At 41.6% G+C, this 166,913-nt stretch carries 148 protein-coding genes, 1 tRNA gene and 5 pseudogenes (1 of these 154 cut by a window edge); 51 read left to right on the top strand and 103 right to left on the bottom strand.

Going from position 1 to position 166,913, the window contains the following annotated elements; translation table 11 throughout:
* Positions 1–513: 513 nt before the first annotated feature.
* Together OHT75_RS14270 and OHT75_RS14265 are read right to left on the bottom strand one after the other, a co-directional pair.
* Entirely contained in the window at positions 514–1,575 is a 1,062-nt protein-coding gene (locus OHT75_RS14270; protein ID WP_264727727.1) for a CobW family GTP-binding protein, read from the bottom strand.
* A complete protein-coding gene (locus OHT75_RS14265; RefSeq protein WP_264727725.1) occupies positions 1,575–2,858 on the bottom strand; it encodes a DEAD/DEAH box helicase in 1,284 nt (427 codons plus the stop codon). The genes OHT75_RS14270 and OHT75_RS14265 overlap by 1 nt, the downstream gene beginning before the upstream one ends.
* A gap of 214 nt (positions 2,859–3,072) precedes the next feature.
* Here OHT75_RS14265 and OHT75_RS14260 point away from each other — a divergent pair, with 214 nt between their 5' ends.
* The gene (locus OHT75_RS14260; protein ID WP_264727723.1) at positions 3,073–3,696 is read left to right on the top strand and encodes a peptidylprolyl isomerase; all 624 of its coding nucleotides are present in this window, start codon (positions 3,073–3,075) and stop codon (positions 3,694–3,696) included.
* A 186-nt stretch (positions 3,697–3,882) separates the two neighbouring features.
* Here the strand turns inward: OHT75_RS14260 and OHT75_RS14255 are convergent, their stop codons facing one another.
* A complete protein-coding gene (locus tag OHT75_RS14255; RefSeq protein ID WP_264727721.1) occupies positions 3,883–4,365 on the bottom strand; it encodes a hypothetical protein in 483 nt (160 codons plus the stop codon).
* Positions 4,366–4,760: 395 nt separating this feature from the next.
* Between OHT75_RS14255 and OHT75_RS14250 the strand changes: the two genes are divergently transcribed.
* The 7 genes from OHT75_RS14250 (at position 4,761) to OHT75_RS14220 (ending at position 11,692) form a co-directional block, all read left to right on the top strand.
* A complete protein-coding gene (locus OHT75_RS14250) occupies positions 4,761–6,032 on the top strand; it encodes an efflux RND transporter periplasmic adaptor subunit (RefSeq protein WP_264727719.1) in 1,272 nt (423 codons plus the stop codon).
* Positions 6,025–6,732: an ABC transporter ATP-binding protein gene (locus OHT75_RS14245; RefSeq protein ID WP_264727718.1), complete on the top strand. Its 708-nt coding sequence runs from the start codon at positions 6,025–6,027 to the stop codon at positions 6,730–6,732. Before OHT75_RS14250 ends, OHT75_RS14245 begins: the two co-directional genes overlap by 8 nt.
* A complete protein-coding gene (locus OHT75_RS14240) occupies positions 6,722–9,097 on the top strand; it encodes an FtsX-like permease family protein (RefSeq protein WP_264727716.1) in 2,376 nt (791 codons plus the stop codon). The genes OHT75_RS14245 and OHT75_RS14240 overlap by 11 nt, the downstream gene beginning before the upstream one ends.
* Positions 9,098–9,215: 118 nt before the next feature.
* Positions 9,216–9,401: a peptidylprolyl isomerase gene (locus OHT75_RS14235; protein ID WP_264727715.1), complete on the top strand. Its 186-nt coding sequence runs from the start codon at positions 9,216–9,218 to the stop codon at positions 9,399–9,401.
* Positions 9,402–9,442: 41 nt separating this feature from the next.
* On the top strand, positions 9,443–9,727 hold the full coding sequence (locus OHT75_RS14230; protein WP_264727713.1) for a peptidylprolyl isomerase: 285 nt from the start codon (positions 9,443–9,445) through the stop codon (positions 9,725–9,727).
* 226 nt (positions 9,728–9,953) lie between these two features.
* On the top strand, positions 9,954–11,102 hold the full coding sequence (gene yiaY / locus OHT75_RS14225; protein WP_264727711.1) for an L-threonine dehydrogenase: 1,149 nt from the start codon (positions 9,954–9,956) through the stop codon (positions 11,100–11,102).
* Between the two features lie 224 nt (positions 11,103–11,326).
* The gene (locus tag OHT75_RS14220; RefSeq protein WP_264727710.1) at positions 11,327–11,692 is read left to right on the top strand and encodes a cytoplasmic protein; all 366 of its coding nucleotides are present in this window, start codon (positions 11,327–11,329) and stop codon (positions 11,690–11,692) included.
* Between the two features lie 121 nt (positions 11,693–11,813).
* Here the strand turns inward: OHT75_RS14220 and OHT75_RS14215 are convergent, their stop codons facing one another.
* Both OHT75_RS14215 and OHT75_RS14210 read right to left on the bottom strand, forming a co-directional pair.
* Complete coding sequence (locus tag OHT75_RS14215) at positions 11,814–12,947, bottom strand: response regulator (protein WP_264727708.1); 1,134 nt, start codon at positions 12,945–12,947, stop codon at positions 11,814–11,816.
* A gap of 45 nt (positions 12,948–12,992) precedes the next feature.
* Positions 12,993–13,781, bottom strand: a complete 789-nt coding sequence (locus OHT75_RS14210; RefSeq protein ID WP_264727706.1) for an MlaA family lipoprotein — start codon at positions 13,779–13,781, stop codon at positions 12,993–12,995.
* A 277-nt stretch (positions 13,782–14,058) separates the two neighbouring features.
* Here OHT75_RS14210 and OHT75_RS14205 point away from each other — a divergent pair, with 277 nt between their 5' ends.
* Positions 14,059–16,197 carry a hypothetical protein gene (locus OHT75_RS14205; protein ID WP_264727704.1) on the top strand — a complete coding sequence of 713 codons (2,139 nt, stop codon included), beginning with the start codon at positions 14,059–14,061 and terminating at the stop codon, positions 16,195–16,197.
* Between the two features lie 18 nt (positions 16,198–16,215).
* The gene (locus OHT75_RS14200) at positions 16,216–16,533 is read left to right on the top strand and encodes an EscU/YscU/HrcU family type III secretion system export apparatus switch protein (RefSeq protein ID WP_264727702.1); all 318 of its coding nucleotides are present in this window, start codon (positions 16,216–16,218) and stop codon (positions 16,531–16,533) included.
* A 113-nt stretch (positions 16,534–16,646) separates the two neighbouring features.
* On the opposite strand, the gene OHT75_RS14195 is transcribed toward OHT75_RS14200, so the two are convergent.
* Complete coding sequence (locus tag OHT75_RS14195; protein WP_264727700.1) at positions 16,647–16,805, bottom strand: hypothetical protein; 159 nt, start codon at positions 16,803–16,805, stop codon at positions 16,647–16,649.
* Here OHT75_RS14195 and OHT75_RS14190 point away from each other — a divergent pair.
* On the top strand, positions 16,804–18,141 hold the full coding sequence (locus tag OHT75_RS14190; protein ID WP_264727698.1) for an RsmB/NOP family class I SAM-dependent RNA methyltransferase: 1,338 nt from the start codon (positions 16,804–16,806) through the stop codon (positions 18,139–18,141). The two genes, OHT75_RS14195 and OHT75_RS14190, sit on opposite strands and share 2 nt — an antisense overlap.
* A 192-nt stretch (positions 18,142–18,333) precedes the next feature.
* Here the strand turns inward: OHT75_RS14190 and OHT75_RS14185 are convergent, their stop codons facing one another.
* From OHT75_RS14185 to OHT75_RS13940, 50 genes are all read right to left on the bottom strand, one after another.
* Positions 18,334–18,732, bottom strand: a complete 399-nt coding sequence (locus OHT75_RS14185) for a DUF2802 domain-containing protein (RefSeq protein ID WP_264727696.1) — start codon at positions 18,730–18,732, stop codon at positions 18,334–18,336.
* Positions 18,733–18,809: 77 nt separating this feature from the next.
* Positions 18,810–19,304: a chemotaxis protein CheW gene (locus tag OHT75_RS14180; RefSeq protein WP_264727694.1), complete on the bottom strand. Its 495-nt coding sequence runs from the start codon at positions 19,302–19,304 to the stop codon at positions 18,810–18,812.
* A gap of 2 nt (positions 19,305–19,306) precedes the next feature.
* Positions 19,307–20,521, bottom strand: a complete 1,215-nt coding sequence (locus tag OHT75_RS14175; protein ID WP_264727692.1) for a chemotaxis protein CheW — start codon at positions 20,519–20,521, stop codon at positions 19,307–19,309.
* Entirely contained in the window at positions 20,505–21,299 is a 795-nt protein-coding gene (locus tag OHT75_RS14170; RefSeq protein WP_264727690.1) for a ParA family protein, read from the bottom strand. The genes OHT75_RS14175 and OHT75_RS14170 overlap by 17 nt, the downstream gene beginning before the upstream one ends.
* Before the next feature lie 48 nt (positions 21,300–21,347).
* On the bottom strand, positions 21,348–21,803 hold the full coding sequence (locus tag OHT75_RS14165; protein WP_406682030.1) for a membrane anchored protein in chemotaxis locus: 456 nt from the start codon (positions 21,801–21,803) through the stop codon (positions 21,348–21,350).
* A gap of 46 nt (positions 21,804–21,849) precedes the next feature.
* On the bottom strand, positions 21,850–23,046 hold the full coding sequence (locus tag OHT75_RS14160; RefSeq protein ID WP_264727686.1) for a protein-glutamate methylesterase/protein-glutamine glutaminase: 1,197 nt from the start codon (positions 23,044–23,046) through the stop codon (positions 21,850–21,852).
* A gap of 24 nt (positions 23,047–23,070) precedes the next feature.
* Positions 23,071–25,251: a chemotaxis protein CheA gene (locus tag OHT75_RS14155; protein WP_264727684.1), complete on the bottom strand. Its 2,181-nt coding sequence runs from the start codon at positions 25,249–25,251 to the stop codon at positions 23,071–23,073.
* Positions 25,252–25,266: 15 nt separating this feature from the next.
* The gene (locus tag OHT75_RS14150) at positions 25,267–26,004 is read right to left on the bottom strand and encodes a protein phosphatase CheZ (RefSeq protein WP_264727682.1); all 738 of its coding nucleotides are present in this window, start codon (positions 26,002–26,004) and stop codon (positions 25,267–25,269) included.
* Between the two features lie 14 nt (positions 26,005–26,018).
* Positions 26,019–26,402 carry a chemotaxis response regulator CheY gene (gene cheY, locus OHT75_RS14145; protein ID WP_007649667.1) on the bottom strand — a complete coding sequence of 128 codons (384 nt, stop codon included), beginning with the start codon at positions 26,400–26,402 and terminating at the stop codon, positions 26,019–26,021.
* A 43-nt stretch (positions 26,403–26,445) separates the two neighbouring features.
* Positions 26,446–27,168: an RNA polymerase sigma factor FliA gene (locus OHT75_RS14140; protein ID WP_261298007.1), complete on the bottom strand. Its 723-nt coding sequence runs from the start codon at positions 27,166–27,168 to the stop codon at positions 26,446–26,448.
* Complete coding sequence (locus OHT75_RS14135; protein WP_264727791.1) at positions 27,161–28,042, bottom strand: MinD/ParA family protein; 882 nt, start codon at positions 28,040–28,042, stop codon at positions 27,161–27,163. The genes OHT75_RS14140 and OHT75_RS14135 overlap by 8 nt, the downstream gene beginning before the upstream one ends.
* Before the next feature lie 4 nt (positions 28,043–28,046).
* Positions 28,047–29,438 (bottom strand): flagellar biosynthesis protein FlhF, encoded by a 1,392-nt coding sequence (gene flhF, locus OHT75_RS14130; RefSeq protein ID WP_264727660.1) that lies wholly within the window; start codon positions 29,436–29,438, stop codon positions 28,047–28,049.
* 28 nt (positions 29,439–29,466) lie between these two features.
* Positions 29,467–31,566 (bottom strand): flagellar biosynthesis protein FlhA, encoded by a 2,100-nt coding sequence (gene flhA / locus OHT75_RS14125; RefSeq protein WP_264727657.1) that lies wholly within the window; start codon positions 31,564–31,566, stop codon positions 29,467–29,469.
* 86 nt (positions 31,567–31,652) lie between these two features.
* A complete protein-coding gene (gene flhB, locus OHT75_RS14120; RefSeq protein ID WP_264727655.1) occupies positions 31,653–32,786 on the bottom strand; it encodes a flagellar biosynthesis protein FlhB in 1,134 nt (377 codons plus the stop codon).
* A gap of 11 nt (positions 32,787–32,797) precedes the next feature.
* Positions 32,798–33,601 (bottom strand): flagellar biosynthetic protein FliR, encoded by an 804-nt coding sequence (gene fliR / locus OHT75_RS14115; RefSeq protein ID WP_264727653.1) that lies wholly within the window; start codon positions 33,599–33,601, stop codon positions 32,798–32,800.
* A 4-nt stretch (positions 33,602–33,605) separates the two neighbouring features.
* Positions 33,606–33,875: a flagellar biosynthesis protein FliQ gene (fliQ, locus tag OHT75_RS14110; RefSeq protein WP_264727650.1), complete on the bottom strand. Its 270-nt coding sequence runs from the start codon at positions 33,873–33,875 to the stop codon at positions 33,606–33,608.
* Between the two features lie 8 nt (positions 33,876–33,883).
* Positions 33,884–34,642, bottom strand: coding sequence for a flagellar type III secretion system pore protein FliP (fliP, locus tag OHT75_RS14105; protein ID WP_264727648.1), 759 nt, complete (start codon positions 34,640–34,642; stop codon positions 33,884–33,886).
* Entirely contained in the window at positions 34,635–35,036 is a 402-nt protein-coding gene (gene fliO / locus OHT75_RS14100) for a flagellar biosynthetic protein FliO (RefSeq protein WP_264727646.1), read from the bottom strand. The genes fliP and fliO overlap by 8 nt, the downstream gene beginning before the upstream one ends.
* 107 nt (positions 35,037–35,143) lie before the next feature.
* Entirely contained in the window at positions 35,144–35,527 is a 384-nt protein-coding gene (gene fliN, locus OHT75_RS14095; protein ID WP_264727645.1) for a flagellar motor switch protein FliN, read from the bottom strand.
* A 9-nt stretch (positions 35,528–35,536) separates the two neighbouring features.
* On the bottom strand, positions 35,537–36,565 hold the full coding sequence (fliM, locus tag OHT75_RS14090) for a flagellar motor switch protein FliM (RefSeq protein WP_264727643.1): 1,029 nt from the start codon (positions 36,563–36,565) through the stop codon (positions 35,537–35,539).
* 27 nt (positions 36,566–36,592) lie between these two features.
* On the bottom strand, positions 36,593–37,123 hold the full coding sequence (gene fliL, locus OHT75_RS14085) for a flagellar basal body-associated protein FliL (protein ID WP_264727641.1): 531 nt from the start codon (positions 37,121–37,123) through the stop codon (positions 36,593–36,595).
* A gap of 91 nt (positions 37,124–37,214) precedes the next feature.
* A complete protein-coding gene (locus OHT75_RS14080) occupies positions 37,215–38,762 on the bottom strand; it encodes a flagellar hook-length control protein FliK (protein WP_264727639.1) in 1,548 nt (515 codons plus the stop codon).
* Positions 38,763–38,937: 175 nt separating this feature from the next.
* Positions 38,938–39,384 carry a flagellar export protein FliJ gene (gene fliJ, locus OHT75_RS14075; RefSeq protein WP_264727637.1) on the bottom strand — a complete coding sequence of 149 codons (447 nt, stop codon included), beginning with the start codon at positions 39,382–39,384 and terminating at the stop codon, positions 38,938–38,940.
* 34 nt (positions 39,385–39,418) lie between these two features.
* The gene (gene fliI, locus OHT75_RS14070; protein WP_264727636.1) at positions 39,419–40,759 is read right to left on the bottom strand and encodes a flagellar protein export ATPase FliI; all 1,341 of its coding nucleotides are present in this window, start codon (positions 40,757–40,759) and stop codon (positions 39,419–39,421) included.
* Positions 40,728–41,825, bottom strand: a complete 1,098-nt coding sequence (gene fliH / locus OHT75_RS14065) for a flagellar assembly protein FliH (RefSeq protein ID WP_264727634.1) — start codon at positions 41,823–41,825, stop codon at positions 40,728–40,730. The genes fliI and fliH overlap by 32 nt, the downstream gene beginning before the upstream one ends.
* A gap of 46 nt (positions 41,826–41,871) precedes the next feature.
* Positions 41,872–42,933, bottom strand: coding sequence for a flagellar motor switch protein FliG (fliG, locus tag OHT75_RS14060; protein WP_264727632.1), 1,062 nt, complete (start codon positions 42,931–42,933; stop codon positions 41,872–41,874).
* Positions 42,926–44,605 (bottom strand): flagellar basal-body MS-ring/collar protein FliF, encoded by a 1,680-nt coding sequence (gene fliF / locus OHT75_RS14055; RefSeq protein ID WP_264727789.1) that lies wholly within the window; start codon positions 44,603–44,605, stop codon positions 42,926–42,928. Before fliF ends, fliG begins: the two co-directional genes overlap by 8 nt.
* Positions 44,606–44,670: 65 nt before the next feature.
* Complete coding sequence (fliE, locus tag OHT75_RS14050; RefSeq protein WP_264727630.1) at positions 44,671–45,024, bottom strand: flagellar hook-basal body complex protein FliE; 354 nt, start codon at positions 45,022–45,024, stop codon at positions 44,671–44,673.
* A gap of 162 nt (positions 45,025–45,186) precedes the next feature.
* Positions 45,187–46,533, bottom strand: coding sequence for a sigma-54-dependent transcriptional regulator (locus tag OHT75_RS14045; protein ID WP_264727628.1), 1,347 nt, complete (start codon positions 46,531–46,533; stop codon positions 45,187–45,189).
* On the bottom strand, positions 46,526–47,617 hold the full coding sequence (locus OHT75_RS14040; RefSeq protein WP_264727787.1) for a sensor histidine kinase: 1,092 nt from the start codon (positions 47,615–47,617) through the stop codon (positions 46,526–46,528). The genes OHT75_RS14045 and OHT75_RS14040 overlap by 8 nt, the downstream gene beginning before the upstream one ends.
* 214 nt (positions 47,618–47,831) lie before the next feature.
* Positions 47,832–49,262, bottom strand: a complete 1,431-nt coding sequence (locus OHT75_RS14035) for a sigma-54 dependent transcriptional regulator (protein WP_264727626.1) — start codon at positions 49,260–49,262, stop codon at positions 47,832–47,834.
* Positions 49,263–49,625: 363 nt separating this feature from the next.
* Positions 49,626–50,030, bottom strand: coding sequence for a flagellar export chaperone FliS (gene fliS, locus OHT75_RS14030; protein ID WP_264727624.1), 405 nt, complete (start codon positions 50,028–50,030; stop codon positions 49,626–49,628).
* 7 nt (positions 50,031–50,037) lie between these two features.
* The gene (locus OHT75_RS14025; RefSeq protein WP_264727623.1) at positions 50,038–50,370 is read right to left on the bottom strand and encodes a flagella biosynthesis chaperone for FliD, FliT; all 333 of its coding nucleotides are present in this window, start codon (positions 50,368–50,370) and stop codon (positions 50,038–50,040) included.
* A gap of 57 nt (positions 50,371–50,427) precedes the next feature.
* Positions 50,428–51,795, bottom strand: coding sequence for a flagellar filament capping protein FliD (gene fliD, locus OHT75_RS14020; RefSeq protein ID WP_264727620.1), 1,368 nt, complete (start codon positions 51,793–51,795; stop codon positions 50,428–50,430).
* 75 nt (positions 51,796–51,870) lie between these two features.
* On the bottom strand, positions 51,871–52,266 hold the full coding sequence (locus tag OHT75_RS14015) for a flagellar protein FlaG (RefSeq protein WP_264727618.1): 396 nt from the start codon (positions 52,264–52,266) through the stop codon (positions 51,871–51,873).
* Positions 52,267–52,402: 136 nt separating this feature from the next.
* A complete protein-coding gene (locus OHT75_RS14010; protein ID WP_264727616.1) occupies positions 52,403–53,803 on the bottom strand; it encodes a flagellin in 1,401 nt (466 codons plus the stop codon).
* Between the two features lie 237 nt (positions 53,804–54,040).
* A complete protein-coding gene (locus tag OHT75_RS14005) occupies positions 54,041–55,450 on the bottom strand; it encodes a flagellin (RefSeq protein ID WP_264727614.1) in 1,410 nt (469 codons plus the stop codon).
* A gap of 190 nt (positions 55,451–55,640) precedes the next feature.
* Entirely contained in the window at positions 55,641–56,852 is a 1,212-nt protein-coding gene (flgL, locus tag OHT75_RS14000; RefSeq protein WP_264727612.1) for a flagellar hook-associated protein FlgL, read from the bottom strand.
* A 12-nt stretch (positions 56,853–56,864) separates the two neighbouring features.
* A complete protein-coding gene (gene flgK / locus OHT75_RS13995; RefSeq protein WP_264727610.1) occupies positions 56,865–58,790 on the bottom strand; it encodes a flagellar hook-associated protein FlgK in 1,926 nt (641 codons plus the stop codon).
* Complete coding sequence (flgJ, locus tag OHT75_RS13990; RefSeq protein WP_264727608.1) at positions 58,790–59,917, bottom strand: flagellar assembly peptidoglycan hydrolase FlgJ; 1,128 nt, start codon at positions 59,915–59,917, stop codon at positions 58,790–58,792. Before flgJ ends, flgK begins: the two co-directional genes overlap by 1 nt.
* 60 nt (positions 59,918–59,977) lie before the next feature.
* On the bottom strand, positions 59,978–61,054 hold the full coding sequence (locus OHT75_RS13985) for a flagellar basal body P-ring protein FlgI (RefSeq protein WP_406682029.1): 1,077 nt from the start codon (positions 61,052–61,054) through the stop codon (positions 59,978–59,980).
* Positions 61,055–61,088: 34 nt separating this feature from the next.
* Positions 61,089–61,763, bottom strand: coding sequence for a flagellar basal body L-ring protein FlgH (flgH, locus tag OHT75_RS13980; RefSeq protein WP_264727603.1), 675 nt, complete (start codon positions 61,761–61,763; stop codon positions 61,089–61,091).
* Between the two features lie 10 nt (positions 61,764–61,773).
* Positions 61,774–62,562 carry a flagellar basal-body rod protein FlgG gene (gene flgG / locus OHT75_RS13975; RefSeq protein WP_261298035.1) on the bottom strand — a complete coding sequence of 263 codons (789 nt, stop codon included), beginning with the start codon at positions 62,560–62,562 and terminating at the stop codon, positions 61,774–61,776.
* Between the two features lie 11 nt (positions 62,563–62,573).
* Positions 62,574–63,317 carry a flagellar basal-body rod protein FlgF gene (flgF, locus tag OHT75_RS13970; protein ID WP_264727601.1) on the bottom strand — a complete coding sequence of 248 codons (744 nt, stop codon included), beginning with the start codon at positions 63,315–63,317 and terminating at the stop codon, positions 62,574–62,576.
* A gap of 262 nt (positions 63,318–63,579) precedes the next feature.
* On the bottom strand, positions 63,580–64,941 hold the full coding sequence (gene flgE / locus OHT75_RS13965; protein ID WP_264727600.1) for a flagellar hook protein FlgE: 1,362 nt from the start codon (positions 64,939–64,941) through the stop codon (positions 63,580–63,582).
* A gap of 58 nt (positions 64,942–64,999) precedes the next feature.
* A complete protein-coding gene (gene flgD, locus OHT75_RS13960) occupies positions 65,000–65,788 on the bottom strand; it encodes a flagellar hook assembly protein FlgD (RefSeq protein WP_264727598.1) in 789 nt (262 codons plus the stop codon).
* Between the two features lie 24 nt (positions 65,789–65,812).
* Positions 65,813–66,229 carry a flagellar basal body rod protein FlgC gene (gene flgC, locus OHT75_RS13955; RefSeq protein WP_261298038.1) on the bottom strand — a complete coding sequence of 139 codons (417 nt, stop codon included), beginning with the start codon at positions 66,227–66,229 and terminating at the stop codon, positions 65,813–65,815.
* Positions 66,230–66,231: 2 nt separating this feature from the next.
* Positions 66,232–66,630, bottom strand: a complete 399-nt coding sequence (flgB, locus tag OHT75_RS13950; protein ID WP_264727592.1) for a flagellar basal body rod protein FlgB — start codon at positions 66,628–66,630, stop codon at positions 66,232–66,234.
* Between the two features lie 125 nt (positions 66,631–66,755).
* Complete coding sequence (locus tag OHT75_RS13945) at positions 66,756–67,595, bottom strand: CheR family methyltransferase (protein WP_264727590.1); 840 nt, start codon at positions 67,593–67,595, stop codon at positions 66,756–66,758.
* Positions 67,596–67,699: 104 nt separating this feature from the next.
* Positions 67,700–68,620 (bottom strand): chemotaxis protein CheV, encoded by a 921-nt coding sequence (locus OHT75_RS13940; protein WP_264727588.1) that lies wholly within the window; start codon positions 68,618–68,620, stop codon positions 67,700–67,702.
* A 323-nt stretch (positions 68,621–68,943) separates the two neighbouring features.
* Here OHT75_RS13940 and flgA point away from each other — a divergent pair, with 323 nt between their 5' ends.
* The 3 genes from flgA (at position 68,944) to OHT75_RS13925 (ending at position 70,613) form a co-directional block, all read left to right on the top strand.
* Positions 68,944–69,651, top strand: coding sequence for a flagellar basal body P-ring formation chaperone FlgA (gene flgA, locus OHT75_RS13935; RefSeq protein ID WP_264727586.1), 708 nt, complete (start codon positions 68,944–68,946; stop codon positions 69,649–69,651).
* Between the two features lie 71 nt (positions 69,652–69,722).
* Entirely contained in the window at positions 69,723–70,052 is a 330-nt protein-coding gene (gene flgM, locus OHT75_RS13930) for a flagellar biosynthesis anti-sigma factor FlgM (RefSeq protein ID WP_264727584.1), read from the top strand.
* Between the two features lie 135 nt (positions 70,053–70,187).
* Positions 70,188–70,613, top strand: coding sequence for a flagella synthesis protein FlgN (locus tag OHT75_RS13925; protein WP_264727582.1), 426 nt, complete (start codon positions 70,188–70,190; stop codon positions 70,611–70,613).
* Positions 70,614–70,832: 219 nt separating this feature from the next.
* Here OHT75_RS13925 and OHT75_RS13920 read toward each other — a convergent pair whose 3' ends face one another.
* The 4 genes from OHT75_RS13920 to OHT75_RS13905 all read right to left on the bottom strand — a co-directional run bounded on the left by OHT75_RS13920 (position 70,833) and on the right by OHT75_RS13905 (position 73,461).
* Positions 70,833–71,393 carry a chalcone isomerase family protein gene (locus tag OHT75_RS13920; protein WP_264727580.1) on the bottom strand — a complete coding sequence of 187 codons (561 nt, stop codon included), beginning with the start codon at positions 71,391–71,393 and terminating at the stop codon, positions 70,833–70,835.
* 52 nt (positions 71,394–71,445) lie between these two features.
* The gene (locus OHT75_RS13915) at positions 71,446–71,925 is read right to left on the bottom strand and encodes a DUF2947 domain-containing protein (RefSeq protein ID WP_264727578.1); all 480 of its coding nucleotides are present in this window, start codon (positions 71,923–71,925) and stop codon (positions 71,446–71,448) included.
* A gap of 99 nt (positions 71,926–72,024) precedes the next feature.
* Positions 72,025–72,100, bottom strand: a tRNA-Arg gene (locus OHT75_RS13910).
* A gap of 158 nt (positions 72,101–72,258) precedes the next feature.
* Positions 72,259–73,461: a flagellar assembly protein FlgT gene (locus tag OHT75_RS13905; RefSeq protein ID WP_406682025.1), complete on the bottom strand. Its 1,203-nt coding sequence runs from the start codon at positions 73,459–73,461 to the stop codon at positions 72,259–72,261.
* Positions 73,462–73,714: 253 nt separating this feature from the next.
* On the opposite strand from OHT75_RS13905, the gene OHT75_RS13900 reads away from it, so the two are divergent.
* Together OHT75_RS13900 and OHT75_RS13895 are read left to right on the top strand one after the other, a co-directional pair.
* On the top strand, positions 73,715–74,425 hold the full coding sequence (locus tag OHT75_RS13900; RefSeq protein ID WP_264727576.1) for a FlgO family outer membrane protein: 711 nt from the start codon (positions 73,715–73,717) through the stop codon (positions 74,423–74,425).
* A complete protein-coding gene (locus tag OHT75_RS13895; RefSeq protein ID WP_264727574.1) occupies positions 74,422–74,874 on the top strand; it encodes an LPP20 family lipoprotein in 453 nt (150 codons plus the stop codon). Before OHT75_RS13900 ends, OHT75_RS13895 begins: the two co-directional genes overlap by 4 nt.
* Positions 74,875–74,965: 91 nt before the next feature.
* On the opposite strand, the gene OHT75_RS13890 is transcribed toward OHT75_RS13895, so the two are convergent.
* Together OHT75_RS13890 and OHT75_RS13885 are read right to left on the bottom strand one after the other, a co-directional pair.
* Positions 74,966–75,892 (bottom strand): DUF6268 family outer membrane beta-barrel protein, encoded by a 927-nt coding sequence (locus tag OHT75_RS13890; RefSeq protein ID WP_264727572.1) that lies wholly within the window; start codon positions 75,890–75,892, stop codon positions 74,966–74,968.
* A 129-nt stretch (positions 75,893–76,021) separates the two neighbouring features.
* Positions 76,022–76,660: a TetR/AcrR family transcriptional regulator gene (locus tag OHT75_RS13885; RefSeq protein WP_264727570.1), complete on the bottom strand. Its 639-nt coding sequence runs from the start codon at positions 76,658–76,660 to the stop codon at positions 76,022–76,024.
* A gap of 200 nt (positions 76,661–76,860) precedes the next feature.
* Between OHT75_RS13885 and OHT75_RS13880 the strand changes: the two genes are divergently transcribed.
* From OHT75_RS13880 to OHT75_RS13870, 3 genes are all read left to right on the top strand, one after another.
* On the top strand, positions 76,861–77,991 hold the full coding sequence (locus OHT75_RS13880) for an efflux RND transporter periplasmic adaptor subunit (protein ID WP_264727568.1): 1,131 nt from the start codon (positions 76,861–76,863) through the stop codon (positions 77,989–77,991).
* The gene (locus OHT75_RS13875; protein ID WP_264727566.1) at positions 77,988–81,059 is read left to right on the top strand and encodes an efflux RND transporter permease subunit; all 3,072 of its coding nucleotides are present in this window, start codon (positions 77,988–77,990) and stop codon (positions 81,057–81,059) included. The genes OHT75_RS13880 and OHT75_RS13875 overlap by 4 nt, the downstream gene beginning before the upstream one ends.
* A 383-nt stretch (positions 81,060–81,442) precedes the next feature.
* Positions 81,443–83,449 (top strand): methyl-accepting chemotaxis protein, encoded by a 2,007-nt coding sequence (locus OHT75_RS13870; RefSeq protein ID WP_264727564.1) that lies wholly within the window; start codon positions 81,443–81,445, stop codon positions 83,447–83,449.
* 421 nt (positions 83,450–83,870) lie between these two features.
* Here the strand turns inward: OHT75_RS13870 and cydX are convergent, their stop codons facing one another.
* From cydX to purL, 4 genes are all read right to left on the bottom strand, one after another.
* Entirely contained in the window at positions 83,871–83,987 is a 117-nt protein-coding gene (gene cydX, locus OHT75_RS13865; protein WP_188841058.1) for a cytochrome bd-I oxidase subunit CydX, read from the bottom strand.
* 15 nt (positions 83,988–84,002) lie between these two features.
* Positions 84,003–85,142 (bottom strand): cytochrome d ubiquinol oxidase subunit II, encoded by a 1,140-nt coding sequence (gene cydB, locus OHT75_RS13860; protein ID WP_264727561.1) that lies wholly within the window; start codon positions 85,140–85,142, stop codon positions 84,003–84,005.
* Between the two features lie 15 nt (positions 85,143–85,157).
* Entirely contained in the window at positions 85,158–86,714 is a 1,557-nt protein-coding gene (locus tag OHT75_RS13855; RefSeq protein ID WP_264727559.1) for a cytochrome ubiquinol oxidase subunit I, read from the bottom strand.
* A 1,181-nt stretch (positions 86,715–87,895) separates the two neighbouring features.
* The gene (gene purL, locus OHT75_RS13850; protein WP_264727557.1) at positions 87,896–91,777 is read right to left on the bottom strand and encodes a phosphoribosylformylglycinamidine synthase; all 3,882 of its coding nucleotides are present in this window, start codon (positions 91,775–91,777) and stop codon (positions 87,896–87,898) included.
* A gap of 427 nt (positions 91,778–92,204) precedes the next feature.
* Between purL and mltF the strand changes: the two genes are divergently transcribed.
* Positions 92,205–93,650, top strand: a complete 1,446-nt coding sequence (mltF, locus tag OHT75_RS13845; RefSeq protein ID WP_264727554.1) for a membrane-bound lytic murein transglycosylase MltF — start codon at positions 92,205–92,207, stop codon at positions 93,648–93,650.
* A gap of 210 nt (positions 93,651–93,860) precedes the next feature.
* Here the strand turns inward: mltF and tadA are convergent, their stop codons facing one another.
* From tadA to guaB, 3 genes are all read right to left on the bottom strand, one after another.
* Positions 93,861–94,406, bottom strand: a complete 546-nt coding sequence (gene tadA, locus OHT75_RS13840; RefSeq protein WP_264727552.1) for a tRNA adenosine(34) deaminase TadA — start codon at positions 94,404–94,406, stop codon at positions 93,861–93,863.
* 99 nt (positions 94,407–94,505) lie between these two features.
* A complete protein-coding gene (guaA, locus tag OHT75_RS13835) occupies positions 94,506–96,083 on the bottom strand; it encodes a glutamine-hydrolyzing GMP synthase (RefSeq protein WP_264727551.1) in 1,578 nt (525 codons plus the stop codon).
* 97 nt (positions 96,084–96,180) lie between these two features.
* Complete coding sequence (gene guaB, locus OHT75_RS13830; RefSeq protein ID WP_264727549.1) at positions 96,181–97,653, bottom strand: IMP dehydrogenase; 1,473 nt, start codon at positions 97,651–97,653, stop codon at positions 96,181–96,183.
* A 119-nt stretch (positions 97,654–97,772) separates the two neighbouring features.
* On the opposite strand from guaB, the gene xseA reads away from it, so the two are divergent.
* Complete coding sequence (xseA, locus tag OHT75_RS13825) at positions 97,773–99,098, top strand: exodeoxyribonuclease VII large subunit (RefSeq protein ID WP_264727547.1); 1,326 nt, start codon at positions 97,773–97,775, stop codon at positions 99,096–99,098.
* Positions 99,099–99,188: 90 nt separating this feature from the next.
* A complete protein-coding gene (locus tag OHT75_RS13820; protein ID WP_264727545.1) occupies positions 99,189–99,416 on the top strand; it encodes a hypothetical protein in 228 nt (75 codons plus the stop codon).
* 116 nt (positions 99,417–99,532) lie between these two features.
* Here OHT75_RS13820 and OHT75_RS13815 read toward each other — a convergent pair whose 3' ends face one another.
* Together OHT75_RS13815 and OHT75_RS13810 are read right to left on the bottom strand one after the other, a co-directional pair.
* On the bottom strand, positions 99,533–100,192 hold the full coding sequence (locus OHT75_RS13815; protein WP_264727544.1) for an OmpA family protein: 660 nt from the start codon (positions 100,190–100,192) through the stop codon (positions 99,533–99,535).
* A 122-nt stretch (positions 100,193–100,314) separates the two neighbouring features.
* Positions 100,315–101,229, bottom strand: coding sequence for a choice-of-anchor H family protein (locus OHT75_RS13810; RefSeq protein ID WP_264727542.1), 915 nt, complete (start codon positions 101,227–101,229; stop codon positions 100,315–100,317).
* A 245-nt stretch (positions 101,230–101,474) separates the two neighbouring features.
* Here OHT75_RS13810 and OHT75_RS13805 point away from each other — a divergent pair, with 245 nt between their 5' ends.
* The 4 genes from OHT75_RS13805 (at position 101,475) to OHT75_RS13790 (ending at position 105,450) form a co-directional block, all read left to right on the top strand.
* Positions 101,475–101,831: a PepSY domain-containing protein gene (locus OHT75_RS13805; protein ID WP_264727540.1), complete on the top strand. Its 357-nt coding sequence runs from the start codon at positions 101,475–101,477 to the stop codon at positions 101,829–101,831.
* Positions 101,832–101,833: 2 nt separating this feature from the next.
* Complete coding sequence (locus tag OHT75_RS13800; RefSeq protein ID WP_264727538.1) at positions 101,834–102,517, top strand: response regulator transcription factor; 684 nt, start codon at positions 101,834–101,836, stop codon at positions 102,515–102,517.
* Positions 102,517–103,860 (top strand): ATP-binding protein, encoded by a 1,344-nt coding sequence (locus tag OHT75_RS13795; RefSeq protein ID WP_264727536.1) that lies wholly within the window; start codon positions 102,517–102,519, stop codon positions 103,858–103,860. Before OHT75_RS13800 ends, OHT75_RS13795 begins: the two co-directional genes overlap by 1 nt.
* Positions 103,861–103,935: 75 nt before the next feature.
* Positions 103,936–105,450 carry a DUF3300 domain-containing protein gene (locus tag OHT75_RS13790; protein WP_264727534.1) on the top strand — a complete coding sequence of 505 codons (1,515 nt, stop codon included), beginning with the start codon at positions 103,936–103,938 and terminating at the stop codon, positions 105,448–105,450.
* A 66-nt stretch (positions 105,451–105,516) separates the two neighbouring features.
* Here the strand turns inward: OHT75_RS13790 and OHT75_RS13785 are convergent, their stop codons facing one another.
* From OHT75_RS13785 to OHT75_RS13770, 4 genes are all read right to left on the bottom strand, one after another.
* On the bottom strand, positions 105,517–106,062 hold the full coding sequence (locus tag OHT75_RS13785) for a YaeQ family protein (protein WP_264727532.1): 546 nt from the start codon (positions 106,060–106,062) through the stop codon (positions 105,517–105,519).
* 71 nt (positions 106,063–106,133) lie between these two features.
* The gene (locus tag OHT75_RS13780) at positions 106,134–107,045 is read right to left on the bottom strand and encodes a precorrin-2 dehydrogenase/sirohydrochlorin ferrochelatase family protein (protein WP_264727530.1); all 912 of its coding nucleotides are present in this window, start codon (positions 107,043–107,045) and stop codon (positions 106,134–106,136) included.
* Positions 107,046–107,405: a rhodanese-like domain-containing protein gene (locus OHT75_RS13775; protein ID WP_264727528.1), complete on the bottom strand. Its 360-nt coding sequence runs from the start codon at positions 107,403–107,405 to the stop codon at positions 107,046–107,048.
* A gap of 52 nt (positions 107,406–107,457) precedes the next feature.
* The gene (locus tag OHT75_RS13770; protein WP_264727526.1) at positions 107,458–107,775 is read right to left on the bottom strand and encodes a putative signal transducing protein; all 318 of its coding nucleotides are present in this window, start codon (positions 107,773–107,775) and stop codon (positions 107,458–107,460) included.
* 291 nt (positions 107,776–108,066) lie between these two features.
* Here OHT75_RS13770 and OHT75_RS13765 point away from each other — a divergent pair, with 291 nt between their 5' ends.
* Positions 108,067–108,522 carry a hypothetical protein gene (locus OHT75_RS13765; protein ID WP_264727524.1) on the top strand — a complete coding sequence of 152 codons (456 nt, stop codon included), beginning with the start codon at positions 108,067–108,069 and terminating at the stop codon, positions 108,520–108,522.
* 329 nt (positions 108,523–108,851) lie between these two features.
* On the opposite strand, the gene secF is transcribed toward OHT75_RS13765, so the two are convergent.
* The 6 genes from secF to OHT75_RS13735 all read right to left on the bottom strand — a co-directional run bounded on the left by secF (position 108,852) and on the right by OHT75_RS13735 (position 114,722).
* On the bottom strand, positions 108,852–109,799 hold the full coding sequence (gene secF / locus OHT75_RS13760) for a protein translocase subunit SecF (protein WP_264727522.1): 948 nt from the start codon (positions 109,797–109,799) through the stop codon (positions 108,852–108,854).
* Positions 109,800–109,813: 14 nt separating this feature from the next.
* Positions 109,814–111,664, bottom strand: a complete 1,851-nt coding sequence (secD, locus tag OHT75_RS13755) for a protein translocase subunit SecD (RefSeq protein ID WP_264727520.1) — start codon at positions 111,662–111,664, stop codon at positions 109,814–109,816.
* 17 nt (positions 111,665–111,681) lie between these two features.
* On the bottom strand, positions 111,682–112,014 hold the full coding sequence (gene yajC, locus OHT75_RS13750) for a preprotein translocase subunit YajC (RefSeq protein ID WP_188841037.1): 333 nt from the start codon (positions 112,012–112,014) through the stop codon (positions 111,682–111,684).
* A 61-nt stretch (positions 112,015–112,075) separates the two neighbouring features.
* Positions 112,076–113,209 (bottom strand): tRNA guanosine(34) transglycosylase Tgt, encoded by a 1,134-nt coding sequence (gene tgt / locus OHT75_RS13745; RefSeq protein ID WP_264727517.1) that lies wholly within the window; start codon positions 113,207–113,209, stop codon positions 112,076–112,078.
* 156 nt (positions 113,210–113,365) lie between these two features.
* A complete protein-coding gene (queA, locus tag OHT75_RS13740) occupies positions 113,366–114,418 on the bottom strand; it encodes a tRNA preQ1(34) S-adenosylmethionine ribosyltransferase-isomerase QueA (protein ID WP_264727516.1) in 1,053 nt (350 codons plus the stop codon).
* Between the two features lie 73 nt (positions 114,419–114,491).
* Positions 114,492–114,722, bottom strand: coding sequence for a hypothetical protein (locus OHT75_RS13735; RefSeq protein ID WP_264727514.1), 231 nt, complete (start codon positions 114,720–114,722; stop codon positions 114,492–114,494).
* A gap of 204 nt (positions 114,723–114,926) precedes the next feature.
* On the opposite strand from OHT75_RS13735, the gene OHT75_RS13730 reads away from it, so the two are divergent.
* From OHT75_RS13730 to OHT75_RS13720, 3 genes are all read left to right on the top strand, one after another.
* A complete protein-coding gene (locus OHT75_RS13730) occupies positions 114,927–115,529 on the top strand; it encodes an acyl carrier protein phosphodiesterase (protein ID WP_264727512.1) in 603 nt (200 codons plus the stop codon).
* A 25-nt stretch (positions 115,530–115,554) separates the two neighbouring features.
* Positions 115,555–116,097 (top strand): protein disulfide oxidoreductase, encoded by a 543-nt coding sequence (locus tag OHT75_RS13725; protein ID WP_264727510.1) that lies wholly within the window; start codon positions 115,555–115,557, stop codon positions 116,095–116,097.
* A 68-nt stretch (positions 116,098–116,165) separates the two neighbouring features.
* Positions 116,166–116,819 carry a pseudouridine synthase gene (locus OHT75_RS13720; RefSeq protein ID WP_264727508.1) on the top strand — a complete coding sequence of 218 codons (654 nt, stop codon included), beginning with the start codon at positions 116,166–116,168 and terminating at the stop codon, positions 116,817–116,819.
* A 141-nt stretch (positions 116,820–116,960) separates the two neighbouring features.
* Here OHT75_RS13720 and sstT read toward each other — a convergent pair whose 3' ends face one another.
* The 7 genes from sstT to OHT75_RS13685 all read right to left on the bottom strand — a co-directional run bounded on the left by sstT (position 116,961) and on the right by OHT75_RS13685 (position 125,141).
* Entirely contained in the window at positions 116,961–118,187 is a 1,227-nt protein-coding gene (gene sstT / locus OHT75_RS13715; RefSeq protein WP_264727506.1) for a serine/threonine transporter SstT, read from the bottom strand.
* 344 nt (positions 118,188–118,531) lie between these two features.
* Positions 118,532–119,431 carry a chemotaxis protein gene (locus OHT75_RS13710; protein WP_264727504.1) on the bottom strand — a complete coding sequence of 300 codons (900 nt, stop codon included), beginning with the start codon at positions 119,429–119,431 and terminating at the stop codon, positions 118,532–118,534.
* Positions 119,432–119,533: 102 nt separating this feature from the next.
* Entirely contained in the window at positions 119,534–121,081 is a 1,548-nt protein-coding gene (locus OHT75_RS13705) for a phospholipase D family protein (protein ID WP_264727501.1), read from the bottom strand.
* A 23-nt stretch (positions 121,082–121,104) separates the two neighbouring features.
* On the bottom strand, positions 121,105–121,584 hold the full coding sequence (locus OHT75_RS13700) for a dual specificity protein phosphatase family protein (protein ID WP_264727499.1): 480 nt from the start codon (positions 121,582–121,584) through the stop codon (positions 121,105–121,107).
* A gap of 11 nt (positions 121,585–121,595) precedes the next feature.
* On the bottom strand, positions 121,596–122,870 hold the full coding sequence (locus tag OHT75_RS13695) for a DEAD/DEAH box helicase (protein ID WP_264727497.1): 1,275 nt from the start codon (positions 122,868–122,870) through the stop codon (positions 121,596–121,598).
* A gap of 154 nt (positions 122,871–123,024) precedes the next feature.
* On the bottom strand, positions 123,025–123,564 hold the full coding sequence (locus OHT75_RS13690; RefSeq protein ID WP_264727496.1) for a methylated-DNA--[protein]-cysteine S-methyltransferase: 540 nt from the start codon (positions 123,562–123,564) through the stop codon (positions 123,025–123,027).
* A 29-nt stretch (positions 123,565–123,593) separates the two neighbouring features.
* A complete protein-coding gene (locus OHT75_RS13685) occupies positions 123,594–125,141 on the bottom strand; it encodes an AlkA N-terminal domain-containing protein (protein WP_264727494.1) in 1,548 nt (515 codons plus the stop codon).
* A gap of 199 nt (positions 125,142–125,340) precedes the next feature.
* Between OHT75_RS13685 and OHT75_RS13680 the strand changes: the two genes are divergently transcribed.
* The 4 genes from OHT75_RS13680 (at position 125,341) to rfbC (ending at position 129,671) form a co-directional block, all read left to right on the top strand.
* Positions 125,341–127,170 (top strand): ABC transporter ATP-binding protein, encoded by a 1,830-nt coding sequence (locus OHT75_RS13680; protein WP_264727492.1) that lies wholly within the window; start codon positions 125,341–125,343, stop codon positions 127,168–127,170.
* Positions 127,171–127,244: 74 nt separating this feature from the next.
* A complete protein-coding gene (gene rfbA, locus OHT75_RS13675) occupies positions 127,245–128,108 on the top strand; it encodes a glucose-1-phosphate thymidylyltransferase RfbA (RefSeq protein ID WP_264727783.1) in 864 nt (287 codons plus the stop codon).
* A gap of 29 nt (positions 128,109–128,137) precedes the next feature.
* Positions 128,138–129,058 carry a dTDP-4-dehydrorhamnose reductase gene (rfbD, locus tag OHT75_RS13670; protein WP_264727490.1) on the top strand — a complete coding sequence of 307 codons (921 nt, stop codon included), beginning with the start codon at positions 128,138–128,140 and terminating at the stop codon, positions 129,056–129,058.
* 64 nt (positions 129,059–129,122) lie between these two features.
* A complete protein-coding gene (gene rfbC / locus OHT75_RS13665; protein ID WP_188841018.1) occupies positions 129,123–129,671 on the top strand; it encodes a dTDP-4-dehydrorhamnose 3,5-epimerase in 549 nt (182 codons plus the stop codon).
* Here the strand turns inward: rfbC and rfbB are convergent.
* From rfbB to OHT75_RS13645, 3 genes are all read right to left on the bottom strand, one after another.
* Positions 129,668–130,711: a dTDP-glucose 4,6-dehydratase gene (gene rfbB / locus OHT75_RS13660; RefSeq protein ID WP_264727487.1), complete on the bottom strand. Its 1,044-nt coding sequence runs from the start codon at positions 130,709–130,711 to the stop codon at positions 129,668–129,670. The genes rfbC and rfbB overlap by 4 nt on opposite strands.
* A 223-nt stretch (positions 130,712–130,934) precedes the next feature.
* Positions 130,935–132,335 carry a Fic family protein gene (locus OHT75_RS13655; protein WP_264727485.1) on the bottom strand — a complete coding sequence of 467 codons (1,401 nt, stop codon included), beginning with the start codon at positions 132,333–132,335 and terminating at the stop codon, positions 130,935–130,937.
* Positions 132,336–132,726: 391 nt separating this feature from the next.
* Positions 132,727–133,803, bottom strand: a complete 1,077-nt coding sequence (locus OHT75_RS13645) for an RNA-guided endonuclease InsQ/TnpB family protein (protein ID WP_264727483.1) — start codon at positions 133,801–133,803, stop codon at positions 132,727–132,729.
* Positions 133,804–133,825: 22 nt separating this feature from the next.
* On the opposite strand from OHT75_RS13645, the pseudogene tnpA reads away from it, so the two are divergent.
* A pseudogene (tnpA, locus tag OHT75_RS13640) lies at positions 133,826–134,242 on the top strand (IS200/IS605 family transposase).
* Between the two features lie 101 nt (positions 134,243–134,343).
* Here the strand turns inward: tnpA and OHT75_RS13635 are convergent.
* The 5 genes from OHT75_RS13635 to OHT75_RS13610 form a co-directional block, all read right to left on the bottom strand.
* A complete protein-coding gene (locus tag OHT75_RS13635; protein ID WP_264727481.1) occupies positions 134,344–134,769 on the bottom strand; it encodes a copper resistance protein NlpE in 426 nt (141 codons plus the stop codon).
* Between the two features lie 119 nt (positions 134,770–134,888).
* Positions 134,889–135,602, bottom strand: a complete 714-nt coding sequence (deoD, locus tag OHT75_RS13630; RefSeq protein ID WP_264727781.1) for a purine-nucleoside phosphorylase — start codon at positions 135,600–135,602, stop codon at positions 134,889–134,891.
* Positions 135,603–135,653: 51 nt separating this feature from the next.
* Positions 135,654–136,880 carry a NupC/NupG family nucleoside CNT transporter gene (locus OHT75_RS13625; RefSeq protein WP_264727479.1) on the bottom strand — a complete coding sequence of 409 codons (1,227 nt, stop codon included), beginning with the start codon at positions 136,878–136,880 and terminating at the stop codon, positions 135,654–135,656.
* A 720-nt stretch (positions 136,881–137,600) separates the two neighbouring features.
* Complete coding sequence (locus OHT75_RS17985) at positions 137,601–139,793, bottom strand: immunoglobulin-like domain-containing protein (RefSeq protein ID WP_319803640.1); 2,193 nt, start codon at positions 139,791–139,793, stop codon at positions 137,601–137,603.
* Between the two features lie 776 nt (positions 139,794–140,569).
* On the bottom strand, positions 140,570–148,753 hold the full coding sequence (locus OHT75_RS13610; RefSeq protein ID WP_264727477.1) for an Ig-like domain-containing protein: 8,184 nt from the start codon (positions 148,751–148,753) through the stop codon (positions 140,570–140,572).
* Between the two features lie 236 nt (positions 148,754–148,989).
* Between OHT75_RS13610 and OHT75_RS13605 the strand changes: the two are divergent.
* Positions 148,990–149,199 (top strand): annotated as a pseudogene (locus tag OHT75_RS13605) (ISAs1-like element ISSba1 family transposase); the annotation flags it as partial.
* 622 nt (positions 149,200–149,821) lie between these two features.
* Positions 149,822–150,649: a substrate-binding periplasmic protein gene (locus OHT75_RS13600; protein WP_264727475.1), complete on the top strand. Its 828-nt coding sequence runs from the start codon at positions 149,822–149,824 to the stop codon at positions 150,647–150,649.
* Between the two features lie 224 nt (positions 150,650–150,873).
* On the opposite strand, the pseudogene OHT75_RS13595 reads toward OHT75_RS13600, so the two are convergent.
* The 5 genes and pseudogenes from OHT75_RS13595 to OHT75_RS13575 all read right to left on the bottom strand — a co-directional run.
* A pseudogene (locus tag OHT75_RS13595) lies at positions 150,874–151,069 on the bottom strand (transposase); the annotation flags it as partial.
* Between the two features lie 241 nt (positions 151,070–151,310).
* The gene (locus OHT75_RS13590; RefSeq protein WP_264727473.1) at positions 151,311–151,490 is read right to left on the bottom strand and encodes a hypothetical protein; all 180 of its coding nucleotides are present in this window, start codon (positions 151,488–151,490) and stop codon (positions 151,311–151,313) included.
* 22 nt (positions 151,491–151,512) lie between these two features.
* Positions 151,513–151,707, bottom strand: a pseudogene (locus OHT75_RS13585) (IS66 family transposase); the annotation flags it as partial.
* Between the two features lie 60 nt (positions 151,708–151,767).
* Entirely contained in the window at positions 151,768–152,136 is a 369-nt protein-coding gene (locus tag OHT75_RS13580; RefSeq protein WP_264727471.1) for a helix-turn-helix domain-containing protein, read from the bottom strand.
* 11 nt (positions 152,137–152,147) lie between these two features.
* On the bottom strand, positions 152,148–152,447 hold the full coding sequence (locus OHT75_RS13575) for a type II toxin-antitoxin system HigB family toxin (protein WP_264727469.1): 300 nt from the start codon (positions 152,445–152,447) through the stop codon (positions 152,148–152,150).
* A 297-nt stretch (positions 152,448–152,744) separates the two neighbouring features.
* On the opposite strand from OHT75_RS13575, the gene OHT75_RS13570 reads away from it, so the two are divergent.
* From OHT75_RS13570 to OHT75_RS13550, 5 genes are all read left to right on the top strand, one after another.
* A complete protein-coding gene (locus OHT75_RS13570) occupies positions 152,745–153,134 on the top strand; it encodes an MbcA/ParS/Xre antitoxin family protein (RefSeq protein ID WP_264727468.1) in 390 nt (129 codons plus the stop codon).
* Positions 153,118–153,810 carry an RES family NAD+ phosphorylase gene (locus OHT75_RS13565; RefSeq protein ID WP_264727466.1) on the top strand — a complete coding sequence of 231 codons (693 nt, stop codon included), beginning with the start codon at positions 153,118–153,120 and terminating at the stop codon, positions 153,808–153,810. Before OHT75_RS13570 ends, OHT75_RS13565 begins: the two co-directional genes overlap by 17 nt.
* Before the next feature lie 135 nt (positions 153,811–153,945).
* Positions 153,946–155,295 (top strand): type II toxin-antitoxin system HipA family toxin, encoded by a 1,350-nt coding sequence (locus OHT75_RS13560; RefSeq protein ID WP_264727464.1) that lies wholly within the window; start codon positions 153,946–153,948, stop codon positions 155,293–155,295.
* A complete protein-coding gene (locus tag OHT75_RS13555) occupies positions 155,292–155,660 on the top strand; it encodes a helix-turn-helix domain-containing protein (protein WP_264727462.1) in 369 nt (122 codons plus the stop codon). The genes OHT75_RS13560 and OHT75_RS13555 overlap by 4 nt, the downstream gene beginning before the upstream one ends.
* Positions 155,661–155,690: 30 nt before the next feature.
* On the top strand, positions 155,691–156,164 hold the full coding sequence (locus tag OHT75_RS13550) for a hypothetical protein (RefSeq protein WP_264727460.1): 474 nt from the start codon (positions 155,691–155,693) through the stop codon (positions 156,162–156,164).
* 173 nt (positions 156,165–156,337) lie between these two features.
* Here OHT75_RS13550 and OHT75_RS13545 read toward each other — a convergent pair whose 3' ends face one another.
* Positions 156,338–156,484: a hypothetical protein gene (locus tag OHT75_RS13545; RefSeq protein WP_264727458.1), complete on the bottom strand. Its 147-nt coding sequence runs from the start codon at positions 156,482–156,484 to the stop codon at positions 156,338–156,340.
* A gap of 438 nt (positions 156,485–156,922) precedes the next feature.
* Here OHT75_RS13545 and OHT75_RS13540 point away from each other — a divergent pair, with 438 nt between their 5' ends.
* The 9 genes from OHT75_RS13540 to OHT75_RS13500 all read left to right on the top strand — a co-directional run bounded on the left by OHT75_RS13540 (position 156,923) and on the right by OHT75_RS13500 (position 166,443).
* The gene (locus OHT75_RS13540; RefSeq protein WP_264727455.1) at positions 156,923–158,521 is read left to right on the top strand and encodes a site-specific integrase; all 1,599 of its coding nucleotides are present in this window, start codon (positions 156,923–156,925) and stop codon (positions 158,519–158,521) included.
* The gene (locus tag OHT75_RS13535; protein ID WP_264727454.1) at positions 158,514–161,411 is read left to right on the top strand and encodes a site-specific integrase; all 2,898 of its coding nucleotides are present in this window, start codon (positions 158,514–158,516) and stop codon (positions 161,409–161,411) included. Before OHT75_RS13540 ends, OHT75_RS13535 begins: the two co-directional genes overlap by 8 nt.
* 6 nt (positions 161,412–161,417) lie before the next feature.
* A complete protein-coding gene (locus tag OHT75_RS13530; protein ID WP_264727452.1) occupies positions 161,418–162,665 on the top strand; it encodes a hypothetical protein in 1,248 nt (415 codons plus the stop codon).
* Between the two features lie 438 nt (positions 162,666–163,103).
* Positions 163,104–164,270: a site-specific integrase gene (locus OHT75_RS13525; protein WP_264727450.1), complete on the top strand. Its 1,167-nt coding sequence runs from the start codon at positions 163,104–163,106 to the stop codon at positions 164,268–164,270.
* Positions 164,271–164,732: 462 nt separating this feature from the next.
* Positions 164,733–165,263: a type IV toxin-antitoxin system AbiEi family antitoxin gene (abiEi, locus tag OHT75_RS13520; protein WP_264727447.1), complete on the top strand. Its 531-nt coding sequence runs from the start codon at positions 164,733–164,735 to the stop codon at positions 165,261–165,263.
* A complete protein-coding gene (locus OHT75_RS13515) occupies positions 165,260–165,424 on the top strand; it encodes a hypothetical protein (RefSeq protein WP_264727445.1) in 165 nt (54 codons plus the stop codon). Before abiEi ends, OHT75_RS13515 begins: the two co-directional genes overlap by 4 nt.
* A gap of 54 nt (positions 165,425–165,478) precedes the next feature.
* On the top strand, positions 165,479–165,880 hold the full coding sequence (locus OHT75_RS13510; RefSeq protein WP_264727443.1) for a HipA N-terminal domain-containing protein: 402 nt from the start codon (positions 165,479–165,481) through the stop codon (positions 165,878–165,880).
* A 34-nt stretch (positions 165,881–165,914) separates the two neighbouring features.
* Positions 165,915–166,169, top strand: a complete 255-nt coding sequence (locus OHT75_RS13505; RefSeq protein ID WP_406682024.1) for a type II toxin-antitoxin system Phd/YefM family antitoxin — start codon at positions 165,915–165,917, stop codon at positions 166,167–166,169.
* Entirely contained in the window at positions 166,156–166,443 is a 288-nt protein-coding gene (locus tag OHT75_RS13500; RefSeq protein WP_264727441.1) for a type II toxin-antitoxin system RelE family toxin, read from the top strand. The genes OHT75_RS13505 and OHT75_RS13500 overlap by 14 nt, the downstream gene beginning before the upstream one ends.
* A gap of 236 nt (positions 166,444–166,679) precedes the next feature.
* On the opposite strand, the pseudogene glmM reads toward OHT75_RS13500, so the two are convergent.
* A pseudogene (gene glmM, locus OHT75_RS13495) lies at positions 166,680–166,913 on the bottom strand (phosphoglucosamine mutase) (its annotated part continues 126 nt past the right edge of the window); the annotation flags it as partial.

Genomic DNA, 166,913 nt, shown 5'->3' with positions numbered 1-166,913 from the left:
GAATTGTCTGATTTACTGCCGTGGAATGTTGATCTAGGTAAAGCAGAATAAGCTTCACCGGTTAATTGACCGCTTACGTTAAAAAGCCAGTTCGGCATCCATGCCTCTCGCTCAGAAACGTTACACGCAATGAAACTTCGCCTTGTTTTGGATACTCGCTGGCTCATCTGCACCCTTGATTATTGCTTCTTCGATTTGACCATATTTGTAACCAATAGAAAAAACATCAAAATTCAATTTAATTAAATTCTAAGTATCTCTTTAGCTGTTAATTTGGGGTTCAAATAAAGCCAAATCGAAGAGATAAATTTCCCGGTGTAGATACGGCTGAGGGTATCGAAAACAGGACGTTTTCGTTAAGCGGCCATGGATGGTGTACAGCGTCCCGAAGCAGTATCTGCAAAGGGATTATCAGATATTCATCAAAAGCGTTAAGGGGTTTTGCTGTATCAGGCGATAATTGCAGAAGCCCACCAAAAACAAGGTTTAACGCTGGATTTAACCCAATTGAAATTATGCGACTAAACAACCTAACAATTGCGTTTGCAATTGCTGTGCATCTAACTGGGTTGAACTGATAATTTCAACTCGAGAGTCCATGGTTTCATCTAATTCCGCTAAGGTTAATTGGCCATCAACCATGTTGACTGCCAATATACCATCAGCGGTTATCATCACCGCTTTAACCCTCAATACCCAGGGCTTTTTAAAAGATTCAAACCAGCTCATCAGTTTTTCAAACTCAAAGCAGTAGCCCACTCCCGTTAGCCAGCCCACACTGTAAAAATCATCGCCTTGATTGGTTTTACAGTGTATTTCGTTAGCGGTTAGCGGTTTAGTTGAAGATTTATCTTCCGCCTCCCACATAGCGGATTTAGCACTTAATAAGCTTGGTTTCGGTAAAGTAGATTTATTGGCTAATTGCACATCAGCATTGATGCGCATTTTTTGCGGCTTATCGAGTTGTTCAAGCAGTGAATGAATTAAGCCTTGCGAGCTAAAATGCGCTCTGGCCTCAACAATCACAGGGCTAAGTTTAAGTTGTTGTAAAAAATCTTCTAGTGCTTGCTGGTCTTTAGTTTCATACAACTCACTTTTATTAGCAATAATCACATCAGCAATGCATAGCTGCTCAATAAAAATGGGATGTTGATTATAACGTGGATCGGCCACTTTTCGCGCGTCAACTAAACAAAGCGTCGCTTTTAAATCAATAACCTGTTGATAGTTTGAAGCCTTAAGCACCTTGATAATTTGTTGAGGATGACCAATACCCGTCGGTTCGATTAATATTCTATCTGGCTTTGCACGTTGAATAATCTGGTTTATGGCCACTTGGGTTGGCACACCCGCCGCGCAGCACAAACAGCCGCCAGCTACCTCTTTAATAAACACATCATTGTGACTGGTTTTATTGATTAAACTGGCATCTACGCCGATTTCACCAAATTCATTCACTAATACAGCCCAGGTTTCATCATTGGGCTTATTTGCAAGTAACTGCTTAATTAAGCTGGTTTTACCGACGCCTAAAAATCCAGTAATAACATTGGTTTTAATGGGTTTAGTGATCATTATTTTTTAGCTTTGCTGTACTTACCTTGACGAGTCGGTTTTGATTTATCTGCCGACTTATACTTTGCCCCCGAACGGCTAAACTTTTTAACCGCTTTGTTGGCTTTATTGTCAGCGCCAACATCACGATATCGAGCCGGTAACGGTGCCCCCTCTTCATAACCTTTTACCGTTTGCAGTGTGAGTGACTGGTTAATTACAGCCTCAATTGCCTCAAGAAAGCCTTTCTCTTGTGGGCTCACCAGTGAAATAGCTTCACCTGATAATCCAGCTCGACCGGTGCGGCCAATACGATGCACATAATCTTCTGGCTCTTCTGGGAGTTCAAAGTTAATCACTCGAGGCAGTGCCTGAATATCTAAGCCCCTTGCGGCTAAGTCGGTCGCCACTAATACCCTGAGCTGACCGGCTTTAAATTCTTCTAACGCTTTATTACGTGCACCTTGTGACTTATCGCCGTGAAACACGGCACTTTTAATGCCATCTAGGGCTAGCTCACGCTGCAGATGATCCGCCGTTTCTTTACGACTGGTAAACACCATGACCTGCTGCCAATTATGCTTACCGATTAGCTCAGATAACAACTCCGCTTTGCGGCGTTGATCTACTTGGTAAGCCATTTGCGATACCGTGACTGCGGTCGTTGCCATTGCGACATTGACGTATTCAGGCTCTATTAACATCTTGTCAGCTAACAGTTTAATCTCGTCTGAAAACGTTGCTGAAAACATCATAGTTTGATGGTGACGACTAATTAAACGCTTCACTTTTTCGATGTCTTTAACAAAGCCAAGATCAAGCATGCGGTCTGCTTCATCGATAACCAAATGTTTTACCGTATCCAGCTGCAAATCATGTTGGCCGACCAAATCGAACAATCTGCCTGGTGTTGCCACTAAAATATTCACGCCCTGGGTAATTGCGGCAAGTTGTGGGCGAATACTCGCTCCGCCATATACTGCAGCACTTTTTAGCGGTAAATGTTGGCAATATTGCACAATATTTTGTTCAATTTGAATCGCAAGCTCGCGAGTCGGCGTCATGATCAGCACAGTTAAGGCCGGATTGGCTAGCTGATGTTCATCCACATTCGAAAGCATTTCGATTAATGGCAATGCAAAAGCGGCTGTTTTACCTGTGCCAGTCTCGGCATTAGCCAATACATCTTTACCTGCTTGGATCAGTGGGATCACGGCCGTCTGAACTGGCGTGGGGGTCACATAGCCAATCTCAGCAAGTGCTTGTTGAATTTCCGGCTTTAATCCTAGCGATAAAAATGACATAACAGACTCTACACATTAAAAAGAATTAGCAATCGCGTATTGTATACCGAATTAACCAGAAACTCAGAAAAATCAACTTCAAATGCGTTAAAAAGCAACAGACATTCTGACGGGGCAAAGTAACAGTTTGTATCTGTTAAGTGTTTTTTGTTGAATCTATATGCCAAAACAGCAAATATACGCGCAAACTTATAACAATTTCATAAAGGAATGTATGAAACACTATTTAATTGCCGCTGCTGTTGTCGGTTTAACCGCTTGCGGTGGCTCTGACTCATCGCCCGAAACACCTATAACACCTCCCGCACCTGCACCTGAGTTAACGGTGAGTATTTGTTATGTCGTAGATACCACTATGGGTGAGTTTACCTTAGGTATTGATAACACCAATATGCCCATTACAGCTGCGAACTTTAGCCGATATGTGGATGATAAATTCTATGATGGCACCCTATTCCACCGTATTGCGAATAACTTTGTTAATCAGGGTGGCGGTTTTACTTCAGGGCTAAATGCCAAGACAACCTTTGATCCCATTAAAAATGAGTCAAGCGTAGGCCTTAAAAATGATCGCGGCACTATCGCGATGGCGCGCACCCAAATATCAGATTCTGCAACCAGCCAGTTCTTTATTAATATCCATGATAACGACAATTTAAACTACCCAAGCCAAGGTGGCTATGCGGTATTTGGTAAAGTGGTTGAGGGCATGGAAGTTATCGACATTATGAATGCCGTCAATACCACTACAGTGCAAAAAAATGGCATCAATTTCACCAACGTTCCCGTTGAGGAAATTGTCATTAACAGTATCACAGAGGCTAACTGCCCAGATTAATCGCCTGCATTAATTGCTTCTTGCAATTGTTGTGTATAAAAGGTTCGCTTATTGCGAAGATCTAGGACGCTTATCAATAGCTATTTTTTGAGCTTTATAGGTTAAGGTAAATCTATATTAAAGTGTGAGTAAAAGTGCAGCCGAGTCATCAGCCATTCGATTACTCTCTACTGCACTGTGGGGATTTTAATAGGTCGTATAAGTACGTGAGTTACTCTGTAAACTGAGTATAGATCTTAATATTTTGTCTTTTTCTATTAAGTTAGATTCCATCGCTTTAAATTTCTCAAGCATAGTTTCAGGTAAATTATCGTAATAGATCACATAGTCTCTATCAAACTTTATTGCAGGCACAGCTTGAGACAGTTTGGCGTTGGTTGTATTAAATTGAGCGCTATCTTTAACCCAATTGGTGATCGCTTCCTTCCAGAGTTCTTGTGAGTCCAGTGTACCGAGATAAGCTCTCGCTTTATCTTGGCTTAGAAATTGTTGCGTTTTAACACTATAAACATAAATAGCCGGAAAAGATGGTTTTGTCTGAGTGGAGGTTGTTTTATAAAAGCTGTTTTTTCCACTTTGACCCAATGGCTGTAATGATGTGTCGCTAGCATTAACATTAGCCAAACAGAGCGCAGCCAAAGCGGCCGAAATAAGCAGTTTTTTATTCATACATTAAATCCATTTATGAAAGAGCACACTAAAAGTGTGTGCTCAAATTGTCACTTAACCCTATTGTTCTTCACATGACAACACGTCATCTGAACTAGAGCAGCAGATTGTACCTCCACCACCGCCACTGCCAATGTCCTCACAGTGCGCATAAGCTCCAGCAGAAGTTACTAACATGGCTGATACAAAAAATGAAAAATAAATTTTTTAACATTTGCAAATCTTTTTTAGTTAAATAATTCGTTTTATTTAGGCAGTACATCCTTATCTGCGATAATAGAATTAACAAGCTTAATAATTTAAGTCAATAAAAAGCCAAAAAAACAAAAACATAGTGATTTCCCAACTCACATTCGCTATCTTTGTGTTATGAGACAGTAAATGGAATTTGCAGAATGTTTGACATCCCTAAGGATATGACTCAGTCAAAAAAGTTAAAAATACTACCGTTTTTATTGGTGGCTATTGTTTTATTCATCGTCATTTTTGCCGCTTTTACACCTCAAGCATTTTCTGTGTCCACATCTAAGTCCGAACATTTATTTTCCAAAGTTGAGTATTCCTCGATGACGGTAATGGTATCGGGTTATGGCAAATTAGTTCCTCAAGTACAGCGAGGTGTTAATGCCATAAGCAGTGGCCACATAGTGGAAGTTGTGCTCAAGCCTGGCAATATTGTTAATAAGGGGGATGTAATTTTAAGGTTGAACAACCCTAAACTATTACGCGCGATGGAAACCAGTGAGCTTGAGCTGCTTGAAGAGAAATCACACTTACAGCAAGTGATGGCTGAATCTCGCCAAATTCTGGAAGACCAATTGGGGGCAATTCGATTAGCTAAAGTTCGCTTAGCTTTGTCTAAGGCGGAGTTGACTGCCAATGAAACACTCAAAGAGAGTCATGTTATCTCTGCGTTAGATCTGCATAAAGCCAAAGTTGAGTGGGAAAAAGAAGATGCTATTTTACAAATGGAAACAAGTCGCTACAACACTCTGCAACAGACTAGGCAATCTATCAATCAATCGGCGTTATATCGCTTAGAGAAAGCTCAAAAACAATATGAGATGTTCGCATTAGAAGTAAAGCAGTTATCCATAACTGCAAGCATGGATGGCATGTTAACTGAGCTCGCTGATGATCTTGAAATTGGTCGTCATTTAGATGAAGGACAGGTTGTAGGAATGATTGCTGATTTATCAAGCTATTATGCAAGGATAAGTATTACTGCGAATGATGCTGAATTTGTTAGCCCTAAGTTAGCAGCGAAAGTGTCCATTAAAGGAATTGACATGCCGGGCTTTGTCTCACGTGTTGAGCCTTCAGTTACCAATGGTAGTGTAGAAATAGACATTAGTTTTACTGGGGATTTACCGACATCTGTGCGCCCTAATATTGATGTTAATGCTGCAATAGAAGTGGCCGAACATAAAAATACTTTAATTGCAGACCGCCCTGTAGGTGTCATTAGAGGGCATAGAGAATACTCAATGTTTATTCTGAATGAAAAGCTTGAGTTGTTCGCGAAAAGGCAAGTTTTAGTGGGTGATATTTATGGGGATAAAGCGCAATTGATATCAGGCATTGCACAAGGGGAGCAGCTTCTATTGCAAGTTCCTACTCACCTCGCTAACAAAGAACAATTTACTATAGGCGACCTTTATGACTGATGCTGTTATACAACTCAATAATCTGAATAAATCGTTTAACCATAGTTCTGGTAGCAACCACGTTTTGAAGGATATAAATCTCAAAGTTAATAGTGGGGAGATGGTGGCAATAGTCGGTCAATCAGGTAGTGGTAAGTCAACCTTGCTATCCATCCTTGGCCTGTTAGAACTTGCTGATAAAGGGAGTTATGAGCTGTGTAATCAAAATACACGTGAGCTATCAGAATTTCAGCTTAGTCAGCTACGGAACCAACATATCGGCTGGGTGTTTCAGAATTTCAATTTGATCGCAGATATGACGGTAGTTGAAAATCTCACTGCACCATTGCGGTTTAACAAGAAGGTAAAACCCTCTGAATATAGTCAGTTAATCCATGATGTTTTAAGCAAAGTTGACTTAACCGATAAAAAAGATTTTTTCCCCGATGAACTCTCAGGTGGCCAGCAGCAAAGGGTTGCAATCGCACGGGCATTAATTTGTAAGCCAGATATTTTGCTGTGTGATGAGCCTACAGGTAACTTAGATTCCGAAAATTCACAAAAGATAATGGACTTGTTATGTGAGCTCAACAAGGAGGGGCGAACTGTGTTAATCATTACTCATGATGAACGTGTCGCGCTATGTTGCCAGAGAGCATACAAGATGTCCGACGGCATCCTTTGTGCTGTGCATAATCAGGAATTTAAACGTGTTGTTTGATGTTTTGTATGGTTGGCGTAAGTGGCGCGGCCAACGTGGCATGTGGCTTGTTTTGATTGTAAGTCTTTGCTTATTTTGCACTTTAATTGGCTTTTCATCAAATTTAATCTGGATGCTTAGCAGTGACAGACCACAATGGGTTCTGCAAAAAGATCCGCTGATTACTATTGTTAATCAAGATCATAATGGAAATGTGCAGCCGATTTCTGTTTATGATATCGAGATATTACAAGGTTTACCTGCAATAAAAAATGTTGCTAGCATCAGTATTCAAAGCGCTGCTGTGACAGTAGGGTTAAAGGATATATCCGGTTTAAATATTGGATTTTATTCTAGAAGTTTGATTGAGCTTTTAGCAATACCTAAACCTTTTACTCAGAAAATCTGGGAAGAAAAGCAAGTTGTTCTATCGTCTCGCTTTTACAATCAATACAAAACATCAAAAGGGATTGATGATCTCACTCTCTATTATAAAGGCGAGCGGCTTCCCATTGCGGGGGTTGCTTTGCCATCAATGGCAAAGTTTGGTGACAGGGATATCGATATATGGGTGCCTGATAGTTACCTGCTTCAGGATGTCCCGACAATGTTTGCCGAAAACCCTGAGTTGTATGTCAAAACAAAAGGGAGTCATTACGGTTTTGCGCAACTAAGCAGGGCTCACTCAGCAGAGCAATTGCAAGAACCATATCGCTTATTAAGAGCGCAAACCCCAAGGCCACAGGGTGGATTTGTTGATAGCCATTTTAACCCTTTAATTATTGATGGCATTGAGATTAAGCCTAATGAGCGGCTGCTTATTCAAAAGCAATCTTGGGTATTACTCGTCTTATTGCTCTGTTTTGGTTTTATAATCTGCAGCGGTATAGTTTCAGCTTACATGCAACAAAGTATCGTTAGACGTGCTGAAATCCAGTTGAAAGTTGCCTTAGGTGGTGAACGAAGGGATATTTTTTTACACTTGGTTCGGGAAAACTTGCTAACACTTGCTGTGCTGGCGCTTGTGAGTCCAGTGCTCAGTATCATCTTCACGGATTATGTTGCCAATATTCCCCTTTATAAAATCTATTTTGATGGCGGGTTATCCTTTAATATCTGGCTCTGGGTTGTGGCAGTGTTTGTATCTGCATGTATATTTTTACTGTGCGCTCAAATGCCAATGATTGATGCCATGTCTTCGCATTTCTCTCGTGGAAGGCAGGGGCAAATGGAAAAAAAGCAGGTTTTAATGAGCCGGTTTATTTTACTTATTCAGCTGACTGTTATTATCTCAGTGATTATTTTAAGCCTAGTTCTGTCATTTACCGAATGGAAAAAATACCAAAAAATTAATATTTCTCAATCTGTCTACAGTTTTAAACCTGTGGTCAAAGACCAATTATCTATGTCTTTATCGGCCAAGCAGTTTAATGGTGATTGGCAGGTATTGGGTAGTGAAGTTGCACTGTCTTCAACTATGTTTACTGATTTAGGCTCTCAAAGATTGAGTTACCAAGTTATCGGCCAGTCTACTTTGGCAAAACCTATTAATAGTCTCTATGTATCTTCCAACTTTTTTGATCTGCTCGGGATTAATTCAATTTTGCTATCAACACTCACTACAAACAGCTTAGTGATTAATCAAACTATGGCATATCAATTAGCAGAGGAATTAGGCTTAGCAGACTATAGGTCTGTTAAAGGCATAGATATAGAAGTTTCTGGTTTTTATTATACCAAACAGTTTAAGGTTGCCGGAATAATTGAAGACCAGCTCCATTTTGGAATAAATCAATCTCCAAAACCTGTGCTTTATTTGCATTTAAGCGAGCAAAACCCATTATATGCCCACCGAATAGCACCAGTTGTTTATACTAAGCATGCTAACCATCAACTATTCCACTCTCATTTAAATGATTGGGCTGATTTACAATCATCGGCATTAAGCTACCAAGATTCAGGCAGTTTAGCGCAACAGATAGTAAGCACAGATCCAGCTGGGCGTTTGTTGTTTATTACTTCTAGTGCTATGGCATTGATGATTTTTTTATTAGTTATTTTTACATTGTACTACCGCTTTCAGTTCACAGTAAAAGTGCAGCAGGTCAAATGGGCTATTTTACTTGCAGTCGGTGCTCAGAAAATTAGTTTGATCATGCAGATGATTAAACTAAACCTTATTTTAACTGGGCTGGCGTCAACTTTTTCTATATGCCTTCTATTGACATTAGATAGTCAGAGTTTGAGGCTGCTTGGAGTCTCGCTTGTACAGCCATTATTAATGTGTACCAGTATAATAATTTGCATGCTAATTGTAGTTTCAATTACGTTTTTAGCTTCAAGGAAAACCCTAAAGAATAGCATTAGCGATCTACTGCGCATTTAGCTGAGTCGCCAGCATATGATCTTGGCTTAGTAGCTCTCTGGCATCAACCTCGCACGGATGTGGGAAACAAAAACATAGCCAGCCATTTTTAATATTACCTTCCGCACCTGAGTTAACGGTGAGTATTTGTTATGTCGTAGATACCACTATGGGGGAGTTTACCTTAGGTATTGATAACACCCATATGCCGATTACTTCGGCAAATTTTAGTCGATATGTGGATGCTAAATTCTATGATGGCACCCTATTCCACCGTATTGCGAATAACTTTGTTAATCAGGGTGGCGGTTTTACTTCGGGCTAAATGCTAAGACAACCTTTGATCCTATCAAAAATGAGTCAAGCGTGGGTCTTAAAAATGATCGCGGTACTATCGCGATGGCGCGTATGCAAATATCAGATTCAGCAACCAGTCAGTTCTTTATTAATATCCATGATAACGACAATTTAAATTACCCAAACCAAGATGGCTATGCGGTATTTGGTAAAGTGGTTGAGGGCATGGAAGTTGTCGACATTATGAATGCCGTCAATACCACTACAGTGCAAAAAAATGGCATCAATTTCACCAACGTTCCCGTTGAGGAAATTGTCATTAACAGTATTACAGAGGCTAACTGCCCAGATTAATCGCCTGCATTAATTGCTTCTTGCTATTGTTGTGTATAAAAGGTTCCCCTCTATCTTTTGTACACAACAACTCGTGCTATCTCATTTTTTACAAAACTTTCGATTCCGTAACAAAACTACTCCTTATTAAGTATGAGCCGCGCTATTCTTTGATATTGCTCACAAATGCAGACCGATGACATTGGTATGTTAACTACAGAGAAAATAATCCATAGAGGTAACAACCATGGCGACAAAATTTTTTATTCCTAGCGTTAATATCTTAGGCCAAAACAGCGTCGAGGAAGCCGTTAAAGACATTAAAGGCTTTGGGTTTAAACATGCGCTTATCGTCACAGACAAACCTTTAGTCAAAATGGGGTTAGTGGCTAAAGTTGCTGATAAGCTGCAGACAGAAAATATCCTAGTGTCTATTTTTGATGGTGTTCAACCCAATCCTACCACGGGAAATGTTGAAGCAGGTTTAGCCCTATTGAATAGCAATAAATGCGATTTCATTGTTTCATTAGGTGGTGGCTCGCCACATGATTGTGCTAAAGGTATAGCATTAGTGGCGACAAACGGAGGCAAAATCAAAGACTATGAAGGTGTCGATGTTTCAACAAAGCCGCAGTTACCTTTAGTCGCCATCAATACCACTGCGGGCACCGCCAGTGAAATGACGCGTTTTTGTATCATCACAGATGAAGCCCGCCACATTAAAATGGCCATTGTGGATAAGAACACCACACCTATTTTATCTGTTAATGACCCTGAACTAATGCTTGATAAGCCGGCATCACTCACCGCAGCGACGGGTATGGATGCTTTGACTCACGCTGTTGAGGCTTATGTGTCAATTGCTGCCAATCCAATCACCGATGCGTGCGCCATTAAAGCAATTGAACTGATCAAAGCTAATTTGGTGAATGCGGTTAAAGATGGTCAAAACATTAATGCTCGTGAACAAATGGCCTATGCACAGTTTTTAGCTGGCATGGCATTTAATAATGCCAGTTTAGGTTATGTGCATGCGATGGCTCACCAACTTGGTGGTTTCTACGACTTACCACATGGAGTGTGTAATGCGATTTTACTGCCGCACGTGCAAAACTATAATGCCCAGATTGTTCCTCAACGTTTAGCCGATGTCGCTAAAGCAATGGGCGAGAATACCAATGGGTTATCAGCAGAGTTAGCTGCCAAACTTGCTATTGAAGCAATTAAGAATTTATCTGAATCTGTAGATATTCCTGCAACACTGACAGAATTGGGAGTAAAAGCTGAAGATATTCCAACTCTTGCACAGAATGCGCTAAAAGATGCGTGTGGCTTTACTAATCCACAGCAAGCAAGCTTTGATGAAATTTGCCAAATTTACCAAGCTGCATTATAACGTTTTACGAAGATTCATGATTAATAACAGATATAAACCTGTTGAGTGATAACAATAAAGCTCGCGTTGTCGCGGGCTTTATATTAATTAAAATTTGTTTACCAACAATTGGTTAGTCGATACATTAGTAAAAGCGAACCTACCTCTCAGTTCTGATAATATCGATTGACCCCCTAGGAATTTAAGGTCTATGATGAATCAACTAATAAAAAAAAGGACTCACCATGACAGCGATTACTCATGTTCACAATTACACCGTTCGTTGCCCTCACTATCAAGAAAATGACAAACAAGCTAGCTGGCAAAATCACATCGAAGTTAACCATTCTTGCGAAATCGCCTTAGACAGAATTACCAAATGGCATAACAATGCTGGTAGCAAACTATTTGAAATCGACGGCATGACTATTCGTAAAGCCGATAAAGAAGAAGCTTATTTTGCTATGCGAAGCAGCCGTTTAAAAAATGATGGTCACGGCTTAGTGACATTTAAGGTCTACTTAGATAATTGTTGTCAAGATGCGTCAGTGAACGACATCATGACCCACCTTATCAAAGATTATCAACAACGCTGCGAAAAAATTAGTTAACCTCAACTCAGGTTAAGCGATGAGCTCAATAAACTGAATTCAACAGATTTAGCTAATTTGTAGCAAACACAAAAAAGGCTTAGCAAATGCTAAGCCTTTTGATTTAACCTTTGGGAACACACTAACCACAATCAAGCTGCATAAAACCACCCGCATGGGTGTTCTCATCAAAAATTAACCCTTTAAAATGATTTTTAAGCAACTGTTGTTGATGTTCTTTATGGTGAGTCCCAATACAAAGATGCTCCCCGGCGGCAAGTTGTCGTTTCTGTACACTAGGCTTAGTCCACAATACCGAGCCGATGGGTTGACAATCTGGTAATGCTAAAGGTAATAACCCTGTAGCATTTCGTAAATAACATCTTAATCCTGTTCCAGCTCGGGCAATGGTTGCCTCGTAATGAGATAAATCAACACTGATATAAATCATATCGGTAATGATGTGCAGCCCCGATCTCACCATTCGCTCGTTCAAATAGTTCAACATCTCTGTGGGGCAAATAAGTGCATTACTTGACCCACTACGGAAATTTTTTAGCTTCTGATTGATAAAACTACTCAGTAACACACAACCAAACGCTGCACTATTATCCTCAGGCTGAAAATGCGCCATATACATAATAAGATGTTTCTCTCCCACCATAGTGGAATCAATAAAATAAGCACTGACGTCACTATTTTTGAATAAACTATAATCAATCGATGCATGAGGATATTGAATATGGGATGAAGGAAAAAGTTGTTGTTGAACATTTTTAGCTGCATGAGCACTTTGTTCTAACATTAACAGATTGTCGTTTAACTCTTGATAGGATAATTCTGCCAACTGACGCTCGAATACATCCGTTGGATCATAAGCCGCTTTTGCTGAATGCTGTGCAGATTGGCTTAACGCTTGCTCAATTGCAGCCTCAATAATAAATAAATCAGCTACAGGCTTTACAAGATAATCGCATGCACCAATACGCAGTGCCTCAACCACATCAGACATAACATCGTTGCCAGAAATAACAATCGCAGGCACATTTGCATTAATCGACATCATTTGCCGTAACATGGGTAAACCACCCAATTTAGGCATATTTAGATCGGCTATGACAATATCAAATTTAAGCTCACTGAAAAAATCTAAGCCTTGCCTGCCATTACTAGCATGTTTAACGACAGCACCTTTACTGTGTAAAAAGACTGTCAGTAATTGGCTGAAAATGGGGTCATCTTCAACAAATAAAACCGATATATCTGTTAGCGCCATACTACAACTCCACAGATGAAAACCTGCCAGAGTTTCAGTCTCTGGCTATTCTAGCTCATCCATATACTCATCTAAAAGCTCATCATCTTGTTGATTTTGAGGCACATTACCATCATAAACTTTATAATCCATGTGCTGAAGAAAAGCTTCTTTTACAAAGGTATACGGGTCAAGCGCATTATCTAATAATCTTTCCTGATCGATGGCTGCAGCGCGGGTTTGTAGCCCTTTTAAGCCCCACTTCAGTGCTGATTGCCAAAAAGTAAACTCAGACAAAGGAAAGTATAGACTATCAACCCAATCTGACGCGAGTTCTCGCGTCACATAAGGCCCTAAAAAGGGTGCCATAAAATATGGACCATTGGGTACACCGTAGTAACCGAGGACTTCATTGAAGTCATCATCTTTACGTGGCATGCCCATCATGTCTGCGACATCAATTATGCCTAAAAGTCCGATGGTACTGTTGATCGTAAATCGTCCACCGGCATTAGCAGACCAACCCCACTTGCCTTGTAGGGCATTATTGACCATCGAATTAGGCTCTTCAAAATTACGGACAAAATTATCAAGCCCAGTTTTCACTGGTCGGGGAATATAATCATTGTAGCCATGTGCCACAGGTCTGAATAAATACTTATCAAAATACAGATAGTTTAAATCCCACATTGCGCGGTTAAACCCTTCAAAAGGATCGCGCGGATCATTATAGGTAACCGTCACTAAAGGGGTCACGTCATCTGTTTGCTGTGGCTTACTATCAGGCTCATTTGCGGCTGCTAAACTTGAATTAAGCAACAACAAAGGAAGCAACATCCTTTTATACTTCGTCATAACACTCTCTTAAAAAGACAACGGCTAAAGCGAATAAACAAACTGCTATTTTTGTCATTTTTATTAAAGCAATGATTGTTCAAGTCGATAAATATTGAGATAGTGGATCTCGATGTTGATTCTTGGCGACCCATTGGTCAATACTGACTATTAACTCTAAATAGTTCTCAAGCCGCTAAGGATACTGCAGCCTTGATAAATCGCAAAATCAAAATTGTAATAATAGGTTAATTCTCACCTTATTATTTTACAAATAAGGAACATTAAAGGCCATCACATGCAGGCGCCAAACGTTACATTGCACTCATCCCCAGCAAGCCAAGACGCTGGCAATCAAGAACTCACTAACAAGATTACGGGTTCAGCCAATCAAATCCAAAATTTATCGTCCAGTAAGCCAGTTTTTGAAAACATGAAGTCTGTTGCCAATTCAAATAACGTCAATGGTTCTACGGCGTCACCTTCTTCAGCAAAGTCGCCCGATATTGAAAAGTCTTCAGCGGCCACAAAACCCGTTGTTACCCAATCACCTACAACGGTAACAACCGCTAGCGATAAATCATTAATCGCGACAAATAATCTACAACCCGTGCAGCTAATAACGCCCCAAGCCGGAACAACGCCATCACAAACTATCAATGTCACTATCGCCAATCAGCAGTTTCAGCTTAACTTGACCGCCGAATTACAAAAATTATTGCAAACAACAAATAAAATAATGATTACTGCGGATGCGATAAAAGCAATCAGTTTACAAAAGTTATCTTTAGCAGCAGACCTGCCAACCTCACTGCCAACTGTTTCACCCACCAAACCAATATTAGAACAAAACCAACTAATACAAAGCCAATTAGTATTGCTGGCTCAAGCCATTCAGATCAAGTTACCTGCGTCACTCATGGCACTTGCTACTCAAAATGGGGTTTCCACCTCTCAATTATCACAACTTGCCTCTCGTCCGCAGGGTTATCCGCTTCCGAATGCCATTATTAATCAGCAACTGTTGACGTTTGTTGATGGGCCGACAATCAAACTGGACAATGTGAGCTTAACTAAAGGACAATATTTAGCCAATATTATTAAGGTAGATCAGCGCCTAGTATTAACATTAACCCCTGTTCAAGCTGAAGTTAAAGTTAATTTAACCCCTTCCACAATAATGGCTGATGCGCTTGCTAATGTTAAACAAGAATCAATTGTGATAAGTAAACCGGAACCCGCTCAGATACTCAATTTGTTGTTTAAAAAACTTGAAGCATCATTGATAGCCACTGACTCGCCCGCGACTAAAAAAGCGCAAAACCTCACAACATCCGCAGACAACCAGCAAAAGCAAGCGGCAATGGTGAATACGGATATCAAATCAAGTTCTGGCTCAAATACCATTTCTAAACAAACACTTGATACGTCAGTCGCTCAAAAAATGGCCCAAGAATTAGCAGGGTCTCTCAAAGGTTCAGTCTTGACAACTGATGCAGTTAAAAATCTCACTAAAGGTGTAGATAATATTTCTACGGGTGCAGTAGCTGAAAACCCAAAGTTATCAGCGGCAAATACGCATAAAGAGGCCTTAGCCCCAGTCGAGGTGCTACAAAAAGCCTTATCAAAAGCAGGGGCGATGCCACTGATGATCCAAAAAAATGTTCAACAGCCTCAAAATTTGGCCTTAGAACTGCTTAAATTGCTACCACAACTGGCCCCTCAACCTTTGACAACCCTCACAGAGCCAATGCATTTATTAGGTGAATTGCAAAGTATTACGAGTTTAAACCTTGCTCAAAGTCATACTGCATCGCAAGCACAACTTTTTTCTGGCGGAGCCATTACGATTTTATTTCAATTAATGTTAGGGGTAAAAGCTCAGGGTTCTGGCAAACAAATCAGCGATAAACTGCAAAACCACTTACAGCTGCTGCAGCGCTTGACAGGTAAGCATACTAGCGGAATAGGTAGCCTACTTGGGTTGTTAGAAAAGGCTGGCACGCTCGACAGCATGAGTCAATTAGCTAGCAGTTTTCAATTATATCAACAAGCCAGCGGTGGTAATGAACAAGCATTAAATTGGTACTTCGCCCTGCCCTATTCCCTTAATCAAAGGAATGAGCAATTTGAAGGGCATTTTCAAAAAGAAGATAGCGATGGTGATGACAAGCAATCGAACTGGCGTTTACAGCTAAAATTTAACTTATCTGAAGGTGCGATATTGATTCAGGCACATAAAAAAGATCAAATACTGGATCTTAAGTTTAAAGGCAATAACCAGTATATATTAGATAAAATAAGCCGTTTTAATTCAGAGTTATCACAAAAATTAACCCAAATCGGATTTACACCAGGTGAGTTCACAACTCAAATCGCCAGTATTCCCGCAACCTTATTACCCGGTGACCACTTTTTAGTAAAAACACGAGCATAATTGACCTGAGAAATAAATATGCAAGACAATGATCCCAAGACAAAAATAAAACAGGCAGTGGCACTGAGTTTTGATGGTAAAAATGCCCCCAAGGTTACCGCATCAGGTAAAGATCTGCTTGCTGAAGAAATTATTTCTCTCGCCAAAGATGCTGGCGTGCATATTCATCAAGACCCACATTTAGCTGAATTTCTGCAGTTGCTGGAAGTGGGTGAAGAGGTGCCCAAAGAACTGTATTTGTTAATTGCTGAATTGATAGCGTTTGTTTACATGCTCGAAGGTAAGTTCCCTGAGCAATGGAATAACTTACATCAGCGCATTTTAACTGAAGTGTAAATCTCAAGCAAAAACCTCTTTTCAAGGCGTGTTGAACTTGCAAGGTTATTTGTACTGCAAGGTTCGGTTAACACATTTTACGCTTGGTTGAATTCATTTTCTGCTGAGTTAACTTAGTGCAAATCCACAGCCCCAATTAACAGATTTGTATCCCGCACTACATTCAACACGCAAAGTTCTCCAGCGCCTAGTAGTGCCAACATAGTCAAATTGATGCCCAGCATGATAAACTGTCCACTAAAATCATCCCAAGTAATGACATCAATTTTCATGAATGACTCTCAATTACCTATCAGCAAAGTCGCCAGTACGGGCACCGAAAAACGTGCCATTAGTTATGCCAGCACGATTTTCAATCTATTTGACAGTGTTCTTACCACTAAACAACCCGCTGATCGTGTTATCGCCAACTACTTTAGGGAACATAAAAAGCACGGTTCTAAAGATCGCCGTGTGATCCGTGAGAGTTTATTTGGTTTATTCCGTTGGTGGGGCTGGATACAGCAACTTGGCAGCCATAAACAGGAAGACATATTTTTCAGTATGCTAGCCAGTTCCGCGCAGCTGGAAAACCATCCATGGGTTGATATTCGGGACGCTTGGCTTGCGTTTAGCCAGCAAAGCGATGTACTCCCCACCCTGCCTACACCATTATCAGAAAGTGTTATCGATAAGCTAGCCACTTTTCAGCAATTTTCAAAAATTCCTACGGCAACCATTGAGCAACTTCTACCTGATTGGTTTTGGCAACATTGTGTTATTGAATCAGACATCGAAAAGCAGTTATTAGTACAGGCAATGAGTACACGCCCGCCAATTTGGGCCAGAGCACAGCAAGCTTCAAGAAAGGCCGTGTTGCAAAAATTATCACAGGATAACATTGAGGCATGTGGGTCTGAGTTCTTCGATGACACGATTAATCTGGGCCATAACAGTATCAACCTCAATCAAGTGGCGGCTTATACTGAGGGATATTTAGAAATACAAGATCTGGCTTCGCAGGTTATTGGACAAATATGTGCCCCGCAAGCAAACAGTCAATGGTGGGATGCATGTTCTGGTGCCGGTGGTAAGAGCCTTCAATTATTATCATTAATGCAGCAGACGGGGATTAAAGGAAATATTATCGCATCTGATATTCGTACTCATGCACTGAATGAATTATTAAAACGCGCCAAACGAGCGCATTTTAAACGCATCAGTATTGCAGCTTGGAAATCAGAGTTACTGCCAGTAACGGCAAATGCCTTTGAGGGTGTTTTGGTAGATGCACCTTGTAGTTGTAATGGCACTTGGAGAAGAAATCCTGATATGCGCTGGATTGATGATGTCAGTGCGATAGAAGAAAAACCTGAACTACAATTAGATATTTTACAACGTAGTGCTGCGGCGGTAAAAGTGGGCGGGGAATTAGTCTACGCCACTTGCTCATTAAGCGAAATTGAAAATCAATCTGTTGTAAACGCTTTTTTGAAAAACAATGCACACTTCGAGCTTGAACACCTTACTCATCCTTTTACGCGAGAATCAACGACTATGCTTACCGTATGGCCTCAACAAGCAAATACTGATGGCATGTTCGTGGTCAAAATGCGTCGTCAGCGTTAATTTCAATCAGATTAAAAGACGTTAAAAGGGCTCTCAATCGTCAATAAAAATAAGTGCTATCGTGTTTTAACAATGACCTCTAACAATTGATACTTAACGATAGTTTAAGGGATAATTTTCAAGGCCAGAATCAAACTGTCTATATAAAAATGCCATTACAGTTGTAATGGCATTTTTGTTGAGTGGAGATGGTTACTTCTTATGTAAACATAATAACAGCTCAACCTCAGCTTTAGGTAATTCACATTCGCGCATTAGCTCTTCAATATCAGCCCCTAAAGCAATCATTTTCACGGCTCTAGAATACAATTTAGCTTGTGGATCTTGCTGACTTGTTTCTTCAATTAATTCAGATTGGGCATGAAGCTTCTTTTCAATTTCAAGCAGCTTTCGGCCCATTCCTATGGTACCGCTACGGAGTTCATTGAGTTCTCTTTTCACAGCCTCTCTTTGGCGGTCGCTCTCCTTAACAAGCAGAGTCAACGCTTCTACTCTACTTTTCAATTTACTTGATTTCATTTGTAAGTAGAACATTAATCCAACACTTACAATAACATACGCTAAGGCTGCAATTAAATATTCATTACCCATATTTCATTCTCAAAAAAGCCAATAACAAAAAAGCCAGCAAACTGAATGAGCTGGCGCTTTGTCACTGAAAAATGTAGTTAAATATCGCTTAATTCAGCCCATTCGTCATCGGATAATAACTTATCAAGATCTACCAAGATCAATAATTCATTATCACGATTACTCACTCCTTGAATAAATTTGGCACTTTCTTCGGTACCGACATTTGGGGCATTATCAATTTCAGAGCAACGTAAATAAACCACTTCCGCCACACTATCAACTAAAATACCAATCACTTGCTTTTCCGCTTCGATAATAACAATACGCGTTGAATCATCAACATCAGCAGACTGAAGTCCAAATCGTGAACGGGTATCAATAACGGTAACCACATTTCCACGAAGATTAATAATCCCTAATACATAATTCGGCGCACCTGGCACAGGGGCTATTTCGGTGTAACGCAACACTTCTTGAACTTGCATCACATTAATACCATAGGTTTCATTATCTAATTTAAATGTAACCCACTGTAATACTGCATCGTCTGAACCTGCAGCAACAGCTGCTACATTTCTAGAATCACTCATAGTTAACCTCGGTCAATCGAATCCTGACAACCTAAACCTGCATCAAGCATGTCAATTAGTGCTTGAACATGCAATATGCCACACATTTGTTGTTTTACTACTCCAGCAAGCCAAGGACGCTTGCCGGGTTTTTCACGCCAATTGACGTGTGATTTATCAATTTTTACAGCATTGACTAATGATTCACAAGCCAGCCCCCAACGGCTGTCTTCCAACATCACAAGATATTGATAATCTATAGACTCTGCCAGCTGTGATGAATACTTTTCTGGCATAACCCATGCACAGGTATCCACAACGTTAATTTTTTCTTCTCTGTGAGGCTGAACCCCCAAAAACCATTTTGGTCGCCCAATTAAATGATTTATGCGTTCAACCTTCACAATGCCACCTAAACTTACCAATGGTACTGCGAGTGTGAGTCCTGCAACTTTGAAGAACAATACTTGAAACTCGTCATCAAGAACCTGTTGAAGATCTTCCGTAATACTTGGCGGTGTTGCCCCCAACTGAGGTTGAGCAACATTATCACCTTGTTGCTCACAATTAATAATAGCCTTATTTATCGGGCTTGGGGTTGTTTCTGTTAACTTTATATCGACTAACGGTTTGATTTCTTTATCTGCAATGGCTGTTTTTTGCGTTAAAGCTGAAGCAACAGATGTTTTATTAACCCGAGTATCGCTTGCTAGCCCTAAAGCTTGCCTGACTTTGTCTGCACTGGCTTTAATCTCAGCCACCGTCATAGTAGGTTTAGAAGCCGTATCGGTTGCCGTTTGATTTTCAGTTTTTGACACCGCAGAAAGCAGTTTTTCTAACGCTTTTTTATCTATATTTTCAACAGGATCGGCAAAATTTCGCTCAAGTAAGACCTTTTGTGCGGGTTGAGACAAACGGCTTGGTATCGATTTAGCTGGATTGCCAACTGGCGGTATATTTTTATCCTCAAAAAAATGTTCATTTATTTCGCTGCTTTCAGAAGATATTGACTTAATGGCATCATCAATCGCTTTCGATGGTTCAGGTTTAGTATTGAAAGGGATTTCTTGAGAAGATTTTTTTGTCACTAATGGTGCCAAGGCATCCGATTTAGGTGCCACGGCGTCTTGCGTCTTATTAGATTGCGCAATCGCAGATTTCTCAGCAGCGCCTTCACCGGGCTCTTTGAGAAGCAAAGCAAAATAATCAAAAACAGTTTCATCAACCGATTTTGACATGTGCGAACTCCTGCTTTTCAAGATAATCTAATAACAAACCGTAGGCTTTGACACCACGACTAGATGGCGAATAATGGGAAGCTGGTAAGTGAGCTAAACTGGCATCTCTGAATTTTGTATCTACTGGAATCACATTGTCAGGCCATAAATTCTTATTATATTTCTCTTGCATATAAGCTAACGCGATTGGAGAGGCTTTGGTTCGTTTATCATACATAGTCGGGACTACACTGTAACTGTAACGTGTTTTTTTTGACCGCCCCATCAACTCCATTGTCTTTATCATCCTATCTAGCCCTTTAATCGCTAGAAATTCAGTCTGAACAGGAATAATAATATGCTGACTAGCCGCTAATGCATTTACCATTAATACCCCTAGCACCGGTGGGCAATCGATAATTGCCACATCGTAACAATCTTCTAATAATGCTAATAAGTTGCGTAATACTAAACCCATACCTTCTTGATGACCAAGTGCGCGATCTAGCGTTGCTAAAGCCATTGTTGCAGGAATAAGATCAAGCCCCTCTATTTGAGTAGGCAAAATATATTGCTTAATAAATGCTTGGGTTAATGATTTGTGGTTCACAAACACATCGTAAAGCGAACCTGGCACTTCTTCTGAATCAATGCCTAAATAATAGCCCAGAGAGGCATGCGGATCAGTATCTATCATCAAAACACGCTGACCACGCTTAACAAACGCTCCGGCCAAACTTGCTACCGTTGTGGTTTTACCCACACCACCTTTTTGATTTGCTACAGTCCAAACTTTCAAATATCCATCCCTCGGCCAGCAATGATAAGAGTCATATTAAGTATATTTTTATTGCGACTCATTTTTCTGAGGTAGTTCTCGTGTCGTCACCCTAATGCCGCCATGGGGTAAACGAATAACTTTTACACCCGCTTCATTTTCAGACACTAGCACATCTTCAGATAATTTTTCAGGCGCAATTGCAGTGCCTTGTATGTTTTTTTCAGCTATATCATCCAGTTGTGGTTGTGGGCTAAGCAAAACACTTTTAGGGGGTTCATCAATGTCAACTTTATTATCGACACTGTGCGCATCAAGCCCTGCAAACTCAATAATGGTTTGAGTTTGCTCCGGATGCTGAGTTAGCCAGTTAGCAATATCAGCAGCCTGCTCATCTGGGACCATTAATAGCACTTGTGATGCTTCTAATCTTTTAATGTCTGCCTTTAATAAATCATTCTTTTTTAACACATCCAGATATAAACTAGACAATACAACAACAGCTAATAACAATAAAAACAGCATCAAGTTTATACCGACACTGCCTTTATTCAATTTAACACTAACGGAGCTAGCCACGGGCGGTTTCTTTTAATATAGCCTCTGCCATATTGTCTAAGCTAATGGAATGGCTGGATATTCCTGCAGCAGCCACAGCTTGAGGCATGCCATAAACAACACAACTGGCTTCGTCCTGAGCCCAGATATTAGCTCCGGCAGTTTTGAGCATTCTAGCCCCCTCCCGGCCATCTGCGCCCATGCCGGTCAATACCACAGCTAAAATATCACCACCATAGGCTTTAGATGCTGAAGCAAAAGTGATATCAACACTTGGCTTGTAGTTCATATCACTATTTCCAGCCATCACTTTAAGACGACCTGTCATCCCCGATTTTTCAACGAGCATTTGCATTCCACCGGGAGCCAAATATGCACATCCGGGCTTTAACACATCGCCGTTAACCGCCTCTTTGACACTAATTTTACACAAGCTATCTAAGCGAGCAGCAAAAGCCGGCGTAAATGCCGCAGGCATATGCTGGATGAGCAAAATGGGATGAGGGTAATTATCAGGAAACTGTGTTAATACTTTTTGTAATGCGACAGGACCACCAGTAGATGTTCCAATCAGTAATAGCTTATAAGACTTGCCGCTGGCGCGGCTAGGTGCTGACGATTGTTGAACGACAACATTGGCCGATGCTGATACTTGTCTGTCCGAAGTTTCGCTCACACTTGTTTTTGACGTCAAAGGTCGCGTGAAGCTTGATGGCTGAGTTTGAGAACGTAAACTTGACGCCGCCACTGAAGGTGTTCTAGCCGTTGCAGTCGGCGTACTTGAAGTCATTCTGGTGATAGGCCGATAAACTCTTCTACGTCCTAACGCCTTAATACGTTGTTGTAATAAACTGATCGCTTCATCTTTGTTGGTCGCAATATCTTCAAATCGTTTGGGTAAAAAATCTAAAGCTCCCGCTTCAAGGGCGTCTAATGTAGATTTAGCCCCATCATGGGTTAATGATGAAAACATCAAAATAGGGATAGGATTGCTTGCCATAATCGCACGCACAGCACTAATCCCATCCATTACAGGCATTTCAATATCCATTGTAATGACTTGCGGGTTTAATGTTGCGGCCATTTTGACAGCTTCTTCGCCATTGACTGCAACCCCAACCACTTCGAGTTCAGGATCTTGATTAACAATTTCACTGACTCGACGTCGAAAGAAGCTTGAATCGTCAACAACTAATACTTTTATAGCCATTTCATTCCTTAAATAATGGAACTTTTATTTCTTATTTTTGGCGTAATGTTTTAATAAACCAGGTACATCGAGGATCAGTGCAATACCACCATCAGAAGTAATGGTGGCACCCGCCATACCAGGCGTTCCTTGAAGCATGCTTCCTAGAGGCTTAATCACCACCTCTTCTTGTCCGATTAACGCATCAACCACAAACCCTATTTGAGTTGTGCCTAACTGCACGATAACGACATGCCCATGCTTTTTATCACCATGTTTAAACTTGGTTTTATTACGGTGTAACCAATGCTCTAAATAAAATAATGGCACCGCTTTATTACGGACAATCACAGTTAATTGTCCATCGACAATATTTGTTTTGGTTAAATCAAGATGGAAAATCTCATTCACACTAGAAAGAGGTAAGGCAAACACTTGTTTAGACACATCCACCATCAATGTGGGCATGATCGCTAATGTCAGCGGCACTTTAATCTCTAAAACCGTGCCTTTCCCCTTCATTGAATCTATGTGAACAGAACCGTTTAATTGGGTAATACGGGTTTTCACCACGTCCATTCCCACACCACGCCCTGAAATATCAGAGATCTCCACTTTCGTTGAAAACCCAGGAGCAAAAATCAGGTTGTATGCTTCTGTATCTGTCATTCTCGCGGCAGCATCTTCGTCAAGCACACCACGGGATATCGCAATTTCTTTCAACTTTTGCGGATCCATACCGGCACCATCATCCTCAATTTTAAGCAGGATATGATCACCTTCTTGGCTAGCCGAAAGTGTGATGGTTCCCGTTCGGGATTTACCATTTGCTTCTCGAGTGATTGGCATTTCGATACCATGATCAACCGAGTTACGCACTAAATGGACTAATGGATCGGCGAGTGCCTCAACTAAGTTCTTATCAAGATCGGTTTCTTCACCAATCATGATTAAATCAATTTCTTTATTTAATGTGCGAGCTAAATCACGAACAACCCGAGGGAAACGGCCAAAGACTTTCTTAATAGGCTGCATACGGGTTTTCATCACAGCACCTTGCAGGTCCGCCGTGACTAAATCTAAGTTTGCCAGTGCTTTAGACATTTCCTCATCTTCTCGGGTAATACCAAGACTGACTAGGCGGTTTCGCACTAATACTAACTCACCCACCATATTCATGATTTGGTCAAGTCGGGCAGTATCTACGCGAACCGTGGTCTCTCCTTGAGGAACTGAAGATGCCGCTTTTGCTGCCGTTTTATCTTTGGCAATGACCTCTGCAGGTTTAACTACAGGGGCAGGAGCAGACACTTTGGCTTGCGCAGGTGTTGCAGGTTTAACGGTTGCAACTGGAGGAGTAACGGCCTCTACAGATTTAGTCGGCGCAGCTCCCTTGCCATGTAACTCATCAAGTAGTTTTTCAAATTCATCATCTGTAATGTCGTCTGAATCAACTAATTGAGCTGGGGAATCAACAATTGCTGCTGGAGCCGGTTTAACCGCTGCGGCTTCACCTTTAAATTTACCTGAGCCATGAAGTTCATCTAGCAAAGCTTCAAACTCATCATCGGATATTTCATCGGCCCCCACATCTGTGGGTTCAGATTTTATTGGCGCAGGATTGGGTTTTGATGAAGTCTGAGTGGTTGGACTTTTACCTTGGCCATGAAGTGCATCTAATAGGGCTTCAAATTCTGATTCGTCAATTTCATCGATACTGCTATCGCTGACAACATCTTCAATGTACTCAACTTGATGAATGACTTCTTCGACAACATCTTCAATGATTTCTTCAACGAGCTCTTCAGCACCACCATTGAGCTCTGAGGGCAAGGGCGCGCCAGAGCTTAATAACTTTAATTTATCAAGCAATGCAGGCTCTACAGGGTCTTGTTTTTCACCTTGCTGTGTTTGCGCAAACATGGTGTTAATCGCATCAACGGCTTGTAAAATGATATCCATCAACTCAGAATTAACACTACGCTTGCCCGTTCGGAGCAAATCGAAAGTATTTTCAGCTTCATGACAGACATCTACCATTGGCGTTAAACTTAAAAAGCCTGCTCCACCTTTTACCGTGTGGAATCCTCGGAAAATTGCGTTTAACAAATCACTGTCGTCAGGATTATTTTCAAGTGCAACCAACTGCTCTTGTAGAAGCTCTAAAATCTCGCCTGCTTCTATTAAAAAGTCCTGGAGTATCTCTTCATCAACATCAAATGACATTCAATTGACTCCTAATTAGAAACCCAGACTTGATAGCAAATCATCAACTTCATCTTGACCTGCTACCACGTCATCACGCAACTCGGCGTGCATAATTGGGCCCTCTGCCTCTATTTTATTATCTTTTTCAACAGGTTCCGACTGAGGTTTGTAATCACCAAATACAGTTAACATTGAGACAAGATTATTTTCAACTTCACGAACTAAGTCGATGACTCGACGGATCATTTGTCCAGTTAAATCTTGGAAATCTTGTGCCATCAATATTTCATTCAGTAATTGCCGCAAACGGTTTGAATCATGTTCACTGTGTAACATAAATTGTTGTACATCATGACAGAGGGTTTTGAAATCAACCAATTCGATGTCACGACGCATCAATTTATCCCACATGGGAGTAACAGACTGTATGTTGCTAATTATTGTATCGGCCAAAGGTAGACATTCTTCAACTGCATCCATGGTTTTATTTGCAGCTTGTTCTGTCATATCAATAACGTAGTTTAATCGCTCTTTCGCATCTGGAATTTCGGTGTTGGCTAATTCCGATAAACGATTATCTAATTGGAAGTCTTGAAGAGCATTATGAAGTTGTCGGGTTAACTTACCCACTTCTTCAAATAATTCACGCTGTAATGGTGTAGCTAGCTCTCTAACAACTTCATCAGCTTGGTCTTGCTCCCCCGCTTTAAGCAGTTCAACAAGTTGCTGTGCCTGTTCGAGAGTAATTAATCCCGATATTGTTGGCTGCATAACTTATCCTTTGCTTAAGCGAGACGTTCGAAGATTTTGTCTAACTTCTCTTTAAGAGTCGCTGCCGTAAATGGTTTTACCACATAACCATTCACACCAGCTTGAGCGGCAGCAATAATCTGCTCACGTTTCGCTTCTGCTGTTACCATTAATACAGGTAAATGTTTTAGCGAGTCGTCAGCACGGATTGCTTTAAGCAAGTCAATCCCTTGCATACCAGGCATGTTCCAGTCTGTTACGACGAAATCAAAATCGCCTTTTTGTAACATAGGTAGGGCTGTTGAGCCGTCATCTGCTTCTTGGGTATTATTGAACCCCAAGTCTCGCAACAAGTTCTTGATGATACGTCTCATTGTTGAAAAATCGTCAACAATGAGAATCTTCATATTCTTGTCCAAGGTTTCCTCCGGTGAGCTGATACTCTAGTGCTCAAATTAATAATTATTGTTGTTGTGTCCAATGCTTGAGCTTGCCTTTTAATCTAAGCATAGCCTGACTTAGTATCTGGCTTACCCTAGATTCGCTTACTTCAAGAATTGCACCAATTTCTTTTAAGTTTAACGCTTCGTCATAATATAACGACAGTACTAATGCATCTCTTTCTGGTAAGGTTTTAATTGCTTCCACCAGTGCTGACTTAAATTGCGTTTCAGCTAATGCGTCAAAATTTTCATCTGGTGTTTCATCTTCTGTAACAAGCACATCTTGTGAAACACCCAAATCTTCTATGCCTATGATTTTCCCAACAGAAACATCGTTTAAAATATGATGGTACTCATTGAGCGACATATCAAGTTTTTCTGCAATTTCTGTGTCACGAGCATCACGCCCCAGTGATTGTTCTAACTCATCAATCACTTGAGCTACACGGCGATTATTTCGATGAACAGAACGAGGAACCCAGTCCCCACGGCGAATTTCATCGATCATGGCACCGCGAATTCTGATCCCAGCAAAGGTTTCAAACTTCGCCCCTTTACTACCATCAAATTTTGATGATGCTTCAAGTAAGCCAATCATACCAGACTGTAACAAGTCATCTAACTGAACAGAAGCAGGTAATCTTGCCAACATGTGATGTGCAATTCTTTTTACCAGCGGAGCATACTGTTCAACAACGGATGTTTTATTATCGAACTGAGTATACGCAGCGGCTTTATTCACTCACTCTATCCTCTTGTTTTTCTTTACGCTGAACTAAACGTTCAACAAAAAACTCTAAATGACCACCGGGTTGCTGTGGTACTGGCCAGCTCATAATTTTGTTGGCTAAACCCTGGTATGCTATGGCTGCTGGTGACTTAGGATAAGCCTCAACAACCAATTTTTGTTTACGGACAGACTTACGAAGATTCTCATCAAATGGCACTGTGGCAACAAGCTCTAGGGCAACATCTAAAAATCTGTCTGTCACTTTACTGAGTTTAGCAAACAATTCCATTCCTTCTCGTAAACTGCGCACCATATTGGCCACAATTTTAAAATGGAATACGCCGTGTTCACGACTTAATATTTTTATCAGCGCATAAGCATCGGTAATTGACGTTGGTTCATCACACACCACGATCAATACGTCCTGAGATGCTCTAGAAAAACTCAGTACCATATCAGAAATGCCCGCTGCAGTATCGACAATTAAAATATCGAATTGCGTGCGCATCTCACTGAATGCGCGAATTAATCCGGCATGCTGTGCTTGAGTTAACTCTACCATTGCTTGAGTGCCTGATGTTGCTGGCACAATACCGATCCCTTTAGGACCTCTTACAATAATATCGTCTAATTCGGCATCACCCGACAAAACATGCGATAGGTTTTTCTCAGCACGAATGCCAAGCATCACATCGACGTTAGCCAAACCAAGATCCGCATCGAGCACTAAAACACGCTTCCCTTTTTCAGCTAAGGCGACGGCAGTGTTAATAGACACACTGGTTTTTCCCACCCCACCTTTACCACCGGATACGGCAATTACTTTAACTTTTTCGTTATTGGGTTGATTCATCATACGTAAACCACTTGCTTGATCACGGGTCATATTCTTACTCGAATGCATAAGCCATTTCATTAGACCATGCGGTTGTGTCTTGAGACGTTTGTTGTTCGGTTTCGTTCAGTGCGGCTAACGCTTGCTTAGCCAATGCTAAGGTATCTGCTACTTTCATGTCCTCTGGAACACGTTGGCCATCAGTCACATAGCTCAATGGTAACTCATTTTGGATAAGAACGCTCAATGCACCTGCAATTGATACCGATTCATCCAATTTAGTTAATATCGCACCGGCTAAAGGTATGCGTTTAAAGTGATTAACCGCATCTTGTAACACTCTACGCTGTCCTGTGGCTGACATCACCAAATAACTGCGAATTGGGATCCTACTGTTTGCCGTCAAATTATCAAGTTGTTGATAAAGACGCATGTCACGTTGCCCCATACCTGCGGTATCTATCAATACCAACTTACGATTTCTAAATTGATATAAAATTTGTTCAAGTTCAGCAAGATCATGTGCTTGCTTTACTGGACATCCCATTATTTTGCCATAAGTTGCTAATTGCTCATAGGCTCCAATACGATAATGGTCAGTTGTAATCAATGCAACTTGATCTGCACCATGGTGCGCAGCAAAACGGGCTGCAATTTTAGCTAATGATGTTGTTTTACCAACACCCGTAGGTCCAACAAAAGCAACAACGCCACCACGTTTGACAATATCATCACCTTGATTATCTAATAAATTAGCTAAACTTTGCGGTAATGATCTCACTAACTCAGCAGGATTATAGTGCTGACTGAGTGATGAAAGTCTTGCCGCCACGGGTGGCGAAAATTCAGCAGCAAGTAATTTACTTTCAAGCATAGCACCGACAGGATCTTTACGCTTTTTTTGATCACTCATTAATGAAGATACTTGATGAGTCAGCAAGTTACGTAATGAAGCCATTTCTTCACGAAGCGCATCAACCTCCGCTGAATTCACTTTATTATTTTTAACTGGCTTATCAAGTTGAGCTTGCTGGTATTGAGGCTTAGAAGGCTTTGATGCGGCCGTTGCGCCCTGTAACTGACGTGCCCATTCTGGTAATTCGGGGTCAATCTGTTGCGAAGGCGCTTGTTGGTTCAAACGACTTTGCTGCTTTTCTAATAACGCTTGTAAAGAATCTGCCACTGGAGGAGGACTGATTTTAGTTTGTGCTTTTATTGCAGGCTTGGTTGCCAGAGACACTTTGTCTTCACTTAAATCCATATAACCAGATGATGGCGCTTTCATGGCAACATTCGCTTTAGGTTCATCGTAATCAACGGCAGCAACAATCTCAATTCCGCCAGCTACTTTTTTATTAGACATAATAACAGCGTCAGAGCCAAGGGTTTCTTTCACTTGCGCTAATGCTGCACGCATATCTTTGGCAAAAAATCGTTTAATTTTCACTACGCACCTCTTTTATCTGACGTTATCACTATTGGCCGACGGCTGAAACAATGCGTATCTGCTTCTCATCTGGGATTTCTTGGTATGAAATCACCCTTAAATTTGGAATAGTGTATTTAACAAATCTTGACAGGGTTGAACGTAGCATACCTGATGTCAATAAAATGGCTGGTTGCCCCACCATTTCTTGCTTCTGTGAAGCATCTAATAATGACTGCTGCATACGTTCTGCTAGGCCTGGTTCAATATTTGGACCGTCACCGCCTGTCGCCTGCATAGACTTATGCAACATCTGTTCCAACTCTGGTGCCAAAGTAATGACTGGAATTTCTAATTCTGGGCCTGATATTTCTTGCACTATCATACGTTTTAACGCGATACGCACAGCAGCAGTAAGAACCTCGGTATCATTGCTCTTTGTGCCGTATTCTAATAATGTTTGCACAATGGTGCGTAAATCCCGTACCGACACCCCTTCATTCAATAGATTTTGCATTACCTTGACCACATTACCTAGCGACATAATATCAGGAATAAAGCCGTCGACTAGTTTAGGGGATTGTTTGGCTAACATATCCATTAATTGCTGAACTTCTTCATATCCTAATAGCTTGGCAGCATTGTTACTCAAAAGCTGACTGATATGTGTTGCGACCACGGTTGCGGTATCTACCACGGTATAACCTAGCGTTTGTGCATGTTCGCGCTGCTCTGGAGCAATCCAAACCGCTTCTAAGCCAAATGCGGGATCCGTGGTTTCAATGCCGTCTAATTTTCCGTAAACCTGTCCGGGATTAATGGCAAGTTCGCAGTCGTGTCTCACTTCGGCTTCGCCGACCACAACCCCCATTAACTGAATACGATATGAATTAGGTGAAAGGTCGAGATTGTCACGAATGTGTACAGCAGGCACTAAAAAACCCAGTTCTTGTGATAATTTTTTACGTACCCCTTTAATTCGGCTTAATAATTCTCCACCCTGGCCTTTATCAACTAAGGGGATCAGTCTATATCCAACCTCTAAGCCGATAGTATCAACATGACGAACATCATCCCAACTCAGTTCTTTAGGTTCTTTATCTTTAACATCAACCGGACCTTTCTTGACTAACTCTAATGCCTGAGCTTTTTTATCTTTTATACGTTTGTGAACAAAATAGGCTGCACCAGCGGTAATTGCAGCAAAACTTAAAAAAGCAACATGGGGCATACCAGGAACAATCCCCATCACAAATAACAAACCTGCTGCAATAGATAATGACTTTGGATTGTCAAACATTTGGCTCATCATCATCTGGCCCATATCACCAGATTCATTTTGACGCGTGACCATTAAGGCTGCGGCAATTGACAGTAATAGACCTGGTATTTGCGCCACCAGACCATCACCTATGGTCAATAAGGTATAAATTTCAACCGCACTTGAAAAATCAAGCCCATGTTGAACCATACCAATCATAAATCCGCCTAGTATGTTGATAACTAAGATCATAATACCTGCGATTGCATCACCTTTTACGAATTTTGACGCACCGTCCATCGCACCGTAGAAGTCAGCTTCACGTGTCACTTCTTCGCGGCGAATTCTCGCTTGCTCTTGATTTAAAATGCCAGCATTCAAATCGGCATCAATCGCCATTTGCTTACCTGGCATTGCATCTAACGTGAAACGCGCACTGACTTCAGAAATACGCCCTGCACCTTTAGTCACTACGGCAAAGTTAATAATAATTAGAATTAAAAACACAACTAAACCAACAGCATAGTTGCCACCAATTACCACTGAACCAAATGCCTCAATCACTTTACCGGCAGCGTCTGCGCCATTATGGCCTTCAAGTAATACAACCCGGGTTGAGGCAACGTTCAACGCTAACCTTAATAAGGTAGCAACCAGTAACACGGTGGGAAATGCAGCAAAATCGAGTGGTCTATCGGTATAAATCGCCACTAAAAGCACCACTAGCGCAAGTGCAATATTGAATGAAAACAGAATATCTAATAAAAATGGAGGGATAGGTAGAACGACCATACCCAGTGCGGCCAGCACTAGTATCGGCGTACCTATGCCTTTAAAAGTGGATAGTCTAATTTGTTTGAATTGCCCTAAAGCTGCTTTTGCATCCATTAACGAAGGCCTTTTACCGATGAGTTTTTGACACGTTCAAACAGTAAAAGCAAGAACTAAGCCAATCCGCAACATATCGGCAAGGATCAGTATTTTAAATCATCTGGGATCGGTTGTTTTAGCGGCACTGGCGTTGGGCGACGCCCTTTGCCTTTTTGATATTGTTTTAATTGGAATACATAAGCTAACACTTGCGCCACGGCAGTAAATAAGCCCTCAGGCACTTGTTGATCGACTTTAGTTGTGTGATATATCGCTCGCGCTAATGGCGGAGCTGAAACAATGGCAACATTATGTTCACGGGCGATTTCACGAATTTTAAACGCAACATCATCAACACCTTTAGCAATTAAAAATGGCGCTGATGAACGGCTAACATCGTATTTAACTGCTACGGCATAATGTTCAGGGTTTACCACAATCACATCGGCATTCGGGACTTCGGCCATCATACGTCTTTGTGCAATTTCACGCTGCATTTGCCTTACGCGCCCTTTAATTTCAGGCTGACCTTCTGAATCTTTATATTCATCTTTAATTTCTTGCTTGGTCATTTTAAGTTGTTTGTTATGATTCCAAATTTGGAAAGGCACATCAATCACAACAATTAATAGCATTGAAGAGCACAGTAAGATAAACATCCAGACTAGCAAGTCTAATGCATGGTAAACATTCCCCGGAAGATGATCGCTGGAAAGGGTTAAGATATCGTAAAAATAGATATCTAGTAGTAAATAAGCTGCCAATGCGACAACAGAGAATTTGGCAATACCTTTAGTTAATTCGACTAAAGCTTGGGTTCCAAACATACGTTTAAAACCACTCATCGGGTTCATTTTACTACCTTTAGGCATAAAAGCTTTGACTGAAAATGACATCCCACCTAGAACAATATTCCCTAAAAATGACACAAAAGCTAACAGGAGAATAAAGCTTAACAATGGCCACCCAAGCTCATTACCGACAACGCCCCATACGCGAAACATGGAGTTAGTATCGAATATTTGATCCCGCTCCATAGTAAAAATTTGTTTCATGACCGTATATAAACTGCTGGCGATAGCTGGCCCTGTCATAGCAAAGCCCACTGAAGCCGCCAACAAAACTGCAGCGGTTCCTAACTCTTTAGAGCGAGCAACCTGGCCTTTTTCACGCGCCTGTTCAAGGCGCTTACTAGTGGGTTCCTCTGTGCGTTCTTGACCGCTATCAGCCTCTGACATTTACAGCATCCTCAAAAAGTCACATTGCCATCAATTTGACATTGCAATTGTAAAATATCACACATCAACAACTGTGCAGCCAGCCAGACTTCATCAAAGTGAGCCATGATCGGACCTAATGTTAACCAAAGAATTAACAAGCCGCTGACCATAGTTACCGGAAAACCAATTGAGAAAATATTTAATTGGGGAGAGGCTCGCGTCATCACGCCAAATGATAAGTTAATCAATAATAAAGCAACAATGGCGGAAATAGACATGGTGAGCGCAGCGCCAAACATATAACCACCCCATTCGGCCAAACTTCTATAAGTGGATATATTAATCCCCTGATTTGACACTGGAATAGTCTCAAAACTGGCAACGACCATACGAAACATTAATAAATGACCATCTACCGCTAAAAAAATCAATGTCGCCAATAATAAGAATGTATTACTGACTACGGGTGTTTGTTCACCCGAACCAGGATCGACCATAGAGGCAAAACCCAAGCTGGTTTGCATACCAATAACTTGACCTGTTAATACAAAGGTTTGCATCATCATCAGACTCACAAACCCCATTGCAGTGCCAATTAAAATTTGTTGCAAGGTAATAAACACTGAACTAAGGGCAAACAACTCAACATTTTCAACGGGAGGAAGCACGGGCACAATAGCAAAAGTAAACGCCACTGAAAGCATTAACCTTACACGGGCAGGAGTGGTATTGGCACCAAACACTGTCATGGTCATTAACATGGCAGAAATACGAAAAAGCGGCCAAAGGTACATGGCGATTGTTTGACTGATTTCATCAAACAAAATGTCCATCAGATTACCCTATCACAACAGGAATTAAATTTACCATTTCGATAAAAAAATCAACCATAGTTTGTACTAACCAATGTCCTAAAAACATTAGCGCAAACAAGGTGACTAACAGTCGAGGTAAAAAACTTAAGGTCTGCTCGTTAATTGATGTTGCGGCTTGGAACACGGCAACCACCAGACCAATTGCTAAGCCGGGTAAAATGATAGCTGACACTATCAATACAATAATCGACAGGGCTTCACGAAAAATATCAATTAAGGATTCAGGAGACATATTTTCTCCTATATCCCAAAGCTGTTGGCTAAGGTTCCCATGACTAAACTCCAGCCATCAACCAATACAAACAGCATTATCTTAAAGGGTAATGACACAATCATTGGAGATAACATCATCATCCCCATTGCCATCAAAATACTCGCCACCACTAAATCTAATACCAAAAATGGCACGAATAACATAAAGCCTATTTGAAATGCGGTTTTTAACTCACTGGTAATGAACGCGGGAATAATGACGCTCATTGGCGCTTCTTCAGGAGATTTAATGTCTTTATAACCCGATATTTCAATGAAGGTTTTTAAATCCGTGGTCCTAACCTGAGATAACATAAACGCTTTTATCGGCTCTTTACCGACATCATAGGCTTGATTTAACGTCATCGACTCGTTCATGTAAGGTTCAACCGCTTCAGCATAAATTTTATCGAACACCGGCGCCATAATAAAAAAAGTCATGAACATACTTATGCCAATCAATACCTGATTGGATGGTGTTTGTTGTAACCCCAATGCCTGACGAAGAATAGACAACACTACAATGATACGGGTAAAAGACGTCAGCATAATAACCATTGCAGGAATAAAGCTCATCGCTGTCATTAACAGCAAAATTTGCATTGTCACTGAGTATTCGGTCGCCCCATCTGCACCTGTTGTGACCGTTAACGCGGGTAAAATCCCATCTTGAGCAACCGCGCTAGCAGACCAAATAGAGGCCGTGGCAATACAAACCCAAAATAGCACTAACAACCCTTTACTCATGATGACTTTCCTTAGCTTGTTGTAAATTTTTTGCAAATGAGTGGTTTGACGCTTCAATCGGTTGAGTTAATTTATCGAGGAGGTTTATTTGATGTGGCGTCACGCCTAAGAGGTATTGTTGTTGATTAATTTCAATGACCATCAGCTTTTCTTTTTGTCCAACTTGCGTCATTGCAATCGTTTTGATTAGTGCATTTTGACTCGGAACAAGATTAAGTCTTTTCACAATATAGGCAAGTAAAAAGATTAACGCGATAACGACGATTAATCCACCTAACATGTTCGCTAGGGTAGAGACATAACTTGTATTATTGCTAGACGAGACAATTTGTGAAGTTGTTGTATCTTCAATCGCTACAGCTGCATTAGATAAAAGCACAGTAAGATATGACACAATGAATCCTTGGATCAGACACCACTAAAATGTTTCAGCAACAAGATTAATCCAAAACACTAAAGTGGTGGTCATTACATAGAGATCAATAAAGTAATAAACTGATCTTATTTGAGTTTTTTAATCCGCTCTGTTTGACTAATGACATCAGTGAGTCGAATACCAAACTTATCATTGACCACAACCACTTCACCATGGGCAATCAAGGTGCCATTGACCATGACATCTAGCGGTTCACCTGCGACGCGGTCTAATTCGACTACTGAACCTTGGTTTAGTTGTAACAAGTTACGAATACTGATAAAACTCCGCCCGACTTCCATTGAAATAGTCACAGGAATATCAAGAATAGAATCTAGTTTTGCCGCATCTTCTTTCGAAAGAGGCTTGGAATCATCAACTAACTCATCAAGTTCAACTTGCTGAGCCTCTTCAATCGCTTGCTCAGCCATGGCAGCAGCCCAATCATCACCAGTATCTTCAGTACTCATCACTTCACCTTATAAATCTGAAATATCACGCGATTTACCTTTGCGTGTTACCAATTGTAATTCTGACTTAACCGTTTCTGGTCGTGGAATTTTTTCACTAATTTTTAATGCCAAATTATCGCGTGATTTACCTAACTTACAACGGTATGTAGGTAGATCTTCAATGCGCATCATAATGTATTCAGGTAATTCAATGGGAATAATATCACCCGCTTTAAAATCCATCACATCGCGAAGTTTTAATTCATGTTCAATAATATTTGCATCAAAGCCCACTTGCACATCCATGATTTCATCGCGTAAAGCCTGAGACCAGCGCATATCGGTATCTTGTTTATCGCTTTGTACCCCTGCATCCAGTAGCTCACGGATAGGTTCAATCATGGAATACGGCAAGGTAATATGGAAATCACCACCGCCGCCATCAACCTCAATATGGAAAGAGTTAATCACCACTACTTCCGTAGGGCTGACAATGTTAGCCATCGCGGGATTCACTTCAGAGTCTAAATATTCAAACTCAACATCCATCACTGGAGCCCAAGCATCTTTATAATCTTCAAATATAATTTTTAACAGTAACTGAACAATTCGGCGTTCTGTTGGAGTAAATTCTCGGCCTTCAATTTTGGCATGAAAACGACCATCTCCGCCGAAAAAGTTGTCCACTAAAATAAACACCAAACGCGCTTCCATGGTGATTAACGCCGTACCTTTTAATGGACTAAAACGCACCATATTTAAACTAGTAGGCACAAACAGAGTGTGGACATACTCGCCAAACTTCAGCATTTGTACGCCATTAATTGACACTTCAGCTGCGCGGCGCATCATATTAAACATGCTGATCCGCAAATGACGCGCAAACCGTTCATTGACAATTTCCAGCGTTGGCATGCGGCCACGAACAATTCGGTCTTGAGATGAAAAGTCATACGACCTTGCATCATCACCACCGATATCTACGTCATCTTCATCAACATCATCAACTCCATGAAGAAGCGCATCAATTTCGTCTTGGCTTAATAAATCACTCACATCATCACCTTAACTATCCTGTCAGGATTACTGCATTACAAAACCGGTAAATAATACTTTCTCAACTACAGTTTTACCGGTTATGGATTGCAATGTATTTTGCACGCTTAACAGTGCTAATTGACGCATTTCGTCTTTACCGGCTTGCGTACTCAATTTCTGAACATCAGCACCACTAAAGGTGGTTAATAAAGCATCTTCAATTAATGGGATGTGTTTTTTTACTGTCGTTTCATCATCCGTTCCACGGACCATTAACTGGACTTTAATTTCAACTAAACGTGCTCGGTCAACCCCAGGTAAATTGAACAAAAATGGTCTTGGCATGCCGACATAATTAGCTTCAAGTCCAGCAGACTTTGACGCCATTTGCTCAGTGGAACCCGCTGCAGACTCACTGGGCTCAGCTGCAACAGATTGCTCGTCAGAACCCAGAAAAAACCATGCTCCGACACCAATAAGGATTGCGACAACAATGCCAATACCACCAAAAAGGATTAGTTTATTACCCTTTTTAGGTTCGGTATTTGTTTCATTAAGTTCTAATTCTTCAGCCATTACACTTCCTAACACGTTTAAGCGATATACCAGAGGTTAATTATATTGAGTATTAACACAATACATAACAATATCTCTATAGGTTACCGACTTAAGCGTAATAATCTATACCTGATTGCAAACTCTCTGAATCATTTTGAAACATTGAATGCTCTAATGCTGAATTTTCATCCAAATCATGCTGTTGACTTGTGCCTTGCGATGATTCTTGCGATTGACCATCTCGACCGCCACCACCTTGAGACACCTGACTATCAGCAAGCTGTAATCCCTCTTGAGCCAACATTTCCCTTAAACGCGGAATAGCTTGCTCAATTAAATCTCTGGTTTGAGTTTGGGCAACATGGAATTGCACTTGTGTTTGATCACCATGAACCTGAATTTTGACCATTAAATGGCCAAGTTCAGGTGGATCTAAACGTATCTCAGCCTGCTGAATACCATTGCTTACCATGGTAATTAGTTGCTGTTTCATGACGGGAGAAAAACGCTGGATCATCTCCTGCATTTGCACTTGTGACTCGCCATGCTGTTTTAATGCTAGTTGAAATTGAGGGACATCACTTTTATGAATGGGAGTAAAACTACTTTGATTTTGCAAAGCCTTAGTATCAACACTTTCTTCTACTGTAGAAAGTCCATCAAAGTTTAAGGTTTTATCAAGCGTTTCTGTAGTAACGCCCGCTGCAGCAACATTAGGTTTAATCAGCTCAACCGAAAGCTGAGTTTTATTAGTAGCATCTACTTTAGGTGTGATACCTGTGCTCGGTGAATCAGTCGCTGTACCTAAAATATTTACTTTATCGCCAGTTGAAGATGCTGCAATCGATGATTGATTTTGTTTTCCAAACAAATCAGCGGCCAACTTGTCTGCAGCAATCACTTTATTGACATCTTTTTCCGAACTCAAGCCCGATGTAACTTGAGTGACTTGAGCAACTTGTATCGCTTTATCAGCATCAACCCAATCCACCTCTACTGAATCAACAATGGATTTATCAATCACTGGAGATTGTAAGTTAAAGTCATCGACTATTTTAGCTAAATCATCATATGATAACGAAACCAGCTCCGCTTCAGTTAGCGAGGAAAACGTCATAAGCTGTTCCAGTTGGGATGTTGGTAAAGAAGCTATATAAGAAGAGTTCAACTCTTCCGCTAAAGGGGGCTGAATCGTTGTAATAGATAACTCATCAACTATCGTTTCTATGTCTGATGTCGCCGCTAAATCTTGTGGTTCTAAGGCAAAAGCGGCATCGGATATTGGCAACAATGCTGAGTCTAAGGCCACTTCATCTGGCATCATCTCTACATTCGATGCTATTTCGTCATGCGGCAAGATTTTTCCGTCAGCTTTTACTTTGTCAAATGACAACGCCATATCTAGCTGTGCGAATACAAGGGCTACATCGCCTTCATCTAAAGGTTCAGACAAGTCGAGCTCTGCATTTATTATGTCTGAGTGTTCTGAGGACTTTTTAGTGTCTGCAATATCGGCATTTTGAAATGATGATGTCTGACGAGCTTGATTAAAGACAGAAAGGAATGACTGATTATCAGATACTTGCATGGTATCTTTTACTTGCGAGGACTTATTTGTATTGTTACCCGCTAAAAGAATATTGCTCATCTGTTGCATGCTATATGCTCCGCAAACTCAACCTAAAAAATAAATTAATCGTCGTTTCGTATAAAATTTTTAGTTAAAAAAACACCGTAAAATAAAATGAGAAACGTCACTTCACTGACGATTAACTGTAATATAGGTAGTATTAAGCAAAATAGATGCCAATTACATATTGAGGATTAAGGCGTTATTTGTCACGGCGTTGGCGAATGTATTGTTGCATTGCAAATTCATCTGCCATTTTTTGTTCACGTCTAGATTCAGCAATTTGGGCTTTTTGGGCTTTTTGGGCGAGTAACATCTCGATGGCTTTACGTTTTTGCTGTTTTTCCAGCCAATGTGTTTGGCGGTAACCCACTTGTTGTTCAGCATCTTTAACGGCTGCGACTTGCTGAATAATGGCGTTATCAACTTGCTTAATAAATTGATGGAATTGATGATATTGATTAGCGCTTAAGCTTTGACCTTGCTGGCCCTTCATTTGTTTCATGTAGTCAAGGCGGTAATTATTTAACGCATCTAATTGACCTTGTCTTTTTTGTTTTTCAAATTGAGCCGATTTAAGCTGCATTGCAGCTTGCTCTTCTGCTTCAGTCGCTAATTTAAGCACAGTGTTTAATGGATCGCTTGCCATGCTCTTTCCCTAATACCATTGAACAATGAAAAGATTAATTCTGACATTGGCCAGCTATTTGGCTCATCATAAGGGCACTATTTTCAAAGTTAATGGCTTCTTTAAAACCTTGACGTAAAAACGCATTCATTGCGGGTTGCAATCTAATGGCATTATCAATTCGAGGGTCACTGCCTTGTGAATAAGCCCCAATGGAAATCAGGTCACGATTTTGTTGATATAAAGAATACATTTGTTTTACACGGCGCATCGCTTCTAAATGTTCAGCGCTAATCACCATCGGCGCGACACGACTAATGGATTGTTCAATATCGATAGCGGGATAATGGCCTGAGTCAGCCAAACGGCGAGATAACACGATATGACCGTCTAAAATTGCGCGCGATGCGTCTGCAATGGGATCTTGTTGATCATCACCTTCAGTTAACACCGTGTAAAATGCGGTAATTGAACCTTGTCCAGGTCCCCCATTACCTGCACGTTCTACTAATCTAGGCAATTTAGCAAATACCGAAGGCGGATAGCCTTTGGTTGCAGGCGGCTCACCAATAGCTAAGGCAACTTCACGCTGCGCTTGGGCATAACGGGTTAAGCTATCCATCAATAGCAGTACGTTGTAGCCTAAGTCGCGAAAATATTCTGCTATTCTAGTCGAGGTTTCACATGCCCTAAGACGCATGAGTGGAGAGGTATCTGCAGGAGCCGCCACAACAACGGAACGCGCACGCCCCTCATCGCCTAAAATTTCTTCAATAAACTCTTTGACTTCGCGGCCACGCTCGCCCACTAGACCAACAACAATCACATCGGCATTCGACCCGCGAGTCATCATGCCTAACAGCACACTTTTACCCACGCCAGAACCGGCAAATAACCCCATACGCTGACCTTTGCCCACGGTTAACATAGCATTAATCGTGCGAACGCCAACATCTAAAGGTTCGGTTATCGCGCGGCGAGAAAGTGGGTTGATATAAGGCGGATGGCGAGAGGCTTGCTCATTGGTTGTTAACGGTCCAAGTCCATCTAAGGGTTGACCACTGCCATCGAGCACGCGGCCTAATAGGCTTAACCCAACACTTAAACCAGATTGCTCACCTAAAGGCTGTACACGTGCACCTGGTAATACCCCACGCAGTTCTTCGACTGGCATTAAATAGAGTAATTTATCATCAAAACCTACGACTTCAGCAATCAATTCACCGACCATGGTTTCTATCGAACACAAACTCCCCACAGGCGCTCTGCATCCGGTTGCTTCTAGTGTTAAGCCAACAACACGCACTAACTGACCACTGGCAATGGGTCTCAGTGGCACAACACTTTGATGATGAACTTTGAGTTTATTCAGTAATTGATGTTGACGGTTTATCATCGACCTCACCTTGCTCATCTGCATCCGCGGCGTTATCGCTATTGAGCATGCCACTCTCATCTGAGGCGCAATTAAGTTGCTCGCCCTTCGCTTGGTGTGGCGCTGTCTCAGAATGCCTAACTGACGTGTCATTTAGGTCGTGAGCTATGCCGGCGTCTTCTGCCTGCTTCACTTCACTAGCTTGCTCATCTTGATTGTCGTTTTTGGTGAATGCAGTGGCTAAATCATCCACTGCCGTTGAGCGGTAAACACTATCATCCTGTTTAGCAAGGTTGACTTGGTGACTAAGTTGCAAAGACTGTGCGTCCAAATGAGTAAAAATCTGTTCAATGCGCTGTGCTAAGGTTAAATTAACCGTGGAACGCAAACTTTCAATAAACACATCACCTTGAGATAAGCTAGGATCGCTTTCTAACACCCAATCATTTTGAGTTAATTGAGCTTGGCCGTATAGGGTTGTCACTAAATTGACATCTTCAGGGTGCAATCTTACTTTTACACGTTGATCTTTTATGGGTAACGCATCAACACCTTGACGAATTGTCGCAGCAATATGTTCTGGGTGCATTTTTAATTCTTGCTGCACAACGGCTTTAGCAAGTGACAGTGTCATTGCCAGTAATTCGGCTTCCACCTCGGCATCTAATACTGCTAAAGGCTGTTCAAATTGGTTTATTAACTGCGTAAATTGAGCGATTAATTGCTCAGCCTTCAATGTACCGGCTTCATGACCTTGCATTTCGCCCTGAGCAAATCCCTCTTCATGCCCTTGGGCTAAACCTTCCAACCGGCCTTGCTCTAATCCTTGTTGAAAACCATCTTGCTTACCTTGTTCAAAACCTTCTCGCTCAGCATCAGCTCTGATCTGTTCAATCTGGGCCATTGTGGGCATTTTGACCGCTTGTTCTACCGCAGGTGCAGATGATTGGTAGGTGCCAGCTTTTTTACCGTATAAATTTGAAGGCTTATCGGCATTATCAAGAGTCACATCCGGCAATTGCCAATGGCTGAACTCATGTTCATCCTCAGCATTTAACACTTTTTTGGATATTTTTGAGTCTGTCATAGTTCAACCAATTTAAAATGCCTATCTAATGATATTTTCACAGTGATTAAAGGAACTCTTCTCCACCACCGCCACCCAGCATGATTTCACCGCTATCAGATAATCGTCTGGCAATCGATAAAATTTCTTTTTGTGCCACTTCAACTTCACTGATACGAATAGGCCCCATTGCTTCAAGATCATCACGCAACAATTCCGCAGCACGCTTAGACATGTTGCCCAAAATTTTCTCTTTTAAGGCTTCATCAGCACCTTTAAGCGCCTTCATTAATACATCTTGCTGAACATCACGTAAAAGTGCTTGAATACCTCTGTCGTCGACATCAATAAGATTTTCAAATACAAACATCATATCCTGAATCTGCTGGGCCATTTCTTCATCAGACTCACGCATGGTTTCCATAATCTGACTTTCAACACCAGTATCAAGGTAGTTCATAATATTCGCTGCAGCTTTTAAGCCACCCATTTTGGCTGCTTGCGCACCGCCCTGACCAGCAAACTGTTTCTCCATGATGTCGTTTAACTCTTGCAATGCCGCGGGTTGAACTTCTTCAAGGTTAGCAATTCGCATCATCAAATCAAGACGGGTGTTTTCGGGGAATTGACTAAAAATTTCTGCGGCTTGATCGGGTTCCAAATAAGATAAAACAATGGTTTGGATCTGTGGATGCTCATTTTGAATAATGGTTGCCACTTGGCGTGCATCCATCCACTTTAAGGAGTCTAACCCTTTGGCACCACTGCCCATGATGATTTGTTCAATTAAATTACCTGCTTTATCTTCACCCAATGCGGCGGTTAATGCTTTACGCACAAACTCTTCACTGTTGAAGCCAATAGAGGAAAATTTTTGAATATCATCTAAAAACAGTTTATGCACCCCAATCACTTTCTCTTGACCGAAATCTTGCATGGCCGCCATAGACATACCGACTTTTTGCACTTGTTTTGGTTCAAGGTGCTTTAGAATTGACGCGGCATCAGCTTCGCTCAAACTCAGCAACAAAATAGCTGTTTTTTCGATACCCGATAAAGAATCAGGATCAAAAGCGCCTTTTTCAGCCTTGTCGACTTTCTCTACTTTCTCTTCTTTTCGATTAGCCATTGTCTTGTAACCAGTTTTTAACTACTTGAGTGGATAATTCAGGCTCATTTGCAACCAGCGCACGAATCGCCTTAATCATATCATCATCTTTATGTAAATTAGGGATAAGAATTGAACCGTCATCGGCATAACTGTATTCGGCTTCTTTACTGTTTAACATCCCTAAGGTATCTGCTGCATATTGATCTTCAATCTCTGCAAGTTCATGCCCTAAACGCACATCTTCAGGCATATTAACACCTTCAGGGTTAATAAGACGTTTAAGCATCGGACGTACAACAGTTAAAATCAGTACCAACACAACTAACGCACCTAACACCAACTTGATAGCTCGCCAAAACCAAGGCTGCTCCCACATATCTGGCTCAGGTAACTCTTCCATTAACTGATCCATAAAGGGGACAGTAACAACCTCTAGCGCATCACCACGTTGGCTGCTAAAACCAACTGCGCCTTCTAACAATCGACGAATATTGGTGAGCTCTTGTTCCGTTCGTGGTACTCGTGTAACCGCGCCGTCTTCGCCTACGGGGCCGGGTTTAAAGTCCAGCGCAACAGACACACTGACTCTGCGTACCTGACCAACCTGCTGACGCGTATGGCTAATGGTAGTGTCATGATCAAAGTTACGAGTCGCTTCTCTGTGAGTGTCAGAAGATTTGGTGGTTTCAGTCGCGCCACCGGCTTCCATCGGTATATCAGCATCCATAGGCGGCTGGTTTGTCAGAGCGCCAGGAATGCCACCAGTACTGCCACCTGAAGAGTTACTTTCGATGGTCATTTCGCTTCTTAGGGCGGGCAAATCTGGATCAAAACGCTTTGATGTCTGTTCTACGGCAGTAAAATCCATATTAACATCAACTTGCGAAGTATAATTTTCAGGCCCAAGAATTGGCATTAAAATAGAGTCAATTTTTTTACGGTATTCGGCTTCTTTTTGTTGCACAATTTCTAATTCACGACGTGCACGAGCAGAAGCGCCATCTTGACTACCCGAATTTAATAAACGTCCATTGGAGTCTGTCACTGTCACCCGAGCAGGTTCAAGTCCTTGTACTGCTGAGCCAACGATATCAACAATCGCATCAACTTCTTCTTGTCCTAAACCGCCTCTGCGAAGACTTACAACCACAGTTGCACTGGGTTTGGAGGCATTTCTGGCAAACACATTCTCTTTAGGTAGTGCCAGAATCACTTTTGCGCGACTAACACTTTTTAGCTCTTCAATGGTGCGGGCAAGATTTAATTCTTGGCTATGCTTCAAGCGAGCTTGTTCCATCCGCTGACTCACGCCAAAGCCGCTATCTTTACTTAAATAGTCATCACTTTGAGTACTGCTTTCAATGCCTGCTCTACTGAGCAATAATTTCACATCTTGATATTGATCTTCGGGTACTTTCACCACATCAACGTTGATTTGGTATTTGATTTTGTTTTTATCCAAAACGTCCAACACTTGGATCATTTCAGACGTTTCCATCTTACCCAGCGGACGATATTCAGGTTCCTGCGCCCACATCATAATAATCACGGCTAGCGCTAAACAAACCGCTAACGCCAATATCATGGTCACTTGACGCATCATATCGGCACCGCCCATGTTGCTCAGCAAGCCAGATTTATTCTCTTGCTGAATGCCGCCATTAAGTGCTGCATCTGAACCTACCATTATGTCTGTGCTCACAATATGCCCCTACTGTTATTCTTTTTCATCAGCTAGCCGGTGTTAGTGATCGGTTAAACCGGCATACTCATAATTTCTTTATAAGCTTCAACCAATTTATTCCTCACCTGTACGGTTGCCTCAAATGCCACTCCCGATTTTTCACGGGCAATAACCGTATCAGACAAGGTCACCGTTGAGTCGCCCATATCTAGGCGTGTCGCTAAATTTGATGAGGTTTGCTGCAAGCCACTAACATGCCCCACAGCTTGTGAGAGCAGCTGACCAAAATCAGCACCGCTGGTGTTATTGACTTGCTGAGTTAAATTAGGACGAATGATCGAGTCCATACTCGAACCATTAGAAGGTGTAATCGCGCCACGAAGCGACTGCATTTCTTGAAGTAATGGATTGGCGTTAATCTGCATGCTGAACTCCCATTCGTCGATTATTTGACGATAACTAGATCTCTTAATAGGGATAAAGCAAGTAGAATGCCAATATGAAAGAGAAAGCAAAAAAGCTACCTTTTACGCGTAGCTTTGTTGATAAAACAATAGAATAGCGGATTAATTGAACAACTTTAGAGGCTACGCAGGTAATTGGATCCCAGCATCTCGCATTTTAGCCATTTTATAGCGAAGCGTTCTGGCACTGATGCCGAGTTTTTCAGCGACAAGTTTCCGACTACCGTTACATTGATTAAGCGTTTCAAGAATAATCACATGCTCTTGTGCTTGTAACTCTCCGCCTAACCCTTCAGCTTCAGTTGGTTTTTCCGGATGTTGAGCATCTAAATGCATACTGACATCTGCGGAATCGATAATAATATCTTGCTCACAAATCTCCCCACCTGCATTTAAAATTAATGCACGTTGAATGACATTATCAAGCTCGCGAACATTGCCAGGCCAACGATGCGCCAGCAAACGGCGGGTTGCCACCTCACCTAAAGAAGGTACAGGTTTAATATTAAAAGCCTTAGCATGCTTAACTAATAGGTGCCTTGCCAAGGGTAAAATATCAGCGGGACGTTGGTTTAGCGCAGGCCAAGTAAGGGGGAACACATTAATACGATAATATAAATCTTCTCTAAACTCACCCGCACTGGCAATGGCTTTTAAGTCTCTGTTGGACGTGGCTAATACTCTCACATCAAGCTTGATGGTTTTGCGGCCACCTAATCGCTCCACTTCTCGCTCTTGCAGCACTCGCAGTAATTTAGCCTGCAAGCCTAATTCCATTTCTGAAATTTCATCAAGCAAAAGCGTCCCGCCCTGCGCTTGCTCAAATTTGCCTGGGCAAGCTTGATAAGCGCCGGTAAACGCGCCTTTTTCATAACCAAATAAAGTCGCCTCGAGCATGTTTTCAGGAATTGCAGCACAATTAATCGCGATAAAGGGTTCATCTTTACGGCTACTGTGCTGATGAATATACCGTGCTAGCACTTCTTTACCTGAGCCACTGGGTCCCATGATCATCACAGAAGCATCTGAAGTGGCCACTCGTTGAGCCAATGCTAATAAAGCTAAACTTTTTTCATCCGCCACAACCGGTTGATCGGTATTTTGTTTTTGTGGCAAGTATCTTGATACTTGATTTAATAATACTTCTGGTGCGAAGGGTTTTGCTAAATAATCTACGGCACCTAATTTTATCGCACTCACGGCACTGTCAATGGTTGCATAGGCCGTCATGAGCAATAACGGCAATTTCGGCTGGGCCTGTTGCAAATAATGTAATAATCCTATGCCGCCGATCCCTTCCATCTGCACATCACTAATCACCAAATCAAAATGATTCGCCTTTAAGGCCATTATCGCATCTTCTGCACTGCCAACATCCACACATTCATAATGGGCCAACTGCAAGGTATCGAGTAATGCTTCTCGTAGATCAGCATCATCTTCAACTAAAAGCAATTTTGCTTCAGACATGATTAATCTCCTGTGGGTTAACCTCTTCATCAACCGCTTTTAACATAGGAAAGCTTAACCTCACTTGGCAACCCATTTGTGGTTTACAGGATAATTGAATTTTACCACCATGATTGCGCACAACGGATTGCACAACCGCCAACCCTAAACCGGTTCCCTGCGCTTTTGTGGTAAAAAATGGCTCTAATACCTGTTGTTGGATATGCGGCTCAAGACCTTTACCATTGTCAATGACATCTAAAATGACATGTTCTTTATCTTCAAATGCACAAATTTTAATTTTTGTCGCCCCCGCTTCGAGGCTATTCATCACAAGATTATTTACCGCTGAACTCAGAGCATCACCATTTGCTAAAAGGCTGGCATCAGTTAAACACTCTTGAAATATTTCACACGATTTTCGCTGAGCAATCACTTCACAATTTGCCATTACAACATCGATGATTTGCGCAACGGCAACATTATCCGCTTTCGCGTCTTGACGCCCTTTTGCCATCAACAACATATCGTTGACTTGACGCTCAAGTTCATTAAGCCTATCAACCAGTTTAGTTTGAAAGCGCGTTTTAGAAGACTCCGCCAGTTTAGGATTACCTAAATTTGAAGCATAAAGTAACGCCGCCGATAATGGTGTACGAATTTGATGAGCTAATGTCGCCACCATTTTTCCCAATGCAGACAAACGTTGAAGATGTGATAAGTTTTTCTGTAGTAAGCGGGTTTCAGTTAAATCGGTTAACACAATTAGTTGACCCGGTTCAGGTGTTAAAGGCGAGATAGCTAACTTAACTCTACGGCCATTTTTTAATGATACTTCATGTCCATCGTCGTCTTGAGGAGAGAATGCTCGGTTTATAATTTCAAACCAGCGCAGCCCTTGTAAAGGTCGGCCAAGTAATTCTGCCGCCATTGGATTAGCTAACGTCACGACACCATCGCCATTAATAATCACCACTCCAGAAGGGAGAGCTTGAAGAATATGCGCCATTTGATTTGACATATTCGCGGCCTCTTGCACTTTGGCCAACTGACCAGAAGTCAATTTACCGTCATGTTGAAAATCAGGAGAGCTATTAACTCGCATTGAGGACACAGCAAAGGATCCCAGCGAAAACGAATTTTGCTTAAAATCTGTTTGAAACTGCTGAGTTGCGGCGTGTGCGTTTAGCATAACGACTCCGTCAAAAGAATTACATTTAACGGGTTACTGCATTAAGTGTGCCAAAAAATAAAAGCATACCGAACGGGTATGCTTTCTAAAGTATATAGTCAGTTTGAAAATAAACTGTGTGAAACGTTTATTCTTTACTCATGCCATATTTACGCATTTTTTCAACTAAGGTTGTACGGCGAATGCCCAGCATTTCAGCAGCTCTTGCCACCACATTGTCTTGCAGTTCTAAGGCTTGTCTGATCATATCAATTTCTAACTCAGCCAATAAATCTTTAAGATTTACCCCCTCAGGTGGTAGCTCAGTCGGGAAACGTGTTTCGGGAATATCAATCGGTTCATCATCATTAAAAATTGATGCCAGAGCATCTCTTTCTAATTGCTCTTCACTTATTTCGACACAATATTCAGGGACATCAATATGACGATATTTTTGCGGTAAATCATTAACGTCAACTAAGCCGCCCGGATACAAAATAGTAAGACGCTCAACTAAATTAGATAATTCACGCACATTACCCGACCACGCATGTTCTTTAAGTGATTCTATGGCACGCTGCGTGAACCTGACCTTTCCTCGACCTTCGTTAAAAACACGGCTAACTAACTCTTGCAGCAGCAATGGCACGTCATCACGTCGCTCACACAATGCTGGCATTTCGATAGGAAACACATTCAGACGATAGTACAAATCTTCACGAAACTCATTTTCAGCAATCATGGTTTCTAAATCACGGTGGGTTGCTGCAACAACACGCACATCGGTTTGAATAGTTTTACTGCCACCCACACGCTCGAAAACTCGCTCTTGCAAAACACGTAATAATTTAACTTGCATTTGCAATGGCATATCACCTATTTCGTCCAGAAATAGTGTGCCGCCTTCGGCTAATTCAAATCGACCTTTACGGGAAGATATTGCACCGGTGAAAGATCCTTTTTCGTGACCAAACAGCTCACTTTCAAGTAGTTCTGGCGGAATAGCACCACAGTTAACAGGAATAAAAGGGCCGTCACGACGCTCTGAAATATAATGAATATTACGCGCTACCACTTCCTTACCGGTTCCAGATTGCCCAAGTACCAGCACGGTGGCATCAGAACTGGCAACTTGACTAATCAAATGGCGAACATTAGCGATCCCCTGGCTGCGGCCAACCAAACTTCTAAATAACTTTGTTTGATTACCGCTAGTCGGAACTTGCTCTTTCTTGGCTTGACCAAAAACTTGGCAAAAATGCAATAGCTCAGTAAGTTGCGGATAATTGATAGGCTCTTCAATAACACCTAAAATATTAGATGTATCGACTTGAGCATTGCCTAGCAACAACAAAGGTTGCCATGGCGCGATAGTGGCGATGTTTTTAATGCTTTCGGTCGCCATACCATCAGACACAAGCACAATGGCACGGTATCTCGATTTTTCAACTAATGGTATTAAGGCGTCAACCGAAACAATGTCACATTGCTCACCTAAGAATTCAAAAATGCAGCACAGGCGTGTAACACGCTCTGAAACGGTACCGACAATTAAGATTCGTTGTTCAATTTGCATCATTTAGGGGCCAAAAGCTTGTTATAAGTATAAAGATCCACGGGTATTATTACGTGTTTAGTAAAAAAAACCAAAGGGTAAATTCGTCAAAATTTGCGATAAACGTAAAACTCACTGCCAAAGTACAAAGCTGATATAAATTTGAATCATTTTTTACATTTACAAAATTAAATATTGTATTAAGCCAGAACCAGAAGCAAGTACTTCAATAGTTAAATCAGTATCTAAATTCATATTAGTGCATAATTGTTGGCATTTCATGCAATACAAAGTGTTTCATACAAAAAACGTAAAAAGCGCTAATTGACTTTGCTCAATTAGCGCTTAAAGACTAAACAAGTAATGAAAAATAAAGAAGTAAAAAAACTAGTTTTGTTCAGAACTTAAGTGGTGTTGGTCTTGCGGAATAGCATCCCAGCCTTCTTTGATGATTTTCAAAATCCCCGTGACATCGTCAATCGCTGTGGCGTCATTATTCATATTTGCTTCTGACATGCGCACCAACATAAAATCATAAAGCTGGGTTAAATTACCGGCGACTTGCTCATTGGCTTCCATATTTAGACTGCTGTTTAAACCATTAACAATACCGATAGCTTTACCAATAAAGATTCCACGCATCTCAATATTGCCTTGCTCAATTGCCAGTTTAGCTTGCGCTAAGCGCTCTAATGCACCCGCTAGTAGCATTTGAATTATTCTATGGGGAGATGCGACAGCTAATCCACTGTCTACCGATACTTTTTTATATGATTGCAGTGAACCACGCATAATCTACCTACCTATTTGAATCAATTGATTTATAAATATTGATTTGTCGCTTATTCGAATTTTCTTTTTGCAATAATGCTTGCCTTTGTTGCATCACTTTGTTGCTTTGTTTAATCAGTGTTTGCGTTAAATCAAACTGTTTTTCAAGAAAATCTCGATCGGAATATTGCTCATCAGCCAACAAGGCTTGCAATAAACTTTGACGCATTTCAATATTCAAATGCAATTCAGATACCAACTTTTCAACAGCGTTGTCTTCAGGCGATATATCTTGCATATTTTTAAGCAAAAATAGTAACTTACTATTTACAGCTTCGATTTTAGCAATCTGATGTTCCAATGATTGATCCAACTATTTGATATTGACAGTAATTTGACGCACACAAAATAAGCTACTTTAGTTATTTTTACGTACTACGCCAGGAAGTGAATCTAAACGTGATTGCAACATACTAGATTGTGAGTTTAAATTAGCCACCACCAAGTCCATGGCATTAAATTGTTTATAAAGTCGATCACTGTATGCTGACATTCTACGGCTTAACTGCTCACGACTATCTGCAATTCGCGTTAACTGCTCATCCAAGGTGTTATCACGACCATCTAATATGCCACCAGATTGCACATAATTGTCAACGAGCTTATCCATCTTAAAAGCTAACCCTGTTTCTTCGGTAGAAAACAGCTCTGCAATATTACCTTTATCTTTATTCAATGCTTCAGTGAGTATCGAATCATCAACTTCCAATAAGCCTTCTCTAGTTGTCTTTATACCAATACTAGCTAAAGTTGCACTACCGTCTGAAGTGGTATATTCAGATGAAATCATAGTCCGTAGCTGACTTTGTATACTTCGAGGAAGAGCATCCCCCTGAAGTATGCCAGCTTTTTTAGTCTCAGGATCATAGCCACTTAGGTCTTTAATCGTTGTCATAAGTGTATTGTATGACTCAACAAAACCAGTAATCGCAGTTTTTGACTTTTCAGTGTTTTTACTTACGGTTATAGAAGTAGACTTATTAACATCAGCTGCAGTTAAGGATAATGAAACGCCTGTAATCGCTTCATTAATGGTATTAGACTGAGAAATAACTTTCACACCATCGATAAATACTTCAGCATTCTTTGCTGGAGTCAATTCAGTCATAGAAAAAGTATCAGACAAGCCCGTCCCAGGACCAGTATCGGCAGCGGTTACGGTAATTAAATTATCTTCACCTGTTTTCTTCGAACCTAATACTAACTGAGGTCCAAGTTCACCATTAATAATGGTTGCTGTTACATCATTGTTGTCTTCAGCATCATTAATTTTTGCCATAATATCAGTTAAAGAGTCAGTATCTGATACCGAAATATTGAAACTATCACCCGATCCAACGCCAATAGTTAAACTACCAGCGCCAATTGGTGTGGTTTTATCCGCCACCACTGTTGAACCGACTTTCTGACTCTGTGCCAATTGCTGAACTTTGACTTCATACTTGCCAGCAACGGCATTTTTATCGACTGTCGCACTGAAAAAATCTTTCGATGATAAAGTCACCTTTTGGCTAGAAAATGTTTCAGGTTTACTTAAAAGTTCTAATTTATCTTGAAACTCAGACATCGCACTTTTCAGCGAGCCAATTCCTGATATTTGGGCGTTAATTTTACCTTCATTAACATCAAACTTGGCAATTTTACCAGCACTTTCAGCTTGCACTAAAGCGGTGACAATGCCGCCAATGTCCATACCTGAACCGATACCGACCGATGTTAAGCCCATAACAACCTCTGCTCTTTGTTTAATTACTATTTTATCTTAGACGATCAAGCGCACTAAGATGTGGAAATACTGATATTATACTTCTGTTTTCATCAGTAAACCTGCGACTTCATTCAATTTTTTCGCAATATCCAATGCTTCTTCATTGGGTATTTGTCTGATTAAATCGCCAGTTTGAATATCTATCACTTTTACCACTTGCATACCTGACTCTTCGTCTACATTAAATGCCAAACCTTTTTGCATAACATTCATGCTTTTAGCAATATCATTTACTGCTTGCTGCAAATTTTCTGCATCTGCCTTAGATGTTTGATTAACCTTCTGAACTGTGCGAGATTGATCTCCCGCAGTTTGGATACCATTATCAGGCAGTGCTTGTTCTGCAACATTGGCTTTTTTATCAGCTAAATGCGCCATACTGTCTTTTCTAGCCGATGTAATTGAAGTACTTGATAAATTAACGTCCATGATACACCTCAACGATTACCATACATAAGCAATTTTTACGCCAAAACCAGCTATAATTGCTTTGTTTTTAAACAACAAAGGGAGACTCGTCACCGAATCTCCCTATCGTTTAGCTAATTGGCTTACTCTCTCTATATTATAGAAGTGATAAAGCGGTTTGTGGTAACTGATTAGCCTGAGCCAACATAGCAGAAGATGTTTGAGAAAGAATCTGCTGCTTAGTTAACTGTGCCGTTTCTTGGGCAAAGTCAACATCTTGAATTCGACCTCGCGCATCTGCTACGTTTGATTGAATATTGCTCAAGTTATTGATAGTGAAGTTCATACGGTTTTGTACCGCACCTAAATCGGCACGTTGCGCATCAATACCGCCAATCGCTGCGTCAATTACGGCTAGCGCATCTTGCGCACCTTGAGCAGTATTAATATCGATACTGCTTACCTTATTTAAAGTTGATGCGCCGCCACCTGCCGCTAGGTTTAACACTTCATCAACCGAAGCTCCTGTTACAGTAAATTTCTCTGGCGATGATAATTTAAGTTCAGCTGTTTTACTGACAGCAGCATTGGTAGCACCAGCAACTGACGAACCTAATGTTGCCGCGCCAGCTGACGCGCCAGCAATTTCTATACCATTAACATTTTTTGCAGTGATACTAATAACACTGGTATCTTTGTCATAACTCACATCATAGCCAGCCTTACCCAAATCAGCAGCTAAAGTTTCAGCATCGCCATCATATGTCGCTAAGTCGTAGCTGTCTTTAGTTCCATCTTCAGCAACTACAGAGAGCACACCATCATCACCTGCAGCAAGACCGCTAATTGTGGTCGTCACAGAAGCTTCAGCTTTAACACCAGCGCCTGAGGCATTAATATTTTTTGCTACAGTGGCAGCACCATCAAGTGCTGTAATACCAACTGTCTTACCATTTACAGCAAAAGTCGCATCTAAAGCAGTGGTCTGAGTTAAAGCTGTTGTAGCTTCAACACCAAACTCAGAACCTGCACCAGAAACAGAATTATTACCAATTTTATTTGAAGCAATAGAGCCTAAAGATACTGAAATGGTTTCATTGGCATTTGAACCCACTTGGAATTTTTGCGTACCATAGCTACCGTCTAATAATTTTTGACCACCAAATGATGTGGTTTCAGAGATACGGGTTAACTCTGTTTGTAATGAAGAAATTTCTTTTTGCATTGCTGCGCGGTCATCAGCAGAGTTTGAACCATTAGCAGACTGCAAAGATAAATCACGCATACGTTGTAAGATGTTAGTTGACTCTTGCATTGCACCTTCTGCGGTTTGTGCAATCGAAATACCGTCGTTAGCGTTACGCATTGCAACACCAATACCATTAATCTGACTTGTTAAACGGTTAGAAATCTGTAGGCCTGCTGCGTCATCTTTCGCGCTATTGATTCGCAAACCTGAAGCTAAACGCTCCATCGATGTTTTAAGACCATTGTTGGCACCATTTAAATTGCTTTGTGCCTTCATTGAAGTGACGTTAGTATTAACTGAAATAGCCATGATGTTGCCTCTCTATCAATCTTTAAATAGTGCCTGCCAGTTATCATAACTTTGAACAACAAGGTCAGACGGAACTTATCTTCTACAATTACTGTAACGGCACAGTAAAAAATAACTTTAGAAAAAAGATTGAAAAAAAACTGAAAACAACATTATTAATTAAAAAACCTATAAAAACAGAAGATTAAAAAAAGCAGGCTAATAGCCTGCTTTTTTAATCATTGATATCGAACCCTATTAGCCCAGAAGTGACAAAGCTGTTTGGGGGATCTGATTGGCTTGAGCCAACATAGTAGATGATGTTTGCGACAAAATTTGCTTTTTAGTTAACTGCGCCGTTTCCATTGCAAAATCAACATCTTGAATACGCCCACGCGCATCTGCAACATTTGATTGAATATTAGTTAAATTACTAATAGTAAAGTTCATCCGGTTTTGAACCGCACCTAAATCTGCACGCTGAGCATCAATACCACCGATAGCAGCATCAATAACCAATAAAGCATCCTGTGCTCCCTGGGCAGAGTTAATATCGATTGAACTCACTTTATTGAGAGTAGAAGATCCACCTGTTGCTGCAATCCCACCGCCTAAAACCTCATCAGCAGACGCACCAAACACAACGATTTTCTCTGGCGATGAAAGAGTTAGTTCAGCTGTTTTACTGACATTCGCATTTGTTGCCCCTGCAACAGTTGACCCTAACTGAGCAGCACCAGCTGAGGCTCCGGTAATTTCAATACCTTGTACTTTTTTTGCCGTAATACTTATGGTACCAGTACTGTCATCTAAGCTAACATCATAACCAGCTTTACCTAAGTCAGTCGCAAGTTCTGCAGAGTCACCTTTGTAAGTTGCAAGATCATAACTATCTTTTGTACCATCTTCATTTACTAAAGATAAAACACCATCATCAGTAGGACCTAAACCACTAATGGTTGTTGTTACTGATGCTTCAGCTTTTACACCCGCACCAGATGAATTGATTTTAGTCGCTAAGGTTGCGGCACCATCCAATGCTGTAATGCCAATCGTTTTACCATTAATAGCAAATGTCGCATCTGCCGCCGTTGTCTGAGTTAAAGCCGTAGTAGCCTCAACACCATATTCGCTTCCCGCACCAGATATACCATTATTACCAATTTTATTAGCAGCAACTGACGAAAGAGATACGGAAATAGTTTCATTAGCGTTAGCACCTACCTGAAACTTTTGAGTACCGTAGCTACCATCTAATAATTTTTGATTACCAAACGATGTCGTTTCAGAAATTCGGGTTAACTCTGTTTGTAATGCTGATAATTCTTTTTGCATTGCTGCACGGTCATCATCAGAATTCGAACCGTTTGCAGATTGAAGGGATAAATCACGCATACGTTGCAAAATGTTAGTCGACTCTTGCATCGCCCCTTCTGCGGTTTGTGCAATTGAAATTCCATCATTTGCGTTACGCACTGCAACCCCAATACCGTTAATTTGGCTGGTTAAGCGGTTTGAAATTTGTAAACCTGCGGCATCATCTTTAGCACTATTAATGCGAAGACCTGATGCTAAACGTTCCATTGACGTTTTAAGTCCATTGTTTGCGTTATTTAAGTTGCTCTGTGCTTTTAACGACGTGACGTTAGTATTAACTGAAATAGCCATGTTACCTTCCTCTCTTAGTAGCATTGCCAAGACTTAGGAGCTTGGCTAAATTTGTTAATCAGGTTAGTTAATCAATTACTGCGCTTGTTGCTGCAACTATTCATGAGCATTAGGCAGATACCGCAGACTAATAACCGTTAAACAATGTTGATTTTAAAAATTTGTCACCATGCATTCAGCATAATGGCTGTTATATATAGTCAAACAAACTAACCGAACCGACTTTGCTAAACACACTGGACACCGCATTAAGGGCTAATTGTTGCTTTTCAAATTCAGTAATGGCCGCGGCATAATCTAAATCTTCTAATTTTGATAATGCCGATGTGTTTATCAATTGTTCGTCAGTGTGGTTTCCAGTATATTTTTCGAGCACCTTTAAACTATTGCCCGTTAAACTACGTTGCTGACTCATTTGATTGACACCACTGTCTAAGTTATTCAAAAGCTGTGCCAACTCTGACTGACCTGCAGGTGATTTAGCTACATCTGTTGTTTCAAATAACGTAATCGCTTTATTCAAGGTATTGAAAATACTGACTTCTTCAACTTCTTCCATGGTGAAAGTATCACCCGCTTTAGGCTCACCTTCTATTTTGACTTCTATTCCATTGAAGCTCACTGGCGCTGAAGCATCAAAAGGTGCCACTGTAGTGACAATATTTGCCGGCGAAGCACTGTCTAATACCGTTAAATTGACACCACCTGCACCATCATCAACAAAATTAAAAGTATAAACATCAGGAACATGTGGCGTCGGAGGGGTGATTTTTGCACTGGATACCACAAAATCGCCTTGTTGCGATGGCGAATAATTGACGCCGTAATCTCCCATGGCGTTTGGTGCGTTCATAAATGCTGCATCACCCGCTATATTGGTGCCAATTTGCACACCTTGGGCGATTATGCTGTTGCGAACACCGGCATCTCCGCTATAAACAATCTCGCCAGCAGCATTAAACTCAAAGGGAGGATTATTGGTTTTGTTACCAGCAAAGATATAATTTCCAGATTCATCTTTGGTATTGGCAATCGACATTAACTGTTCAAGGCTTTTGCGCATATCATCGGCAATCACTTGCCGCTCTGCTTGCGTCATACTGCCGTTCATACCCCGTAGCATTGACTCTTTCATGCTTGAGACCAATGTATCAGCCTGGCCTAGTTGACTTTCAGCTTGCTGAATATGGCTAGTTGCATAATCAATATTTTTCATAAATTGGCTAACTAGACTATTTTTTTGCTTTAAATTATCAATTGCGATCGCGCCTACGGGATCATCACCTGCGGTGTTAACTTTTTTACCTGTCATAAGTTGATCAAGTATTTTATTGGTCGCTGTTTGCTTTTGCAGAATACTGGTCGTGTTTTGATGAAACATTTGCCCGGTAGAAATACGCATAATTTAATTCTCCTATCGAACAGAACTAATTAAAGTGTCAAATAATTGTTGCGCAGTGGTCATGATCCGCGCTGATGCTTGGTAAGATTGCTGAAAACGCATTAAGTTAGCCGCTTCTTCATCAAGGTTTACACCTGATTCACTTTGCACGCGATTGTAGGCTTGCTGATAAATGGCTTCGGCGGAGTCTGCACGTACTTCAGCCGCTTTGGTTTTATTACCAATGTCTAGCTTGGTATTTTCAAATACCCCCGTTAATGTGGTTGTTCCACCATTCATTAACTTGGCATCTGCCAGCTCTGCCATGGCTACTGCGTTGGAGTTATCACCTTCAGCGAAAGATAAATCAAAGGTAAAACTATCAGTTACGCCCGCTGTCGATTTATCATCAATTTCAAAACTGAATCCAAAACCGGTATTTATTTGCGGTGGCGTAAATGCGCTTGGTCCACCAACGGATGCACCTGAGGCATCAAAAACTTCAAAGGTATTAGCGGCACTGTCAATTCTTACGGTCAGCTCACCGCCCGTTAGCGGAAATCCGGCAGCTGCACGATTGATACTGTTGACTTTGACATCCATCTCACCGGAATTAGCGGCATCGGCGGTAATCTTAGGGGACGCGGCAGCAATTCCTTTAGGATCGGTCATCACAGTGGTTAATCCTGATGCCGCACCCGAGGTTGGGCGGATTTCAAATTTATCGCCATCCGCCATCGCGCCGCTACCGATGTTAATAGTAAAGCCATCGCCGCCTACCAATTCGCCAGGTGGATTTAAAGTTAATGGGCTGATTTTTCCCGTTTGGGTATCTTTTAACTCATATGTGCCAGGCGCTGTGAATGACAATTCATATCCGCCGCCACTCAACTGACCAACATTGTCAATATTCACGCTTAACTTGGCATTGCCGGTATTGGTTGAATATTCACCGACTCGGCCTGATGACATTAATGGGTCGTTAATATCGCGAAAGATGTTTTGACCAATGTTACCGTTTAAATCAAAACCTTTAGATTGCATTTCATTAAATGCATCGGCAATGCCCAGTGCGAGTTGGCCTAGCTCTTGGCTTGCTGGCACTAAGGTATCGGAGCGAAAATCAAATAATGCCCCTAACTGACCACCTAATTTGGAAGGGTCAATAACCAATGATTGATTACCTGTCGTTGCCGTAATGCGCGGCTCATTTGGGTATGGGTCACCAGTGGTCACGCCAACTGACATCGACACTTCACCCGACACCAACATCACAGAACCACCTAACATGATGGATTTTGCCCCGGTATCTAACGGGATCACATTCACTTGTGAATATTGGCTAAGCTCTTGGATCAGCGCATCCTGTTTATCGAGTAATTGACTATCTTGGCCGCCCGTCTTCATTAGCTCTAAATTAATGTTACCCAGTTCTTTGCTAATTTCATTGATACGGGTAGTCATTGACTCAATTTGACTATTAGTCTGCTTAGTTTGATTGTCTAAATGCGACTGCATTTGGTTCATCGTTTTGGCCAATTGCTGCATTGAACTTAATGCGCCATTACGAATACCTATATCAGTAGGTAAATCTGCAATACTGTTAATATTGGCAAAAACATCATTTAAGCCTGCAGGTACCATTTTACCAATTTGAGAATACAGTTGATCTAACTCACTCATTTTTATATAGGAGGTTTCAGCCGCACTTAAACTGGTTTGTCCGATACGTAGCTCACGTGCCGCAAACTCGTTGTACACCCTCTTAACATCAGACACATAAGTGCCTGTGCCATAGAAACTATTCCCTAATCGTTGTGATTCAGTCGCAGCCTGAGTCGCCACTTGACGGTGATAACCTTGAGTATTGGCATTGGCAATATTATTACTGGTAACACCCAGCTGAGACTGAGAGGCGAGTACACCTTGGCGGGCGATGTTTAATAGATCAATGGCCATTATTTAGCCTCCAAAGGAATGACAGACTTAAGCCCTTCTGTGACTGATTGCATAACTCGAATCACCTTTTTGGCATATTGAGGGTCAGTGGCGTAACCAGCTTTTTGTAAAGCATGAATAAATTGACGTGGTTCACTGGCCACTTTGCGCGCATCCTGATAGCGATCGTTTTGTGAAATAAACGACACAAAATCGGTAAAGCTTTGCTCTAAATTTTCATACATTCTGAAATCAGCACGTTGTTGAACCGGAATACCTTTTTCAAACTCAAGCGTATTCACCGTGGTTTTGTCGCCATCCCAACGTTTATCCGCTTTAATATTGAATAAATTATTGCTCATAGTGCCGTCTTGTTTGCGGATCACTTTTTGTCCCCAACCTGTTTCTAAGGCCGATTGCGCAATTAACACCTCAGGTGTGGTCCCCAGTTGCTTTGCCGCTTTTTCTGCGTGAGGATAAAGAACTGAAATAAAATGCTGTGGGTCATTAAATTGATTCAACGGCTCTTTTTGCCTATTAACTTGTTTGGCAACCTCGTTAGAAACGGTTGCCGTCGGCAAACTGTTGCCGTTTGCCTTATCAATAGAACTTGCTGGCGACTTACCTGCTAGGATTAAATCCATCTGCTGTTTAGTCGATGCAGAGTTCACAGCAAAAGCCGCATGATCAGATACTGGGGGCGCGAGAGGATTGACATCTGAATTAGCTGCAAGTAATGCTGGCGGCACCGATGAGTCACTTTGCTGACTAACAAACATAGAGGGGTTAACCCGATTATCGGTGTTGCCCCGTAATACCGAAGCCGGCGTCATTGGACTATCATCAGGAGATAGCTGATGCACCATTAACTCCGCCAAGCCCAACATACCTTTATTGGATAAATCCATCGACATTTGCTGATCACGCATTTGCTCATAAAATGCTGTGGCATCGCTATTAAATGGGCTATCAGATTTAAAAGCTTCATTAGCATCGCGCATGCTTTTCATCAACATTTGAATGAAGATGCCTTCAAACTGCTTGGCGACTTCTTTAAGTGCGCCCTTCTCGTCTTTCTGGGCCTGAGCACGGAGTGAATCCAGTCCTCCTAGATCCAGAAAGTGCGAAGAATTTGACAGCTTTTCCATAGTAATCCCGTTACAGATGTCGGCTTATTAAATTGTCTAACGCGTAAAAAGTGACAATTTTTAGATGATGATAAGTTCACCATGCAAAGCGCCTGCCATCTTTAACGCTTCAAGTATTGCTAACACGTCAGAAGGGGCCGCGCCGACGAGATTTACCGCACGCACTAACTCATCTAGCGTGGTACCAGGATTAAACATAAACATGCGGCGATCGCTTTGTTCAACATCTATGGTGCTATTGCTGGTCACCACGGTTTGACCACCAGCTAATGCATTGGGTTGAGACACTTGTGTGGCCTCTGCGATGGTGACAGTAAGTCCACCGTGAGTCACTGCGGCAGGCAATAACTGCACGTTTTTGCCAACAACAATGGTGCCAGTACGGGAATTAACAATCACTTTGGCCGATTCATCCGCAGGTTCGACTTCAATATTTTCTAACGTCGCTAAAAATGATACGCGTTGAGAAGCATCTCTTGGCGCACTGACTTGAACTGAACTGGCATCTAAAGCTCGCGCCATACCGGGCCCAAGTAAATCATTGATGGCATCCGCGGTTCTTTTAGCGGTTGAAAAGTCAGCACGACGCAGATTAAAGGTTAAATGATCACCGCTGGCAAAAGGTGACAACACGCTTCGTTCTACAATAGCACCACTGGGTATCCGCCCTACTGTGGGGGTATTTTGAATAACTTGAGAGCCATCTAATCCTTCTGCACTAAAACCACTTACAACAAGACTGCCCTGAGCAATAGCATAAACATTGCCGTCAACCCCTTTTAAAAACGTTTGTAATAAGGTGCCACCACGTAAACTTTTTGCTTCACCAATACTCGAAACCGTGACATCAAGTGTTTGACCCGGCTTGATAAATGCTGGCATATCCGCATGAACAGCAACCACAGCCACGTTTTTGACTTTGGGTCTAACCGAATCTGGTAAATTAATCCCAAAGTTTTTTAGCATGGTTTTAAACGTTTGTTCTGTGTAGCGTGTTTTTTCACCAGTACCTGGTAAACCCACCACGATCCCATAACCCACTAATTGGTTATTACGTACACCCTGAACGTTGGCAATGTCTTTAATTCGCTGCGCATTGGCAGGTGAGGAGATAACCACACATGCTGTCAATAACATGACTAAAATAGGTTTAATGTTCATGAAATACCCCTTAGAAAGGCCACCACTCACCCATAAAGAACGAGCTTAACCAGCCCACTTTTTGAGTGTCGGCAAAAGTGCCTGTACCGCTATATTGAATTCGAGCATTCGCTACACGCGTTGATTCAATGGTGTTGTCGGGCGTAATATCTTGGCTACGTACAATACCGGTCACGCGAATAAATTCGTCGCCATTATTAATCGATATCCACTTTTCGCCGCGAATAACTAAATTGCCGTTACCTAAAACTTGCATCACGTTTGCTGAAATGCTGCCATCTAAACTGTTTGATTGATCAGCATCCGCTTCACGCTTGGTGTTCATACTATCGGAGTAACGTAAATCTAATGGCACCCCTTTAATCGTGACATTACCCCCACCTGCATAAATAGGGTCAACGCTTAAATCGCTACCTTTTTTCAATTCATTATTTGCGCTTTTTGAGGCTTGGGTAGACTCTTTAAGTACCACTGTAATGATATCGCCAACTTTATGGGCGCGAATATCCGAGTACAAACTGGATGCTTGCGAGTCCAAATAAATAGAACCAGTAGCCACTGTTTGAGTGCGTGGTTCTTCTGGATAAACCGGCGCATAAAACGGATCATCCGGGATCGGTTTCTTCTGAGTAGAACTGCAACCGACCAACAGCAGCATGGCTGCTAACGCTAGGTATTTACTCATCACCGCCCCCTTATAGGTTTTGGTTAACGTAAGACAGCATTTGATCGACCGCCGAAATCACTTTTGAGTTCATTTCATAGATCCGCTGGCTTTGAATTAAATTAACCAACTCTTCGGTCACATTGACGTTAGATGTTTCCAACGCCCCCTGACGAATAGCCCCTAAACCATCTAAGGATGCTGTCCCTTGAATAGGTGTGCCGCTGGCGCCGGTTTCGGTATATAAATTTTGACCGAGAGGGTCTAACCCAGATGGATTAATAAAATCTGTCATGGTGAGCTGACCAATGGTTTGACTGTCTGTCGCCCCTGCTAACTTGACCGAGACTTCACCTTCGGCAGATACGGTAATACTCATTGCATCTTCAGGAATAGTGATTGGAGGCTGAAGCACGTAACCTGAACCCGGCGTGACAATCTGTCCGGTATCATCAAGGCTAAATTGACCATTACGAGTATAAGCCGCCGTACCATCTGGCATTTGAACTTCAAAAAATCCAGGACCTTCAATCATTAAATCTAACGAGTTATCAGTCGTTAGCATGTTGCCCTGAGTAAACATTTTTTGGGTTGCAACCACTTTAGTACCCGCCCCTAAATTTAAGCCATTAGGTAATTTAGTATTGTCGGCACTGATCCCACCGGCCTGGTTGATAGTTTGATAAAGCAAATCTTCAAACACCGCGCGGCTTTTTTTATAGCCGATTGTACTGGCGTTGGCGACGTTATTAGAGATCACCGCAATATCGGTTTGCTGGGCGTCTAAACCCGTTTTACTAATCCACAGAGCTGGATGCATAATTAAGACTCCTAACCAATTCTTAATAACGACGAAGAAGAACGATCGGCTTCTTCCGCATTTTTCATCATTTTGACTTGCATTTCGTATTGGCGTTGAATATCGATCATCGCCACCATTTCATGCACCGGATTAACATTACTGCCCTCAATAGCACCGCTTTCTACTTGAACCATTGGGTCTTTGGGAGCAGGTAATCCTGACATTAAACGGAACAATCCATCTTCACCGCGCATCATTTGATCGTTGCCTGGATTAACAAACTTGATCCTGGCGACTTCTTCAATCACTTCAGCCGTTGCACCTTGTGGTCTAACTGAAATAATCCCTTCTGGCGAAATTTGCACTTTATCAATAGGAAGCGGTAACACAATCGGCCCAGCATCGCCCATAATGGGTGTATTGCGGCTATTGATGAGCAACCCTGTGTTATCAAATTTCAAACTGCCTGCTCGGGTATAAGCTTCTGAACCATCGGCTGCCTGAACCGCAATCCAACCATCCCCTTTTATGGCAATGTCTAAATCCCGTCCGGTGCTTTTAATTGGTCCTGACGAGAAGTTAGTGCCAGGGCTTTCAATCATCGAAAACACTCGAGTAGGTAAGCCTTCACCAAAAGCTTGCATTGCTCTTGCTTGGGTCATGTCAGACTTAAAACCATCAGTGTTGGCATTGGCTAAATTGTTGGCACGAACCGCTAAAGCATTCATGCCTTGTTTTGCGCCGCTCATTGCAACATACAAAAATTTGTCCATTTGCCACTCCGTCAATAATGCTTCAAGTAAAGAGATTAACTAGTTAATGCAAGTGGAGTGCCAATAATTTTAATTTACGTAAGGCATTGATTTTATGATAAAGGCAGGATTAATAATGCGGGAGTCTGAATATACAGTGTCAAAAAAACACCGATAACATTTATGGAGGTTAATGAGTAACTAAAATAGGCAAGGTGTTGCCGCTAATGGCAACACCTTTGATCACAGCAACTATTTGCCCTTGAGAATTAACAACCTTAAATTATCTGATCTGTAACACAGTTTGGTTTAAGGTGTTGTTCACTTCAAGCGTTCTTGAGTTGGCCTGGAAGTTACGTTGTGCTGAAATCAAATCAACTAATTCAGTGGTTAAATCAACGTTTGATTGCTCAAGCGCTGAAGAACGAATGCTACCAAAGGTACCACTATTCGCTTCACCCGCTAAAGCAGGACCTGAATCCAAACTTGCTTTCCAAGACGTATTACCCACTTGTGTTAAGCCTTGTTCATTGGCAAATCTCACTAGTGCAACTCTTGAAAGTGGCACAGTTGAACCATTGCTATAGCTTGCGGTAACAAGTCCATCGGCGCCAATTCCCACGTTAGTCAAACGCCCAACCGTGGTACCATCTTGAGTTAACTCAGTCACTTCAAATGGAGATGCATATTGAGTGGGGTTATTAAAGTTAACAGTAACCGTTTGTGTACCATCTGCGCCAGGGCCTAATACATTTGCACCTGTTACACCAAGCTCTTGGGTTTTTATCACAGCGGGATCGCTACCAGTATAAGCACCTGCATCATTAAATTTGATAACAGCACCAGTCCAACCACCAGCAGTTTGCGCTGTACGTGAACCATCAACAATACCATCGCCAGTTGTGTCAACACTATACTGCCCTGCCGCACCATCCAAATTGACAGGTTTACCATCAACAGCATAGTAGGCAACCCAGTTACTTTCTCCTGTATATGACCCATCTTCAGGTTTAATGAAGTAAGTTGTCATAATGTGTGATTCACCCAATGAATCGTAAATCGTTACTGAGGTCGAATTATTAAAGGTATCTGGGTTAGTTGGATCAAATGCCGCTGGATCTAGGGCTGACTCACCTACGTTTAGATTCATTTGCAAGCCAACTTTGCCTGACATAACAGGACTACCTGCTGTGTCAGGTATTTTAATAGGCTGAGTGGTCGTTAAACTCACTGAAGTGGAATTACCATCTTTATCTACTGGAAAACCTTGTAAAAAATTACCCGCAGAATCGACCATATAATTTGCTGAGTCGACTTTAAACGCACCTGCACGAGTAAATGACTGATCACGGGTGCCAAGCTCTGATGAGGTAACAAAAAAGCCACCGCCGCTGATCGCCATATCTAATGAGTTACTGGTAAATTGCAGGCTTCCCTGGTGAAATTGTTGCGCCACCTGAGTCGTTGTTGTACCACCACCCACAGCCGTTTTACTGTTTGAGAAGATTGAATTGGCGTAAACATCCGCAAATTCGGCGCGAGATTCTTTAAAACCAATCGTATTGACGTTAGCAATATTGTTGGCTGTGGTATTTAAATCTTTTTGAGCGGCAGCAATACCACTCAGTGCGATGTTGAAAGACATATTTCACCTCGAATAATCAGGTTTTCTTTAATGACAAAATTTTGTCACAAGTTAAATTTTAAGATTCTGATACCGCGAGTACGTCGGACAACTTAATGCCGCCAATACCCCGTAAATTCAAAATAGCCCCAGTAGCGGCGGTACCTAATGACACGCTGGTAACATGCGCATAAGTAGAAACCGGTAAATCTTGTGATTGACCATCAACTTTGCCGCTTGCTTTGATGGAGTAAGTCCCCTCAGCAACTGGCTCACCATTTTTATCTAATCCATCCCAGGCAACATCCACATTACCACCAGCACTGCCATCAATTTCATAGGTTTTAATCAACTGACCTGCGTCATCTTCTATTCGAATCGTAATCTTATCAATTGCTTCGGGTGTGCTTACCACACCTTTAATTTCAGAGCTGCCTGCACTAATTGCCCCCGTATCAGATGGGATTAAGACTTTTCGACCCACTAAACTTGAGGCTTGTAATGCTTGACTTGAACTCATTACGCTATTGAGATTCAAAATTTCTTTATTTAGATTAGCAATACCATCAACCGTAGAAAACGATGCCATTTGGGCAATCATTTGATCATTATCAACAGGCTTAAAAGGATCTTGCATAGAAAGCTGTTGACTGAGCAACGCAAAAAAGTCCTCTTGCGTCAGCATTTGATCGTTTGCTTCAGGTGTTTCTGGTTTCTCAGGTAAACGAATTCCGTCTAAGAAAGGATTACCAGTGCTTGTGGTAGTCGAATTTGACTGCACGGTATTTTTAGTTACCGTTCCAGTGTTGTTTGTTGTCGATGCCTGTTGCGGCAAGGACTGACTGCTATAAGGATTAACGAGGCTCACAACTTACCTCCAATAATAGTCATGCTACTTACCCATTCTAAGTGTTTGTTGCAACATAGATTTTGCTGCATCAGCCACTTGAACATTCATTTGATACGAACGTGATGCCGAAATCATATCAGCCATCTCTTCCATGACATTCACATTTGGCTTGTAGATAAACCCATCACCATCTGCCATAGGATGATCAGGTGCGAACTCTTTCATCAATGGCTTATCACTTTCAACAATGCCACTGACATTTACGCGGTGAGCACCGGATTGCTGATGATTAGCTTTAGCCATTTCAGCTTCAAAAACAGGATGGCGAGCTCGGTATGTTTTATCAATGCTACTTGAGACAGAGTCTGCGTTAGCAATATTACTTGCCGTGGTATTAAGTCTGACAGACTGAGCCGTCATACCTGAGCCTGCTACATCAAAAATATTAAATAAGCTCATAATTAATCACCTCGCAATGCTTTACGCATTCCTGAAAACTTACTTTCTAAAAATCCTAATGACATTTGGTATTCTAGAGAGTTTTGCATAAAGGCTGATTGTTCTTGCTGCATATCGACCGTATTACCATCACCAGTATCAGGCTGGTTTGGCACACGAAACTTGACATGCTGTTGGCTGAGCGCAGTTAAATCGAAATGTTTTTCGTTAGAAGCGCTCATCGTCAAACCTTTTTGACGAGAACTTGCTGCTTGCATCGCAGAGGCAAAATCGACATCACGCGCTTTATACCCTGGGGTATTTGCATTCGCTATGTTGCTTGATAATACTTCAGCGCGTTGCGCCCTTACACCTAAAGAGTATTGATGTACCCCAAGTGCATTATCAAAATTAATCGCCATAAAATTGCCTCCATCAGCTAACTGATAGTTACAAAGCAAAGGTTATGCCAATTATTTGTTATTAGAAGAGAAATAGTGGGAAGAAAGCATGTATCAACAATAACGCATGCTTTTCAATAGATTAATTACATTTTCTTTTGATAATAAATGCCAGGATTACAACGAACCATATCAAATTCATCCGTTAATCCAGCAATAGATTCTGACGCACCAAGGAATAAAATCCCTTTTGGATTTAATGCGGCAGCAAATTGCCGCAATATTTTCGCCTTTGCCTCAGGGGCAAAATAAATCAGCACATTACGGCAAAATATGATGTCGTACTTACCCAGAAGCGTATAACTTTCAAGTAAGTTATGGGCTCTAAAGTTAACTAAACGCTTCACATTATCTTTGATTTTCATATTGCCGTTAGGTAAAGCATCAAAAAACTGACGTTTACGTTCTTCAGATAACCCACGTGCTAACGCTAAACCATCATATTCTGCATTCTTACAACGTTCTAACATCGATGGAGACAAATCGGTTGCCTGAATAGTGATCCCTCCAGGCAAGGCACCTGGTTTTCGCTGTTGATATTCTAAAGCTGTCATCGCTAATGAGTATGGCTCTTGTCCAGAAGAGCACGCTGCAGACCAAATACGTAATGGTCGGCCTAATTTAGAGTAGTCTGGCAATAAAGTATTGTGCAATAAATCAAAAGGATAACGATCACGAAACCATAGGGTTTCATTGGTAGTCATAGCGTCAATAACCTCAGCACGCAATTGGCGTTCTGTCGGTTTCATTGAATGTTTAACCACTTCAGATAGTGAAGGTAAATTGTATTTGCCCATTAACGGCGCAAGACGGCTACGCACTAGATATTGTTTGTTTTCACCTAATACGATGCCGCTATGTTGTTCTAAAAACAACCTAAATTGATTATATTCTGCTTCTGCGAGTGATTTATCTGTCACATTCACATCCTAATATAATGAGTGATTGTAGCCCTATGTCACTATGACTTTGACGAACTACCAATACCCATGAACTTGCCATGTTATCTACTGCGAACAATAGACGATGATTATAAACTTAAATGTTTGTTAACTGCAGCGGCTAATTCATCTGGATTAAATTTTGCAATAAAATCATTCGCGCCAACTTTTTGTACCATCGCCTGATTAAACACCCCACTTAATGAAGTGTGCAGCACGACTTTAATGTTTTTCAGTTTTGGATCATCTCTAATTTCAGCAGTCAGGGTATACCCGTCCATTTCTGGCATTTCAATATCTGAAATAATCAAAGGGATCTCTAAAGAAACATCATCCATCTCTTTGGCAATACTCTTGAGTTTGTCCAATGCTTCTCGACCATCTTTTGCGGTATCTATTTGCAACTTAAGTGATTCGAGAGAGCGGATAATCTGCTTACGAGCAACCGCAGAGTCATCAATCACCATGATGTGGTAATGCTGTTCTCTATCAATGGTTAATTGATTATTGACCTCTTCACTGATTGCCGTTTTAACGGGAGATATTTCATCAAGAATTTTCTCAACATCTAAAATCTCAACCAGTTCACCTTCTATTTCCGTAACTGCAGTTAAATATGAATAACGACCCGCGCCCTGAGGCGGAGGCATAATAGCTGCCCAATTCATATTAATAATTCGCTCAACCGAGCTGACTAAGAACCCCTGCACACTGCGGTTGTATTCAGAAATAATAATGAAGCAATTTTCGGTTGATGTTAATGGTCTACCACCTGTTGCAGCACTTAAATCAATAACAGAAATAGTCGCGCCACGAATATGTGCCACGCCTTTTACAAACGGGTTCAATTTAGGCAAAGTCGTTAACGGTGGGCACTGAAGTACTTCTTTCACTTTAAAAACATTGATACCAAAACGTTGACGCCCATTAAGCTTAAATAACAGTAACTCTAATCGGTTTTGACCAACTAATTGAGTTCGTTTGTTGACGGATTCCATGATACTCGACATAACACTGCCTTTTTTTATTAAAATATCCGAATAACTAGATACTAGCTTGTTTTGCTTCAAAACATAAATTGAAACGGGATATCTTGTCGGAATATGAAAATGTTAAATTATCACCCGCAAGTAAACTGAACCAATTAATGCACTTTATTATGCGACTACTTTATGTAGGCATAAATTTTGCTTATTCTTACTTGTAAATCATATATCAAGAATAATCTACTAAAGCAGTCAATCTATTGTCACTACAGCTTAGCAACTTATTCATCATTTCTGGTAAAATTAAGTATAGGTGCAATCTAGCAAAACACGCTAGTATCTCCACTATGAAAGTATATTTTTTGTGTTTTTTCTATTTATTGTTCAATTCATTAGCAGTTTTTGCTAATGAAGAAGCTAGCGTACCTTCCTTATCGACCATTAGCCAATTGGCTGAAGAGGTCGTCAGAAAAAAAATTCAATTAGAACCCAATGCTAAGTTACTCATTACGCCACAAAATTTAGAAGGCAGACTGACTCCGCCTCGCTGTTTTACACCGATAACAGCTGAATTAGCCAGCGAGCGCGAAATTGGACGAAACAATACTGTAAAAATTGGCTGCAACAGTCCAGACTATGATTATCCTTGGCAAATTTATTTATCCGTTCGCGTCGAAGTCATGTTTCCTGTGGTAGTGAGTAATGAAATAATCTCACCTGATACCCTGCTCTCTGAATCCCAATTGCGAATCGAGTATATAGACCAGTACAGCCTTCGAGGGCAATTCTATGCCGATATTAATGACGTTTTAGGCAGTAAAACCAAACGAAGAATTAATAAGGGTACACCCATATTGAACAGCCACTTATGCTTTGTTTGTAAAGGTGACGCAGTATCAATCTACGCCAATAGTCAAAATTTACAGATAAAGACATTAGGTGAAGCAATGCGTGATGGCAATATAGGCGAGTCAATTAGAGTCAAGAATGCTAACTCAAACAGAGAATTAGAGGCCACAGTGATTGGCGTTGGCGAAGTAGAAGTTAGAATGTAAAATAAGCTAAAGTTTCTTCCCGCAGTGCCGATAGCCTGTTTGGAAAACCAAAATTAACGCTGGAGCCTACCATGGCAATTGACATTAACAAACTGAAAACAGCTACGCCTACGCCAGTTTCTGCGCGTGAAGCAAAAACCACAAATAATGCAGCTAAAGCCGCTCCACAGGCCACAACTGCAAACGTAAAAACAGATTCAGTAAGCATTACACCGCAAGCACAAGAGTTACAAAGTGCCCAGGTAAAAATGGCAAGCTTACCTGAAATAGATCAAAAGAAAGTGGCTGAAATAAAACAAGCCATCTCTGAAGGTCGCTACAAAGTTGACCCAGAAAAACTTGCTGCCAACATTGCAAACTTTGAAGCAGAACTGAGTGGACTGAAGTTCAAAGAAGAATAGCTAACTTTATTAAGGCAATGGCTTACAAAGACAGTTTTGCTTTAGTCTATTCTTCTAAACCGAGTAACATGAGAATTCGGCACCTATTGGTGTTATAGACAGGTATTTCCAAAGCAAAATAATCTGAGTATCAGTATGACAGCACTTTCAACGTTACTTTCACATCAGCACGGCATTCTTACGTCGCTGAAATCATTAATCTCTGCAGAAAAACAAGCATTACAAGATCAAGATGCCGACAAGTTATTGAAACTTGCCCAAGAGAAACAACAATGCCTCATTGCATTAAAAACAAATGATGAATCTTTGGCAAATCATCCTGAACATGCATTGCTAACAACTGAGCCTGAATTAGTTGAAAAAGTCACAGCCGCAAAAGCAATTTTAGCTGACTGCAAAAATATCAATCAGCAAAATGCCAGTTTAATTGAATTAAATCTAGCAACCTTGAATAGATTCTCACAGGCACTGCAAGCTAGCCGTAATTCATCCAGCTTAACCTATAATGACAAAGGTAAAACCTCAACGATTTCTACCCTTGGAAATGATTTTAAAGCTTAAGTTTTGATGCAAAATTAACAATGTTTGCCTTTAAAAATACCAAAGATTATCAAGGCGAATCTCAGCCCTTTGCAACTTAACATTTTGACGTATATAAGCATGGTTAAAAGTGCTAGAAAAACTTGAAAATGATTGCAGCAAAGATGTGATAAATTATTCAAGATTTAAACTGAATACAGAAATGACGCGAGCGCATCATTTCTGTTATCGAATAAGGCATTAATGCCCTAAAAGACTTTGTTTCAAACTATCCTGTGCGGGTTCATCACCTAACCAAATTTTTATCAAAGCCTGGCGAAATAACTCACCTTTCACTTCACCTTGGGGCTTGTCGTTCTTGAAACTGGTGACACCACCGTCCTTCGTTAAGACAAACGTAAATTGATCACCTTGCTTAATTTCAGCATTGAATAATCCCATAAACTGGCTGATTTCAGCTTTTAAAGTCGAAATATCAGCATTGGTTGCAGAATAAAATCCATCATTAATGGCATCAATCATTTTATCTGAGGTGATCATGCCCGACGTAATATTCAAGCGAATTACCGCAACTGATTGCTCAAGCACAGTTGCTAAACTATCCTGACTGGTTGGTAAATATAAGCTACCAACATATAAATCCATAAAAAACTTACTTCGAACACCAGCACCATTTAATACAAGATCTTGCGACTGAATCGTTATTGTCTCTTGAACATCTACACCCGAAACGATTTTTGCATGTAAAAAAGGACTGACTAACAAAGATGCGGTTAAGGTTAAAACAGATAATATTTTCATGTTAATGATTCTTTAAAAAGGGGAAAAGAAAAATCTAAAACCATCCAATAAATTAACCACGTATGCCTAATTTATACTGGCCATTTTGCTCGAACATCAAAGCTTGTTTATGATTAGGTGAAATCAATAATGGGCCATCATCAAAAAACAGAAAACACTTCCAATTACGTACAAAGACATCCCAACGGGTTTCAATCACTTGGTATTTTTCATAGCAAAAATACACTTTTGCATCATCAGGCCATTGAATATGCTCAATCACAGCTTCTGGTAACGAATTATCATTTGAGTCCCAAGCAGATTGCCAGTGCTCGGTTGCACTCCACGCATCTTGCTTAGCAGGCCAATCACCTTTCGCAAATTGCTCTGCACGACTGCTTTTGTTACTAATCCATTTATTCCACACTTCCATGGCACTTTTATCAGACAAAGGCATGATCAATGCTTTGTCCTCTTCACTCACGGGTAAATCTTTATGGTTAAAAATCCATTTACGTTTGTAGGACTCAAAAGGAATGTAGGTATGAGACAAGAAGCACTCCAGCTATAAAAACACAGAGTGAGATTATAACGTTAAAAAGAAAAGAACGGTACGTGCTGATGAATAGAAATGGGTATGAGTAGTAAAAACTGGTCTCCCCACAGGGACTCGAACCCCGATCGGCCGCTTAGGAGGCGGCTGCTCTATCCTGTTGAGCTATAGAGAGACCGTTCAATTATACTGTTTTTTGCCTTGATGAAAAGGGCTTATTGAGGTTTAAAACTGTTTAGATTTAATTGGTTAATAAACAAACGCCGCAGCATAATGACAACTGGCTTTAACCAACTAATCAACTCAACATTGAGTGATAAAGCATTAAAATGACTACAACTTAATGGCTATATCATGTACCTGGATATTATCTGCAGCATCAATATCTTCAATCATTGCAGTAGCAGTATCTTCACTCACTTGGTCGATAGTTATTTCAGCGCGATTTTTAGTCACCAATGCGCGCATGTTATTCAGGCGGTCTGGCATATTTTTTTGTAAAACTATTTGAAATTTATCGCCTAATTTAACCCCGTTTTTACGGCCTAAATTGATAATGATACGGTCACCCTGTCTTGCAATAATTTGCCCTAATAAAGGACGGCAATTCAGGGTGTTATCTAATGTCATAATACTTTGTTGCAGTTGCTGGTTAATTGCAGCGCCATAGGAGGAAGACCAAAAACGTTGACTATTAGGTACCACGGTTTCTTGACGTTCAAACTCCCACGGAGCATTGGTAGCAAAAGATTCATTCCAAACTACTTCACCACTTATTCCGTGATACAGGGTTAACTCAAAACTAAACTGCCTTAAAGGTATATCATCCACAAACCCTAGAAAACTGGTGGTGTAAGGCGCAGTAGACATGTCAATCACTTTGGTTTTTAGTATGTACTGACTATCGGTAATTTCACCTAACCAACTTGGAATACCATAACCTTTAAAGTTAACAAGTTCATTTGTGTCGTCTAAACGCTCATTCGCATGCACTCTTGCAAAACTGGTCACCGACTGACTATTTATCAACTTACCAAATTGAAAAGTTAGCGCTTGATTGAAACCAGATAGATGACCATGGTTAAGCTGGCTTCTATCGGCCACTTCGATTTGCGGCAGTAAAATAGCCGCTTTTAACGATTGGGCTTTACATTGGTCGGTTTGACTTGTGTCATCAACATAAAGTGACAACATCACTGTGAGTGTATCACCATTAACCATTTCACTTAGCAGCTCGATATTATTGGCAGCCCCCATCCGCTGCATCGAAAAGGTATCTTGCGTTAACGCCCCTTGACTAATTTGCTGCTGACTTGAAAAGTTAACCCCAGCTCGCAAACTGGCATAGTTTAGCGCTTGATTAATGGCATCTTCACGGGCTTTCTCCATATTACCATTAACGATTTTAGCTGTGCCTGTCACTTCGACTTGCTCTGCAATTCCATTAAGGCTGATAAAAACAGGTAACAGCATGAAGACTCGCGCCCAGTTAAGCCAAGTTTGTGTGCTATTTTGATTTTTAAATGCATGAAACATAATTCACCCTGCGTCAGATATCTGTCGTCTGTTTTGAAAATTCACCATTTTACGGTGATTACATCGTTATATAATCTACAATCAAGCAATAACTATGCCTAAACGCTGAGTCAAGCACGTGTGCTTTTTTACATGAATCAAGCCAAAGAATGAAAGTCGTCGCATAATCATTGTAAAGAAAATCACTGCAATGCCGATAAAAGGTTATCAATCGAATTACATTGCTTTTTGAACTAAAGCGAAGGAATAACTCATGCAGCAAAAGTTCTCTATTCTCGCGCTGATGCTAACCACAATGGGTCTTGCTGGATGCAGTAACGCAGTCAATCAAGCGCAAAACTTGAACTATGTTCAAGATGGAAAGCGCATTGGCTATCAAGACCAAAATGACATGTACCAAGAAAAACTGGTTTATGATATTCACGCTTCAGGTTTAGCCCCAAAAGGCCAAATCAATGTTTGGGCCGAAAAATTAGTTAATGAACTGGTATTGCAAAATGATGCATTAAGACCAGATCAACCCTTGCTGATAACGACGCCTGTTATGAGTGACGATTTTAATCAAACCAACGAATTAGCCTTTCAGTTGCAACAAAGCTTACAAGCGGCTTTTCATGCCCATGAATTTAACTTAGTTGATTTGAATGTGGCGAATGCGCTTCGTGCAACGGATCACGGTGAACTGATTTTAAGTCGCAATTGGGAGCTACTGCCAACAGATTTACCCGTATCACATGTGCTGGTTTCAACGCTCAGTTTGACCAATGAAGGCGTTAGTTTTAATGGCCGTGTGGTAAATGTGACTAATAATCGAGTGGTTTCTGCGGTGCAATCATTCGTTGCAGGTCAAAGCTTATCTGGTTACGTATTGCCAGCCAACAAAGTACAAACCCGTGGCGGCATTATCTACCGTACAGAAAATACACAAGAAAGTCGCTATACCGTTTTAGGAGATGAGCAATGAAAAATATAATGCAATTCATCGCATTAAGCTTATTCATAATGGGATGTTCCAGTAATGACAAATACGTGCAATGGGAAACTGAGCCTCCGAGTCATTTTCCTAAAATTACTGCCGTAGGCTATGCACCTTTAGCCACTCAACCAAGCGATATTCAATCACATAAAATGCTGATGGCGATGCAAGCCTCTAAGGTGGCGGCATATCGTGAATTAGCTGAACAGGTTTATGGACAAAAGATTGATGCGGTTAGCAATGTGAGTGAGTGGCTACTGACTAATGACAGTGTTAAGTCATCCGTCAGCGGCATTATTCGCGGTGCTAAAGTCGTTAAAACCTATCCTTCTGGCGACTTCTATGTCACTGAGCTTGAGCTAGATTTCAAACAGGTTTGGCATTTGTATGAACAGCAAAATCGTTCAAAACGGATTAAAGATGTCACTTACTTTTAGATGATGAACCTACAAAAACGCCGCGAACTATCGCGGCGTTTTTGTCTATGTGCGGAATATTATGAAACTTACCACACATTGACAATCAACATTAGAAGTTTACTTTAAACGCAAGTGCTGCTGCGGCTTGATTACTGAGATCTTCGCTAAGTTCGGGATTGCTGAGCTCGATGTCGCCACTAAAGTAATAGCCCGCATAGGCATTTAAGCTGACACTTTCGCTGATTTTCCATCCCGCGCGCAAAAAGCTTACCCACTCTTCAATCTTGATGGCTTTATCGTCATTTTCAATTAAAAAGCTCTCGGTGCGACGAGAACTACCGACACCAAAATTCCAATTTTGCGATAACTCATAAGTTAACTCTAACCCCGCAGGACCGCTAAATCCAGCTTGGAAAGGGTTAGCAAGTACCCACTTGTCAGTAATTTGCCAGCGAACCGCTAAATAAGGCACGGTGCGAACTTCAGTAATATCATTCAAATACGCGACACCGACGCCCAGCATATTACCCGATTCAAAACGGTACATCCCCGATGCAACCACGCCGTAGCTTTCTGCATTTGATGAGGAAGCCGTATTAGCATAGGCATATTGCAGTTTGGGGGCAAATAAGAAGGTCCATTGGTTGTCAGGACGGTAAATCAGCGATAAACCCGCACTGTATTGATCTATAGACGACCAAGGAACATTACTGTTTCTAAGTGGACTTTGTTGGTTAACTCGCCAACCATAATCAAGATTGTCGTAACCAATATTAGCACCAATCATCCATTGCTTATTCAAAGGCATCGCGGCAGAAAGCTTGGTAAACCAAACATCTCGTTTGAGCTCATTACCATTGTCCCCCACATCGGCGGATTGCGTTGTGGTGCGGGCAACACTCAACTCAAAAGGTGAGCGTTTACTCGCCTGTACATCCAAGCTACTAAAGCCAACCAAAGCAACAATTATTGGCACAAACTGAGCTTTAGATAGCAGATTACGTTGTTGAGGGCATGGATAAAAAGCGCTAGTCATTAATGGCGTCCTTTCAGCTTGACTGATAATGGTTACTTGTTGATTAATCAATACGTCATACTACATAAACTAGTTCATTATTATGCATTTTTATTGAAAGTGGCGTTTAATTTAACAAAATGTCACAAACTATACTTGATGTGCCCTTAAGAACATCAGGGCTGTCTCTTTCAAATAGGCCTGTCTTTTAGGCAGAATATCTGCCGTCGATAAGCCTAACTCTAAACGCATTCGCAGCTCACCAAACAACATCAAGCTCAACCTCACGGCACTGTCATGTGGATTTTCAAAATAATACTTACCGTGCTGATTAACTTTAACTAAATACTCTTTTACTAAGTTAAGAATATGTTTAGGGCCTGCATTATAAAATAATTCAGACACCTCGGGATGAGTGTCTGACTGAGCCACACAGGTCGTAAACACCCTAATCGCCTCTTCAGAAACGATCATTTCGCCAAATTGTTGCGCAAATACCGTCAGTACTAATTCTGGCTGTGTGGCATCGACTAACAAGTTTTCAGTCAGTTGATGGACCACACATTTTGATTCTATTGATGCGACAAAAAGATCGTCTTTGGAGCCGAAATGGGAATAAACCGTTTGCTTAGATACCTCAGCATGCTTGGCGACCTCATCCATACTGGTATTGGAAAAACCTTGCTGGCAAAAAAGTTCAATAGCCGCATGAAGGATCTGCACACGTTTTTGTTCACTTTTAGATAATGTCGCATCCAAATTTATGGCAAGTCCATGGTCATCTGTCATCTTTTACTCGTATTGTTTTTACTTACATTCAACATTTAATACTATTTAATCACAAAATAGACTAGACAGTCCAGTTTCACCTAATTAGACTAGACAGTCTAGTTTAACATTAACATTACATAGCCAGATAACGATTCTTTGCTATGAATGAATAAGTTGTTTGCATTACGTATAAATGACTATCCTGTTGGGGTACAAAAATGGAATATCAATCGATCGGCCAAGTGCGATTATTAATGTTAGGCTTACTCAGCCTAATGGTAGTCAGCGGTTGTGGATCAGAAGTTAAGCCGCACTCTGAATCGGTTAGCTACCAAACCGTAGCCACCGCAACGCTGATACCATCAGAATATTATCAGCACAAACAAACCTATACCGGTACTATCCGCTCAGCGAATACCACAGGTATTGGATTTGAATTAGCTGGTAAGTTAAATGGCATTCAAGTTGATAGCGGCGACAGTGTTACCTTTGGACAAACTTTAGCATCGTTAGATACCGATCTTTTACAGGCAGAAAAACAGCAGCTTGAAGCAAGTTTGCAGCAAACAAAAGCAGACTTAGATTTAGCCGAAAACACATTAAAACGCACCCTCAGCCTAAAAGATAAAAACTACGTTTCAGAGCAGCAGCTAGACGAAACGAAACAACAGGTCACAGGATTAATTGCCAATCGCCAACGGCTCAATGCCAGTTTATATGCCACAAACTTAAAGCTTGAAAAGTCAATATTAGTCGCACCTTTTAATGGCAAAATCAGTAAACGTCACCATAATTTAGGGGAAGTGATTGGCTTAGGCAGTCCGGTTTTTACCTTGATCGGTAATAATCAACAGCTTGCCTATATTGGTGTGCCTATCCAAGTTGCATCCAACTTAAAAAACAATCAACAGGTGCCGATCCGTATCGGAGATAAAATCCTAAATGGCAGAATTGCCGGGATCAGCGCCGAAGTTGATGCTATCACTCGCACAGTACAGTTAAGAATAAGCCTGCCCACTGATGCTAACGTCTTAAATGGTGAAATTGCCTACCTTGAATACCAACAAAATATTCCGGTTGCTGGATATTGGGTGCCAATTTCCGCTTTAACCGACGGCATAAGGGGATTGTGGAATGTTTACGTATTAGATAAACAAACCGATTCTCTGACTGCAAATCACTACAGTATACAACGCCGAGATGTTGAAATTATTTATACAAATCAGGATAAAGCCTACATTAAAGGGGCGTTAAGCCGTGATGACACAATTATCGTAGAGGGATTACATAAATTGGTAGTCGGGCAAGTTGTCACGCCTGCGACCACCGCGGTAGCGGGGGCGATATGATTAAAGCATTTTTAGAAAACGGCCGCCTAACCAGTTTATTTATCGCGCTGTTAATTGTCGCTGGATTTGGGGCAATTTCGAGTTTACCGCGCACGGAAGATCCTCACATTACCAATCGTTTTGCATCAGTAATTACTCATTACCCAGGCGCTTCGGCTGAAAGAGTAGAAGCACTAGTGACCGAAGTGTTAGAAACACAACTACGTCGACTAGAAGAGATAAAACTGGTTCAATCGACTTCTCGCCCGGGAATATCGGTTATTCAGCTCGAACTAAAAGACACCATCACAGAAACTGAGCCAGTTTGGTCTAGAGCACGTGATTTAGTGGCCGATGGTAAGCCTTTGCTACCCGCTCAAGCGCAAAATAGCACACTAGATGATCAAGTTGGCTATGCCAGCACAGCGATACTAGGGGTGGTATGGGCAGATGATTCGCCAGTAAGAAGTGATATTTTAAATCGTTACGCCAAGGAATTACAAAACCGGATAAGACTATTATCAGGCACGGATTTTGCCAAACTTTACGGCGCGCCAGAAGAAGAAATTCTCGTTGAGCTTGATGGCAATAAAATCAGTCAGCTGAAACTGACCCCAGGTGTCATTGCACAAATCTTAACCAACGCTGACAGTAAAATTTCTGCCGGTGAAATCAATAACCAGCAATTTCGCGCGTTAGTTGAAGTGTCTGGCGAGCTTGACTCACAAAGTCGGATTCGACGTGTGCCGTTGAAAGTAGATGAATACGGACAAATTATTCGCCTAGGAGATGTGGCCACCATCAGCCGCCAACCTAAAACACCGGCTAGCAGTATTGCACTCATTAACAGCCAACAAGGCATATTAATTGGCGCGACCATGCTAAACAGTAATCGGGTTGATATATGGCAGCATCAAATAGAACAAACGATAGCCACCTTCTCACAAAACTTGCCCGCCAACATCAAAGTGCAATGGCTATTTGATCAGCAGGGTTACACCAGTGTCCGTCTTGGGGATTTAGTCATTAACTTGCTGCAAGGCTTCGTGATTATTGTCCTTGTTTTAATGCTGACCTTAGGTCTGCGTAATGCATTAATCGTCGCGCTATCACTTCCCCTTACCGCCCTATTCACTTTAGCCTGTATGAAATACACGGGTTTACCCATTCATCAAATGTCGGTAACTGGATTAGTAGTGGCATTGGGTATTATGGTGGATAATGCCATTGTGATTGTTGACGCCATTGCCCAGCGCCGCCAACAAGGCATGGGTAAATTAGAAGCGGTATCTAAAACCTTGCACCATCTATGGCTGCCCCTTGCAGGCTCAACCATTACAACCATGTTAGCCTTTGCGCCAATTGTATTAATGCCTGGGGCTGCGGGGGAATTTGTGGGCGGCATTGCAATTTCAGTGATGTTTGCGCTATTAGGCTCTTATATTATTTCCCATACTCTTATTGCAGGGCTTGCTGGCCGCTTTAGTCGAAGTGAGCAAGCGACCGCCTGGTATCAACAAGGGATGGCTTTTCCTAAAATAGGTAAAGCCTTTAAAACCAGTTTAGCGTTTGCCCTTAAACGGCCATTATTAACGGCGATAGTTGTGGGCATTTTGCCTATGAGTGGCTTTATGGTGGCAGGTAAAATGACAGAGCAATTTTTCCCGCCATCAGACAGGGATATGTTTCAAATTGAAGTACATTTGGCCTCGCAGGTGAGCATTGAAAATACGCGCCAACAGGTTGCATTGATAGATCAAAAGCTGCAAAAGCTTGCAGAAATCAGCGAGGTCACTTGGGTTATTGGCGGAAATACGCCTTCATTTTATTACAATCTAACCCAACGTCAGCAAGGGGCAACCAACTATGCTCAGGCGATGGTGAAAGTGACTGACTTTGAAACCGCAAACAAGCTTATTCCCCAGTTACAACAATCGCTGGATATTGAATTTCCACAAGCGCAAATTCTGGTCAGAAAACTGGAACAAGGGCCTCCCTTTAATGCGCCTGTCGAATTGCTCATTTACGGAGCCAATCTAGACACATTGAAGGAAATTGGCGATCAAGTCCGCGCACTATTAATTGCCACTCCCGATGTGATCCATACCAGAGCAACGCTTTCCCCTGGGGCGCCTAAGCTATGGTTACAAGTGAATGAAGACGCCAGTCTAATGAGCGGCTTAAGCTTGACCGATATCGCTAATCAGGTACAAATGGCGACAACCGGCATTATTGGTGGCAGTATTTTAGAACAAACTGAGTCATTGCCTATTCGTGTGCGTTTAGGTGATAACACCCGCGAACAAGCCACAAGGTTAGCAGAACTTAACCTAGTGTCACCCACTGGCACTGGCATTCCGTTATCTGCATTATCGTATAATCAAGTCAGCGTCAGCCGCGGTGAGATCCCCCGTCGTAATGGTCAACGGGTGAATACTATTGAGGCGTATATCACCAGTGGCGTATTGCCATCTCAGGTGCTTAATGATGTGAAATCAAAACTCAGCAACATTGCATTACCCTCTGGATACCATATTGAAGTTGGCGGTGAAAGCGCTAAACGTAATGAGGCCGTCGGTAATCTGATGTCTAACTTAGTGGTAGTTATCACCCTATTACTGGCGACAGTGGTGTTGTCATTCAACTCATTCCGCCTTACCGGCATTATTCTATTCAGCGCTGTACAGTCTGCCGGATTGGGGTTACTAGCGGTATTCGTGTTTGGCTACCCTTTTGGTTTTACTGTGATAATTGGTTTATTAGGGTTAATGGGACTGGCCATTAATGCCGCCATTGTAATTCTGGCTGAACTTGAGGACTTGCCCGAGACAAAACAAGGCAATATGGCATTAATTGTCGATACGGTTAGCAGTTGTGGCCGCCATATTGGCTCAACCACCATCACCACAATCGGCGGCTTTTTACCCTTGATTATTGCAGGCGGAGGATTTTGGCCTCCCTTTGCAATCGCCATTGCAGGCGGCACATTATTAACGACTATGCTGTCTTTAGTTTGGGTACCTGTGATGTATCATTTAATGATGAAACCGAAAAAACAGTCGCTGCAACAAGAGATAATACCCGTTTAATTTCAAACAGCTGATTTGATAACAAGAGTGATTTGGCAACATATCACTCTTTTTTATTGCGCTAACTTCCCACGACTTCAATTCAATCTGATGGCGGGATTTTCTCCACCTTGACGATAAAAACCAAACTCTCCTATCTCAAAACCACTTCAACAGTTAACTGTATTTAATTCCACTTTCGACAAAGAAGATTTTGTCGTGTAAATCCCGCTTATTATCCGTATTCATTTCAAGTTTGTTAGTCAGCCGGACAATGTTCGCAGTTTCAATCACATTTATTCATTTTTCACCCAGTTTCGGGTTAACTAACGTGATTTGAGTCAAGGCCTTAACGTCGGGTTTGCTATAAATTAACCCTACAATAACTATCTGGAAATATTGTCATGAATTATAAAAATTGGCCGATTGCAAAACAGATCGGCTCACTTGCCTTACTGTCATCCATTGCCATTTTTGTTGCGATGTCTTTATTTTCATATCAATCGGCCTCTTACTCGTTAAATAACAAAGCGGTTCAAGCTATTGGCTCACAAATGCACAGTAATGCAGAGCTGATTGAATTGCAGTACAACAGCATGCTCACCCTCGCTAGAAGAAATGCAGATATCCTTCGGACACTCTACCCGAGCACGTTTTATTTAGGCGGCAGAAACGTAAAAGTGCTCAGTGTCAGTTCACCGTCACTCAAACATGGTAATGAGCAAATTAACGCATCTCGCAGTAAAGTCGACCGATTTTCAAAACTCACTGGTGGGGTGGCAACCATTTTTGTGCGCGATAAGGATGACTTTACCCGTATTTCAACATCATTAAAAAAAGCCGACGGTAAACGCGCAATTGGCACAAATCTGGGTACCACACACCCAGGATACACAAAAATCATCAATGGTGAAGAATACGAAGGCTATGCCAAATTATTTGGCCGTGACTATATGACCATTTATCGTCCGATCAAAGATCAAAGTGACAAAGTCATTGGTATTTTATTCGTTGGTTTTGATATCACTCAATCTGTTCAGCAAATTCAACAAACCATGAAAGAAATGACCCTAGAGGAGTCTGGCTCCTATGTCATTATTCGCAACTCAGACAAACAAATCATTGCTCACCCTAAATTATCAGCAGATGCTCCCTTTGATGCAGCCTTGCTTGATGGATTAACCATTGAACAAGCCCTAAAAGATGAGCAAAGCTGGTTTTATACCTCACTCAATAATGAAGATATGTTTTCTTATTCTGTTGCCATTAAAGGCTGGAATTGGACCTTAGTGGGATTTGTGCCGCAACAGGAATTGAATAATGAAAGCGTGACGATGTTGCAGCAAAATCTACTGATTGCGGTGATAGGTATTGTACTGATTTTCATATTGTTAAGTACGTTAATCACCCGCGCAGTTAAGCCATTACAGTTATTACAAACCAAAATAGCCAAACTCGGTGAAGGTGACTTATCACAAACATTTACGGCTTGCGATGCACACAGTGCAAATGAAGTGGATCAAATTACCATCAGTGTCACACAAATGGCCACCAACCTTGCAGGGCTGATTAAATCATTACAAGAGTCGGTATTAAGCTTAGAAAATCACGCACATTTAAGCCAACAAACGGCAACAGATAATGGTAATGAAGCTAAATCATTACTCAATCAAACAGAGCAAATCGCTACCGCAATTGAAGAAATGTCAGCTTCAATTAAAGATGTTGCCCAAAACTCTGGTCAAGGCGCAATTCAAGCTCAAGAAATTGATAAAGCCTCAAACGAGGGCCATACCCAATTGACGCAAGTGGTAAATGATCTGCAATCACTCAGCGATCAACTCACTCAAACCCAACAAAATATTGAAGGGGTAAGTGATGAAAGCCAGGCGATAAGTCAGGTCACAGAGGTAATTAATGGAATTGCCGAGCAAACTAACCTACTGGCATTAAATGCCGCCATTGAGGCTGCAAGAGCAGGAGAACAAGGAAGAGGCTTTGCCGTTGTTGCCGATGAAGTGCGATCATTAGCACAACGCACCCAGCAATCGATTAGCGAGATCAGTATTACTATCAATAAATTACAGCAACAGGTCAAATTGACTGCAGCACAAATGAACCAGTGCCAGCAATTGGGTATTAAGTCTGCTGAGCAAGGCAATGATGCCAACACTCAGCTTAGCCAAATCAACACTAATATCGCTGAAATGGCCATGTTCTCATCCAGTATTGCCAGTGCAACCAAACAGCAAACCACTGTAGCGGATGAAGTGTCGAACAGCTTACATGCGATTTCGTCTTTGGCACAATACAGCGAACAAAGGGCCATTAAAGCGGTTGACGATGCCGATGTATTGACCCAATTAGCCGGTAATATTAAACAGCAAATTGAGGTATTCAAAGTCGATTAATGTTGTTGTAAATTAATCGTCGATGTTTAAATCAGGTTTGAACAACAACTGACCATCACCATAAAAATGGCTTGAGGCATTATGCTTCAGGCCATTTTTGTTTGCATGACCCCTTTGAACTTAATGACTAAGTTACACTAATTGGGGTTGATATTTAGGCTCGATGATTAGATTGAATAATAAGGATAATTAAAGACTTAAACCACTGTGATAAATAACCTAATCTCTGGTTAGGGCGTGTTTATCTGTGTTTATTTTTTATGTTGAAAGATAAAATGACATTAGGCAAGGCGGATAATTGATATGTATTTATTACCCCTAACAGAATGGGCTGTAATTATCGTTTCATCAAAACATTTGTTCAAGCCATAAAAAACCCCGCTACATGAACGGGGTTTTATTATTTAACCAACCAAACTAATTAACTTTCACTATTTTCCTGGCGGTCCATGTTTTCAGTATTTTCTAACCACAGGGCATTAATAATGCCGAAAGAGCAAGCCAGTAATACACCTAATATCCACGCAAAATACCACATAGATGATGACTCCTATTAATAAAGTGAGGTTTTATTGTCTTCAATAAAACTGCGATTCAAACGACCATACATCTTGTAGTAAGTCCAAATCGTATAACTTAATACGGTTGGTACAAAGATAATCGCGGCGATGGTCATCACTTTTAGGGTCATTTGACTTGCTGTCGCATCCCACATGGTTAAGCTTACATTTGGCTCAAGCGATGACGGCATAACAAATGGGAACATCGCTGCACCACAAGTTAAAATGACGCCAGCAATGGCTAATGAACTAAATAAGAACGCGAAACCACTACGGTTAAAGCGGCTAGCAAAAATGGCTAACACTGGCATTAATAACCCTAACACAGGGAATAGCATGGTAACGGGGTACTTGTCGTAATTGGCTAGCCAGGCACCCGCTTCAATCGCAACAGTCTTCGTTGTTGGATTAGATGGACCCGCTAAATCCAGTGTTGAAGTAATCACATAGCCGTCAATGCCATTTGCTAACCATACACCTGATGCTGCAAATAATACCACCAACAATCCACCACAAATCTGGGTCATGTTAGCTGCGCGAACACGTAACTCACCTTCAGTCTTCATTTGTAACCAAGCTGCACCTTGCATCATGATCATGCTGACACACACAAGGCCAGTAAGCAGTCCAAATGGATTCAACAACCCAAAGAAACCACCATGGTATTGGGCACGTAAAAACTCATCAAAGTTAAACGGCACGCCTTGCAATAGGTTACCAAACGCGACGCCTATGATAAGTGGTGGCACAAAACCACCGACAAACAGTGCCCAATCCCATGACTTACGCCATTTTGGATCTTCAATTTTCGAACGGTAATCAAAGCCTACTGGACGCAAGAATAAAGCGAACAACACCAGCATCATGGCGACATAAAAGCCTGAGAATGACACGGCATAGACCATAGGCCAAGCGGCGAATAACGCACCACCAGCGGTAATTAACCAAACCTGGTTACCATCCCAATGCGGCGCAATGGTGTTAATCATAATACGGCGCTCAGTGTCATCTTTACCTATGATGGGTAATAACGCACCTACCCCCATATCAAAGCCGTCAGTGATTGCAAAGCCGACAAACAACACACCTATTAATGCCCACCAGATAAATCTTAAAACTTCATAATCAAACATAGTCAGGTCCTCTGATTAAGCATCTTGGTTTTCAAAGTGATAACGACCAGTCTTCATGCTGCTAGGGCCAAGACGGGCATACTTGAACATCAAGAACATCTCAATAACCAGTAATACTGAGTAGAATAAGGTAATTGAAATGATACTGAACCATAAGTCAGACACAGTTAAACTTGATGCTGACATAAAGGTCGGTAAGACTTCTGAAATCGTCCAAGGTTGACGACCGTATTCAGCCACAAACCAACCACACTCAATGGCAATCCAAGGTAATGGTAAGCCGTAAAGTGCCGCTTTAAGCACCCACTTTTTCTCAGCAATTTGATGACGAGTACTTTGCCAAAACGCTGCAGCAAAGATAAACAGCATCAACACGCCTGCGCCAACCATAATACGGAATGACCAGAACATCGGTGCGACATTAGGAATCGAATCTTTCGCAGCAGCTTTAATCTGCGCTTCAGTTGCGTCAACCACATTTTCGGTATAACGCTTCAATAATAAGCCATAGCCTAAATCATGCTTGGTTGCTTCAAAATTATCACGCAGTTCCTGACTGGTATCGCCAGCACGAAGCTGTGTTAAGAATGAATAAGCAATCATACCGTTACGGATACGCACTTCATGCTCATCAATCAAATCGATAATACCGGTCACTTGCTCATCTAAAGAGCGCGTGGCAATGATACCCATTGCATAGGGGATTTTAATCGCGTAGTCAGTTTCCATGGTTTCTTGATTAGGGAAACCTACCGCAGTAAAGGCAGCTGGAGCTGGCTCGGTGTGCCACTCAGCTTCAATGGCGGCTAATTTCACACGTTGAACTTCACCCACTTTATAGCCAGATTCGTCACCCAGTACGATAACCGACAGAATTGACGCCATACCAAAGCTGGCTGCAATCGCAAATGAGCGACGAGCAAAAGGTAAGTCACGACCTTTTAAAATGTAGTATGAACTGATTGCCAGCACGAACATGGCACCTGCTACATAACCCGATGCTACGGTGTGAACAAATTTCACCTGGGCAACAGGGTTAAAAATAACCTCAGCAAAACTGGTCATTTCCATGCGCATGGTTTCATAGTTAAATACTGAACCCACAGGGTTTTGCATCCAACCATTTGCCACCAAAATCCACAACGCCGACATGTTTGACCCCAGCGCAACCAACCAGGTTACCGCTAAATGCTGACGTTTACTGAATCGGTCCCAACCAAAAAAGAACATACCCACTAAGGTTGATTCAAGGAAGAATGCCATTAGGCCTTCAATCGCCAATGGCGCACCAAAAATATCACCTACATAGTGTGAAAAGTATGACCAGTTGGTACCAAACTGGAATTCCATTGCCAAACCGGTGGTCACACCTAAGGCAAAGTTAATTCCGAATAATTTACCCCAAAACTTAGTCATATCCTTATATATCTGCTTATCTGTCATCACATAAAGTGACTCCATGATCGCCAGAATAAAAGCTAGGCCTAACGTGAGGGGAACAAATAGAAAGTGATACATGGCTGTCAGCGCGAACTGCAAACGCGATAGCTCAACTACCTCTTCGATAATCATTGGCGACTCCTTACTTCAGTACAACCAAATGCAAATTAAACAACATACCTGCTGCCAATATAAGTGTTTACTTATTTACATACAACCAAATGGTTTTACATCACTCGTTAACAAAGTGTTAAAACAAAAAGCTGCAACAATAAATAACTCGTGTGATTAAAACATGAAACCCGAACAAAAAAACCGCTCAAGATCTCATTTAAAGCAAAAGTGTGATCTCGCTTTATACAAACTTATTCAAAAATAATTTTAAGCACCAATATCAGTAACTTACATTTCAAATAAATTCAGAATACGAAGATTTTATACCATTGAAAATTGACCCAAATCAATCTAAGTTGCAGCTTTAAGTGGGTTTTGAGTATGTGCGCATAATACCAAGCCTGAGATATTGACAATTACCAAATTCATTGATAGGAACTTTGTCATAAATTTATAACATTTATTACTAATAAAGCGAATTAACCTGTAATGACAACCAAAGCAACAATATCAAAACTTTAACAAATAAAACAACAGATAATCTAACCGAAAATAAATAAACAAAAACAACAAAAACAACATCTTAAATAAAAACAAATAAAAAATAAAATTAAAATACATTAGAAAAACTAATCACAACTATCATTTTTACTAGTTTGAAAGTTTGCATTAGGCTCGGTATCATACACACATTAAGAAAACGAGTAGCATTTATGCCAGGGAGCCGTTGACTTAACCCTAAGGTATCTAACGTTCTTTGATGAACTAAACAATTGAGAGATGTTGCTATGACTAAAGTATTTGAAAATGTTGTCAACTTATACAAACGTGCTTTTGTTGAGATGTACACAGCTAAAGAAGTGAAGTAAGTCACTACCAGTTTATGTTTTGTTAGCGCAAAACAGTCTGCATCGTAATTAAACAATACGATGAATGACACAAAAAAGCCCATTCATGATTGAATGGGCTTTTTTACGTCTGTCTCTGTTGTGTTGTTTAATGATCTTTTACCTGAAACACTAAAGCATATTTAATTCACGCTTAATTCAGATTGAATATTTTTAACTGCTTAACGTGTTTCTGGCCTATTCCAGTTAACCTGTTCAAACACATGTCAGAACCAGACAAACGCCAACGTAAAATTTTTTGATGAAAAAGGCGACTGAGTTGTCGCCTTTTGATCAGGTTAAAATGGTGTGTTAACCAATTTTAACGCGTGCATTACGGAACATACGCATCCATGGGCTATCTTCGCCCCACTCTTCAGGGTGCCATGAGTTAGCAACCGTTCTAAAGACTCGCTCAGGGTGCGGCATCATAATGGTCACACGGCCATCTGTTGTACAAATACCCGTTAAACCATTTGGTGAGCCATTAGGATTTAATGGATACTGCGTCGCAATATCACCGTGACCATCAACATAACGTAGGGCAATCGTGCCAGAAGCTTCTGCTTTTGCTAATGCGTCTGCATTGGCAAACTCGGCTAAACCTTCACCATGGGAAACGGCGATCGGCATGCGCGAACCCACCATTCCTTCAAAAAATACCGAAGGCGTTTGTTGCACTTCAACCAAACTGAAACGCGCTTCAAAACGCTCAGAACGGTTACGCACAAAGTGTGGCCAATGTTCACTTCCAGGAATAATCTCTTTCAGGTTTGACAACATTTGACAACCGTTACAGACCCCTAACGCAATGCTTGAATCACGTTCAAAGAAGCGGCTGAACTCATCGCGGGCACGGTTATTAAATAAGATTGATTTTGCCCAACCTTCACCAGCACCTAATACGTCACCATAAGAGAATCCGCCACAAGCCACTAAGCCTTGGAACTCTTCTAAGCTGATACGGCCAGAAAGAATGTCAGACATATGTACGTCAAGGCTTTCAAAACCTGCTCGGTCAAATGCTGCAGCCATTTCAATATGCGAGTTAACACCTTGCTCACGTAAAATAGCCATTTTAGGTGCTGCGCCTTTTAATATATAAGGTGCGGCAACATCTTCACTTGGGTTAAAGCCTAATTTAACTGTTAAGCCTGGGGCATCAGCTTGTTGCTTGAGCTCAAACTCTTCTTGTGCACATGCTGGGTTATCACGTAGTGATTGCATACGATAAGTGGTTTCAGACCATAGCGTGCGCAGTGCTGTACGGCTATTCTGATAAATAACCCGCTCACCATCAGTGATCTTAATGCTGTCAGCAGCGTGTAAACCACCAATGTTATGACACGTCACGCCTTTAGCTTCAAATTTAGCGGCAATGCTTAGGGCATCCGCTTGGCTAACTTGAATAACAGCACCTAATTCTTCGTTAAATAAACGCTCTAAATCAGTTCCGTTTAATGAAGCCAGATCGATGTTCAATCCGCTATTACCCGCAAAGGCCATTTCAACTAAAGTGGTGAATAAACCACCGTCACTGCGGTCGTGATAAGCAATAACCGATTGGTCTGCAACTAATGTTTGCATCACTTCAAAGAAACCAGCAAGGTTAGCCGTGTTATCTAAAGTAGGAGCAAAATCACCTAACTCGCTGTAAACCTGCGCTAAACAAGATCCACCTAAACGGTTTTGGCCATTGCTTAAGTCCAACATTAATAAGGCGGTATCGCCCTTATCGGTGCGAAGTTCAGGAGTAACCGTTTTACGAATATCTTGCACCACACCAAAAGCGGTGATCACCAGTGACATAGGTGAAGTAACCGTTTTCTGCTTGCCGTTTTCTTCCCATGCCGTTTTCATTGACATTGAATCTTTGCCAACAGGAATAGTCAGACCTAGCTCAGGACATAAATCTTCACCAATTGCTTTAACCGCTTGATAAAGACCCGCATCCTCACCAGGATGACCGGCTGGCGACATCCAGTTTGCAGACAGCTTAATACGCTTAAATGAGCCTATGTCAGTACCCGCAATGTTCATAATAGATTCAGCCACCGCCATACGAGCAGAAGCATCAAAATCAAGTAAGGCTAGCGGCGTACGCTCACCCATTGACATGGCTTCACCGCAATAGCTGTCGTAACTTGATGCTGTCACCGCACAGTCAGCAACAGGAACCTGCCAAGGACCGACTAATTGATCGCGATTCACTAAGCCTGTTACAGAACGGTCACCAATGGTGATTAAGAACGTTTTATCCGCAACCGTAGGTAGCGTAAGAATACGCTTAACCGCCTCTGCTAAATCAATTTTAGATTGATCTAACGCTGGTGATACCGCTTTGGCCGAAACAACATCACGGCTCATTTTAGGCGCTTTACCCAATAATACTTCAAGCGGTAAATCGATTGGCTTGTTGTTAAAGTGGCTGTCGGCAAGTGTTAGGTGCATTTCTTCAGTTGCTTCACCCACAACGGCAAAAGGCGCACGTTCACGGGCACAAATATCAGCAAATTGTTGTAGGTTTTCTGGCGCGACTGACAACACATAACGTTCTTGTGACTCGTTACACCAAATTTCAAGCGGGCTCATGCCAGGTTCATCTGAAGGCACGTTACGTAAATTGAATACACCACCGCGGTCGCCATCATTGACTAACTCTGGGAACGCATTCGATAATCCGCCCGCGCCGACGTCGTGAATAAACTGGATTGGGTTGGCTGCACCTAACTGCCAGCAACGGTCGATGACTTCCTGACAACGGCGTTCCATTTCTGGGTTTTCACGTTGTACAGAGGCAAAATCGAGATCTTCGCTAGACTGACCCGATGCCATAGACGATGCCGCACCACCACCTAAACCAATGTTCATTGCAGGGCCACCAAGCACAATCAGTTTAGCGCCAACGGTAATTTCACCTTTCTGCACATGTTCATCACGAATGTTACCTAAACCACCGGCAATCATAATCGGCTTGTGATAACCACGAACTTCAACACCGTTGTGGCTAGACACCTGTTGCTCATAGGTACGGAAATACCCTGTTAACGCAGGGCGACCAAATTCGTTGTTGAATGCAGCGCCACCTAATGGGCCTTCTAACATAATTTCTAACGGCGTAACGATACGATCTGGCTTACCGTAATCCCCTTCCCATGGTTGCACAAAACCCGGGATCTTTAAGTTCGACACAGTAAAGCCTGTTAAACCCGCTTTAGGTTTTGAACCACGTCCCGTGGCACCTTCATCACGAATTTCACCACCAGAACCAGTAGCTGCGCCAGGATATGGACTAATCGCTGTTGGGTGATTGTGGGTTTCCACTTTCATCAACACGTGCATAGGCTCAGTGTGATAATTGTAAACACCATCAGGATCTGGGAAGAAGCGGCCAGCAACCGGCCCCGTCATGACCGCCGCGTTATCTTTATAGGCTGATAACACGTTATCTGGGGTCACTTCAAAGGTATTTTTAATCATTTTGAACAATGATTTAGGCTGGACTTCGCCATCAATTGTCCAATCAGCATTAAAAATCTTATGGCGACAATGTTCAGAGTTAGCCTGAGCAAACATCATCAATTCGATGTCATTTGGGTTACGCTTTAAACGAACAAAGTTTTCAACTAAATAATCGATTTCGTCTTCAGCTAGTGCAAGCCCTAATTTTACGTTAGCCACTTCAAGAGCACGGCGACCTTCAGCAAGAATGTTCACACTGGTAAATTTGGCAGGTTCGGTGCGTTTAAATAACACTTCTGCACCCGCAAAATCACTTAACACCACTTCCATCATGCGGTCATGTAATAAACCTAATAACTGCTGGTGTTGTTCAGTTGAAAGCTCAGCAGATTCCACATAATAAGCAATACCGCGTTCTAAACGCTTTACTTTGCCTAAGCCGCAATTACGCGCGATGTCTGTGGCTTTAGAAGACCAAGGTGAAATGGTTCCAGGACGTGGGGTGATAAAAACTAACTGTCCTTGCGGGGCGTGGGACTCAATGGCTGGGCCATAGGTCAAGATCCGTTCAAGCTGAACACGCTCATTATCATCTAGTTGTTCAGTTAAATCTGCTAAATGCATATATTCAGCGTAGATACTTTTCACAGGAAGATCTGCGCTGTCGCAGGCCTCCATGAGTTTTTGAACTCTAAATGCAGAAAGTGCAGGGGCTCCGCGAATGATTTCCATCACGTCTATTCACCTTATAAATTATATAGGAGGGTCAGAATTGGCGCTATTATAGGGAATTGCACCGTACAAATCACCTGCCATACAGTTTGAAAACAGTGTTTCCTTTTAGGCAAAATATCGCCTGTGGTTTCCGCTATTTTATCGCCAGTTAAAAGATGAAATTGATGTTTTTTGAAATCCAAAGGTGATTATGATGACCGTTAAAATGGGCGCCTAATATCGAGGATAAAACAACAAAACAGTCAGTTATTGATAGTTGAGTTGCTCACTATTTAACCGTCACTATGCGATTTCAATAACACCTGTTAAAATAGGTCCGATAACAAGCCCTACAGCTCAGCTATTTGTTCTTTCTTACTTAGCTTTATAACAGCAATTCATTTCGATTCTTAACGTTATTCTAGAAAGTAATTGATTAATAATTATGATAAAAAAATTATTTGTCATTTTGTTTGCGGTTACACTGATCGCTTGTCAGCCAGTTGAAACACCACAATCAGAAGACATTATATCTCCAGTGTCTGAACGTACCGAACTTCGCGTCGGCACGCTTTATGGGCCGCAAATTTATCTTAACTCTGAAGAGTTAGGAGAGTCTGGCTTTGACTTTGAAATGGCCAATAAATTTGCTGATTACCTAGGGTTACCATTACAAATGGTCCCTTTCACTAACCGCAAACAACTGTTTCAAGCCCTTAAAGACGGTAAAATTGACATCATTGCCGCTGGAATAGCCAAAACCCCCAACCGTTCTCAACAATTTAAACTGGGTCCTACCATGTACAAAGTAAACCAGGTGTTGGTTTACAAGGAAGGCACACCTGAGCCAAAAGATATCGCGACTTTACCAGGTGAAATTACCGTTGCCTCGCATTCTTCATCGGTTCATACATTGACTCAGTTACAAAAAAACCATCCAGATCTGGCTTGGAATCAGGTTAACGATCAAGATTATGATGATTTGTTTGCATTAGTGGCTAATGGTGACATCAATTACACTATTTCAGACTCTAACAGCCTGTTGATAAACCAGCGTTTTTTACCTGAATTGCGCGCGGGGATGATTTTAGAAGAGAAACTAGAAGTCGTTTGGCTTTTACCTGCAGACGAAAGCGATCGTTTAATGAGCAAGCTGCTCGCATTTTGGCACAAAGAAAAACGTGCTGGCACCTTAGAACATTTAAATGAAAAATACTTTGGCCATGTAAAACGCTTTGATTACGTCGACACCCGTGCCTTTATTCGCGCAATTGATAATGTGTTACCCGAGTATCGGTCCATGTTCGAGCAATACGCAGGGGATTTTGATTGGCGCAAACTTGCCGCCACCAGCTATCAGGAATCACATTGGAATCCATCAGCTCGCTCACCCACGGGGGTAAGAGGTATGATGATGCTAACACGCCCTACGGCTGAATATGTTGGCGTAAATGATCGCCTTGATGCAGAGCAAAGTATTCGTGGAGGTGCGATTTACCTTAAAGACATGATTGATCGTTTGCCAGAGTCGATCCCTGATAGCGAGCGTATTTGGTTTGCATTAGCCTCTTATAATATTGGTTTAGGTCACGTTGAAGACGCACGCAAGCTGACCCAATCCATGGGAATGGATCCCAGTGCGTGGCGAGATGTAAAAAAGGTATTGCCTTTACTTCAACAATCTAAATATTATAAACAAACACGTTATGGCTATGCTCGAGGCAGTGAAGCTGTGCATTATGTTGACAGTATCCGTCGTTACTACGACACACTTGTGTGGGTTGATAACCAATCTAAACAAATGGAAACACTGACTCCCGGAAATGGCTCTGAAGCCGTGGCGGAAGTGAATCGTAATCTAACAAATAGCACGCAGAGTCCTAAAGGCTAATCCTTAGCTTTTAGCGCATGGTTAAGAGTATGGAGTATTTATGAGAAGACGTTTAATAAGCAATATAAGCTCTCGCAGACGCGTGATGTTAAAACTGCAAAAAAGACGTATCAAAAACAGGCAACACTCTTTCTTTTCTTTTCAAACAACGGATGCTTAGGCATCCGTTTTTTTATCTGTCATTTACCGCCTATCGACATGATGTGCGCGTTATTTTAATTCAGCACTCTCTGCCCTTGCCTGTTTTAAAGCTTTGATTTCCTGACGGCGGCGTTTAAAAAAAGCACTTAATTGCATACTGCATTCATCAGCCAACACGCCAGATGTAACTGCTAACTGATGGTTAAACTGGGCATGTTGTAATAAATTAATCACACTTCCCGCCGCACCCGTTTTTAAATCATCGGCACCATACACCACTCGCTTAATACGGCTATGTACAATAGCACCTGCACACATGGCACAAGGTTCTAAAGTGACATATAAGGTGGTGTCGATCATGCGGTAATTCTCTAAAACCTGCCCCGCTTGGCGAATACATTCCATTTCAGCATGGGCGGTTGGATCATGATTGAGAATACTTAAGTTAAAGCCACTTGCGATCATCACATCATCTTTCACCAATACAGCGCCCACTGGCACCTCACCTTTCAGTTCGGCCAGCTCTGCCAATTGCATAGCAACGGCCATCCACTTTTGATCGATTGCTTGCTGCGCTATATCAAGGGGGTCTATCGCATGTTCGCTTTGAGTCACTTATCTAACCTAACAAAATCAATAATGCTGATATTCTAACAAATAAAAAAGACGCCGAAGCGTCTTTTTTAACAGAGTATCAGCTGACACTGAATGAAATTATTCCCATTCAATCGTTGCAGGTGGCTTACCTGAAATATCGTAAACCACACGTGATATACCATCCACTTCATTGATAATACGATTAGAAACACGACCTAAGAAATCATAAGGTAAGTGTGCCCAATGTGCGGTCATAAAGTCGATAGTTTCGACTGCACGCAGTGATACCACCCAATCGTATTTACGGCCATCACCCATTACACCTACTGAGCGTACAGGTAAAAACACGGTAAATGCTTGGCTAACTTTGTTATACAAATCGGCTTTGTGCAATTCTTCAATGAAGATAGCATCCGCACGGCGCAGTAAATCACAATATTCTTTCTTCACCTCACCAAGCACTCGCACCCCAAGACCTGGGCCTGGGAACGGGTGACGATAAAGCATGTTGTAGGGTAGGCCCAATTCTAAACCAATTTTACGTACTTCATCTTTAAATAATTCACGTAATGGCTCAACTAAACCTAACTCCATGTCATCAGGTAATCCGCCCACATTGTGATGCGACTTAATTACATGCGCTTTGCCTGTTGCGCTGCCCGCTGATTCAATCACATCAGGGTAAATAGTGCCCTGTGCTAACCATTTTGCATTGGCACATTTTTTCGACTCTTCATCAAAAATTTCAACAAACACGCGACCAATGATTTTACGCTTAGCTTCAGGATCAGCCACACCAGCCATTGCATCTAAGAAGCGGTTTTCAGCATCAACATGAATGATATTGAGTCCGAAGTGATCGCCAAACATTTCCATCACTTGGTTAGCTTCGTTTAAACGTAATAAACCGTTATCCACAAATACACAGGTCAACTTGCTGCCAATTGCGCGATGTAACAACATAGCTACTACTGATGAGTCAACACCGCCAGATAAGCCTAAGATAACTTCGTCATCACCAATTTGCTTTTTCAAACGCTCAATCGCATCTTCAATAATTGAAGATGGTTTCCAGTTTGCAGGGCAACCACATATTTCAAGCGCAAAATGCTCAAGCATACGCTTACCTTGACGGGTATGGGTCACTTCAGGGTGGAATTGTACGCCGTAGAATTGTTTGTCTTCATTTGCCATGGCCGCATAAGGACAGGTATCCGTTTTTGCAACGGCAACAAAGCCTTCAGGAATAGCAGACACTTTATCACCATGACTCATCCACACATCAAGTAATGGTTTGCCTTCAGCGCTAACGGCATCTTCAATGCTTTTGAATAACGCTGAGGTGGTTTGTAATTCAATTTGGGCGTATCCAAATTCACCTTCACCCACACCTTGAATCACTTTACCGCCAAGTTGCTCTGACATAGTTTGCATGCCATAACAAATACCTAAAACAGGTACACCCGCGTTAAACACATATTCAGGGGCTCGAGGAGAATTGTCAGCGGTGACGCTTTCTGGGCCACCGGCTAAAATAATACCATTTGGGGCAAAGCCGCGAATTTGTTCTTCGGTGACATCCCATGCCCAAAGTTCACAATAAACGCCAATTTCGCGAATACGGCGGGCAATAAGTTGGGTGTACTGAGAACCAAAATCAAGGATCAGTATCTTATGCTCATGGATATTACTCATGGAGTACCTTCAAATAATGATTAATGCACTAACTTAAACCGTGTGTTTAAGTCATTAAATAGATAAACAAGAGCGGCTTACGCCGCCCTTATTCACACTAAGAACCTGAACGGTAGTTCGGCGCTTCTTTGGTAATTGTCACGTCATGAACGTGTGACTCACCCATACCTGCAGAGGTTACTTTTACAAATTGGGCTTTTTCATTAAGATCTTTAATGGTCGCACAACCTGTTAAGCCCATACATGAACGTAAACCGCCCATGTGCTGATGGATAATTTCTTTTAATTTACCTTTATATGGCACGCGACCTTCAATACCTTCTGGTACTAATTTGTCAGCGGCGTTGTCACTTTGGAAGTAACGATCTGATGAGCCTTGAGTTTGCCCCATTGCCCCTAGCGATCCCATACCACGGTATGATTTATAAGCACGACCTTTATACAGTTCGGTTTCACCTGGCGCTTCATCAGTACCAGCAAACATTGAACCGGCCATGATGCAAGATGCACCAGCAGCTAATGCTTTTGCTAAGTCACCAGAAAAACGCACCCCACCATCGGCGATGACTGGAATACCCAATGCTTTCACAGCTTCTGCGGCATCTGATACTGCAGTAATTTGCGGCACACCGACACCAGTAACAATACGTGTAGTACAAATTGAACCAGGGCCAATACCCACTTTAACGGCATTCACACCCGCTTCAACTAACGCTAATGCGCCACTTGCTGTAGCTACGTTGCCACCAACAATTTGTAAATCAGGGTATTTTGCACGGGTATCGCGGATACGTTGTAATACCCCTTCAGAATGGCCATGCGATGAGTCAATCAATAACACGTCAACACCGGCTTTCACTAAGGCATCAACACGCTCTTCATTACCAGGACCTGCGCCCACGGCAGCACCAACGCGTAAACGACCTAATTCATCTTTACAGGCATTGGGTTTACGTTCTGCTTTTTCGAAGTCTTTTACTGTGATTAAGCCTTTTAGCTTGAAGTTATCGTCAACCACTAACACTTTTTCAATACGGTGTGAGTGCATCAGTTTTTGCACTTCATCTAACTTAGTGCCTTCAGCAACAGTCACTAGACGCTCTTTTGGCGTCATCATGTGCGATACGTTTTTGCTCCAATCGGTAACAAAACGCACGTCACGGCCAGTAATAATACCAACAAGTTCATGGGCATCATTGACCACTGGGTAGCCAGCAAAACCGTTTTTCTCGGTTAATATACGTAAATCGGTCAGGCTAGTAGATGGGGTAACAGTGACTGGATCTTGAACAATACCCGCTTCATAACTTTTAACTTTACGAACTTCTTCGGCTTGTTGCTCAATGCTCATATTTTTGTGAACAAAACCTAAACCACCTTCTTGTGCGATAGCAATAGCAAGACGTGACTCTGTCACTGTGTCCATTGCAGCTGACACTAGCGGAATATTAAGTTCGATTTTATTCGTTAAACGCGTTTTGAGAACCGCGGTATTAGGGAGTACGGTCGAGTGGGCAGGAACCAACAACACATCATCAAAGGTTAGTGCATCTTTCAGTAAACGTAGCATGGCAACATCTCCCTATTTAAGTAGGATTTGAGGTGAAATATTGCGGCGGGATTATACCTTGCATATTGGGGTTGGTAAATGGAAAATAGGTTTTTATTACCTTTAGAATAAGAAAAGACATGAGTGCCACAAAAGACAATGTTTATACCGTGTCCAAATTAAACGGTGAAGTAAGGCAAATTCTGGAAGGTCAATTGGGTAAGATATGGCTGAATGCCGAAATATCCAATTTTTCTTCGCCTTCTTCTGGCCATTGGTATCTCACCCTTAAAGATAACTTTTCCCAAATTCGTTGCGCCATGTTTAAAGGCCGCAATCAGTCTGTGCGCTTTCGTCCGGTAAATGGTCAACAAGTATTAGTCAAAGGTGCAATTAGCGTATATGAACCCCGCGGCGATTATCAATTACTCATCGAGTCTATGCTGCCCGCTGGTGACGGGTTATTAGCCCAAGAATACGAAGCCCTAAAAATGAAATTGGCGGCAGAAGGATTATTTGCCGCAGAAACTAAACGTCCACTTCCGGATAATATTCAGCGTATTGGCGTGATCACCTCAGCAACAGGCGCAGCGCTTCGAGATGTATTACATGTATTAGCAAGGCGCGATCCCTCTATTGAGGTAATAGTTTACCCCACGCAAGTGCAAGGTGGAGCGGCTAGCCAGTTAATTTGTAATGCGATTCAACAAGCCAATCGACGCCTTGAGGTTGACGTGTTGCTATTAACCCGTGGTGGTGGTTCGTTAGAAGACCTATGGTGCTTTAATAATGAATTACTTGCCCATGCCATTTATAACAGTGCCATTCCCATTGTCAGCGCGGTAGGACATGAAATTGACACCACTATCAGTGATTACGTTGCCGATGTACGGGCACCAACGCCTTCTGCTGGGGCAGAGTTATTATCTAAAGACAAAGGCAATAAAACTGAAAAGTTAGCGTTAATGCTATCCCGATTACAGCAAAGTATTCGTCACTATCAGTTACATCACACTAGCCGCTTGGTGAGTTTGCATCATCAATTACAACGCCACGATCCCGCTAGGCGCTTACAGCAATTTGAACAACGCTTTGATGAAATGCAGATGCGTTTACACAATGCACTACAACAGCGTATAAATCGTGCTGCGATGCAGCAACAGCAATTACATAATCGATTACAGCAATGCTCTCCGGTAAATAGCTTAAAAGTCGAAAGTAATCGATTGGCGTTTTTAGCAACACGATTTGACGATGCCAGTAAAAGTTACTTTCGCCAAGCAGAGTTACGCTTACAACATGCTGTGCATCAACTGGAAACCGTCAGTCCTTTATCAACGTTAACGAGGGGGTATTCGATTACCAAACTGAATGATAGCGTTGTTACAGATTCTTCAAAAGTAAGCAAGGGCGATGTGCTAACAACCCAATTGAAGCAAGGAAGTGTGCAATCAACCGTCATTTAATGCAGCAGCGCTTCAATTAATGACTTTGCTTTAAAATGGTAAACAACGGTATATTAGTGAAAACACGTTATTAGAGAGGGATTTCTATCAATGAGCATCAATGCAACCTTGCTTGGCCAACTGTTTATTGTGTGGCTGGTTATCTCAACAATCATCATTGCCATACTGGCAAAACGTAAAACAAAAACACCGATAATGGTGACGTTGATTGGTTTTATCGCCAGTTTTATTCCCTTTGTGAGTATCGGTATGATGATCATGTTGGCACTTAAAAATGATATTAATACCACCGAAAACAAAATCGCAACCGGTGTTTAAGTTGATTTATTAGTGATTGTTTTCACAGGTACAGATGATAGTCGCTAGATGTTATTGCCCCTTGTACAGCAAAAAGCCACCTTGCGGTGGCTTGATTGTTGTTGAATGACAGAAAGTTAACCGATTGGTGTCAGCATAATTTCAACACGGCGGTTTTGCGCCCTGCCCGCCGCATCAGCATTTGATGCTATCGGCTGGCTTTTACCCATTCCCGTTGAAGAAACACGACCACCGCTGATCTTCTGGCTAGTGATGTACTGCGCCACTTCGCTGGCACGAACCTGAGATAAACGTAGGTTATAAGCATCTGAACCTGAACTGTCAGTATAGCCAATCACATTAAGACGGGTTTTATCATACTCTTTGGCCACCAGCACAACACTGTCTAAAACTGATTTAGCACGTTGACTCAGTACCGTTTGATCCACATCGAAGGTCACATCATTAGGCATATTCAAAATGATATTGTCGCCATTACGGGTCACGCTAACCCCCGTTGACTTTAATTGCTGACGCAATTTAGATTCTTGCACATCCATGTAATAACCAATACCACCACCCAAAGCTGCGCCCGATGCTGCGCCAATTAATGCACCTTTACCGCGATCTTTTTTGCTGGATGAGGCAACGCCAATCGCAGCGCCACCAATGGCACCAATAATAGCGCCATTTGTGGCTTTGCTGTTTTCTGCTTCGCCAGTATATGGATTTGGTAACTGACAACCTGATAACAGTATCGCCCCAGAGACGAATAGCACTTTATATTTGTTTTGCATGATGTTAACACTCACTTATACACTACTTTTAATTACACACTTGTTTCTCACCGCCATGTTTGATGACATTCAAGTGACAACAATAATTGGTGATGATTGTATCGATAACTTACGCTTTTGGACTAATGTATTTTCTGCATCACGCCCCGTCTGCTGAATAAGCCAGCAATCAGAAGAATTAATGCCCACCATGACAAACTTCCCCCTTCTACGATAACCACTTCTTCAATAATTTCTTGCTCATACACCACATCACGATCTTGACTTTCCAGCGCTAAAGCATATAAACCATCGGCTTCATCGGCACTTAATGTCGCCACCACTTCGGGGTAACCATATTCATATAAGTCGATAAGCACATCGTAAAAATCGGTTTGATAGCCTTGGCTCAACGTGGTTAGCACCTCAAAGTCATCGTCTTCTGATTGACCATAAATGGTGAAAACATCCGTTGTATAATAATGTTCCCACGGGCCGCCGTTTCGGCTTAGATACATTTCAGCATAAACGTTTGCCGGCTCATTTAAGGTGTAACCATAAACATCGGCATCAAATGCCACACTGAAGGTGTGATAAAATCCATCCTGATCAAGGTCATCAAATAAACGGCTATAAGCTTGAAAAATAGCAAAATCACGGTAACCGAAGCCACTTTGCTGAGCCTGTTGCACTTGAACACGGTTGATATTGACCTTGGTATCTAAGGTGCTTTGTTGCATGTTCATTGAAGATAAATCAGGTGATGTCAGCTGACCTTGTTGGTAAGCAGCAATGCGCTCATCACGCAAAACAAATACGTTTTTTGAACTAACGTGCTGTTGAGCATGTAATTTAAGCTTTTCAATTTGCTTGTGTTTATCTTCATTGCTAAAACCGTCTAATTGCCCCTTTATCATACGACCTTCACTCACAGCCTTTAGGGGAGTTAAAACCTCTTGGGCTGTAACTAAGGGAGAGACGGTTAATCCAACCATCATCAAGGTGGCAAAAGCGGTTTGTTTTGTTTGACTTAATAACGACACATTATGCGATTTCATAATCATTCCTTAATGGCTCTTCGCTTAAGCGCATTAGAAACCATTCAAAATGAATCCAAGCTGAACATGAAAATATATTTCATTCAGATTCTATTCATTTTGATTAGAAGATAATCATCACAGTTGCGTGTTAAGTGTTTATAAAGTGGAGAGGATCTTTTACACTGATGACTGATTTTGCCGAATATTACTCACACAGGTTGTGATAACTACGCTGTGAACATTTGAGTTGAATGGAAGAACACATGAATCTGGTTTCATTAAAAAGCGCCATATTATCAGCTTCACTGATTTGCAGTGCGTTTTACTTCATCTCGCCCAGCATGGCACAAATGTCACCTGTGGCGGCAAGCATTGCCGTATTTCCATTTAATAGTCTGCAACAACCTGGCCCGCAAAAAAACAAACAGCAAAATCTGATCATAAAAAGCGCACAACAAGCCTCAAGCCGTGCCCAAAGCCAATTTGGCGGTAAAGTATTACGGGTGCAATCCAGCCAGATCAATGGTAATCCTGGTTACCGAGTAAAGTTATTGAGTCATGATGGGGTAGTTTTTTATGCCAGCGTCAATGCGGTAACCGGTGCTGTCTCAAGGAACTAACCATGCGCATACTGATTGTTGAAGATGACTTAAGTTTACAAGCTAACCTTGCCCAACATTTACAGCAAGCACATTACAGTGTTGATGTTGCATCCGATGGTGAGGATGGACTTTTTCAAGCACAAGAAACCTTATTTGATGCCGCCATTATTGATGTCGGTTTACCTAAAATAGATGGTATTAGTTTAATTGAACAACTGCGCCAACAAGGAATAAGCTATCCAATTTTAATTTTGACCGCCCGTGATGGTTGGCAGGATAAAGTCAAAGGCTTAGATGCTGGAGCCGATGATTATTTAACTAAGCCTTTTCAAGTTGAAGAGCTATCTGCCCGCTTAAATGCCTTGATACGCCGCTCTGCAGGGCAAGCGAGTCCCGTTATCAATAACGGGCCTTTACAGTTAAACACCCGCACCCTTGCGGTCAGTTTGCATCAGCAGCCTATTACCTTAAGCAGCTCAGAATTTAAATTATTCGAATATTTGATGATGCACCAAAATGCAGTGATCTCTAAATCCACATTAATTGAGCATATATACGATCAAGATTTCGACCTAGATTCGAATGTCATTGAAGTGTTTATTCGTCGTTTACGTAAAAAGCTAGACCCCGATAACCAATATCAATTAATTGAAACGTTACGCGGTCAGGGCTATCGCTTGCGGTCTCTTGCAGACAACACATAATGACAGGCAAACATTGGCATCATTCATTAAAAGCCCGATTTGTGGTCAGTGGTTTGTTACTGATTGTGGTGTTATTACCTGCTATTGGTTTTACGGTAAATAAAGCCTTTGAACGACAAATTGCCCTGTCGATAGAAAACCAACTTAATGCTTATATGTACAGTGTATTGGCGGTTGCTGAAGTCGATAACGGTGATATCAATATGCCGCCGCATCTGGTGGAAAATCAATTTAACGTTATAGGTTCGGGTTTATACGCGCTGATCAGTGATCAACAACATAAAACCGTATGGTCATCGGGCTCTTTTTTTGGCCTTAACACCCCGACACTGCGCCAACCGTTAGTGGGTGAAAGCCAGTTTTATCGCGTAAAAATCGATAAGGTAAAGCATGTGGTTTTTAGCTTTACCGTCAGTTTTTCGCATCAAAAACAACTTATTCCGCTAACACTGCATATCATTAAAGATGAATCCGATTACCAAATCCAAGCAAACGAGTTTAATCATACCCTGTGGGTATGGATAGGTATTTTGATGTTGGTGTTAATCATTATTCAAGTAGTGTGGTTAGCCTGGACACTTAAACCGTTAAGCCAGTTCAGCAATGAAATCACTTTAGTTGAGCAAGGAAAACTGGCCGAATTAAGCCAGTCATACCCCAGCGAATTATCTATTTTAGCCAAACAGCTAAATACCCTACTGCACACAGAAAAACAACAGCGCAATCGTTATCGCAATGCGCTTTCCGATCTCGCCCACAGTTTAAAAACCCCACTGGCGGTAATCAAATCACAGCCACAACTTACCCAAGATAGCCATGAGCAACTGGATCATATTAATCACATTATTGGCTATCAACTGAAAAAGGCGCAAAGTGTTGCAGGTAATGCCTGGCATTTGGGTATTAATGTTGATGATATCGCCACTAAGCTTATTCGCACCCTGACGAAAATCTATCATAGCAGCCATAAAGATATTGATTACCAGCAAACGCTTTACCAAAATCAAGCCGCTATTTTTAAGGGTGACAGCGCCGACTTAAGCGAAATGATGGGTAACCTACTTGATAACGCCTGTAAAGCTGCCAAACATCAGGTGCTGTTAAGCATAGAAACCACAGCAAGCGAATTAATTATCACGGTAGAAGATGATGGCCCAGGCTTAAGCGCCGCACAGCAAGCCTTAATTTTTGAGCGCGGCGCAAGGGCGGATACCTACCAACAAGGGCATGGTATCGGGTTAGCGATTGTCAGTGATTTGGTCAACAGCTATCAGGGAAAATTAACCGTAAGTGATTCCGCACAACTAAAAGGGGCAAAATTTAGCCTTAGCTTTACTCGATAAGCCTCTGGCTTTCAGCTTATGTTCATTTTCAGTTTTGTATTATCAACCTAACTTAGCAAAAGTGTTGGAGATGATATGAAACAAACTCACTTTTTACCGTCATTACTATTACGCACATGTGCTGTGATGTTTGTTGCTAGCATAGCCTTTTCACCCACCCATGTTTATGCGCAAACATCGGAACACCAGCAGATTGCACAATCTGATGAACAACTATCAGAAGCTGAACTGGCACAAACGCTGGCGCCGATTGCGTTATACCCTGACAGTTTGTTAACCCATATTCTGATTGCATCTACCTACCCATTAGAGCTGGTGCAAGCTAATCGTTGGGTAAAGAAGCAGTCCAATGTGGATGTTGAAACCAGAATGCAACTGGCTGAACAACAGTCATGGGATCCGAGTGTCATTGCCTTAACGGCATTTCCCACTGTGTTAGAAAAACTCAATGATGATTTAGAATGGACCCAAAACCTCGGTGATGCTTTTTTGCAAGATGAGGAAACTGTATTGGCTATGGTACAAACTCTGCGCCGACAAGCGGATGAAGCCAACAGCTTTGATGATATGGACAATATGAAAGTCACCAAAGTTGAAAAACAAATCATTATTGAACCGGCTAAGCCTGAAGTGATTTATGTGCCTTATTACGATACCCGCGTGGTTTATGGTAATTGGTATTGGCGCGCGTATCCGCCAGTGTATTGGTATACTCGCCCAGTTTACGCTTATCACCGCCCAATCTACTGGGGGCCAAGCGTTTATATTAACTTTAATTATTTCTTTGGTTCAGTGCATTGGTCACACCGCAAAGTGGTGGTAATAAATCATCGCCATAGCCATTATTACAAACCCTCGTATAAAATTGCATACAGTAGTGGTGCCAAGCGTTGGAAACATCAACCGTCACATCGTCATGGTGTTGCATACCGCAGCAATGTAGTCAGTAAACGTTATGATTCACCACAGCGTTACCAACATCATCAGCTGGCGAAAAGTAATCGCAGAGATCTGCATCAACAGCCGCGCCTAAACAACAGTCAAGCTATCCATAAAATAGATAAATCGGCACAGCAAAGAGTGAATCAATCGTTACAAAATGGCGCTAAGCCACGCCAGTTTGATGGCAACAAATCGGTTAACAAAGACAATCGACTCAATCAGCCATCACGGGATAAAATTGCCAGTAATGATCGCGTAAAAGCCATCAACAACTCAAAATGGGATAGACAAGAGCGTGTCAAAGATCAATTAAAAGATCATCAATCGCCAGTGCAAAATAAAAACTATGATCGGGCAGCACAACTGCAAAAAAACCAAGTTATTACGCCGCGTCAACAGCCCAAAATGTCAGTGGATAAGTCACGACAAAATGCTGACCATATTGGGTATACGCAACCGAGTATTCATAAACCCGTTTATGGGCAATCTAGTTACCAAGCAAAGCAATCATCAAGGAAAGACACTCACAGGCAGATTAACAGTGCAAAACAAGTCAATAATGTTCGCCAGTCGATGGCAAGAACACCGCCTACAAGGCAGTCAAGCCATCAAGGTAATGTGAATAAATCAAGAGGAATTGAAAGATAGCAGATAAAATAAAACAAGGTTAACGAGCTAGCATAAACAATCGCTCGTTAACCGACAGTAAGATGGCTAACAGAATGACTGTAACACCTCTGGCTCAACCAACACGCTGGTGTCCGCATTGGATAACCACACCTGACCTTCATTAATATTAACTTGGATCATCATATTACGCCCCACAAATCCCGCTAACTGTTCAACAGCTTGTTCAGGAATATTGACCACTTTGAGGTTTTTAAAGCGGCTTAATAGCGACTGGTTTTGCTGCCACCAAATCGGCACACTGCGACCACCATAGGTATATAAAATCACCTGTTTGGCTCTGCCGCTGGCTTTACGAAGCCATTTTTCATCCGCTTGGCCAAACTCTACCCATAAATTGACCACACCAGACAAATCAACGTCCCACAACTCTGCCTCATCATCAACACACAGGCCTTTACTGAACTGCAATGTTTCACTGGCATTTAATGCAAATGCTAATAAACGCACCATCATCCGCGTATCTGTTTCAGAAGGATGCTGTGCAATCGTTAACGGATGCTCGGCATAATAATGCCTGTCCATGTCGGCAATCTGTAAGTTAACTTTATAAACGGTAGATTTAAGGGCCATATTGAGTCCACAAAAGAAAAAACCGAGTAAACTCGGTTATTAAAGATAGCAGTATCATAAAAGAAATTAGCTTAAATTGCGCCAGGCCTTAAATGTTTTGCCATCGGAAAATGTGCTTTAAGCTGAGTAATTTTTTCAGCGGCTGCAACCAGTAGCATTCTATCACCAAGTTCAAACTGCTTTGAAATGACACTTAATGGCGGTAGTGACTCACGCGAAGCATCACGCCTTAATAATTCATTGGTTTGCTCATCCAGTGCATTTTCGCTAAACACCACATCCAATTTTTGCAGCAAGGGCATAACCGCAATAGGTAACATGCCTGCGGGGGTATTTTCATCAAGCAATAAAATTTCTCCCCGACTGGCGTAACTATCAAAAGCCTGCTGATAATGTGACTCAGTTGCAGCATCAAATCTATCTTGGTTTAAATTAAAAAATCGTTCCCAAAATAACCGTCTGTCTTTACCATTTGTCAGTTTTAACTGCACCTCTTCACGCTTAGTCGCCACGTAATCAAACAAGGGCGCTAGAGAGTTTGGCAGCAAAGTTTCAAGGCGTGAGCGAATAGTACGGGCAAATACCGGTGCGGCGCCTGCTGTGCTGATGGCCACCACTAATCGACCTCTATCAACGATAGATGGCGTGATGAAACGACAAAATTTAGGATTATCGACCACATTAACCCAAATACCATTTTGCTTTGCGATAACGGCTAAATCTGTATTGAGGGTTTCGTTGGCGGTGGCTAAATAAATTAGGTCATAACAGGTCATATCGGCAACCGAGACATCTCGTCGTGACAGCTTTATTCTGCCTTTATTAGCATAAGCTTCAACATCTGCAGCGACTTGCGGCGCAATAACATGAATATTGGCATCCGTGCGGGCTAACAAATCAAGCTTGCGACTTGCGACCTCACCTGCACCAACGATGAGAACAAAAAGTTCTTTAGTATCTACAAATAACGGAAAGTATTGCACTTAATCTTGTACCACAGGAAATTGATGTTGAACCCAGGATTTAAAACCACCCACTAACGACCCGACATGGGTATATCCCATCAGCTGAATATTATGCGCAGCAAGGGATGAACGATGTCCGCCACCACAATAGAGTAATAAGGGGGTCGCCTTATCCGGAAAACGCGTTTCAATGTCACGTTCGATGATCCCTTTACCTAAATGCTTAGCATTAGGAAGATGGCCTTGGAGCCATTCATGATCTTCGCGAACATCAATTAACACCCAGCTGTCGTCAGCTTGAAATTGTTCAATTGTGATATGGGTAACATTGTCATGAATTGAATCAACAAGTTGAACAAATGCGGAAGTTGGTTGCATAGCAACTCCTTAAAATAGATAAATGTATCTGGCTCTCACAATGGCATAGTTACTAATTATGTGATTCGCTTCGTGGTGAACTACACTGCCAGCATAATTCAAAACTGGCTTCGTTTTGTTCATGGCATTGAACACATTGCCATTGAGGCTGCTCGACATCTAAACTGGCCAACAGTGCTTGTGCTTCATTTAACTGTTCAGGGGCAATCCAAAGCTCAACGGTCTGCATATCAACGGGTAACTCCCCCACTCCGCCCATTAAGGCTTCACCTCTTAAATCAACATCGATACCGCTGGTTTCTAGCAGGCCTTTCCAAGTGTGGGCTTGAAGTAAATTCCCACCTGTTAACAAGACTTTGCGTTGTTCCATTATTATTATCCTAGCGTGTTATTTAAGGTGAAATGCCGCTTAAGTCTTTATCACTTTAGCAAATTTTTATTCATCCTACTGCGAAAGTTATTTGCTGTCGAGTTGATAACTGTGCCATGGTTAACAATTAGACAACAACAGCGAATACCGTTATAAATTATATTCATCACAGTCAAATCTGCTTAATACTGAGAGGTAAAACTTATTAGCACTTAACACCCTAACCAAATGGGTGTTAATTGAATATGGTTAAACAGTTTCTCTTATACACCCCTACTTCGAGGTTATTGAATGACGCAACCGCAAAAGGATGAAAAAAAAACCATCAACTCATCACCGGTTATAGTCGATATTCGTCAAGATGACCTGATTATAAAACTCCTCGGAAGGCTCCCTGCATCATTAGCCCAAACATATACTGATGAGCAACTGCACGGCATTAAAAGTGCCCTTGGCCCCAACACTTGGGGTGGCCACTTTATTGATAACAGGGGTACGTTTAAGTTTCCCTTTATCAAATGGCGTTTTTATTATGTGTTTCTGTTAGGCAAAAACAAACGTGCTTATACTCGCACAGAAAAGAAAATGTCAGTGGCCATGCTGATGCTCAGTATCACAGCGGTCATATTGGCAGGAATATTGATGGGGTTGTTGTCACTGTATATCTTAAAGTCAGCATTAGGTGTCGACCTATTCCCAGACACATCATTAGGGATATGGGATCAAGTGAAAGATTGGTTTGGTTAAACCTCATGATTAACCAGTAAAAGATCCACCTTCTGAAGAAGGTGGCTTTGATACCACTCCTTAAAAGACGCTTTCCTACCGTGCGTTAACAAGACGCCGTAAATATATCTCTATAGGCTCAACTATATCATCCCTGATTTAGAAGCTTGTACCGCACCATTAGATTAGCAAAGCTCACGTATCACTTGAGTTAATCAGCTATTGAACATACTTCAGGCAAAGCCTAATTGATGATAACCACCTACTGAAGTAGGAGGTGGTTTAGGGCAGAAAATAAAAACGCCACGTTAGCAGGCTAAAGTGGCGTTTTATTAGAAAAATATGATCGATTAAGGCATCATCGGTGGCTGATCAGCCCCTTCTTTTTCAATTTCAACCGGCAACATGTGTTCACGGTTAATACCCAATTTAATGGCAAGATAACTTGCAACATAGATGGATGAGTAAGTACCCACCATAATACCGCATAGCAATGCCGTTGCGAAACCGTGGATCATAGTGCCGCCTTTCAAGAACAGAGCGACAACCACAATTAACGTTGTACCTGTAGTAATTACAGTACGACTCATGGTTTGTGTAATTGACTGGTTAACGATGTCTTCTGGGGTGCCTTTACGCATCTTGAGGAAGTTTTCTCGAATACGGTCATATACCACAATAGTATCGTTAAGTGAGTAACCAACAACAGTTAACAAGCCCGCTAATACCGTTAAGTCAAATTCAAGTTGTAGAATTGAAAATAAACCTAATGTAACAATAACGTCATGGGCTAGTGCCGCAACAGAACCCGCTGCTAAACGCCATTCAAATCGGAAAGACACATAAATCAAGATACAGATTAATGCGACGATTACCGCTAAACCACCTTGCTCAGCAAGCTGTTTACCCACTTGAGGTCCAACAAACTCAACGCGCTTTTGAATGGCATTTTGATCCATTGATTTAACAACGGTCATAATTCCCATCGCTTGCAGGTCACTTTTGATGTTTTCACGAACTGGCAATCGAAACAACACATCAGTACTAGAACCAAAGTTCTGTACTAACGCACCTTCTGTTTCGACTGAGGTTAACTTGCTGCGCAGCTCATTTAAGTCTACAGGGCTAGAAAACTCAACTTCAACAACTGTTCCCCCGGTAAAGTCTAAGCCCCAGTTAATGCCTTTGGTTCCCAAAGAAACAAAAGACGCAATAACTAATATCACAGAAAAGAAGCTTATCACTCCAGCATGACGCAGGAAGTTAACACTGTTTTTTACTGAAAATAATTGAAACATGTTCGGATACTTCCTTATATTGACAACTTTTTAAGACGTTTACCGCCCCAAATCGCATTTACAATTGAACGAGTACCCACAATGGCTGTAAACATCGATGTTGCAATACCTATCATTAAGGTCACCGCAAAACCTTTTACAGCCCCCGTACCCACAGCAAACAAAATTAACGCTGTCATAAAGGTAGTAATGTTCGCATCTGCAATGGTTGAAAACGCATTGGCATAGCCTTCATGAATTGCCTGTTGAACACTGCGTCCAGCCAGTAACTCTTCACGAATGCGTTCATAAATAAGCACGTTACCATCCACCGCCATACCGACCGTTAATACCATGCCCGCAATACCAGGAAGGGTTAATACAGCCCCTGGGATCATTGACATCACTCCAACAATCATGACCAAATTGGCTAACAATGCCAAATTAGCAATAAAGCCGAAAGCACGATAATAAATAAGCATAAACACTAAAACGATGGCTAAACCAAAAATCATAGCTTGTAAGCCGTTTTCAATGTTTTCCGCACCTAGGCTAGGACCAATAGTACGTTCTTCAACAATCGTTACCGGCGCAATCAACGCACCCGCACGTAGCAACAAAGCTAGGCTTTGCGCTTCTTTATGCTCAAGACCAGTAATGACAAAGTTACGCCCTAAACGTGCTTGAATCGTAGCAACTGAAATGACTTCTTCAATCTTAGTCATTTTCACCGTGCCATCTGGATTACGTAAACCGCTATCCTTATATTCGATAAACAAAGTCGCCATTGGCTTACCAATGTTGTCTTTGGTGACGTTAGAGAAAATTGAACCACCTTTAGCATCAAGGTTAATGGCAACCTGTGGACGGCTATATTCGTCAAAAGTCGGCTGTGCGCCAGTGATATGATCACCGGTTAACATCACCTGTTTTTGCAGCACGGCAATGCCACCGCCACGACGTTGATAGACTTCTGATGCCGCTGAGACTCTGCCATTTGCAGCCGCTTCAGGGTCAGCTTTATCATCCACCATGCGGAATTCAATTGACGCCGTGGCGCCTAAAATTTCTTTCGCACGAGCAGTGTCTTGCACACCTGGTAATTCAACAATAATGCGCTCAGCGCCTTGACGTTGAACAACAGGTTCTGCAACACCTAACTCGTTTACACGGTTACGAATAGTGGTGATGTTTTGTTGTAATGCTTCTTCTTTTACTTGCTTGATATAAGCTTCGCTCATATCGGCTAGTAAGAAGAAGTTGCCATCACGACTGCCATCAGAAAACACCATGTCATTACTTTTGGTTTTCAAAAAGCGTTCAGCTACGCCAACCGTTTCAGCATCACGAAACTTAATTTCGATGCCTTTAGCGGTTTTGCGAATACCAGCATAACGAATTTTCTCTTCACGCAGTTGGCTACGAAAATCAGCAATTTTTGCTTCTTCCATTTTACGCAGGGCTTCGCCCATATCCACTTCCATTAAGAAGTGAACACCACCACGTAAATCAAGACCAAGCTTCATAGGTGAACCACCTAGAGACTCAAGCCACTGTGGTGTTGCTGGCGCTAAGTTCAATGCAACTGTGTAGTTGTTACCCAGCACCTCAGCAATGGCCTCTTTGGCCAATAGCTGTTGTTCTGGATTATTAACACGCACCAACAACTGACCATTTTCAAGCTCAGAGCGCTTTACCGCTATGCCTTTGCTTTCCAGTAAGTCTGTTACTGTTGATTGTGTGGAAACGGTAACTTCAGCACCGCGGGTTGCCACAACTTGAACGGCATGGTCTTCACCAAAAAGGTTCGGAGTAGCATAAAAAGCGCCAATGGCGATAATAATTATCACCATCAGGTTTTTCCACATAGGGTATTTATTTAACACTCTGACGCCCTCTTGGCTTATAGCGACGCAATAGAACCTTTAGGTAATACTGCCGCAATATAATCCTTTTTAATGGTGATTTGATTGTTGTCATTAATGGCTAATAACACGTAATCATTCTCGTCGCTGATTTTGGTAACTTTACCCAAAATACCACCGCTTGTGAGCACTTCATCACCTTTCGAAATTGAAGACATCAGGTTTTTATGTTCTTTAACACGCTTAGATTGCGGACGGAAAATCATGAAATAAAAGATTAAACCGAACATGACTAGCATGAACACTAATTCCATTGTACCGCCACCTTGTGGAGCGCCCGCTGCGTTTGCATATGCATTTGAAATAAACATAGTTCTCTCTTCTTATAAATAAACAATTAAATGAACAATAATAAGTCTAACCAAACTGTAATTAGTCTTTTAGTTCAGGGACTTCTGGAACTTCACGTCCCAAACTCGTGTAGAAGTCCTTAACAAAGGCGTCTAATGTACCTGTCTGAATCGCACCACGCAAACCTTCCATCAACATTTGATAGTAACGTAAGTTATGAATGGTGTTTAAACGCGCACCTAAAATCTCATTACAACGATCTAAGTGATACAAATAGGCACGTGAATAGTTTTTACAGGTGTAACAATCACACTTGGCATCCAGTGTTGACGTGTCATCACGATGACGCGCATTACGGATTTTAATCACCCCTTCGCTGGTAAACAAATGACCATTACGGGCATTTCGCGTCGGCATAACGCAGTCAAACATGTCAACACCACGGCGAACACCTTCCACTAAATCTTCTGGTTTACCGACCCCCATTAAATAGCGCGGCTTATCTTCAGGTAACTGCGGACAAACGTGCTCAAGAATGCGGTGCATATCTTCTTTGGGCTCACCAACCGCTAATCCACCAACGGCATAACCGTCAAAACCAATTTCGGTTAGCCCTGCAATCGATTCATCGCGTAAGTCTTCATAAACCCCACCTTGGATAATACCAAACAGTGAATTGGGGTTTTCTAAGCGGTCGAACTCATCACGTGAACGTTTAGCCCAACGTAAAGACATCTGCATCGACTTACGCGCTTCATCATGTGTTGCAGGATAAGGCGTACATTCATCAAAAATCATCACCACATCACTGCCCAGTGAATCTTGAATTTGCATCGACTTTTCAGGGTCTAAGAAAATCTTTTCACCATTTATAGGTGAGCGAAAATGCACACCTTCTTCAGTGATTTTACGAATATCACCTAAACTGAACACTTGGAACCCGCCAGAATCAGTTAAAATGGGACGTTGCCAATTCATAAAATCATGCAAATCACCGTGCTTGCGCATGATTTCTTCGCCAGGACGTAACCATAAATGGAACGTGTTACCTAAAAGAATATCAGCACCGGTTGCGCGCACTTCTTCGGGCGTCATTCCCTTTACCGTACCGTAAGTTCCCACAGGCATAAATGCTGGGGTTTCAACGGTACCGCGTTCAAAGACTAAACGACCACGACGGGCGCGGCCGTCAGTTGTATCTAATTCAAATTTCATAAATCACCTTGCCAGATAAACAGTCTGACTCGTTGTTGTTTCATTAGTAATGAGGGCAAATGTGAGCAGTTCAAGTGTTGAACACGCATATTGCCAAAAAATGCGTTAAAAAAGCCCACATATCAGTGGGCGCTTATTTTAAATCATATTTTGCTTTTAGGGGGCTTTTTTCGTCACAAACATCGCATCGCCATAGCTAAAAAAGCGATATTTTTGCGCAATCGCGTGATGATAGGCTTGCATAACCTCGTCATAACCCGCAAAAGCACTCAGCAACATGATTAATGTTGACTCGGGCAGATGGAAATTAGTGACCATGGCATCGACAACTTTGAAGGTAAAACCTGGGTAGATGAAGATATCAGTATCACCACAAAACGCCGTTAATGGATTATCTCCACAGGCTTTGGCGGCACTTTCTAACGAGCGAACCGAGGTGGTACCAACAGCAATAACACGATTACCGGCTGCTTTAGTTTGGCCAATTAAATCAACCACATCCTGTGGCACATCGGCCCACTCTGAGTGCATTTTATGCTCAAGCACATTATCAACACGCACTGGCTGAAAAGTGCCTGCACCTACGTGCAATGTCACAAACGCAATATTAACGCCTTTGTCTTTTAACGCTGCCAACATCGCATCATCAAAATGCAAACCTGCCGTTGGTGCAGCTACCGCGCCTGGTTTTTGGTTGTAAACGGTTTGATAACGTTCTTTATCGGCGTCTTCATCAGGACGGTCAATGTATGGCGGCAGTGGCATATGGCCAATTTGCTCTAACACCTCAAGAATGGTGAGTTCCGATAATAACTCAAGCTCAAAAAGGGCATCGTGACGGGCAACCATTTTCATTTGATAGCTGCTACCAGACCCAGAGTCTAAATCAATCAAGCTATCAACTTTCGGCGATTTGGAACTGCGAACATGGGCGAGAATACGTTTATCATCCAGCATACGCTCGACTAAAATCTCTAGCTTACCGCCAGTTGCTTTTTGGCCAAATAAACGTGCTGGGATCACTCGGGTATTGTTAAATACCATCAAGTCGCCAGGGTTGATCATTTGCAGTAAATCAGTGAATTTTTTGTCTGTTAAGGCACCATTGTGGCCATCAAGAGTAAGTAAACGCGATGCATTGCGTTGCGCCGTTGGGTAACGGGCAATCAATTCATCTGGAAGCTCAAACGAAAAGTCGGTGACGCGCATAATGGGATCTCAACAAGTCTAAAAAACGGCCGCTAGTCTATGGCTACCGTGAATGAAGATCAAGTTAAGACGATCATTTTATTAGGTTAATCTTAGATGTGTTATTACTCGCAGCACTATCAGGCTCATTGGACTCATTTTTAACGCTTTGGTGGTCATCAGTATTCGCCGTTTCCAAAGCTGTGCTGGCGTTTTTAAAATCATCCAGCGTAAAACTGTGAGATTGATAGCGTAAATCGACATTGACTTTATTGCGCACAGGCGCAGGTTTACGACCTATAATTTTGTTCAGCCAGTTTTTCATCTTCCATGATCCTAAAAACAAACGTTACTCAGAGTGAATTGGGTTGTGACTAATTGCTTATGTCGTTATCTTGGGCCTTATTTGTGCTGTATTTTGCTTGTCTATGATACAGTTAGCAAACGTAATGATTGCTTTACTGACAAATACCCTTTTATTTTTAGTTGTTATCATACTGTAAAATCCTTAAAAAAGAAGCATAAAATCATGAACTTTCTTGCACATCTTCACCTTGCTGATATCAGTGGCACACACTTAACGGCAAATCTTGCTGGTGATTTCGCCAAAGGCAGCATAATTGACCACCCTAAACACCTACAGCAGGGCATTTGGTTGCATAGACAAATAGATGTAGTGACCGACAGCCATGAAATTATTATCGATTTATTAAAGCAATTTCCCAAATCGTCCCGCAGAGTCGCGCCAATTTTAATTGATTTAGCCTTTGATCATTATTTAGCTTATTACTGGGAAGAGTATCATCATCAATCGCTGCAAGATTTCACTCAAAAAGCCTATCAATGCATGCAAACGACTCAACAGCTACCCGAAAAACTACAACACATCATTCCCAAAATTGTGCAACAGGATTGGTTAAGCAGTTATCAATCTAAACAAGGATTAAATCAAGCGATTACCGGTATTAGTCAGCGACTGTCTAAACCCGAACTGTTCAACAGTGCCATTAAAGATGTCGACAAACTTTATATCGATATCGAAATTGCTTTTCGTACCTTTTATCCGCAGCTTATGGCTTATAGCCGCATTTATAGCAGAAAGACACCAGCTGAATATTTAGACTCAATATAAGACGATGAAAAAAATGGCCGATAACATGACCTTGCACCAACGAATTAACAGCCGCGCTTTTTGGATAAAGCAAATTCGCGATCTGTGCATTTTGTTGATTGTTCTTTTTACGATAGCCAGCTATTTACAGCGCGATATGATAGATGGGCAGGCGCCAGCGCTCTCAGGCATAACCATTGAACAACAGTCATTTGATCTTGCAAGCTCGACAAAACCGACATTGGTGTATTTTTGGGGAACTTGGTGCCCAGCCTGCAAAGTCACCTCACCAATGGTTAACAGCATTGCATCATCTAATGACTATCAAGTTATTGCAATTGCGGTGGCATCGGGAAGTGATCAAGATATCATCCAATTCATGCTCGAAAATGACTTGCAGTTTAAGGTGATTAACGAAACAAATCTAACCTTAGCAGCGCAGCAAAAAAGTCCTTCACAACAATGGGGAGCCAATGCTTTTCCCGCCATTTATATTTTGGATAATCAACAACAAATTCGCTTCGTTACATCAGGCATTACCACCCAATGGGGGCTCACATTACGATTATGGTTAAGCACTTTTTTGTGATTATTTATCGACAATTTTGCTAAACTCGCCCAATCAATCATCCGTGTTAATTTCTGCTGAGTAAGCCAATGCATATTTTTACCTACCAACCGCCTAGCATTCCTTGGTTAGATATTCGACATGTAGACAAAGACATTATCGTCATCAATAAACCGTCGGGATTATTATCCAATCCAGGACGAGCGTCAGAAACCCATGACTGCGCGATTAACCGCGTGATTGAGCGTTATCCCGATGCCATTTTAGTACACAGATTAGATTGTGATACTTCAGGAATTTTAATTTTTGCCCGCAACAAAAAAGCCGAATCACACTTAAAAACCCAATTTCAAAACCGTGAAGCGAGAAAAGTCTATATCGCCGAAGTTTCTGGTCATGTATCCCCGCCTTCAGGACAAATTGATTTAGCCCTAGGACCAATAGCTGATAAGCCGCCTTTTCAGCAAGTTAGCACACAGGGGAAAGCGGCGATAACCGATTACCAGGTGCTCAAACTTCGTGATAACAGCACCTTGATTGAACTCCGCCCTCACACAGGTAGAACACATCAGTTACGGGTTCACATGCTGGCCTTAGGTCACCCCATTCTAGGTGATACTTTTTACGCCGATAAAGCAGCGATTAACGCCAGCCCAAGATTAAAGCTGCACGCTAAATCGTTATCGATTATTCACCCATATAAACTGACACCAATGACCTTTGTCAGCCCAGAGCATTTCTAATGCCATTAATCACAGTAAAAAAAGCGGTCAGAAATAGCGCAGAATAAAAAATGCCGTCACTTTGAGGTGCCGGCATTTTTTAATTTATTAATAGTTTAACGGGGTTAATGTTGAGCTTAGCTCCCTACCCCACAAAATGATTTATGCAGATTTAGCTTTATTCTCAGCAGCTTCACATGCGGCAGCCGTAAAGACCACGTCTGTTGAACTGTTCAGAGCGGTTTCAGCAGAGTCTTGAATAACCCCAATGATAAAGCCCACTGCAACCACTTGCATGGCCACATCATTTGAAATACCAAATAAACTACAGGCCAATGGGATAAGCAATAATGAGCCACCCGCTACACCAGAAGCACCACAAGCCGATACAGCAGCAACCACGCTTAATAAAATCGCTGTCATAAAGTCAACTTGAATCCCTAAGGTATGCGCCGCGGCCAAGGTTAATACGGTGATAGTGATCGCCGCCCCGCCCATGTTAACCGTTGCTCCCAAAGGGATAGATACTGAATAGGTGTCTTTATGCAGCTTTAACTCTTCACATAACGCCATGTTAACGGGAATGTTAGCGGCACTTGAACGGGTAAAAAATGCCGTCACGCCGCTTTCTCGTAAACACCTTAAAACTAATGGATACGGATTACGTTTAATTTTGATGTAAACAATCAATGGGTTTATCACAAGCGCAATAAATAGCATTGCACCGACTAATACCAATAATAACTGAGCGTAACCGGCCAACGCGGCAAAACCTGTTGTCGCAAACGTGGCGGCAACCAAACCAAAGATACCAATAGGCGCAAGGCGAATAACAAAACGCACCATGCTCGACACCGCATCACTGACATCAGCTAGCATTTTCTTAGTCGAATCACTGGCATGATGCATCGCAATCCCCAAGCCGACACCCCAAGCTAAAATACCAATGTAGTTGCCGGTCATTAAGGCATTGACTGGGTTATCAACCACTTTAAACAATAAAGTATTCAATACTTCACCAATCCCCTGCGGTGGATTGGAACCTTCAACCCCCGTGGCGAGTAATAATGTGGTTGGGAACATAAAACTAAAAATAACAGCGGTAATCGCTGCTGCAAGAGTGCCGAGTAAATACAACACAATGATAGGACGCATATTAGTGTGACTATCTTTCTTCTGATTCGCGATAGAAGATGCAACGAGTACAAAGACTAAAATCGGCGCAATAGCTTTTAATGCACCAACGAATAAATCACCTAAAAAAGCAACTTGCCCAGCTGCCGATGTTGAAACAGATGCGAGGATCACCCCTAAAATAATCCCGCCAATAATTTGTAGCACTAGGCTACCGTTCACAATGCGCGCAAACAGCGATGTGTTTTGATTCATGACTTAACCTTCAAATTTATTTTATTATTTTTTATCTGTTATTCAGATATAGAGGTTGTATATCAGGATGCTATGGGCAAAGTCTAGCAAAGGCTGATATTTAAACTGAAAATTACGCAAAATTTGCAAGCTGACCACATTTATTAAACATGCAAAGGGATAACCGCTCAGTTAGACGGCAACATGTTCAGTTAAAAACTGACCTAAACGAAAGTCATTGAAGTGATAACAATCAGCAATTGAAGTCATTAAAAAGGGTTGTTGAATTGACAAAAGCAGAGGCAATCCACCTCCCAAAACCGCAGATGAATATAGAATAAAACAGCATAAAATAGGCAATAGCACTATTTGGCTAAGAATTGAGCACCGCGAAGCATTGCCTCAATTAACTCTTTAGCATCAAACTTGGTTAACGCTTCATTGGCACCGACTTGCTTTGCCTGACTTAAGCTAATCTCACTTGAAAGTGAGGTATGCAAAATGATATATGCCTTGGCAATTTCAGGGTTGTCTTTAACTTCAAATGACAACTCATATCCGTCTAAGCCTGGCATTTCAATATCGCTTACTAATAGGTCAACAGGTTTGCGCGCTTTTGCAGCCTCAACCATCATCATTAATGCTTCATGGCCATTAGAAGTCACTTCATAAGGAATATTGATCGAATCAAGGGCATCGGATAATTGTTTACGGGCAACTTTAGAGTCATCGACGATTAAAATCCGCAGTGGTTTGAGTTTCTCACGTTGTACGTCGGTCAAAATAGCGCGGTTAACGGTAGGATCGTTGGGGAATATTTTAGATAACAGCAACTCAACGTCGAGCAACTGCACCAAGCGACCATCAAAACGAGTCACTCCGGTTAAGTAGGCACTTTTACCTAAACTACTTGATGGCGGCTCAATATCGCGCCAATTACATTCAATGATTTTATCGATAGCACGAACCACAAAGCCAATGACCATGCGCTGACAATCGGTGATAATGATAAAACATTTGTTCAACTCACTTTGTTCAATCGGCCTAAAACCAATTGCCGCAGCCATATCAATCACCGGAATAGTGCCACCACGCACAGTCGCAGCGCCCATAATACTCGGATGAGAATTGGGTATTTTCGTTAATGCAGTAAAAGGCACCAGCTCACGGATTTTCAATGTACCAAGCGCAAATAATTGACTCTGATTCAAATGAAACAAGAGTAGCCCTTGAGATTGACTGGCTTTACTGCCCTTTGATGCCATCGAGTATCCTCACTGAAAATTAAATAATCACCTGCGGTAAATATAGCAGTAAATCTTGAACATTATTGTGCAACCGCTTCAAATAAAGATAAAAAATTCAGGTTACAACTGTGATTCAACGGGTAACCATGAAAGTGTATTGGCGATAACACGTTGCCACCAGTGGCTATCAGGCTCTGTGGTCAAATAAGTTTGAGTTTGTAAATCGAGCCATTGGATCTGGTCTTCTTTTTTGATGACTTGATACGCTTTGACATTTAACTTCATGAAAACATCTTCAGCAATCTGCGTTGCCAGCGGTTGTTGCTCAACCATCACGCCCATTTCAGTATTCAGCCAAGCCGAACGTGGGTCAAAATTAAATGAGCCAACAAACATCATTTTACGGTCAATAATAAAGAGTTTTGCATGCAAACTACTGCGTGAGCTACCTTGCCATTGGCTTTGTGAGTGCTCTTTTTGCCCAGGCGATGATTTCATTTCGTAAATTTCCACGCCACCATCAATTAATCTTTCGCGATAATTGATGTATCCCGCATGCACTGCAAGCACATCTGTTGCGGCTAACGAATTAGTAATGATTGATACTTTCACTCCGTTTTTTACCGCATTAATTAACGCATCAGCACCAGCATCTGTTGGAACAAAATAAGGTGAAATCAATATTAATTCATCGTGGGTTCGATTAAAAAATGTCGATAAGTCATCGAGTAATAATATTTGATTTACTTGCGTGTTTAATTTATTGGGCGGGTCATAAAACAACTCAGTAGCAGACCAAAACCATTCAATTTGATTGTTTATCATACGCGCTAATAATTGCGACTGTATTAGCCTTAACAAATAGGGGTGGTCTTTTACGGACAACTCGTATTCAGCTAACTTTGCCATCGCTTGTGTTATCTCTGCCTCATCAGCCGCTTTGTCTAGCAACTGCTCTATCGGTTGCACTTGCGATGCATTCCAATACAAATCAAACTGCGTTGACACTTCAGGCACAACCTGGCCGATAAGTAACATATCAAAATCGCCAAACTCCACACTGTGATCAGCAGAGTAATACTCATCACCAATATTACGTCCACCAACAATCGACACTAGGCCGTCAACTGTAAAAGACTTATTGTGCATTCGATGATTTAAGCGGCTAAAGTTTTGCGCAAAAGACAAGGTGCGAAACTGACGTTCAAGATCAGGATTAAATATACGAACGCTGATATTGGGATGTTGTACCAACTGCGCTAACACGCGATCTTTACCCTTGGTGGTCATGTCATCAAGTAGTAAACGAACCCGAACACCGCGTTCAGCTGCGCGATACAAATATAATGTCAGCAGCTTACCCGTTTCATCATTATGGTAGAGGTAATACTGTAAATCGATCGACACTCGCGCCGCTTCAATTAACGCTAAACGGGCGACAAAGGCATCGACACCATCACCTAGCGGATACACACCCGTTTGATGATTAATTTGTGGAAGCGTGACGAGATATTGAGCAAGAGGGGAATCCTCTGGTGGTGCTAATTGATATTCCAGAGGAGCGGTGGGATACACATGATAAGAAGCACACCCCACCAGCGCAATCAATGCCAGCCAACTTAAAACACAATAACCAATAAATTGACTCAGTATTCCGCTAGTTAGCATCCTTGCCCCTCAGTGTTTCACACTTAATTTGAAGCCGCTTGTAAACGGTAAAGTACATCGTATACAAACTGATCCCAGCCTTCAGCATCAAAGGCTAAACCACTGGCATTACGCACCTGACTAACGGCATGCACAGGGGCTGCGCCGTTTTCCATTAAGTAATATGCCATCATTAACTCAGTACGGTTGATACCCGAGCGGCAATGTAATAAAACGGCTTTATTTTGCGCTTCAGCTTGGCGGATGAAATCCAACACTCTTGGCATTATTTCAGCGCAGATGTCGACATCGCTTTCAACTGGCGGAATATTATCCGGCAAGTTGAATATCTGGTGGTCAATGCCCAAATCAGCCATTTGTTGTGTATCACACATAGCACCATCATTAAGTGAAGCTATCGCACCGAATCCGGCGGCTTTAATTTCTGCTAAATCCCATGCATCTCTATTGGGACCACTGCGTCCTGCAAGTTGCCCATCAATCAACCAAAAAACTTGTTTCATATACCTACTACTTAATCTGGTTTTGTTGACCAAATTTCGACATTGACAGGCGGAAGCTTTTTACGCTTCTTTTTACCTGTACCTGCGGGTTTGGCCATTGGTTTAACGATTTGCGCACTCAATGGCATTGCTTCATCAGCCTCAAAGCCTGCAACTTGCTCACGCTCAAGACGGATCTTGTTCTTTTTCTCAATCACTGAGAAATGATGATAATCATCATGACATAACAAACTGATTGCCAAACCGACTTCACCCGCGCGGCCACTTCGACCGATACGATGCATATAATCAGCAGGACTTCTTGGTAAATCAAAATTAATCACCACGGGTAACTTTTCAATATCAATACCACGTGACGCAATATCGGTGGCAATTAATACATCAATTTCAGACGATTTAAAAGCCTCTAATACACGATTTCTTGCACCTTGTGCCTTATCGCCATGAAACACCTCTGCATTAATGCCTCTTTTAGCCAGTTTTTGGGCTAAATGTTCACAGGTATTTTTCGCATTGACGAAAATCAGCGCTTGTCGCCAATGGTTTTGATGAATTAAATGGGCCAATAATGCGGTTTTATTTTCACGATTTACGGTAAAAACACGCTGCACTAAAGTGCTGGCCTCGGCACTTTGCATTTGAATTTCAAGAGGATTTGTCAATAACGCCGAAGCTAACGCTTGCACATCTTCAGGAAACGTTGCTGAAAACAGCAAGGTTTGCTTTTTCTTTGGCATTAATTCAAGTACTTGATTTAACTCATCGGTAAAACCAAGGCTTAACATACGATCAGCTTCATCCAACACTAAATGCGACACTTTATTTAACTTAAGCGCATTTGACGATATTAAATCTAACAATCGACCTGGTGTGGCAACAACCACATCGGCACCACCCCGTAATGCTAACATTTGAGTATTAACCGACACGCCACCAAATACAGCTACGGTTTTTATCAATCCGTTTAAATGGCTAGAATAAGACTGAAAACTATCAGCAACCTGCTTAGCCAACTCGCGAGTAGGCACTAGCACTAAACAACTCACGTTGTTTTGTTTAGCAGTACCGCGCTGGGTATTCACACTTAAATGTTGAATGATGGGTAACGCAAACGCTGCCGTTTTACCTGAACCGGTATTCGCCCCCGCTAGCACATCTTTACCTTGTAATAAGGCTGGAATAGTGGCTGCCTGCACAGGCGTGGCAGTGATGTAATTCAGCTCGGTAAGCCTTGCCAGTAAAGGCGCCGACAAACCAAAATCAGTAAAAGTAGCCGCTTGGGTCATGTATCAATTCAGTCAATTAAAATAAAGGGATAATTTTACCTTAATTTGTCACTAAAGTCTGAAAAAAATCACTCAACCAAATGGCGTTTTATTAGCCTCTAGCCTCTAGCCTCTAGCCTCTAGCCTCTAGCCTCTAGCCTCTAGCCTCTAGCCTCTAGCCTCTAGCCTCTAGCGCCAGTAAAAACTGTTTCATCTCTAAGCCATAGGCATAACCGGTTAATTTACCATTTTTACCTATCACTCGATGACACGGCACAATTATCGCTATCGGGTTTGCCCCATTCGCTGCGCCAACGGCCCTAACCGCTTTGGGCCGATGAATGCGATTAGCAATATCACCATAGCTACAAACTTCACCAAAATGCAGCTGCGCTAATGCTTGCCATACTTGATGTTGAAACACTGTGCCTTTGGGCGCTAATGCCAATTCAAATGCTTGCCGCTGACCAGAGAAATATTCGCTTAGTTGCCGATGAACGGCATTAATATGCTGCTGTGCAACAACTTTACTCTCTTCAGGGCATGGCGAAGTTGTTAGTTCATTTACGGCACACACCTCAACTTGCTCTGATTGATGGTTAAGATCCACAACCGTTAAATGGGTTAAGCCCATAGCCGATGCCTGTAACGACAATAGCCCAACGGGACTAGTAAGTTGAGCTTCTAAAACAGGTGGCTGATATTCATTTCTCATATTAATTTCCTTCATTAACCTGTTAAGCCTTAGGTGTTTGCCCACAGTTGGAATGTTAAATAGCTGCCCCATGGGGCAATTTGCTGGGCGATGTCATCAGCTAACTCGCCATATTGTTTTGCAGTATCAAGCGTGACCCCATATTTCTGACAATAGGCTTTCAAGCGATTTTTGATCACTAAATCGCCTGATAAAAACAGGTTCGGGTCACTTTGACCACGCATTTGCGCATAGGCCACGGTCCAAGGGCCAATGCCTTTTACGTTTAACCAGTCAACGGGAACAGATTGTGGGTTATCCGCCACAAACTGACCTAGTGCATTCAATGCCAGCTTTCGCGCACCTGGCATTTTCAACTCATCTAAACTGGCTGAAGCAATCGTCTGAGGTGTTGGAAATAACCGGTATGCTTGCTGATTAATCACCATTAATTCACCATAATGTGCCACCAGCGTATTGAGTAATTTGGTTGCTTGAACCACACTCACCTGCTGGCCGAGTACAGCACGACATGCTGCCTCAAACACAGAAAAGGTCGCCGGTATGCGTAAGCCTGTTTTTATACTTGAATCACTAAGCAAGTTTTGTCGCGCAGTGTTATTTAACAGCAGCACCTTAACCTGTTGCAGTTGATGCTCTATGGTCGCCATATCAGCATCAAGATCGAGCAGCTTACGCACAGCATTGACGACATTTGCCAAATAACGGCTATCAGCTGGACGAACAAAACTGACACTTAATTCAAACTGCGCTTTACTGTCGATATGTTTAAGCTCAAAGATGCCTTGCACGCCATCCAAGTCAAAGCTGCGACCATAAGTATGATCCCTTAGCCACTCCATTTGGCTGACTTGCCTTAAATGATAAAAATCATACATAGCCTGCCAATTAAGTGGTGGCCGGTAACTTAACGTTAAGGTAATAGGCAAGTTAACCGAGCCAGCAGCAAACTGACGGGCTGAGCCAGAATCATTTTGTAGTGGGTTGACTGATTTTCTTAATGCGCTTGGGGTTAATAACAATGCATCTTTAAAGGCATCATTAAAACTGCGAACGCTATTAAATCCAGCCGCGAAGGCGACTTCAGTGATAGGCATAATGGTTTGATGCAGCAGTTTTTTAGCAAACATCACTTGTTGATATATTGCATAGCGCTTGGGAGATGTGCCCAGATATTGATTAAACAACTTCACCAGATAACGGCTACTGATCCCTAATTTTTCAGACAGCTGCTCAACACTTAAGGCGTTATCCCCCGCCATTGCGCCTGCATCAATCAACTTAACGGCGCGTTGCAATGTCGTTTGAGTCCCCATCCAAGCATAGGAATGCGGCGCACTGTCGGGGCGGCAACGTAAACACGGTCTAAGCCCATGATTAGCCGCTTTGATACTGGTATCAAAATAGCGCACGTTTTTTTCATGGGGCGGCGATGCTGGACAAATTGAGCGGCAATAAATCCCCGTAGTAAACACTCCAGTGAAAAACTGCCCATCAAATCGTGCATCTCGGCTGAGCCTCGCTTGGCGGCAAACTTCGGCCAATAAGGCGCAATCATGTTCAGGTAATCTAGCCACAGCAATTCCAACACAGGTGATATTGACGAATACTTTACGATAGCCCGTTTAGAAGCACTAGCGAAAATCGGAACTCAAGGTGAACCCTGCGATAGGCATTATGTTGCAAATTAGCATTTACTCAAGATCAAAGATAAACAAGTGCCAGCAGTTCAGGTATCCTAAGGATGAATTTTTTGATGAATAATTAGAGCCCTGCATGTTTAACTTTTTTGAATCATTGGTAAAACCTTTACCGCCTGAAGAACCCACCCAACCACCAAAAGGCCTGTATGCTTTTTGCCGTCATTACACCAAAGGGTTTGGGGCACCACTGATCATCATGTCAATTCTGACCGCATTATTAGCCATGTTAGAAGTGTCATTATTTGGTTTTATGGGGCAACTTGTCGATTGGCTAGTCACAAAAAATCCTGACACCTTGTGGCAAGAAGAAGGTGACACCTTAATTACCATGTCAGTCATTGTGTTAGTGATCATTCCCGTATTGGTATGGTTACATGCTTCAATTGTGTATCAAACCCTACTGGGTAACTACCCAATGGCCATTCGTTGGATGGCACACCGCTATTTACTTAAACAAAGCATGTCTTTTTATCAGGATGATTTTGCCGGCCGCGTGGCGACCAAGGTGATGCAAACCGCATTAGCAGTGCGTGAAACCGTAATGAAGCTGTTAGATGTATTAATGTACATTCTCATTTACTTCACCTCTATGCTGGTGATGATCGCCAGCGCCGATGTGCGTTTAATGCTGCCGATGCTCATTTGGCTAGTAGCTTATGTCGCCATTCAATGGAAACTGGTCCCCAAGCTTAAAGCCATATCCGCTGAACAAGCCGATGCGCGTTCCACCATGACAGGGCGAATCGTCGACAGCTACACCAATATTTCAACGGTAAAATTATTCTCCCATACCAAACAAGAAGCCGATTATGCTCAGGCCAGTATGATGACCTTCTTAAAAACCGTGTATGGCCAAATGCGCTTAGTCACCGTAATTAATGTTTCGGTGCAAATCATCAACTATATTTTGGCGTTTACCATTGCAGCTGTGTCAATTTGGCTGTGGGCCGATGATGCTATTACTGTCGGTGCCATTGCCATTGCGGTCAGCTTGGCACTGAGATTAAATGGCATGTCGCAGTGGATCATGTGGGAAATTAGCTCGTTATTCGAAAATATCGGCACTGTGACCGATGGTATGAATACCTTATCAAAACCCATTTTGATTGAAGATAAACCGCAGGCAAAACCTTTGGTGGTAAGCAAAGGTCAAATTGATTTTAATCAAGTCAGCTTTCATTACGGTGAGCAAAAAGGCGTGATTGAAGGCTTAGATTTACAGATAAAAGCTGGCGAAAAAGTCGGCTTAGTCGGTCGTTCTGGCGCGGGGAAATCCACCCTAGTAAATCTATTGATGCGTTTTCATGATGTTGAAAAAGGTGAAATTCTCATTGATCATCAAGGGTTAAAAGAGGTTACCCAAGACTCGCTTCGCGCCCATATTGGCATGGTGACTCAAGATACCTCACTGCTACATCGCTCAATTCGTGAAAATATTCTTTATGGCGATCCTACGGCTTCAGAAGAGCAACTACAGGCGGCTATTCAACAAGCGCAAGCCAGCGAATTTATTGATAGATTAACCGATCCCCATGGTAATCAGGGCTTGGATGCACAAGTGGGTGAACGAGGCGTAAAACTTTCAGGCGGCCAGCGTCAACGCATCGCCATTGCACGAGTATTACTTAAAAACGCTCCAATTTTGATTTTAGATGAAGCGACATCAGCACTCGACTCAGAAGTAGAAGCCGCTATTCAAGAGTCATTATATGAGCTAATGCAAGGCAAAACGGTCATTGCTATTGCGCATCGATTATCAACTATTGCTGCCATGGACCGTTTGATCGTGCTAGATGAAGGCAAAATTATTGAGCAAGGAAGCCATCAGGAATTAATCGCGTCAGGCGGTATTTATAGCCAGTTATGGGCGCACCAAACCGGTGGGTTCTTGGGTATTGACTAAGTAAAGGCCAAGACAGAATGCTAGAATCTAGAATCTGGCATTTAGCACCCATCCAATTTTTACATCGAGGTTTTATGAAAGGTATTGTGTTAGCTGGCGGTTCAGGTACACGGTTATATCCTCTAACACGAAGTGTCTCTAAACAGCTGTTGCCAGTTTATGACAAACCTATGATTTACTACCCTATTTCAACCCTGATGTTGGCGGGTATTCGTGACATTTTAATTATTACAACCCTTGATGATAGCGACAACTTTAAACGTTTACTGGGCGACGGTAGTGATTTTGGCGTGCGCTTATCTTACGCAGTACAGCCTGCACCAGAGGGAATTGCTCAAGCACTAATTATCGCCGAGGATTTTATCGGCAAGTCCAAAGTGTGCTTAGTCCTGGGAGATAATATATTTTATGGCCAATCTTTTAGCCTAATGCTACAGCAAGCGAAGCAGCAAGACGGCGCCACAATATTTGCCTATCAAGTGAATGCGCCAGAGCGATTTGGTGTAGTGGAGTTTGATAGCCAGTTAAATGTGCTTTCTGTTGAAGAAAAACCTGCCAAGCCAAAATCTAATTACGCGGTAACTGGACTGTATTTTTTTGATCATCAAGCAGTACAATTTGCCAAACAATTAGCCCCCTCTGCCCGTGGCGAATTAGAAATCAGTGATGTCATTAGCGATTACCTTCATCAAGGGCTATTACATTTATCATTATTAGGACGCGGCTTTGCATGGCTTGATACCGGAACTCATGAAAGTTTGCATCAAGCCTCTTCATTTGTACAAACGATTGAAACGGTTCAAGGTTTAAAAGTTGCCTGCTTAGAAGAAATTGCCTGGCGAAACAAATGGCTAACAAACGATGACGTATTACGCATCGCTAAACCGTTGCTTAAAAATGAATACGGGCAATATTTAGTAAGATTACTTGCCAATTGATAATGGCAATTTTACCCACGAGAAACACAATGATAAAAGTAATGCTGACCGGTGCAAATGGACAATTAGGCCAAGCACTTCGCCATTATATGAGTCTGCAAAAAAGTACATTCTCTCTCATGTCATTTTCACATGGCGAACTTGATATTGCAGATGAACAGGCTGTATTAGATGCTGTAATGCAATGCCAACCAGATTTCATTATCAATAGCGCTGCCTATAATAATGTTGAACTGGCTGAAACAGAAACCGAGCAAGCTTTTAAGGTCAATCAGCTTGGACCTAAAAATCTCGCCAAAGCCGCGCAAACAATGGCCGCCACCTTAATTCATATTTCAACCGATTATGTGTTTGATGGTCATCAAGCCGCGGCATATGTTGAAGATGATACGCCCCTACCATTAAATCAATATGGAAAAAGTAAGTTAGCCGGAGAACAATCAGTACAGGATAACTGCTCAAAGCATATTATTATTCGCACTGCATGGGTCTTTAGTGAATGGGGCAATAATTTCGTTAAGTCTATGGTGAATTTAGCCGCTCACAATCACTCACTGAATATTGTCAACGATCAAGTAAGCTGTCCCACTTATGCCGGTGATTTAGCCGCAGCGATTATTAATATAATGAGTCAGTTAACAGCAAAATCGCATCAACAAGCATATAATACGGCACTTTATGACACCTATCATTTTTGCGGTTACCCGTATGCAAATCGCTATCAGTATGTTGAAGCTATTTACGCTAATCTTAAGCAGATCCAACCTGGGTTAGCAACACCCACTTTATTGCCTGTGGCATCAGCCACATTTGCCAGCAAAGCCATAAGACCTGCACATTCAATGTTAGCCTGCAGTAAAATAACCAACACATTCGGCATAGCGCCAAGTGATTGGCAAGCAGGGTTAGCTAAAATGTTCAATCCATTGACTGGTACCCATGACAACTGAAAGCGATGAGCAAAAGTCATGATCAATAAAACATTCACAAAACTCAATTAACGGTTTGCAATGCATGAAAGTAATAAATACTCATATTGATGTGGTAAAAATTATCGAACCAACCGTGTTTGGTGATGATAGGGGCTACTTTTGCGAAACCTGGCACCAGCAACGGTTTGAACATTTAGTTACAGCTAAGCCCTGCGTATTTGTTCAAGACAACCATTCCATGTCAGTAAAAGGCACGCTGCGCGGCTTACATTTTCAACGGCAACAGACTCAAGGCAAGTTAATAAGAGTCACCTCAGGGCAAGTTTTTGATGTCGCAGTTGATTTAAGATCTGGTTCAACGACTTATGGTCAATGGGTCGGAGAAATATTGTCCGCTGAAAACCAACGTCAATTGTGGGTTCCCGCAGGCTTTGCCCACGGTTTTTTTGTATTAAGCGACAAAGCCGAATGCCTGTATAAATGCACCGACTATTACCACCCGCAATCTGAAGAATGTATCCAGTGGAATGATCCTACATTGAATATCCAATGGCCATTGAATGGTATAGCACCTAAGCTATCAGCCAAAGACACACAAGGTAAAAAGTTCACTGAAACAGGCGCTCTTTAGCTAGAGGATTTGAGAAACCACTGTACGGTTTTTCGCATCCCTGATTCGAATGTTTCCTCTGGTTGCCAATTGAGTTTTTGCTGAATTTTACTGGCATCAATGGCGTATCGCCTGTCGTGACCGGGGCGATCTTCAACATAGCGGATTAATGATCTAAACCCACCTAGATGACCACTTGCCAGGGAATAAGGGTTCGAGGGCGCAAGTTCTTCCAACATAGCACAAATGGTGAATACGACATCAATATTACGTTTTTCGTTGTTGCCACCAATATTATAGGTTTCACCTACTTCACCTTCGGTTAGCACCTTATAAAGCGCCTTAACGTGGTCTTCAACATATAACCAATCACGAATTTGATCGCCTTTACCATAAATAGGTAAAGCTTTACCCGCTAATGCATTGGCAATCATTAAGGGGATGAACTTCTCTACATGCTGATATGGACCATAATTGTTTGAGCAATTAGTCACAATAACTGGCAAACCATAGGTGCGGTGCCAGGCGCGAACAAGGTGATCACTCGAAGCTTTAGACGCCGAATACGGACTACTGGGTGCATAAGGTGATTGCTCGGTAAAGAATGGCAATACTTGGTTTGGTGCATCATCGGGATGGAGTAAATCACCGAAGACTTCATCGGTAGAAATATGCTGAAAACGAAACTGCTTTTGCTTGACGGGTGAAAGAGCTTGCCAGTATTCACGTGCCGTCTCAAGAAGCAAAAACGTGCCAACAATATTAGTCTGAATAAAATCACCCGAACCGGTTATCGAACGATCGACATGGCTTTCAGCTGCCAGATGCATTACCGCATCGGGCTGATATTGGGTAAAAATACGTGCCATTTCCGCACGATTGCAAATATCGATGTGCTCAAAATGATAGCGAGGGTGGTGACTTACGGACACCAAAGACGTTAAGTTTCCAGCATAGGTTAACTTATCGACATTCACCACACTGTGAGCAGTGTGCTGCATTAAATAGCGAATGGCAGCAGAGCCAATAAAACCAGCCCCACCTGTGACCAAAATTTTCAATGGGATAACTCAATACGAATACATAAAATTAAGTTGATTATAATAGCATTTCAGGCAAGAAATAGTGGGGATTGAGTTTTAAGTATGAGACTGAATAAAAGGCATGCTTAAAGACGTTAAACAATACAGCTTACTTTACGATTTAAATTGTAAATTCAATCCATAAATCGTACAAGTTAAGATGAGCGGTCGAATCTACGATCCAGATGCTCGCATTGGCAACTCAGCTATTTTGCTTTTTCCATTCATTAAACATCGCTTCAGTAATCCCTAGTCCGATAATTGCTCCTGCATGTAATTGCTCCAAATCCGCTACCGTCATAGCAATAAACTTGTCTGATAATTCGATACTATTCTCACGACAGTAACCGCGTAAAAACTCGTTTAGCTTCTTGTTACCAATGTTACCTCTAATAACTTGACCCATAGCCTCTTTTCTCGCCCCCCTATGTTGTATACGGTAGGCATCTATATCACCCAGAGATTCTTTAACAACATCATATTGCTCACAGGATTTTCTATAGGCCCACTCAAAGAGTTCCAACGCAGGAAGTAATTCGTTAGTTTCATAGAAATACAGCAGTGCTTTAAAGTAGTCCTCTTGTGGAACATCAATAAAGCTCAACGGACACAGATTTTGCTTGATAAATGGAATGTTACAAGAAAGTCGGGCTGTTCTTTTGTTCACATCCTCAAATGCTTGCAAATACGACAGATGCATTAGCAAAAAAAAGCTTTGTTCAAACGGGTCAATAATTTGATCTGCTTTTAGTAATAGAAGTGCCAAAAACTCCTTAATTTGGTGTGGGTTATTTAATGGCGTAAACGCAGATTTCCCTATGCTAACTTCAATTTCTCGCTCTCTTCCGCAGGCTTTAGGATTAGCAAGTAAATCTTGGGATAACAGATAATGGATATTTCGAATAGTAAAAGAGCTTAGTGATATGTTTTCAGCATTTTCAATCAGAAACTCTATGGCTTCCTTGTGGTTCATGATCATCACGGTTTCTTCATGAATCTTGCCTTCTGCTGATAATCCTTGCTCTATCAATTTCTCAGTATCCAGCTTAGAGTAAGTGTTTCCTTCTAAGCGACTTGAGTTGTAAGACAAATCAATAAGCAGCCTCTGCCCAATTTGCTTAGCATAAGTGCCAGCAGCCAGAGATTTGTCAAAACGCTTCCCCGCTTTGTGCAACTTAGTGCGCACAGACAAGGGTACGTACAGGGTCTCATTCGGGATATATTTCTCAATCAACGTGAGTTGGTAGGTGCTTTTGATTCGACCATATGGAGGAGTTTCCAAGTAAGTTAGTTTATCTAAAGAATTTTCAGAAAAAATGGGGTGCTTAGTATCCTCACACTGTTTATCAAGCTGTGCTTGGTTGTCAGAAACCGCGCTAACGGTTGCGTCACCAGTTCTATATGATGCCAAGCGATAAGTTCGAAACTTCTTCTCACCTTCAGCAATCACTTCGCCAAGTTCAACTAGCTTTCTCAACCTTCGCTGTATGGTTTTATTGTGTGTATGTTCTGCTAACTGGTTTTTTAACGCGCCAACAGACACAGGGTGACCAATATCATTTAGGCACTTCAAAATAACATCTAGCTCTTGTTGAATCGTCATATTACTCATCTTTTAATGGACAACTATCACAACATTTTGTCCATTGAATCATATTTATTGGACAAAAAACAGTAGAAAGTGTCCAATAAAATAAGTTTTAATGGACAACAATCTAAAATAATGTCCATTTAATCGAGTTTTATTGAACATCAATTGGATTGATTGTCCATTAAAAATCTATTTATTGGACAAGTATGGAGTTCCAAAATGTCCATTTAAAGAGAGGGTCACACTCATCAGCCAACCCGTCGGCACAGACATTCATGCGCAGAGCGACTTCTGCAATGGGCTCATTGCGAAAGAATGCCATCCCAACAATAAGCCTGAGAACCATATCACTAGTTGACTTCTCCCCCAGCTAAAGCAAGGGGATTCTAAGAGCTATTACAGCTCAAAGACTAGGGCAGTGTTTAGCTGCTACCTTTTCTTCTGCAAGACGATCTAGTCCGACCGCGAGAATGTTCTTGGCTGCATTAATATCTCTATCATGCGTAGCACCACAACTGCTACAAGACCATTCTCTTACTCCTAAACCTGCTCTACCTTTCGGACTGCTTGCGGGGATTTCCTCGCAGCTCGAACAAGTTTGGGTTGTGTATGACTCGTTGACTTCTTCAAAAACAACGCCTGCGTGAGCGCATTTATATTCCAGCATTGTTTTTAACATTCCCCAGCCTGCATCTAAAACCGACTTAGCCATTTTAGTCTTTGCCATGCCTAAAGAATTAACGTTACCAACGAAAATAGCCGCATTACTATCTACTAGATGGCGGCTGTATTTGTGCAAATCATCAGACCTGCGATTTTTAATTTTGGCGTGAATTGCCTTAACTCGACGCTTATTTCTAGCCCGTTGAGCGATACCGAGCTTAGACTCCAACTTTCGGTATTGACGACCAACAACTCGACCACCATCGCTATCTGTAGCAGCCTCCTTGCAGCCTAAGTCAATACCGATAGCACTTGTGCCTTTGCTCTGTTCGACTTTTACCTCAACCACAACATTGAAGTACCAGCGACCGCGAGAATCTTCATTGAAAGAGCCTGATTTGAACTTATACTGTGATAAACCGTAACTATCCCATACCTTGAAATGCTGGCGATTAAAGTAAACCTGACCGTCTTTGAAGCTTGCCGCGCCTGTCTTAAAAGGTATCCAGCCGAGAGAGCGCTTTGCGCCCCCAGATTTACGCCAGTTTAAGCGAATTTTCTTAAACTGTTTTCTGCGTGTGACGTACTCTTTCGATATTTCCTGAACAGTTTGGCTATGTAGCCCCAACTCTTTACCTGAGCCATTAGTGTATTTTTGTAAGTCATAATCAGACATAAAAGTTCGCCGCTCTTTTATAGAACGGTGACTGAGTTCGTTGAGGTAATTCCACACATAATTCACACTTTTAGCTTGCTTGTTCAGTGAGAATGAGTGGTTATCCTTAACTCTAACTTTTAGCGTCTTGGTAATGGTCATATTTTTATGGCAACATTGGTCTATGAATGAAAACAAACCTTATCGCACAGGTCGGCACTGTGTCTTTATGCTCCATGCTCACTTGGTCTTTGTGACCAAGTATCGGCATGTGGTATTTAATAATGACCACTTAGACACTTTAAAAAGGTTGTTTGAAGTGGTTTGCAATGAATTTGAAGTTGAGTTGGTCGAGGTGAATGGTGAAAGAGATCATGTACACTTGCTCGTCAACTACCCACCAAAAGTCTGTCTTTCTAAACTCGTTAATAGCTTAAAAGGGGGGTCTAGTCGGAAGTTAAGGTTGCACCACCCTGAATTGATAAAACCCGCCTACATGAAAAATGCACTTTAGAGTCCAAGTTATTTTGCAGGTAGTGTTGGTGGTGCTCAAATTGAAGTAATAAGACAATATATTGAACAACAAAATAGGCCACATTAAGCAGTTTCACTGCTTGCGCTATTCATCCCCGACCTGAAGTTCGGGGCATTCCGCGCAAATCGGTAAGCTATATTAGTGGTACTCGCTCAATCTTATGGCAATTACATTGCGGGCTCTTTGTAAAGGATATACTTCTTTGGCTCATCTGAATTTTCAGTATTCGCATCAAGAAGTATCAAGTGGTTTTCAGCAACAAAATAACGCATGTCATTGATGGTGATCTCATTACCTGCTGTATTCCAAGCTATGTTGCCTTCATCCATGACAGTTGCACTGACTTTGCCGATGTAACTGAAACTTTGCATATAGGTGCCATCTTGCTTTAATTCCAACAACACTTGCGTGCCTTCACAATCCGAGCATGGCACTGTGCCTTTGTATATGCCATTCCAATCTAAAGACGTTCTTGCAGTGTCTGCGCTAACCTCAATAGCAGTGGTGTTATCTTGCTCTTTAACAGTATCTGGAATACCACACCCTGTTAATACGGCACAACAAACTAACGATAATAAGCTGAAAACTTTCATTGATTTATCTCACTATGATTTAAATTAATTCCGACTACAACAAGATTACCCAATTGAGTTTGCATTAGCCATAAGATCAGGGTGTATTTGAAAAATAAACTTATAGAGATCAATAGGCTCTAGTTAATTTGGCTAATGGCTTCTAAAGTCAGCTTTATCATGTCATTTAAGGTCTGTTGACGTTCTTCTGCACTTAAATGTAACCCTTGTCTGAGGTGATCAGTAACGGTCATCATTGCCAGCGCATTTGCACCGTACTCAGCAGCAACACCGTAAAGTCCAGCAGCTTCCATTTCAACGCCTAAAATGCCGTATTTCTCCATTAAATCATAACGGCCTTCATCGGCACTGTAGAATAAATCTGAAGAATACAAGTTGCCTACGTGATAATTAACCTGTTGATTTTCAGCTGCTTCAACGGCTAATCGAAGTAAATTAAAATCGGCTATCATAGCAAAATCAGTATTAGGAAAACGACTACGATTAACGGCAGAGTCAGTGCTTGCTCCCATTGCCATCACCACATCCATCAACTTAATTTTATTGCTTACCGCACCGCATGAACCAATACGGATGATATTTTCAACGTTATACTCTGTGATCAACTCTTTTGCATAAATCGAAATGGAGGGGATCCCCATTCCAGAGCCCATGACTGAAATGGCTTTGCCTTGATACTCACCGGTATAGCCCAGCATGTTTCTAACATCTGTCACCAATTTAGGATTATCTAAAAAGTTTTCAGCAATATATTTGGCACGTAACGGATCACCTGGCATTAACACGGTTTTTGCAAAAGCGCCCTGAGGGGCATTGATATGTGGGGTCATGATATCTCTCCAAACAAACCCGCCAAATAACACAATACTGGCGGGATAATTAAATTAGCCCGCTAAACTAAATAGCAAACCAGCAATAGTACCACTCATTAAATTCGCTAATGCAGCAGCAATTAAGGCTTTAAAACCGATTTCACTTAAATCATGTCGACGTTCTGGGCAAAGGGCAGCTAAGCCACCAATCACCATGGCTAAAGAGCCTAGGTTAGCAAAACCACATAACGCAAAGCTGATGATAATTTGAGTTTTCTCTGATAATTCTGGCGCCACTTTTAGGAAGTCGACATAGGCAATAAACTCATTGATCACCATTTTTTGGCCAATAAATGATGCGGCTTGTGTTGCTTCACTCCAAGGCACCCCCATTAACCAAGCCAAAGGTGCAAACACATAGCCTAAAATGCCTTGTAGGGTTAAATCGGCATAACCAAACCACGAGCCAATATTACCGACAAAACCATTAATCAAGGCAATAAGGCCAACAAATGCAATCAATAATGCCGACACCGCCAACACTTGTTGCATGCCCATTGCAGCACCATTAGCCGCCGCATCAAGAACATTGCTAGGCTTATCTTCTTGTTCATCCATCACTTGTTTGATGTCATTGCGAGGCTTTTCCGTTTCAGGCCACATCAACTTGGCAAATAATAACCCCGCTGGTGCCGTCATAAATGCTGCAGTAAGCACATACTTAATATCGACCCCCATTTGGATGTAACCAATCATAGTGCCACCGGCTACAGATGCTAAACCGCCTGTCATTACCGCAAAAAGCTCTGAACGAGTCATATGTTTAACAAAGGGACGAACCATTGAAGGTGCTTCAATAGGCCCAACAAAGATGTTAGCCGTTGCAGATAATGACTCAGCACGACTTGTCCCTAATAATTTAGACAAGCCACCACCGATAATGCCTATGATTAACTGCATAATGCCAAGGTAATACAGCACCGCGATGAGTGAACTGATGAATACCACAACAAACAGCACGTTAATCACAAAGATAAAGCCAAGGCTATAAGTCGCTAAGCCACCAAAGATAAAGCTTAGGCCTTCATTGGCATAATTAATAACGTGCATCACACCACTGGAGGTGGCATCTAACACTCGCTCCCCCAGAGGCACATAAAGCACAAATGCCCCAAAAGCAACTTGTAATGCTAATGCACCGAGCACCGTCCTCGGGTTAATGGCACTACGACGTTCCGAAAGTAAAATCGCTAAACCGATCAACGCCATCATACCGACCAAACTGATGAAAACTTCCATACATTTTTGACTCATTAATCTTAGAATGACTCGCAGTGTACGAAATAAAAAATCAGACTCAAGTGCTTAAGCTTGCAAAAACAACAAAATATTCATTTTTATTATCCACTTGATATTAATGAACAAAAAATCAAAACTTCACAAACAACCCCACAACAGCAAGCGCACATTCACGCCAAACAAAACCAAACACCTTGGGTCACAACTCAACATACACAAAACAACCACTCTAATTTTGATAACATTTAGATGGGATATGCAAAAGGTTAAAAAGCGCTTAAAACCAGCCGAAATACCGAATAAAAATTACAGAAATGAAATTAAAATTCACAAAAAAGTGAGACGTTCAACGAATGAAACTTGATTTGCTGTGCAATGACAGAAACCACATCGAATGGGTGAGTTTTGGGTGTTATGTTCAGCACAAATGGTATCAATACAACCTTCTGAAAAGGGTGGCTTTGATATCACTCCTTAAAACGGAGCTTTTCTAGCGTGCGTTAACAAGACGCCTTAAATATATCCTTATAGGCTCTAGTAAATCATCCCTGATTTAGAAGCTTTTATCGCAACATTCGCAAAGCTCACTTATCACTTGAGTTAATATTTAGGAGGGTTAGGGCTGAAAATAAAAAATGCCTGCCAGTTGGTCACTGGCAGGCATGACACCTTCAAACTGACTTCAGTAAGCTATTTAACCTGCTGCAATGCTCTGCTAATTTATTGCTTAGTCCAAGCATCTTGCCAGTATTGGCCACTCGGTGCGTAAGCCGAATTACTGCACCATCCGCTGTAAGGCCAAGGCTTACATTGGTAGAGACCACCATCAAAGCTGACAATATCTCCTGCGGCATATTGTTGTCCTGGTACATATTCAGGGTACTCAGAGTTTGATTCAACCAACTTAACCGTAAACTGCTGTTCGGATACTAATTCGTGGCTATCTTTAATTGTGCCATAAACATGTAATTGGTAACTTCCAGCATCCACATTGTAAGACTCAACAGGGATCGTTTGACTCTGATTATCAACAATATCGCTGAAATATGAATAAGTTAACCCTTCACTGTTATACAGTTTTACATGCACCAAAATTTCAGTATTGGTTTGCACATTAACATCAAAAGCGACTGCACCGTCATTAATAATATATTGCGTACTGACACCACTCACGGTAATCGTTGGATCCACAGGGCCTGGCACTGGTGGCTGCTGGTTATCACATTCACTGTCACCCTTTACTTTCCACACGCCCCACTCGCCTGTAGTACCTGGCTCTTCAGCACGAGTCCACCAACTTGCTTGCCAAATTTTATCACCATGGGTCACTTGCTCACCACCAGTATAAACTTGTGTCGCAGACCAAAGGTTATCCACTTCGCACTCACCATTTTCAGGCACAACAGTGACGGCTCGGTTAATGCGTGACGTTTGATTTGCGCTGTCGCTCACTTGATAAGTTAAGGCATATTTGCCCACTTTTTGAGTATCAACATGACCTTCAACCACGATGCTTGAGGTTAAGTCACCATCTTCAGCATCTATAGCTGTCACACCCGCCAGCGGATCAAAATCGCTAAATTGCTGAACGGTAACGGCCTCTACCCCTTCAAATACTGGCTTTTCACTGTAGACCTCAATGGTACGCACCTGTTTGGTCGCGTTATCATCAGAATCAATGACACTGTAAGTCAGTGGATACAAACCTAAACGACTAGTATCAACATCGCCTTCAACTGTTATTTTAGACGTTAAGTCACCATCTTCGGCATCATGGGCTTCAACGCCTAATAACGGGTCGAAGTGGTTGTTGTGTTTAACGCGTGCATCCGTTAATCCGGTAAAGAACGGCTTACCGTCTTCAGGAATAATCGGCGGTAATTCCTGTGAGTGAATATAAGGGCCATAGGTTTTAACAAAGGCTTCATTATACTGCTGACCACTTGCACTGCGTCCCATGTCCCAGTTTACCGACCATGTCATTACACCGCGTAGTGGTTGTGATTGGGCTTTTAGCGCATCAAAGGCATTAAATAATGCTTGCGGCTGGCTTACAAAGCCGGTTGCTGCGGCATCGTTATTGGTTGGCAGACCAAACACTAACTTGTTATGGGGAATTTTGTAATAACCACGAGTACCATTAATGAGTGAATCAGAAATATAGTAAATAAACTCTTCTTTTAGGTTGTCATTGTTTTGCGCAATCCAACCCACACCATCAATCCACAAACCGTCACCACCTTGGTTGTAAAACTGTGGATTAACCCAATCGTAATAACCTTCTAGGCCTCTAAGATAAGGTACATAGTGACCATTTTGAGTCAAATAAGGAAACTCTGGAGCCATGGTAATTAAAAAGTTTTTACCTTCTGTGCGGTAATGATCTTTCACCATACGTAGTGCAGCAGGAATAACCGTTTGGTTATCCGCCGCCGTGATCGCAGCTTGCTCTAAATCAATATCTAAACCATCAAAACCATACAGATCTGTTAGGCGAATAATTTCAGCAGCAAAAGCATCTTCATCACCATTTAGCATTTCAACATGCGCATCTGCGCCGCCCAAAGCTAATAATACTGAGCGACCTTGCTGGTTTAACTCTGCAATTTGCGCAGTAAATTCGCCTTCTGACAAGCCAATAGTCGGGTCAAGTTTAAATGTCGGAATACGGCCATCCGCAGTATTGAACACTTTCATAAATGATACATTGACCACATTGTACATAGGATGCACTGCAGCTAAATCCACACAAGGGGCAACGCCGCCTTTATAGCCTGCACCATCACACCAATTGTGCCAATAACCGACCACAACACCCGCTTCAGGGTTTACAATCGGCGCAGCTTGCACTTGCATACTTAAAGCAGAAAAAGCCACACCGATCACAGCTGCCAACTTATTTTTTGCGAACATAGTTTAAACCCTCTAAAACTCATCATTCACTAACATTGATATCTTGTTGAATTAAATTGTATTTCTGCATATTTATTACTTAAAATAATGTTGTTAGTTTATTTTAAAAATACCTTAAGTAAGCCGCCATTAATTGGTTTATGACGAGAGTGATGCAGAACATAAATCGTTAATATATCCATTGCTACAGTCTCCTTTATCAGACTGTACGTGGCATATAGTAATGCAAATTATTGAGGTGACAACGCTGTCAAAAATAATGTATATGTCAAAAAAACATTAAATGACAACATGTTAGAAATATGTGTTGTTTAGCGAGGCGATATAGGCTGTGCCATAGATTTGACGTTATTTAAAAAACGGAATCGCGATTAATGGCCAAGAAAACCTAAAACCGAGTTGGAATAACACATTTAGAAGGACTTAAAAATAAAATGTGAGATCAATAAATAACGTTTGATATAAAATGAGATGACAAAATATTAGCGCGAGTCTATTTACTTGGCTTTGACATTATCCAATTGTTACTACCCAGTTAACTCATCAGATGAGTAAAAAAAACGGTCAAATGATTATTATTTCATCAGCGTCAAATTTAAAGCGATTAATTGACAGCAATATAGCGGGCATTGAATAACTTATTCGTCATTTATTTTTACCATATAAACAACTTCGTCAATAAGCCCAACAAGTGACGTTGCTAGTCGACCTGACTTCATACATGCCCGTTTTGTGGCGTAAAAAACGTTAAGCGCCTAATGCCAAAAGTGCCATACTTAGAATTGGTTACGTAAATTCAGTTGGTAACTTAAAATATCATTAGGAGAGATTGCGTAATAATTAATCCCCAGCCCCATAGACCAATGCGGATAAAAATCATAATTAAAATGCATACCAGTGTAAAAGTCAGTTCCGTCAAGCTCAGTAGTGATCCGCTGCCCTTGCAAATCACTATTGATGTCAGATTTCCAAAAAAATCCCCCAAAGGGTAGTGAAAAACGCCATCCTTGAGACTCAATTAAGGTTAATCTTGCACCGATTGTCGCCCCTTTTGCTAATACCGGTGACACGGTTTTCAGCGATTCTTGAAATTGACGCTCATTTAGGGTTTCTCCACTGATCTGCGCCGAACCATCTCCTAAATCGACATACCCTATTTCAAAGGCGAGTAGCGAAGTCACTTGATAACCAACAGTGACACCAATGCCTACATCCGAGTTGTCAAAGCCGCTGATGTCAACCGCTGTTACTTGCTGTTGAAGTGATCTTTGGGTCACATCGGTTTCATTAATACTTATATTTGCCTCTAAATACCAAGGAGATACACTATCCTTTGCTTGAGCCAAATTGCTACCCAGCAATAATGCTAAAACGCAAGAACAAGTCACTACCCAATGCTCTCTCTGTAATACACATCGAGGATCTGGTTTTAATTTAAACTTGCGCAATATTAGTATTAAAAACAACAGGCAACTCGACAACCAGTGTAAGCTACCACCACCAGATTGGTTATCCAACACCACGGCTTTGTAAGCTTTAATGGTAACCATCACATTAGCAGTTGCCTCACCTCCCTCACCATCACTGATGGTGTAACTCAGCGTGTCGATCCCTTCAAAACCCGTTTTAGGGGTATAGTGAAGCAGGTTATTTTGTATCATGACACTCCCTTGTTGGGCACTCACAGCGATCAAGCTTAATTCTTGGTTATCTGGGTCGCTATCATTGCTTAGCACATCCAATATTAAAACAGTTTTATCATCTGTGCTGGCAATATCATCCACTGCTATCGGCTCCCGATTTGCCACCACGGTAACGGTAAGTTCAGTATATGCAGTGCCACCTTTACCATCACTGATGCTATACAGCAATGTATCGGTACCTATAAACTCATCAGCAGGAATATAAGTCATGATTTGATTATCTTGCACAATAACGTCACCAAACTGACTACTCACTTGTTGAATGGTCAGAGTATCGCCATCAGCATCTATGTCGTTTTGTAACACGTCAATATCTGCATTTTGGTTCATTGGCACAATCACCTCATCTGCAACTGCAACAGGAGAAAGGTTGTTATTCCGCATCACAGCAACACCACCTGGATCAACAATTTCGCCATTCACAGTACCATCACCATCATTTGGTCCACCATCTTCGATGGATAACAGCACACACCAATGCCCCTCAGTTAACCCTGGTTGCCAATCAGCGGCTCCAGGGGGCGGGCAATAACCCAATTGACCGGCACTGGAACTCACTGAATTGTCAGCATTCTCAACAAAAGTAGTCCACTTTCCTTGATTAAATTTACGATATACAGCATTGATTGGTATAGGCAGCACCTGAGGGATGGCGATAGTAACTGTCGCCCCTCTAGCTGGCAGATTGTTTATATTGAAATCAAAAAGGCCTTTCGAAAACAAGACTTCATCATCGTCTGAAACGACATCTAACGGAATGCCTATGCCATCATTACCATGATTCATTGCCGTATTACCGAGCCCTAAGCAAGTCCCAGGTTCACTTTCGGCTAAAACCGGGGCAATACGATTAATAGGCGGATCAAGTTGGATAACATGGCATCCATTAGAAGCATCAAGATAATCAGGAATACCATTCCCATCTAAATCAACAAAGCCTTCCTGAACATCTGGAATTAAATCCCCATCTGAATCACCACTAGTGAGTGCAGAAAACTCATCTTTTAGTAATAAAGTCATTTGCACTTCAGTAGATAATTGTGGCTCTCCATCGTCGGTGACTTTAAGGCTTATTGGGTAACTGCCCGAATCTAAAAGAAGCGGGTCAAAGTAATGACCTTGATCATCAGTCTCCAACACAATAGCGCCTAGTGACCACTCTTCAGAAAGATTGTCTTGAGGATTTACATCAAGGCTTTCAGCCTTAATATAGACCTTGCCATCCTGCTTATTGACTATGGTTCTCACTTCATCAGCTTGTGAGATCACAACACTGACTTTAGGGGCTATGTTAGCCTCGGTAATCATTAGTTTTGCAACATTATTCGCACTAAGATTGACAGTTGGCGCTAAACTAACGGTTATCTCCTCATCTGTTTCAGCTATACCATCATCAAAAATATTGAAGACGAAGTTAGCTGAAAGGCCTGAGTTAATCACAAACTCTCCCGCCACTAAATCATGATCATTTGAATCCGCGACACCACCAACAGTATAAGGAATATGTAAAGGGTAATGCGGAGATTCACCATTCAAGAAAACGGTTACGTTAGCTTCATTGCCTTCAGATACCATTAACGGACTATTAATTGATACCAAAGGATTTACGATAACATTTTGCGCCTTTATTGAAGTCAGACCATAACTGTCAGTTGCCTGCCAATAGGCAAAATGCTTCCCAGGGGTAAATACTTGATCCGTATTGATTAGCGAAACAGCCAGTTTTTTGCCATCTTTATCTACTGCTGTCGCAACACCAATTTTCAACTTGGTTTTGAGTCCTGTGGCATTCGCTATCACTTCCGGTGGCACAGTAATGACAGGCGCATCGACTGAATTTGAACCTGTGATAAGTAATTGCACCTTGGCATGACTTCGACCTTTTTGACCATCGGAGATCGAATATCTCATTGAAACAGGCCCCACAAAACCTTTAGGTGCTTGATACTTGAGTAATGATCCCTCTATTTGCACGGTTCCAAGTTCAGCGGCAGCACCTTCTATTAACAATGTGTCACCATCAACATCGATGTCATTATCTAAAACCGACAGAATATAATCATTGTCTGATACTTCTCGGACAAACTCATCATCAACAGCAATGGGTTCATCATTTATTGCTGTCACTTCAATGCTAATCACCCCAACATCCGAGCTCAATTCTGCATCTTTGGCAATAAACGTTATGCTATCGCTACCATTAAAGTCCGCATCTGGAGTATATAGCCATAATGAACCATGATGCTCTAAAGTTCCTGAGCTGGGCTCTGTAACCACTTCAAATTGGAGAGGATCATCATCTTCGTCAACCGCAGTGAAGCTAATTAAACTTGAAGTATCTTCTTCTAAAATGATACTCGCATCATTCGCTACAGGTGCGCTATTGACTGGATTAACAACTAAAATGTACGTTTGAATTGCAAATAACCCCGCTTTATCAGTTACTTTTAATTCAACAACATGTTCTCCAACATCAGCACGTTTAGGAGTACCTGTTACCACAGCGGTTACAGGGTTAAAACTCAACCAAGCCGGAAGTTTTAAAGCAGTGAACGTGAGGGTGTCACCGACACTATCCACTGCAGTCAAGGTGTAAACATAATTCGCATTCTGATCAGTGTTTAATATTGGAGAAGAACTAATTATCGGTGCACCATTTGGTGTCACACTGTTTGACGCACTTGAACTACTGCTTGCCCCAATGGCATTGGTCGCGGTGACACTGAAGGTGTAGGCTGTGCCGTTGATTAATCCGGTCACGGTCAATGGCGAACCTGTTCCCGTTGCAGTCAAGCCGCCTGGGTTGGAGGTCACCGTGTAACCTGTGATAACCGCGCCGCCATTGTTGCTCGGTGCGCTAAAGCTTATCGTTGCCTCGCCATCTCCCGCGGTCGCAGTGCCGATAATGGGCGCATCTGCCGCCACGCCATTGACGGTAAAGCTTTGCGTCACTTCTGGTGCCGCGGTATAAAACGCATTACCTGACTCGTTCGCGCTGATGGTACAAGTACCAGCAGTGACAAAAGTTAACACACCGCCGCTGGTGACAGTACACACCCCAGTGGTCGAGGAGGTAAATAGCGGCGTTAAACTGGATGTCGCGGTGGCACTTAATGTCGGACTGGTGCCAAAGTTTTGCGCACCTGGGTTATTAAAGGTAATCGTTTGAGTGCCTTTGGGCGTCACGCTGTTTGACGCACTTGAACTACTGCTTGCCCCAATGGCATTGGTGGCGGTCACACTAAAAGTATAGGCGGTGCCGTTGGTCAACCCTGTGACGGTAATGGGTGAACCTGTGCCCGTAACAGTTAATCCGCCTGGGCTGGAGGTCACCGTATAGCCTGTGATAGCCACGCCGCCATTATTGGTCGGTGCGCTAAAGCTTATCGTTGCCTCGCCATCTCCCGCAGTCGCAGTGCCGATAATGGGCGCATCTGCCGCCACGCCATTGACGGTAAAGCTTTGCGTTACCTCTGGCGCAGCCGCATAAGCCGCATTACCCGCTTGATTGGCATTAATGGTACAGGTGCCTGTGGTGATAAAGGTTAATGCACCACCACTGGTGATGGTACAGACGCTGGGGGTTGATGAGGTGAACACCGGCGTTAAACTGGATGTCGCGGAGGCACTTAATACCGGACTGGAGCCAAAGTTTTGCGCACCGGGGTTATTAAAGGTAATCGTTTGAGTGCCTTTGGGCGTCACGCTGTTTGACGCACTTGAACTACTGCTTGCCCCAATGGCATTGGTGGCGGTCACACTAAAAGTATAGGCGGTGCCGTTGGTCAACCCTGTGACGGTAATGGGTGAACCTGTGCCCGTAACAGTTAATCCGCCTGGGCTGGAGGTCACCGTATAGCCTGTGATAGCCACGCCGCCATTATTGGTCGGTGCGCTAAAGCTTATCGTTACCTCGCCATCTCCCGCAGTCGCAGTGCCGATAATGGGCGCATCTGCCGCCACGCCATTGACGGTAAAGCTTTGCGTTACCTCTGGCGCAGCCGCATAAGCCGCATTACCCGCTTGATTGGCATTAATGGTACAGGTGCCTGTGGTGATAAAGGTTAATGCACCACCACTGGTGATGGTACAGACGCTGGGGGTTGATGAGGTAAACACCGGCGTTAAACTGGATGTCGCGGAGGCACTTAATACCGGACTGGAGCCAAAGTTTTGCGCACCGGGGTTATTAAAGGTAATCGTTTGACTGCCCTGTGGCGTCACGCTGTTTGACGCACTTGAACTACTGCTTGCCCCAATGGCATTGGTGGCGGTCACACTAAAGGTATAGGCGGTGCCGTTGGTCAACCCTGTGACGGTAATGGGCGAACCTGTGCCCGTAGCAGTCAAGCCGCCTGGGCTGGAGGTCATCGTATAACCCGTGATAGCCACGCCGCCATTATTGGTCGGTGCGCTAAAGCTTATCGTTGCCTCGCCATCTCCGGCGGTCGCTGTGCCGATAATGGGCGCATCTGCCGCCACGCCATTGACGGTAAAGCTTTGCGTCACTTCTGGCGCAGCCGCATAAGCCGCATTACCTGCTTGATTGGCATTAATGGTACAGGTGCCTGTGGTGATAAACGTTAACACACCGCCGCTGGTGATGGTACACACCACAGTGGTGGTTGACGAAAAGGTGGGAGTTAGGCCTGAATCAGCGGTTGCTGATAAAGTAACTGACGTATTAAAGTTTTGCGCACCTGGGTTATTAAAAGTAATGGTTTGGCTTTGTTTAGGTGTTACGCTGTTAGAAACGTTTGAGCTGCTGCTCACACCAGCGGAATTAGTGGCGGTGACACTGAAGGTGTAGGCAGTACCGTTGGTCAACCCTGTTACTGTTAAGGGTGATCCCCCGCCCGTTGCAGTGAAACTACCTGGATTAGAAGTGACAGTATAAGCAGTGATAGCTGTACCACCATTGCTTCCTGGGGGCGTAAATGTGACCGTTGCTTGAGTATCACCGGCAGTCGCGCTCACAATAGTAGGCGAACCAGCGACAACGCCATTCACACTAAAACTCTGACTGACAGTGGGTGCAGCCAAGTAATTTGCATTTCCTGCTTGATTTGCATCAATGGTACAAGTACCAGCAGTGACAAAAGTTAACACACCGCCGCTGGTGACAGTACACACCCCAGTGGTCGAGGAGCTAAATAGCGGCGTTAAACTGGATGTCGCGGATGCACTTAATACCGGACTGGTGCCAAAGTTTTGCGCACCGGGGTTATTAAAAGTAATGGTTTGGCTTTGTTTAGGTGTTACGCTGTTAGATGCGCTTGAACTACTGCTTGTCCCAATGGCATTGGTCGCCGTTACAATGAAGGTATATGGGGTAGTGTTAGTTAAACCGTTTACGGTTAATGGAGAACTAGCACCCGTTGCAGTCAAGCCGCCGGGGCTGGAGGTCACCGTATAACTGGTGATGGCCGCACCACCATTATTGACTGGTGCGCTAAATGTAATAATCGCTTGAGTATCTCCGGCGGAAGCTGTCACCATCGTAGGCGCATCTGGAACATTAGCAAAATTACTTACAGTGATAGGATTTCCGACTAAATCTGCAATAAAAGCACTCGGTTCTGCACCACGGTTCCAATCCTCTGCAGCCGCGAAATTATAGCTTGTAGTGCCATCTGAAATCGTACCATTTTTATTAAGTCGACTAATTAAGGCACTTTTATCCGTTGCATTTAATGTCAATGAAAAGCTAGTGCCTGATGTAATCTCAACATCAGAGGACGTCAGCGTGTAACTACTCGAATCACCACTTATAGTGAATTTAGCCACATTGATGTCATTCGTAGCCCCTGCGTATTGAAGAAAACCCGTTCCAGAAATAACAAACACACCCGAAATGGCATCATACGTCGCACTCGATATGACGGGTAATGGAACGTTCGATACAGTGATAGTATTGGTTACATCCTCAATATTGCCGTCTGTGATATCAGAATTCCAATCATCCGCTGCAGCGAGGTTATAAATCGTGCCACTGGTTGAGCTAGTGCTATCATTATTAAGAATGGTCTCAACAATGGCATAATCTGTAGAATTTAAGGTCACTGAAAATGCTGTCTGACTTGTGACTTCGACATCCGGCGAAGTAAACGTATGAGTAGAACCACCCTCGCCTGTAATCGTTAATAGACTAATATCAATATCATTATTAGCCCCTAATACTGAAACGAAGTTAGTTCCCGTTACAGTCAAAGTATGTGTACTACTATCATAAGCAGCTGATGTAATGGTCGGTGCGGCGACATTTGAAACCGTAATCTCATTACCCGTTAAATCTTCTGGTGCAGAAACGGTTGAATTCCAATTTGCAGCTGCAGCTAAGTTATATGTAGTTGCATTGGTAGAACTTGTGCCATTTTTATTTAATAAACCATTGATGGCCAATTTGTCATCGTCATTTAAAGTCACTAAAAACGATGTAGCACTAGAGGCTGTGACATTTGCACTGGTCAGCGTATAAGTCCCGTTATTACGACCTGTGAGAGTGAGTGTATTGACATCTATGGTATCCCCGCCTGTAATATTCTCTGCAGTTACTGACAATACGCCAGTACTAGCATTATAAGTGCCACTAGTAATCACTGGGGTGGCCGCTGATGCAACTTCAAAAACGAATTTATCAAATAAAAATTCTGTACCAAACCCGTTATAAAAAGTTGAAAAAAAGAATATACCAGTTGAATAAAATCGTACTTCATCTACATCCAAAAAGCTGGCGGGCAGGTTTACATCTATTGGTTGATTTGGCGCAAAAGGAATAACTACATAAGCAGCGGATACGGTAAAACTATCTTTGTAACCTTGAACAAATAAACTTCGATTTTCTCCAGTGTTCTCAGTAACAGTAAGACTTTGAAAATTAAATTCTTGTCCATCGGCTTTTTTAACTATAAAACGAACATCTGGATTATCGAATGGATTATTTGCCTCATACCAAACCCCTCCTTGAGCTCCGTTTATCCCTGGGGCGGTATATTTTAGACTTGCATTATCTGGCGAACCATTATTGTTGTCATCGCCAAAAAACAAAAAACCATCTTTTTCATACATAAAATCATCAACACCACCATCAAAGGTATTTCGATTTATTGAAGTTCCATCAGGTATACCCAATGTAGACAAATCAATTGTCACGGTAGCTGAAATGGCAGGCTTGATTATGACGAGACCACATAAAATCAAGACCACACAAAATATTTTATGTAAAAAAGAATGTGACAGAGGAGAGGTTGTTATCATTACTTTTACTCCTTTGTAAGTAGCCAATATTTAAGCTAAAAACGCATAAATTAAGTTTAGTGCATAACATTGAGGGAATACCAAATTCCCCGAAGAAAAAAGTTTCCCGCTGAATAAGATGACTTTGAATCGGCCCTAAAAGACAGGGAGATCTCACACTCTATTAACATGTAACAGTACGGATTTTTCGTATCGGCATGATTTTATTGAGCATATAATTCTCCTGAACTTAATCCATGACCATATTTGGACACTTGAAACTTATCGCCCCCTCGCTCTTACATCATCTCGACCATGATTTAGTAGATAATCATTTTCTTGTTTTAGCCGAGAACGATTCAAATTGTGCTGGTTGGTCAACTATCAAAGAATTTGTCAACGAGAACCTATCTTGGCTTGGTAAACATCGAGGTTTTGACAAAGAAGCACCGACTCGATCTTCTATCGGTTGGATGAATTTGACCGTATTGCACAGCCCTTAAACGAAGTCGATTGACGGGCTTAACTAGGATGACTGAGTTCAGTTGAACCGAGCAAGCTTTCGTGGTTCGCAACGCGAATGGCGTCGGTTCGAACTTAGATTGATTATAATAAGTAAAAAAACGCCTATTTAGCTTCAGCTGATAAGCAACGCTGGATATGCTCAGAAGTTAATGGAAAAAGGAGTTAAGCCCACCGATGACGATAAGCTTAGTTGCGTATTTCAAAAACGCATAAAAATGTTCAAAAGATAGTTAACGCTTTGCACATACCCGTCTGGAAGCAACGCCTCATTGTTAACATTCTAAGGTAACAGGCTGCCGATATTGGCCTGGGGTGGGCAAAGTTCATTAACGTATTACTGATCTGAGTATATCTCTCAAGGCCATTTTTATTTGCGATTGCAACGTGAGGATTAAACAATAGCATTAACCTTTTGTGAATAACGACCGCTCACGACTTAAGCTAACGCTTGAATTGGCATATATCCGCAAACTGCTCTATAAAACAAGTAACATCGGTTTAGCTAGATTGTGTTCATGACGTACATCTTAAGACTTCCGGTTACGTATTTTTTAAGAGGTAACAATGAAATATGCCATTTTATTAATCGCTTGCAATGTTACGCAGCTTTTTATGCCGACGCCTGTTTCCGGAGAGATCAGACTGACTATCGGAAGCGATCATTGGCCGCCCTATGAACTGGCCGAAAAGGATTTTGTAACCCATGGTTTCAGTAAACAAGTCGTCGAAGCAGTTTTGAAGCGTATGGATGTGAAGATCGAAGGCAAGATCTTCCGCTATCCCTTTGCACGATTAGAGCATCATATTTTACATGGTCACATTGATGCCGCATTCAGTCTAAGTTCGAATACAGAACGACAAACAGCATGTTATTTCCCAGCGGAACCATTAATCGATTCAAAATGGGTCCTGTTTATCCGTCAAAAAGATAAAAATAGGCTGACCTTTGCCACTTTAAATGACTTAAAGGGCAAAACCATCGGTGTTGTCAGGCAATATGCCTATACCCCGGCGTTTTGGGCGTTTTTAAAAAAAGAAAACAATTATGAAACCGTCAGTAATGATGAGCAAAATTTTATCAAGTTACGCTCTGGACGAATTGACTATGCCATTGCAGAATATGCCAATGCGTTAACGATATTGGAAAAGATGGGGCTAAATGATGAGTTAATGCCCTTGTTAACTCAGCCTGTTTACAAGACAAAATTATATTTAATTTTTAATAAACGACGTATTTCTGAACAATTTGCTACTCAGTTTTCCGATACCTTGAAAGCTTTCAAGGACACACCTGAATATGAACGGTTCTACCACGATTATTTTGCAAGCCAGCCTATTAATAAAGCTGAATTTTATCATGTTTGTCACCGGGGTAATTGCGTCGTGCACTAGGCGATTGATAACCTGTAAATTTCAAATTTTTAAATTTTTAATAAATAGTTACGTCTATTCGGCTTTTATACCGCAATTGCTATTCTTGTTTATATTCAACCACTTACAACAAAAACCCACTAACACTGAGACATCTTTTTGTCTGATAATGGCCATTTGAGACAATTTAACCTCGTCTTTTTCTGAGACTAAAATGTGAATTTTGCGCACCAATAGGAGTTGACCCGATCAGCCTTTAGCTTGCCATTGCCTCTAAATGCATGACCATCATCATTTTCTGCTCCTTTTATCCAGCGACCAAGTAGTTGCGGAGTGAGCTCTAAATTTCTAGCGGCTTCAGCAATACTTGTCATTTTGCTCTCTTACCAGTGCAATGGCATCAAGCTTGAACTCTTTTGAATAGAATTTACGTGTTTTCATTTCAATCTCCGGTTAAATCAATTATCTCTTAACTGGCGTAGTCGTATCAATTAAACCACGTCAAGTGGGTTAGACACTGAAAAATCGGTGAATACGTTCACCGATAGTTCCAACAATTAACTCTGCCAAAGTGGGTTGGGCAGTGACAAATCGGTGAATGCGTTCACCGATAAATACCCTATTCAGCCAAACTGCTTTAAAAAATCACCGATAAATGGCCAATTGAGATTGCCTCCTTGAATTAATCAGTGAAAAATCGGTGAATACGTTCACCGATAGATCCAACAATCAACTCTGCCAAAGTGAGTTGGGCAGTGACAAATCGGTGAATGCGTTCACCGATAGATCCAACAATCAACTCTGCCAAAGTGGGTTGGGCAGTGACAAATCGGTGAATGCGTTCACCGATAGATCCTTGCATTACACTTTTCGCAGTACCATCCGTTTTTAGATCTGATATCACCATCATCAAGATAAGTTAATAATTTTGGCCATTGGTTTAGTACATAGGTAATGGCTTTGTCTGAATAGCCTTTGGGAAGTACCTGTTGTTTTTCCAGCCAGGTTTTAAACTCCGTCAATATTGACACAGCTCCTTATTCTCTTAGTCGTTGTCGCTCAAGACCGCTGAGTTGCTTTTTCTAATAGCTAAGGGGGGCACTGTGGTAAACATAGTTTTACTGCAATTACTTTTTTATTCACTTAACCAATTGGTAGTCTTTCACAAGGCAATCCAAAGGTATTTTTAGCCCCTCATTTAGCTTGCGGATCATATTGAGCGTCAATCGACGCTGACGCTTTAGAATTTCGGTTACACGGCTTCGTGTACCTAGGAACGGAAGTAAATCTTTATCTTCTAGACCTTGTTGCTCCATGCGAAAGCGAATTGCTTCAATCGGATCAGGTATATCAATCGGGTAATTAGCCTCTTCAAAGGCTTCTACTAGAGTGGCAAGCACTTCTAACTCATCACCCTCTGGAGTGTTTGGTTCAGCATCCCAAAGCTGCTCAATACGGGCTAATGCTGTTCGGTTATCTTCTGCTGTTTTAATTGGTTTAACTTGCATATCGACCTCTTTTAAATAGTTGTTGCGTCTATCCTGTCATACTCAGCATGAGTACCTACAAAGCGCACATAGACCATCGAAAATTTATAATTTATTGCGGTGATCAGTCTGTATTTATTGCCGTGAATATTGAACACCACTCGATTGTTACCAACAAAAGATGCATTACGGTACAGTGCCTTAATATCTTGTGGCGTCTGCCAATTTGCGTGCTTGGCTTCGTAATGCCACACTTTAAGTGCCGATTCAGAGTCAGCATACTTTGGCTGCTCCCAAAACTCTCGCAATATTGCTCTAGATAAAACTCGCATTGAACCCCCTTTGCCGACCATTCCCATTATGGGAAAGCACAAATCAATAGTCAACATTAATTTCCCAAAAAGGGAATTTGTTTAACGAACTTTCGCGAAATTCTCCATCTATAGTGAGTTTGCTAAAATTCACCTTGTTGTTGATAGCTGTGGACAGCCAGTTTCTCGAATCTGTCGAGAAAGTCGAAAGCCACAGAATGTGGCTTTTCCTTTAATTAACTACGAATTTGTAGTAAATGTTGAAATGACTCCACAATGGAACTATATTGTAGTTAACAAGTTAAAGGGGAAATCATCATGCCTGCATTAGAAAATAAGGTGCTAGCTCAAAACCCAAGTAAAACTGCTCAAGTCGCACTTAGGGTGTTTTTTAACATCATGAATGAGTGGAGTGTTAAAAACCAAGATCAAATCACTTTACTTGGTAAGCCTGGTTCGACAACTTTTTATAATTGGAAAAAAGGACAAGCATCAAGTTTATCAGTAGATACGATGGAGAGAATTTCTTACATCATGGGTATTTACAAGGCGCTAGGTATTTTGTTTCCAACGCGTGAGCAAGCAGATGCTTGGATCAAAAAACCTAATAGTCATTTTAACAATGAATCGGCGCTAGCCTATATGCTAAAAGGGAGCATGATGCACTTGAACGATATGCGGAGATACCTTGATGCCCAACGAAGTTAATACAGTCTTCCCTGACTGGGAGAAGTTGCACCGCTTAGTTCCCAGTCACTTCCCTCCCATCGATTTATTTGAAAATGTTTCTTCTCCTGATGAGCTTGAGATCGTTTTTGCAATAGAATCAATTACTAATGACAGGCTCAGAGAAGAAATTGGTGATTTGGCGCTTGTACCTGAGGAAGAGAGAGTTTCTGGCCCTGGCTCGACACCTGTCATGGCTGCATTTACTCATATTTCCATTCCTACTCGATTCACTGATGGAATAGAGTTCGGTGTTTATTACGGGGCAAGAGATTTAAATACAGCATTTTCTGAGACGATTTACCATCGAGAAAAGTTTCTGGCGGCGACTAATGAGCCTGATACTGAATTAACGATGCGTTGCTATATCAATAAAATAGCGCTTGAACTCCATGATGTTAGGGGTGAGGAGTTTGAGCATTTATATACTGACGATTACGCAGCGCCTCAAGAGTTCGCAAAGGAGATCCGTGCACAAGGGAGTAATGGCTTGTTGTATAGAAGTGTTCGTGATGAAGGTGGTGAATGTGTTGCTGCGTTTAAACCTAGAGCTGTAACTATCCCAGTACAAGGTGGACATTACAAATACATTTGGAGTGGTAAAAAACAGAGGATAGAAAACATCCTAGAAATTAACCTCATCAGAGACTGTAACTAATTTTGTATTCACAAAATGGCGCTTGACTTTTTGAGCTAAAATCGTGTCAATAAATAGTGTAATAGCTATTTTGTGTGCTAATATTGTTTCAATAAATTAGTTTTACACTCTTTATTGAACCGAAATGGATTCATTATGCCTAAAGCAATTACAATTCAAATTAACTACGCTTTTGAGTGGCATGATGTTGCGACTATCGAGTTTGCAGAACACCTTGATTCAAGCTTTTGTCGACTGGACTATGAAACAGATCATGTGTTTACACACTATAATGATTTTGCAGAAACCGCAACCAGCGTCACTTTGCCAAACGACACCATGCCCTATCGAAATAATACAAACTGGTTTCGTTTTTTAGATGACATTATTCCCGCAGGCTCAAGTCGTAAATATTGGCTACGAACACTGCGCTTGCTCGATGAAGATAAGCTTACCAGGAATTTTATCCTGTTATCTCAAGGTACTATCGCACCGATAGGCAATATCAGGGTGAAAGAGTCGATACCTGCTATTATTATTAACCCAATACCAGTAACATTTAGCGTTGAGGATGTCTGTAGGCTTGAAGTCGACTTTATCGAATACGCACAGGCCAATGGAGCCGCTGCCGGCGGTGCGTCAGGTGCTGGTGGTGCGGCGCCTAAATTACTCCTTCGTTGTGATCCAGATGACAGAGTGTGGATCGATACCTTTCAAGATAATCCAAGTAATCTAGACACCCGATACTTAGTTAAATTTCCAAGAGGAACTGCAAGTATCGACCACGATATTTTAAGGGCTGAGTTTCACTTCTATCACGAACTTAACGCGCTTGGTTACGATACTATACCCATTGATGAAATGCGGTTGATAGAGAGCGAGCGAGGTCCATCACTTTGGTTGCCAAGGTTCGATGTTGCAACAATAGGCAATAAACAGCAATTGCTTGGTATGGAGTCAGTTTACTCTGTCCTAGATGTTGCTCCAGCGACTATGATGGATCATGGCAAGGTGATCCGCGCTTTGATAGAAGTGTTTACTTTAAAAAGCGATAACAGTGAAACAACAACGTTTCTCGATGTAGAGGATGGAATAGCCTCGTTTGTTATCGAGTGGGTTCGCAGGGACTTGCTTAATATTGCTTTTGGTAATTCCGATAATCACGGTCGTAATACGTCATTCATCAAGCAGAACAATCACGTATCCCTCGCGCCTATCTACGACTTTGCCCCCATGAAAGCCGATCCAGAAGTGATATCAAGGACTTTTATATGGGGGGCGGGCCTTGAATTAGGTGGACAATATGACTTTGTTAAAATCACTAATAGTCTTGCAGATCTTATTGAGCCAAAAGCCCTTTTAGATGCATTGGCTCAAACAGCAATAGAATTAGTTGAACTCAAGCAAAGGCTGGGAAACCGAGGTGTTCCCCAGTCTATTCTCTCTTTCCCAAGTATGGGGTATGAAAATTTAGAGAAGAAATTCAAAACCTGGAAAATACTATGACAGAAAAGGCCAAAATGTTAGCCCAAGATAATCGTCATGGCCGACTACCACTTGCTGCTAAGCGTAAAAAATTGCCGAGCTCTGTCAAAGATGAGCTTATGAAAAGTATTTGCATTGAGCTTATTACCAGTCAGATCACGACGGGTAAGGCTTTGCAAAGGTTGCGTACTGAAATGCTATTCGCTAATCAAGAGCAATATGCCAAAATGGTTGGCATTACAAGGAAGGCATTATCTGAGATTGAGGGAGATAAATCGAAAGCTAGCGCATTAGTTTTAGGTAAAGCCCTAAGGGGGGTTGGACTGGAGTTATTAGTCTTACCAAGAGATAAGTTTTTACAGGGTGAAATCATCAATTATAAATAGGGAAATGGGATGATTTAGGAAAATATCGTTATGCCAAAGACAAAAAAGTTGCCGCTAAACTCGCTTCAATTGCACCTCCATCCGAATCTGGTTACTTTACTATCAGGTGACAGATTAACGCAGTCAAAACTTCCAGATATTCAATTTCTTTCAGTTGAACAACTTCAATGTGTGCTTGATTCATGTCCCATACCTGTATTGAAACACGAAAAAGAAGGACAGTATTTTATATTGGCAGCAATGCCTATTATTGAAAGTATTCTCAGCTATGATGCATCATTAAAGTTAAATGCATCGCTCATTATTTATGAGGAAGCTGAACCAATCATGTCTACTCTTGCGCTCATCAAGCCAGCATTACTTATTCCTGAATTCAAATATTTACCAGAGCGATTGCACAGTCGACTAGGGAAAGCAAAATTACTTAACTTAGCCATACCTAGCAAAAAACAGCTTAGTCATTTAGCTCAAATGTCCCCTTCTTGTATTAGAGAGAGTAAGTAAGTAAGCAGCTTTAGAAGATTGTTGTTTGCGATTATTCATAACAGCCTCCAATAAATGCAAGGTCGTTTAAATGCGCTTTAATAGATAGGTTATTCATTGTGTTTCTCCAAAATTTAGAGGAACACAATCCCTAGAGGGCGTGTCCCTCTTGGGTTAGGTGGTGTACTTGGTTGCTATTTTGTTTCGGTAACTTTTCGCTCTTCTTGTTTTTGCTTCAAAATGAATATCGTAATCATTCCAAAACACACTACAAACGCAAAACCTACCGCAACAAGTGGCATCCAATAATTTACTGACTCAGAGAACATATGTGGGCTCATATCAATATTCCATGATTTGATTATAACATTAGGTTAATAAACATTCAAAAGTCACATATCTGTTCAAGTTCAATCATCGACCAGATTAACGCCAAATAACAAACTGAAAGTCCTATTCCAAAAGAAATTAAAACAAACGATTGGTACGACAAACTCAAGCTAAAGATAGCCAAAGATAAGTCCAGCGATAGTGTTTTGTATGCAATTAATCCAAACTTTAACATGCTCATTTTCTTTTCATCAAAAGCTAAAATTATCGCACCAAAGTGAGAAATCATAAACCTTGAGCAAAACTTAATTCAATAAACTGACCTTATTGATTAAATATCACCCATATTTCAAAAAATGATGATTAGTGTGCCCAAATTAGCATCCTTATTTAACTTTTAAGTTGAATTATTTTGATATGGTAAAAAAAAAAGCTGAAGTGAGTAAGTGATGAACAATGAAGCCATAAAGTCAAAAGAGCGATACAAAAATAGTGGGGCGCCATTTCCTAATGCTCAATTTTACGGTTTTAAGCTAATAGCAGCATTATTAAGGTTAAAAAAACGATACCCGCCATTACACATAGAAACTGTAACGCCATTTGACCGAGCACTTTTTAACTTCTTATATCTATGGTTAACAGGATCACTAGCATCATGTAAATCAATCGAAGATATTCCAGACATCACTATAGTCAGTGGTAGCCACCCCTGTCAGCCAAATAGCCTAAGAAGCATTCGTAAGAGTGCTCCTTCTTGGATCGAATACGCTATCGCAGTTCCAACTAAACATGGCGTTAATTGGCAATGGCAACCGATCCCAAACGGGTTAAACCATTGGTTCTCTGACGCAATAACAAAAACAAAGCAAACTGAGAAATGCTGGATATTGGAAAAAAAAGAAAAAGAAAAATTCTTTTCCTTTATCAATGACAAATGGCGCACTCCTACAGCATTAAAAGGTAAATATCTGACTCGAAAGGACGCACTGTTCAATTACTTTAATAAAATGGCTCAATGTGATCCTAACCTGCCAACACCGGCAAAAGCAGTTTTGCTTGGGGTCAATAAGTTACATCACTTTAACGCTTTAAAATATCAAAGACGAGATAGCGAACAAATAAGATATGATATTTTCAAAGCCCAAACACACTACTTGGATCGACTACGTCAAGCCATCACAGAACCAGCATTAATATCATTATTTAGTGCCCCAAAACCTATTACTCATACAGATTCTCAGATCATTCACTTTTCAGCTAAACAACAAGATTACTTATGCACCCCAGGAAGAATCCCCTCCTTACATTATGATGTATCAACAGCTTTGCGAACCTATATTCAATCCCCACCGATTTATCTAGGTTCACTACGACAAGTCAAAGTTGACTCTGTACGTCGTTTTTTTCACGAACTTCACCTTCAGGGTCAAAAGCTTGAGCAAAGTAAACATACTCAAGAAACCTTGCTAGAGCTCTATAACTTTAGAGTATTTGAACTCGCTCTGTTGTTTATCGTTTTAACAAGTACACGCCCCACACACGAAATCACATTTCTGAAAGAGTATTGCTTTGATAAGCAGTCTGTCCTCGTCTTTGATAAAGGGCGCTATCGATCTATTTGGTTATGTGAATATTTTCGTCAAGCATTATCGCGCTACGAATTTTTGCAGCAAAACTTGCGTCGTCATTCATCAACCACATTTGATACTCCCTTAATGTGGTTTTTAGTTGATAACCATCTAACTGTAAAACCATTATCAGCAAAATCATTGCGTCAATTTACGGCGAAATGGTGGGCTAAAGCTAACTCAGGAGAAATTGCTGTGCCCTATCAATTACGCCATTTTTTTGCTCAGCACGCGTTAACATCATCATCCCCTACACTCACCTCACAAGATATTGACAGACTGATGGGGCATGCTAATTGGGGCGAGCAACTGGGTAGTGACATGCTATTTCCTGTCGCACAAAACAAACTGACTTCCTTTTTAAATAAAATCCCTGAGTTTTTAAATTTAGCCAAAATAGAAGGGGCTCATCATGGCTAAGGGAACACTAACAGCTCAGATGATTATCAACTACCGTGTAGATCAGGGCATGGATTGTGAACAAAGCAGAGATATTCAATGGGTATGCGATATGCTTAACTCATTAAATATTAAGGAACGAGCATTATCTCAACAGCAGCTTTTAGGGATCAATAAACACATTGGAAGCATTCCTACTGGTCGACAAAGAACATTATTCAAAGCACTTAATCAAGTCTTGTTCTACTTAAAAGAAATATGTAACTGGAGGTTACCTGAAGTTAAAGAGCAAGTCTTTCGTGATGAATCGATGATGTGGCTACTTGGTATTTCAAAAAATAATCAACTGGCAGGTGAATGTTTTGCCAAATATAAGTCGCAACGTGAATCATTTATGAATGAACGATGGCATAACTTAGGTTGGACATTACTCGTTCTGAACTTTGAAGTCGCCCCGCTACACTTATCATACTGGCAAAAGATATTATCAACGCCGACTTCTATCGAGTTTTTCGAAGGACAATTTACACTCAAAGTGCCCCACTCTAAGCCTATTGCCTCATATGCTAATGAGAAAACGATGAGCTTTACCCGTTATCCACTGCCAGCTTTTCCCTTGAGGGTTTTGCAAGATTTTTACAAATCAACCGCTGTAAATGGGTTAACTATTAAGTCATTATTGGATGCGATTAATCGGTGGGTAGATAATAAACCCTATTATTTCGCACCAATGACATCATCAAAGTGGCTGCGCACATTTCAATCTTTTTGGCATAATCACTATGTCGTGCCGCCAGTTTTATTGCGAGACTTGAGTGATCCTATGCGTCATGTCGCAACACTGGAACCCACAAAATCTAGCTTTGTTGATGCCATAAAGGAAAAGTCATTATTCATACCACCATTGAAGCAAACAAATTTCGTTGATGAAAATAAAGAACTCGGCACTAGAAACGCACAATGGCCACATAAAGCGCTCATAAAATTTCATAAACAATCACCTAACAAGAAACATCTAAGGCCAGTTACGCCTGCTTGGGAGCAACAAAATGTGCTCCCAAAACTGTTCTTCCTCTTTACTGAGGAACTATTTAATGAGGGTGGGGTTCAAAAGAAAACCCTGCCGCCACAAAGTATCGACCGCTACACAAATTTTTATAAGAGTTTAAGTCCATTGAGCTTTGATGATGCCTGCGACTCAGAGAAGTTGCATCTTTGGGCACATACAGAATTTGAGCGTTTAGATGATAAAACCACACCTTGGCATTTATATAATTTTCTTCGAAGTGCAGCACATCAAGAGCTCACTGACCAGTTAGATTTAGGTCAATTTGAGCGCCCTGAACTCCCTTCTCTTGTTGATCCATTTTGTCTCAATGTTTCTCAAGTCCATAATGCTGTAGCACTATTACTCTCGTCACAAAATGGTGATGCCATGCAACGGCTATTTGCCAGCATAGCGACCATTCTTGGTTACTATGGAGCAATGCGAAGAAGTGAAGTGTTGAGGCTGCGCCTTGGCCACATATCGTTAAGCCCTCAAAACAAACAGCTTTTCAATATCGTGATAACAAAAACTCCTGAGGGAAGCACCAAAAACGGTAAGACAAGAATCGTCAGTGCATTTATGCCTGAATCAGCAGCCAAACTGATCCGAATATTACTAAAAATCAAAGCTGGCAGTGATGAAACTCAGCCTTTTCTTGGGTTTCAACACGAATCTATACATTTCCGTTCCAGTCATTACATTTACCCTGCAACTCAGGCGCTAAAAGCCCTTTTCGGTCCCCAAATACGTTTCCATCATTTACGACATGGCGGAGCAGAGTTACTTTACTTACAAGGATTGCACCTTGCGTATCAGCGTCAAGGATGCCATCTATCCAGCATCCTTCAAGATGAAGCAACACAAGCAATGCTGTGTAACGAAAGTTGCATAGCGCGATTTGATTTTTGGTTAGAAGGCCGCCCACTTAACGAACTGAATGTCGGGTTACTCTTCGACATTATTTCAAAACAATTAGGCCACTCCAGCTACTCAACGACACGGCGCCATTACCTACATGGTATGGATAAAACCGTTGAAATACTCAAACCAACTTATCGCCAATACTCAAGAGCAGAACTTCGCTATTTACTGGATATTCCCGTCAATTCAAATGATATATCACGTATTTTAAGCTCACTTTCCCCTGAGTATTCATTACTGAGCAACAAGGATAAAAAGCAGTTTCAACCCCAATTGGCAGAAAGCCAAATTCTCAAAAAAATGAAACTGAGTCATTTTATGGGGACAAAAAGTACTGCGAACAATAAACAACCTCACACTCATGGCAATGATAATTTTGCATCTCTTTGGATAAGTTCATTACCTAAAGACTTTGTCGATAAACATACATCCTCATTTCATTATTTTTGCAAAAAGTCATTTATATCACTGAATAATGAAACCTTAGACTTCAATACCGTCAGTAATCAATGGCTGCAATTGACACAAGGGCAATATTTAAACTTTACCAATAAAGAACTAACCGCACTTAAAACACTAGGGGTCCCAAGAATCATTCCCCACAAACCAAAGGCTAGAGCAAGCGAAGAAACACTTGACCTTCATTTTAAATGCCCATGCAATCAAAAAATATTGCAAGCTTTTAAGACCCTGTGTCACGAAGGTGCGTTAAAGCGTTACAAAGCAATTTTTGTACTTGAACAAAACAGAAAAATCCTTAACAGCAATAAATTGAATATGGTTAAACAGCAATTTTTGCGAAAAGGTGATGAGGCTCGCCAGCACATAATCCCTACGGGAAATACTCAATTAACCATCACGTTAAAAACCCTCATTCCGTCCACGCTGTTACAGCAAGCCCTAGAAGAATATTTCACACATTTAATATCACAAAAAGGATAACTAACTATGCCAAAATTAATTTTTAAGCCGGAACATCGACAACCCATGAACGACCTTTTAGAAAAAGTCAGTAAATCAGATGCAGAAGCCCGGATCTCATTCATTATCAATGATGAAACATGCAAAATAATTAACGGATCAGGTGATGACATTCAGATCATCAGCCTTTATTTAGAAAAATCTTGGCGATTAAAAAAGGGAGAATGGAGCCTATCTGCAAGTAGCTTTAAACAATGTTGGTGTCATCTGCACGAGTACACTTCCCAGAAAGAAGACTTTGAAATCGTCATCGAATATGACTCCAAAAAAACCTTTCCATATGTTGATACCTTGATTAATGGCGAGTCACGAATTTATATTTATGCCCAAGAGGTCGTAACAGAACACCTTGATTTTCTAGTGCTTTCAGAACAAGCAAAACAGCACATAGTATCGACGACCTCAATCAAATCAATTATCAAAGCTGCGGAAACACACACGCCTTTTGATGCTTTCGAAATTAATAAAGCACAATCAAAAATTCGTATTGAGCGTGACAATGAAATTATTCCATATGCGCTTCCCCAAACGTTAATCCCAGAATTCGACTTGTTATTAAATAAAGAAAGCCTCGAAAACTTGAGTCGACTATGTGATTCAACTCGCTCTGACACACTGTCTATCTATACCGATGATGAACGAGCGATATTTAGTGATGGCAATCGCGTCGTGTCGAGTTCGTTACTTTCTTTACGAGATTATGCTCATAAAAAGGAAACGTCTTATACCGTTGAGCAAAAGCTTGTGATCAATACCTATACCTTAAAAGACGAAATTGAAAGTTATCGCAATATGGCCATAGTAAAAAAAGCAAACGAAGCACTACTATACATCGATAATACGAACGTGATGCTAGCCGGATTAACAAAGGAAACCGGTGGTAATCGATTTTTGTCAGCGGAGCACATCAGTCAAACACAGCCTGCGGTTTACCGCATTAACTTAAGTGCACTTGCAAAGGTAAAAGTTAAAGACGTCACAACAGCCAATCAAATCAAGGTGCAATTGCTACTTGGTCAAGATGGTAAACGAAAACTGGGCTTCTATAACGATAAAGATTCAACACATCCTTATGAAAGTGTTTATGATATTGAGCTCGCACCAGAGAAAATGGCCGAGGTGCTAGAAGCGAAAAAAGCACTCGAATCAAAAATGAAAAATAATCGCGGGGGTCGTGAGTTACAGGGCGACATGTTGGGGTTTGATGATATTTAAACGAGCCGCAAATGGGCTAGTGTTCAGCACCCGTTCTATTGTTCTCGCATAGTTAGTGAACATTTTAAAGTCGAAAGCTTAAACAATAAAACACTGGACAAATAAACAGTATTGATTATAGTGATAGATGTCTTTTTAACCAATAGTACTCAATTGAACGCTATTGGGAGAAAATACAAAATGAAAGATAGGAAGGTAATATTTAAGACGTAAGAAGTAAGAGTAGAAGTAGGCAGTAATGAGTTAACTTGCGCGTTTTTAAAGCCTTGTTAACCTAAAGAAACCTAAAAAAAGCAGTTGGGGCAGAGTGGCGGCAACCACCCTACCCCGTATCGGCTGCATTGACTATTAATCGAGACCAGCCGATGGGCAAATTCTAACGAATTCCATTGGTAAGGGACAGATCTATTTAATGATCGCAAATCAATGGAGGCCACTATGGCTCATATTCGCATACGTCCAAATGGACGCATTCAGTTCGACATGCATCTTTATGGCTGCCGCTTTCGTGAAGGCACCAAAATGATGGCAACGCCTAAAAACTTAGCCCAAGCCAAAACCATGCTCAAAAAAATGAATGCTGAAATCGATTTGGGCAGCTTTCAATATCGTGACTATTTTCCAAAAAGCAAAAAAGTCGCTCAATTTGAAATACTTCAACGTGAAAAGCATCCAGATCGTGAATACCCATTTTTCAACGACTATGCCAATCAATGGTTTTATCGCAAAAAAGGCACCTGGAAAAACAGTTACACCGATACCATCCGCAACATACTAGACAAATACCTTATCCCTGAATTCGGTAATACCTTGGTCAATGAAATCACCCTATCGCAAATTGATTACTTTCGTCAGGACTTAATGGAAATAATGAAAGACAATGAACAACGTCAGCTATCCAATCGCCGTATTAATAGCTTGCTTTGGCCATTAATTTCAATCACCAGCTTAGCCGCTGAAGAATTTAAATTTGAATACCCACTCAGACGATACAAGGCACTCAAGGAAGAAAAAGCGGAATCAAACCCAATGACAATCAAAGAGGTCAAAGTATTTCTTTCTCAAGTTGCGCCTGAATGGAAAGATTATTTCATCATTCGATTTTGGACAGGCATGCGAAGTTGTGAGGTGCATGGCCTTGATTGGTGTCATATTGATTTTGCACATCGCTTAATTCGTATTCGTCAAAACTGGGTCAATGGTGAGGTCTGTGATGTAAAAACCCCAAAATCCAGACGCGATCTAAAAATGTGTGACACGGTTTATGACGCCTTTAAACGCCTTTATGATTCATCCGATGCTGGAACTGGCTTTATATTTACAGGTAAGCATGGTTTGCCACTGGATACCCATTTTGTCAGTAAAAAAATATGGTACCCAACATTAATCAAAGCCGGCTTGAAACGTCGACGCGCTTATGAAACTCGCCATACTGCAGCGGTACTGCATATCGCAGCATTAGAAAACCCAATCTATATTTCTCAAATGCTGGGTCACAGTGATACGCGTTTATTATTTGATGTGTATGCCCCCTATGTGGCTAACGCTGCACGAAATGATGGTAATGCCTTTGACCAACTAATGCGTAATGAGAAGTTAATCTGAAAGTGATTTCTTATAGGATAACGTCAAATTTTGTTAAGTCACATGATGTCATATTTTTCACTCTGGAATATTAACAATATTTCATACTGAATAAAGATACGGTGACTTGCGTAATCAAAATTTGATACTAATCTTAGCTAACTGACAGGATTGACTCCTTTGCCTCTCGGTGACCTATATCATCCACCTTTTTGCCCATTAGCGTATGTTCAATGGGCTTTTTTTTAGCTCGCAAGCACGTCAACCACTCCACCATTTTCTAATCATTCTTTACCCTAGAGGATACCATCAGATAAGGTGAATTTAATATTGCGTTAGCTACATCATATAAGCTCAAGTTGAGCTTAACCTTTTTACCCAAATTCATCATTGAGCAGGTATTTTTAAATAATCAAAATCTAAGGTAATACAGACTTAATGGGTCTACACTAAGTTACTTATTTGGTGATTTAGTGTAGACCTATGACAAAGTCTCATGAGTTATTAAACGCATTAGCTAAAGCGGTGTACGTTGGTGGTGGCATTCACAGTGCAACAGAGCTTGCTTTTATGCTGAGTGAGTCTTGTAATCCAGCCTTTAGAAAGTTTCTAGGAGATTGCATTAAAAAAGGCCTATTAAGACGGGTGGTAAAAGGCTGCTATGAAAGCGTTATTACATCACCTGAGCCAGATACTGCCATTTATAAAATCATCAAAAAGCTGCGTAGTGGTGTATTGAACTACATTAGCTTAGAAACTCAGCTAAGTCATACTGGTGATATTTCACAAGTCTTGATCTACAGAGTCACTATAGTGACTAAAGGTCGTAGCGGTTGTTTTGATACGCCTTATGGCGTGGTCGAATTTACCCACACTAAGAAACCAGTTGAACAAATTGCACCTAATTTGTACTTTGATCCCAACATCAAAATGTATCGCGCGCACAAAGAACAAGCAATTGCAGATCTAAAGCATTGTCAGCGAAATTTACATATGTTGGAGAGCCAAATATGAGGACTCGTGCGGGAGAGGAAGTATGCAATGACTTCAATATGGAAATGAGTCGCTTTATTCCTAAAAAAATTAAAGTGAGAACCGTCGATACCCCAGAATATTGGGCATATGTTCAAAACTTTATCAGCAGTATTTTCTGTTTTAAACGGATTAGGTATTAAACTAACCTCTAAAGAATTAACCCCTTTAGAAAAGATATCATCCCCTCACGATGAGTGGGTTTAGATATAAAAAAAGCTGACGCTTACAGGCTATACATCAAATACGTAGGTCAAGTAATTGGTAATTTATCTTTAGATAACACGACCAACTTATTCAAACTTAATTATTCACCGCAATGGCAAAACGAAGGTTTTGCTATCTCACCCAGGTTAACACTGGATAATCAACACTCACCAGAAGTCGCATACAACTTTCTAGATAATGCCTTGCCTGAAGGTGAAGCCAGAAAGCTATTGGCTGAAAATTTGGGTGTTTCTGAAAAAAATGTTTATTCACAAGTCCGTGCCATTGGAAATGACTTAGCAGGCGCTGTAACATTTTTACGTTCAATTGGACATTTAAACAGACCTGTTAAAAGGTCTTTTTATTTGCCCAAAATTTTAAATGACCTATAATAAGCACTGTAATTAAGTCACTAAAGGTGAACGTATGCAAATCATAAGACCGATACTTGCTGATAACACAACGAGTATTTCCGAGTTAAAGAAAAATCCAATGGCAGTTGTTGAGCAGGCCGATGGGTTTCCGGTAGCTGTATTGAATAGAAATAAGCCTGAATTCTATTGTGTTCCAGCGGATGCTTATGAGGCGATGCTGGATAAACTGGAAGATATTGAGTTGACTCAACTCGTTAAAGAACGACTTGAGCAAGGTGAGGTAGAGGTAAGCCTTGACGACCTATAAGCTCGTTTTCAAGCGCGATGCTGAGAAAGAGTGGCGAAAGCTTGATTCCCCAATTCGGGAACAGTTTAAAAAGAAGCTGCTGGAGCGCCTAGATAATCCGAGAGTCGAATCAGCTCGACTTAGCGGAATGGAAGATTGTTACAAGATTAAATTGCGTAGCGCAGGATACAGGCTTGTATATCAGATTAGAGATAATGAGCTAGTTATCTCGGTTGTGGCGGTTGGAAAGCGGGAGCGCAATCATGTTTACAAAACTGCAGTCAAGAGAATATAGGAAGCAGATATGCAAAATTGGATAAAAAAACCAATATGGTAATTTGTGAGGGTGTAACAGATTCTGTAATTGCGTATTGGTGTATTGGTGTATTGGTTTAACTGTAAGCGTAAAACCAAGCAGTGAAAAGTTAATATAATTTACTCAATATTAAAAACAAAAACACAGGTCGATTATTATCGAACTGTGTTTTATTTATAAATTTGAAATGCATTCAATAGGTTTAAGCTAACTGTCAGCTTAGTGCCTGAGTTAGAGAAAAACTTAATACCGTTATCATAATAAGGATTGTGTGAGGCACTAATCACCACTCCAGCATCCGCTCTGAAGGTAGATGCAAGATAAGCAACTGCAGGAGTTGGCATTGGGCCAATTAAAGCAACATTAATCCCTGCAGCTGATAAACCCGCCTCAATAGCAGACTCAAGCATATAACCACTACTTCGCGTATCTTTGCCTATTAACACTTC

It is taken from the genome of Shewanella subflava, from assembly GCF_025971955.1.
Taxonomy (GTDB): domain Bacteria; phylum Pseudomonadota; class Gammaproteobacteria; order Enterobacterales; family Shewanellaceae; genus Shewanella; species Shewanella subflava.
This window is presented reverse-complemented; position numbering and strand designations above follow the sequence as displayed.

Coding starts and splice junctions, on each gene's coding strand:
- OHT75_RS14270 (WP_264727727.1), bottom strand. CDS start 1,575: ATGATCACTAAACCCATTAAAACCAATGTTATTACTGGATTTTTAGGC.
- OHT75_RS14265 (WP_264727725.1), bottom strand. CDS start 2,858: ATGTCATTTTTATCGCTAGGATTAAAGCCGGAAATTCAACAAGCACTT.
- OHT75_RS14260 (WP_264727723.1), top strand. CDS start 3,073: ATGAAACACTATTTAATTGCCGCTGCTGTTGTCGGTTTAACCGCTTGC.
- OHT75_RS14255 (WP_264727721.1), bottom strand. CDS start 4,365: ATGAATAAAAAACTGCTTATTTCGGCCGCTTTGGCTGCGCTCTGTTTG.
- OHT75_RS14250 (WP_264727719.1), top strand. CDS start 4,761: ATGTTTGACATCCCTAAGGATATGACTCAGTCAAAAAAGTTAAAAATA.
- OHT75_RS14245 (WP_264727718.1), top strand. CDS start 6,025: ATGACTGATGCTGTTATACAACTCAATAATCTGAATAAATCGTTTAAC.
- yiaY (WP_264727711.1), top strand. CDS start 9,954: ATGGCGACAAAATTTTTTATTCCTAGCGTTAATATCTTAGGCCAAAAC.
- OHT75_RS14220 (WP_264727710.1), top strand. CDS start 11,327: ATGACAGCGATTACTCATGTTCACAATTACACCGTTCGTTGCCCTCAC.
- OHT75_RS14215 (WP_264727708.1), bottom strand. CDS start 12,947: ATGGCGCTAACAGATATATCGGTTTTATTTGTTGAAGATGACCCCATT.
- OHT75_RS14210 (WP_264727706.1), bottom strand. CDS start 13,781: ATGACGAAGTATAAAAGGATGTTGCTTCCTTTGTTGTTGCTTAATTCA.
- OHT75_RS14205 (WP_264727704.1), top strand. CDS start 14,059: ATGCAGGCGCCAAACGTTACATTGCACTCATCCCCAGCAAGCCAAGAC.
- OHT75_RS14200 (WP_264727702.1), top strand. CDS start 16,216: ATGCAAGACAATGATCCCAAGACAAAAATAAAACAGGCAGTGGCACTG.
- OHT75_RS14190 (WP_264727698.1), top strand. CDS start 16,804: ATGAATGACTCTCAATTACCTATCAGCAAAGTCGCCAGTACGGGCACC.
- OHT75_RS14195 (WP_264727700.1), bottom strand. CDS start 16,805: ATGAAAATTGATGTCATTACTTGGGATGATTTTAGTGGACAGTTTATC.
- OHT75_RS14185 (WP_264727696.1), bottom strand. CDS start 18,732: ATGGGTAATGAATATTTAATTGCAGCCTTAGCGTATGTTATTGTAAGT.
- OHT75_RS14180 (WP_264727694.1), bottom strand. CDS start 19,304: ATGAGTGATTCTAGAAATGTAGCAGCTGTTGCTGCAGGTTCAGACGAT.
- OHT75_RS14175 (WP_264727692.1), bottom strand. CDS start 20,521: ATGTCAAAATCGGTTGATGAAACTGTTTTTGATTATTTTGCTTTGCTT.
- OHT75_RS14165 (WP_406682030.1), bottom strand. CDS start 21,803: ATGCTGTTTTTATTGTTATTAGCTGTTGTTGTATTGTCTAGTTTATAT.
- OHT75_RS14160 (WP_264727686.1), bottom strand. CDS start 23,046: ATGGCTATAAAAGTATTAGTTGTTGACGATTCAAGCTTCTTTCGACGT.
- OHT75_RS14155 (WP_264727684.1), bottom strand. CDS start 25,251: ATGTCATTTGATGTTGATGAAGAGATACTCCAGGACTTTTTAATAGAA.
- OHT75_RS14150 (WP_264727682.1), bottom strand. CDS start 26,004: ATGCAGCCAACAATATCGGGATTAATTACTCTCGAACAGGCACAGCAA.
- OHT75_RS14135 (WP_264727791.1), bottom strand. CDS start 28,042: ATGACCCGTGATCAAGCAAGTGGTTTACGTATGATGAATCAACCCAAT.
- flhA (WP_264727657.1), bottom strand. CDS start 31,566: ATGGATGCAAAAGCAGCTTTAGGGCAATTCAAACAAATTAGACTATCC.
- flhB (WP_264727655.1), bottom strand. CDS start 32,786: ATGTCAGAGGCTGATAGCGGTCAAGAACGCACAGAGGAACCCACTAGT.
- fliR (WP_264727653.1), bottom strand. CDS start 33,601: ATGGACATTTTGTTTGATGAAATCAGTCAAACAATCGCCATGTACCTT.
- fliQ (WP_264727650.1), bottom strand. CDS start 33,875: ATGTCTCCTGAATCCTTAATTGATATTTTTCGTGAAGCCCTGTCGATT.
- fliP (WP_264727648.1), bottom strand. CDS start 34,642: ATGAGTAAAGGGTTGTTAGTGCTATTTTGGGTTTGTATTGCCACGGCC.
- fliN (WP_264727645.1), bottom strand. CDS start 35,527: ATGAGTACTGAAGATACTGGTGATGATTGGGCTGCTGCCATGGCTGAG.
- fliL (WP_264727641.1), bottom strand. CDS start 37,123: ATGGCTGAAGAATTAGAACTTAATGAAACAAATACCGAACCTAAAAAG.
- OHT75_RS14080 (WP_264727639.1), bottom strand. CDS start 38,762: ATGCAACAGATGAGCAATATTCTTTTAGCGGGTAACAATACAAATAAG.
- fliJ (WP_264727637.1), bottom strand. CDS start 39,384: ATGGCAAGCGATCCATTAAACACTGTGCTTAAATTAGCGACTGAAGCA.
- fliI (WP_264727636.1), bottom strand. CDS start 40,759: ATGATAAACCGTCAACATCAATTACTGAATAAACTCAAAGTTCATCAT.
- fliH (WP_264727634.1), bottom strand. CDS start 41,825: ATGACAGACTCAAAAATATCCAAAAAAGTGTTAAATGCTGAGGATGAA.
- fliG (WP_264727632.1), bottom strand. CDS start 42,933: ATGGCTAATCGAAAAGAAGAGAAAGTAGAGAAAGTCGACAAGGCTGAA.
- fliE (WP_264727630.1), bottom strand. CDS start 45,024: ATGCAGATTAACGCCAATCCATTACTTCAAGAAATGCAGTCGCTTCGT.
- OHT75_RS14045 (WP_264727628.1), bottom strand. CDS start 46,533: ATGTCTGAAGCAAAATTGCTTTTAGTTGAAGATGATGCTGATCTACGA.
- OHT75_RS14040 (WP_264727787.1), bottom strand. CDS start 47,617: ATGCGAGTTAATAGCTCTCCTGATTTTCAACATGACGGTAAATTGACT.
- OHT75_RS14035 (WP_264727626.1), bottom strand. CDS start 49,262: ATGATGCAAATTGAACAACGAATCTTAATTGTCGGTACCGTTTCAGAG.
- fliS (WP_264727624.1), bottom strand. CDS start 50,030: ATGCGTGGTTCACTGCAATCATATAAAAAAGTATCGGTAGACAGTGGA.
- fliD (WP_264727620.1), bottom strand. CDS start 51,795: ATGGGCTTAACATCGGTCGGTATCGGTTCAGGTATGGACATTGGCGGC.
- OHT75_RS14015 (WP_264727618.1), bottom strand. CDS start 52,266: ATGGACGTTAATTTATCAAGTACTTCAATTACATCGGCTAGAAAAGAC.
- OHT75_RS14010 (WP_264727616.1), bottom strand. CDS start 53,803: ATGGCTATTTCAGTTAATACTAACGTCACTTCAATGAAGGCACAAAGC.
- OHT75_RS14005 (WP_264727614.1), bottom strand. CDS start 55,450: ATGGCTATTTCAGTTAATACTAACGTCACGTCGTTAAAAGCACAGAGC.
- flgL (WP_264727612.1), bottom strand. CDS start 56,852: ATGCGTATTTCTACCGGGCAAATGTTTCATCAAAACACGACCAGTATT.
- flgK (WP_264727610.1), bottom strand. CDS start 58,790: ATGGCCATTGATCTATTAAACATCGCCCGCCAAGGTGTACTCGCCTCT.
- flgJ (WP_264727608.1), bottom strand. CDS start 59,917: ATGGAAAAGCTGTCAAATTCTTCGCACTTTCTGGATCTAGGAGGACTG.
- OHT75_RS13985 (WP_406682029.1), bottom strand. CDS start 61,054: ATGTTATTGACAGCATGTGTGGTTATCTCCTCACCTGCCAATGCGCAG.
- flgH (WP_264727603.1), bottom strand. CDS start 61,763: ATGAGTAAATACCTAGCGTTAGCAGCCATGCTGCTGTTGGTCGGTTGC.
- flgG (WP_261298035.1), bottom strand. CDS start 62,562: ATGCATCCAGCTCTGTGGATTAGTAAAACGGGTTTAGACGCCCAGCAA.
- flgF (WP_264727601.1), bottom strand. CDS start 63,317: ATGGACAAATTTTTGTATGTTGCAATGAGCGGCGCAAAACAAGGCATG.
- flgE (WP_264727600.1), bottom strand. CDS start 64,941: ATGTCTTTCAACATCGCACTGAGTGGTATTGCTGCCGCTCAAAAAGAT.
- flgC (WP_261298038.1), bottom strand. CDS start 66,229: ATGAGCTTATTTAATATTTTTGATGTAGCAGGCTCAGGTATGACGGCT.
- flgB (WP_264727592.1), bottom strand. CDS start 66,630: ATGGCGATTAATTTTGATAATGCACTTGGGGTACATCAATACTCTTTA.
- OHT75_RS13940 (WP_264727588.1), bottom strand. CDS start 68,620: ATGTCGAGTATCATGGAATCCGTCAACAAACGAACTCAATTAGTTGGT.
- flgA (WP_264727586.1), top strand. CDS start 68,944: ATGAAAGTATATTTTTTGTGTTTTTTCTATTTATTGTTCAATTCATTA.
- flgM (WP_264727584.1), top strand. CDS start 69,723: ATGGCAATTGACATTAACAAACTGAAAACAGCTACGCCTACGCCAGTT.
- OHT75_RS13925 (WP_264727582.1), top strand. CDS start 70,188: ATGACAGCACTTTCAACGTTACTTTCACATCAGCACGGCATTCTTACG.
- OHT75_RS13920 (WP_264727580.1), bottom strand. CDS start 71,393: ATGAAAATATTATCTGTTTTAACCTTAACCGCATCTTTGTTAGTCAGT.
- OHT75_RS13905 (WP_406682025.1), bottom strand. CDS start 73,461: ATGTTTCATGCATTTAAAAATCAAAATAGCACACAAACTTGGCTTAAC.
- OHT75_RS13900 (WP_264727576.1), top strand. CDS start 73,715: ATGCAGCAAAAGTTCTCTATTCTCGCGCTGATGCTAACCACAATGGGT.
- OHT75_RS13895 (WP_264727574.1), top strand. CDS start 74,422: ATGAAAAATATAATGCAATTCATCGCATTAAGCTTATTCATAATGGGA.
- OHT75_RS13890 (WP_264727572.1), bottom strand. CDS start 75,892: ATGACTAGCGCTTTTTATCCATGCCCTCAACAACGTAATCTGCTATCT.
- OHT75_RS13885 (WP_264727570.1), bottom strand. CDS start 76,660: ATGACAGATGACCATGGACTTGCCATAAATTTGGATGCGACATTATCT.
- OHT75_RS13880 (WP_264727568.1), top strand. CDS start 76,861: ATGGAATATCAATCGATCGGCCAAGTGCGATTATTAATGTTAGGCTTA.
- OHT75_RS13875 (WP_264727566.1), top strand. CDS start 77,988: ATGATTAAAGCATTTTTAGAAAACGGCCGCCTAACCAGTTTATTTATC.
- OHT75_RS13870 (WP_264727564.1), top strand. CDS start 81,443: ATGAATTATAAAAATTGGCCGATTGCAAAACAGATCGGCTCACTTGCC.
- cydX (WP_188841058.1), bottom strand. CDS start 83,987: ATGTGGTATTTTGCGTGGATATTAGGTGTATTACTGGCTTGCTCTTTC.
- cydB (WP_264727561.1), bottom strand. CDS start 85,142: ATGTTTGATTATGAAGTTTTAAGATTTATCTGGTGGGCATTAATAGGT.
- OHT75_RS13855 (WP_264727559.1), bottom strand. CDS start 86,714: ATGATTATCGAAGAGGTAGTTGAGCTATCGCGTTTGCAGTTCGCGCTG.
- purL (WP_264727557.1), bottom strand. CDS start 91,777: ATGGAAATCATTCGCGGAGCCCCTGCACTTTCTGCATTTAGAGTTCAA.
- mltF (WP_264727554.1), top strand. CDS start 92,205: ATGATAAAAAAATTATTTGTCATTTTGTTTGCGGTTACACTGATCGCT.
- guaA (WP_264727551.1), bottom strand. CDS start 96,083: ATGAGTAATATCCATGAGCATAAGATACTGATCCTTGATTTTGGTTCT.
- guaB (WP_264727549.1), bottom strand. CDS start 97,653: ATGCTACGTTTACTGAAAGATGCACTAACCTTTGATGATGTGTTGTTG.
- xseA (WP_264727547.1), top strand. CDS start 97,773: ATGAGTGCCACAAAAGACAATGTTTATACCGTGTCCAAATTAAACGGT.
- OHT75_RS13820 (WP_264727545.1), top strand. CDS start 99,189: ATGAGCATCAATGCAACCTTGCTTGGCCAACTGTTTATTGTGTGGCTG.
- OHT75_RS13815 (WP_264727544.1), bottom strand. CDS start 100,192: ATGCAAAACAAATATAAAGTGCTATTCGTCTCTGGGGCGATACTGTTA.
- OHT75_RS13810 (WP_264727542.1), bottom strand. CDS start 101,229: ATGAAATCGCATAATGTGTCGTTATTAAGTCAAACAAAACAAACCGCT.
- OHT75_RS13805 (WP_264727540.1), top strand. CDS start 101,475: ATGAATCTGGTTTCATTAAAAAGCGCCATATTATCAGCTTCACTGATT.
- OHT75_RS13800 (WP_264727538.1), top strand. CDS start 101,834: ATGCGCATACTGATTGTTGAAGATGACTTAAGTTTACAAGCTAACCTT.
- OHT75_RS13795 (WP_264727536.1), top strand. CDS start 102,517: ATGACAGGCAAACATTGGCATCATTCATTAAAAGCCCGATTTGTGGTC.
- OHT75_RS13790 (WP_264727534.1), top strand. CDS start 103,936: ATGAAACAAACTCACTTTTTACCGTCATTACTATTACGCACATGTGCT.
- OHT75_RS13785 (WP_264727532.1), bottom strand. CDS start 106,062: ATGGCCCTTAAATCTACCGTTTATAAAGTTAACTTACAGATTGCCGAC.
- OHT75_RS13775 (WP_264727528.1), bottom strand. CDS start 107,405: ATGCAACCAACTTCCGCATTTGTTCAACTTGTTGATTCAATTCATGAC.
- OHT75_RS13770 (WP_264727526.1), bottom strand. CDS start 107,775: ATGGAACAACGCAAAGTCTTGTTAACAGGTGGGAATTTACTTCAAGCC.
- OHT75_RS13765 (WP_264727524.1), top strand. CDS start 108,067: ATGACGCAACCGCAAAAGGATGAAAAAAAAACCATCAACTCATCACCG.
- secF (WP_264727522.1), bottom strand. CDS start 109,799: ATGTTTCAATTATTTTCAGTAAAAAACAGTGTTAACTTCCTGCGTCAT.
- yajC (WP_188841037.1), bottom strand. CDS start 112,014: ATGTTTATTTCAAATGCATATGCAAACGCAGCGGGCGCTCCACAAGGT.
- tgt (WP_264727517.1), bottom strand. CDS start 113,209: ATGAAATTTGAATTAGATACAACTGACGGCCGCGCCCGTCGTGGTCGT.
- queA (WP_264727516.1), bottom strand. CDS start 114,418: ATGCGCGTCACCGACTTTTCGTTTGAGCTTCCAGATGAATTGATTGCC.
- OHT75_RS13735 (WP_264727514.1), bottom strand. CDS start 114,722: ATGAAAAACTGGCTGAACAAAATTATAGGTCGTAAACCTGCGCCTGTG.
- OHT75_RS13730 (WP_264727512.1), top strand. CDS start 114,927: ATGAACTTTCTTGCACATCTTCACCTTGCTGATATCAGTGGCACACAC.
- OHT75_RS13725 (WP_264727510.1), top strand. CDS start 115,555: ATGACCTTGCACCAACGAATTAACAGCCGCGCTTTTTGGATAAAGCAA.
- OHT75_RS13720 (WP_264727508.1), top strand. CDS start 116,166: ATGCATATTTTTACCTACCAACCGCCTAGCATTCCTTGGTTAGATATT.
- sstT (WP_264727506.1), bottom strand. CDS start 118,187: ATGAATCAAAACACATCGCTGTTTGCGCGCATTGTGAACGGTAGCCTA.
- OHT75_RS13710 (WP_264727504.1), bottom strand. CDS start 119,431: ATGGCATCAAAGGGCAGTAAAGCCAGTCAATCTCAAGGGCTACTCTTG.
- OHT75_RS13705 (WP_264727501.1), bottom strand. CDS start 121,081: ATGCTAACTAGCGGAATACTGAGTCAATTTATTGGTTATTGTGTTTTA.
- OHT75_RS13700 (WP_264727499.1), bottom strand. CDS start 121,584: ATGAAACAAGTTTTTTGGTTGATTGATGGGCAACTTGCAGGACGCAGT.
- OHT75_RS13695 (WP_264727497.1), bottom strand. CDS start 122,870: ATGACCCAAGCGGCTACTTTTACTGATTTTGGTTTGTCGGCGCCTTTA.
- OHT75_RS13690 (WP_264727496.1), bottom strand. CDS start 123,564: ATGAGAAATGAATATCAGCCACCTGTTTTAGAAGCTCAACTTACTAGT.
- OHT75_RS13680 (WP_264727492.1), top strand. CDS start 125,341: ATGTTTAACTTTTTTGAATCATTGGTAAAACCTTTACCGCCTGAAGAA.
- rfbA (WP_264727783.1), top strand. CDS start 127,245: ATGAAAGGTATTGTGTTAGCTGGCGGTTCAGGTACACGGTTATATCCT.
- rfbD (WP_264727490.1), top strand. CDS start 128,138: ATGATAAAAGTAATGCTGACCGGTGCAAATGGACAATTAGGCCAAGCA.
- rfbC (WP_188841018.1), top strand. CDS start 129,123: ATGAAAGTAATAAATACTCATATTGATGTGGTAAAAATTATCGAACCA.
- OHT75_RS13655 (WP_264727485.1), bottom strand. CDS start 132,335: ATGACGATTCAACAAGAGCTAGATGTTATTTTGAAGTGCCTAAATGAT.
- OHT75_RS13645 (WP_264727483.1), bottom strand. CDS start 133,803: ATGACCATTACCAAGACGCTAAAAGTTAGAGTTAAGGATAACCACTCA.
- OHT75_RS13635 (WP_264727481.1), bottom strand. CDS start 134,769: ATGAAAGTTTTCAGCTTATTATCGTTAGTTTGTTGTGCCGTATTAACA.
- OHT75_RS13625 (WP_264727479.1), bottom strand. CDS start 136,880: ATGGAAGTTTTCATCAGTTTGGTCGGTATGATGGCGTTGATCGGTTTA.
- OHT75_RS17985 (WP_319803640.1), bottom strand. CDS start 139,793: ATGTTCGCAAAAAATAAGTTGGCAGCTGTGATCGGTGTGGCTTTTTCT.
- OHT75_RS13610 (WP_264727477.1), bottom strand. CDS start 148,753: ATGATAACAACCTCTCCTCTGTCACATTCTTTTTTACATAAAATATTT.
- OHT75_RS13600 (WP_264727475.1), top strand. CDS start 149,822: ATGAAATATGCCATTTTATTAATCGCTTGCAATGTTACGCAGCTTTTT.
- OHT75_RS13590 (WP_264727473.1), bottom strand. CDS start 151,490: ATGCAAGGATCTATCGGTGAACGCATTCACCGATTTGTCACTGCCCAA.
- OHT75_RS13580 (WP_264727471.1), bottom strand. CDS start 152,136: ATGCAAGTTAAACCAATTAAAACAGCAGAAGATAACCGAACAGCATTA.
- OHT75_RS13575 (WP_264727469.1), bottom strand. CDS start 152,447: ATGCGAGTTTTATCTAGAGCAATATTGCGAGAGTTTTGGGAGCAGCCA.
- OHT75_RS13570 (WP_264727468.1), top strand. CDS start 152,745: ATGCCTGCATTAGAAAATAAGGTGCTAGCTCAAAACCCAAGTAAAACT.
- OHT75_RS13565 (WP_264727466.1), top strand. CDS start 153,118: ATGCCCAACGAAGTTAATACAGTCTTCCCTGACTGGGAGAAGTTGCAC.
- OHT75_RS13560 (WP_264727464.1), top strand. CDS start 153,946: ATGCCTAAAGCAATTACAATTCAAATTAACTACGCTTTTGAGTGGCAT.
- OHT75_RS13555 (WP_264727462.1), top strand. CDS start 155,292: ATGACAGAAAAGGCCAAAATGTTAGCCCAAGATAATCGTCATGGCCGA.
- OHT75_RS13550 (WP_264727460.1), top strand. CDS start 155,691: ATGCCAAAGACAAAAAAGTTGCCGCTAAACTCGCTTCAATTGCACCTC.
- OHT75_RS13545 (WP_264727458.1), bottom strand. CDS start 156,484: ATGAGCCCACATATGTTCTCTGAGTCAGTAAATTATTGGATGCCACTT.
- OHT75_RS13540 (WP_264727455.1), top strand. CDS start 156,923: ATGAACAATGAAGCCATAAAGTCAAAAGAGCGATACAAAAATAGTGGG.
- OHT75_RS13535 (WP_264727454.1), top strand. CDS start 158,514: ATGGCTAAGGGAACACTAACAGCTCAGATGATTATCAACTACCGTGTA.
- OHT75_RS13530 (WP_264727452.1), top strand. CDS start 161,418: ATGCCAAAATTAATTTTTAAGCCGGAACATCGACAACCCATGAACGAC.
- OHT75_RS13525 (WP_264727450.1), top strand. CDS start 163,104: ATGGCTCATATTCGCATACGTCCAAATGGACGCATTCAGTTCGACATG.
- abiEi (WP_264727447.1), top strand. CDS start 164,733: ATGACAAAGTCTCATGAGTTATTAAACGCATTAGCTAAAGCGGTGTAC.
- OHT75_RS13515 (WP_264727445.1), top strand. CDS start 165,260: ATGAGGACTCGTGCGGGAGAGGAAGTATGCAATGACTTCAATATGGAA.
- OHT75_RS13505 (WP_406682024.1), top strand. CDS start 165,915: ATGCAAATCATAAGACCGATACTTGCTGATAACACAACGAGTATTTCC.